This is a genomic window from Streptomyces peucetius (assembly GCF_025854275.1).
GTDB classification, from domain to species: domain Bacteria; phylum Actinomycetota; class Actinomycetes; order Streptomycetales; family Streptomycetaceae; genus Streptomyces; species Streptomyces peucetius_A.
Genome location: NZ_CP107567.1, coordinates 7,708,965 through 7,939,650 on the forward strand (window position 1 = coordinate 7,708,965; position 230,686 = coordinate 7,939,650).

Annotated in this window: 149 protein-coding genes and 16 pseudogenes (2 of these 165 only partly in view); 88 read left to right on the forward strand and 77 right to left on the reverse strand. The window is 71.2% G+C overall.

Annotation, left to right across the window (positions count from 1 at the left end):
• A protein-coding gene (locus OGH68_RS34805; protein WP_264249536.1) for an LLM class flavin-dependent oxidoreductase crosses the window boundary here: on the reverse strand, window positions 1-176 show its 5' end (the start). 709 nt of this gene lie to the left of the window's left edge; only the first 176 of its 885 coding nucleotides appear in the window; the start codon lies at window positions 174-176; the stop codon falls past the left edge of the window.
• Window positions 177-291: 115 nt separating this feature from the next.
• On the opposite strand from OGH68_RS34805, the pseudogene OGH68_RS34810 reads away from it, so the two are divergent.
• From OGH68_RS34810 to OGH68_RS34825, 4 genes and pseudogenes are all read left to right on the forward strand, one after another.
• Window positions 292-828 (forward strand): annotated as a pseudogene (locus OGH68_RS34810) (ornithine decarboxylase); the annotation flags it as partial.
• Window positions 829-887: 59 nt separating this feature from the next.
• Entirely contained in the window at window positions 888-1,295 is a 408-nt protein-coding gene (locus OGH68_RS34815; protein ID WP_264250432.1) for a PP2C family protein-serine/threonine phosphatase, read from the forward strand.
• A gap of 197 nt (window positions 1,296-1,492) precedes the next feature.
• Window positions 1,493-2,221, forward strand: coding sequence for an SDR family NAD(P)-dependent oxidoreductase (locus tag OGH68_RS34820; RefSeq protein WP_264249537.1), 729 nt, complete (start codon window positions 1,493-1,495; stop codon window positions 2,219-2,221).
• Window positions 2,222-2,384: 163 nt separating this feature from the next.
• Window positions 2,385-4,607 (forward strand): catalase, encoded by a 2,223-nt coding sequence (locus OGH68_RS34825; protein ID WP_264249538.1) that lies wholly within the window; start codon window positions 2,385-2,387, stop codon window positions 4,605-4,607.
• A 30-nt stretch (window positions 4,608-4,637) separates the two neighbouring features.
• Here the strand turns inward: OGH68_RS34825 and OGH68_RS34830 are convergent, their stop codons facing one another.
• Window positions 4,638-5,378, reverse strand: coding sequence for a class E sortase (locus OGH68_RS34830; RefSeq protein WP_264249540.1), 741 nt, complete (start codon window positions 5,376-5,378; stop codon window positions 4,638-4,640).
• A 221-nt stretch (window positions 5,379-5,599) separates the two neighbouring features.
• Between OGH68_RS34830 and OGH68_RS34835 the strand changes: the two genes are divergently transcribed.
• Window positions 5,600-6,097: a helix-turn-helix transcriptional regulator gene (locus OGH68_RS34835; protein WP_264250433.1), complete on the forward strand. Its 498-nt coding sequence runs from the start codon at window positions 5,600-5,602 to the stop codon at window positions 6,095-6,097.
• Window positions 6,098-6,152: 55 nt separating this feature from the next.
• Window positions 6,153-6,602, forward strand: coding sequence for a VOC family protein (locus OGH68_RS34840; RefSeq protein ID WP_264249542.1), 450 nt, complete (start codon window positions 6,153-6,155; stop codon window positions 6,600-6,602).
• A 30-nt stretch (window positions 6,603-6,632) separates the two neighbouring features.
• Here OGH68_RS34840 and OGH68_RS34845 read toward each other — a convergent pair whose 3' ends face one another.
• The 3 genes from OGH68_RS34845 to OGH68_RS34860 all read right to left on the reverse strand — a co-directional run bounded on the left by OGH68_RS34845 (window position 6,633) and on the right by OGH68_RS34860 (window position 10,649).
• Window positions 6,633-7,763 carry an FUSC family protein gene (locus OGH68_RS34845; protein ID WP_264249543.1) on the reverse strand — a complete coding sequence of 377 codons (1,131 nt, stop codon included), beginning with the start codon at window positions 7,761-7,763 and terminating at the stop codon, window positions 6,633-6,635.
• A 383-nt stretch (window positions 7,764-8,146) separates the two neighbouring features.
• Window positions 8,147-9,028 carry a diacylglycerol/lipid kinase family protein gene (locus tag OGH68_RS34855; RefSeq protein WP_264249544.1) on the reverse strand — a complete coding sequence of 294 codons (882 nt, stop codon included), beginning with the start codon at window positions 9,026-9,028 and terminating at the stop codon, window positions 8,147-8,149.
• A 28-nt stretch (window positions 9,029-9,056) separates the two neighbouring features.
• Window positions 9,057-10,649 (reverse strand): FAD-binding oxidoreductase, encoded by a 1,593-nt coding sequence (locus tag OGH68_RS34860; protein ID WP_264249545.1) that lies wholly within the window; start codon window positions 10,647-10,649, stop codon window positions 9,057-9,059.
• An 82-nt stretch (window positions 10,650-10,731) separates the two neighbouring features.
• On the opposite strand from OGH68_RS34860, the gene OGH68_RS34865 reads away from it, so the two are divergent.
• Together OGH68_RS34865 and OGH68_RS34870 are read left to right on the forward strand one after the other, a co-directional pair.
• Window positions 10,732-11,331 carry a TetR/AcrR family transcriptional regulator gene (locus OGH68_RS34865; protein WP_264249546.1) on the forward strand — a complete coding sequence of 200 codons (600 nt, stop codon included), beginning with the start codon at window positions 10,732-10,734 and terminating at the stop codon, window positions 11,329-11,331.
• Window positions 11,328-12,908 carry a glycerol-3-phosphate dehydrogenase/oxidase gene (locus tag OGH68_RS34870; RefSeq protein WP_264249547.1) on the forward strand — a complete coding sequence of 527 codons (1,581 nt, stop codon included), beginning with the start codon at window positions 11,328-11,330 and terminating at the stop codon, window positions 12,906-12,908. Before OGH68_RS34865 ends, OGH68_RS34870 begins: the two co-directional genes overlap by 4 nt.
• A gap of 7 nt (window positions 12,909-12,915) precedes the next feature.
• Here the strand turns inward: OGH68_RS34870 and OGH68_RS34875 are convergent, their stop codons facing one another.
• Window positions 12,916-13,329, reverse strand: a complete 414-nt coding sequence (locus OGH68_RS34875) for an SRPBCC family protein (RefSeq protein WP_264249550.1) — start codon at window positions 13,327-13,329, stop codon at window positions 12,916-12,918.
• Between the two features lie 388 nt (window positions 13,330-13,717).
• On the opposite strand from OGH68_RS34875, the gene tgmA reads away from it, so the two are divergent.
• Both tgmA and tgmB read left to right on the forward strand, forming a co-directional pair.
• Window positions 13,718-13,909, forward strand: coding sequence for a putative ATP-grasp-modified RiPP (gene tgmA / locus OGH68_RS34880; protein WP_264249552.1), 192 nt, complete (start codon window positions 13,718-13,720; stop codon window positions 13,907-13,909).
• A gap of 13 nt (window positions 13,910-13,922) precedes the next feature.
• Window positions 13,923-14,852: an ATP-grasp ribosomal peptide maturase gene (tgmB, locus tag OGH68_RS34885; protein ID WP_264249554.1), complete on the forward strand. Its 930-nt coding sequence runs from the start codon at window positions 13,923-13,925 to the stop codon at window positions 14,850-14,852.
• 225 nt (window positions 14,853-15,077) lie between these two features.
• Here the strand turns inward: tgmB and OGH68_RS34890 are convergent, their stop codons facing one another.
• A complete protein-coding gene (locus OGH68_RS34890) occupies window positions 15,078-15,476 on the reverse strand; it encodes a DUF1992 domain-containing protein (protein WP_264249555.1) in 399 nt (132 codons plus the stop codon).
• A gap of 31 nt (window positions 15,477-15,507) precedes the next feature.
• Complete coding sequence (locus OGH68_RS34895) at window positions 15,508-16,875, reverse strand: MGH1-like glycoside hydrolase domain-containing protein (RefSeq protein ID WP_264250434.1); 1,368 nt, start codon at window positions 16,873-16,875, stop codon at window positions 15,508-15,510.
• 425 nt (window positions 16,876-17,300) lie between these two features.
• On the opposite strand from OGH68_RS34895, the gene OGH68_RS34900 reads away from it, so the two are divergent.
• The gene (locus tag OGH68_RS34900; protein WP_264249557.1) at window positions 17,301-17,879 is read left to right on the forward strand and encodes a TetR/AcrR family transcriptional regulator; all 579 of its coding nucleotides are present in this window, start codon (window positions 17,301-17,303) and stop codon (window positions 17,877-17,879) included.
• A gap of 126 nt (window positions 17,880-18,005) precedes the next feature.
• On the forward strand, window positions 18,006-18,377 hold the full coding sequence (locus OGH68_RS34905) for a hypothetical protein (protein WP_264249558.1): 372 nt from the start codon (window positions 18,006-18,008) through the stop codon (window positions 18,375-18,377).
• A 119-nt stretch (window positions 18,378-18,496) separates the two neighbouring features.
• Here the strand turns inward: OGH68_RS34905 and OGH68_RS34910 are convergent, their stop codons facing one another.
• The 3 genes from OGH68_RS34910 to OGH68_RS34920 form a co-directional block, all read right to left on the reverse strand.
• Window positions 18,497-19,432 carry a sigma-70 family RNA polymerase sigma factor gene (locus OGH68_RS34910; protein ID WP_264249559.1) on the reverse strand — a complete coding sequence of 312 codons (936 nt, stop codon included), beginning with the start codon at window positions 19,430-19,432 and terminating at the stop codon, window positions 18,497-18,499.
• Window positions 19,433-19,442: 10 nt separating this feature from the next.
• Window positions 19,443-20,639: an NAD(P)/FAD-dependent oxidoreductase gene (locus OGH68_RS34915; protein ID WP_264249560.1), complete on the reverse strand. Its 1,197-nt coding sequence runs from the start codon at window positions 20,637-20,639 to the stop codon at window positions 19,443-19,445.
• Window positions 20,640-20,883: 244 nt separating this feature from the next.
• Window positions 20,884-21,024, reverse strand: a complete 141-nt coding sequence (locus tag OGH68_RS34920) for a hypothetical protein (protein WP_264249561.1) — start codon at window positions 21,022-21,024, stop codon at window positions 20,884-20,886.
• A gap of 194 nt (window positions 21,025-21,218) precedes the next feature.
• Between OGH68_RS34920 and OGH68_RS34925 the strand changes: the two genes are divergently transcribed.
• The 11 genes from OGH68_RS34925 to OGH68_RS34975 all read left to right on the forward strand — a co-directional run bounded on the left by OGH68_RS34925 (window position 21,219) and on the right by OGH68_RS34975 (window position 30,361).
• Window positions 21,219-22,244 carry a hypothetical protein gene (locus OGH68_RS34925; protein ID WP_264249563.1) on the forward strand — a complete coding sequence of 342 codons (1,026 nt, stop codon included), beginning with the start codon at window positions 21,219-21,221 and terminating at the stop codon, window positions 22,242-22,244.
• 155 nt (window positions 22,245-22,399) lie between these two features.
• Window positions 22,400-22,720 carry a hypothetical protein gene (locus tag OGH68_RS34930; RefSeq protein WP_413471069.1) on the forward strand — a complete coding sequence of 107 codons (321 nt, stop codon included), beginning with the start codon at window positions 22,400-22,402 and terminating at the stop codon, window positions 22,718-22,720.
• Window positions 22,717-23,382 (forward strand): hypothetical protein, encoded by a 666-nt coding sequence (locus tag OGH68_RS34935; protein ID WP_264249565.1) that lies wholly within the window; start codon window positions 22,717-22,719, stop codon window positions 23,380-23,382. Before OGH68_RS34930 ends, OGH68_RS34935 begins: the two co-directional genes overlap by 4 nt.
• Window positions 23,383-23,723: 341 nt before the next feature.
• Window positions 23,724-24,071, forward strand: coding sequence for a hypothetical protein (locus OGH68_RS34940; RefSeq protein WP_264249567.1), 348 nt, complete (start codon window positions 23,724-23,726; stop codon window positions 24,069-24,071).
• A gap of 83 nt (window positions 24,072-24,154) precedes the next feature.
• Window positions 24,155-24,637: a GNAT family N-acetyltransferase gene (locus OGH68_RS34945; RefSeq protein WP_264249569.1), complete on the forward strand. Its 483-nt coding sequence runs from the start codon at window positions 24,155-24,157 to the stop codon at window positions 24,635-24,637.
• 89 nt (window positions 24,638-24,726) lie between these two features.
• A complete protein-coding gene (gene tap, locus OGH68_RS34950) occupies window positions 24,727-26,994 on the forward strand; it encodes a telomere-associated protein Tap (protein ID WP_264249570.1) in 2,268 nt (755 codons plus the stop codon).
• 3 nt (window positions 26,995-26,997) lie between these two features.
• Window positions 26,998-27,552 (forward strand): telomere-protecting terminal protein Tpg, encoded by a 555-nt coding sequence (tpg, locus tag OGH68_RS34955; protein WP_264249572.1) that lies wholly within the window; start codon window positions 26,998-27,000, stop codon window positions 27,550-27,552.
• 67 nt (window positions 27,553-27,619) lie between these two features.
• Window positions 27,620-28,108: a hypothetical protein gene (locus tag OGH68_RS34960; RefSeq protein ID WP_264249573.1), complete on the forward strand. Its 489-nt coding sequence runs from the start codon at window positions 27,620-27,622 to the stop codon at window positions 28,106-28,108.
• 241 nt (window positions 28,109-28,349) lie between these two features.
• The gene (locus OGH68_RS34965) at window positions 28,350-28,868 is read left to right on the forward strand and encodes a hypothetical protein (RefSeq protein ID WP_264249575.1); all 519 of its coding nucleotides are present in this window, start codon (window positions 28,350-28,352) and stop codon (window positions 28,866-28,868) included.
• Entirely contained in the window at window positions 28,865-29,179 is a 315-nt protein-coding gene (locus OGH68_RS34970; protein ID WP_264249577.1) for a hypothetical protein, read from the forward strand. The genes OGH68_RS34965 and OGH68_RS34970 overlap by 4 nt, the downstream gene beginning before the upstream one ends.
• 855 nt (window positions 29,180-30,034) lie before the next feature.
• Window positions 30,035-30,361: a MerR family transcriptional regulator gene (locus tag OGH68_RS34975; protein WP_264249580.1), complete on the forward strand. Its 327-nt coding sequence runs from the start codon at window positions 30,035-30,037 to the stop codon at window positions 30,359-30,361.
• 257 nt (window positions 30,362-30,618) lie between these two features.
• Here OGH68_RS34975 and OGH68_RS34980 read toward each other — a convergent pair whose 3' ends face one another.
• Together OGH68_RS34980 and OGH68_RS34985 are read right to left on the reverse strand one after the other, a co-directional pair.
• A complete protein-coding gene (locus OGH68_RS34980; RefSeq protein WP_264249581.1) occupies window positions 30,619-32,169 on the reverse strand; it encodes a polysaccharide lyase family 1 protein in 1,551 nt (516 codons plus the stop codon).
• 141 nt (window positions 32,170-32,310) lie between these two features.
• Complete coding sequence (locus tag OGH68_RS34985; RefSeq protein ID WP_264249582.1) at window positions 32,311-32,670, reverse strand: DoxX family protein; 360 nt, start codon at window positions 32,668-32,670, stop codon at window positions 32,311-32,313.
• A 731-nt stretch (window positions 32,671-33,401) separates the two neighbouring features.
• Between OGH68_RS34985 and OGH68_RS34990 the strand changes: the two genes are divergently transcribed.
• The 6 genes from OGH68_RS34990 (at window position 33,402) to OGH68_RS35015 (ending at window position 38,679) form a co-directional block, all read left to right on the forward strand.
• Window positions 33,402-34,430 (forward strand): slipin family protein, encoded by a 1,029-nt coding sequence (locus tag OGH68_RS34990; protein WP_264249583.1) that lies wholly within the window; start codon window positions 33,402-33,404, stop codon window positions 34,428-34,430.
• Window positions 34,431-34,592: 162 nt separating this feature from the next.
• The gene (gene dnaK / locus OGH68_RS34995) at window positions 34,593-36,473 is read left to right on the forward strand and encodes a molecular chaperone DnaK (protein WP_264249586.1); all 1,881 of its coding nucleotides are present in this window, start codon (window positions 34,593-34,595) and stop codon (window positions 36,471-36,473) included.
• The gene (locus OGH68_RS35000; protein WP_264249587.1) at window positions 36,470-37,198 is read left to right on the forward strand and encodes a nucleotide exchange factor GrpE; all 729 of its coding nucleotides are present in this window, start codon (window positions 36,470-36,472) and stop codon (window positions 37,196-37,198) included. The genes dnaK and OGH68_RS35000 overlap by 4 nt, the downstream gene beginning before the upstream one ends.
• 199 nt (window positions 37,199-37,397) lie before the next feature.
• A complete protein-coding gene (locus OGH68_RS35005) occupies window positions 37,398-37,631 on the forward strand; it encodes a hypothetical protein (protein ID WP_264249588.1) in 234 nt (77 codons plus the stop codon).
• 290 nt (window positions 37,632-37,921) lie between these two features.
• Window positions 37,922-38,083: a hypothetical protein gene (locus OGH68_RS35010; RefSeq protein ID WP_264249590.1), complete on the forward strand. Its 162-nt coding sequence runs from the start codon at window positions 37,922-37,924 to the stop codon at window positions 38,081-38,083.
• Between the two features lie 47 nt (window positions 38,084-38,130).
• Window positions 38,131-38,679 carry an ATP-binding protein gene (locus OGH68_RS35015; protein ID WP_264249591.1) on the forward strand — a complete coding sequence of 183 codons (549 nt, stop codon included), beginning with the start codon at window positions 38,131-38,133 and terminating at the stop codon, window positions 38,677-38,679.
• A gap of 76 nt (window positions 38,680-38,755) precedes the next feature.
• On the opposite strand, the gene OGH68_RS35020 is transcribed toward OGH68_RS35015, so the two are convergent.
• Window positions 38,756-39,757 (reverse strand): GlxA family transcriptional regulator, encoded by a 1,002-nt coding sequence (locus OGH68_RS35020; RefSeq protein WP_264249592.1) that lies wholly within the window; start codon window positions 39,755-39,757, stop codon window positions 38,756-38,758.
• A 52-nt stretch (window positions 39,758-39,809) separates the two neighbouring features.
• Between OGH68_RS35020 and OGH68_RS35025 the strand changes: the two genes are divergently transcribed.
• Window positions 39,810-40,205 (forward strand): cupin domain-containing protein, encoded by a 396-nt coding sequence (locus OGH68_RS35025; RefSeq protein WP_264249593.1) that lies wholly within the window; start codon window positions 39,810-39,812, stop codon window positions 40,203-40,205.
• 78 nt (window positions 40,206-40,283) lie between these two features.
• On the opposite strand, the gene OGH68_RS35030 is transcribed toward OGH68_RS35025, so the two are convergent.
• Together OGH68_RS35030 and OGH68_RS35035 are read right to left on the reverse strand one after the other, a co-directional pair.
• Window positions 40,284-40,859 (reverse strand): GNAT family N-acetyltransferase, encoded by a 576-nt coding sequence (locus OGH68_RS35030; RefSeq protein WP_264249595.1) that lies wholly within the window; start codon window positions 40,857-40,859, stop codon window positions 40,284-40,286.
• An 87-nt stretch (window positions 40,860-40,946) separates the two neighbouring features.
• Complete coding sequence (locus tag OGH68_RS35035) at window positions 40,947-41,330, reverse strand: cytochrome P450 (protein ID WP_413471070.1); 384 nt, start codon at window positions 41,328-41,330, stop codon at window positions 40,947-40,949.
• A 306-nt stretch (window positions 41,331-41,636) separates the two neighbouring features.
• On the opposite strand from OGH68_RS35035, the gene OGH68_RS35040 reads away from it, so the two are divergent.
• The gene (locus OGH68_RS35040; RefSeq protein ID WP_264249596.1) at window positions 41,637-42,752 is read left to right on the forward strand and encodes an AI-2E family transporter; all 1,116 of its coding nucleotides are present in this window, start codon (window positions 41,637-41,639) and stop codon (window positions 42,750-42,752) included.
• 113 nt (window positions 42,753-42,865) lie between these two features.
• Here OGH68_RS35040 and katG read toward each other — a convergent pair whose 3' ends face one another.
• Window positions 42,866-45,100 carry a catalase/peroxidase HPI gene (gene katG / locus OGH68_RS35045; RefSeq protein WP_264249598.1) on the reverse strand — a complete coding sequence of 745 codons (2,235 nt, stop codon included), beginning with the start codon at window positions 45,098-45,100 and terminating at the stop codon, window positions 42,866-42,868.
• A 335-nt stretch (window positions 45,101-45,435) separates the two neighbouring features.
• Between katG and OGH68_RS35050 the strand changes: the two genes are divergently transcribed.
• A complete protein-coding gene (locus OGH68_RS35050) occupies window positions 45,436-45,846 on the forward strand; it encodes a Fur family transcriptional regulator (protein WP_264249599.1) in 411 nt (136 codons plus the stop codon).
• Between the two features lie 127 nt (window positions 45,847-45,973).
• Here the strand turns inward: OGH68_RS35050 and OGH68_RS35055 are convergent, their stop codons facing one another.
• The 7 genes and pseudogenes from OGH68_RS35055 to OGH68_RS35090 form a co-directional block, all read right to left on the reverse strand.
• Window positions 45,974-48,352, reverse strand: a complete 2,379-nt coding sequence (locus OGH68_RS35055) for a collagenase (RefSeq protein WP_264249601.1) — start codon at window positions 48,350-48,352, stop codon at window positions 45,974-45,976.
• A gap of 177 nt (window positions 48,353-48,529) precedes the next feature.
• Window positions 48,530-49,468, reverse strand: coding sequence for an ABC transporter ATP-binding protein (locus OGH68_RS35060; RefSeq protein WP_264249602.1), 939 nt, complete (start codon window positions 49,466-49,468; stop codon window positions 48,530-48,532).
• A 74-nt stretch (window positions 49,469-49,542) separates the two neighbouring features.
• Window positions 49,543-49,890: an oligopeptide/dipeptide ABC transporter ATP-binding protein gene (locus OGH68_RS36550; RefSeq protein WP_413471146.1), complete on the reverse strand. Its 348-nt coding sequence runs from the start codon at window positions 49,888-49,890 to the stop codon at window positions 49,543-49,545.
• Window positions 49,891-49,977: 87 nt separating this feature from the next.
• Window positions 49,978-50,603: pseudogene (locus OGH68_RS36555) on the reverse strand (ABC transporter ATP-binding protein); the annotation flags it as partial.
• Entirely contained in the window at window positions 50,600-51,589 is a 990-nt protein-coding gene (locus OGH68_RS35080; RefSeq protein ID WP_264249603.1) for an ABC transporter permease, read from the reverse strand. The gene OGH68_RS35080 and the pseudogene OGH68_RS36555, both read right to left, overlap by 4 nt.
• The gene (locus tag OGH68_RS35085; protein ID WP_264249605.1) at window positions 51,586-52,515 is read right to left on the reverse strand and encodes an ABC transporter permease; all 930 of its coding nucleotides are present in this window, start codon (window positions 52,513-52,515) and stop codon (window positions 51,586-51,588) included. Before OGH68_RS35085 ends, OGH68_RS35080 begins: the two co-directional genes overlap by 4 nt.
• 14 nt (window positions 52,516-52,529) lie before the next feature.
• A complete protein-coding gene (locus tag OGH68_RS35090; RefSeq protein WP_264249606.1) occupies window positions 52,530-54,278 on the reverse strand; it encodes an ABC transporter substrate-binding protein in 1,749 nt (582 codons plus the stop codon).
• A gap of 201 nt (window positions 54,279-54,479) precedes the next feature.
• Here OGH68_RS35090 and OGH68_RS35095 point away from each other — a divergent pair.
• The 6 genes and pseudogenes from OGH68_RS35095 (at window position 54,480) to OGH68_RS35120 (ending at window position 60,467) form a co-directional block, all read left to right on the forward strand.
• Window positions 54,480-55,679 (forward strand): annotated as a pseudogene (locus tag OGH68_RS35095) (NAD(P)/FAD-dependent oxidoreductase).
• Window positions 55,669-55,992 (forward strand): (2Fe-2S)-binding protein, encoded by a 324-nt coding sequence (locus OGH68_RS35100; protein ID WP_264249607.1) that lies wholly within the window; start codon window positions 55,669-55,671, stop codon window positions 55,990-55,992. The pseudogene OGH68_RS35095 and the gene OGH68_RS35100 overlap by 11 nt, the downstream one beginning before the upstream one ends.
• Window positions 55,973-57,559, forward strand: coding sequence for an NAD(P)/FAD-dependent oxidoreductase (locus OGH68_RS35105; RefSeq protein ID WP_264249608.1), 1,587 nt, complete (start codon window positions 55,973-55,975; stop codon window positions 57,557-57,559). Before OGH68_RS35100 ends, OGH68_RS35105 begins: the two co-directional genes overlap by 20 nt.
• A gap of 113 nt (window positions 57,560-57,672) precedes the next feature.
• Window positions 57,673-58,578, forward strand: a complete 906-nt coding sequence (locus OGH68_RS35110; RefSeq protein WP_264250439.1) for a dihydrodipicolinate synthase family protein — start codon at window positions 57,673-57,675, stop codon at window positions 58,576-58,578.
• Between the two features lie 30 nt (window positions 58,579-58,608).
• A complete protein-coding gene (locus tag OGH68_RS35115) occupies window positions 58,609-59,613 on the forward strand; it encodes a proline racemase family protein (RefSeq protein WP_264249610.1) in 1,005 nt (334 codons plus the stop codon).
• Between the two features lie 128 nt (window positions 59,614-59,741).
• A complete protein-coding gene (locus OGH68_RS35120; protein WP_264249612.1) occupies window positions 59,742-60,467 on the forward strand; it encodes a GntR family transcriptional regulator in 726 nt (241 codons plus the stop codon).
• 63 nt (window positions 60,468-60,530) lie between these two features.
• Here the strand turns inward: OGH68_RS35120 and OGH68_RS35125 are convergent, their stop codons facing one another.
• On the reverse strand, window positions 60,531-61,883 hold the full coding sequence (locus OGH68_RS35125) for a cytochrome P450 (RefSeq protein WP_264249614.1): 1,353 nt from the start codon (window positions 61,881-61,883) through the stop codon (window positions 60,531-60,533).
• 103 nt (window positions 61,884-61,986) lie between these two features.
• Between OGH68_RS35125 and OGH68_RS35130 the strand changes: the two genes are divergently transcribed.
• The 5 genes from OGH68_RS35130 to OGH68_RS35150 all read left to right on the forward strand — a co-directional run bounded on the left by OGH68_RS35130 (window position 61,987) and on the right by OGH68_RS35150 (window position 70,641).
• Entirely contained in the window at window positions 61,987-62,556 is a 570-nt protein-coding gene (locus tag OGH68_RS35130; RefSeq protein ID WP_264249615.1) for a PadR family transcriptional regulator, read from the forward strand.
• A gap of 113 nt (window positions 62,557-62,669) precedes the next feature.
• Window positions 62,670-64,391: an acyl-CoA dehydrogenase family protein gene (locus OGH68_RS35135; RefSeq protein WP_264249617.1), complete on the forward strand. Its 1,722-nt coding sequence runs from the start codon at window positions 62,670-62,672 to the stop codon at window positions 64,389-64,391.
• A gap of 328 nt (window positions 64,392-64,719) precedes the next feature.
• On the forward strand, window positions 64,720-67,575 hold the full coding sequence (locus OGH68_RS35140) for a PQQ-dependent sugar dehydrogenase (RefSeq protein WP_264249618.1): 2,856 nt from the start codon (window positions 64,720-64,722) through the stop codon (window positions 67,573-67,575).
• A 21-nt stretch (window positions 67,576-67,596) separates the two neighbouring features.
• On the forward strand, window positions 67,597-69,399 hold the full coding sequence (locus OGH68_RS35145; RefSeq protein ID WP_264249620.1) for a ThuA domain-containing protein: 1,803 nt from the start codon (window positions 67,597-67,599) through the stop codon (window positions 69,397-69,399).
• 198 nt (window positions 69,400-69,597) lie between these two features.
• Window positions 69,598-70,641 (forward strand): PP2C family protein-serine/threonine phosphatase, encoded by a 1,044-nt coding sequence (locus OGH68_RS35150; RefSeq protein ID WP_264250440.1) that lies wholly within the window; start codon window positions 69,598-69,600, stop codon window positions 70,639-70,641.
• A gap of 72 nt (window positions 70,642-70,713) precedes the next feature.
• Here OGH68_RS35150 and OGH68_RS35155 read toward each other — a convergent pair whose 3' ends face one another.
• The 3 genes from OGH68_RS35155 to OGH68_RS35165 all read right to left on the reverse strand — a co-directional run bounded on the left by OGH68_RS35155 (window position 70,714) and on the right by OGH68_RS35165 (window position 73,869).
• Window positions 70,714-73,104, reverse strand: coding sequence for an excinuclease ABC subunit UvrA (locus tag OGH68_RS35155; RefSeq protein WP_264249621.1), 2,391 nt, complete (start codon window positions 73,102-73,104; stop codon window positions 70,714-70,716).
• Between the two features lie 212 nt (window positions 73,105-73,316).
• Window positions 73,317-73,466, reverse strand: a complete 150-nt coding sequence (locus tag OGH68_RS35160; protein ID WP_264249622.1) for a hypothetical protein — start codon at window positions 73,464-73,466, stop codon at window positions 73,317-73,319.
• A 199-nt stretch (window positions 73,467-73,665) separates the two neighbouring features.
• Window positions 73,666-73,869, reverse strand: a complete 204-nt coding sequence (locus OGH68_RS35165) for a cold-shock protein (protein WP_264249623.1) — start codon at window positions 73,867-73,869, stop codon at window positions 73,666-73,668.
• Window positions 73,870-74,138: 269 nt separating this feature from the next.
• On the opposite strand from OGH68_RS35165, the gene OGH68_RS35170 reads away from it, so the two are divergent.
• From OGH68_RS35170 to OGH68_RS35175, 3 genes are all read left to right on the forward strand, one after another.
• A complete protein-coding gene (locus tag OGH68_RS35170; protein WP_264249625.1) occupies window positions 74,139-74,339 on the forward strand; it encodes a hypothetical protein in 201 nt (66 codons plus the stop codon).
• On the forward strand, window positions 74,287-74,907 hold the full coding sequence (locus tag OGH68_RS36560; RefSeq protein WP_413471071.1) for a J domain-containing protein: 621 nt from the start codon (window positions 74,287-74,289) through the stop codon (window positions 74,905-74,907). The genes OGH68_RS35170 and OGH68_RS36560 overlap by 53 nt, the downstream gene beginning before the upstream one ends.
• 259 nt (window positions 74,908-75,166) lie before the next feature.
• Entirely contained in the window at window positions 75,167-76,525 is a 1,359-nt protein-coding gene (locus OGH68_RS35175) for a PhoX family protein (protein ID WP_264249628.1), read from the forward strand.
• A gap of 264 nt (window positions 76,526-76,789) precedes the next feature.
• On the opposite strand, the gene OGH68_RS35180 is transcribed toward OGH68_RS35175, so the two are convergent.
• Window positions 76,790-77,401: a TetR/AcrR family transcriptional regulator gene (locus OGH68_RS35180; RefSeq protein ID WP_264249630.1), complete on the reverse strand. Its 612-nt coding sequence runs from the start codon at window positions 77,399-77,401 to the stop codon at window positions 76,790-76,792.
• Between the two features lie 50 nt (window positions 77,402-77,451).
• Between OGH68_RS35180 and OGH68_RS35185 the strand changes: the two genes are divergently transcribed.
• Both OGH68_RS35185 and OGH68_RS35190 read left to right on the forward strand, forming a co-directional pair.
• Window positions 77,452-78,084 carry a GNAT family N-acetyltransferase gene (locus OGH68_RS35185; protein WP_264249631.1) on the forward strand — a complete coding sequence of 211 codons (633 nt, stop codon included), beginning with the start codon at window positions 77,452-77,454 and terminating at the stop codon, window positions 78,082-78,084.
• Window positions 78,085-78,839: 755 nt separating this feature from the next.
• Window positions 78,840-79,370 carry an SRPBCC family protein gene (locus OGH68_RS35190; RefSeq protein ID WP_264249632.1) on the forward strand — a complete coding sequence of 177 codons (531 nt, stop codon included), beginning with the start codon at window positions 78,840-78,842 and terminating at the stop codon, window positions 79,368-79,370.
• A 112-nt stretch (window positions 79,371-79,482) separates the two neighbouring features.
• Here OGH68_RS35190 and OGH68_RS35195 read toward each other — a convergent pair whose 3' ends face one another.
• Window positions 79,483-83,904: an HAD-IC family P-type ATPase gene (locus OGH68_RS35195; RefSeq protein WP_264249633.1), complete on the reverse strand. Its 4,422-nt coding sequence runs from the start codon at window positions 83,902-83,904 to the stop codon at window positions 79,483-79,485.
• Between the two features lie 570 nt (window positions 83,905-84,474).
• Between OGH68_RS35195 and OGH68_RS35200 the strand changes: the two genes are divergently transcribed.
• From OGH68_RS35200 to OGH68_RS35215, 4 genes are all read left to right on the forward strand, one after another.
• A complete protein-coding gene (locus tag OGH68_RS35200) occupies window positions 84,475-84,888 on the forward strand; it encodes a CBS domain-containing protein (RefSeq protein WP_264250441.1) in 414 nt (137 codons plus the stop codon).
• Between the two features lie 57 nt (window positions 84,889-84,945).
• Window positions 84,946-85,692: a PP2C family protein-serine/threonine phosphatase gene (locus OGH68_RS35205; protein WP_264249634.1), complete on the forward strand. Its 747-nt coding sequence runs from the start codon at window positions 84,946-84,948 to the stop codon at window positions 85,690-85,692.
• A gap of 62 nt (window positions 85,693-85,754) precedes the next feature.
• Complete coding sequence (locus OGH68_RS35210) at window positions 85,755-86,855, forward strand: CapA family protein (protein ID WP_264249635.1); 1,101 nt, start codon at window positions 85,755-85,757, stop codon at window positions 86,853-86,855.
• A gap of 32 nt (window positions 86,856-86,887) precedes the next feature.
• Complete coding sequence (locus OGH68_RS35215; RefSeq protein WP_264249636.1) at window positions 86,888-87,574, forward strand: DUF899 domain-containing protein; 687 nt, start codon at window positions 86,888-86,890, stop codon at window positions 87,572-87,574.
• 127 nt (window positions 87,575-87,701) lie between these two features.
• Here the strand turns inward: OGH68_RS35215 and OGH68_RS35220 are convergent, their stop codons facing one another.
• From OGH68_RS35220 to OGH68_RS35235, 4 genes and pseudogenes are all read right to left on the reverse strand, one after another.
• Complete coding sequence (locus OGH68_RS35220) at window positions 87,702-88,877, reverse strand: GTP-binding protein (RefSeq protein ID WP_264249639.1); 1,176 nt, start codon at window positions 88,875-88,877, stop codon at window positions 87,702-87,704.
• Between the two features lie 5 nt (window positions 88,878-88,882).
• Window positions 88,883-89,053: a 50S ribosomal protein L32 gene (gene rpmF, locus OGH68_RS35225; RefSeq protein WP_264249641.1), complete on the reverse strand. Its 171-nt coding sequence runs from the start codon at window positions 89,051-89,053 to the stop codon at window positions 88,883-88,885.
• Between the two features lie 95 nt (window positions 89,054-89,148).
• A pseudogene (locus OGH68_RS35230) lies at window positions 89,149-90,271 on the reverse strand (aromatic ring-hydroxylating oxygenase subunit alpha).
• A 139-nt stretch (window positions 90,272-90,410) separates the two neighbouring features.
• Entirely contained in the window at window positions 90,411-92,219 is a 1,809-nt protein-coding gene (locus OGH68_RS35235; protein WP_264249642.1) for a GcvT family protein, read from the reverse strand.
• On the opposite strand from OGH68_RS35235, the gene OGH68_RS35240 reads away from it, so the two are divergent.
• Window positions 92,205-92,495, forward strand: coding sequence for an oxidoreductase C-terminal domain-containing protein (locus tag OGH68_RS35240; RefSeq protein ID WP_413471072.1), 291 nt, complete (start codon window positions 92,205-92,207; stop codon window positions 92,493-92,495). The genes OGH68_RS35235 and OGH68_RS35240 overlap by 15 nt on opposite strands.
• A 44-nt stretch (window positions 92,496-92,539) precedes the next feature.
• On the opposite strand, the gene OGH68_RS35245 is transcribed toward OGH68_RS35240, so the two are convergent.
• Window positions 92,540-93,319 carry a class I SAM-dependent methyltransferase gene (locus tag OGH68_RS35245; RefSeq protein ID WP_264249643.1) on the reverse strand — a complete coding sequence of 260 codons (780 nt, stop codon included), beginning with the start codon at window positions 93,317-93,319 and terminating at the stop codon, window positions 92,540-92,542.
• Between the two features lie 136 nt (window positions 93,320-93,455).
• Here OGH68_RS35245 and OGH68_RS35250 point away from each other — a divergent pair, with 136 nt between their 5' ends.
• Window positions 93,456-93,686 (forward strand): hypothetical protein, encoded by a 231-nt coding sequence (locus OGH68_RS35250; RefSeq protein ID WP_264249645.1) that lies wholly within the window; start codon window positions 93,456-93,458, stop codon window positions 93,684-93,686.
• A gap of 143 nt (window positions 93,687-93,829) precedes the next feature.
• On the opposite strand, the gene OGH68_RS35255 is transcribed toward OGH68_RS35250, so the two are convergent.
• From OGH68_RS35255 to iolC, 11 genes are all read right to left on the reverse strand, one after another.
• Window positions 93,830-94,402 carry an SMI1/KNR4 family protein gene (locus tag OGH68_RS35255; RefSeq protein WP_264249647.1) on the reverse strand — a complete coding sequence of 191 codons (573 nt, stop codon included), beginning with the start codon at window positions 94,400-94,402 and terminating at the stop codon, window positions 93,830-93,832.
• Between the two features lie 358 nt (window positions 94,403-94,760).
• Window positions 94,761-95,186 carry a VOC family protein gene (locus tag OGH68_RS35260; RefSeq protein WP_264249648.1) on the reverse strand — a complete coding sequence of 142 codons (426 nt, stop codon included), beginning with the start codon at window positions 95,184-95,186 and terminating at the stop codon, window positions 94,761-94,763.
• A 77-nt stretch (window positions 95,187-95,263) separates the two neighbouring features.
• A complete protein-coding gene (locus tag OGH68_RS35265; protein WP_264249649.1) occupies window positions 95,264-96,130 on the reverse strand; it encodes a sugar phosphate isomerase/epimerase family protein in 867 nt (288 codons plus the stop codon).
• Window positions 96,127-97,143, reverse strand: a complete 1,017-nt coding sequence (locus OGH68_RS35270; protein WP_264249650.1) for a Gfo/Idh/MocA family protein — start codon at window positions 97,141-97,143, stop codon at window positions 96,127-96,129. Before OGH68_RS35270 ends, OGH68_RS35265 begins: the two co-directional genes overlap by 4 nt.
• Window positions 97,144-97,264: 121 nt before the next feature.
• The gene (locus OGH68_RS35275; protein WP_264249651.1) at window positions 97,265-98,698 is read right to left on the reverse strand and encodes a sugar porter family MFS transporter; all 1,434 of its coding nucleotides are present in this window, start codon (window positions 98,696-98,698) and stop codon (window positions 97,265-97,267) included.
• A 9-nt stretch (window positions 98,699-98,707) separates the two neighbouring features.
• A complete protein-coding gene (locus tag OGH68_RS35280) occupies window positions 98,708-99,658 on the reverse strand; it encodes a sugar phosphate isomerase/epimerase (protein WP_264249652.1) in 951 nt (316 codons plus the stop codon).
• Between the two features lie 89 nt (window positions 99,659-99,747).
• Window positions 99,748-101,244: a CoA-acylating methylmalonate-semialdehyde dehydrogenase gene (locus tag OGH68_RS35285; protein WP_264249653.1), complete on the reverse strand. Its 1,497-nt coding sequence runs from the start codon at window positions 101,242-101,244 to the stop codon at window positions 99,748-99,750.
• Window positions 101,245-101,275: 31 nt separating this feature from the next.
• Window positions 101,276-103,165 (reverse strand): 3D-(3,5/4)-trihydroxycyclohexane-1,2-dione acylhydrolase (decyclizing), encoded by a 1,890-nt coding sequence (iolD, locus tag OGH68_RS35290; protein WP_264249654.1) that lies wholly within the window; start codon window positions 103,163-103,165, stop codon window positions 101,276-101,278.
• Complete coding sequence (gene iolB, locus OGH68_RS35295; RefSeq protein ID WP_264249655.1) at window positions 103,162-104,055, reverse strand: 5-deoxy-glucuronate isomerase; 894 nt, start codon at window positions 104,053-104,055, stop codon at window positions 103,162-103,164. Before iolB ends, iolD begins: the two co-directional genes overlap by 4 nt.
• A complete protein-coding gene (locus OGH68_RS35300; RefSeq protein ID WP_264249656.1) occupies window positions 104,052-104,924 on the reverse strand; it encodes an aldolase in 873 nt (290 codons plus the stop codon). The genes iolB and OGH68_RS35300 overlap by 4 nt, the downstream gene beginning before the upstream one ends.
• A 120-nt stretch (window positions 104,925-105,044) precedes the next feature.
• Entirely contained in the window at window positions 105,045-106,046 is a 1,002-nt protein-coding gene (gene iolC / locus OGH68_RS35305; RefSeq protein ID WP_264249657.1) for a 5-dehydro-2-deoxygluconokinase, read from the reverse strand.
• A 265-nt stretch (window positions 106,047-106,311) separates the two neighbouring features.
• Here iolC and OGH68_RS35310 point away from each other — a divergent pair, with 265 nt between their 5' ends.
• From OGH68_RS35310 to OGH68_RS35335, 6 genes are all read left to right on the forward strand, one after another.
• Window positions 106,312-107,307 carry a LacI family DNA-binding transcriptional regulator gene (locus OGH68_RS35310; RefSeq protein ID WP_264249658.1) on the forward strand — a complete coding sequence of 332 codons (996 nt, stop codon included), beginning with the start codon at window positions 106,312-106,314 and terminating at the stop codon, window positions 107,305-107,307.
• Between the two features lie 316 nt (window positions 107,308-107,623).
• Complete coding sequence (locus OGH68_RS35315; protein ID WP_264249659.1) at window positions 107,624-107,968, forward strand: STAS domain-containing protein; 345 nt, start codon at window positions 107,624-107,626, stop codon at window positions 107,966-107,968.
• Window positions 107,969-108,214: 246 nt separating this feature from the next.
• On the forward strand, window positions 108,215-110,236 hold the full coding sequence (locus OGH68_RS35320) for a hypothetical protein (protein ID WP_264249663.1): 2,022 nt from the start codon (window positions 108,215-108,217) through the stop codon (window positions 110,234-110,236).
• A complete protein-coding gene (locus OGH68_RS35325) occupies window positions 110,233-111,774 on the forward strand; it encodes an ABC transporter substrate-binding protein (protein WP_264249664.1) in 1,542 nt (513 codons plus the stop codon). Before OGH68_RS35320 ends, OGH68_RS35325 begins: the two co-directional genes overlap by 4 nt.
• 112 nt (window positions 111,775-111,886) lie before the next feature.
• Window positions 111,887-113,287, forward strand: coding sequence for a dihydrolipoyl dehydrogenase (lpdA, locus tag OGH68_RS35330; protein ID WP_264249665.1), 1,401 nt, complete (start codon window positions 111,887-111,889; stop codon window positions 113,285-113,287).
• 133 nt (window positions 113,288-113,420) lie between these two features.
• On the forward strand, window positions 113,421-113,879 hold the full coding sequence (locus OGH68_RS35335; protein ID WP_264249666.1) for a MarR family winged helix-turn-helix transcriptional regulator: 459 nt from the start codon (window positions 113,421-113,423) through the stop codon (window positions 113,877-113,879).
• 16 nt (window positions 113,880-113,895) lie between these two features.
• On the opposite strand, the pseudogene OGH68_RS35340 reads toward OGH68_RS35335, so the two are convergent.
• A pseudogene (locus tag OGH68_RS35340) lies at window positions 113,896-114,113 on the reverse strand (IS5/IS1182 family transposase); the annotation flags it as partial.
• A gap of 96 nt (window positions 114,114-114,209) precedes the next feature.
• Window positions 114,210-114,734 (reverse strand): hypothetical protein, encoded by a 525-nt coding sequence (locus tag OGH68_RS35345; protein ID WP_264249668.1) that lies wholly within the window; start codon window positions 114,732-114,734, stop codon window positions 114,210-114,212.
• A 354-nt stretch (window positions 114,735-115,088) separates the two neighbouring features.
• Here OGH68_RS35345 and OGH68_RS35350 point away from each other — a divergent pair, with 354 nt between their 5' ends.
• On the forward strand, window positions 115,089-116,825 hold the full coding sequence (locus OGH68_RS35350) for an alpha-glucosidase (protein WP_264249669.1): 1,737 nt from the start codon (window positions 115,089-115,091) through the stop codon (window positions 116,823-116,825).
• A 12-nt stretch (window positions 116,826-116,837) separates the two neighbouring features.
• On the opposite strand, the pseudogene OGH68_RS35355 reads toward OGH68_RS35350, so the two are convergent.
• Window positions 116,838-117,608: pseudogene (locus tag OGH68_RS35355) on the reverse strand (SAM-dependent methyltransferase).
• Window positions 117,609-117,785: 177 nt separating this feature from the next.
• Between OGH68_RS35355 and OGH68_RS35360 the strand changes: the two are divergent.
• Complete coding sequence (locus tag OGH68_RS35360) at window positions 117,786-118,196, forward strand: VOC family protein (RefSeq protein ID WP_264249670.1); 411 nt, start codon at window positions 117,786-117,788, stop codon at window positions 118,194-118,196.
• A 162-nt stretch (window positions 118,197-118,358) separates the two neighbouring features.
• Window positions 118,359-118,637 (forward strand): annotated as a pseudogene (locus OGH68_RS35365) (hypothetical protein); the annotation flags it as partial.
• A 122-nt stretch (window positions 118,638-118,759) separates the two neighbouring features.
• On the opposite strand, the gene OGH68_RS35370 reads toward OGH68_RS35365, so the two are convergent.
• The gene (locus tag OGH68_RS35370) at window positions 118,760-120,112 is read right to left on the reverse strand and encodes a jacalin-like lectin (protein ID WP_264249671.1); all 1,353 of its coding nucleotides are present in this window, start codon (window positions 120,110-120,112) and stop codon (window positions 118,760-118,762) included.
• 150 nt (window positions 120,113-120,262) lie between these two features.
• Window positions 120,263-121,369: an endo-1,4-beta-xylanase gene (locus OGH68_RS35375; protein WP_264249672.1), complete on the reverse strand. Its 1,107-nt coding sequence runs from the start codon at window positions 121,367-121,369 to the stop codon at window positions 120,263-120,265.
• Window positions 121,370-121,714: 345 nt separating this feature from the next.
• Between OGH68_RS35375 and OGH68_RS35380 the strand changes: the two genes are divergently transcribed.
• Both OGH68_RS35380 and OGH68_RS35385 read left to right on the forward strand, forming a co-directional pair.
• Complete coding sequence (locus OGH68_RS35380; protein WP_264249673.1) at window positions 121,715-122,668, forward strand: GNAT family N-acetyltransferase; 954 nt, start codon at window positions 121,715-121,717, stop codon at window positions 122,666-122,668.
• A 284-nt stretch (window positions 122,669-122,952) separates the two neighbouring features.
• Window positions 122,953-123,279, forward strand: coding sequence for a hypothetical protein (locus OGH68_RS35385; protein ID WP_264249674.1), 327 nt, complete (start codon window positions 122,953-122,955; stop codon window positions 123,277-123,279).
• Between the two features lie 238 nt (window positions 123,280-123,517).
• Here OGH68_RS35385 and OGH68_RS35390 read toward each other — a convergent pair whose 3' ends face one another.
• Window positions 123,518-123,727, reverse strand: a complete 210-nt coding sequence (locus OGH68_RS35390; protein ID WP_264249675.1) for a hypothetical protein — start codon at window positions 123,725-123,727, stop codon at window positions 123,518-123,520.
• A gap of 185 nt (window positions 123,728-123,912) precedes the next feature.
• Between OGH68_RS35390 and OGH68_RS35395 the strand changes: the two genes are divergently transcribed.
• On the forward strand, window positions 123,913-125,457 hold the full coding sequence (locus tag OGH68_RS35395; protein ID WP_413471073.1) for a fused MFS/spermidine synthase: 1,545 nt from the start codon (window positions 123,913-123,915) through the stop codon (window positions 125,455-125,457).
• Between the two features lie 294 nt (window positions 125,458-125,751).
• A pseudogene (locus OGH68_RS35400) lies at window positions 125,752-125,919 on the forward strand (transposase); the annotation flags it as partial.
• Between the two features lie 156 nt (window positions 125,920-126,075).
• Here the strand turns inward: OGH68_RS35400 and OGH68_RS35405 are convergent.
• On the reverse strand, window positions 126,076-128,538 hold the full coding sequence (locus OGH68_RS35405) for a SpoIIE family protein phosphatase (protein WP_264249677.1): 2,463 nt from the start codon (window positions 128,536-128,538) through the stop codon (window positions 126,076-126,078).
• A 220-nt stretch (window positions 128,539-128,758) separates the two neighbouring features.
• Between OGH68_RS35405 and OGH68_RS35410 the strand changes: the two genes are divergently transcribed.
• Window positions 128,759-130,825, forward strand: a complete 2,067-nt coding sequence (locus OGH68_RS35410) for a SpoIIE family protein phosphatase (protein WP_264249678.1) — start codon at window positions 128,759-128,761, stop codon at window positions 130,823-130,825.
• A gap of 228 nt (window positions 130,826-131,053) precedes the next feature.
• Here OGH68_RS35410 and OGH68_RS35415 read toward each other — a convergent pair whose 3' ends face one another.
• The 4 genes and pseudogenes from OGH68_RS35415 to OGH68_RS35425 all read right to left on the reverse strand — a co-directional run bounded on the left by OGH68_RS35415 (window position 131,054) and on the right by OGH68_RS35425 (window position 132,938).
• Entirely contained in the window at window positions 131,054-131,536 is a 483-nt protein-coding gene (locus OGH68_RS35415; RefSeq protein ID WP_264250442.1) for an NAD(P)/FAD-dependent oxidoreductase, read from the reverse strand.
• A gap of 62 nt (window positions 131,537-131,598) precedes the next feature.
• Window positions 131,599-132,162 (reverse strand): annotated as a pseudogene (locus OGH68_RS36565) (FAD-dependent oxidoreductase); the annotation flags it as partial.
• Window positions 132,159-132,314: pseudogene (locus OGH68_RS36570) on the reverse strand (FAD-dependent oxidoreductase); the annotation flags it as partial. The pseudogenes OGH68_RS36565 and OGH68_RS36570, both read right to left, overlap by 4 nt.
• A 126-nt stretch (window positions 132,315-132,440) precedes the next feature.
• On the reverse strand, window positions 132,441-132,938 hold the full coding sequence (locus tag OGH68_RS35425; RefSeq protein ID WP_264249679.1) for a sodium:solute symporter family transporter: 498 nt from the start codon (window positions 132,936-132,938) through the stop codon (window positions 132,441-132,443).
• Between OGH68_RS35425 and OGH68_RS35430 the strand changes: the two genes are divergently transcribed.
• The gene (locus tag OGH68_RS35430; RefSeq protein ID WP_264249681.1) at window positions 132,931-133,059 is read left to right on the forward strand and encodes a hypothetical protein; all 129 of its coding nucleotides are present in this window, start codon (window positions 132,931-132,933) and stop codon (window positions 133,057-133,059) included. The two genes, OGH68_RS35425 and OGH68_RS35430, sit on opposite strands and share 8 nt — an antisense overlap.
• Before the next feature lie 23 nt (window positions 133,060-133,082).
• Here the strand turns inward: OGH68_RS35430 and OGH68_RS35435 are convergent, their stop codons facing one another.
• From OGH68_RS35435 to OGH68_RS35450, 4 genes are read right to left on the reverse strand one after another with little or no spacing between them, the layout of a single operon-like run.
• Window positions 133,083-133,754: a 4'-phosphopantetheinyl transferase family protein gene (locus OGH68_RS35435; RefSeq protein WP_264249683.1), complete on the reverse strand. Its 672-nt coding sequence runs from the start codon at window positions 133,752-133,754 to the stop codon at window positions 133,083-133,085.
• Entirely contained in the window at window positions 133,751-134,608 is an 858-nt protein-coding gene (locus OGH68_RS35440; RefSeq protein ID WP_264249684.1) for a metallophosphoesterase family protein, read from the reverse strand. The genes OGH68_RS35435 and OGH68_RS35440 overlap by 4 nt, the downstream gene beginning before the upstream one ends.
• Window positions 134,605-135,051, reverse strand: coding sequence for a cobalamin B12-binding domain-containing protein (locus tag OGH68_RS35445; protein WP_264249685.1), 447 nt, complete (start codon window positions 135,049-135,051; stop codon window positions 134,605-134,607). Before OGH68_RS35445 ends, OGH68_RS35440 begins: the two co-directional genes overlap by 4 nt.
• Window positions 135,052-135,076: 25 nt before the next feature.
• Window positions 135,077-136,657: a methylmalonyl-CoA mutase gene (locus tag OGH68_RS35450; protein ID WP_264249686.1), complete on the reverse strand. Its 1,581-nt coding sequence runs from the start codon at window positions 136,655-136,657 to the stop codon at window positions 135,077-135,079.
• Window positions 136,658-138,203: 1,546 nt separating this feature from the next.
• On the opposite strand from OGH68_RS35450, the pseudogene OGH68_RS35455 reads away from it, so the two are divergent.
• The 9 genes and pseudogenes from OGH68_RS35455 to OGH68_RS35495 all read left to right on the forward strand — a co-directional run.
• Window positions 138,204-143,681, forward strand: a pseudogene (locus tag OGH68_RS35455) (SDR family NAD(P)-dependent oxidoreductase); the annotation flags it as partial.
• A gap of 115 nt (window positions 143,682-143,796) precedes the next feature.
• On the forward strand, window positions 143,797-150,207 hold the full coding sequence (locus OGH68_RS35460; protein ID WP_413471147.1) for an SDR family NAD(P)-dependent oxidoreductase: 6,411 nt from the start codon (window positions 143,797-143,799) through the stop codon (window positions 150,205-150,207).
• Window positions 150,204-160,898, forward strand: a complete 10,695-nt coding sequence (locus OGH68_RS35465) for a type I polyketide synthase (RefSeq protein ID WP_264249689.1) — start codon at window positions 150,204-150,206, stop codon at window positions 160,896-160,898. The genes OGH68_RS35460 and OGH68_RS35465 overlap by 4 nt, the downstream gene beginning before the upstream one ends.
• A gap of 14 nt (window positions 160,899-160,912) precedes the next feature.
• Window positions 160,913-178,735 carry a type I polyketide synthase gene (locus OGH68_RS35470; RefSeq protein WP_264249690.1) on the forward strand — a complete coding sequence of 5,941 codons (17,823 nt, stop codon included), beginning with the start codon at window positions 160,913-160,915 and terminating at the stop codon, window positions 178,733-178,735.
• The gene (locus OGH68_RS35475; protein ID WP_264249692.1) at window positions 178,732-189,879 is read left to right on the forward strand and encodes a type I polyketide synthase; all 11,148 of its coding nucleotides are present in this window, start codon (window positions 178,732-178,734) and stop codon (window positions 189,877-189,879) included. Before OGH68_RS35470 ends, OGH68_RS35475 begins: the two co-directional genes overlap by 4 nt.
• A gap of 20 nt (window positions 189,880-189,899) precedes the next feature.
• On the forward strand, window positions 189,900-191,414 hold the full coding sequence (locus OGH68_RS35480) for an MFS transporter (protein ID WP_264249693.1): 1,515 nt from the start codon (window positions 189,900-189,902) through the stop codon (window positions 191,412-191,414).
• A 45-nt stretch (window positions 191,415-191,459) separates the two neighbouring features.
• Window positions 191,460-192,938: a cytochrome P450 gene (locus OGH68_RS35485; RefSeq protein WP_264249694.1), complete on the forward strand. Its 1,479-nt coding sequence runs from the start codon at window positions 191,460-191,462 to the stop codon at window positions 192,936-192,938.
• Window positions 192,939-193,035: 97 nt separating this feature from the next.
• Window positions 193,036-194,424 (forward strand): DHA2 family efflux MFS transporter permease subunit, encoded by a 1,389-nt coding sequence (locus OGH68_RS35490; RefSeq protein ID WP_264249695.1) that lies wholly within the window; start codon window positions 193,036-193,038, stop codon window positions 194,422-194,424.
• Between the two features lie 203 nt (window positions 194,425-194,627).
• Window positions 194,628-202,925 carry a type I polyketide synthase gene (locus tag OGH68_RS35495; RefSeq protein WP_264249697.1) on the forward strand — a complete coding sequence of 2,766 codons (8,298 nt, stop codon included), beginning with the start codon at window positions 194,628-194,630 and terminating at the stop codon, window positions 202,923-202,925.
• Between the two features lie 167 nt (window positions 202,926-203,092).
• Here the strand turns inward: OGH68_RS35495 and OGH68_RS35500 are convergent.
• The 3 genes and pseudogenes from OGH68_RS35500 to OGH68_RS35510 all read right to left on the reverse strand — a co-directional run.
• Window positions 203,093-203,262: pseudogene (locus OGH68_RS35500) on the reverse strand (glucosamine-6-phosphate deaminase); the annotation flags it as partial.
• A 222-nt stretch (window positions 203,263-203,484) separates the two neighbouring features.
• Window positions 203,485-204,240, reverse strand: coding sequence for a thioesterase II family protein (locus tag OGH68_RS35505; protein WP_264249698.1), 756 nt, complete (start codon window positions 204,238-204,240; stop codon window positions 203,485-203,487).
• Window positions 204,241-204,506: 266 nt separating this feature from the next.
• Complete coding sequence (locus OGH68_RS35510; protein WP_264249699.1) at window positions 204,507-205,127, reverse strand: DUF2867 domain-containing protein; 621 nt, start codon at window positions 205,125-205,127, stop codon at window positions 204,507-204,509.
• 95 nt (window positions 205,128-205,222) lie between these two features.
• Between OGH68_RS35510 and OGH68_RS35515 the strand changes: the two genes are divergently transcribed.
• Complete coding sequence (locus OGH68_RS35515; protein ID WP_264249700.1) at window positions 205,223-205,780, forward strand: TetR/AcrR family transcriptional regulator; 558 nt, start codon at window positions 205,223-205,225, stop codon at window positions 205,778-205,780.
• Between the two features lie 1,203 nt (window positions 205,781-206,983).
• Here the strand turns inward: OGH68_RS35515 and OGH68_RS35520 are convergent.
• Window positions 206,984-207,163 carry a hypothetical protein gene (locus OGH68_RS35520; protein ID WP_264249701.1) on the reverse strand — a complete coding sequence of 60 codons (180 nt, stop codon included), beginning with the start codon at window positions 207,161-207,163 and terminating at the stop codon, window positions 206,984-206,986.
• Window positions 207,164-207,178: 15 nt separating this feature from the next.
• Between OGH68_RS35520 and OGH68_RS36575 the strand changes: the two are divergent.
• Window positions 207,179-207,519: pseudogene (locus tag OGH68_RS36575) on the forward strand (hypothetical protein); the annotation flags it as partial.
• Here the strand turns inward: OGH68_RS36575 and OGH68_RS35525 are convergent.
• A complete protein-coding gene (locus tag OGH68_RS35525) occupies window positions 207,444-207,623 on the reverse strand; it encodes a hypothetical protein (protein WP_264249703.1) in 180 nt (59 codons plus the stop codon). The pseudogene OGH68_RS36575 and the gene OGH68_RS35525 sit on opposite strands and share 76 nt — an antisense overlap.
• A 184-nt stretch (window positions 207,624-207,807) precedes the next feature.
• On the opposite strand from OGH68_RS35525, the gene OGH68_RS35530 reads away from it, so the two are divergent.
• Window positions 207,808-208,089, forward strand: coding sequence for a hypothetical protein (locus OGH68_RS35530; RefSeq protein ID WP_264249704.1), 282 nt, complete (start codon window positions 207,808-207,810; stop codon window positions 208,087-208,089).
• Window positions 208,070-208,498: a hemerythrin domain-containing protein gene (locus tag OGH68_RS35535; protein WP_264249705.1), complete on the forward strand. Its 429-nt coding sequence runs from the start codon at window positions 208,070-208,072 to the stop codon at window positions 208,496-208,498. The genes OGH68_RS35530 and OGH68_RS35535 overlap by 20 nt, the downstream gene beginning before the upstream one ends.
• A gap of 309 nt (window positions 208,499-208,807) precedes the next feature.
• Here OGH68_RS35535 and OGH68_RS35540 read toward each other — a convergent pair whose 3' ends face one another.
• From OGH68_RS35540 to OGH68_RS35555, 4 genes are all read right to left on the reverse strand, one after another.
• On the reverse strand, window positions 208,808-209,848 hold the full coding sequence (locus tag OGH68_RS35540) for a vWA domain-containing protein (protein ID WP_264249706.1): 1,041 nt from the start codon (window positions 209,846-209,848) through the stop codon (window positions 208,808-208,810).
• Between the two features lie 164 nt (window positions 209,849-210,012).
• On the reverse strand, window positions 210,013-211,452 hold the full coding sequence (locus tag OGH68_RS35545; RefSeq protein ID WP_264249707.1) for a hypothetical protein: 1,440 nt from the start codon (window positions 211,450-211,452) through the stop codon (window positions 210,013-210,015).
• Window positions 211,449-211,886 carry a hypothetical protein gene (locus OGH68_RS35550; RefSeq protein ID WP_264249708.1) on the reverse strand — a complete coding sequence of 146 codons (438 nt, stop codon included), beginning with the start codon at window positions 211,884-211,886 and terminating at the stop codon, window positions 211,449-211,451. Before OGH68_RS35550 ends, OGH68_RS35545 begins: the two co-directional genes overlap by 4 nt.
• Before the next feature lie 69 nt (window positions 211,887-211,955).
• On the reverse strand, window positions 211,956-212,264 hold the full coding sequence (locus OGH68_RS35555) for a hypothetical protein (RefSeq protein ID WP_264249710.1): 309 nt from the start codon (window positions 212,262-212,264) through the stop codon (window positions 211,956-211,958).
• 496 nt (window positions 212,265-212,760) lie between these two features.
• Here OGH68_RS35555 and OGH68_RS35560 point away from each other — a divergent pair, with 496 nt between their 5' ends.
• The gene (locus OGH68_RS35560) at window positions 212,761-216,603 is read left to right on the forward strand and encodes a WD40 repeat domain-containing protein (protein ID WP_264249712.1); all 3,843 of its coding nucleotides are present in this window, start codon (window positions 212,761-212,763) and stop codon (window positions 216,601-216,603) included.
• 19 nt (window positions 216,604-216,622) lie between these two features.
• On the opposite strand, the gene OGH68_RS35565 is transcribed toward OGH68_RS35560, so the two are convergent.
• Window positions 216,623-217,528: a hypothetical protein gene (locus tag OGH68_RS35565; RefSeq protein WP_264249713.1), complete on the reverse strand. Its 906-nt coding sequence runs from the start codon at window positions 217,526-217,528 to the stop codon at window positions 216,623-216,625.
• A 621-nt stretch (window positions 217,529-218,149) separates the two neighbouring features.
• Between OGH68_RS35565 and OGH68_RS35570 the strand changes: the two genes are divergently transcribed.
• From OGH68_RS35570 to OGH68_RS35580, 3 genes are read left to right on the forward strand one after another with little or no spacing between them, the layout of a single operon-like run.
• Window positions 218,150-220,075, forward strand: a complete 1,926-nt coding sequence (locus OGH68_RS35570; RefSeq protein ID WP_264249715.1) for a M28 family metallopeptidase — start codon at window positions 218,150-218,152, stop codon at window positions 220,073-220,075.
• 36 nt (window positions 220,076-220,111) lie between these two features.
• A complete protein-coding gene (locus OGH68_RS35575) occupies window positions 220,112-222,148 on the forward strand; it encodes a M36 family metallopeptidase (protein WP_264249716.1) in 2,037 nt (678 codons plus the stop codon).
• 33 nt (window positions 222,149-222,181) lie between these two features.
• On the forward strand, window positions 222,182-224,419 hold the full coding sequence (locus tag OGH68_RS35580) for an endonuclease (RefSeq protein WP_264249717.1): 2,238 nt from the start codon (window positions 222,182-222,184) through the stop codon (window positions 224,417-224,419).
• A gap of 421 nt (window positions 224,420-224,840) precedes the next feature.
• Here the strand turns inward: OGH68_RS35580 and OGH68_RS36260 are convergent.
• Window positions 224,841-225,224, reverse strand: a pseudogene (locus OGH68_RS36260) (cytochrome P450); the annotation flags it as partial.
• 194 nt (window positions 225,225-225,418) lie between these two features.
• Between OGH68_RS36260 and OGH68_RS35590 the strand changes: the two are divergent.
• Window positions 225,419-226,228 carry an alpha/beta fold hydrolase gene (locus OGH68_RS35590; protein WP_264249719.1) on the forward strand — a complete coding sequence of 270 codons (810 nt, stop codon included), beginning with the start codon at window positions 225,419-225,421 and terminating at the stop codon, window positions 226,226-226,228.
• Between the two features lie 155 nt (window positions 226,229-226,383).
• Here the strand turns inward: OGH68_RS35590 and OGH68_RS35595 are convergent, their stop codons facing one another.
• Together OGH68_RS35595 and OGH68_RS35600 are read right to left on the reverse strand one after the other, a co-directional pair.
• Window positions 226,384-228,057, reverse strand: coding sequence for a tetratricopeptide repeat protein (locus OGH68_RS35595; RefSeq protein WP_264249720.1), 1,674 nt, complete (start codon window positions 228,055-228,057; stop codon window positions 226,384-226,386).
• A gap of 488 nt (window positions 228,058-228,545) precedes the next feature.
• Window positions 228,546-228,987: pseudogene (locus OGH68_RS35600) on the reverse strand (transposase); the annotation flags it as partial.
• A 249-nt stretch (window positions 228,988-229,236) separates the two neighbouring features.
• Here OGH68_RS35600 and OGH68_RS35605 point away from each other — a divergent pair.
• Window positions 229,237-229,521: a hypothetical protein gene (locus OGH68_RS35605; protein ID WP_264249722.1), complete on the forward strand. Its 285-nt coding sequence runs from the start codon at window positions 229,237-229,239 to the stop codon at window positions 229,519-229,521.
• Window positions 229,522-229,604: 83 nt separating this feature from the next.
• On the opposite strand, the pseudogene OGH68_RS35610 reads toward OGH68_RS35605, so the two are convergent.
• The 3 genes and pseudogenes from OGH68_RS35610 to OGH68_RS35620 form a co-directional block, all read right to left on the reverse strand.
• Window positions 229,605-229,724: pseudogene (locus tag OGH68_RS35610) on the reverse strand (hypothetical protein); the annotation flags it as partial.
• Window positions 229,725-229,963: 239 nt separating this feature from the next.
• On the reverse strand, window positions 229,964-230,659 hold the full coding sequence (locus tag OGH68_RS35615) for a TylF/MycF family methyltransferase (RefSeq protein WP_264249724.1): 696 nt from the start codon (window positions 230,657-230,659) through the stop codon (window positions 229,964-229,966).
• Window positions 230,660-230,664: 5 nt separating this feature from the next.
• Window positions 230,665-230,686 carry the 3' portion of a WecB/TagA/CpsF family glycosyltransferase gene (locus OGH68_RS35620; RefSeq protein ID WP_264249726.1) on the reverse strand. Its footprint extends 719 nt past the window's final position, so 22 of the gene's 741 nt are visible here — the last part of the coding sequence; its start codon lies beyond the right edge, outside the window; the stop codon is at window positions 230,665-230,667.

Below are 230,686 nucleotides of genomic sequence, written 5' to 3' on the forward strand. Positions count from 1 at the left end.
ACCCGGAGCCGCTCCGACCAGGCGAGGGCGGCGGCGGCCGTGGCGATCCCGCTCTCCAGGAAGCAGTCCTCCCAGAGCCAGAGCTCTTCCAGCCCCGCGGCCTCCGCCGTGCGGACCACCTCCCGCAACCGCTCGGGAGGCAACTGCGGACGGAACACGGCGCCGAGAGTAGTCATGCAGCACAACTACCCGTTCCGGTAAGGCTTCGACAACCGGTTATCGGCGACCGCGTGTTCCGCCGGCCGGGCGGACGTCTCGTTTTCGTCCTGCCGCAACGGGAAGCGGAACCTCATGGACCACTCTCGGACTCCCGTACTGGAAGCGCTGGCCGCGTACCACGCGGAGCGCCAGACCCCCTTCACACCGCCCGGTCACAAGCAGCACCGCGGCGCGGATCCCCGGGTCCGGGCGGTACTGGGCGACGAGGTCTTCCGGTCCGACGTCCTCGCGATCAGCGGCCTCGACGACCGGACCTCCTCGCACCGGATCCTGGAGCAGGCACAGGAGCTGATGGCGGACGCCGTAGGGGCGGAGCGCACGTTCTTCTCCACCTGCGGCAGCTCACTGTCCGTCAAGGCGGCCATGCTCGCCGTCGCCGGACCGCACGAGAAACTCGTCGTCGGCAGGGACGCGCACAAGTCCGTCGTGTCCGGGCTCGTGCTCGCAGGCATCCGGCCCGTCTGGGTCGACCCGCAGTGGGACCCGGTCCGCCGCCTGGCGCACCCGCCCTCCGCGGACGCCTTCCGCGCCGCGCTGGCCCGCCACCCCGACGCGCGGGGAGCCCTGGTGACCACGCCCACCCCCTACGGGACGTGCTCGGACCTGGCCCATCAGCGCCGCCGCGGTGACGCACTGTCCTGGCCGGCGCCGACCGCCTGCTCGTCGACCTGAATCCGGGGCTCTTCGCCAGCTGTCTCTACGTCCAGATCGACCTCGCCGGCAGGCGTGCCTGCCTGGCCACGGCAGGCCACCTGCCGCCGCTGCTGCGCGGTCCCGACGGGAGCGCACGGCCGCTGGACGTGCCGCCCGGCCTGTTGCTCGGCATCGAACCGGCCTCCGACTACCGGTCGGTCGAGTACGCCCTGCCGTCCGGCGCGGTCCTCGCCCTGTTCACCGACGGACTGGTGGAACAGCCGGGCACCGACCTCGACGTTGCGATCGACGACCTCGTCCGCTCCCTGGCAGCCGGTCCCCGCGACCTCGAGACGCTGGCCGACCAGCTCATGAACCGTGCCCGCCCCTACGGCGACCGCACGGACGACACGGCCCTGTTCCTGCTGCGCCCCGCGCCGTGACACCTCCCGGCTCCAGGGGGCCGGGCGTCGAGGGAAGGCGCGGGCGCAGCCGGCCAGGGTCTAGAGTCCGAGCGCACACCCGTGCACCGACGTGCCGCGTGCACCGGGGCGCACCCGTGTGCCGACGCACACCCGCACACCGGCGCACATGGCCGCCGTTCCCGGCCCCGCGCCTTCGTCCGACCCCGGAGCCCGCCTTGCGCCAGCCACTCACCATCGTCACCGGCGGCAGCCGCGGTATCGGCGCCGCGGTCTGCGCCCGTCTCGCAGCGGAAGGCCACGACGTGGTGGTCGGCTACCGCTCCGACGCCGACGCCGCGCACGACGTCGCCAAGGCCGTCCGCGCGGCGGGCCGCAGGTCCCTGACGGTCCGGGTCGACACGGCGGACGAGGCGTCGGTCGACCGCCTCTTCGACAGCGCGGTGGAACTCGGCACCGTCACCGGGCTGGTGAACAACGCCGGCATCAGCGGCCCCAACGGCCGCCTCGCCGACGCCGACGCCGACGGCATGCGCCGCGCCCTCGACGTCAACGTATGGGGATATCTGCTCTGCGCCCGCCGCGCGGTCCGCGACATGACCCGCTCCGGCGGCGGCGCGATCGTCAACATCTCCTCCGCGGCGGCCACGCTCGGCAGTCCCGGCCAGTACGTCCACTACGCGGCCACCAAGGCCGCCGTCGACGCCATGACCACGGGGCTCTCCAAGGAGGTCGCCGCCGACGGCATCCGCGTCAACTGCGTGGCGCCGGGCACCGTCTGGACCGGCTTCCACGAGGACCCCCAGCGGCCGGCGAAGGTCGCGGCGGCCGTGCCCATGGGCCGGGCCGGACAGCCGCAGGAGATCGCCGGGGCTGTCGCATGGCTGCTCTCCGACGACGCCTCGTACACGACGGGTGCCGTCCTGCGCGTGGCGGGCGGCCTGTAGCCGTACCGCCCGGCAGCACACACCACGATCCGAAGCACCCCGCTTGATCCACCGGGATGGGGGTACTCAGGCTGCCCCGTGCCGCTCGCGGCAGAAGAATCGGCCGGGTATGTCCGAGACGGCGGTCACCCCGGCGTCCGGCACCCGACTTCGTGGAGGACGCATGAACCGGAAGGACTCCGGAACCGAAGGCGCCGTCCCGGGCAGGCCGTCGCCAGAGCCGCCCGTCGTCGACGAACCGACGGAACCCCGTCAACCCCTCCCGCCCAAGCCGGACCAGAGCGGCCCCGCGACCGTGAGCCCGACGGGCCGGGAGACCGGGGCCGACCAGGCGGCCGTCGCCCAGGGCGGCGCCTACCTCACCACCGCACAGGGCGCCCGGCTGCCCGACACCGACCACTCGCTGAAGGCCGGCGAACGCGGTCCGGTCCTGCTTCAGGACCACCATCTGCGCGAGAAGATCACCCACTTCGACCACGAGCGCATCCCGGAGCGGGTCGTCCACGCCCGCGGCGCCGCCGCCCACGGTGTCTTCCAGGGATACGGCACGGCCGCCGAGATCACCAAGGCGGCGTTCCTGGCCAAGGGGGTCGAGACACCGGTCTTCGTCCGATTCTCGACGGTGCTCGGCTCGCGGGGCTCCGCCGACACGGTGCGCGACACCCGCGGGTTCGCGACCAAGTTCTACACCAGCGAGGGCACCTTCGACCTCGTCGGCAACAACATCCCGGTGTTCTTCATCCAGGACGCCATCAAGTTCCCGGACATCATCCACGCCGGCAAACCGCACCCGGACCGCGAGATTCCGCAGGCGCAGAGCGCCCACGACACGTTCTGGGACTTCGTCACCCTGCACACGGAGGCCACCCACCACACGCTGTGGAACATGTCCGACCGCGGCATCCCCCGCTCCTTCCGCATGATGGAAGGCTTCGGTGTCCACACGTTCCGGCTCGTCAACGCCGCGGGCGCCACGACGCTGGTGAAGTTCCACTGGAAGCCGAAGCTGGGCGTGCACTCCATGGTCTGGGAGGAGGCTCAGATCACCGGCGGCATGGACCCCGACTTCCACCGCCGTGACCTCGCCGACGCGATCGAGGCGGGCGCCCACCCGCAGTGGGAACTCGGCGTCCAGACCTTCCCCGACAACCCGGAGCAGACCTTCGAGGGCATCGACCTCCTCGACCCGACGAACATCGTCCCCGAGGAACTGGCGCCGGTGCAGCCGGTCGGCCTGCTCACTCTGAACGCCAACCCCTCGAACTTCTTCGCGGAGACCGAGCAGGTGGCCTTCCACCCCGGTCACCTCGTCCCCGGCATCGACATCACGGACGACCCCCTGCTGTCCGGCCGGCTCTTCTCCTACCTCGACACCCAGATCAGCCGGCTCGGCGGCCCGAACTTCGCGCAGATCCCCGTCAACCGCACCCACGCACCCGTCAACGACATGCTGCGCGACGGCATGCACCAGACCGCCGTGCACCGGGGCGTGGCGCCCTACCGGCCCAACACGCTCGACGGCGGCTGCCCCTTCCAGGCCGGGGCCGACATGGGCGCCTACGTCGAGGTGCCGCGTGAGGTGCCGGCCGCGAAGAAGGTCCGGGAGGCACCGGACTCGTTCGCCGACCACTTCAGCCAGCCCCGCCGGTTCTGGCTCAGCATGAGCCCCGTGGAGCGGCAGCACATCATCGCCGCCTACTCGTTCGAGCTGGGCAAGTGCTATGAGCGGGCCGTCAAGGAACGCGGACTGCGGGTCCTCGCCAACATCGATCCGGAACTGTGCGCCGGCGTCGCGACCGCCCTCGGCCTGCCCGCCCCCGAGCCGTCACAGCCCCTCGCCACGGTCGAGCCGAGTCCGGCGCTGTCCCAGATCGGGCGGACCTGGCCGCTGGACGGACGCGTCATCGGCATCGTCGCCGACGCGGGCTGCGACCTCGAGGGAGTGCGTTCCGTGCGGCGGGCCGTGTTCGACGCGGGCATGGTGCCGCTGGTCGTCGCACCGGCCGGCGGGGAACTGAGCAGCGGCGGCGAGCCGGTCACCGTGCAGCGCACCTTCGCCACCGCCCGCTCGATCGAGTTCGACGCCGTCCTGCTCGCCGGCGCGCCCGGCCCGGCCGACGACGCGGCCGGCGCGCTCGACGCGAAGGCCGGTGACGCGGCGGCGGGGGGCGCCGGCGGGGCCGATCCGCGGGTGCTGCTGATGGTGTCGGAGGCGTACCGCCACGGCAAGGCCATCGGCGGCTGGGCGGGCGCCGATAGCGTTCTCACGGCGGCCGGGGTGCCCACGGACGCGCCCGGCGTGGTGACCGGCGACAGCGGGGACGCCACGCTCGCCGGGATCACCCGGCTGCTGGGCAGCCACCGTGTCTGGGAGCGCTTCGCCTGACTGGCCCCGGGAGGCGAGCGCCCGCCGCGCTCACGGGCGGGTCACGTCACGGAGCACGCCGATCTTGTCGATGCGATGCTCCGGGTTGCCCTTGTCGTCCCGCCAGAAATTGCCTGCCGCGTCGTCCTCGGGCGTCGCGCAGGTGGAGATGGTGATCATCGCCTTGGTGGGCCGCTCCCCGGGGCGGCCGGGCACCTCGGCCCGCTGTTCGGCCAGCGAGCGTTCCGAGCGGAACGACGTCTGCCGGGTCTCGGTGATCACGTACTCGTAGACCGAACCGCCCGCGCCGACGAAAACCGACTCGCCCTTGTCGAGCGACGGCAGGTCGCGCAGGGGGCCACCCGCGGACAGCCGGTGCGCGGTGACCAGGTAGTTGCCGATCTCGCCCGGGCCGACACCGCCGTGCTCACCGTACGGACTGGCGGCGACGCCGCGGTTCTGGATGCGGGTGCCGGGCCAGTCGTCGGTCGTGCCCTCGTACGGGACGACACGCAGGTCCTCCAGACCGATGGCCGGTATGGACAGCACGGCGGGCGCGGTCCGTGGCTCGGGCTCCGGGGTGGCACTGACCGGGGTGGCACTCACCGGGGGAGCGGCGGCAGCGGAGCCGGCTTCGGCGGGGGCGGTCTGCACCGGGACGGACGACGGCGCGGCGACAGGCGACGCGGCGGACGGACCGGCCGCCCCGTCTGCGGCAGCGCCGGCGCAGCCGACGACGAACGCGGCCACCACGCCGGCGACGGCGGCGGGAGCGATACGGGAAAGTCTCATGGGCAGCCGGACTCCGTAGCCGGGGTGGATCGGGCCGGAGCGGACGAGCCACGACCCCTTTCAAGGCGAAAACACCCGAATCCGATCAGATGTTCCACTGTCGGGTCAATGTCTGGCTGTGCCGGTCCGTTGATGCTCCTATTGCTGTCAGTGCCGCGTGCCAGCATGGTTGCGTGACCGATCTGGCCCATCTCCGACAACTGCGGCTGGCCAAGGACGCGATGGACCGCGACTGGGCCGAGCCGCTGGACCTCGAGGCGATCGCCGCGCACGCCGGATACTCCCGCTACCACTTCGTCCGGGCCTTCAAAGCCGTGTACGGGCAGACCCCCGGCCAGTATCTGACCCGCCGCCGGGTCGAACGGGCCGAGGAGATGCTGCGCACCGCCGATCTCTCCGTCACCGAGATCTGCGGGCTCGTGGGCTTCAGCAGCCTCGGGACGTTCTCCGCCCGTTTCAAGAAGCAGACCGGCCTGTCCCCGAGCGAGTACCGCGCCGAACACGTCGGTCGCGGCGCCGCGCTCATCCCCGGCTGCTACGCGATGCTCTGGGCCGGAGGATTCCCCCCGCCCGCCGGGCGCCCCGAGAACAGACGTCCGGAGCCCCGCGGTCCCCGGTCCAGCGGTTCGGAGCACGACGGTCCCCGGTCCAGCGGTCCGCGGTCCAACGGTTCGGAGCACGGCGGTTCCGATCACAGCAATTCTGAAGAAGCGGGCTGACTCGCCCCCCGCCTACCGTGGCAGCACCGCAGAAATCCGTTCGAGGAGCACGCAAATGATCAAGGGTCTTGCCATTTCCACCGTCTGGGTGCTGGACCAGGACCGCGCCAAGCAGTTCTATACCGAGAAGCTCGGCCTCGAGGTGCGTACGGACATGACGATGGGCGAGGGAGGCATGCGCTGGCTGACCGTCGGAGCCAAGGACCAGCCCGAGGTGGAGCTGACCCTCATGGTGCCGGGCACCCCCGCCATGGACCCCGAGTCCGCCGAGGCGGTGCGGACCCTCGTCTCCAAGGGCGTTCTCGGCGCGGGCGTTCTCGCCACCGACGACATCCACGGCGACTACGAGAAGCTGAAGGCACGCGGTGTGGAGTTCCTTCAGGAGCCGCAGGAGCGCCCCTACGGCACGGAGGCCATCTTCCGTGACGACTCGGGCAACTGGTTCTCCTTCACACAGCGGCGCAAGGACATGGACCTCGATCTCGACAAGGACTGGGCCTGCTGACACCGTCCCTGCGTGCGGCGGGCGCAGCCCTCAGCCGGGCCCGTCCCGGCCGGGACGGGCATCCAGCGTGTACAGCAGCTGCTGGGTCTGCGCTGCGAGCGCGCCGACCGCGGTCGCCGTCTCGTGGTCGTGGTCGGGAACACAGCCCTTGAGACGCCCGTGCGCCTCCCAGGCCCGCTTCATCGCCTCGCCGCGGGTTTCGCCGGCCGGCGGGGAGGCGAGCGCGGCGCGGTCCATGTCGCACGCGTCCGCCGCGGCACGCAGCAGCTCGGTGAGGAGACCGAGCACCGTGTCCGGCGGCGCGGCGAGCCGGCGCCACTCCCCGGCCGTGTCCACCAAGGTGCCCGTGAGGGACGCCAGACGGTCGACGATCCCGCTCCAGTAGGCGTCCCAGTCGTCCGGGGGAGGGGGCTCGTGACGCCGTAGCCGGTGGCCGGGGTTGAAGCGGTAACTCTCCCGCGTCCAGCCACGTGCCCTGTCCAGGCCCTCCACGGCTCCGCACAGCCGCTGCGCGCCCTCGTGCCACTGTCCGGCACTGGTCCGGTCGTAGCCGCTCTCCACGTCGTCGGCCACGGTCCTCATCAGCTGGGCACTGTCACGGCCGAGCCGGTCCAGGTTCTCCCGCACGTCACGGAGGTGGACCGGGGGCAGGACCAGGGCGTTCACACCGATGCCGATCAGCGCGCCGACGAGGGCCTCGAAGAGACGATGCGCGATCGCGGTCGTCGAGAAGGAGCTGTACGCCAGCACGAAGATGGCCGTCGTCGGCGCGTAGAGGCCCTGGTCCCCGAAGCGCGAGTAGTTCCCCAGCAGAACGGCCGGGGGAAGCGCGAGCGCCATCGCCGCCATGGAGTTCTCCGTGAGCGACGCGGCACCCGCCGCGAGCAGGGTTCCGATGCCGATGAGGGCCAGCTGCTGCGTCCCGGCGCGCAGCGACCGGTAGACGGTGCTCTGCACCAGGACCACGGCGGTCCAGGGCGCCATCAGCGCCATGGGCGCCTTCCACCACCAGCCGACCAGCGCCCATGCGAGGACGGCGGCACCGGCGGCCTTCAGCGACTGGACCGCCAGGTCCCGCTCCGGACCGGCCTCTGTCACGGCGCGGCGCACGGAGGTCCACACCCGCGCGCCTTCCCACGCCACCCATCGGTGCCATGCCACGGCCGGCTCCGCTCCTTCCGCCGCATCTGCACGGCGCGGGCGGGGCCCCGCGCCACCGGGACAACGGACGTGTAACCGGCAGACGCCGGCTGAATCGTGCCACGGGGGAACGTCGGGAGACATAGTCGGCGAGGAGCCGGTACGCGGTCGGGATGAACGTGTCGTGCCGGTGGTAGAGCCGGGTGGAGAGGGCGGCGAGGGCCCTGCCGGTGTCCGGGCAGAAGCCGAGGAACGCCTGCTGGCCGCTGGTCGCCCCCGAGTGGAAGTACATCTCCCCGTGGGCGGTCGGGGCGGCCGGCGTGTGCCCGTCGTGATGCCGGCGGGGCCGCGCCCCGGGCCGGGGTACCCCGCCGGCCCCGAGGACTCGCGGGACCGCGGCGGCGTCAGCGGATCACGTTCAGCGCGCCGGGCTGGACGCTCACCGTCACCGGGAGCGCCGCCTCGACCTCGCCGTCGGCGCCGTACGGAACGGCCCGGTCGGCCTCGATGCGGACCTCCCGGCCCCTGAGGACCTCCACTTCGGGGCGTGCGAGATGGGCGCCCGTCTTCAGTTCGTTCATCATCGTGAAGAACAGCCGCTTGGGGCCGTGCCGGATGACGACGACGTCCAGCAGCCCGTCGTCGAGCCGTGCGCCCGGGGCGATGTTGCGACCGAAGCCGTAGAAGCCCGAGTTGGCCGCCACGACCGTGTAGCCGCGCCGTTCGTACAGGGTGCCGTCGACCGTGATGCGGTACGCGGCCGGCCGCCAGCCCAGGACGGCACGCAGCCCGCCCGCGTAGTACGAGGCGGCGCCCCGCAGCAGCCGGGAGGTGTTGGCGTGCCGGTTGGCCACCGCGTCGACGCCCGCGTACACGCTGCCCAGAACCGATGTTTCGGCGTGGACCGCCGAGCTCACCCGGATGGTGTCGACCGGCCGCGGCGGGCCGTGCAGCAGGAGTTCGGCCAACGCGGCCGGCTCCGAGGGCAGGCTGAGCGCCCGTGCGAAGTCGTTGCCGCGTCCCGCCGGCACGATGCCGAAGGCGGCGCCCGTGCCGCTGAGCGCGCCGCCGACGCAGCCGGCGATGCCGTCACCGCCGACGGCGAGCACCACGTGCCCCTGCCCGCCCGCCTGCCGCGCCACCTCCCGGGCGTGTTCCAGGCTGCGGCTGTACTGCGTGTCGAGCCGCGCCCCGGCCTCCCTCAGGAGACGGGCCAGCGGCAGCAGGGCCGCCGTACCGCTCGACCCGCCCGCGGCAGGGTTGACGACGGCGGTGAACTGTCGCATGAATGCGCCTTTCAGGAGCAGTGGCCGGTCAGCGGAGGGGGACGAGCACGCCGGGGCTGAGCACCCCTGCCGGGTCGAGTTCGGCCTTGAGGGCCTGCAGGACGCGGACGCCCACCGGGCCGATCTCCCGCGCGTACCAGTCGCGGTGGTCGGTACCCACGCCGTGGTGGTGGCTGATGGTGCCGCCCGCGGCCAGGATCGCGTCGTTCGCGGCCCGCTTCGCCGGGCCCCAGTGGGCGACCGGGTCCTCACCCTGCGCCGAGACCACGGTGAAGTAAAGGGAGGCGCCGTTCTCGTACACGTGCGAGATGTGGCACATGACGAGCGGCGGCGTCCCCGCCTCGGTCAGCGTGGTGGTGAGTGCCTGGCGCACCTGCTCGTACAGGGCCGGAAGAGCGGACCAGAAGGCGGCAGTCTCCAGCGTCTCCGCGAAGGCGCCCGCGTCGAGCAGGGCATCGCGCAGATAGGGCGCGTTGTAGCGGCCGTGCGCCCAGCGGTCGCCCGGCTCCTCGCCGACGTACTCGCCGCCGCACGCCAGCAGCACCTCGCGGGCCCGTGCCCGCCGGTCCTCGGTGTCCGCCGCGCTGCCCTCGTAGCCGGCGATCGCCATGCACCCGGCGGACGGCCGGGCCACTGAGCTGCCGATCCTGTCGGGCTGCGCCAGTCCGACGAACGTCTCCGTCTCGTCCGACAGGCGCAGCACGGTCGGCCGGGGGCCGTCCTGCGCGAGCCTGCGCAGGGCAGCGGCCCCGGCCTCGAAGGACGCGAAGCGCCAGCCTTCGTAGACCCGGGTGGCCGGGAGGGGTCGTATCCGTACGGTCACGGAGGTGATCACCCCGAGCGCGCCCTCCGAGCCGAGGACCAACTGCCGCAGGTCGGGCCCGGCCGCCGAGCGCGGGGCACGCCCGAGTTCCAGCGTCCCTTCCGGGGTGGCGAGGGTCAGCCCGAGCACCATCTCGTCGAAACGGCCGTATCCCGCCGACGCCTGGCCACTGGAGCGGGCCGCGGCGAAACCGCCGACCGAGGCCCACTCGAACGACTGCGGGAAGTGGCCCAGCGTCCAGCCCCGTTCGTTCAGCAGCCGCTCGCACTCGGGCGCCCGCAACCCCGGCTGCACGGTCGCCGTACGGGAGATGTCGTCGAGGGCGAGCAGGGCGTCCAGCCGGCGCAGGTCGAGCGCGACGAAGGGGCGCTTGCCCTCGGGTGCCAGACCGCCGACGACGGAGGTGCCGCCGCCGAAGGGCACGACCGAGACCGCCTGCCCCGCGCAGGCTGCCAGTACGGCTGCCACCTCGTCGTGACTGCCCGGCAGCACGACCGCCGCGGGAATGTCCTCGACGTCACCGGCCCGGATCCGCAGCAGGTCGGGGGTGGACTTGCCCCGGGTGTGCCGGACACGGCTCTCGGCGTCGGTGCGCACCTGCGCCTCACCCACGCACTCGGTGAGTGCCGCGCGCGCGGCATCGGTGAGCGGGCACGGCGGTACGGCGATCCCGTCGAGCGAGGCGGGGCCGTTCTTGCGCGGTGTCACGCCGAGCAGATCGTGCAGCAGGCCGGTCACCGTGTCCGGAAGGGGTGCTGCCTTGGCCGGGTCGCCCCAGCCGCTCCACAACATGTCCACGCGCTGTTTCCTCACGTCGGTGTCACCGGACTCTGGCGGGGCGCACTGCCGCACGGCCTACCTGGGCATTACACTGTGACAGATGACGCCCATTCGTCACAACCACTCGGACGTGGACGCCGTCCTCGACGCGGCCCGGGACTGCGTCCTGGCCGTCGGCGTACGCCGGACCACGCTCACCGACATCGCCCGGCGCGCCGGGGTCTCCCGCATGACCCTCTACCGCCGCTGGCCGGATGTGCGCACGCTCGTCGGCGACCTGATGACCCGGGAGTGGATCGGTCTCGCCGTCGGCGCCATGCCCGACCACCGGCCGGACACCCCCGCGCGGCGCCGCGTCGTCGACGGACTCGTCGCGGGCGTCGCGGCCTTCCGCGCCCACCCGCTCTTCCACAAGATCATCGATGTGGACCCCGAGCTGCTGCTCCCCTACATTCTCGACCGCAGGGGCGCCAGTCAGGACGCCCTGCTGGAACTCCTCTCCGGCGGCCTCGCGGAGGGCCACGCCGACGGATCCGTCCGCCGCTTCCACCCCGAACGCCAGGCCCGCTCACTGCTGCTCGTCGTGCAGTCCTTCGCCCTGTCACTGCGCACGATGACCGAAGAGGCCGACCCCGAACTCGCCGACGCCGCCTTCCTCGACGAACTGCGGACCATCCTGGAGAGGACCCTCGCCCCATGAGCCGCCCCGACAGGCCCGCCACCCCGGCGCCCGCGTCCTCGCTGAACGCGGCCCGCCGCAGCCGCGAACTCGCCGAACTCGCCGACGGCGCCCAGGTCGACGTCCTCGTCGTCGGGCTCGGCGCCACCGGCGCCGGCGCCGCACTCGACGCCGCCTCCCGTGGTCTCACCGTCGCCGCGATCGACGCCCACGACCTCGCCTTCGGCACCTCCAGGTGGAGCTCCAAACTCATCCACGGCGGACTGCGCTACCTCGCCACCGGCCACCTCGACGTCGCCCACGAAAGCGCGGTCGAACGCGGCATCCTCATGGAGCGCACCGCCCCCCACCTGGTCCGCGCCCAGCCCTTCGTCATGCCGCTGACCCCGCTCGTCTCCCGCCGCCAGGCCGCACTGACCCGGGCGGGGCTGCGCGCCGGGGACCTGCTGCGCGCCGGCGCCCGCACCTCGCGCACCACGCTGCCCGCACCCCGCACCCTCTCCGCCGTCGAGACCCGGCACATGGCCCCGGTCCTGCGCCCGACGGGCCTGCGCGGCGGACTGCTCTCCTGGGACGGCCAACTCACCGACGACGCACGCCTGGTGATTGCCGTCGCCAGGACCGCCGCCGCCCACGGCGCCCGCGTACTCACCCGCACCCGCGCACTGGAGGTGACCGGCACCGGCGCCCGCGTCCGCGACGAACTCACCGGCGAGGAACTGCGGATCCGGGCCCGTACCGTCATCAACGCCGCCGGAGTGTGGGCGGGCGGCCTCGTCGACGACGTCCGCCTGCGCCCCTCCCGCGGCACCCATCTCGTGCTGCGCTCGGACGACCTGGGAGGCCTCGCCGCAGGCATGCACATCCCGGTCCCCGGGGAGTCCAACCGGTTCGTCCTCGTCCTGCCGCAGGGCGACGGCCGGGTGTACGTGGGACTCACCGACGAACCCGTCGAAGGGCCCGTCCCCGACGTGCCCGACGTTCCCGAGACCGACATCGGCTTCCTTCTCGACGTCCTCGGCTCCGCCCTCGACGTGCCGTTGGGCCGCGACGACGTGGTCGGCGCCTTCGCCGGACTGCGGCCGCTGCTGGACACCGGCGCGCCGGGCGGCTCCGGTGCCGGACGCACGGCCGACATCTCCCGCAGGCACGCGGTCCTCACCTCGCCGGGAGGTGTCGTCACCGTCGTCGGCGGGAAGCTCACCACCTATCGCCGGATGGCCCAGGACGCCGTGGACGCCGCCCTCGCCGCGGGCGGTCTGACCGCGGGCCCCAGCCGTACCGCCGCCACCCCCCTGGTCGGCGCGGCATCGCCCGGCGCGCTCGCCCGGCTCGGCGCACCCCGGCGCCTGGTCCGCCGCTACGGCGCCGAGGCCCCGGCCGTCCACGCGCTCGGCCTCGCCGACCCCGCCCTCGCCCGGCCCGTGGCCCCCGGGCATCCGGTCACCCGCGCCGAACTCGTCTGGGCCGTACGGCACGAGGGCGCTCTCGACGAGTCGGACGTCCTCGACCGCCGGACCCGGATCGGCCTGGTCGACCAGGACCGCCGAGCCGCGCACGAGGCGGCCCAGGAGGCGCTGGGGCGCTGCTTCTCCTGACCGCGCATCAGCCGGCGGCGCCCTCGACCCTGAGCCGGACCTGCTCCTCGAGCCGCCGCAGGCTCTGGTCGAGGGCGTCGTTCACCGCCTGCTCCCCGGGGTCGTGCGTCTCGTCGAAGAACGACAGGTGGACGGTGACCTCGCTGGCGCCCGAGCCGATGCCCGCCACCTGGAGCCATCCCGCGTAGCTCCCTCCGTTCCGCGTCCCCCACTCCACCCGCATCTGGTCCTTCTCCGGGTGCAGCAGAGCCGGGGTGTCCTCGCCGGTACGGTCCTCGTGCACGGTGACCGCGGGCAGCTCCTCCGCGCTGACGTGCAGGGCCTCCGGAAGCCAGCTGTCGAGCCGGTCCACCCGGGCCGCCTGGTCGTAGACCTGCTCCGGGAGCGCGGGCATCGTACGGGAACGTTCGTATTCGCTCATCAGTGCACCGATCCTCAGGTACGGGAGAAACAGGGTCCTTCGATCAACCCTTGCCCTGGCGCCGTGGATCGAAGCGACAGCGGCGCGCGCCCCACCCGTTCGCCGTGATGCCCCGAATCCACCGGTTTGGAGTGTCGCCTGGATCACGTTGGCGGATTGTGTGAAACCCGCCGGGCCGGTGGTGCGTCTGTCTGGACGGCGCCGGAAGGCAGTGGAAACCCAAGGAAGGCAGCGTCACGGCGCTGCCGACCGGGGAACTTCCATGGGGGAAGCCATGGAACAACAGCAGGCACATCATCACAGTACGTACTGAAACCATTACCTCGTACGCACGTATCTGTCACACGAGGAGCCCGGGCAGGCGCGCACGGGCAGGGGAGGAAGAGGAATGAAACCGTTCGCGTGGAACTTCGCACGCCCAGCCGAGCCGGCCGCGGGTGTCACCCCCTATTCGTACGACGCCGCCCTGCAGTTGAACGTCCTGGCCGACGGGCGACCCGCCGTCATGGACCGGGGCCTGCTCGCCCTGGCCGGCACGACGACGTCGAAGGCCGGTTCCGCGACCCACTTCGACGACTGACCGGCTGTGCGACGTGACGGTGCTGGTGCTGACGTGCAAGGCGGATGTCACTGCCGACATGGTGGTGGCCGAGCTGCACGAACAGGGCGTTCCGCTGGTGCGGTTCGACCCGGGCGACCTTCCCGGCGGAGCGGCGCTGTCCGTCGAGTACGTACGCGGCGAGTTCCGCGGCTACCTGTCGAGCGGCGGCCGGGTGGCGAGCATGCAGGGCCTGCGGTCGGTCTGGATCCGCAGGCCCAGTGAGCCGGTGGCGCACGCGCCCGAACCGTCCGACTGGCTGAGCGTCGAGAGTGCGCACGCCCTGTACGGGATGCTCGACTGCACCCGGGCGCGGTGGATGAACCACCCGAGCGCCGCGGCCAAGGCCCGGCGCAAGCCGTGGCAGATGCGCATCGCGTACCTCAGTGGCTTCCCGGTGCCCGCCACGCTCCTGACCACCCATCCGGCGATGGCCCGTCAGTTCGCCGAGCAGTACCGGCAGGTTGTCGTGAAGTCGGTGTCCGGCAAGTCCCCGGGCGAACCGCCGATGGCGCTGCCGACCACACTCGTACCACCGGACGCCGACTTCTCGGGCGTGGCCGCGGCCCCCACGCTGCTCCAGCGTTACATCGCCAAGCGCGCCGACATCCGGCTCACCAGCGTGGGCGACCGGCACTTCGCGGCCCGCAAGGCTGCGGAACCGGGACAGGTCGACGGGCGTTACGGCGACACCGGTCACGAGTGGCAGCCCGTGGAGGTGCCGGCCCAGATCGCCAGGGCCGTCGAGACCTACAAGAAGCACGCCGAACTCGCCTACGGCGCCTTCGACTTCGCCGAGGACTCCACCGGCACATGGTGGTTCCTCGAATGCAACCAGGGCGGGCAGTTCGGTTTCGTGGAGTTGGAGACCGGGCTTCCCATCGCGCGGACCGTGGCTTCCTGGCTTGGCGCGGAAGTGTCGTGACGGGCCGTCGTGGTCGGTGAGGGTCCGTGACCGTGGCAGGTCCCGCCGCAGTGTGCCGGGGGCCGCGACCGGGCACGTACGGCCGGCGCGTGTCGGGGGCCCGCCACCGGGCACGTACGGCCGTCGCGTGTCGGTGAGCGCCCGCGATCCCGGCGCATGCGGCCGCCGTGCGCCACAGTGAGGGCTGCCGCGTGACGTTGGAGGGCCTTGGCCGCGCCGCGTGCCTCAGGCGCGGCCGCGCCGCCAGTCCTCGACGACCGTGTTCACGTCGTACGGCGTCAGCCCCAGCGGCGGCCCGGGCGGCGGGCGCCGGACCGCTGCTGCGATCTTCTCGTTGATCTCCCCGACGATGCGCCGCACCGCGGTCTCCGACGGAGCCCGTGCGGCCTTCTCGAGCGCGTCCTCCGCCTCCTTGCGCAGCGCGAGCGTCGGAGGGAGGAAGCCGAGCCCTTCGCGGTGCATCTTCCCCTTGATCCACCACATCTCGTCGTACGTGTCGCCCGACGAGGACAGCGGACGGCCGAAGCCGGGCAGATCCTTGAACTCGCCGCGCTCGGTGGCCTCGCGGATCTGCTTGTCGACCCAGGATTCGAAGCTGACACCCGGCGGTTTGCGTTCGGTCATGCGTCCCAGCCTACGTCCGCCGGTCCGGTGCTCAGACGGCCGCCGCAACCGGTTCGTCGTCCGTGTCACGGACCCGGGCGAGGAGATCGACGACGACGGCGGCGGTCCAGCTGAAGCCGGTCGCGCCGCGCGCCTGCCCGGTGCGCGGGTCGACGTACTCGGCGAAGCCGGAGGCGTCGGCCGCGGCGAGGAGAGCCTGCTCAAGGGCGTCGGCGCGGACCGTGGCCCCGTGCTGCCGCAGCCCGCGCTCCAGCAGCCAGTTCACGTTGAACCAGGCCGGGCCGCGCCAGTAGCGGCAGGCGTCGAACGCGGGACCGTGCAGGTCGTAGCTGGGCACCAGGTCCGTGGCCGTACCGAGTCCGAAATGCGGTCCGCTCATGGTGTGCACCAGGGCGCCGGCGATGCGGCCGGGAAGGCCGGGAAGCACCAGCGGCAGCAGACCGGTGACGCTCATCTCCCGGACGGGACGGCCGGTGCGCACGTCCCGGCACAGGAACATCCCCGTGTCCTCGTCCCACAGCCGCTGCACCAGGGCGCCGGTCAGCCGGCGTGCCCGCGCACGGTGCGGCGCCGGGTCCTGACCCAGCTCCGCCGCGATCTCGGCCAGGGCGTGCTCGGACAGGGCGAGCAGCGCGTTGAAGCCGGGGTCCTCGACGGCGAAGGCGTGCTCGCGGCCCGCGTCGCGGTAGCCGCCGTCCCGGTACTGCGCGGCGAGGCGGACGTAGCGGCCGTAGTCCAGGTCGGTGGGACGGTCGGCGCCCTCACCGCACTCGAGGTCGGCCCGCCGGAACGAGCCGGCGGGAGCGGGCTCGACGTGGTCGAGAGGCTCGTCCCAGCAGGGGCTGTTGTCCATGCCCGACTCCCAGGGATGGACGACGGCGGCGAGCCCCGCGCCGCCGAAGTCGCGGCAGCCGGTCAGATAGTTGTGCCAGGCCGCGAGACGCGGCTGGACGCGCTCGAGGAATCCGCGGCGGCGTGAGAGTTCCGGGTCGCTCTCGTGGACCAACCAGGCGGCCAGCGCGTGGACGGGCGGCTGCACGATGCCGGACGTCTCCACGCCGTCCGGCGCGCCCGCCGCCCGTCCGGCGGTGGAGGACCGCCAGAAGTCCGGGCTGGGGAAGTACGCCCCGAGCGGCACGGCGGGGTTGAACACGATGTGCGGGACGCGCCCGTCGGCCCACTGGGCGTCCAGCAGCGTCTCCAGCTCGCACTGGGCGCGCCGGGGTGACAGGTGACGCAGACCGATGGCGATGAACGCCGAGTCCCAGCTCCACTGATGCGGGTACAGCGCGAGGGAGGGGACCGTCGACGCACCTCGCCAGTTGCCCTCGAGGACCTGCGCCGCCTGCAGCCCGAACTCCTCGCGGCGAAGCTCCTCGTCGCGTCCGGTCGCGCGGATTCCGGTGGGCGGCGCGGGAACGGCATGGGGAACGATCGCGGGTGCGGGTGCGGGTGGAGGGCCGGCCTGCGGGGGGACCAGCGTCCGGTGCGGTCCGCTCGCCCGGCGGGACGGCTCGGCCGGCGCCCGGTGCCCCTCGAAGGCGGCCTGCCCGGGGACGAGCGGGCCGCGGGCGACGCGTTCCACTTGAGGAGCTCCAGATGCTTGAGACCGCAACTTATGCCGACGAATGGCAAGGCTAGGCGCTTCTCCGGAGGAAAATCACCAGGCCGACACAGTGATATTCCCGACATTTGTGCCGAACGTGACCGCAGGGTGCCCCCTCCGTGCCCGCGACGGCGTCGTCGCTGGCCCTGTAGCCTGACCAAACGCTCCAACCGCAGTACTGCACCTGATGTGATCCCGACCTGTCGGGAGATGAAGCAATGCGCCACAACCCCCAGCGCCGCAACGCCCTGCTCGACGCGGCGATCGAGGTCCTCGCCCGCGAAGGTTCACGCGGGCTGACCCTGCGCGCCGTCGACGCCGAAGCAGGCGTGCCGGTCGGCACCAGTTCGAACTACTTCACACACCGCGCCCAGATGCTCGGCCAGATCATGAAGCGCACCCATGAACGCCTCACGCCCGATCCGGCCCGCCTGGCCCGGACCCTCTCCGCGCCTCCCACGCATCAGCTCGTCGCCCGGCTGCTGCGTGAGGTCCATGAGCGGATGGAGGCCGACCGGAGCAGTTACCTCGCCATGCTCGAACTGCGCCTGGAAGGCACCCGCCGTCCGGAGCTCGGCGCCGAGCTGGGCCGGATCCTGGCCGACGAGCTGGAGAACAACGTCCGCTTCCATCTCGAGGCGGGGCTGCCCGGCGACCGTACCGACGTGGTCCTGCTGTACGTCGCCGTCCACGGCATGCTCGTCGACGACCTCACCGTGCCCGCCGTGCTCGACGGGCAGGCGCCCGCCCTCATCGACCAGCTCACCGCCCGCCTCCTCGGCCCCGCCGCCTCCTGACTCTCCTCCTGACCGTCTCCCGTGCGTGTCCGGGACACGTCCCGGACACGCACAGCGCTGCCGGCAGGCGGTCGCCGCGTGCCACGGTGACCGCCCGACCGGCAACCCAACAAGGAGGCAACCGTCATGCGTCACCACAGAAACGTCCGGCCCCGCACCACCGCGGCCGTGACAGCCGTCGTCGCCGCCCTGGCAGCCACCACCCTCTCCGTCGGCACGGCCACCGCCGCGCCCGCCGACCGGTGCAGCCAGGCGGCCCCCACCCGCGCCGACAACCCCTACACCACCACCCACACCGTCCTCAGCGACGCACCCCTGCGCAAGGGCCCCTACCGGGAGTGCGACTGGCTGCAGACCTACCCCGCGCAGTCGACCGTCGAGGTCAGGTGCTTCATCGTCAACGATTACGGCAACACCTGGTCGTACGTGCCCGGAGCCGGCTGGGTCTGGGACAGCCACCTGTCGAGCAACGGATCCCCGCACCGCTGCCTCTTCTGACCCGCCCCGCGCTTCCCGCCCGGCCTGCCCGCCTGCCCTGCAACGGGCCCGTCCTGCCGATCAGTCCCAGGCAGTCGGGCCCTCGCCGGACTCCCGTCACCGGATTCCGGTGGCTCTGGTCACCATGCGTCGATGACCGGCGCGTCGGGCTCGTGCTGCCGCCAGGCCTCGCTGAGGCGCGCGAGCCGGTCCGAGGCGGCGATGCCGTGCAGGGACGCGACCTTGCCGTCGCTGACTTCGAACGCCACGGCGCCCGCGACCCGGTTCTCGATCACGGCGAGGACGGCCGGGGAGCCGTTGACCATCGCGACATGCATCGCGGGGGAGCCGCCGGCCAGCCGCCGCTTGGCCGGCGTGGGTTTGAAGCCTGCCCGCACGTAGGAGGCGACGCGCTCGCGCGTCTTGTAGCGCAGCAGCCGCCTGGCCAGTCCGGCGCCGTCCGAGACCGCCGTCACGTCGTCGGTGAGCAGGGCCACCAGCCGTTCGGTGCGCCCCGACGTGGCGGCGACGAGGAACTCCTCGACGACCCTGCGCGCGGACGCGGGGTCCACCTCGCCGCCGCGGCGCTCGGCGGTGATCCGACGTCGGGCCCGGTGGACGTGCTGCTGGCTCGCGGACTCGGTGATGCCGAGGATTTCGGCAATCTCGGCGTGGGGGTACGAGAAGGCCTCACGCAGGACGTAGGCGGCCCGCTCGACCGGTGAGAGGCGCTCCATGAGGGTCAGTACGGCCAAGGACACCGATTCGCGCTGCTCGAAGGTGTCGGCCGGGCCGAGCATCGGGTCGCCCTCGAGGAGCGGCTCGGGCAGCCAGGCACCGGCCGCACGCTCGTGGCGCACCTGTGCCGAGCGGAGCCGGTCGAGGCAGAGATTGGTGACGACCTTGGTCAGCCACGCTTCCGGCACCTCGACCCGTTCGCGGTCCGCAGCCTGCCAGCGCAGGAACGTGTCCTGCACGGCGTCCTCCGCGTCGGCGGCCGAGCCGAGCAGACGGTACGCCAGCGAGGCCAGCCGGCCCCGGCTGGCCTCGAACCGATCGATGGCTGCACTGTCCACGCGGAACACCCTAGACGGCGACGCTCACACCGGACCGGTCAGGCGCGGTGGCCAGGCGGCGCTTGCGCTTCGGCATGCCGAAGGTCGGGTGGGTGATGCCCCATCCGGCCCCCTTGAGCACGCCCGACTTGAGCCGCGCGGCGGTCCGGCCGCCCACGTACCAGGGCTTCGACCGGACATCCCCGTCCACCATCTGGAAGATCGCGTCCCGCCGACCGAGGCTGATGTGGTTGCCGTGGTACTTCAGCCCGGTGGTCGGAACCTCTCTGCCCGTCAGGCGCGCGATGATCGCGGCGGTCGCCTGCATGTTGGTGAAGCCGGCCGAGGCGCAGGACATCGGCAGCGGCCGGCCGTTGTCGCCGATCGCGTAGGCGCAGTCACCGGCGGCGTAGACGTCCGGGTGCGAGACCGAGCGCATGGTGCGGTCGACGACGATCTGGCCGGTCTCGGCGACCTCCAGGCCGCTGGCGGCCGCGATGGGGTGCACGGCGAACCCGGCCGACCAAACGGTCACGTCGGCCGGGATGGACGGCCCGGCGAGACCGTCGGCGATTGCCTTCGTCGGCTCGACGGCTGCGATTCCGGTGTGCTCGTGGACGGTGATGCCGAGCCGGTCGAAGGCCTGGCGCAGGTGGCGGCGGGCCTTCGGGGAGAGCCAGGCGCCCAGCTCACCGCGGGCGGCGAGCGCGACAGAGAGATCGGGCCGCGACTCGGCGAACTCGGTGGCGGTCTCGATGCCGGTCAGCCCCTCACCGACGACCAGCACGGTGCCGCCCTCGCCCAGGCCGGCCAGACGCTCGCGCAGACGCAGCGCCGAGGACCAGCCGGTCACATCGAAGGCGTGCTCGGCCACGCCGGGGACGCCATGGTGGGCGACGGAGCTGCCGAGCGCGTAGAGAAGCGTGTCGTACGCGAGCTCGCCGTCACCGTCCCCGCCGGTCACAGCGACGGTCCTGCGCTCGGGGTGGACACCGGTGACGCGCGCCAGGCGCAGCCGCACCCCGGTGCCCGCGAATACGTCCGTGAGCTTGCGGACGGCGACGTCCTGGCCGATCGCAACCTGGTGGAGCCGCATCCGCTCGACGAAGTCGGGCACGGCGTTGACGACGGTGATCTCGATGTCGGCGGGCGAAAGCCGGCGGGCCAGGTTTCCGGCGGCGAAGGCCCCGGCGTATCCGGCGCCGAGGACGACGATGCGGTGCTTCATGGCGTGGCTCCTGTCTCGTTCGCGTGCACCCTGAACGAGACGGCGTCCCGATTGCTGACAGGAGTCGTGTGTGATGCACGTCACGGACTTCCCCGAAGGTGCTCCCGCGCGACCGGACGCGCCGGGACGGGGCACCTGAAGTGGAGTTCTACGTCGGAATCCGCCGGCTGCTCGAGCGCCAGGCCACCGCAACACCCTTCTCGCCATCCCCGCACCGGCACCCGAGGAGCCGCCCCGCCCCGCGCTACTGCGCCGGGGCAGCGCGCGAGCAGCAGCGGGGCAGTGCGCGCAGCAGGGGCATCTGCTCCTCGAAGGACTGCCCTTCCGCGGCGCTGAGGTACGGCACCGGCAACCAGACGACGGTGCCGACGCTCGGCCCTTGCACCCACCCACCGCCGCACCCGGGGCGCGGATCACACCGGCCAATGAGGGTCACTGGTCCGGCGCGAACGAGCGGTGAGTTGGTACAGCACGCCACGTGAGGCATACCCGGGGCGTAGAAGGTGCTCACCCGACGGAGGAGGGGGATGGGACCGTCAGTTGATGTCGCGCCGCCGCGGGCGATGCGATCTTCTGTGCATGACCGGTGTGACACGAACGACGAGGGCGCCTTGGCGCATATGGTGGCAGCAGTGGCCGGACTGGGTGCACCGGGCCTCGACGGCGTGGGCGTTGGCGTACGCCGGCTTCGGTACGACCGGCGCGCTGAGCGGGACGCCGCTGCTCCATCTTGGCGGTGCGCCTGGCCCCCCGGCGCTGGGCTGGGGGGTGGCGGCGGTGGGGGCGCTGGCCGTCCTGGCCTGTGGCGCGGTGGTGCGGTACGGACCGCGGCCGGCGCTGCGGGTGCTCCTGTGGGTGGTCTGCGTGCTGGCCGGGGCCGCCGCATTCGGTCTGCTGATGGACGTCGTCACACTGGTCTTCGGCCAGGGTGTGGACAGCGGGGTGGCCGCCGCGCACCACGTGCTGGCGGCGGCCGGGGCTCTGCTACTCGCGGCCACTGCCCGGTCCGGCCGCCGCCCGTCCGCCGTGGCCGCCGTACAGGCCCCTTCCGTCGGATCCCGGCGGGTCCAACTGGCCGCCTGTGCCGGTACGGTCGCCTTTCTCCCCTACGCGGCGATGAAACTCATCTGGGCGTCCGGCGGCACCTTCGCCGGGATGACCGGCGAGGAAATGCTCGCCGTCTCCCAGCGCAACGGTGCGTCGGGAATCTGGCTCTCCCTGGAGTCCTGGGGCCTGGACGGCACCGTACTGCTGGCCGCGCTCGGCGTCTTCCTGCTGTGGGGCCTGGTCCGCCCGTGGGGCCAGGCCTTTCCGCGCTGGACGCTGTGGCTGCGCGGCCGGCGCGTCCCGCGCTGGCTCCCCCTGGCACCGGCCGTCCTCGGCGCCGCCACCCTGGCTCCGTACGGGATGTTCGGGGTCGGCTACGCGGCCTTGTCCACGGCCGGCGTGGTGGAGATGCGGCGCGGCGACTTCCACTCCTCGCGCGACGCGCTGCTGGTCGCCTGGATCGGCATGGTCGCGTTCGCGCTCTACGGCGTAGCTCTGACTGCCGCTGCCCGCTCGTACTGGCTTCGGACCCGTTCCGCATCGGCGGACGCGCGTTGACGTGGAGTGCTCCTCTGTGGCCAGGCGCCCAGGACTTGGCCCCGCGTGAGCGCCCCGCTCGGCCCGCCTGAGCGCTGGAGACGCCCCGCAGGCCAGCGGGCAGTCGAGGTTCCCGGCTGAGGTGATGTCTGAGCCCGTCGTTAGGCTCCCGCATCATGACCAGTGATCTCGGATTCACGGGCTCGTGCTGCCGGACCCAGCACCCTGAGCTGCCGATGAACTACACGGCCGACGCTCCGGCCGTGTGGGATCCAGCCTTCGCCGATGCCGACGACTGCCTGCTCTCGTCGGACCAGTGCGTGATGCATGCACAGCAGTCCCACGTCCACACCCGCCCGGCCGGCGAGCGACCCTACGTCGAGCTCGAGCCCACCGACCGTCCCCTCGCCGTCGAACAGTGCACGGGGATCACGCCGGGAAGCGTGCGGGAGATCGCCGCAGCCGTGCTCCACTTCGGGGAGAGCGAGCAGCGGTGACCGCCGGCACCCCCGCATCGCCGTTCCCGGTCGCGCCGGCAGGCCTGAGCCGCAGGGCACAGAGGTTCGTCGAGGTGGACGGCATCCGCGTGGCTCGGCAGTGCATACAGCGCCACCGCGACACGTGGCTCGGGCGTGGAATACCCGCTGCGGAGATCGACCGGGCCGCGGCCTTCCAGGACCGCTGGGGCGGCATCGCCCTGCCTCCGGCCCCGGCGTACGAGGGCGGCCCGCGCGTACTGGACGCCGGCTGCCCGGAGGGCTCTGCCCGGGAGGGCTGGTCGTTCCCGGCCGGGAGCTGCCGGGTTTCCATGGCCTACAGATTCATGATCGGCCCCGAGGGCGCGTTCGGGATCGACGCCTACCGCTGGACACCCCTGCATGCCGGCACAGACGGATGGGTGGAATCACTGGCGCTGGCCGCCCATGCGGGACGCTGGGCCCAAACCATCACGAAGATCACCGGCACGGCCGTCGAGTCCCTGGACCTCGACGGCTACGAGCCGGTACCCGAAGTGCAGGGCCTGACCGACACCTGGTGGCGGGGCAAGGACTCGCTGATCGCCCTTTACCGCAGCGAGGCCGTCGGTCTCGACGCCCCTCGGTGCCTCGAAGCCCACGTCTACGGCGGCCTCGACGAATGGGGCCTCCACGGCGGCTGACCACTCGCCGGCGCCACCGGATCCGAGCACCCGGGTGGCCAGACGGGCCGTCTACCGTGCTCAGTCCCACGAGGGTTGTGGTGCTGAGTGCTTCAGCCGGCACCTGAGCGGCCGAGTCGGCACCGCGGGGCGTGCGACCCGGCGTACGGGCCGCCCACCACCCTCTGCCGGCTCAAGCGGGTCCGGCAGCCAGGCGGGCGGCCGTGGTCGGCCGCGTCGGTTCATAGGACATGTGAAGAGATGCCATAGGGGGCATCCGGGTGGCAGTCATCCCGAACTGCAACTGCCCTCGGTCCGCCCGCAGTCCTCTTCTGCACACGCACCCCGACCGAGGAGGCACCATGGCAGCCTGGCAGACCACCACCATGACCCCGGACACCACGGCCACGGCCGACCCCTACCGCTTCCCGGGCGCCACCGCCGTCGAGGACCAGCCCCGGCCGCCCGCCGCCCTCTCCGTCCCCGACGCCGTCGACGTCGTCGACTACCTCTTGGCCGCCCCCGACCCCGGCCAGCGCGTCCCCCTGCAGCTGGAGCCGGCCGACCGGCGCCGACTGGACCTGCACGCCGCCCTCACCACCGCCGGCATCGCCCCGCTCCCCGGCGACCTCGCCGCCATCGAGGCCCTGTGCACCCTGGACGACAGCACCCACACCGCGCTCCAGCGGTGGATCACCCGCACCACGTGAGCGGCCGGCACGGCAGCACCCCACCCGAGGCAGTGGCGGCCGGGCGACGCGCGCCCGGCCGTCCTCCGGCTACCGTGCCCTCCATGCCACGACTCGAGCGCCTGACCGCCGCCCACGCCCCGGCCCTGCTCGCTTTCGAACAGGAGAACCGGGCCTACTTCGCCGCTTCCATACCCGACCGCGGCGACGACTACTTCACCCACTTCATGGCCCGTCACAGCGCGCTGCTCGCCGAACAGGCCGCAGGGGTGTGCCACTTCCACGTACTCGCCGACCCGTCCGGTGCGATACTGGGCCGCGTCAACCTCGTGGACGTGGCCGACGGCAGTGCCGAACTGGGCTTCCGCATCGCCGAATCGGCCGCCGGCGCCGGTCTCGCCACCGCGGCCGTCCGCGAGATCTGCGATCTGGCCGCCACCCGGTACGGCCTCACGGAACTCCGCGCCGCCGCCGCACTCGACAACACCGGCTCACGGACCGTCCTGAAGCGCACCGGTTTCACCGAGACCGGATCCACCGTGCTCGCCGGCCGCCCCGGACTGCTCCACACTCGCAGACTGCCCTGAACCCAGCGCTGCCGGACGAGCGATCAAGGTGCGATTCGAGGAGCGACGGAACGTGCGATCACTGTAGGCTTCTGACCGGAGGTGAGCCGGTGGCCACGGAGAACGAGTTGTTCGGTGCGGTGGACGCGCTGCTGGAACAGGTCGCCCAGGACGAGCTGCCGGAGCCTGCCGAGCGCAGGAGACTGCGTGAGGCAGCGGGGCTGAGCCAGGCACAGATCGCCAAGGCGCTGGACGCCCGGCGCGAGGCGGTGGGCAACTGGGAGGCCGGCAGGACCGAGCCGAGGCCGCCGAAGCGCGCAGCGTACGCCCGGCTGCTGGAAGGACTTGCCGTACGCTTCCCCGCGCAGGCCGACGGCACGGCCGCCCAGGTGCCGGAGACGCCTGAGACCTCGGCCGTCCCTCTCCCGCCCGCGCCCGCGCCCGAGCCGGCGCTGCAGGCCGCCGCCACGCCCCCCGACCGGCCGACGCCGGTCACCACCAGCACTCCGGCGGCGCGGCACCGTCAGGCCATGCGGCACGCCGCGCCCGAGGAGCCGGCGGACAGCACTGCCGCGGCACCCAGGTCGACGGCGGCGCCCAAGGTGACACCGGCGGGCCGTCCCGCCGCACGGCGGACGCCCACGACGGCCGGCGCCCCCGCCGCGAAGCGCGCGCCCGCCCCGCCCGCCGCGGACCCGCGTTTCGCCAACGGCCCGCTCGCGGTCGTCGACTGCGAGGACGGTGCCGTCCTCGCGTACTGCCTCGGCGGACTCGTCCTGGACGTCCCCGCCACGTCCCTCGCGGCCCTTGTGGAGTGGACGCTCACCGAAGCGCGGCTCGGCGCGCCCCGCCTGAGCCGTCACGGCAAGGACGCCGATCCGCTGCTGGTCCTCACCGACGCGGCCGCCGAACGCTACGGCCTCCCGGCCCGCCTGACGGACGACGAGCGGCGTGCGGGCCGGCTGCCGGACGGCCACAAGGTCCTCGACCGGCTGGCGCGGGCCGACTGGCAGCTCACCCGGCGCGGATTCGGCCCCTGGGCCCGTATCTACCGCCCGGCGAAGGGCTCGCGACGCGCGTGCGTGCAACTGTGCATCCCCGGCTGGGACGCGCTCGACCCCCGGTCCTGGGGCGAGGCCGCACAGCTGCCACCGGGTGACCTGGCGAACCTGCTGGGCACCTACGCCGCCCGCGTCATGACCCCGCGCGGCTCGACCGCCGTCACCGGCCTGGAGCTGATGACCGCGCTGCATCCGCCCACCCGCGCGAGCGAACCGGACGCCGACGGCCGACGGCACAGCGAACCCAACCCCGGCTCCCTCGGCACCGACCCGGTCGACTGCGCGCCCTGCGAGGCCCCCGACGGCCACCCGCTCCTCGCCGGCCTGCCGCGCTTCCACCAGCGCACGCCTGGCGAGATGCTGGTGGAAGAGGCGTACGACTGGGCGCGCCCGCTCACCGACGACGAGTGCGCCCGGCGCTTCGTCGTCGGGATCGACGTCAACATGGCTTTCGCCGCCGCCGCGAACGGCACGGTCGTCGGCCTCGGCGCACCGGTCCACGTCACACACCCGTCCTTCGATCCGAAGCTGCCCGGCAGTTGGCTGGTCGACCTCTCCGGCATCGAGCTGGACGAGCGTCTGCCGTCGCCGTTCACCCCGACCGGCGAGCGCCCGTCCGGTCCGGCCTGGTACGCGACGCCGACCGTGGCCTACGCGGTGGAGCTCGGCCACGCCGTGGCGCCGGCCGAGGCGTACGTCCGGTACGAGAACGGCCGCTACCTGGACGCCTGGTACAACCGGCTGCGCGACGCGTACATGGCGACGATGGCCGACCTGGGCGTCGGCGCCGGTCTGGAGCCGCAGGCCTTCCTGGAGGCCATGGACGGCCACAAGCAGGCCGACCCCCAGGCGGCGATCGTGCTGGCCGCAGTCAAGGCGACGGTGAAGGGCGGCATCGGCAAGCTCCGTGAACGCCCGAGGGGCGGCGGCTGGCGGCCCGGCCGTCCGTGGCCGGCCCTGAACCGGCCGACCTGGCGCCCGGACATCCGAGCGGCGGTCATCTCCAAGGCACGCGTCAACATGCACCGCAAGATGCTCAAGACCGCGCAGGCTACGGGCCGGTACCCGGTCGCGGTGCTGTCGGACTGCGCCGTCTACGCCTCCGACGGGCCCTCGCCGCTGGACTTCCTCCCCTACCGGGACGGCAAGCCGCTGCCGGGCGGGTTCCGGCTCGGCGTCTCCCCCGGCATGGTCAAGCACGAAGGCACCCAGACCGTGCTGTGGGCCGAGGGCGTGCGCGAAGAGCACGGCCAGGACCTGAACATCGCCCGGTACATCAAGGACGGCGCGGTCGCCGCCACGGACACGGGGGAGTAGGCGATGGGCAAGCTGGCGGACAGCCTCGACAAGGCGGTGCAGGGCGCGTTCACCCGCCCTGTTCCCAAGTCGGCCGGGGCGCAGATGCGTTACCTGGTCAAGCAGCTCAAGGGGACCCGTGCGGTGGCCGACGCGCTGGGAGTCTCCCAGCGAACGGTGGAGCGGTACGTCAAGGGGCAGCTGAAGCGGCCCCGCAGGGACCTCGCCGCGCGCATGGAGCGGGAGGTCAGGCAGCGGTGGCAGCCCCGGATCCGTGCCTGGGCCAAGCAGCAGGCGGCCACCACCGGCGGCATCGTCATCGACACCCGTGCCCGCTTCGGCTACACCGCCGCCCCCGGCAGCACCGACGACGCGCGCCTGCGCCATCTCACCCAGGCGCTCCCCCCGCAGTACGCGGCCCGCCTCTTCGACGCCCAGGAGCAGGGGGCCACCGAGCAGCAGCTCCTCGACATCACGGCCGAAGGTCTCCAGGAGATCTACTTCAAGGACCACGGACGCCGCGCCCAGGGCCTGCTGGTGGAGTTCACCGACATCGACCACATCGACGTCGAACTCTGAGACGTCGGTCGGCACGTCGGTCGGAACCGGGTCAGGTGAGTACCAAGTGGGAAGCTAGGCTTCGGTCATGCCGCCCCAGCAGCAGTCCGCAGGCCCCACTGACGGGCAGTTGTCGGTCATCGACAGGTTGAGCTCGCTGCCCTTCCCCGAGGAGAAGGGAAGGGCCGGATCGGACGGTCAGTGGGGTGGGCCGGGGTTCCACCTGGCCGTGCTCCGAGAAAGCCGGGACTTCTGGGAGGACCGGAGCACCGAGATCGTCGAGGCGGCCGAGGAGGAGCTGGAAGCCGATCTCGCCGCTCTGGCCGTCGTCCTCACGAAACGCTGGGGCGCCCCGGAAACGGTTGATCTGTGGCCGTATCTCGGGTTCGACGACCCCGGCCCCCACGTCGCGACTCGCGAGCCGCTCAGCTTCCTGTGCAATGTTGCCGGGAGCATGCGGATGTGGCGGTTGCCGAACTCGGAGCGATGGTTCGGCCTGGCGATCGGTCAAGCCGACCCGGAGTGGCAGTTCCAACTGCTGGCAGCCGTTGGTGAGACGTCCTCGCTCACCCGGTGATCCGCAGCATCGGCATCTTGCGGTCGGGGGAAGCATTCCGCGTCAGCCCCGACCGCGTTCTGCTTCGTGCCCGATTCAGCCCGTCCTCGCCGGGTACCAGAAGGATCGATCTCCCCTCCGAAGCAGCCGAAACCGGCCAACGGGTCACCGCTGACCGGGTGCGGCTGCGGCCGGTCCCGGCTGTCGTCGGGCCCGAGCCGGGCATTGGCCTCGGCGGATGCTTCCTGTACTGCCTCCGAAGGTGATCACACACCACCGCGACGGCTGGATCCACGCCTACATGGTGGACTCCGGCGTCTTCGGGGCGCTGGAGCCCGCCGCGGCGTTCCGGCCGCGGCCCGGCGACGAGGTCGTGGAATCGGCGGTCCGGCCCGATCTGGAACGAGTCGTGTATACGACACTGAACGGCGTCGTCTGCCTCACGCGCGCCGGTGATCCGGTGTGGACATCGAACTTCGAGCCGCACTCCGACCGGCCCCATGGACACCGGCCCGGCTGCGCGCTGTCCCCGGACGGCCGGACCGTGTGGGTCTACCGGCCGGACGCGATGGCGGGACGCGGGGGCGGAGACCAGTGGGTCGTGCACGACGCCGGCAGCGGGGCGGTTCTCGCCCGCCGGGCGCTGGAGACGGTCGGGCACGGCGCCGGCCACCACATGCATCCCGTGGACGGCAGCATCTACCTCGACATCGGTGAGGGCCAGGACGGCTCCGTCAACTCAGAGGTTCGGTCGGCGCCGACGGCGACGCGGAGTTCGTGACGTACCCGTGGTGGGACCGCTGCCTGGTCGACCTGGCGCCGGACGAACGGCAGTTCATGACCGTGGACCACGGGCAGGCGGATGTCGCCTTCCACCGCCACCCCAGCGGGGACGTGCTCTTCACCCTGCCCGTCGAGGCCTTCGGGCACGACCCGGAGGCGACGTTCATGGAATGGAGCGGCGGCTACCTGACCCCGGACCTGGCCGTCGTCGCCCTGGGCGGTGAGGGGCAGGACGAGGAGGAGTGGTTTCGCCATCACCTATCGACGTGCGGACGGGCACGCTCAGCGGCGAGATCGCCGTCGAGGTGACCACCCCGTACTGGTGCCCCTGGGCGACGGGTCCTGGCTCACCGACGGCCCCGACGGCAACCCCGTCCGCTGGTCGCGCGCCCCGCCTGCCGTCCTCACCGCCGCACCGGAAAGCTGATCACCGATTCCCTGATCCGTCGAGGCCGCCCGATCAGGGCGTGCCGCGCCGAGGAGGCCATCGCCCACCGGCGCAGCACCGCGGGCACGGGCAAAGCCCGCCAGGAACCGGCAGAACTCCCGATCCGGCCGTCGCCCAGGGGCGTCTGTGCCGCAGGCCTCCGGTGGTGCCCGCCGGGCCGGGCTTCGCCCCGGACGGCACTCTTCCTGGCGTGTATGGGGAAGAACTCCAATCAATGAAGGTGGAGAAAATCTGTCATGGCGAGAGTAGACATGAGGGCGTTCGAGAGCTAGGTTTTCCCTCGTAGCCAAGAAGTCGAAGAGGGCACGGCAGAGACGAACTGTCGTGCGAACAAGTCAGGCAGGATGCGAAACGGCAGTGGAGCGGCGGGGCCGGAACAGGCGGGTCCCTTCGCTGGCTGCCGGGTCGAGCGGCCCCAGGGGCCGCATGCAGTACCCGCGGTATCCAGCAGTACAACCGAGTAACCGAATGAGGTAAGGAGCAGACGCCATCAGGATCGCCCGGGCGAAGCAGAACACCGCTCGGGTACCGCAGGCCCCGGATTGGAAGGTGGTCCCCGGTCACGCATCCGCGATCCCCGCACCTCCGCCCTCCCAGGCGGACCAGCGGAACAAGAAGGCCGGCGCAGTCAGCCGGTAGATGGTGTTGAAAGCTCGGGGCCCGAGTGCCGGTACGGCACTCGGGCCCCCCGACGCGTCCCCCGGAAGAAGAGGTCTATGCCCCCTCGCAGTACCCGCCCCGTCGACAAACTCGACGACGACGACTACCCCGCCTACACCATGGGCCGGGCCGCCGACATGATCGGCACCGCCCCCGCCTTCCTCCGCGCCCTCGGCGAGCACCGCCTGATCACCCCGCTGCGCTCCGAAGGCGGCCACCGCCGCTACTCCCGCTACCAACTGCGTATCGCCGCCCGGGCCCGCGAACTCGTCGACGCCGGCACCCCGATCGAAGCCGCCTGCCGCATCATCATCCTCGAGGACCAACTCGAGGAAGCCCGGCGCATCAACGAAGAACTGCGCACCCGCGGCGCCGCCTCGTAACGGCGTACGGGGCCGAGCTGCCCGATCCGAACACCGCTGCGGGCACGACCCGACCCCCACGACGGCAGACGTCGCCCCGGGCAACCGGGTCTGCACCCTGAGCCAGGCCTGTCCGCGGCTCGAGGCTCATGGGGCCTTGCATCGCTCGGCCGACTACGTCGTGACCCGCTGGCGGGAATGCTCGGTCACACCTGTGCGTCGCCACTGCCCGGCGGGTCCGTCGATGCCGGACCCGCCCGACGGCGGGAACGCGCCGGCTATCCGGCGTAGGTCTCGTACTCGGCGACCCTCGGTGTGCCGGTCGAGCTGGTGATCTCGAAGGTGATCTTGCGGAGCGAGGTCGGGGGGAAGGTGATGACCCCCGCCCCGCTGCCTGTGGTCAGGACGGCGCCGGTGTCTGCGTCGACGACCCGCCAGGACCCGATGTTGCCCGCGGAGCCGGACTCCTCCCGGATGTTGATCATGGACACCGTGGTGGCGGAGCCCCACTTGATCGAGACGGCACCGGTCGGCCCGGTCGGCGACCAGTAGGTGTTCATGTCACCGTCGCGCACATTTCCGTAACTCGTCCCGTCGGCCTTGCCGGAGCCGTCGGAGCCGGCCCCGATGCTGAGGTTGGTCCCGCTGGGCTGGCTCGGTCCCGGCGTGGGAGTGCTCGGCGTGGGCGTGGGCGTGGGTGTCGGGGTCGGTGCCGGTGTCTGCGGTGAGCAGTTGCCGTCCGACACCCGCAGACCCTTTCCGGCGCCTGCCGTCCCGCTCACGACGCTCGGCACGCAACTGCCGTCGTCGAGACTGTAGGAGTACGGGATGCTGACCGTGGTGTTGGAACGCGGGTCGGGGCCCGCCGGGTTGTTCTCGCTCCCAGGGCTGGACCAGGTCACGTTGTCGAAGATGTTGCCGCTGACCTGCCAGTAGCCGGCGGCGTCGGTGTAGAAAGTGCCCAGGACGTCCTTGGAGTCCTTGAAGTAGTTGTTGTCCACCTTGGCGCGAGCGCCCGCCCGGGAGTTGATGCCCGACTCGTTGAGGCGCACGTAGTGGTTGTTGTACATGTGCGCTGTGCCGCCACGCAGCAGGGGTGCGCGGGAATCGATGTTCTCGTACAGGTTGTGGTGGTACGTGATGAAGCCGTTCGAGAGGTCGCTCTCGCTGGACCCGACGAGGCCGCCGCGGCCGGAGTTGCGCAGGATGCTGTAGGACAGGGTCACGTACTGGGTGTTGTTCTTCATGTCGAAGAGGCCGTCGTACCCCTCGGACTCCCCACCCGACGCCTCCAGGGTGACGTGATCGACCCAGACGTTGCGGACGTTGCTCTCCATGCCGATGGCGTCACCGCCGTTGGACGTGGGGGAACCCGACTTCTTGACGTTCCGGACGGTCACGTTCTGGATGATGATGTTGCGGGCGTCGCGTATGTGGATGCCCAGCTGGTCGAAGACGGCTCCGCTGCCGACCCCGATGATCGTGACATTGCTGATCTGCTTGAGCTCGATCACGCCGTCGGCGGTGTTGCAGCTGTCGCCCGACACCTTGCTGGTGTTGCCGTGGTTGATGGTCCCCTCGACCTCGATGGTGATGGGGGTGCTGCTGCTGGCCCGGCCGCACAGGGCCGCATGGATCGCGGTTCCCGTGGTGGCCCGTACCGTCTGCCCGCCCGTACCGCCGGTGGTCCCACCGTTCTGGGTCGCGTAGCCGGTGGCGCCGGCGGCCGCCGCCGACGCCTCGGGCATCGACAGAACCACACCGGTCGCGGCCGCAAGAGCCGTCGTGGCCAGCGCCGCATAGAGTCGCAGTGCGACTGGTCGTCTCATCCTCGCCTACCCTTTCGCCTTTTACCGCGGAATGCTGGGTGTTGCCGCTGCCTAGTCGTCACGGCGGGCATTCAGGTTGCCGACGTGCGCCGGAAGAACGCGGACGCGGGGCGGGAGCCCGGAACGGGGAGCAGGCGCCGGTCACCAAGGGCTGTGGTGGGCCAGATTCAGGGCAAGAGCGGTCACCGGCAGGCAGAAGAAGACGGCCCAGGGCCCCAACCGGTGGTCACCGACGCGCAGATGGGCGACGAGTGCGCCGAGGAAGTACAGCACCAGGCCGCCGGCGGCGAGCATGCCCACCGCCGGCAGCACGAAGAGCCCGGTCAGCAGCCCCAGCGAACCGGTCGCCAGCACGGCACCCAGCGGCCGTATCCATGACCGTGGCACCCGCAGTTTGTCCGCCTGGCGCCGGGGAAGGTCGTGGCCGGTGAGGTTGGCGACGGCGGCCGAGCCGTTGAGGGCAGAGGTCAGGAGGACGACCACGAGGTGGACGGTGGACACGGAAGGCTCCTTCTCACGAGCAGCAGGGTTTCACCCTTCCGACGATCCACAGCCCCGGAACGTGATGCGCCGTGCCAGGTCCGGCCCGGCCTAACCTGCCGGGACCACCGCTCCATCAGCGAGGAAATCGGTCGCGCCCCCATGACGCGAGCCGTTGGCCCCGGTCGCCCCAGCTGTACGACTTGTACTCCAGGTCGAAGCCCGGCAGTGCTCCGGCCGTGGAGCATCAGGGCGGCCCTGCGCTCGTCGAGGTGGCCGAGGGACGTGCCGTCGCGCTCTCGGCTGAAGAGATCGACCTGCTGGCCCGCGTTCGCGGGGCGGTGGAGATGTGGGGGACCGCGTGGTCGGTCAGGGCGACGGGCATGAGCGTTCGTACTGTGCGCTCGACCGGGCGTTGTGCCCCGGCGAGGCCAGGCTCGACGCGCGGGGCCGTCCGTGCCACAGGGTCTGTCGGTGTGACCGCTCGGTGCTCCTGCACGACGGCGGCTCGGCGGTGCGGACGCGGGCCCTGTCGCCGCGCGGTTTCGAAGGATGCGGAGGCGGCGAACGTGCTCCCGCTGCTGGCGTCCTCCGTCGCGAGCCGGCGCACCTCGTGCTCGCGTCATGCTCGCCCCCGGTCGACGCGGCTCCGAGGCCCGGTCCGGCCGATCCGCTGTCCGCCAATCGGGTCAAGAGTTGGCAAAGGGGGTATATCTGGGAGACGGGCCCCGTTCCTTGAGGAGGTGGCTGTCATGGTCGAGGAACTGCTGACAGCGTTGGCCCTGGCAGGCTCCGGTGTGGCGGTGTACGTGGCGTCCGCGGCCCGGGTGGTGAAGCAGTACGAGCGAGGCGTCGTCCTGCGCTTCGGCCGGCTGCGCGGCGAGATACGCATGCCGGGCTTCACCATGATCGTCCCGATCGTCGACCGGATGCACAAAGTGAACATGCAGATCGTGACCATGCCGGTGCCTGCTCAGGACGGCATCACGCGGGACAATGTCACGGTCCGGGTGGATGCGGTCATCTACTTCAAGGTCGTCGACCCGGCTGACGCCATCATTCGTGTCGAGGACTACCGGTTCGCCGTCTCCCAGATGGCGCAGACCTCGCTGCGTTCGATCCTGGGCAAGAGCAACCTCGACGATCTGCTCTCGAACCGCGAGAAGCTCAACGAGGGGCTGGAGCTCATGATGGACAGCCCTGCCGTCGAGTGGGGCGTCACCATCGACCGGGTCGAGATCAAGGACGTCTCCCTGCCGGAGACGATGAAGCGGTCCATGGCCCGGCAGGCGGAGGCGGACCGTGAGCGGCGCGCCCGCGTGATCAACGCCGACGCCGAGCTGCAGGCGTCGAAGAAGCTGGCGGAGGCTGCCGGTGCGATGTCCGACGAGCCTGCCGCTCTGCAGCTGCGGCTCCTGCAGACCGTCGTCGCGGTGGCCGCCGAGAAGAACTCGACCCTTGTCCTGCCCTTCCCCGTCGAACTGCTGCGCTTCCTGGAGCGGTCCACCCCGCGGGAGGTCGCACAGCGCACCAAGGCGCTTACGGACGTACTCGATGCGCTCCCGAAGGGGAACGCGCGGGCGGAGGAGCCGGAATCGCCGGAGGAATCGGAATCGCCGGAGGAAGTGACGGAGAAGGAGGAGGGAGAGGAGAAGGAGATCGAGAGCGGGCGCGAGACGCAGAAGGCGACGGACGTGTCCTTGATGGGGACGACCGTCCCCGATGGTCCCGAGCGCGTGGCATCCGCCGGCCGGCTGCCCCTTCAAGGGGAAGGCGGGTGATCCGACCGGACCTGTCCGCCTCCTGGACACCGTCACCCGCGACCAGCGCCGACGGCCCGGCAGCCCGGCCGCTCCTCGCCCGGGAAAGACTTGACTCCAGGGGGCTCAAGTTTTATGTAGGAGGGGACGGCAGATTCGCGGTGGCAACCAGAGGAGGCGGCCATGGCTCGAGCAGTCGGAATCGACCTGGGGACGACGAACTCTGTGGTCTGTGTGCTGGAAGGCGGGGAACCGACCGTCATCGCGAACACAGAGGGCGCCAGGACCACGCCGTCGGTGGTGGCATTCGCGAAGAACGGTGAGGTGCTCGTCGGTGAGCTCGCCAAGCGCCAGGCGGTGACCAACGTCGACCGCACGGCACGCTCCGTCAAGCGGCACATGGGCGAGGCGCAGTGGCGCTTCCCGGAGTCCGGGGACATCGACGGCAAGCAGTACACCACGCAGGAGATCTCGGCCCGGGTCCTGCAGAAGCTCAAGCGCGACGCGGCGGCCTATCTCGGCGAGGACGTCACCGACGCGGTGATCACCGTTCCGGCGTACTTCAACGACAGCCAGCGCACCGCGACGAAGGAGGCCGGTGAGATCGCCGGCCTGAAAGTGCTGCGCATCATCAACGAACCGACCGCGGCCGCCCTGGCGTACGGCCTGGACAAGGAGAACGACCAGACGATACTCGTGTTCGACCTCGGGGGCGGCACTTTCGACGTCTCGCTGCTGGAGATCGGCGAGGGCCTCGTCGAGGTGAAGGCCACCAACGGTGACACGCACCTCGGCGGCGACGACTGGGACCAGCGGATCGTCGACCACCTGGTGAAGCAGTTCAAGAACGGTCACGGCATCGACCTGTCCAGGGACAAGATGGCTCTCCAGCGTCTGCGCGAGGCCGCGGAGAAGGCGAAGATCGAGCTGTCGTCGTCCACCGAGACGTCGATCAACCTGCCCTACATCACGGCGTCGGCCGAAGGCGCGCTGCACCTGGACGAGAAACTGACCCGCGCGCAGTTCGAGCAGCTGACGTCGGACCTGCTCGAGCGCTGCAAGACCCCCTTCCACAACGCCATCAAGGACGCCGGGATCAAGGTGTCGGACATCGATCACGTGATCCTGGTGGGCGGCTCCACGCGGATGCCGGCGGTGACCGGCCTGGTCAAGGAACTGACCGGAAAGGAACCGCACAAGGGTGTGAACCCGGACGAGGTCGTCGCCATCGGAGCCTCGCTGCAGGCCGGTGTCCTCAAGGGTGAGGTCAAGGACGTCCTGCTCCTCGACGTGACCCCGCTGTCCCTCGGTATCGAGACCAAGGGCGGCATCATGACCAAGCTCATCGAGCGCAACACCACGATCCCGACCAAGCGGTCCGAGATCTTCACCACGGCCGAGGACAACCAGCCGTCCGTGCAGATCCAGGTCTACCAGGGCGAGCGCGAGATCGCGGCGTACAACAAGAAGCTCGGTATGTTCGAGCTGACCGGTCTGCCGCCGGCGCCCCGCGGCGTCCCGCAGATCGAGGTCTCCTTCGACATCGACGCCAACGGCATCATGCACGTCACCGCTAAGGACCTCGCCACCGGCAAGGAGCAGAAGATGACCGTCACCGGCGGCTCCTCGCTGCCGAAGCAGGACATCGACCGCATGGTCCGTGAGGCGGAGCAGCACGCGGAGGACGACCGCCGCCGCAAAGAGGCCGCGGAGACCCGCAACCAGGCGGAGAGCACCGTCTACCAGACGGAGAAGGTGCTGCAGGACAACCGCGACAAGATCCCCGAGGACGTCCGGTCCGAGACGGAGGCGGCCCTGGCCGACGTCAAGGAGAAGCTCAAGGGCGACGACAGCGGCGCCATCCGGTCGGCCACCGAGAAGGCCACCGCGGCCGCCCAGCGGATCGGCTCCGCGCTGTACGCCCAGACACAGCAGACCCAGGCGCAGACCGAGGGTGGGGGCGCCGGAACCGCCGGCACCGGAGCGGCCTCGGCCTCGGAGGGTGACGAAGACGTCGTCGACGCGGAGATCGTGGACGACGAGGGGAAGGGGGGCGCCGGATGAGCCGCGACCCCGACGTCGGGAACGACCGGGACCGGCGGGCACCCGTCGTCATCCGCGACCGTCGCAGAATCGACCCGGTGACACTCGAGCCGCGCCGGCCGGCCGACCCGGCCGTCCCCTCGGCGCACGGGACGGCGACGCCGCCCTCGGCGCACGAGTCGGTGACCCGCTCGGCGCCGGGCGGGGCCGCCGGCCGGCCGGCAGCCGCCGAACTGCGGCGGGCCCGGACCGAGGCCGCCCGGCTGCGTGACGAGAACGCTGAACTGACAGCGGATCTTCAGCGTCTGAAGGCCGAGTACGACAACTACCGCAAACGCGTCCGGCGGGACCGGCTGGCAATCCGCGAGATCGCCGTGACCAACGTCCTGGCCGCGCTGCTTCCCGTGCTCGACGCCTTCGAAGGGGCACGCGAACAGGGTGCCGACACCGGAATCGAGGCGGTGGCCAAGGTACTCGGCGAACAACTGGCGGCGCTCGGCCTGCAGTCCGTCGGGGCGCCGGGGGAGGCCTTCGACCCCCAGACCCACGAAGCGGTCACCTACACCCCGTCCGACGAGGCGGCCGGCCCGGTCTGCACCGAGGTGCTCCGGCACGGCTACCGCGTGGGCGACCACCTCCTGCGCCCCGCGCAGGTCGCCGTCACCGGCCCGCCCGCCGGTGGTCCGGTGGTCCCCACGGAGGTCCGGGCCGACGACGGCAGGAGCGGTGTGCCTGGTGCTGAATGAACGCCGGAGCGGCTGCTCGGTCGGCTGCCCGCCGGGCCGGACCGTATGGACACAACCATTGGTGTGAACGGTCCGCCCACCCAGCGGCGCTGCTCCGGCCCGGCCCCGTCGCGCCGTTACGGTCGGGTCTGTCCCGAGGTGGAGCGCCGGCACGGCTGCGGGCCCCACCCCTTCCACGATGTCGAAAGGCGGGTCCAGCATGTCCAGCAACGCAGAAACCGGCGGGGTCACAGGCACCAAGGACAAGGACTACAACCTGATCTGGTACATCGAGAGCTGCCTGAACAACGCCCTGCGGCTCGAGACGTACATCCGGGACTCGGAGCGCGACGGTGACAGCGAAGTCACCGAGCTCTTCCGCAAGGCGCAGGCCGACAGCCGCAAGGGCGCCGAGCTCGGCAAGCAGCTGCTGCGCAGCCGCATGGGCAGCTGACGGCCCTGCCCGGACGCCCCCGCGTCGCCGCACGGTCGTACGACGCGGTGGTGCGGATCACCACATCAGCCATCTGCGCTACGGACCTGCACTTCGTCCGTGGCACGATGCCCGGCCTGGAGCAGGGCAGGATCCTCGGGCGAGGCCGGCTGGACCAAGGTGGCTCTCGGCCTCGGCGAGGACGGTTCCCTCGCCCCGGGACTCGAGGAGAGGCGGGCACCGGAGCAGCCACCACCGCAGGCTCCGGCCGGCCCTTCGCCACCGGGGACGACGAGAGAAGGTGATCACCGGTGACGGCCCACGCCGGAGAAACGGCTCGCAAGACCGGCGACTTCTACTGCGCGACGTGCGACGAGAAGGTCCATGCCACGGAGGGTGACAAGATCCTTCCGTGCCCCAACGGCCACAAGGCCTTCGAGACCCGGCGGAACGAGCCGGACACGAAATCCTGACGGGGAACGCCGGACGGGACGTACCGGACAGGCAGGAGCGGGACCCGATGGCCGCGGACGCACTCCGGCGTGAAGTGGCGGTGCTGGTCGGGTTGCAGGCCGCGGGCAAGTCGACCTTCTACCGCCAGCGCCTCGCCATCGACCACACGCTGGTGAGCAAGGACCTGTTCCCTCGCGCGGCCCGGAACAAGCAGCGTCGGCAGATGCGCCTGGTGGCTGGCGCCCTGGCCGCCGGGAGACCGGTGGCCGTCGACAACACCAACCCGTCGCCAGAGGAGTGGGGACCGCTGATCGAGCTGGGGCACGCGCTGGGGGCCTCGGTGACGGCGTACTGGTTCCCGCCCGACGTCGAGGGTTCGCTGCGGCGCAACGCCGCCCGACACGGGTCTGAACGCGTACCGGAGGTGGGTGTGCACGCCACGTTCCGGAAGCTCCGCCGTCCGTCCGTCGCCGACGGTTTCGACGCCGTGCACGAAGTGCGCTTCGACGGCGCCGGAGGTTTCCAGGTGCGGCTCCTGCGGCACACCCCCGAGCCGCCCGAGCCACGCCGGCCGCCCGAGCCACCTGAGCCACGCGAGCCGCCCGCGCCCGACTGAGACCCCCGGCGCGACACCGGCCCTGGACAGCCGCCACGTACTCCTCCGGCCCCCGGCTCTTGCGGCCGGGCGGACTTCAACGGAGCTCAGTCGTGCCGGGGCCGAAGCGGTGCCGGTAGGCGGACGGGGTGAGGCCCGTCTGCCGGCGCATCAGCGCGCGCAGATTGGCGGCGGTGCCGATGCCGCTGCGCCGCGCCACCACCTCGAAGCGTGTCTCACCTCGCTCGATCAGCCGGCAGGCCAGGGCGAGCCGCTCTCCCGTGAGCCATGCCAGTGGCGTCGTCCCCAGCTGTGCCCGGAAGCGACGGTGCAACGTCGCCGGGCTGACCGAAGCGCGCTCCGCGAGGTTCGTCACCGTGAGCGGCGTGTTCAGCCGTTCCTGCGCCCAGGCCAGAACCGAGGCCAGGGATTCCTCCGGCACGTCGGGCACCGGGCGTTCGATGAACTGCCGCTGCCCACCGTCCCGATGCGCCGCGAAGACCAGCCGCCGGCTGACGGAGTTGGCGGCCTCCGCGCCGTGGTCCCGGCGGACGATGTGCAGTCCCAGGTCGAGGGCGGCCGCGCTTCCCGCGGCGGTGAGGATGTCGCCGTCGTCCACGAACAGTACGTCCTCCTCCAGCTGGACCGAGGGGAAGCGGGCCCGGAAGGAATCGGCCCATTGCCAGTGCGCGGTGGCCCGGCGGCCGTCGAGGACCCCGGCCTCGGCGAGGGTGAAGGCGCCGCTGCACAGGCCGACCAGGCGGGCACCGCGCTCGTGCGCGCGCCGCACGGCGTCGAGCACGGCCGGTCGGCGGGGGACCTCGGTGTCGGGCCGGTTGGGAACGATCAAGGTGTCCGCCGAGTCGGCCGTCCCCAGGCCGGCGACTCCGGTGAGCGTGAAGAAACCGTCGCGCATGAGGGTCAGCGGCTCGGGGGAGCAGAGCCGGAAGTCGTAGAGGTCGCGGCCCAGTTCGGGCCGGCGCAGGCCGAAGACCTCGGTCGCGCAGCCAAGCTCGAAGGGGTTCGAGTTCTCGTCCACGACCACGACGACCCGGTGCAGGCCCGCCGTACCGGCCTGGTGCGAGGAACCTTGCGGCATGTGCGATTTCTAGCACTCACACCGGCTGTGCTCAACCGGCGACCATTGATCCATGAGCAATGAACCCATCGCCCTCGGGGCAGCCCTCGCCTCCTTCGACGCACTGTGGAGTCCCCGCATCGTCACCCGCGTCAACGACTACGACGTCCGGATCGCCAAGGTCGAGGGCGAGCATCTCTGGCACGCCCATGACGACACCGACGAGTTCTTCCTGGTGCTCGAGGGAGAGCTGTACATCTCGTTGCGCGAGTCCGCCGGGGAGCGCACGGTCCGGCTCCCGCGGGGTTCGGTCTTCACCGTTCCCCGGGGTACGGAGCACAAGCCGTACGCACCCACCGGTGCGGCGCTCCTGCTCTTCGAACCCACCGGCACGCCGACGGTCGGTGACCGCCACGACGAGGTCCCCGACCACGTCGACGCGACAACGGGCCACGCCCTCGGCTTCTGACGGCACCGGGACCACGTGGAGGCAGCGCTGCGGGACGGGCGGTGGCCGGTGTGCGGAGCCTCCGCAGTCGGGCCCGTCTCAGCCGGCGTGACGCGAGGTGTCCTGCTCCCACTCGCTCCTCGTGAGGGCGTACTCGACCTCGCCGTGTTCGGAGCCGTCGATGGTCTCGGGCCAGTCTCCGAAGTAGGTACGGACGTACTTCAGTCCCGACTTCTCCATCACGCGTCGCGAACCGGCGTTGACCGCCATCGTGTTGGCGGTCACCCGTTGGACACCGAGTTCCGCGAACCCCTTGTGGATCAGAGCCCTCGCGCCTTCCGTGGCGTAGCCCCGGCCCCACGCCGCCTTGCGCAGCCGGTAGCCGAGCTCGACCACCGCCGGACTGTCGTCATCCAGCGGGCGGAACTCGAACCAGCCGAGAAACGTCCGGGTGTCCTTCGACTCGGCGGCCCAGAAACCGCGGGCTCCGGTGCCTGTGTGACGGTGGAGCAGGCGCGGCAGGTGCACGGTGCGCATGGTGTCCGGAGGTGTCGGCCGGCCACCGTTGATGTATCGCATCACCTCGGGATCGCTGTCGAGGTCGACGAGGCGGTCCAGGTCGTCGACCGTGAACGGGCGCAGCGCCATCCGTTCGGTGTGCAGAAAGATGCCCATGCTGTGATCTTCGACGCCGTCACGGCTGCTCCGCCACCGAATATCACCGGCGGTCCCGGCTCCCTGCCCCTCGCGCCGGGGCCGCTCTCACCATACGACCGGCAGGGTGACGAGGCCGCCCGTCAGGATGTCCTGGCGCACGGCGAGGTCGTCGGTGTCCACGGCGAGCCGCATGTCGGGGAACCTGCGGATGAGCTGGTCGAAGGCCACGTGGAGTTCCATGCGGGCCAGCGGCGCGCCGATGCAGTAGCGGGCGCCGTGCCCGAAGGTCAGGTGGGATGCCGCGCCGGGGCGAACGATGTCGAAACGGTCCGGGTCGTCGAACGCGGCGGCGTCGTGGTTGGCGGCGCCGTTGTCGAGCATGAGGAGGCTTCCGGCGGGGACGGTGACTTTGCCGACCTCCAGGTCGGTGCGCGCGTATCGCGGTATGCCGCCACCGCCCTTGCCGGGGGCGCGCAGAATCTCCTCCACCGCCCCCGGGATGAGCGTCGGGTCATCCAGCAGGGCGTGCCACTGGGCCGGTCGGTCAGCAGGAGGATTGCGCCGAGGCCAGGCGAGGGAGCCGGGAAATCATGCTCTTCCGCTGTTCTGACGATCACGCGAGCAGTCCGGTCGGAGCCGGGCAACCGCTGCCGACCGGAACTCCCTTGCTGCGCGAGGAGGTTGGCGGCCCGACACAGTGTCAGCCGCCCTGCCGCTCTGTCGATGCGAGCCTCGAGCGGCCTTCTGACCGGCGGCGATTCCACTGTGCAACTGGAGTGCGAATAGGGTGACTCCATGTCTGCCATGTTGAGTTCCATGAGAACACGCGCCGCGCTTCGCGCATCGGCGCGTGTCTCCGTCGAGTTGCTACTGGTCCTCGTGATGGCCGGGGTGTGCCTGTGGCTTCTGGGCCGGATGTGGCCGGTGGTCTGGCCGCTCGTCGTGGCCCTGTTCCTCACCACACTGACCTGGCCCCTGGCCCGCTGCCTGCGCCGGCACGGGTGGCCGCCCGCCCTGGCCGCGTCGGCGGTGACCGTGCTGTTCCTCCTCGTCGCCGCAGGAATCGTGGCGCTGATCGCGGTGCCGGTGGCCTCGCAGTCCGGCGAGCTCGCCGACGGGGTGGTGGAAGGCATCCAGAAGCTGCGCGAATGGGCTGCCGGGCCGCCGCTGAACATCGGCGACGACCAGATCACAGGTGCCTTCGACGCCGCGACGGCCCGCGTCCAGGACAGCGTCGGCAGCATGGTCACCACCGTCGTCACCGGGGTGAGCACCGTGTTCAGCGGCGTGGTCACCGCCGTGCTGGCCCTCTTCCTGATGTTCTTCTTCCTCAAGGACGGCCCCCGGTTCCTGCCGTGGCTCGCCCGTCAGCTCCCCGGCCGGCTCGCCACCGACGTCCCGACCGTGGCCGCGCGCAGTTGGGACACCCTGGGCGCGTTCGTGCGGTCCCAGGCGTTCGTCGGTCTGCTCGACGCCGTCTTCATCGGTCTCGGCCTGTGGATTCTGGGGGTCCCGCTGGTACTTCCGCTGGCGGTGCTGACCTTCGTGTCCGCGTTCGTGCCGATCGTGGGCGCCCTGTTCGCCGGTCTGGTCGCCGTGCTCATCGCCCTGGTGTCGAACGGCCCCACGGACGCACTGCTCGTGCTGGCGATCATCGTCGTGGTGCAGCAGCTCGAGGGCAATGTGTTCCAGCCCATGATCCAGAGCCGTGGGCTGGGCCTGCACGCGGCGGTGATCCTGCTGGCGGTGACGCTGGGCGGCAGCCTGGCAGGTGTCGTGGGCAGCCTGCTCGCCGTACCGGCCGCCGCTCTGATCGCGGTGTTCTGGAACTATCTGCGCGAGCAGCTGAGCGACCCGCCGCAGGAGCCGGCGTCCGAGGAGCCGCACACCGGTGACGCCGTCCCGGCGTAGCGGTGTGACGCCGTAGCGTCCCGGCAGCCGGCCCAGGGCACGCCGGGGGCAGCGGCCCCGTCGTGCCGGGCGTCCGGGGCCGGCCGGTCACAAGCCGGCCCCGGACATCACGATCAGGCCAGGTCGAACCGGTCGAGATTCATGACCTTGTCCCACGCCGCGACGAAGTCGTTCACGAACTTCCCCTTCGCGTCATCGCTCGCGTAGACCTCGGCGAGCGCCCGCAACTCGGAGTTGGACCCGAAGACGAGGTCGACACGGCTGCCGGTCCACTTGACCTCGCCCGTGGCGTCGTCGCGGCCCTCGAAGGTGTTCGCGTCCTCGGACGTCGCATTCCACGTCGTGCCCAGGTCGAGCAGGTTGACGAAGAAGTCGTTGGTCAGCGTCCCGGGGGCCCCGGTGAAGACGCCGAGCGGCGACTGCTGGAGGTTCGCGCCCAGGACGCGGAGGCCACCGACGAGGACCGTCATCTCGGGGGCGCTGAGGGTCAGCAGGTTCGCCCGGTCGAGCAGCAGGTACTCGGCCGGAAGCCGGTTGCCCTTACCGAGGTAGTTGCGGAACCCGTCGGCGGTCGGCTCCAGCGCGGCGAACGACTCCACGTCCGTCTGCTCCTGCGTCGCGTCCACGCGGCCCGGCGTGAAGGGCACCTGGACGTCGAAGCCGGCGTCCTTGGCGGCCTGCTCGACGGCGGCGCAGCCGGCGAGCACGATCAGGTCGGCGAGCGAGACCTGCCTGCCGCTGGTCCGCTCGGCGTTGAAGGACTGCTGGATGCCCTCCAGGGTGCGCAGCACCGCCGCCAGCTGGTCGGGGTCGTTGACCTCCCACCCGCTCTGCGGCTGGAGGCGGATGCGTGCGCCGTTGGCACCGCCGCGCTTGTCGCTGCCACGGAAGGACGACGCCGAGGCCCAGGCGGTGGACACGAGCTGGGACACCGACAGGTCGGAGGCGAGGACCCGGCGCTTGAGGTCGGCGATGTCCTCGGCGTCGACGAGCTCGTGCGTGACCTCGGGCAGGGGGTCCTGCCACAGCAGGGTCTCGCTCGGCACCTCCGGGCCGAGGTAGCGCACGACCGGACCCATGTCACGGTGGGTCAGCTTGAACCAGGCCCGGGCGAACGCGTCCGCGAACGCGTCGGGGTCCTCCAGGAAGCGCCGCGAGATCTGCTCGTACGCCGGGTCGACGCGGAGCGAGAGGTCGGTCGTCAGCATCGTCGGGGCGTGGCTCTTGGACGGGTCGTGGGCGTCGGGCACGGTACCCGCGCCGCCGCCGTCCTTCGGCCGCCACTGGTGCGCGCCGGCGGGGCTCTTGAACAGCTCCCACTCGTGGCCGAACAGGATCTCGAAGAAGCTGTTGTCCCAGGCCGTCGGGGTGTCCGTCCAGATTCCCTCGAGGCCGCTGGTGATCGTGTCGCCGCCCTTGCCGGTGCCGTGGCTGTTCCTCCAGCCGAGGCCCTGCTCCTCGATCGGGGCGGCCTCGGGGTCGGGGCCGACAGCGTCCGCCGGGCCGGCGCCGTGGGTCTTGCCGAAGGTGTGACCGCCCGCGATGAGCGCGACCGTCTCCTCGTCGTTCATCGCCATCCGGCGGAACGTCTCACGGATGTCGCGGGCCGCGGCGAGCGGGTCCGGGTTGCCGTTCGGGCCCTCGGGGTTGACGTAGATGAGACCCATCTGGACCGCGCCGAGCGGGTTCTCCAGCTCCCGGTCACCGGTGTAGCGTTCGTCGCCGAGCCAGGTGGACTCCGGGCCCCAGTAGACGTCCTCCTCGGGCTCCCACACGTCCTCACGGCCGCCGGCGAAGCCGAAGGTCTTGAAGCCCATGGACTCCAGGGCGACATTGCCGGTCAGGACCATGAGGTCGGCCCACGACAGCGCCTGACCGTACTTCTTCTTGATCGGCCACAGCAGGCGCCGGGCCTTGTCGAGGTTCCCGTTGTCCGGCCAGCTGTTGAGGGGGGCGAAGCGCTGCTGACCGGCCCCCGCGCCGCCCCGGCCGTCGCTGATCCGGTAGGTGCCCGCGCTGTGCCAGGCCATCCGGATCATGAAGGGGCCGTAGTGGCCGAAGTCGGCGGGCCACCAGTCCTGGGAGGTCGTCAGTATCTCCGCGATGTCCCGCTTCACGGCCGGGAGGTCGAGGGACTCGAACGCCGCGGCGTAGTCGAACTCCTCGCCGAGGGGGTTGGCCACGGCGGGGTTCTTGGCGAGGATCTTCAGGTTGAGCCGCTCCGACCACCACTGGCGGTTTCCACCGCCCTGGGTCGGGTGCGGGGCGCGCCCGTGCGCGACCGGGCAGCCGCCGCCTCCGCCCTCCGTCTTCGGGTCTGTGACGATTGCATCCGGGTTCTCGGACATGGGAATCCTTTCGGGCGGGGCGGGATCGTGGTGCTCAGGAATCGCCGGCGGTGGGACGGCCGGGGCCGCGCGCGGCAGCGGCAGTCGGAGGCCGGCACGTCGACCCGAGGGGCCGTCAGGCACAGTCCGGTACCGGGCGGCTGCTCGGCGGTGGTCCTGTCATGGCTCAGTCTCCTGCCGTACTGGAGGCTCCGGCTCCCTTGGCTATTGCCGGAACCGATCCTACGATGGACACAGTCCAGGTCAAGAAGTTCGCGGGTTTCGTATCCCATCGGGATCCGGACACCTGCCGGTAAACTTCGGGTATTCCGCCAAGCCTGAATAGGTGAACCGATATGAGTGACCTGCTGGAGCGACTGCGAGGACGCGGTTGGCGGGTGACCTCGCAGCGGCGCGTCGTTGCCGAGGTCCTCGACGGCGACCACGTGCACCTCACCGCCGACGAGGTGCACGCCCGCGCGGCACAGCGACTGCCCGAGATCTCCCGGGCGACCGTCTACAACACGCTGGGCGAACTGGTCCTGCTGGGCGAGGTCCTGGAGGTCTCCACCGACGGCCGCGCCAAGCGCTACGATCCCAACGCGCACCGCCCGCACCAGCACCTGGTCTGCTCCCGCTGCGGCACCATCCGCGACGTCCACCCGGCCGGCGATCCGCTGGCCGATCTCCCGGCGGAGGAGCGGTTCGGCTTCACGGTCTCCGAGGCCGAGGTCACCTACCGCGGCCTGTGCCCTTCCTGCCTCTGACCGCGTGCTTCCGCGAAGGCGGAGAGGCCGGCCGCGTCCGGGCGACGGCTTCGCGGGAAATGCCTGCGCGCGCCACCATGTGGGGTGGTGGCGCGCGCAGTTGCCGTGGGACAGTCCCGCGGCGGCGTCAGCCCCGGAGGGGGCCTTCACAGGTGTAGTCCGACGTGCCCGCGCGTCCGCCGGGCCAGATGTCCACGTCGTCGAACGAGCAGTTCATGTCGGCCAGGTTGTTGACGCCGCCCGCCGTGCGGTCGAGGAGGAAGAAGTCGACCGTCTCGGACATGTCCGTGAAGACGAGGTCGGCGTCGCCGGCGTCGGTCAGGTTCGCGGTGATGCGTCCGGTGCAGACGAACCGGGGCCGCTCGGCCGTGCCGGTGCCGCTGCAGGCGGGGGTGCTGCCGGTCGTCGCGGCGAAGGAGGCGCGGACCTCGTCGGCCGATTCGCCGGCCAGCCGGTCCAGCGGGACGTAGGTGGTGTCCGGTACGAACAGGTCGTCGACGTGGGCGATCTGCGTGTCGAGGAAGGTGTCGTACGCGCTCTGCAGCCCCGGGTCCTTGCCGAGCCGGTCGCGCCAGGCGTCGAAGGCTGCCGGGTCGTCGTCGCGCACGGTGCGGTACATCTCCCGCAGCAGGGACGGGCGCTGTGTCCAGAGGTACTCGAAGAATGTGCCCGCGTAGTCGTAGAAGCGGAAGCCGTCGCCGTCGTACGTGGCGTGCAGCAGCTGGTCCACGGTCATCCGCGGTCCACCGTCCGCCGTGTCGTCGATGACGCCCTGGACGAGCGACTTGCGGACCTTGACGCCGTCACTGCGGCTGGCGCCGGCGAAGAACTCCGCGGTGCCCTCGTCCATCGCCGTGGTCCGGTCGCCCTCGTACCAGGGCCCCTCGCCGAAGAAGCCGGGCACCGCCCACCGGCCGTTGAGGTAGTGCCCGTACTCGTGGCGGAACAGCTCCTCCAGGGTGAGCGAGGAGTCCTGCGGTACCCGGCGCTGGTACGTGTAGAAGGTGGCGCCCCTCTCGATGTAGATGCCGCCGTTGTCGGTGCCCATGCCGGTCAGCAGCGGGTGGAAGATCTCGTACTCCTTGCGGGACGAGTACAGGACGATGTTCAGGGCGGAGTTGGGGTCGCCCGCCAGCGGCTCCTCACTGCCGACCACGCGGTGGAACTGCGCCTTGACCTGCTTGCTCGCGTAGTACAGCTGGTCGACGGTGTCCCGGTCGAGTCCGGTGCGGACCCGGATGCGGTCGACGCCTTCGGCGCCGTAGACGTAGGTGTGGGGGAAGAGGCGCTTCTCGATGTCGGACGCGCACACGCGGTACGGGGCGCAGGCTTCGTACACCCCCAGCCAGGTGGCGACCTTCGCCCACGGGGCGCTCATGTCACCGAAGACGCGTGCCGTGACGCCCAGCAGGGTGCCGAGCCCGGAGACGGTCCCGGTGCGCAGTCCGTCGATCTGGCCGAAGCGGCCGTACTCGCTCAGCGCGTCGCGCACGACCCAGGCGTTGGGCCCGTCCTTGAGGTGCGCGTGGCGGGCGAAGGCCTGGAAGGCGGCCCGGTAGGAGGGGGCCGCCTTCGCCGCGGCGTGGAAGGCGGTGTCCTGGTTGCCGGGGTAGACGCCGAGGTAGTTCAGGCTGAGCGCGGCGAGGGCGGCCCCGGCCCATGAGGTGTCCTGGGCGGTGTCGGGGTGCCGTGCGTCCATGGTGGCCAGCACCCGCTTGACCAGCGGCAGTTGGTACTGACGCAGGCCCGGGGCCGAGGCCGCGTAGAGCGCTTCGCGCAGGGTCTCGGCGTTGCTGCGGGTGGCGTCGAAGGTGCGGGCCGCCGTGCCGAAGGCGGCGACGGCGCGGCGCATGGTGTTCAAGGTCGGCGTGTCGGTGATGTCGATCTCGTCGCGCGAGAAGTCGTGGTACGCGACGGCGTGGAGATACGTGAACATCTCCAGCAGGCGGCTGCCGTTCCTGCCGTCGTGGGAGGCGGCGAGGCCCGTGATGCGGCGGGAGACGGTCCGGACGTGCGCGTCCGACATGACGGGGGCGAGGCGCCGGTCCCAGGTCCACAGGACCGACCGCAGACAGCCGTCGGCGGTGACGGCGGGGTCGGCGAGGAAGTCCGCGAACTGCTCCGGGCGAAGGCCCGTGACACCGTCGAGCGTGCAGGGCACGTTCGACGCGCCGGCCTCGGCCTCGCCCTTCCGGTCGGTTGTATGCGGCCCGGGAACGCGGCCGCCGGTGAGGCCGCCGGGGGCGGGGAGCGGACGGGCAGTCAGCTCCGGCGCCTCGGCCAGCCGGTCGACCCTGTCGGTGGAGTCCGGCGCGGTGGCCGGTGCGTGGACCGGCAGTGTCGCCGGGGGCGCGGTGGGAGGCGGAGGAGAGGCCTCGGCGGCGGGGGCGGGCCCGACGGTCGTCACGCACAGCGTGAGCGCCGTCGCGGCGGTGAGCAGCGCGGTGCGCAGGGCTCTGCGCCCGCAGGGGCGTAAAGGCCGGCGCGTGTTTTCGGACTGGAACACATCGGCTCCTGTGTGGGAGGTGGCGAGAGGTGCGCTGTGCGGCGGCAGGCGCCTCGGGCGTCAACCGCCTTGGCGCGGGCGCCGGTTGAGAGGTCGGCGCCATGTGATGCGTAACGTAGTAATGTGAAATGGCACTGTAAAGACCCGTGCACCGTGCTTCGTGGTCGGGGCCGCCCTTCAGACGGCCTCGGGGAAGTGGCAGGCCACTTGACGGGGCTCGCCCGCCGCCGGCCGCCCGAGCTCCGGCGCCTCGGTCCGGCAGATGGGCTGCGCCTTGGGGCATCGGGGGTGGAAGGTGCAACCGGGCGGCGGTGACGCCGGGCTCGGCGGATCGCCGAGCAGGGTGATCCGCTCGCGCGTCCGCTCAGCGACCGGGTCGGGCAGCGGCACGGCGGACAGCAGGGCCCGCGTATAGGGGTGGGCGGGGGCGGCGTACACCCGTTCCTTGGGGCCGATCTCGACGATGCGGCCCAGGTACATCACGGCGACGCGGTCGCACACCCGCCGGACCACCGAGAGATCATGGGCGATGAAGAGGTAGGCGAGGGAGAACTCGCGCTGCAGACGGCTCATCAGGTTGACGATCTGGGCCTGTACGGAGACGTCGAGCGCCGAGACCGGTTCGTCCGCGACGATCAGACGTGGACTCGTGGCCAGTGCGCGGGCAATGCCGATGCGCTGGGCCTGTCCGCCGGAGAACTCGTGCGGATACCGGTCGATGTGCTCGGGAATCAGCCCGACGAGCTCCATCAGTTCGGCGGCCCTGTGACGCGCCTCAGCGGCCCGAGCGCCCTGCACCAGCAGGGGATCGGAAATGATCCGGGCCACCGTCTGGCGCGGATTGAGGGAGGAGTGCGGGTCCTGGAACACTATCTGGATCTCCCGCCGCAGCGGTCTCAGCTCGCGCTGGGAGAGACGGCTGATGTCGCGGCCGCCGTACGTGACCGAGCCGCCGGTCGGCTCCAGGAGCCGCACGATCATCCGGCCCGTGGTCGACTTTCCGCAGCCGGACTCACCGACCAGCCCGAGCGTCTCGCCTCTCGCCACGTCGAAGCAGACTCCGTCGACGGCCCGCACCAGGCGGGCGGAGCGGCCTCGCCTTCCGTGGAACGTCATGCTCAAGTCCCGTACGGACAACAGCGGTTCCCGAGCGGGGCGTGAAGGGTCCGGACCTGGCGCGTCGTCCTTCGTCACGGTGCGACCTCCCTGGGCGGGGCGTACGGGGCCTCGTCCGGGCCCAGCGGAAGATGGCAGGCGACCGTGCGTCCCGCGACGGCGGACGGGCCGGGCCTGACCCGCTCGCATCGCACCCTCTCCGCGGCTCCGGCCGAGGCGGCCCGCGGGCAGCGCGGCGCGAACGCGCAGCCGGCCGCGGGGGCGAGGAGCGACGGCGGGCTGCCGGGGATCGCCCGCAACGGGGCGTCGTCGGCGTCGTCGAGCCGGGGCAGCGAGTCGAGCAGGCCCCGCGTGTAGGGGTGGGCCGGGGCCGCGAACACGGCCTCCACGGGCGCCTGTTCCGCCGCCCTGCCGCCGTACATGACCAGGACGTCGTGGGCGACGCTCGCCACGACGCCCAGGTCATGGGTGATCAGGACGACGGCGAGGTCGCGCTCCCGCTGGATGCGCGCGATCAGTTCCAGGATCTGGGCCTGGACGGTGACGTCCAGAGCGGTCGTCGGCTCGTCGGCGATCAGCAGGTCCGGCTCGCAGGCCAGTGCCATGGCGATCATGACCCGCTGGCGCATTCCTCCGGAGAACTGGTGCGGGTACTCGCCGGCCCGGCGCCGCGGTTCCGGGATCCCCACCTCGGCGAGCATCTCGACGGCGCGCCGCCGGGCGGCGGCCCGGCGGGAGCCGAAGTGGACCCGGTGGTGCTCGGCCACCTGCTCGCCCACCGTGTAGTAGGGGTGCAGGTGGAGAGCGGGTCCTGGAAGATCATCGCCATTTTCCGGCCGCGCAGCCGGTTCAGCTCGTGTTCGGCGAGGCCGACCAGTTCACGGCGCTCCAGGGTGATGGAGCCGCTGACTTCGGCGCCGGTGTGCAGGCCCATCACCGCCATCGAGGTCACGGACTTGCCGGAGCCCGACTCGCCGACGATGCCGAGGGTCCGTCCGCGTCCGACGCCGAAGGAGAGCGAGTCGACCGCGCGCACGGGCCCGTGGCCGGTCGGAAAGGTGACGGTCAGGTCCCGTACGGACAACAGGGGTTCGACGGTCAGGTCCCGTACGGGCAACAGCGGTTCGACGGTCATCGCAGCCTCACTCGCGGGTCGACGACGGCGTACAGCAGGTCGACGGCCAGGTTGGCGACGACGATGAAGGCGGCCGCCAGCAGCGTCACGCCCAGGATCACCGGCTGGTCGCCGGTGGAAAGGGCGCCGTAGAACAGCCGCCCGACGCCCGGGAGCCCGAAGATGGATTCGGTGATCACCGCGCCGGCGAGCAGGCCGCCCAGATCCATGCCGAACAGGGTGAGGACCGGTGTCATGCCGGCGCGCAGGCCGTGCTTGACGACGACGGTGCGGCGGGGCAGGCCCTTGGCGCGGGCGGTGCGGATGTACGGCTCCGCCATCGTCTCGATCATCGAACTCCGGCTCTGGCGCGCGTACATGGCCGCGTAGAGGACGGCGAGGGCCAGCCAGGGCAGCAGCAGGTTCGACGCCCAGCGCGCCGGGTCGTCGCCGAAGGGCACGTACTGGGGGTAGGGGAGCAGGCCCGTCACCCGGACGACGCCGTAGATCAGCATCATCGAGGTGAAGTAGACCGGCAGTGAGGCGGCGCCGACCGCGCCGACCATCAGGACGCGGTCGGTGAGGGTGTCCTTGCGCAGGGCCGCGATGGTGCCGGCACCGAGGCCGAGTGCCAGCCAGAGGGCCGCCGCGCCGACCGCGAGCGAGGCGGAGACGGGGAGGCGGTCCGTCAGCAGGTCCCAGACGGCCTCGCTGTTCTCGTAGGAGTAGCCCAGGCAGGGGAAGCGGCACTCCAGGGCGTACTGGCCGCTGCCCACCGTGCGGCCGGTGAAGATGCCGCTGACGAAGTCCCAGAACTGCCGCCACAGTGGCTGGTCGAGGCCCATGTGGGTGCGGATCGCGGCCAGCCGCTCGGCGCTGCACGCCTTTCCGCAGGCCGCGGCCGCGGGGTCGGAGGGAAGGACGTAGAAGATGGTGAAGGTGACGGCGGAGACGGCGGTGAGTACGCCGATGACGGCGGCCAGCCGTCGCAGCGTGTAGAGGATCATGCGCGGCCGCTCCTCGGGTCGAGGATGTCCCTCAAGGCGTCGCCGAGCAGGGTGAAAACGAGCACGGTCAGGAACAGGCAGGTGCTCGGGACGATGAAGTACATCGGGTCGGTGTCGTAGAAGGCGACGCTCTCGGCGATCATCTGGCCCCAGGACGGAGTGGGCGGACGGACGCCGACGCCCAGATAGCTGAGGGCGGCCTCGGTGGCGATCATCCCGGGGACGAGCAGGGTGGTGTACGCGATGACGGGCCCGGCAACGCCGGGCAGGATGTCGCGGGTGAGGATGCGCCAGGGTCCGGAGCCGCCGACGCGGGCGGCGTCGACGTACTCCCGGTGCTTGAGTGAGAGCGTCTGTCCGCGCACGACACGGGCGATGCCGGGCCAGCCGAAGAGGCCGATGACTGCGGTCATCAGCACGATCCGGTTGACGTCACGGGCCACGGACATCATCGCGATCATGAAGATGAGGGACGGGAAGGACATGGTCAGGTCCATCAGCCGGGAGAGCACGGCGTCGGTGGTGCCGCCGAAGTAGCCGGCAGCCGTCCCGGCCGCGACACCCGTGACGACGACGACGGCGGTGGCGGCGAAGGCGATGAGCAGCGAGACCCGGGCGCCGTGCACGACCCGGGCGAACAGGTCGCGGCCGGTGACGGGTTCGACGCCGAGCCAGTGCTCGGCCGAGACGCCGCCGAGCGGCCCGATGGGCTGCCCGCCGAGATAGGGGTCCACGGCGCTCTTGTCGAACTCTTCCGGGCCCCAGCCGCCCAGCGAGCTGAGCAGCGGGGCGGCGGCCGCCATGAACACGAAGAGGGCCACCACCGCGAGGGAGAGCTTCACGGAAGTCCGGCGGCGCAGTTCCGCGCGGGCGAGCTGCCAGGGGCCGCTGCCCGGGGGAAGGGTCTGGGAATCGGTGGCTGCCATGAGCGGCCGGGTCCTCAGCGGCCGCTCTGGGACGGGTCCTTGAGGCCGACGGTGGCGTAGTCGATCTGGCCGCCGAACGAGGTGTGGCCGAAGGCGCCGGCGATGTTGGTGCCGAGCAGCAGCGGCATGCGCTCGACGACAGCGGGCGCGGTCGGGGCCTTGGCGAGGATCCGCCCGTCGAGGTCCTGCCAGGCCTTGGCCGCCTTCCGGGCGTCGGTCATGGCGGCGATCTCGTCCATCCGTTTCATGGTCGCCTGGTCGCGGAAGAGCGAGTGGTTGCCGGAGTTGCCCTTCTCCTTGATGTAGCGGCCGTCGAAGACGAAGGGCAGGAAGGTGGAGCCGGACGGGTAGTCCGGACACCAGCCGGTGTAGACGAGGTCGGTGCGGTTCCCGGTGTCGCCGATGGTGTCGTAGAAGGCGGACGGGTCGACGGTCTCGATGGTGACCTTGATCCCGGCCCGGCCGAGCGACTGCTGGATGGCCTCGGCCACGCCCTTGTCGCCGCTGGACACGGTGACACTGGTGGTGAAGCCGTCCGGGCGGCCGGCCTCCTTGAGGAGCTGCTCGGCCTTCGCCACGTCTCCGGTGAGGGGGATCTTCAGGGTGTCGGGCTGCTCGCCCCCGAAGAGGGAGCCCGGCATCAGGGCGGTGGCCGGGTCGTTCAGCGCCGGACCGCCGGATGCGGTGAGGACGGCTTCGCGGTCGAGGGCGTACTGCACGGCCCGGCGGACCAACACGTTGTCGAACGGCGCACGGCCCGTGTGCATCTGGAGCATCTCGGTGCAGTTGGTGGACTCGGCGAGCAGCCGTGCCTTGACGTCGGCCTCGGTGAGCACCTTGGGGATGCTCTCGGGGCGCAGCTTCCCCCAGGGGACGGCGGAGGCGTCGGCGCCGGAGGAGGCGATGAGCCGGTCGTCGATCTGGTTTCCCTTCAGGCCCATCGTCACGACGATCCTGTCCGGGTACGCCTTGCGCACGCTGTCGGAGTCCGGGTCCCAGTGGGGGTTGCGCTCCAGCACCAGCTGCTTGTCCCTGGCGTACGACTCGATCCTGTACGGGCCGGAGGAGAAGGGGCGGCTGTCGTACCGGGGGCCGGTGTCGCGCGACTTCGGGACCGGCGCGAACGTCGGCAGCGCGGTGGCGTAGGGGAACTCGGCGAAGGGCTTGCGGAGTTCGAAGACGATCGTGTGGTCGTCGGGTACCTTGACGGATTTGAGGTGCTCGCCTTTCGCCGGGCCCCGGTAGCCGTCGGCGCCGGCGAGGTATCGGGCCGCGTAGTCGGGGCCGCCGGACAGGTCGGGGGAGAAGGACCGCTCGACGTTGTACTTGATGTCGTGGGCGGTGACGGGCGATCCGTCCTCGTACTTCAGCCCCTTCTTGAGCCTGAACGTCCACGTCCTGGCCCCGTTGGAGGAGGTGCCGAGGTCCGTGGCGAGGTCGGGGGTCAGCTGCCCGCCGCCGGCGCCGGGCTCGGCCCGGTACGTCACGAGGGTGCGGTAGAGCAGACGGGTGCCGAAGTCCATGTCGCCCATGACCCAGTTGCGGGCGGGGTCGAGGTGGGTGAAGTCCTGGTTGGACAGGACGGTGAGAGTGCCGCCCTTCGTGGGGGTGCCACCGATGACGGCGCCCTGGTTGGCGAGGGCGGGGTTCGCGCCGCGGCCCCTGCCGTCCGTGGAACGCGTACCGCCGGAGCAGCCGGCCGCACCGAGGACGAGGGTGGCCGCCACGGCGGCTGCGAGGGCGGTGCAGGTGCGCTTGTTCATCAGCGGTCACTCCGTGAACAGTCGGCCAGCAGGATGTGACCGGTAACATAGTAATGTGAAATTGTACTGACAAGAGGCGTGCGCTGCGGATTTGCAGGTGTGGGCTGAGGGGTACTCATCAAGCCCCGGTACTCGACTGCTTGGGGTATCGCCTCGTGCCGTTCTCTTGGCAGACGCGGTGCAATGTGAAATATTACTGACGTGTCCACGAGGAACTCGCCGGATCTCATCGTCGTCGGAGCGGGTGTGGTCGGCGCCGCCTGCGCCTACTACACGGCCCGCTCCGGCCTGACCGTCATCGTGATCGACCGTGGTCCCGTCGTCGGCGGGACCACCGGAGCCGGCGAGGGCAACCTGCTGGTCTCCGACAAGGAGCCGGGCCCCGAGCTCGAACTGACCCTGCTGTCCACCCGATTGTGGCGCGAACTGTCCGGCGTGCTGCCACCCCGCATCGAGTACGAGGCGAAGGGCGGTCTGGTCGTCGCCTCCGACGACGAATCCTTGGCGGCCCTGCGGGACCTGGCCGCCCGGCAGGAAAAGGCGGGCGTGGACGTCCGGCAGGTGATGAGTGACGGGCTCCGCGACCTGGAGTCCCACCTGGCCCCGGACCTGGCGGGCGGCTTCCACTACCCGCAGGACGCCCAGGTGCAGCCCGCCCTCGCAGCGGCACATCTGCTGCGGGCCGTGGACGGGCAGGGCTCCGGCCGGATCCTCCTGCGCCTGGGTGAAGAGGTCACCGGCGTTCTGCAGGGGACGCGGCGAGGTGCGGGGAGTACGCACGGCGAACGGCGATCTGCACGCACCCTGCGTGGTGAACGCCGCCGGGACCTGGGGCGGCCGGCTGCCCCGGCTCGCCGGGGTGGACCTGCCGGTGCTTCCCCGCCGGGACTTCGTCCTGGTCACCGAGCCGCTGCCGCGCGTTGTGCGGCACAAGGTCTACACGGCCGGCTACGTCGCCGATGTCGCCAGCGGCTCGGCGGCGCTCCAGACTCCGCCGTCGTCGAGGGCACCCCGGCGGGACCGGTCCTGATCGGCGCGAGCCGGGAACGGGTCGGCTTCGACCGCACCCTGTCCGTGGAGGCGCTGCGCCGCCTCGCCGGCCGGGCCACCCGTCTGTTCCCGGTGCTCGCCGGGGTGCGGGCGATACGGACGTACGCCGGATTCCGCCCGCACCTCCCCGACCATCTGCCCGCGATCGGACCCGACCCGCGTGTCCCTGGCCTGGTGCACGCCTGCGGGCACGAAGGAGCGGGGATAGGACTCGCCCCGGCCACGGGAATGATCGTCGCCCGGATGCTGTCCGGGACGGAACTCCCCATGGACATCGAGCCGTTCCGGCCGGACCGCTTCGACACGGCCGCGCCCCGGACCCCCTGGAAGGAGGCGCGCCATGGCGCGTGACCGCAGCCCCGCCGGACTCGTCGGCGCGGCACCCGGACGACCCCCGTTCGAGATCACCTTCGACGGGCGCCCGATCACGGCGCTGCCCGGGCAGTCCGTCGCCGCCGCACTCTGGTCGGCCGATGTCGTCGCCTGGCGCACCACGCGCCGGGACGGCCGTCCGCGCGGAGCCTTCTGCGGCATCGGCCACTGCTACGACTGCCTCGCCACGATCAACGGGCGGCCCAACAGGCGGGCCTGTCTGGTGCCCGCCGGCCCCGGCGACACGATCACCACGCAGGAAGGACACGGTCATGCCGGACTCGCCGTCTGACCGGGGCGTCGACGAGCCCTACGACCTCGCGGTGATCGGCGCGGGCTGCGCGGGCCTCGCGGGCGCCGTCACCGCATCCGAACAGGGGCTCTCGGTGGCCCTCCTGGACACGGCGGGCCGGATCGGCGGCCAGTTCTACCGCCACCCCGCTCCCGCCGTCGGCGCGGTGCGCCCCGAGGCCCTGCACCACGACTGGTCCGCCTTCGCCGGTCTGCGCTGCCGCCTCGAGGCGAGCGACGTCGTTCACCTCGCCGGGCACCACGTCTGGACCGTGGAGCGGAACGACGCCCCCGAGGCCGCGGACGGCACGTACCCCACGTCCGTGGACGCGCAGGAGGCCGGCGAGGCGGACGCGCGGTGGACGGTGCACGCCGTCACCGGCGCGGACGGCGACGGCGAGCGCCCGGTACGCGTACGGGCACGCGCGGTCCTGCTCGCGACCGGCGCTTACGAACGCCAACTGCCGTTTCCCGGCTGGACACTGCCGGGAGTCGTGGGCGCCGCGGGGGCACAGGCCATGCTGAGGCTCGTCCTGCCCGGCAGGCGCGTCGTCGTGGCGGGCAGCGGCCCGCTGCTGCTCGCCGTCGCCGCCTCGCTCGCCGCCGCGGGGGCGAGCGTTCCCGCGGTGGTGGAGGCGTCCGGCTATCTCGGGTACGCACGCCGCCCGCGCGTCCTCGCAGCCAACCCGCAGAAGCCGGCCGAGGCCCTGCTCCACGGTGCGGCGCTGCTGCGGCACGGTGTGCGCCTGCGCGTCCGCAGTGCCGTGACCGAGGTCCACGGCACCGACCGGGTGGAGGCGGTCACCGTCTCCCGGCTCGACCGCGACTGGCGGCCCGTGCGGGGGACGGGCCGCCGGATCGCCTGCGACGCCCTCGCGGTGGGTCACGGACTCGTCCCCCAGACCGAGCTCGCCACGAGCCTCGGGTGCGCGACACGGCGTACGCCGGACGGGACGTACGCCCTCGCACTGGACGCACTGCAGCAGACGTCGGTGCCCGGCCTGTGGGCGGCGGGGGAGACCGGAGGAATCGGCGGAGCCCAACTCGCCCGCGTGGAGGGCGAGCTCGCGGCCATCGCCGTGGCCGCCCGGGTACGGGGCCGGCCGGAACCGGCCCGCGACGGGCGGGTTCGGGAGCTTCAGCGGCGGCGCGAGCGCATGCGCGCCTTCGCCGGCGTCATGGCCGCCGTGCACGCGCCGGGACCGGGCTGGACCGCGTGGCTCGACGACGCGACGGAGGTGTGCCGCTGCGAGGAGGTGCCGGCAGGCGCCGTCCGTGAGGCGGTCGACGCCTACGGCGCCCGTGACGCCCGCACGGTCAAGCTCCTCACCCGCGCGGGCATGGGCTGGTGCCAGGGCCGGGTGTGCGGGGCGGCCGTGGCCTGCCTCGCGGCGGGCGAGGGCACCTCGACCGTGCCGCCGTCCCCCGACCGGAGACCCCTCGCGGGACCCGTACCCCTGGGCGTGCTCGGCTCCGTCGATCCGGGCCCGCCGGAAGCCCCGCCCGCCGTCCCCGCCGAACAGCCCGACACCGCCCGCCCGGACGACGCCGCCCGGCCCGGCGAATGAGAGCGGCGCGCCCCGTGGGTGTCGTACACCGCTCGATGAATGACACACCCTCTGAAGGAGGTTGCCGCATGACCGCCACCACAGCCGCCACCACCGACGGCACAACCACCACCATGACCACCGCCTGGACCGCCGACCGCCCCTGGCGCGGCATCATGGTCGCCACCGCGCTTCCTCTGCGCGACGACCTCTCCGTCGACCTCGACGCCTATGCCGCCCACGTCCGCAGGCTCGTCGAACAGGGCTGCGACGGTGTCGTGCCCAACGGGTCCCTCGGCGAGTACCAGACCCTCACCGACGACGAACGCGCCCGCGTGGTCCGCACCGCCGTCGAAGCCGCGGGCGACGGCGCGCGCGTGATGCCCGGGGTCGCCGCCTACGGCAGCACGGAGTCCCGCCGCTGGGCGGAACAGGCCGCGGAGGCGGGCTGCGGAAGCGTCCTGCTGCTGCCGCCGAACGCCTATCGCGCCGACGAGACGGCGGTACGTGCCCACTACGCGGAGGTGGCCCGCGCGGGACTGCCGGTGGTGGCCTACAACAACCCCGTCGACACCAAGGTCGACCTCACCCCCGCCCTGCTCGCCCGGCTGCACGGCGACGGCGGCATCGTCGCCGTCAAGGAGTTCAGCGGCGACGTACGCAGGGCGTACGAGATCGGTGAACTCGCCCCGGACCTTGATCTGTTGATCGGCGCGGACGACGTACTGCTGGAGCTCGCCCTCGCGGGCGCCGTAGGCTGGATCGCCGGATACCCCAACGCGTTCCCCGCCACTTGCGCCGAGCTCTACCACGCCGCCGTCGCCGGGGACCTCGACACCGCACTGCCCCTGTACAAGTCACTGCACTCGCTGCTGCGCTGGGACTCCAGGACCGAGTTCGTGCAGGCGATCAAGGCGTCCATGGACATCGTCGGCCACCGCGGCGGTCCCACGCGCCCACCGCGCACGCCGCTGTCCGCCGAGGACGCGGCCACCGTGCGCGCGGCCACCGAGAAGGCCGTCGCCGACGGTCACCACTGACCCCGATCCGCCTCGCAGGAAGGGACGTTCGTGCGGACCCGTCATGTCTTCCACGCTGTCGACTCGCACACCGAGGGCATGCCCACGCGTGTGATCACCGCGGGCGTCGGGGTGATTCCCGGCGCCACGATGGCCGAGCGCAGGCTCCACTTCATCGAGCATCTGGACCATCTTCGTACGCTCCTGATGTACGAGCCGCGCGGCCACGCCTCGATGAGCGGCGCGATCCTCCAGCCGCCGACCCGCCCGGACACCGACTACGGAGTGCTGTACATCGAGGTCTCCGGCGTGCTGCCGATGTGCGGGCACGGCACCATCGGCGTGGCCACCGTCCTCGTCGAGACCGGCATGGTCCCGGTCACCGAACCGGTCACCACCGTCCGCCTCGACACCCCCGCCGGGCCGGTCGCCGTCGACGTACAGGTCGAGGACGGCGCGGCCAGGGCGGTCACACTCACCAACGTCCCCGCGTTCTGCGCGGGCCTGGACCGCAAGGTGGAGGTGCCGGGCCACGGGACGGTGACGTACGACCTGGCCTTCGGCGGGAACTTCTACGCCTTCGTCGAACTCGACGCGCTGGGGCTGCCGTTCGACCGGTCCCGCAAGGACGAACTGCTCGCCGCCGGGCTCGCCGTCATGGAGGCGATCAACGCGTCCCCGGACCGCCCCGTCCACCCGGAGCAGCCCGAGATCGCGGGCGTCAAGCATGTGTATCTCGCCGCCCCCGGCTCGGACGCGCACCGCTCACGCCACGCCATGGCCATCCACCCGGGCTGGTTCGACCGTTCGCCGTGCGGCACCGGCACCTCGGCGCGGATGGCGCAGCTGCACGCCCGCGGCGCCCTGCCGCTGCACCGCGACTTCGTCAACGAGTCGTTCATCGGCACCGAGTTCACCGGCCGTCTCGTGGCGGAGACCGAGGTCGGCGGGGTGCCCGCCGTCGTCCCCCGCATCACCGGACGCGCCTGGATCACCGGCACCGCCCAGTACTTCCTCGACCCGGACGACCCGTTCCCCGGAGGCTTCCTCCTGTGACCACGCCCCGGGCCCGCCCCACCTGCGGCCGGCGGCAAAAACAACGTGACATTGTACGCTGGTGATCCTCTCGGCCACGAGGCAGCCGCCGATGGCCGGCAGCACAGGGCGAAGGGAACACCACGACCATGGGCCACCTGAAGCAGCGCAACCTCATCACCGCCAGGGAGCGGCTGCGGGACCAGGTCGCCCACGCCCTGCGCGCCGCGCTCATCTCCGGCGAACTGCGCCCCGGCGAGGTCTACTCGGCGCCCGGCCTCGCCGAGGACTTCGGGATCTCCGCGACACCGGTGCGCGAGGCGATGCTCGACCTGGCCCGGGAGGGCCTCGTCGAGCCGGTCCGCAACAAGGGCTTCCGCGTCACCGAGGTCAACGAACGCGATCTCGATCAGTACACCGAGATCCGCATCCTGATCGAGGTCCCCATGATCGGCCGGATCACCCGCAGTGCCGCGGTCGAGGACCTGGAGGCACTGCGGCCGGTGGCCGATGAGATCGTGCGCGCCGCGCGCGAACACGACCTCATCGGGTACCTCGAGGCCGACCGGCAGTTCCATCTCTCCCTGCTCGCGCTCGCCGGCAACGACCGGCTCGTCGAGACCGTCGGCGATCTGCGCAAGCGCTCGCGGCTGTACGGACTGACCACGCTGGACGAGCGCGACCAGCTCATCCCGTCCGCGGAGGAGCACCTCGAGCTGCTCGACCTGATGGTGGCCGGTGACGCGAAGGGTGCCGAGAAGTGCATGACCCGCCACCTGGGACATGTGCGCTCGCTCTGGGCCGAGGGCGCGCAGGAGAAGGAGCGGGCGACCGTCGCGCAGGCTCCCAGGAGGAAGCTGGGCACGTCGCGCTGAGCCGGAGCTGAGCCGCCGCTCGGCCGGCGGTGTCAACGACCGGCTGCCGCTCCGCTCACGGTGTCAACGGCAGGGCTGCCGCTCCACCAAGACCTCCAGGGGCGCCCGGAAGGACAACAGGCCGAGCATCGGCGGCCGTGCGTCGCCGTCCGGGGCGAGCCGGATGTCCGGCAGCCGGCGTGCCACCGCCCGCAGGGCGATCGCCGCCTCCGTGCGCGCCAGGGACGCTCCCGGACAGCGGTGGCGTCCCGCGCCGAACGCCAGATGGTGCCGGACGTTCGCCCGGTGCGGGCACATCCGCTCGGGCTCCGCGAACACGTCCGGGTCGGAACCGGTGCCCATCAGCATCAGGAGCAGCTGTGCGCCCGCCGGGAGTCGCGTACCCGCCAGTTCGACCGGCCGTGCGGTGACCCGGCGCCAGGTGGTCACCGGCGGCTCACGCCGCAGGACCTCCTCCACCCATGCCTCGGCCAGGCCGGCTTCCGGCACAAGGCGCGGCCACAGGCCCTGCTCGCCGAGCGCCCGGCGCAGCACGGTGGCGATCAGCTGACCGGTCGTGGACTGCCCGGCGATGAAGATGAAGAAACAGGCGCTGACCGCGGTCGCCGTGTCCAGCGGTTCTCCGCCGGGCAGGCGGTGACGGGTCAGCGCTCCGACGAAGGAGTCGGGCGACGTCCTGGCACTGCGCACGGTCTCGGTGAGCCACCGGTGGAACTCGCCGACGAGGGAGGCGAGTTCGAGCTGCCGCTCCGCCGAGGGCCTGCCCCAGAACAACTCCAGGGACGCGTCGCTCCAGCGGATCAGCGTCTCCGGCGTGACCCCCCGGATACCGAGGAGCTCCATCAGCACCCGGCACGGCAGGACCTGGGCGTAGGAGGAGAACAGGTCGACGCGCCCGCCCGCGCCTGCCCCGGTCCGCGCCGCGTCCAGCAGCTCCTCTGCGCAGCGCTCGATCACGGGAACGGCGGCCGCGACCCGCCGGGCGTTGAAGAACCGGTTGACCAGCCGGCGCAGCCCGGCATGGCCGGCGGTGCCGTTGTTGGCCAGTGCGGGCGGCAGGGTGAAACCGGCCCTCGCGAGTGTCCGCAGCACGGCCACGGGCAGTGGGGCGACCGCGTGCTGGGCGTTGTCCGGCAGGTAGACGGACGCTTCGGAGAGCACCTGCCGTACGTCCCGATGGCGGCTGACCAGCCACAGCCCCGTCGCCTCGTCGCGGTGCACGGGCGCCTCGGCGCGCAGGACGTCCAGCCAGGGGTAGGGGTCGCGTACGAAGTCCTCGCCGAACAGGTCGAACCCGTCACCCGGCGCGGGAGCGCCCGCGAGCCGCGCCGCGGCCCCCTGACCGGGCACGTCGGCCGCCCCGGGCTCCGCCACCGCGGTCCCCGGGGTCCCCGCGTCCACGGCCGGAAATGTCACGCGCGGACGTTAACACGCACCTCGGCCGTCCTCGCCGCCATGTGCGCGGCATCACGCGCGGGCCCGCTTGCCTATGCAACAAGTTGCATAGCAGGATCGCAGTATGGCGCTCGAACACGCGATCCTCGTCTCCCTGCTGGAGAAGCCGGGCTCCGGGTACGAGCTGGCCCGGCGGTTCGAGCGGTCCATCGGCTACTTCTGGACCGCCACCCACCAGCAGATCTACCGCGTCCTCAAGCGCATGGAGGCCGACGGCTGGATCGATGTGCGGGAAGTGCCGCAGCAGGGCCGGCCGGACAAGAAGGAGTACTCGGTCTCGGGGTACGGCCGCACCGCCCTCGGCGAGTGGCTCCATGAGCCGATCCAGCCGGAAAGCGTCCGGCACGAGCTGGCCGTGAAGATCCGCGGCGCGGCCTTCGACGATCCGCGCGCCCTGATCGGCGAGGTCCGGCGGCACCAGCGCATGCACAGGGACCAGCTCGAGCACTACCTCGCGGGCGAGCGGCGGGACTTCGGCGCAGTCGACGCCCCGCCCTGCGACGGCGTCCGCCCCGATGCCGGGCGGGAGCTGCAGCACGCGGTCCTCCGCGGCGGGATCGCGTACGAGCGGATGATGATCGCCTGGCTCGACGACGTACTCGACACCCTTCATCGCCTCGGTCCCGGCCGGTGACGCGCTGCCGCGCGGCAGTCCGTTCCTGCTCTCCTGCCCCGGCACGGTCCTCCGCTGCGCCGGTCCACATGTCATTGCGCCCCCTACGACCTCGAGCCGGAAAGGCAACTCCCATGGCTGACCCGCTGCTGTTCAATCCCCGCACGTACGACCCGGCCCATTTCGACCCGGAGACCCGCAGGCTGCTGCGTGCCACCGTCGACTGGTTCGAGGCCCGCGGGAAGCGCAGGCTGATCGAGGACTACCGCACCCGCGCCTGGCTCGCGGACTTCCTTGCATTCGCCGCGCAGGAGAGGCTGTTCGCGACCTTCCTCACCCCAGAGTCCGAGGCCGGCAACGGGCAGGACAAGCGGTGGGACACGGCACGGATCGCCGCCCTCAACGAGATCTTCGGCTTCTACGGGCTCGACTACTGGTACGCCTGGCAGGTCACCGTCCTCGGCCTCGGCCCGGTCTGGCAGAGCGACAACGCCGCAGCCAGGACCCGTGCCGCCGAACTGCTCGACCAGGGCGAGGTGTTCGCCTTCGGCCTGTCGGAGAAGGCCCACGGCGCCGACATCTACTCCACCGACATGCTGCTGGAGCCCGACGGTGAGGGCGGCTTCCGGGCCCGCGGATCGAAGTACTACATCGGCAACGGCAACGCCGCCGGTCTGGTCTCCGTCTTCGGCCGCCGCACCGACGTCGAGGGCCCCGACGGCTATGTCTTCTTCGCCGCGGACAGCCGTCACCCGGCCTACCACGTCGTGCAGAACGTGGTCGACTCCTCGAAGTACGTCAGCGAGTTCCGGCTGGACGACTACCCCGTCGGCCCCCAGGACGTGCTGCACACCGGCCGTGCCGCCTTCGACGCCGCGCTCAACACCGTCAACGTCGGCAAGTTCAACCTGTGCACCGCCTCCATCGGCATCTGCGAGCACGCGATGTACGAGGCGGTCACCCACGCCCACAACCGGATCCTCTACGGCCGGCCTGTCACGGCCTTCCCGCACGTGCGGCGCGAGCTGACCGACGCGTACGTCCGGCTGGTCGGGATGAAGCTGTTCAGCGACCGCGCCGTCGACTACTTCCGCTCCGCGGGCCCCGACGACCGCCGCTACCTGCTGTTCAACCCGATGACGAAGATGAAGGTGACCACGGAGGGCGAGAAGGTCATCGACCTGCTCTGGGACGTCATCGCCGCCAAGGGCTTCGAGAAGGACACGTACTTCGCCCAGGCCGCCGTCGAGATCCGGGGGCTGCCGAAGCTGGAGGGAACGGTCCACGTCAATCTCGCGCTGATCCTCAAGTTCATGCGCAACCATCTGCTGAACCCGGCCGAGTACGCGCCCGTGCCCACCCGGCTCGACGCCGCCGACGACGTCTTCCTCTTCCGGCAGGGACCGGCCCGTGGCCTCGGCTCCGTCCGTTTCCACGACTGGCGTCCCGCCTTCGACGCCTACGCCCACCTGCCCAACGTCGCCCGCTTCCGGGAGCAGGCCCAGGCGCTGTGCGAGTTCGTCGCCACCGCCGCGCCCGACGAGGAGCAGAGCCGCGACCTCGACCTGTTGCTCGCCGTGGGGCAGCTGTTCTCGCTGGTCGTGCACGGCCAGCTGATCCTGGAGCAGGCCGGGTTGACGAGCGCGGACGAAGACGTGCTGGACGAACTGTTCGCCGTCCTGATCCGGGACTTCTCCGCGCACGCCGTCGAACTGCACGGCAAGGACTCCGCCACGGAACAGCAGCAGCGCTGGGCCCTGGACGCGGTCCGGCGCTCCGTCGTCGACGAGGGCCGGTCGGCACGCGTGTGGAAGCGTGTCGAGGACCTGTCCGGCGCCTATGAGATGACGCCGTGAGCGACATATGACTCCATGACGGGCGGACCGGAAGCGGCCGGCGCGGGCACTGCCCGCGCCGGCCGCGGCGCGTTCACCGGCCGCGGCGATCGCCCGGTGGTCGTGACCCCCAACAGCGGTGAGCGCCTTTGTCCTGGTCCTGGAAGAAGTCGGGGAATGCGCCGCCGAAGGGCTTACGGAGTCCCCGGAAGGCCGCTAACTTGCTTACGGGTCAGCCTGGTTGGCGACTTCCAGCGACCTGTCGGCGTGACGGCGCACGCCTGCGAGTTCCACGACGTGACCCTTCCCGGGCCACTCGGGCACCCCCCACCTCTTCCGGGAGACATCTGTGCGCCCAAAGTTATGCGGATTCCGTCGGACAGCCGCCGGCGCCCTCGCCGCCCTGCTCTCCGCCGCACTCCTCATCTCCACCGCCCCAGCAGCCGCGACCCCGTCGACGACACCCCCGTCACCTGCCGCCCAGCCGACCGCCGAGGAGTTCCAGCAGGTCACACTCGCGAAGGGCGTCGCCGAGACCGGCGAGCCCATGACGATGGCCGTACTGCCCGACCGGTCGGTGCTGCACACGTCGCGCGACGGGACCCTGCGGATCACCGACGCCGCGGGCAGCACCCAGGTGTCGGGCAAGCTGGACGTCTACAGCCACGACGAGGAGGGCCTCCAAGGGATCGGGGTGGACCCCGGCTTCACCTCCAATCGGCACGTCTACCTCTACTACGCCCCCAAGCTCTCCACCCCGGGCGGCGACGCCCCCGGCGACGGCACGGCCGCCGACTTCGCCCCGTTCGACGGCGTCAACCGGCTCTCCCGCTTCACTCTGGGCACCGACGGGAAGCTGAACGCCGCCAGCGAGAAGAAGATCCTCGACGTGCCCGCGTCCCGTGGCATCTGCTGCCACGTCGGGGGCGACATCGACTTCGACGCGCAGGGCAACCTCTATCTGACGACGGGCGACGACACGAACCCCTTCGCCTCCGACGGCTACGCGCCGCTGGACGAACGGGCGTCCCGTAACCCGGCCTACGACGCCCAGCGTTCCAGCGCCAACACCAACGATCTGCGGGGCAAGGTGCTGAGGATCAAGGTTCACGCGGACGGCTCGTACACCCTCCCCCCTGGCAACCTCTTCGCCCCGGGGACCGCCAGGACACGGCCCGAGATCTACGCGATGGGCTTCCGCAACCCGTTCCGCATGAGCGTCGACAAGGAGACCGGAACCGTCCATCTCGGCGACTACGGCCCCGACGCCGGCACGGCGGCCCCCGATCGGGGCCCCGCCGGGCAGGTCGAGTTCAACCGGATCACCCGAGCGGGCAACTACGGCTGGCCCTACTGCACCGGCGCGAACGACGCCTACAACGACTACGACTTCGCCGCCGGCACGTCAGGCCCGAAATTCTCCTGCTCGGCCCCGAAGAACACCTCCCCGCGCAACACCGGCCTGACCGACCTCCCGCCCGCCCAGCCGGCCTGGCTGCCGTACGACGGCGGTTCGGTGCCCGAGTTCGGCAGCGGCTCCGAGTCGCCCATGGGCGGACCGGTCTACCGCTACGACGCGTCCTCACCCTCCGCCGTGAAGTTCCCGCAGAGCTACGACGGCAACTTCTTCGCCGGCGAGTTCGGCCGCAAGTGGATACGCCGCATCGCGCAGAGCGCCGACGGGACCATCCAGTCCATCAACGCCTTCCCCTGGAACGGCACCCAGGTGATGGACATGGCCTTCGGCCCGGACGGCGCCCTGTACGTACTCGACTACGGCACCGGCTACTTCAGCGGTGACCACAACTCGGCCCTGTACCGCATCGAGCACGTCACCGGCGGCCGGGCACCCCTCGCGCAGGCGAAGGCCGACCGCACGTCCGGGCAGGCGCCGCTGGCCGTGGCGTTCTTTTCGGCAGGCAGCACCGACCCCGACGGCGACACGCTCTCCTACGCCTGGAAGTTCGGCGACGGTACGACATCGACGGCGGCCGACCCCTCGCACACGTACACGGCCAACGGCCGGTACACCGCCGAGCTGACCGTCTCGGACGGCACTGGCCGGACGGCCATCGCATCCGTGCAGATCACCGTCGGCAACACCGAACCCACCGTGCGCCTCGAACTCCCGGCGGACGGCAGCATCATCGACCCGGGCGCCGCCGTGCCGTTCCGCGTCACGGTCACCGATCCCGAGGACGGCGCCATCGACTGCTCGCGCGTCACCGTGACCTTCATCATCGGTCACGACAGCCACGGACATCCGCAGACGTCCGCCACCGGCTGCTCGGGGACCGTGCAGACCATCGCGGACGGCGAACACGACCCGAATGCCAACATCTTCGGGGTCTGGGACGCGGAGTACACCGACAAGGGCGCGAACGGACAGCCCGCCCTCACCGCCCACGACCAGCACATCAGCCAGCCCACCCACCGTCAGGCCGAGCACTACGGGGACTCTGCCGGCGTGCAGGTCGTCAGCCACGCGGCGGCCCACGGCGGGAAGACGGTCGGGTACATCGACAGCGGCGACTGGATCTCCTTCACGCCCTACGTCCTCGGCGATGCCACCCGCTTCACGGCGCGCGTCTCCTCCGGCGGCGCCGGAGGCACCCTCGAGATACGTGCCGGCTCACCCACCGGCACGCTGCTGGGCACGGCCACCGTGCCGGTGACCGGCGGCTGGGAGACGTTCGAGGAGGTCGGCACCGCCCTGACGAACCGGCCGGCGGGCACCACGACCCTGTACCTGGTCTTCAAGGGCGGCGTCGGTCCCCTCTTCGACGTCGACGACTTCCGCTTCACCACCTCGGGCGCCGGGCCCAGGACCGGAGAGATCACCGGGGTGAACGGAAAGTGCCTGGACGTCGCCGCCGGCGCCACGGCCGACGGCACACAGGTGCAGGTGTGGACCTGCAACGGAACCGGCGCCCAGAGCTGGACGGTGCCGGGCGACGGGACCCTGCGCGCGCTGGGCAAGTGCCTCGACGTGAGCGGTGGCGGCAGTGCCGACGGCACGAAGGTGCAACTGTGGACGTGTAACGGAAGCGGCGCCCAGACGTGGTCGGCGCAGGCGGACGGGTCGGTGCGCAACCCGCAGTCGGGCAAGTGCCTCGACGCCGAGGGCGGTACCTGGAACGACGGCACCAGGGTCCACCTGTGGACCTGCCACACCGGCCCCAACCAGCAATGGAACCTGCCCTAGCAGGAAGGAGGCGACACCGACATGAGACGACACCTCATCACCCGCGCCGGAGCCCTGCTCGCCGGGCTGCTCCTGTGCGCGGGCACCGCGCCCACCGCGGCGTCCGCGTATCGGGAGGCCGCCCCCGCCGCTCAGGACTCGGCCTCCGCCGGTCCGCGGACGGCCTCCAGCGCTGCCGCACCGCTTCCCGACGCCCGGGCGGCCGCCGACCCCGCGTACCGGGTCCTCGCCTTCTCGAAGACGGCCGGCTTCCGCCACTCGTCCATCGACGACGGGCTGGCGGCCCTGCGCGAACTGGGAGCCGCGCACAACTTCACCGTGGACGCCACGGAGGACGCGACCGCCTTCACCGCGGCCAACCTCGGCAGGTACGGGGCAGTGGTGTTCCTGTCCACCACCGGGGACGTGCTGAACGGGACGCAGCAGACGGCGTTCGAGCAGTACATCCGCGGCGGCGGAGGCTACGTCGGCATCCACGCCGCCGCGGACACCGAGTACGACTGGCCGTTCTACGCCGGACTGGCCGGGGCCCTGTTCCACTCGCATCCGCACAACCAGACCGCGACGGTCCGCGTCGAGGACCGGGCACACGACGCCACCGCCCACCTCGGCGGCGCGTGGCAGCGGTTCGACGAGTGGTACAACTACCGGTCCAATCCACGGACGACCGCGCACGTCCTCGCCTCGCTCGACGAAGGCAGTTACACGGGCGGCAACATGTCCGGCGACCACCCCATCGCCTGGTGCAAGGACTACGAGGGAGGCCGGGCGTTCTACACGGGCGGCGGCCACACCGACGAGTCGTACACCGAGCCCGCGTTCCGCCGGCATCTGCTGGGCGGAATCCGGTGGGCGGCGGGGACGACCAAGGCCGACTGCCGACCGGAGACCGGATACACCGCGCTCTTCGACGGCAGCGGGACGGCCGGCTGGGAGCAGGCGGGCCCCGGGTCGTTCTCGCTGGCCGACGGCACGCTCACCTCTCAGGGCGGGCTGGGCATGCTGTGGCACTCGGCCCGGGAGGTGACCGGCGACTACTCGCTCAAGCTGGACTGGCGGATGGACGGCGACGACAACTCCGGCGTCTTCGTCGGCTTCCCCGCCTCCTCCGACCCCTGGTCGGCGGTGAACAACGGCTACGAGATCCAGATCGACGCCACCGACGCCGCCGACCGGACCACCGGAGCGGTGTACGGATTCCAGTCCGCCGACGTCACCGCCCGCGACGCCGCCCTCAACCCTCCGGGCGAATGGAACACCTATGAGATCCGGGTGACGGGTGAGCGCCTGGAGGTCTTCCTCAATGGCAGGAAGATCAACGACTTCACCAACACCGACCCCGCCCGCAGTCTGCGCCAGGGCCACATCGGCCTGCAGAACCACGGGGACGGCGACCAGGTGTCGTTCCGCAACATCCGCCTGGCCACCTCGGACACCGACGGCCGGACCGGAGAGCTCACGGGAGTGAACGGAAAGTGCCTGGACGTCGCCGCCGGTGCCACGGCCGACGGCACGCAGGTGCAGCTGTGGACCTGCAACGGGAGCGGCGCGCAGCAGTGGACGGTGCCCGGTGACGGCACCGTGCGCGCGCTGGGCAAGTGCCTCGACGTGAGCGGTGGCGGCAGTGCCGACGGCACCAGGATCCAGCTGTGGACCTGCAACGGGACCGGCGCCCAGACATGGTCCGCGCAGCCGGACGGGTCGGTGCGCAACCCGCAGTCGGGCAAGTGCCTCGACGCCGAGGGCGGTACCTGGAACGACGGCACCAGGGTCCACCTGTGGACCTGCCATACCGGCCCCAACCAGAAATGGAACCTGCCGTAGAAGAAGCTCCACGGGTCCCGCCCGGGCACGCCGGCTGTGTCCGGGCGGGACCACGGGACGGCACGGCCCTGCTCACGGCTGCGCAGGGCTGCGCGCCGGGCGTGGCAGGTGTAGAGAGGAGGTGTGTCGCGCCTCCCAGTAATCCGCCGGTCGGGCCGAGCAGGCGGTCGTGCGACGGTGGCCGTCCCGATCGGGCTGATGGTGGCCATCGTCGTGATCGACCTGCTGGCACCGCCCGACATCCACCTCGGTCCTCTGCTGGTCGCGGCTCCGGCGATCACCGCGCTGTTCGCCGGTCCCTGGACCACAGGGCTGGTCGCCGTGCTCGCGGTGGGGGGAGAGGTGCTCATCGCGGTGCTGCGCGACCCGGACGATCTGTTCACCCCGAACCGCCAGGCACAGATAGCCGCCCTGCTCCTGGTCGGGGCGAGTCTCGTCGTCTTCTGCGTGGTCCGGGAGCGCCGAGCCAGAGAGCTGATGCAGGTGCGGTACGTGTCCGAGACGGCCCAGCGTGTCGTCCTGCGGCCGCTGCCGAGGCAGATCGGACCGCTGCGCGTCGCCTCGTGCTATCTCGCGGCCGAAGCCGAGGCGCAGATCGGCGGCGACCTGTACGCGGCCGCGCGTACCAGTTCTGCCACCACCCGGCTGATCGTCGGTGACGTGCGGGGCAAGGGAATGACCGCCGTCGGTGACGCCGCCCTCCTCCTCGGCGCCTTCCGGGCCGCCGCGCACCGCCGGGCGACGCTGCCCGAACTGGTGACGTATCTCGACGGAAGCGTGTGCTGGGACCTGGCCGAACCCGGCGAGACGGACCGGTCCGGCGAGACCTTCATCACCGCCGCCGTCCTGGAGATCCCCGACCACGGCAACAGGGTAGACATGATCGACTGCGGCCACCCACCGCCGATCGTGCTGCGCAACGGCCGTGTCACGACCGTCGAAGCCCGCCGGCCCGCGCCTCCACTGGGTCTGGGCGAGCTGGGCCACGGCCCCTACCACGTGGACACCTTCACGTTCGAGGCGGGGGACCTCCTGCTGCTGTACACGGACGGGGTCCTCGAGGCCCGCGACTCCAGTGGCGCCTTCTACCCGCTCACCGAGCGGATCAGCGGCTGGAGCGGCGGCGACCCCGACGCGTTCCTGCGCGCTTTGCGGCGTGATCTCCTGGACCACGTCGGCGGCCGGCTGGGCGACGACGCCGCCATGATCGCGATCGAACGCCCACCCGCTTCTCGCCCCTGACCATCTCCCCTTTCCGCCCGGCCGCCGGGTGGGAAGCGGAAGAGGCCTCGGCCAGGCCGGAAGAGGCCCCGGTCAGGTACCGACGTAGGCCGCGAGGTGCTCGCCGGTGAGGGTGGAGCGGGCGGCGACCAGGTCGGCGGGGGTGCCCTCGAAGACGACCTTGCCGCCGTCGTGTCCGGCGCCGGGCCCCAGGTCGATGATCCAGTCGGCGTGCGCCATGACCGCCTGGTGGTGCTCGACGACGATGACCGACTTGCCGGAGTCGACGAGCCGGTCGAGCAGGCCGAGCAGCTGCTCGACGTCCGCGAGGTGGAGGCCGGTGGTCGGCTCGTCGAGGACGTAGATGCCGCCCTTCTCGGCCATGCGCGTGGCCAGCTTGAGCCGCTGGCGCTCGCCGCCGGACAGCGTGGTGAGCGGCTGGCCGAGGGTGAGGTAGCCGAGCCCGACGTCGGCGAGCCGGTGGAGGATGCGGTGCGCGGCCGGTGTGGCCGCCTCGCCGCCGCCGAAGAATTCCTCGGCCTCGGTCACCGACATCTCCAGCACCTCGCTGATGTCCCGGCCGCCGAGGTGGTATTCGAGCACCGAGGGCTGGAACCGCTTCCCCTCGCAGTCCTCGCAGGCGGTGGCGACGCTCTGCATGATCGCCAGGTCGGTGTAGATGACGCCTGCGCCGTTGCAGGTGGGGCAGGCGCCCTCGGAGTTGGCACTGAACAGCGCCGGCTTCACACCGTTGACCTTGGCGAAGGCCTTGCGGATCGGGTCGAGCAGGCCGGTGTACGTCGCCGGGTTGCTGCGCCTGGAGCCGCGGATCGCGCTCTGGTCGACGGACACCACGGCCTCGGCGGGGATCGACCCGTGCACGAGCGAGCTCTTGCCCGAACCGGCGACACCGGTGACGACGGTCAGCACCCCGAGCGGAATGTCGATGTCCACCCCCCGGAGGTTGTTCGCCGTCGCGCCGCGGATCTCCAGGGCGCCCGTGTCCTTGCGCACCGTCTCCTTGAGACCGGCCCGGTCGTCCAGATGGCGGCCGGTGACGGTGCCGCCGGCCCGCAGCCCGTCGACGGTGCCCTCGAAGACGACGGTGCCGCCCGCCGTACCGGCGCCGGGACCGAGGTCGACGACGTGGTCGGCGATGGCGATCACCTCGGGCTTGTGCTCCACGACGAGCACCGTGTTGCCCTTGTCCCGCAGCCGCAGCAGCAGGTTGTTCATCCGCTGGATGTCATGCGGGTGCAGGCCGATGCTGGGTTCGTCGAAGACATAGGTGACGTCGGTGAGGGACGAGCCGAGGTGGCGGATCATCTTGACGCGCTGCGCCTCACCGCCGGAGAGCGTGCCGGCCGGCCGGTCGAGCGCGAGGTAGCCGAGGCCGATCTCCACGAACGAGTCGAGGGTCTGCTGCAGGGCGGTGAGCAGGGGTGCCACCGACGGCTCCTTGAGGCCGCGGACCCATTCGGCCAGGTCGCGGATCTCCATCGCACAGGCGTCGGCGATGCTGATCCGCTTGATCTTCGACGACCGGGCCCCCTCGCTGAGCCGGGTGCCGTCGCACTCGGGGCAGGTGGTGAAGGTGACGGCCCGCTCCACGAACGCCCGGATGTGCGGCTGCATCGCTTCCTTGTCCTTGGACAGGAACGACTTCTGGATCTTGGGGATCAGCCCCTCGTAGGTGAGGTTGACACCGTTGACCTTTACCTTGGTCGGCTCGCCGTAGAGGAAGTCCCGCATCTCCTTCTTGGTGAAGTCGCGGATCGGCTTGTCCGGGTCGAGGAAACCCGACTGGGCGTAGAGCCCCACGGTCCACACGTTGTCCGACTTCCAGCCGGGAATGGTGAACGCCCCCTCCGTGATCGACTTGGAGTCGTCGTAGAGCTGGGTGAGGTCGATGTCCGAGACCGAGCCCCGGCCCTCGCAGCGGTTGCACATGCCGCCGGTGCGCTCGAAGGTCGCCTTCTGGGCCTTCGTCCTGGCGCCGCGCTCGACGGTGATCGCACCGGTCGCCCGGACCGAGGCGGTGTTGAAGGAGTACGCGCTGGGCGGGCCGATGTGCGGCTTCCCGAGCCGGCTGAAGAGGATGCGCAGCATCGCGTTGGCATCGGTGGCGGTGCCGACCGTGGAACGGGGGTCGGAGCCCATCCGCTGCTGGTCGACGCTGATCGCGGTCGTCAGCCCGTCGAGGACGTCGACCTCGGGCCGCGCCGGCGTCGGCATGAAGCCCTGCAGGAAGGCGCTGTAGGTCTCGTTGATCAACCGCTGCGACTCCGCGGCGATCGTGTCGAAGACCAGTGAGCTCTTGCCCGAGCCGGAGACGCCGGTGAACACCGTCAGCCTGCGCTTCGGGATCTCGATGCTGATGTCCTTGAGGTTGTTCTCGCGCGCGCCGTGCACACGGATGAGACCGTGGCTGTCGGCAACGTGCGGCTCGAGCGACTGCGCATCAGTCCTCTGGGCCTTGCTCATCGTGTCTCCATCTGTCGGGCGGGGGCCGCCTGCGCGGTCTCCGGCGGCGTCGCCTGGCCCGATCTAACCAAGCTTTGCGCGGTACGTGCAGTTCCGGTTCTCGTTCGTCGGCGGGGCCGCGGTCGCGGCCCCGGTGCGCTGTCCATGTGCCCGGCGCACGCGGGTCGACGCGGTGTCGTCTGCACACGTCACGGCTGTGATCGCGGTACGGCTCAGCGGAGTTCGCCGACGCGGATCAGGTCGCCCGTTGGATGGCGGACGGCGGCGGGATCGCGGACGGCCGCGGTGGGGAATGCGGCGAAGGAGAGGGCGACGTCCGGGGCGTCGTGCGGGAGAAGGGTCGCGTGGCGGCTGATGTCCATGGCGGCCACGCTAGTTCCGGCTCGGTGACCGGCGCTTCTTCATTCCTGATCGGTCCGCTCCGGTGTTTCGCGACAGGGGAGAGGCAGCCCGGGCCGGTGATCCTCGCGCGGCTGTCCCGGCACGCAGCTGTCCCGACACGCGGTCGCCCCGCGTGAGCTGCACGCGGGGCGCCGGGGGAGAGGGGGAGGGGTTCGGGGGTCAGACGGGGGTGACGTTCTCGGCCTGCGGCCCCTTCGGTCCTTGGGTGACGTCGAACTCCACCTTCTGTCCCTCGGCGAGCTCGCGGTATCCGGTTGTGGCGATGGCCGAGTAGTGGACGAACACGTCCGGACCGCCGCTGTCCTGGGCGATGAACCCGAAGCCCTTCTCGGGGTTGAACCATTTCACTGTGCCGGTAGCCATCGTGCTTGTTTCTCCTTCGTGCGGACGCGGGGGCGAGCCCGTGTCGGGGTTGCGAGGCGATCGTCACGGCTGTGCCGCTCACCGTGTCGCCGACACGCCCACACGCAGGGGTGATCGTTCGCCGTCGGGCGGCGAAGCGGAGGCCCGACGGGGCCGGCAGACCGTGTCCCCTGTCGGGTTGAGCCGGCTCTTGTCAGGACAGAGGCTGCCGGTTATATAAGTGATATCGGATATGCCCGATCGTGACAGCACGTCGAGGAGAGGAGGAGATGGCCGTGCTGCTGCGTAACGTGCTGCCGCGCACGACTCGTCGCAGGCGCCTTCGGGTGAGGCTCGACCGCGTAGCCCGTTTCATGAAGCGCTCGACACGCATCGCTTCACGCCCGTACAGCACGGGCGTGTGGATCGACGTGGAGCATGACCACCGGGTCCCCGCCGGTTTCGGCCGGCCGGCGCACGGCATCGGGTGAGGAACCCGGCACCGTCGTCCCGGAAACCCGGGGCTGTCGTCCTGGCCCGGGTGCCGAGCGCCCCGCGCAGGGGCGGCCGGGCATCCGGATCGGCCGGGTCGTCGGGCCCTGCGGTCGTCGTCAGCCGCAGGGCCCCGTAGGCGGTATCGCCTCTGCTTGCTGGGAGGTGAAGGCAGTGGCGCAGCGAGGGCGTGAGAGCCACTACACGGTCCTGGGGGTGCCGCCGACGGCATCGGCGGCAGAGATCACCACCGCTTTCCGCAAGCTGGTGCGGAAGCTGCATCCGGATGCGCAGCTGGATCAGCCCGGCCGGCGGGAACAGTTCGACCTTGTCATGGCCGCTTACGCAGTCCTGCACGACCCGCGGCGACGCGCGGCCTACGACGCGGAACGCACAGCCACGGCACCCGGTCCGCCCCGGGCCCGGCCGCAGAGCGTCGCGCGTGCGCCATCCCCTGCGGAGTTCCACGGCGGGGACGTGGTGGTACTGGGGCCGAGGCCCTTCCCCACGGTGAGGGGCGCAATGGTGCGAGCGGGTCCCGTCCGGGTGCGGCCGCCGGCCGAGTAGGCGTCGCCCGCGCGGCCAGGGCGGTCGGAGCGAAGCCCAGGCCGGTGATCCCGTCAGGTATGCGGCAGCCGAGCGGAGTTCCGGCAGTCGCACCTCCGGCCAGTACCGCATCGCTCCAGGCCGGGGTGGGGGACGCCGGTATCGGGCCGTCGGCTGAACGACGTTCTCCTGATGCTCATCTCGGGTTGGGAAACGGCCCCGCGTCCGCTCCTAGTGTGATGGGCGCCGCTCCCCAGTCCGCAGCATCGAGAGGACTCCCATGACAGGCTCGTCCGCCGGAAGCGCGACCGGTCCCGGTTTCGAACGACGCACCCTCCTGCGCGGGGCCGCCGTGGCCGCGGCCGCGTCCGTCCCCTTCCAGGCGCTCGCCGCGCGGACGGCGGAAGCCGCGCCGTTGAAGTTCGCGTTCGATGCCGGGTACGGCCCGCTGAGCCCGGTCAAGGACCAGGCCACCGGGCTGGAACTGCTGCAGTTGCCGCGTGGGTTCGAGTACATCTCCTACGGCTGGACGAACGACCTGATGGACGACGGGGTACGGACCCCGGGCTCGCACGACGGCATGGCGGCCTTCCGGTACGGGGACCGGGTCCATCTCGTGCGCAACCACGAGCGCGGCGCCGGACCCGCCTTCACCGCCCCGGCGTACAACGCCGAGGCCGGCGGCGGGACCACCACCATGGTCTTCGACCCGGATGCCGGGCAGTGGCTGGAGTCCTACGGCAGTCTCGGCGGCACACTCCGCAACTGCGCCGGTGGGCCCACCCCGTGGAACACCTGGCTCACCTGCGAGGAGACCTTCTCGACGACCGCCGGGAAGCGCCACGGCTACATCTTCGAGGTGGCCTCCCAGGGCAAGGGCAACCCCGAGCCCTACAAGGCCATGGGCCGGTTCAACCACGAGGCCGTCGCCATCGACCCGGCGACCGGCTACGTCTACGAGACGGAGGACCGGGGCGATGCGTCGCTGTACCGGTTCGTTCCGGCGGTGGCGGGCGACCTGTCCAAGGGCGGCCGGCTGGAGGCCGTGCGCATCGGCCCCACCTCGTACGACACCCGCCGTGACGGGGAGAAGGCGTACGGCACCGTTTCCTGGGTGCCCGTGGACGACGTCGACCCGGCGGCGGACACCGTGCGACACCAGGCGCAGGCGAACGGCGCCGCGGTGTTCAGCCGCCTCGAGGGCGCCTGGTACGGCAACGACCGCATCTACGTCATCACGACCGACGGCGGCCCCGCCCGCCAGGGACAGGTCTTCGAACTGGACCCGGCCACCGACGAGTTCCGGGTGCTCTTCGCCTCCCCGGGCGCCGAGGTGCTCAACGCGCCGGACAACATGTGCGTCAGCCCCCGTGGGGGCCTGGTGCTCTGCGAGGACGGCAGCGGGACCGAGTACGTCCACGGGCTGACCGCGGACGGTGAGATCTTCCGTTTCGCCGCCAACAACGTCGACCTGCGCGGCGGCACGGCGGGCAAGGCCGTCGCGGCGGCCGACCACCGGGGGTCGGAGTGGGCCGGCTCCGTCTTCGAACCGAAGAACGGCAACTGGCTGTTCGTGAACATCCAGACTCCGGGCATCACGTTCGCGATCACCGGCCCCTGGCACCAGGGCGGCCTCTGATCCGCACGCTGAAGCGGCCGCTGTCCGCCTCCGGCAGGGAGGGGGACAGCGGCCGCGACCCGCAGCACTGCACGATCACGCACATCGAACCGAGCCATGACCGGCCAAGGCGGTCAGGGTGTGCGCGGTGAGCCGCGACGACGTGTGCCGGAACGGCTCCTTCACGGCCAGGCCCGCTCCCACGCGTGCACGCGCCACGCTGCGGGCCGTGGCCGTTTCCGCTGCGGCTTCCACTGAGCCCCCCGTCTCTCCCGGCAGGCACCATCATGCACGGTGTGCGGTCGCCGGGGGCCGCGACGTCAGGGCGGCCAGGTAGTCGTCGACCAGTTGCGTCTGGCGTTCGGGCGGGAACGCCGCGGGGTCGAACAGCGCCTGGACGACCAGGCCGAGTACGAAGGCCTGCGCGGCGGCCGCGACGCGTGCGGGGTCCTGGGCGGGGAGTTCGCCCGACCGCTGCGCCGTGGCGATCAGGTCGCGCAGCTTGTCGCGGCTCTGCGCGTACTTGCGGCCGTAGTCGTCGCTCAACGCGGGATCCGCCAGGGCGGTGTCCCACGAGGAGACCCAGATCCGGTTGCCGGCAGTGGTCTCGGCGGTCAGCGGCAGGATGTCGAGCAGAGCAGCCCTCACCGCGGCCAGTCCCTGGTCGGCGGCGCGCCGCGGGCGAGCGGCGCTGCGACGTTCGAGCAGGTCGAGGGCGTGTGCGACGAGGTCGTTCTTGGTGGGGAAGTAGTGGGTGAGCAGGCCGGTGGTCGCGCCGAGCTCACGGGCGACGGCGCGCAGGGTCAGCCCGCTGAAGCCGTGCGCGGCCAGCACGCGCCAGACCGCCTCCGAAACGTCGCGGCGGCGGGCTTCGTGATCCCCCTTGGTACGTGGCATGCTGCAACAGTACATACCCGTAACGCTTGTTGTGTGAATGCGAGGTTCCCATGTTCTCCCTCCCGTTGCGGGACAACGCGCGTCTCTGCCCGCTGGAGCCCTGGCATGCCGAGGAGTTCGCCGCCCACATGGACCGGACCGGCGACCACATCCGCCCGTGGGTCGGGCCGGGTTTCGTCACCGACGACCTCGACGGGGCTCGGGCCACCCTGCGCCGGTACGCCGAGCGCCAGGCCGCGGACGGGGCCCGCCTGTACGGCATCCGGCTCGACGGCACGCTGGTCGGCGGCGTGATGTTCACGGACTTCAGCGCCGCCTCGGGCTCGTGCGAGGTCGGCTGCTGGCTGGAACCATCCGCCGAGGGCCACGGTCTGGTCACCGAAGCGTGTCGCACCCTGCTGGACTGGGCGTTCGTCACCCGCGGGCTGCACCGCGCCGAATGGCACTGCCGCGCCGACAACGAGCGGAGCTCCGCGGTGGCCAAGAGGCTCGGCATGACCCTCGAGGGTGTGCGACGCGAATCCTGGCCCGTCGGCGGTACTCGCCACGACAAGCAGATCTGGGCGGTTCTCGCCTCTGAATGGCGAGCGGTTGAAGGCAGCCTCGGGTCCGGTGATTCACTTCGAGAGGGACGGATCCACGAGGGCGGCGGAACCACTGCACCCGTCTCCACGGTGGCCTGAGCACGACGCACCTGCTCCTGCCGCCGTTTCGGAGGCGTCACCGACCGCCGCCGCGGCTCCGGCCACGCTGCCTCCGCGGGCGTCAGGTTGGGGTCGGCAGGGCGTGCAACCGGTCGTGGAGTCCTCCCAGGCCCCTGCCGAGAGAGCTCACCTACAGGGGTGCCGGGCCAGCACATCCAGCATCGTCGGCCCGGTCCGCCGCTCAAGGACCGTGTCGGTGTCGGTGACGTCGTACAGTGCCTACGTCGTCGGAGAGGTTGCGCCGGTCGACCTCATCGGCGGACGACGCCTACGGCGTACCCCCGTGGGCAACAATGCGTTCAGCCACCAGGTCACCCCTCTCGCGGATACCGGGCTGCGGCAGGCCGGCGCACTCACGCATCACCACCATGGCCTGGACGCTGCGCCCGATGCCAACGAGGCGGTCCACCTCTGCTTGCTGCTCGGCCGACAGCCTGTTCCACAAAGAACCGTCCATACGCACATTCAACCTTCCCCCGGACCGCGTGGTGGGCCACGTGACGCGGAAGCACGGGGAGGCCGAACGAACCGGGCAGTGCCGGGCAAGCGGCGAGCCTGTCGGCGCTTTCTCAACCGCAGCGTCCGAGCGTTGGTTCAAAGGCCGCACGCAAAGAGCTTCTTGTGTCCGGAGGCCGTATACACCAATCTCGACCGGGCGGCGGAATCCAGGGACCGAGGGGCGCCGGACGCGAGGAGCAGCCGACGGTCGGCCGCTCCGACACGGAGGGGACGACATGCGAAGTGCCGATGGCCCGCAGGTGCACTGTGATGTTCATGTCCGGGCAGCCTTGCCGCAGGTGTGGCGGCTGGTGACCGATATCGGTCTGCCTGCCCGGCTCAGCCCGGAGTTGCGGCGTGCCGCATGGCTCGACGGCGTGGACCGGCCCGCGTCGGGGGCGCGCTTCGAGGGGCACAACAGTCACCCCGTGCTCGGCGAGTGGCGGACCGTCTCGCATGTGGTCGAGATGGAGGAGCAACGGGTGTTCGCCTGGGCCGTCACGGACGCGGACGGCCGGTTCGGAGAGGCGACGGTGGATCCGGCGAGGGCTCTGGCCTCCTGGCGCTACGAACTCGCGGGCGAGGACGGCGGCGTACGGCTGCGGCAGACGGTGCGCATCGGGCCGGGCCGCAGCGGGATCACTCTGGCCGTCGAACGCCTGCCGGACCGGAGGGAAGAGATCGTCGCCGCCCGGCTGGAGGAGCTGCGCGCGGGGATGGAGGCCACCCTGAGCGGCATCAGGAAGCTGGCCGAGGAAGCCGCCTGAGATCAGCCGGGACCAAAGCCGGGACCAAAGCCGGGACCAAGACCGAGATCAAAGCCGGCACCAAAGCCGGGACCAAGGATGCCACCGCCGTTCGCCTGCGACAGGCGCACCGTCACGGTGTTGGGGTGGCGGGGAAGGCCATGCGCGCGGCGACATGGCCGAGGACGGTGGCGGTGACGATCGCGCCGAGGGCGATGCCCCAGGCGACGGGGCCGAGCGGCGTGCAGCCGAAGAACTGGCTGACGCCGGGGATCTGGATGATCGCGACGAGGACGGCCGCGGAGCCGAGTCCGGCCACGAGGACGTTGCGGTCCGTGCCGCCTGCGGTGAGCGTCTGGGCCAGTTGGGTACCGACCACCGCCGCCAGGGCGACGGTGGAGGCACGCCGGCCCCGGCCCGTGATGCGGGCCGCGGCCCAGGCCAGGCCGGCGCCGGTGGCGGTGGTGATGCCGCGCAGCAGCATCTCCCGGGTGAGGGCGGCGCCCAGCGAGCGGTGCGGCCCCTCGGCGAGAAGGCGCTCGCCGCTCTGGCCGGACGGTTCGCGTACGGCGATGGCCAGGGAGGGCGCGAGGTCGGTGAGGAGGTTCACGAGCATGATCTGGCGGGCGTTCAGCGGCGTGGCACCGGTGAGCGTCGAGGTGAGGACGCTGAAGGTGACTTCGCCGAGGTTTCCCCCGATGAGGATGGCGAGCGCCGCGCGGACCGAGGTCCACATGGCCCGGCCCTCCATGAGGGCGGAGACGATGGTCTCCAGCCGGTCGTCGGTGACGACGAGGTCCGCGGCCGCCGTCGCGGCCGGCGTGCCACGGCGTCCGAGAGCGATGCCGACGTCGGCGAGCCGGATGGCGGCAGCGTCGTTGGCCCCGTCGCCGGTCATGGCGACGACCCGGCCGATGCGCTGGTAGGCCTGGACGATCCTGACCTTGTGGGTGGGGCTGCAGCGGGCGATGACGTCGACACCGGGCAGCAGCGCGTCCAGGGCGTCGTCGTCCAGTTCGTCGATCTCCGGCCCGGTGGACACGCGGGGTTCCGTGATGTCGCTGATCGTGGAGGCGATGGCGTCGGCGGTGGCCGGGTGGTCGCCGGTGAGCATGACGGTGTGCACGCCGGCCTCGCGCAGTCGTGCCGTCGCGGGCGCGGCGCTCTCGCGCACCGGGTCGGCGAGCGTGAGGAAGCCCAGGAACACCAGCTCCCGCACGGCCTCGTCGGTGAGATCCTCGCCCTTGTCCATGCGGCGTTCGGCCACGGCCAGGACTCGGCGCCCCGCCGCCGCGAGTTCCTCGGCCGCTTCGGCGAGGTCTCTCCTGGACGCGTCGTCGAGAGCCACGGTGCCGTGCTGCCGGCGGCGCCTGGCGCACCGGCCGACGACGTTCTCCGGCGCGCCCTTCACGCTGAGCAGGACATGGCCGCCGCTGCGGCCGACCGTCGCGTGGTACGCCCGGGCCGGTTCGAAGGGGAGGGCGTCCGTGCGGCGCCAGTGCGGGGCTCCCGCACGCGTGGTGACGCCTCCGCGGCGAGCGCCGGCGACGATCGCCCGGTCGGTCTGGTGGGCCATCGGTTCGGCCTCGCGGGCGGGCGGGGTGGCGCGCAGCGCGGCGGCCAGAATCTCCTTGCCGCGGCTGTCGAGCCGGTCGACGGCAGCGATGCCGTCGCCGTCACCGACCCCGGTGAGTTCCAGCGTGCCTTCGGTGAGGGTGCCGGTCTTGTCGAAGCAGAGGACGTCGGCGCGGCCGAGCGCTTCGATGGTGCGGGGGTTGCGTACGAGGGCGCCGATGTCGGCCAGGCGCCTGGCGGCGGCCAGTTGGGCGGCGTTGACGAGGAAGGGCAGGCCTTCGGGGACGGAGGCGACGGCCAGATTGACGGCGGAGGCGAGATTGTCGGTCAGGGGACGGCCGTGGAGCAGCCCGGAGAGGGCGACCGCGACGGCGGACCCGAGGGCGATGGGCATGCTGGCGCGGGTCAGGGACGACAGCCGGGCCTCCACACCTGTTTCCGGTGCGGCCTGCCGCGCGGTGGCGAGACTGCGACCGGCTTCCGTGGCGGAGCCGGTCGCCACGACGACGGCGGTGGCCCGTCCGGAGGAGACGGTGGTGCCCTCGTAGAGCATCGAGTGACGCCCGGTGATGTGGGCGGCGACGACCGGCGCCGGATCCTTGCCCACGGAGAGGGACTCTCCCGTGAGGGAGGACTCGTCGACCTCGAGGCCGTCCGCCTCCAGCAGTCGGCAGTCCGCGGGCACGACGTCCTCGGGCCGCAGGGAGACGACATCGCCGGGAACGAGATCGTTCGAGGTGACGAGCCGCTCCCGGCCCTCACGCCGCACCCGCGCCCCGATGGCCGACTGGGCGAAGAGCTCGGCGAGCGCGCGATCCGTCTTCACCCGCTGGAAGCCGCCGACCAGAGCGGAGACGCCGGTGATGGCGGCGACCAGAGCCGCGTCGGTACGGGATCCGACGGCGGCGGCCAGAGCGGCGCCGGCGGCGAGAATCGGGGTGAGCGGATTGGACATCTCCTCGACGAACGCGTACGGCAGCGTCAGTTTCGCCGGCTCACCCGCGTGCGCCTCTGCGCTGCGGGCCGCCGCCTCCTGCGCGGAGAGACCCTCCGGCCGGGTACGCAGCCGCTCCATGACGCGGTCGGCGGGCATGAGGTGCCAGGGGACGGTGGTCACCGGCGGGGCGAGGGGGCGGCTCAGCAGTTGCCGGGCCCGCCAGGCGCCCAGGCAGAACGCCACAGCCCCGGCCGCGTTGCTCACTGCCAGCACCCGCGCCGTCGCTCGCCACGCCGGTGCCTGCAACGCGGCGACAGCGCCGACCCCGCTGCCGCCGGCGGCCAGGTAGTGGCTGTCGCGGTCCACCACGGTGGCCGCTCCCACCGCGTCGACGATCAAGCCCGCGGCTTCGAGGTCGGCCCCGACCAGAACGTGTGCCCCCCAGGGGGTGTGCTGCTGGTCCCGGTGGATCCCGATCGCGCAGTCCGCCGCGGCGAGCGCCCGGCGGTTGCCGGAGATGAGCAGCACGACCGCCCCGTCGGCCTGCAGATCGCGCACCGACGCGGCCAGACGGTCGCCCGCCGGCACCACGGCATCGGCGAACGCGAAGCCGGGACCCTCCAGGTCGGACGCGACGACCACCCGCGCCCCGGCCCGGCGGGCGGCTGCGGCGACGGCCTCGGCGCCGGGAGCCGACTGGGTGCCCAGCCCGGCCACCGCCTGGAGCCGGCGCCCGTGCGCCAGGCCCAGTACCTTCTCGCTGCCGCGCCGCCGCAGCCGTTTCGCCGCCTTGCCGCCGGTCCGGCCTTCCAGGACCAGGTCGTCCAGCGGTCCCAGCGTCCAGTCGCCGGCGCTGCGGGTGGCCAGAGGCATATCGTCATCGAAGAGGGCGAACAGCCGCTCGGACGCCTGCTCGGGGTCGGTGTCCCCGAGCACTTCCAGATCCACGGGCTCGTACCGGTCGCCCCGCAGCGCCTCTTCCTCGAGGAGGATCGTGTCCACCTGGCCGAGGCGCCGCAGCGCCGTACGGTCCATCGTCACCGCACCGCGCAGAGCCAGATACCGTCCCAGGCTCGTGGCGAAGCCCTCACGCCCCGCGCCGGGTGCCTTCGGCACCGAAGCCAGGGCGACGGCGACCGCCTTGCGGATGCCGGCGAACGGCAACGCCATGACGCCGGCGGCCAGCCCTGCCGCCATCGACCGCTCCGCGTACCGGTCGGCACCGTCCTGAGGCGGCGGACCGGTACGGCCGGCCGTGACCGCGTCGGCCGACGCCTCCTCCGGGCCACGTACGAGCAGGCTCTCGCGCTCGTGCCACGCCGTGCGCTCGGCGCTCGCCTCGCGCCACACCGCCAGGCGCTGGAGCACGTCCAGGGCGAGCCCCCCGCCGCCCGTGGCGACACCCTGGACGAGGGCACCGATCACGGGCAGCAGCGAGTCGGCCTGCTCGGTCCCGCTGACGTCGTCGATCAGATGCCGAAGCCGCGGGTGGTGGCGAACGGCGTCGATGCCCCCGGCGACCTCCGGCGGCAGACCGAACCACGGAGCGACCCGCCGCACGGTCACCAGGGCCAGCCCCAGCGTGTCGGCCACCAGAGCCGGAACCGAGGGGAACGGCGGACCCTCCGCCGGATGATGCGGCTCCGGCTGCCAGTCGTCGAAGGCTTCCGCGTCCGCGGCGCGGTCGCCTTCGGCCTGCTCCACCAGCGCGACCAGTTCGCTGTCCGGCGGGGGCGGCGAATCGACCGCGATGATCACCCGTTCCATGGGGGCGTTCACCCGCGCCCACAGCACTCCCGGATGCTCCTCCACCGCCCGCTCCACACGACGGGCGACGGCCTCTCCCTCGGCGCCGTGCACGCCGCAGACCGTGACGTAGCAGCGTCCCGACGTCCACGACACCTCACGGCGGTGCCCGTCGAGAAGACGTTCGGCGAGCCCCCAGGCAGCACGGGCGCCGGACGCCATCTGTTCAGCGGCGCCCGCGACGACCGAACGCAGCAAGGGAGGCACGCCCAGGGGGAAGGAAGGCTCGGGTGACATGAGCCGTGCCTCCTCGTGCAGACCGGCCGGTGCGAATGAACGTCAGAAGCAGTCTCGGTGAAACTCATGAAACCGGCGATACGGGATAGACCTATTGATAGTGGATACACAGGTTCTGACGGAACAGGCGAGGCGATGACCGTGACTTCCGCGCACCGAACCCACGTCCCGGCCGGCACCGGAACCGTCGCCGGGAACGAGCGCCCGGCCCAGCCCCCTCGTGAAGGCCCACCGTCGGCGGCAGGCAAGCGGCGCACGGTCACGCTGACCGTGCCCTCACCCGACCGGGTGGCGAGCGGTGCCCTCAACGCCGCCATGCTCCCGGTCGCCGTCGCCCGGCAGGTGCTCCCCGCCAAGAAGGGCCTCCCCCTCTATCTGGGAGTGGGCGCCCTCGCAGCCGCGGACGTCCTGGAGTGGCCGGTCGCCATCGGGATCGGCGTCGGCTACGCCGTGCTGCGCCGCGGCGGGGTTCTGGACGGCCCGACCGGCACCGCATCTGGTGCGGAGCCCGCCACCCGGCCGTCCGCACAGTCCGCACAGTCCGAGGAGTCCGAGGAGGAGAAAACAGGCATGCCCACCGCGCGCGAGATCATGACCCCGGACGCCACCTGTGTCGGCGCCAGGGAAACCGTCCTGGACGCAGCGAAGATGATGACCGAACTGGGCGTCGGCGCCCTGCCCATCTGCGGAGCCGACGAAAGGCTCAAGGGCATGCTCACCGACCGCGACATCGTCGTGAAGGTCCTCGGCGCAGGCAAGGATCCAGCCAAGGTCAAGGCCGGCGACCTCGCCCAGGGCGAAGTGGTGACCATTGGTGCCGACGACGGCGCCGAGGAGATCCTGCGGACCATGAGCCGGCACAAGGTCCGCCGTCTCCCGGTCATCGACGGCCACATCCTGGTGGGCATCGTCGCCCAGGCCGATGTGGCCCGCGCGCTGCCCGACCCCAAGGTCGGTGACCTGATCGCATCCATCTCCACCTGATCCGACGAGCCGGAGAAGGTGGCTCATGCGGTGCCGTTTCCGAGAGGCGGGACTGTGATGCGGTATGTGACGGTGACCGCCCTGAGCCATCCCGGGCTGGTCCGCGACCACAACGAGGACAGCCTTGTCGTCGGCCCGTGGACGCTGTGCGGCACCGTGACCGAGAATCCGCAGACGTTCGTCTTCCCGCTCGGCACCCCGCTCGTCGTCGCGGTCGCCGACGGCATCGGCGGACAGCCGGGCGGCGAGGTGGCCAGCGCCCTGGTCGTCCGGCACCTGGCGTCGTACGGCCCTTCCCTCGACGGTGAGGAAGCCGTCCGCGACGTGCTGAACGTCTGCAACGAGGCGGTGTACGCGGCGGCCGACCGTGATCCGTCGCTGACCACCATGGGCACCACCGTCGCGGGCGTGGTCGTGCTGGACGAGTCGCTGCTGGTGTTCAACGTGGGCGACAGCAGAGTGCTCGACGCGTCCGCCGACGATCTGCGGCGGCTGAGCGTGGACGACAGCCCGGCGCCGGCGCCGGGGCAGCGCACCACGTCACTGGTCACACAGGCCCTCGGGGGCGCTCACCGGTTCAGCGCCGTCACCCCGCACGTCACGACGTCACCGCTCTCCGGAGCCGGTCGCTGGCTGGCGTGCACGGACGGCCTGACCGACCCGGTGCCGGAGGAGTCGCTCGGCGACCTGTTGCGCGCCCACGACGGTGGCAGGGCGGCCTTCGAAATGTGGAAGTCCGCCGTCGCAGCAGGGGGCCCCGACAACATCACGCTCGCGCTGATCGGCATCGGCGTCGACGAGTAGCGGTCCGGTCCGGTGCCGTGCCGTCGGATCCCATGGCCCTGACCTGAGGAAAGGGTGGTGGCATGGTCACTTTGTTCCTCTGCGGCGATGTCATGCTCGGCCGGGGTGTCGACCAGATCCTTCCGCACCCCGGTGACCCCGAGCTGCGGGAGGACTACGTACGGGACGCCCGGGCCTATGTCGAGCTGGCGGAGACGGCGAACGGCCCCATTCCCCGTCCCGTCGACTTCTCGTGGCCATGGGGCGACGCGCTGCAGGTGCTGGACGAAGCCGCGCCCGACGCGCGAGTGGTCAATCTGGAGACCAGCGTCACGCGACACGACACCTTCGCCGCCGGCCGGTACATCCACTACCGGATGAACCCCGCCAACCTCCCTTGCCTGGCAGTTGCCCGCCCCGACGTCTGCGCGCTGGCCAACAACCACGTCCTGGACTTCGGCCACCGCGGACTGGAGGAGACGCTCGACGCCTTGGCGGGCGCGGGTCTGCGCACGGCCGGGGCGGGGCGGAACGCCCACGAGGCGAGGCGTCCGGCGATCGTCCCCGTGGACGGCGACCGCAGGATCCTCGTCTTCTCCTTCGGGATGACCTCCAGCGGCGTCCCACAGCAGTGGGCCGCGACGGGACCCCGGGGCGGCGTCCATTTCGTGGCAGGGCCGTCGAAGGCCGCCGCGGCCGGGACGGCCGGCCGGGTACAGCAGGTGAAGCGGCCCGGTGACCTCGTCGTGGCGTCGGTCCACTGGGGTTCCAACTGGGGCTACCCCGTCTCCCGTGACCAGGTCGCCTTCGCGCATGCGCTGATCGACGGCGGCGTGGACGTCGTGCACGGGCACTCCTCGCACCATCCCCGGCCCCTGGAGGTCTACCGGGGGAAGCTCATCCTCTACGGGTGCGGCGACTTCATCGACGACTACGAGGGCATCACGGGCTACGAGGAGTACCGGGACGACCTGCGGCCGCTGTATCTCGTCTCGGTGGATCCGGACACCGGCAGGCTCGCCGATGTGCGGATCACTCCCTTGCAGGCCCGGCGGATGAGGCTGCGGCACGCCTCCTGGGAGGACTCCCACTGGCTGCGCGCGCTCTTCGACCGGATCGGCCACGGCTTCCACCCGGGCGCCGACTCCGCTCCCGAGGGCACGTTCGTTCTCCGCCCGTCATGAGTTTGCACCCGAGCCGGAAGGTGGACACCGCCATGAAGACACCGCCGATCGTCACCCCGCGCGAGTGGGAAGCCGCGCGCGAGCAGCTGCTCGTGAAGGAGAAGGAACTGACCCGTGCCCGGGACGCGCTGGCCGCGATGCGCCGGCGCATGCCGTGGACGGCCGTGGACAAGGAATACGGGTTCGACGGGCCCGAAGGCAGGGCGAGCCTGCCCGACCTGTTCGAGGGCCGTCGCCAGCTGATCGTCTACCGTGCCTTCTTCGAGCCCGGAGTCTCCGGCTGGCCCGACCACGCGTGCGTCGGCTGCTCCATGGTGGCCGATCACGTCGCCCACCTCGCCCATCTGAACGCCCGCGACACCACTCTCGTCTTCGCCTCGCGCGCACCGCAGCCGGACATCGGGCGGTTGAAGGCGCGGATGGGCTGGACGATGCCCTGGTACACCATGACCGACGAGTTCGACGCCGACTTCGGCGTGGACGAGTGGCACGGCACGAACGCGTTCATCCGCGACGGCGACAGCGTGTTCCGCACCTACTTCGTCAACAACCGCGGCGACGAAGCGTTGGGGACCACATGGAGCTACCTCGACATGACCGCGCTCGGACGGCAGGAGGAATGGGAGGACTCGCCGGAGGGATACCCCCGGACCCCGCCCTACGACTGGTGGAACTGGCACGACGCGTACGACGGTGACGCCGAGCCGCCGCAGGGATAGGCCCTCGCGGAAGACGGGGCCGAGGCAGCTGCGGGAGACCCGGTCGGTCCTCCTCCACCCGTGGCGGACGCCGGCGCGGGCCCGGGCCGGGCGATGCCGTGGCTGCACCACCGCCCGGCCCGGAGTCTCACACGCCCGTCACCGCGGCGGCGTGGTGCTCGTGCTCGCACGCTTCATCGATCCCGAAGGTCTCCCAGGCGGGGAAGGGATCATCGTGCCGGGCCACTTCGCCGTCGGCCGTCAGACACGCGTCGAGCGCGGCGCGCAGCGCGGGAACATCGAGCTGTGTGCCGATGAACACCAGTTCCTGCCCCTGGGCGGTGCCCGGTTCGCAGGCACCGGAGGGTTCGAAGCGGGCCACCGAACCGGCCTGCGACCACAAGCCGGTCACACGGGGACGGCCGGCCAGCCGGAAGAATCCTTTGGACCGCAGGATCTGCCCGAAGGAGCCGCTGTCGAGTCCTTCGGTGACGAACTCCCACAGCCTGACCGGGTGGAACGGCCGGCCCGCGCGGTAGACCGTCGACGAGATGCCGTACTCCTCGGTCTCCGGGACGTGGTCGCCGTTGAGTTCCCTCACCCAGCCCGGCGCCTGCTGCGCCCGCTCGAGATCGAACAGCCCCGTGCCGAGGATGTCCGCCGGGCGGACCCGCCCATGGGTGGCGGAGACGATCCGGGCTGCCGGGTTGAGGCGGGTCAGCGCGGCACGCAGCCGGACCGCGTCCTGCGTGTCGACGAGGTCGAGCTTGTTGACGACGATGACGTCGGCGAACTCGACCTGGTCCATCAGCAGGTCGCTGACGGTGCGTTCGTCGTCCTCGTACTGGTCCAGTCCGCGTTCGGCGAGATCGTCGCCCTCTGTCAGCTCGGGCAGGAAGTTGACCGCGTCCACGACGGTGACCATGGTGTCCAGCCGGGCCAGGTCACCCAGGGTCGCGCCGTCGTCGCGCGGGAACGCGAACGTCGCGGCGACCGGCATCGGTTCGGAAATACCGCTCGACTCGATCAGCAGGTGGTCGAAGCGCCCCTCCCGGGCCAGTCGGTCCACCTCTTCGAGCAGGTCGTCCCTCAAGGTGCAGCAGATGCACCCGTTGGTCATCTCGACCAGGCGTTCCTCGGTGCGTGACAGCGCGGCCTCACCACCTCTCACCAGGGCGGCATCGATGTTGATCTCGCTCATGTCGTTGACGATCACCGCGACACGCAGACCCTCGCGGTTGCCGAGGACATGATTGAGCAGCGTCGTCTTGCCGGCGCCGAGGAAGCCCGACAGGACGGTCACCGGCAGGCGACCATCGCTCACGGCGGTCACCCTTCCGGTCGCAGCAGGCCACGCTCGTACGCCTTGGCCAGCCGCTGCGGCACCAGGTACGACGTGCCGTCGACCGTGACAGGCACCAGCTGAGGTGTTGTCGCCTTCCACTGCGCACGGCGGTGGCGGGTGTTGCTGCGGGACATCTTGCGTTTCGGGACAGCCATGAGAACTCCGGTGTGAGGAACGGACTTCGCCACCCTACATGAAAATGATTTCCGTTTGCCATTGGCGCTCGCCGAGACGGGCCTGCCCGGAGTCGTCAGGCGTCCAGCCGCTCCGTCAGCCAGGCGTGGAAGATGCCGATGTGGTGCTCGGTGGGCACCAGCACCCCGCCGGAGCGGTAGGCGCGGGACGCCATCGCCGGCTGGGCGCGCTCGCAGGCCTCGAAGTCCTGCGCGTTGACGCGGTGGAACAGTTCCACGGACTTCGACACGTCCGCACCGGACTCGATCACCTCCGGCGCGTACAGCCAGTCGCACTCGACGACCGTCCGGTCCTCGGCGAGCGGGAACATCCGGTGCAGGATCACATGGTCGGGCACCAGATTGACGAAGACGGTCGGTTTTACGGTGACGGCGTAGTAGCGGCGGTTCTGTTCGTCCGTGACGCCGGGCAGCCTGGCGAAGTCCTCGCTGCCGTCGACGGTGAAGCCCTTGACGTCCTCGCCGAACTCGGCGCCGTGGCCCACGTAGTACTGCGCCGCGTATCCGTCCGCGAACTCCGGCAGCACCTCGGTGAGTTCCGGGTGGATCGTCGCGCAGTGGTAGCACTCCATGAAGTTCTTCGACGATCAGCTTCCAGTTCGCCTTCACGTCGTAGGTGACGCGCCTGCCGAGCGCGAGGTCCTCGGTGCGGTAGCGCTCGATCGACGCGGCGTCGCCGAGCCGCTCCACGGCCGCGTCGATCACGGTCTCCTCGAAGGACGGCGGCTCGTCGGACAGGTACACCCAGGCGCAGCCCTGCCATTCGTGCAGCGCCACTGGCACCAGCCCGTACCCGGCGCGGTCGACGTCGGGCATCTTCGCCAGATTCGGCGCGGCGACCAGCCTGCCGTCGAGGTCGTACGTCCAGGCGTGGTACGGGCACTGCAGGGAACGCCGCACCTCGCCCGACTCCTGAAGACACAGCCGGGCGCCGCGGTGGCGGCAGATGTTGAGAAAGGCCCTCAGCTCACCGGCACGGTTGCGGTTGACGATGACGCTCTCGCGGCCGACCTGCACGGTACGGAACGCGCCCGGCCCGCCGAGGTCGGCGCTGCGCACCGCGCAGAACCACATCGACTCGAACAGCCGCTCCTGTTCCCGCCGGAAGATCTCCGGATCGGTGTAGAAGCGGCCCGGCAGGGTGGCGATGAGACTGGCTGGAAGGGGAGTTTTCGTCACGGCGGGCTCCTCAGGCGGGTACGGCCGGCAGCCGGTGATAGGGGCGGAAAGGCGCGAGGGGGTGCTCGGTGGTGCCGTTCGGCGACAGGCCGGTGCGCGCGGCGCGCGGGTACGGCGGGTGACGTGTCCGCCGGCCTTCCTAGCGCCGGATGCGGCTCATGTCCGGGTCGAACAAAGGCTCGTCGGCGACGGTCGCCGGGACCTTCTCGCCGAAGTACTCGACGTGCACGGCGGTGCCCGCCGCCGGCGGCGGCAGCCAGGCGTAGACGACGCAGCGGCCCAGCGTGTAGCCGTACGAGGCGCTGGTGACATAACCGGCCGGCGCGCCGTCGACGTACACCGGTTCCTTGCCGAGGACGACCGCCGCCGGGTCGTCGAGGAGCAACGCGGTCAGTCTGCGCCGCACCTCGCCCGCCTTCTCCAGGGCCTTGCGGCCCACGAAGTCGCCCTTGTCCAGGCGGACGGCGAAGCCGACGCCCGCCTCGTACTGGTTGTGCTCGTCGGTCATGTCGTGGCCCCAGGCGCGGTAGCCCTTCTCCAGCCGCAGGCTGTTGAACGCCGACCGGCCGGCGGCGATCACCCCGTGCTCCTGTCCGGCCTCCCACAGGGTGTCCCACAGCCGCAGGCCCAGATCGGCGCTGGTGTACAGCTCCCAGCCCAGCTCGCCCACGTAACTCAGCCGCAGTGCGGTGACCGGCACATGGCCGATGTGGGACTGCCGGGCCCGGAAGTAGCCGAAGCCCTGGTGCGAGAAGTCGTCGCGGGTGAGCGGCTGCACCAGCTCGCGGGCGAGCGGCCCCCACACACCGATGCAGCAGGTGCCGGAGGTGATGTCCCGGATCCGGACGTCGTCCGGGGCGTGCCGCAGCAGCCAGTCCTCGTCCGCGCGCGAGTTGGCGCCGATCTGGAACCGGTCGGCGGCGAGCCGCGCCACGGTCAGGTCGGAGCGGATACCGCCCCTCTCGTCGAGAAGCAGCGTGTAGGTCACCGCGCCGGGCTTGTTGGCCAGGTTGTTGCTGGTCATCCGCTGCAGGAAGGCGAGTGCGCCGGGCCCGGTGACCTCCAGCCGGCGCAGCGGCGTCATGTCGTACAGGGCGACCTTCTCGTGGGTGGCCTTCGCCTCCGCGGCGGCGATCGGCGACCAGTGGCGGGCCGACCAGGCGTCGCGCGCGGGCAGTTCGACGTCCTCGGCGAGCGGTGCGTTCGCCTCGTACCAGTGCGGACGCTCCCAGCCGCCGCCCTCGAGGAAGTACGCCCCGAGCTCCTGCTGGCGCGCGTAGAAGGGGCTGACCCGCAGCGGCCGAGGCCGGTCCATGGGCTGCAGCGGGTGCAGCACGTCGTAGACCTCGACGAACTGCTGGGTCCCGCGGTCCGCCACATAGGCGGGGGAGCGCTGGGCGTCCTCGAAGCGGGTGAGGTCGCACTCGTGGACGTCCGTCGAGGGCCGGCCGTCGACCATCCACTCGGCGACGGCCTTCGCCACTCCCGCCGAGTGCGTCACCCAGACGGCCTCGGCGAGCCAGAAGCCGCGCAGCGAGCGGGCCTCGCCGAGGACCGGCATGCCGTCGGGAGTGAAGGAGAAGACACCGTTGAAGCCCTCCTCCACCTCGGAGTCCGCGAGAGCCGGCATCAGCCAGGCGCAGTCCTCCCAGCTCGGGTCGCAGTCCTCCCTCGTGAACGGATACGACGACGGCATTCGCATCGGCGTGGCCGGCGCGTCGTCGTACGCGGGGACGGTGAACGGGTCGACGGGCAGCGGCTTGTGGGCGTAGCTTCCGATGCCGATGCGGTCCGTGTGCTCGCGGAAGTACAGGTCGCGGTCCTGGAACCGCAGGATCGGCCGGGAAGCCTCCGTGCCGGGGTCGTTCACACCGGCGTGCTCCGGCAGCGGCCCCGTCCTGGCGTACTGGTGGGCGAGCGGCAGCAGCGGTACATGGACGCCGGCCATGCGGCCGACGTGCTGGCCGGGCGCACCGTCGAACACGTACGCCCGCTGCCCTACTTCTGGTCCGACCAGTACGGGGCCCGCATCCAGTTCGCGGGACGGCGCCGCGAAGGGGACACCGTACGCGTCGCCGAGGGCTCCACGGACGAGGGCAGTTTCCTCGCACTGTACGAGCGTGACGGGTCCACGACAGGGGTGCTCGCCGTCGACCGGCCCCGCCCCTTCCTGCGCGTCCGCCGCGAACTCACCCGCACGACCCGTCCGGCACCGGCCCTTTGACCTCCCGACACCTACGTGTCGGTCCGCCGCGAACCGCTCCGTTTTCACGCCGTCAGCTGGAACAGCCGGGCGGTGTGCATGTACGGCGGACGCGCGGTGGCGGCGAGCTCCAGCCGCTCGAGATCGGCGTAGAACGCCGGGTCGTACTTCCGCGAGTCGTCGGTGATGTAGTCGCAGAAACTGCGGATGCCGCAGTGCTCCACGTCCCTGCAGCCGAGGCCCCGCAGGACGGGGACGATCTCCTCGGCCGTGTGAAGCCTCAGCGCTGAGTCGAACATCCGGGTCCGTGCCTGGGCCGCGTCGAGCGCGCCCAGCGCGGCGGCGGGGTCCATGTCGCGAACGGCGACGTTCAGGGCGGCCGAGTGCCGGTTGATCGCCATCACCGAGAACAGCCCGCCGTGCCTCAGCGGGGCAAGGGCGGCGGCGAGCACGCCCGGCACGTCGTCCACGTACTGGAGGAGGTTGTGGCACAGCACCACGTCGAACGCTCCGTCGGCGATTTCGGCGGGCAGAGCCGTCGCGTCGGTCTGCACGCAGGTGATCAGCTCCGTCAGACCGGCCGCCGAGGCCCGCTCGGACGCGGCGGCGAGCATGGCGGGGGCGTAGTCGACGACGGTGACGTGATGGCCGCGGCCCGCGAGGCGGATGGCGTCGCCGCCGTCACCGCCGGCGAGGTCGAGTATGCGCAACGGGCCGCCGTCGTCGCCGAGTCGACGGGCGAGGTTTGCCTCGGCGACCGCATAGCGGAGGCGGCCCCAAGGGGCGTCCTGCCATTCCTGCCAGGCTGTCATCGCGGTGTCGAACTTCTCGGGAGCTACAGACATCCGGTGACGATAACTCGACCTGCGTCCCGACCGGCTTCACTCACCTGCGAGTTCGGCGGAGTGCGCTGCCGGGCCCCGATCTTCCTGGCGGGGATTCCCCTGCGTCCCTAGGATGCCTGGCATGGAGATCACCGACATGAGACAGGGGCGTTGTCCGGGGTGCGGGGCGAGCGAGATCTATGAAGTGGAGGCCCCTTCGCGCGCCGGCGGCCACCTCATGCTGAGACTCCAGGACACCCACATGCACAAGAGCTTCCCGCTGCAGACCCTGGTCTGCACGGAGTGCGGCCGCATCCAGCAGCGACTCTCGCTCAACGAGAAGCAGAAGGGTCATCTCATGAGGGCGCTCGGACGCAAGATCACGTAGCACCGGTCGCTCCACGGACAGCGCAACAGCCCGCGTCGCCCGGGCCTGCCGCTCCGACGGCCCCGGGCCCGGCGCGACGTACTGCTCGGCCTCCCTTGGTGCCGAGACGGAGTGACGTGCAGGCATTGGCCCCGCTCCGTAGGTCAGTAAGTCGCTGCCCAGGCTTCAGAACGCCAGTCCGGAAGTTCCTTGTCCAGCCATTCCTCGACAGTCCTCCGCCACGGATCCGAGGGATCGCAGTCGGCGACATCGGCCCATGTGTCCTCGGCCATGTCAGGGACGACTATCAGGCTGTCGAGGTACGCATTGAAGTCCTTGGCCACCGTCGTGAAGACATGGTTGCCCAGATAGCCCGGGTGGGGAACGGCGTGGACGAACGCATGGAGCTGGCCCTGAGCAGCTGGGTTCAGGTCCAGGAGGAGGGTGTCGCTGCCGCCGTTGCGGGCGATCGGCAGTAGACCGGTCAGGGAGACGTCCTCGGCGAGCCACCCGTCGCGACTGCGCCGGTACTCGCCCAGCAGAGTGCCCCAGCCGTATTCACCGGCATCGTCACGGCCCAACTGACAGAGGTCGTCGAAGCCCTGGAGGGGTTCCGGTTCACAAGCCGGGAGGCGGACCGAGTAGTGAATGCTCGTTTCTACGTGGCTCCCGGCATCGTCATGTACGTCGGTGAGGGAGACGACAGTGGATTCAGCGCCTGCGTCGGCGCCACCCACCGTAGCGTCCTGAGGCCCCAGGGCGGGGGGGGGGGGGCGGGGGGGGGGGGGGGGGGGGGGGGGGGGGGGGGGGGGGGCGGGGGCGGCGGGGGGGGCCGCGGGCCCCCCCCCCCCCCCCCCCCCCCCCCCCGCCCTGGGGCCTATGGGAAAGCCAAGCGGCTGTTGCCGTCACGGCTGCTGGTAATCGGCATCGGGGCAGTCAGTTCGCTGGAGGTGCCCGCGTGTGGAAGCCCGGCGCGCCGCGGGCCGAGCCGCCGTGGGGTCGTCCGCCCCGGCCGGGGCCCTTGGCGGGCCCCGGCCCCGTGAGCCACCGGGACCGCTCGCCTCGGGGCCTCGTCGGCGGTGGCCTCGGCCGCCGTCACGCCACCGGCTCGCCGATGCCCAGCATGTTTCCCTCGCTGTCCCGGAACCAGGCGCCGCGTTCACCCCGTGCGCCCTTGCTGGGGTAGTTGCCCTCGATCTCGGCGATGCCGTCCTCCGTCCGGAAACCGGGCACGTCGACGTCCTCGAACGCCACACCCCGGCGCTTGAGCTCCGATACGACCGTCTCGATGTCGTCGACCTCCCACGCCATCTGGGTGAAGGTGCCGGGCGAGGTGCCATGTGACCTGAACACCACGAAATCCACGCCCCCGCACCGGTACAGCAGCCCACCGGGCCGTTCGTCGACGGGGTCCAGACCGAGCGCTTCGGAGTAGAAGCGTCGCGCCCGGTCCAGGTCCTGAGCCGGCAGCCTGGTCGCCACGCGTGAGCGGGCGAGGATGTTCCTGTCGTGTGTGTTCATGTGCCCACTGTGCCGTGAACCGCGGCCCGACCGGCGGAGGCGCCGGGGGCGAGCCACGGCGGTGGTGCCGGCGGGCTTCAGCCGGCGAGCTCCTTCCCGATGCGGTCCAGCATGAAGGACGACGACTCCCGCGCCCGTTCCTCCCAGGCGAAGACGCAGGCCGTGGCGACCCCGTCGAAGTTCAGCTCGCGCAGCGTGCCGAAGAAGGCGTCCCAGTCGACCTCGCCCTGGCCGATGTCCAGGTGCTGGTGGATACGGGCGGTCGTGCCCGGCGGGTTGAGGATGTAGCGCAGACCCGACGACCCCTTGTGGTTGAAGGAGTCGGCGATGTGCACGTGCTGGAGCTTGTCGCCCGCGTACCGGATCATCGCCGCGATGTCGGCCTGCGGGTCCGCGCCCGAGAGGTGGAAGGAGTGCGGGGCGCAGTACAGGTAGTTCACCCAGGGCCGGTTGATCGCGCGGACGAGATCGACCGCCGGGGTGTTCTCCTCGCAGAAGTCGTCCGGGTGCGCCTCCAGGTTGAGGGCGATGCCTTCGCGTTCGAAGAGTGGCAGCAGCTCCTCCAGCGAGCGCCAGAAGGCGGCCTCGCTCTCGGCGGCGCGGTCCGGCCGGCCGTTGAACTCGGAGTTCATCAGCGGACATCCGAGGTCGGCCGTGATCTCGATCATCCGCTTCCAGTACCGCACGGCGGCCTGTCGCTCGGTCTCGTCCGGCGAGGACCACTTGTACAGCGGGAGCACGGAGGACAGTTTCACCCCGTGCGTGCGCAGTGAGCTCTTCAGCTCGGCCACGCGCTCGTCGTCCGCCCGCGGATGCAGGAAGAACGGCATGAAGTCCTCACGTGGCGACAACTCAATGTATTCGTAGCCGAGTTCGGCGACCGTGCGGACCATCTCGTCGATGGGCAGCGCCCGGAACATGTACGGGTCAAGGGTGATCTTCATGCGGTGCCTCCGTAGAAGGCGGGCCGGGGCTTCATGTCCGTGGCGACGACGCGGCCCGACTCAATGGCCTCGACGGTCGCGCTGGTGATGACGGTCGCGGCGTAGCCGTCCCAGGCGGAGGGACCGCTGGGCTCGTTGCCCGCCGCGAGTTCCGCGATCCACTCGCGGAACTCGGTGTCGAAGGCGTCCGCGAACCGGCCCACCCAGTCCGTGAGGACCTCCGTGCTGTGCCGGCCCGCAGTACGCACGCCGACCGCGGCCGGGTCGGGCAGCCGGACCAGGCCCTCCTCGCCGACAGCCTCGCACTGGATGTCGTACCCGTACTGGCAGTTGACGAAGACCTCGAGATCGATGCGGACGCCCTTGGCGGTCTCGAACAGCATGATCTGCGGGTCCTTCAGGTGCGCGAACCGCCTGCTCGTGGCACGCGGCGTGACGACCTGGGTCGAGACGATCTCGTCGTCGAGCAGCCAGCGCAGGACGTCGATCTCGTGCACCGCCGTGTCCAGCGCGGCCATGTCGGAGGTGTACGTCTCGGGCACAGTCGGGTTGCGGTGGGCGCAGTGCACCACCAGCGGCTCGCCGATCCGGCCGGAGTCGAGGACCTGCTTCAGCTGCCGGTAACCGGCGTCGTAGCGGCGCATGAAGCCGACCTGGACCAGGCGGCGGCCGTGTTCCATCTCCGTCTCGACGATCCTTAGGCAGTCCTCGGCCGTGGTGGCCAGCGGCTTCTCGCAGAACACCGGCTTGCCGGCGGCGATCGCGCCCAGCGCGTGCTCGGCATGGGTGGCGCCCCAGGAGGTGACGAGCACCGCGTCGACGTCGTCCGCCGCGATCAGCTCGGCACCGTCGGCGACGACCCGGGCACCGACCCGGGCCGCGGCCTGCTCGGCGCGAGCGGGGTCGATGTCGGTGACCGCCGTGACCCGGGCGCCGGTGACGGTGCCGGTGAGCCGGCGGATGTGCTCCTGGCCGATCCAGCCGGCGCCGATGACCCCTACGCGCACAGTCATGGGCCTTTCCTTTCTACGGCTCCGGGCCGGCGTCGGCCCGGGAGCAAGGGGGAGGTGAGGGGAGGTGAGGGCGAGGGAGGAGAAGCCCTGTTCGGGCCGTCCGCGCCACCCGGTGCGGGTTTCAGGAGTAGCGATGACGCAGTTCCGTCTCGAGGTTCTCCAGCGTGCGGCCGCGCGTCTCGGGGACGTACAGCTTCACGAAGGCGAGGGACAGGACGCCCGCCGCCACGAACAGGAAGAACGTGGCGGAGATGCCGATGCCCGAGACCAGCGAGGGGAAGACCAGGCCGATCGCGAAGTTGGTCAGCCACAGCACCACGGCCGCGACCCCCATCCCGAAGGCACGCATCCGCATCGGGAAGATCTCCGACAGCATCAGCCAGGTGACCGGCGAGATCGCGCCCTGCTGGAAGGCGAGGAACGTGACCGTCATGGCGAGCACGGCGTAGGCGCGGCCGTCGCCCGAGGGCAACGTCAGAGAGAAGATGCCGATCATGAGCAGGGCGCTGGTCGTGCCGATCTGGCCGCTCATCAGCATCGGCCGCCGGTTGACCCGGCCGAGCAGCCAGATGCCGACGAACGTGGCGAGAACCGAGATCACGCCGTTGGCGATGTTCGCCGTGAGCGCGCTGTCCGCGGCGAATCCGGCGTCGGTGAGGATCTGCGTGCCGTAGTACATGATCGTGTTGACGCCGGTGATCTGCTGCACGATCGCGATGCCGAAGCCGGTGAACATCAGCCTGCGCACCCACGGCGTGGACCGCATGTCCTTCCAGCCGCCGAGCTTCTCCCGCTCGTCCTTGACGGCGAGCGCGGTGACCTCGCTCAGCTCGGCCTCCGCCCGTGCCTGCGACCTGACCTGCTTGAGCACCTCGAAGGCCTCGTTGAAGCGACTCTTGGAGGCAAGCCAGCGCGGGCTCTCCGGCATGACCAGCATGCCGAACCAGAGCACCACCGCCGGGATCGTGGCGATCACGAGCATCCAGCGCCAGACGCCGGCGGACTCGCCGCCCACGTTCGCGATGATCGCGTTCGACGTGAACGCCAGCAGCTGCCCGCTGACGATCATGAGTTCGTTACGGGTGACCAGCGCGCCGCGCCGCTCGGCGGGCGAGATCTCCGCGAGGTAGACGGGCACCGTCACCGACGCGCCGCCGACGGCGAGCCCGAGCACGAAGCGTGCCACCACCATCACCGCGGTGGTCGGGGCGAGGGTGCAGCCGAGCGCGCCGACGAAGAACAGCACGGCCAGCAGGAGGATGTTGCGCCGCCTGCCGCGGGCGTCCGAGAGCCGGCCGCCCACGACCGCCCCGAGCGCGGCGCCGAGCAGCAGGGAACTGGTGACCATGCCCTCCGTGACGGGGGTCAGGCCCAGATCGTCGGTCATGTACGGCAGCGCGCCGTTGATCACTCCGGTGTCGTAGCCGAAGAGCAGCCCGCCGAAAGTGGCGACGACGGTGATGAGCCGCACACGCCGCGAGACCGCGCGCGGTGCGTCGTCGATGAGCAGGGAGGGTGCCGGCGGTTCCACAGTCGCGTCGTCCCTGACGTCCATGGCCGCCTCCTACCGGTGGTTGTTCGGGCGTCGGGTTCCGGTCAGGCCGCAGCCGGCCAGGTGCTCGCGCGTCCGTACGGCGATGGGGAGCGGCACGTCGGGAGCGCACGGGTACAGGTCCTGCTCGACGATCACGAACAGCTCGGCGTCCAGCCGGGACAGTTCTTCGACGACGCCGAGGGGGTCGGGTACCCCGGCGGGCGGAGACACGCACACCCCGCGCCTGACGGCCTCGCCGAAGGACAGGTCCTCGGCGGCGACCTGGGCCAGGACCGCCGGGTCCATCTGCTTGATGTGCACGTAGCCGACACGCTCGCCGAACCGGCGGATCAGGTCGAGGTTGTCACCGCCGCCGTACGCGACGTGCCCGGTGTCCAGACACAGGTTCGTGTAGCGCCCGTCCGACTCGTTCAGCAGCCGCTCGATCTCCGGCTGTGTCTGGATGTGGCTGTCGGCGTGCGGGTGGAGGACGAGCCGTATGTCGTACTCGTCGAGCAGCAGTCTGCCGAGCCGGTCCGCGTTCTTGCCGAAGTCCGCCCATTGCGCGGCGGTCAGCTCTGGGGACTCGGTGAACTCGCCGGTCTTCTCGTCCCGGTACATCGGCGGGATGAGTACGAGGTGGTGGGCGCCCGCGGCCGCGGTCAGGGCGGCGACCTGCCGGACGTGCGCGAGCATCCCGTCCCAGGCCTCGGGGCGGTGCAGCGCGCCGAAGGCGGTGCCGCCGGAGACCTTGAGGCCGCGTACGGCCAGCTCTTCGGCCAGCACGGCCGGGTCGGTCGGGAGGTAGCCGTACGGTCCGAGCTCCAGCCATTCGTAGCCGGCTTGCGCCAGCTCGTCCAGGAAGCGGGTGTACGGGACCTGGTGCTCGTCGTCGGGGAACCAGACGCCCCAGGAATCGGGGGCGGAGCCGAGGCACAGGTTGCCCGCTGCGGTGCGGAGCGGGGACGGCGCCGTTGCCATGGTGTTCAGTCCTTCGGGGAGGGGACGGGGGGCGGTTTCCTGCTGGGGGCTTTCTCCGGGGGTGGTGCGGTGTTGTGGTGGTGCGCGGCTCAGCTGGAGGTGGGGAAGTCGAATCCCGCGGCGACCTTCTGCGCGGGCCGCGGCCAGCGGGTGGTCACGACCTTCGGGCGGGTGCAGAAGCGGACGCCCTCGGGGCCGTGGATCGGGGAGTCGCCGATGAGCGAGTCCTTCCAGCCGCCGAAGGAGTAGTACGACATCGGCACCGGAACCGGTACATTCACGCCGATCATGCCGACCTTGACGTTGCGCTGGAAGCGACGCGCCGCCTCGCCGGAGCCGGTGAACAGCGCGGTGCCGTTGCCGTACGGGTTGGCGTTGATCAGCTCGATCGCCTCGTCGAGCGTGCCGACGCGGACGACGGCGAGGACGGGCCCGAACAGCTCGTCCCGATACGCGTCCATCTCGGCCGTGACGTGATCGAGCAGCGACGGGCCGGTGAAGAAGCCGTCCTCATGGCCGTCGACCTTGAGTCCACGTCCGTCCACGACGACCGTGGCACCCTGCGCGGCGGCGGTGCCGACGGCGTTCTCGACGCGCTGCAGCGACGCCTTGGTGACCAGCGGGCCCATCTCGGTACCGGGCACGTCACCCGGGCCGACCCTGACCTCGCGGGCCTTGCGCTCCAGGGCGGCGACCAGGGCGTCGGCCGCTTCGCCGACCGCCACGGCGACCGACACGGCCATGCAGCGCTCACCGGCGGAGCCGTACGCGCCGGCCGTGATGTGGTTGGCGGCGAACTCCAGATCGGCGTCGGGCAGGACGACGGCGTGGTTCTTCGCGCCGCCGAGCGCCTGGACACGCTTGCCCGCCTTCGTGCCGGTCTCGTGCACGTACTTGGCGACCGGGGTCGAGCCGACGAAGGAGACCGCCTCGATGTCCCGGTGACCGAGGATCGCGTCGACCGCTTCCTTGCCGCCGTGCACGACGTTGAACACACCGTCCGGCAGCCCGGCCCTCCGGTAGAGCCCGGCCACGAAGTTGGCGGCCGACGGGTCGCGCTCGCTCGGCTTCAGGACGAACGTGTTGCCGGTGGCGATGGCGACCGGGTGCATCCACAGGGGCACCATCGCCGGAAAATTGAAGGGCGTGATGCCCGCGACGACACCGAGCGGCTGACGGAAATCGTGCACGTCGACGCCGCGCGACACCTGGTCGGAGAAGCTGCCCTTGAGGACGTCGCCGAGGCCGCACGCGAACTCGACGACCTCACGGCCGCGCACGATCTCGCCGCGCGCGTCGTCGACCGTCTTGCCGTGCTCGGCCGAGATGATCCGGCCCAGCTCCTCCTCGTGCTCCACGAGCAACTGCCGGAAGGCGAACATCACCTGGGTGCGCCGCGTGAGCGACGACTCCGACCAGGTCTCGAAGGCCCGGGAGGCGGCCACGACAGCGGCGTCCACGTCGGCGGCTGTGCCGAGCGCGACCCGCGTCTGCTCCTTCCCGGTGGCCGGATTGAACACCGGCGTGGTGCGGGTTTCCGCGCCGGCGGCCGGCGAGCCGTTGATCCAGTGCTCGATGGTCTTCACGTGAGGGTTCCTTTGCAGAGGTCCGGCGGGCTTACAGGTAGTGGCGTTGTGCGCGCTTGGCGGCGGCGTACGTCTCGTACGCCTCGCGCGTGGAGTCGAGGGCCGAGGTCTGGCTGACCGGCACGTCCCACCAGCCGTGCCCGGGCGGGTTCGGTCCGTACAGGTCGGTCTCGACGTGCACGACGGTGGTGCGGTGGGCGGCCTTCGCCTTCTTCATCGCGGTACGGAACTCGTCGACGGTGGCGGCGTGCAGGACGTCCGCGCCGAGCGAGGCGGCGTTGGCCGCCAGGTCGACGGGGAGCACGTCACCGTCGAGACATCCCGAATCACCGTTGCGGAAGCGGTACTTGGTGCCGAACCGCTGCGAACCCAGCGACTCCGACAGCGCGCCGATCGAGGCGAAGCCATGGTTCTGGACGAGGACGACGACGACCTTCAGCCCCTCGGAGACCATGGTCACGATCTCCTGAGCCATCATCAGGTACGAGCCGTCACCGACGAGGACCACGACCTCCCGCGTGGGATCGGCCATCTTCGCGCCGACACCGGCCGCGACCTCGTACCCCATGCAGGAGTACGCGTACTCCACGTGGTACGCCTTCGGGTCCCGCGCCCGCCACAGCTGCTGGAGGTCACCGGGCAGGGAACCGGCGGCGTTGATGACGACGTCGCGGTCGCCGAGCGTTTCGCCCAGCGCGCCGAGGATCTGCGTCTGGGCGGGCAGTTCACCGGTGTTCCGCCCCGGTGCGAAGCACTCCTCCTCCATCTCCCTCGTCCGGGCGACGAGTGCGCGGGTGCGCTCGCGGTACTCCTGGGAGACCTCCCAGCCGGTGAGGGCTTCCGTGAGGGCCTCGATGCCGAGCCGGGCGTCGGCGACCAGTGGCTCCGCCGAGTGCTTCACCGCGTCCAGACGGGCAACGTTGAGGTTGACGAACGAGACGTCCGGATTGCCGAAGACCGTGTGGCTCGCGGTGGTGAAGTCGGAGTACCGGGTGCCGACACCGAGGACGACATCCGCGTCCTTCGCCAGCTCGTTGGCCGCGTACGACCCGGTCGACCCGATGCCGCCCACCGCGCACGGGTGGTCCCACGGCACCGCACCCTTGCCGGCGTGCGTGTCCGCGACCGGGATGCCCGTGGCTTCGGCGAAGGTGCGCAGCCGGCTCTCGGCGCCGGAGTAGACGGCTCCGCCGCCGGCGACGATCAGCGGCCTCCTGGCGTCGCGCAGAAGAGCGGCGGCCCTTCGCACGGCCGCTTCCTCCGGCACCGGGCGGCCCACATGCCAGACCCGGCGCCGGAAGAAGGCGACCGGCCAGTCGTACGCCTCCGCCTGCACGTCCTGCGGCAGCGCGAGCGTGACGGCGCCGGTCTCGACCGGATCGGTCAGCACCCGCATCGCGGCCAGCGCCGCCGGGATCAGCTGCTCGGGCCGGGAGATCCGGTCGAAGTACTTCGACACGGCCCTGAAGGCGTCGTTGACCGTCACGTCGCCGCCGCGGGTGTCCTCCAGCTGCTGGAGGACCGGGTCGGCCGCCCGTGTCGCGAACATGTCGCTCGGGAGGAGAAGCACCGGAAGCCGGTTGGTGGTGGCGAGCGCCGCGCCCGTGATCATGTTCGTCGAACCGGGCCCGGTCGAGGCGGTACAGGCGAAGGCGGCGAGCCGGTCGCGCATCTTCGCGTACGCCACCGCCGCGTGCACCATGCCCTGCTCGTTGCGGGCCAGGTAGTAGGGGAGGTCGGCCTCGCGCGTGACGGCGGCCTGGAGGAGTGCCTGCCCGATGCCCGCGACATTGCCGTGCCCGAAGATGCCCCAGGTGCCGGGGATCAGCCGCTGCTCCTGGCCGTCGCGCTCGCTGTACTGGTTCGCCAGGAAGCGGACGAGGGCCTGGGCGGTGGTGAGTCGTACGGTCGTCCCGGTCATCGGTCGTCCTCCTGTCCCGCCGCTGCTCCGAACGGGAGCCGGGGGTCGCTCTCCTGGGAGTCCCACGTCGTACGCACCCATCCGTGGGCCGGGTCGTCGCAGATCAGCCATGCGCGGTCCTGGCCGGGGCCCGCCATGACGTTGAGGTAGTAGAGGTCGTAGCCCGGCGCGGCGACCGACGGGCCGTGCCAGCCGTGCGGGATCAGCACGGCGTCACCGGAGCGGACCTCGGCGAGGACGTCGATGGGCCGGTCCGCCGTGCCGTACACGCGCTGGTAGCCGAAGCCGTTCTCGCCCCGGACCTCGAAGTAGTAGATCTCTTCGAGCTCACTCTCGACCGGGTTGCCGTCCGCGTCGGTCAGTGCCTCGTCGTGCTTGTGCGGGGGGTACGACGACCAGTTGCCACCTGGCGTGAGCACCTCGCAGACCAGCAGCTGGTCGGCGTCGAAGGTGCCGGGGAGGCAGTAGTTGTTGACCTGGCGGGAGCAGGTGCCGGCGCCGCGCAGCTCGACCGGCACGTCCTCCTTGCGCCCGTACCGAACGGTCAGGGTCCGCTCGGTACGGGCGGAGGGCAGTGCGAACGTCCCGCCGGACGCGCTGCTGAGGAGCGCCTCCGACTCGCGCGGCAGGTACGCGAAGTCGGTGGCGGAGTCGAACACGCCGGTGCGGCCTTCGAGTTCGAGGACCCGGTCGTCGACGGTGACGGTGCAGCCGCCGCGCAGCGGCAGAACCAGGAACTCGCGGTCGCCGGTGGAGAGGGCGTGGGCCTCGCCCGGTGCCAGGGTGAGGATGTGCAGGCCGGCGTGTTCCCAGCCCGCGGATCCGGGGCTGACGGCGAGGTCGTAGGAACCTTCGGCGGCCGTGCCGGCCGGCAGGTGGTACGTGCTCACAGCAGGCTCACCGCCCGGTCCACGGCACCGGCGACGTCGCCGTCCGAGGGGTAGAGCAGGGAGCGGCCGACGGTCAGGCCCTGCGCGGTCGGGAGCTTGAGCGCCTTGCCCCAGGACGCGAACGCGGCTTCCGCGTCCCTCACCTCGCCGCCGAGCAGCAGCGCGGGCAGCGTCGAGGAGGCGAGGACGCGCTCCATGCCGTCGACGACGGGCAGCTTCAGCCAGGTGTAGGCGGTGCGCCGGCCGAGTCCCGAGGCGATGGTGACCGACCTGATGACGGCGTCGGGGGAGAGGTCGTTGCAGATCCTCCCGTCCTGCCACCGGGACAGAAAGGGCTCGACCATCGCGATGAGCCGACGGTCGTTGAGGTCGTCGACGGCGCGGGCGGTGTTCTCCAGCACGGACGGGGTCGCCGGGTCGTCGAGCGCGATGCGGGTGAGCATCTTGCCGCCGTCGAAGCCCATCGCGGCGATCGTCTCGGCGTCGTACCCGGTGAACCGGTCGTCGACCTCGAACACGGAACCGGCGAGCCCGGCCCGGTTCATGGAGCCGAAGACGCTCTTGCCGTCGAGGACGCCGAGGAGAAGCAGGTCCTCGAGGATGTCGGCGGTGGCCAGGACGCCTGTGACCCCTGGCCGCTCCAGCGCGACGCACATGCGGTCGAGCAGTTCGAAGCGGTCGGCCATGGCGGACGGGTCGGAGCCCACGGCGTTGGCGCCGCGCGCCGGATGGTCGGCGGCGATGATCATCGCCCTGCCGTGCTCGCCGAACGGTGAGGAGGCCTTCACCCGCCGGGCGGCCGCCGCCGCGATGGCACCCGGGTCGTTGACCCTGGTATCCACGATCCGGCTCACTTTGTCGGACAGCACGGTCACACCTCTCGGTTCGGTTCGGCGCAGTCGATGCGGCTCATGTCGGTCACGCCGTTCATGTCCTTCATGTCGTTCACGTCGTGGGTGTCGTTCGTGCCGTACGGGGCGGCTTCGTCGTCATCGGAGCCCGCCCGGCTCGGCCCCCCTCGTGGGGCGCGGAACCGGGGGCGCGTGGCCCGCCGCCTCGCGGAGCTTGGCTTCCACCTCGGCCCCGGTCGGCATCGCCTCGGAGCATGCGAGCCGCCCGGCGACCAGGGCGCCCGCGGCGTTGGCGAAGGAGACGGTCCGCTCGGTGTCCCAGCCGGACAGCAGGCCGTGGCAGAGCGCGCCGCCGAACGCGTCACCGGCGCCGAGCCCGTTCACGACGTCGACCGGGACCGGCGGGATCTCGGCGGTGGAGCCGTCGCGGTCCATGGCGAGCACGCCTTTGGGTCCCTGCTTCACCACGGCGAGTGCGACCCCCGCCGCGAGCAGCGCCTCGGCAGCGGCGTACGGCTCCCGTTCGCCGGTCGCCACCTCGCACTCGTCGAGGTTGCCGACGGCGACGGTCGTGTGGCGGAGGGTTTCGGCGTAGTATGCACGCGCCTTTGCCGGGTCGCGCCAGAACATCGGCCGCCAGTCGAGGTCGAAGACGGTGGTGGAGGACGCGGCCCGGTGACGCAGGGCCGCGAGGGTCGCTGCGCGGCTCGGCTCCTCGCTCAGACCGGTGCCGGTGACCCAGAGGATCCGGGCGGTTCCGATGGCGTCGAAGTCCAGCTCGTCGGGACGTATGTCGAGGTCAGGAGCTTTTGGAAGCCGGTAGAAGTAGAGCGGGAAGTCGTCCGGCGGGAAGATCTCGCAGAACGTGACCGGCGTCGGCGCGATGTCCGACGTCCCGACGAAACGGCTGTCGACCCCGTAGCCGTCCAGGGCTGTGCGTACGAAGTGCCCGAAGGGGTCGGCGCCGGTCTTGGTGATGACGGCGGCGCTGTGCCCGTGGCGGGCGGCCGCGACGGCCACGTTGGTGGGGCTGCCGCCGAGGTACTTGCCGAACGAGGTGACGTCCGCCAGCCCCACGCCCGTCCGGAGCGGGTAGACGTCCACTCCTGCGCGGCCCATGGTCAACACATCGAACGACATCGCGGTGTTTGTCCCTTCGCTCCGGAGACTCCGGGGATTTCTCGGGTGATCCCTGAGGGATGGCGAGTTGCTGGCACGCTCTACTAGCGCGCTCTAGTGGGAGTACGATGGCCTCCGTTCAAATGTCATGTCAATAGGTTGTTGCCACGGGATTTCGTGAGTGGCGGGCCGAGCCCGGGGGAGACCGGCGCACGGGTGCCGACCGGCGGGTTGTTGCGGGAGGATGGATGTACAGGTGGATGTAGCGGGCAAGCAACGGCCCACCATGTCGGACGTGGCAGCGAAGGCGGGGGTGTCCCGGGCGCTGGTGTCGATCGTCTTCCGCAACCAGCCGGGAGCGAGCCAGGAGACCCGCGAGCGGGTCCTGCGCGTCGCCGACGAGATCGGCTATCGACCCGACAGCGCGGCCCGTCTCCTGGCCCGGGGCCGAAGCCGCACCCTCGGCGTCATGCTCACCGTCCACCAGACCTTCCAGGCGGACCTCGTCGAAGGCATCTACCCCGAGGCCGAGCGCCTCGGCTACGACGTTCTGCTTTCCGCCAACGCTCCCGGACGCGACGAGGCCAAGTCCGTCGAGGCCCTGCTCAGTCACCGCTGCGGCGCCCTGATCCTGCTGGGCTCCGGCTCCCAGATCGCCGAACTCGACGCACTGGGCCGGCGCACCGTCGCCGTCTCCGTCGGCCGGCGTGTGCCGGGCGCCCACGTCGACAGCGTCCACACCGCAGAGGGCAAAGGTGTGCGCCAGGCCATGGACCACCTCGTCGAACTGGGCCACCGCCGCATCGTCCACGTCGACGGCGGCCGCGGCCCGGGATCGGCGGAACGCCGCCGCGCGTACCGCGCCGCGATGCGCCGCCACGGCCTCGAGCCGGAGATCCGTGTGATCCCCGGCGACCACACGGAGGAATCGGGCATCGAGGCGGGCCGCCTGCTCGTGGCGGAGCGCGACCGCGGGCAGCCCCTGCCGACAGCGGTCCTCGCGGGCAACGACCGTTGTGCCATGGGTCTGCTGATCACCTTCGCCAGGGCCGGGGTGGAGGTGCCCGGCGAGGTCTCGGTCGTCGGCTACGACGACAGCCACCTTTCCCACCTCATGCCCATCGGCCTGACGACTGTCCGTCAGGACGCGGTGCTCCTCGCCGAGTACGCGGTGCGATTCGCCGTGGAACGCCTGGAGAACGAGGAGCTGGAACCCCGGGAGGCGGTGCTGGATCCGAAGCTGGTGGTACGGGGCACCAGCGGGCCGTGCCGGGAGCGGTGAGCGGGGCCCCTTCCGCCGGCAGGCAGGGGCGAGGGCCCGCTGACCGGGTGCCAGGGCCGGCGCACCGTCGTGCACAGCCGGCTGCGCTGCCTGCTCGGGCCGCAGCCGGCCGTCCCGCCGCGCCGCCCTCCCCAGTGCCGCCCCCGGGCCTGCCTCCCCGGGCCTGCCTCCCCGGGCCTGCCTCCCTGGGCCTGCCTCCCTGGGCCTGGCTCCACGCGCCTGCCTCCCCGGGCCGCCCGCGGCCCGCGGCGGGTCATCGGCGAGCGCCTGAGAGAATGGAGTCGTACAGCCCGTGCTTGCTGCTGAGGAGGTCGCCATGGCAGTCGAGCCCGATCACCCCGCACGCTCCGCGGTCGGATCCGTCCGGATCGCAGAGTCCGACGAGCGGCACGCCGTACTGGCTTTCTCGGGCGTCCTGGATGCACACGTACTGCGAGAACTCGAGGAACGACTCCTCGACCCACATCTGCGACAGGCCCGCACCTGGGTGCTCGAGATGAGCGGGCTCGAGCGGATCGACCTCGCGTGCGCCTACGGCCTGCTCCGCGCCGTGACCGTTGAATCCGCGCCGACCACCGTCACCGTCCGCGGTGCCCGTCGTGGCGTGGTGCGGACCCTGCGGCACGTGGGGCTCGACGCGGTGGCGACGATCGAGACCTGACCGTCGACGGTGAGCGGCCCGTGCGCACCGGATCGCCCAGCGGCGCACCGGTTGCGACCACGACGGAAGGCGACATTTCCGCTACGGGCCCTCCACGGGCATGCGCCGGGCGCCGGCATGCGGCCGGCCGGCGGACTCCTCGTTCCGCAACCCTCTGCCAAGCAGGCCCGTGTCGGGTAAGTTCCCTCTGTGCACGGCGAGTTGATCTCATGTTGCACGGCCGGCAGGGGGAGGCGGGGGAGCGCCATGGGCGGGAGACTGTACGGTCAGCAGGCGCTGCAGGAGAGCTTCGTCCCCCGGCTGGTGGGACTGCACCACAAGCACGGGCACCACGTCCCCTTCGCGTATCCCAAGGGCGCGCCGGTGGTGCGGATCGTCGGCGGACGCGGGAGCGGCAAGACCGCGCTGCTGGGGGCCGTCCACGACGCGTACAACGGGCGGGTGCCGCTCGCGCGGCTCGACCTCGGTGCTCCCGGATTCGGCGAGCCCGGCGTCGCCGACGGCGGCGACGACGTCCCGAACGCCTCCCGCATCACCCACCTGCTGTATCTCCTCGCCTACAAACTGGGCCTCGACGTACGCCACTTCGGCAGGCCGATGGCCTTTCCGCGGCTGTCGCTCGGCCTCCTCGTCGTCACCGCCTGGCGCCCTCTGAACAACGACGGGACCGGTGAACGGAACCGCGGCAGGCCCGGTGACCGGGCCGATGTGCGGCCGCCCGACCTGCGCCGGGCCGAGGCCGATCTGCGCACCCTCATCACTGCCGAGGACCCCGACGTACGCCGCCGCAGGGAGAGCCTCGGTCGCTGGTTCGACGTCGTCACCGACAACCTCCCGCAGGTCCTGTCCGCCGTCCCCGGCCTGGACACGATCGCCGGGATCGTCCTCGACACCGCCCGGGCGCAGCTCGTCAAGAGCGAACCGGACAAGGGCGCGCTCGCCTGGTGGGGCGGACGGCTGCACCGCTCCCAGGGCTACCAGGGCGACTCGCTGCAACGGCTCTTCCAGTTCGTCCGCGGCTTCCGCAGGCTCGACGACCGCAGACGCACCGCCGAGGAACATCTCGTCGCCGCCCTCCTCGACGACATCGACGCCAATTACGGCACACTGCGCAGGCTCAACAAGAAGCCCCGGCCGCTGCTGCTCCTCGACAACGCCCACGCCGACGTCGGACCCGCCTTCCTCGACCTGCTCGACGCCGGACACGGCGCCCCGGGCAGGGACCCGACGCGTCCCGTGACCCTGGCCACCCTGCTCGGCAGGGGCCACCGGCACCCACCGCTGAGCGACGTCGGCGGCGACGCCGTACCCCGGGCGCGGCCCCTGGTGCTGCGTATCCCCGAGATCGAGCCGGCCCACATCGCGGAGATGCTCAGCCCCGTCGACTACCCCGAGCATCTGCCCCGCGTCGTCGCCCGCTACAGCGGCGGCCGCGCGGCGAGCGCCCGTGTCCTCGCGGACGCGGCCGTGCACCGCGTCCAGGAAGCGGGCACCGTACGCAGCGGCGAGCTCCTCGACGAGGCCGTACCCGCGCTCCTCGCCAAACTGCTGCCGGACACCGTGATGCGGGAGCGCCTGGTGCTGCTGTCCGCCGCGGCCGACGCGGGCACCCGGCGCGGGCTGTGGACCTTCGCCCACCCCGAGGACCACTCCGAGGACATGGTCGCCGCGCGAGTCCGTGAGGCGGACGAGTACCGCAAGCGCTCCTGCCTCGACGGCGACCGTGCCCTCGATCTGCTGCTCCGGCACCGGCTGGCCACCGTCACCACCCACGACCGCTGGCGCGACACCCAACTGCGGCTGCGCTCCCTGTGCGACCCGCGCGGCGACACGTATCTGCACCACACGCTCGCCCTGGGCCGGGTCGAGGAGGTGGTGTGCGTCCTGCACCACCGGTACACCGTCGCCCCGCCCGCCGAGTGGCTGACCGCCCTCAACCAGATCTGCGCCGCCCCCCACCCACGCGACGGCTACGAGCCCCCGGCGGGGAGCCCCACCCTCTCGTGCACGGCCTGCGGCAGCGACGTCCCCGGCCCCCACCACGAGGCCGTGGCCTCCCTGGTGCCCCTGCTGTGGCGGCTGTCCGACCCGCTCACCCTCGCCCCTCGCGAGGACGAACTGACCACCGTCCGCATCGCGCTGGAGACGCTGTACGGCAACAAGGCCGCGCACGCCGCCTACCGCGAGGCGTCAGCCGCCTGGCCGGCCCGTCTGCGGGCCGGAGCACAGGCGCCAGACCTGCCCGTCCAGGAAGGTTCCGCGTCATGACGTCGTTCATCGCACGACTGCCCGGCGGACCGCTCACCAAGGCGGCCGCCCTCGTTGTCGCCCTGGCCGTCCTCGGCGCCGCCGTGTGGACCGGCGTCGTCCTCTTCGGGCCGGATCCGGCCTGCGGAAAGGGCGTCGAGGAACGCGGCCCCGAAGGCGCCGGGGAATGCACCGGCGTCACCGACGGCAGCTACGTCTTCGCCGCCAACCTCAAGGAGGTCAGCGCACGCATCAAGGCCGAGAACGAGCGCATCGAGGACGAACCGCACGTCTCCGTCGCCGTCATGCTGCCGATGGCACCCGCCCAGGGCTTCGAACAGCAGAAGACCCTCCACGAGGTGCAGGGCGCCTACCTCGCGCAGTACCGCGCCAACCACGACTCCAACAGCAAGAAGCCGGCGATACGGCTCCTGCTCGCCAACCCCGGCCGCAACCACGACCACTGGAAACCCGTCGCCGAACAGCTCGGCGCCATGTCCGAGTCCACGGCCGACAACCTCCGCGCCGTGATCGGCTTCGACGTCTCCACCGCCACCACCCAGGCCGCCATCGGCTATCTCACCCGGGAGCGCGGCATTCCCGTCGTCGGCGGCCCCATCACCGCCGACGACTCGGGCAACAGCCCCGAGAGGCCCGACGCCTATCCGGGCCTCGCCCGGGTCGTGCCCACCACGACCGACCAGGCCAAGGCCCTGTCCCACTTCAACAAGGGCATCGACCCCAAGCACACCCTGGTCGTCGAGGACATCCGCACCGGCGACAACTACGTCGACGCGCTCAAACGTGCCTTCGCCGAACGGACCCTCGGATCGCCCCGCGCACCCGAGCAGTACCGCGCGCCCGAGGACTTCCACGAGGAAGGCACCACGGCCAACGCCTTCGACCAGATGGTCGACACCATCTGCACCTCGGCAGCCAAGGTCATCTACTTCGCCGGACGCCCCGTCCAGCTGCGGCAGTTCGTCAACGAACTGGGCAACCGGGGCTGCACCGAGAAGAAGTACACCGTCATCACCGGGTCCGGCGCCTCCACCCTCTCCTCGGACAAGCTCCTCGACTGGGACACCTTCCGCAAGGGCGTGACGCTCCAGTACGCCGCCGTCGCCCACCCCGACGCCTGGACCGGACTCGACGCGCCCGCCACCGGCGGTTCGGCCGCCGCCTACCGCACCCTGGCCGAGCTGGCGACCGGCAAAGAGGTCGGAGACATCGGCCCGGTGGAGCTTACCGACTCGCGAACCATCACCTTCTACGACGCCGGCCTCACCGCCGTCACCGCCATCCGCATGCGCGACGACAGCGACCCGGTCATTCCCACCCTCAGCCGCATCAGCGACGCGTGGCTGCGGCTGCACGGCATGGGCAAGGTCGACGGCGCGAGCGGCTGGATCTGCCTGGACAACTACGGCAACCCCTACAACAAGGCGGTCTCCGTGGTCGAACTCGCGCCCGACGCACCCGGCCGCATCCGCTTCGTCGGCCTCGCCTGGCCGACCGGCCGGCCCACACCCGCGGACTGCACCGCGAGCCGCACCTGACCCGGCACGGCGGCCGAACGCCCTGAGCGGCGCCGGTCCACCCGGTGGATTCCCACTGACGCCGCACGGCGATGCGCCGCTCGCGACGCAGGCACGCCCCTATTGTGCCGGTATGAGTGCACCCTTCGATGTCGTGGTTCTCGGGGCCGGTCCTGGTGGCTACACGGCGGCGGTCCGCTGCGCCCAGCTCGGAATGTCGGTCGCGGTGGTGGAGGAGCGCTACTGGGGCGGTGTGTGCCTCAACGTGGGGTGCATTCCCTCGAAGGCACTGCTGCGCAATGCCGAGTTGGCCCATCTGTTCACCCATGAGGCGCAGACCTTCGGGATCCGCGTCGAGGGCCGGGTCGGCTTCGACTACCGGGAAGCGTTCCTGCGCAGCCGGAAGGTGGCCGAGGGGCGCGTCCGCGGCGTCCACTACCTGATGAAGAAGAACGGCATCACCGAGATCGAAGGGACGGGCGTCTTCACCGACGCGCACACGATGGGGGTCCGGGCCTCCGACGGCACGGAACAGAGCATCAGTTTCGATCACTGCATCCTCGCCACCGGAGCGACGACGAGGCTCCTGCCCGGCACGAGCCTGAGCGAGCGCGTCGTGACGTACGAGGAGCAGATCCTCACCGACCGGCTGCCGGAGAGCATCGTCGTCGCCGGCGCGGGCGCCATCGGTGTCGAGTTCGCGTACGTACTGCACAACTACGGCGTGCAGGTGACGCTGGTGGAGTTCATGGACCGCGTCGTGCCGCTGGAGGACGAGGACGTCTCCGCCGAGCTGGCCCGCCGGTACCGCAAGCTGGGCGTCAACGTGCTGACGTCCACCCGCGTCGAGGCGATCAACGACTCGGGCCCGCAGGTCTGCGTGCATGTGACGACGGGCGGACAGCGCCAGGTCCTCGAAGCCGACAAGGTGCTGCAGGCCATCGGCTTCCAGCCGCGCGTGACCGGCTACGGTCTGGAGACCACCGGGGTACGCCTGACCGACCGCGGCGCGGTCGACGTCGACGGACGCTGCCGTACGAACGTCCCGCACATCTTCGCGATCGGCGACGTCACGGCACGGCTCATGCTCGCGCACGCGGCCGAGGCCATGGGGATGGTCGCCGCCGAGACCATCGCGGACGCGGAGACGATGGAGCTCGACTACGTCATGATCCCGCGCGCCACCTACTGCCAGCCGCAGATCGCCAGCTTCGGCTGGACCGAGGCCCAGGCGCGTGAACGCGGCTTCGACGTCCTGGTGCAGAAGTTCCCCTTCACCGCCAACGGAAAGGCCCACGGCCTCGGCGATCCCTCGGGCTTCGTGAAGATCCTCAGCGACCGTCGGCACGGGGAGCTGCTGGGCGCCCACCTCATCGGCCCGGAGGTCACCGAACTGCTGCCGGAGCTGACCCTGGCCCAGCAGTGGGACCTGACGATGCACGAAGTGGCCCGCAACGTGCATGCGCATCCCACGCTCGGCGAGGCGGTCAAGGAGGCGGTCCACGGGCTGGCCGGGCACATGATCAACATGTAGTGCCTGCGAAGGGAGCAGGCCTCGGTCTCGCGCTGCCGGAATCCGGTGCCGGAACGCACTTGATCTCGAGTTGGGTTGAGGTTCTACGGTCGGTCCTGTCGAACCATATCGAGCAGAGACAGAGGAACCGGCCATGGAGTATTCGCACAGCGACGCCGAACTGATCCAGCAGCCCATCGGCTACTGGAGTTGGGCGGCCTACAAGGCCGTCGTCACCCGGACCCGGACGGCTCTCGCCGGGATCGGCATCACCCAGCCGCAGTGGTGGGTGCTCGCCCAGGTCGCACGCGCCGACACCGTCAAGACCCGCGACGAGGTGTCCCGACTCCTGGAGAACTACCTCGACGCGGGCCCGGAAACCATGGACGCGGAGATCGACACGACCATCACCCGCGGCTGGATCACCGAGGACCCCGAGCACCGCCTGCACATCACGGCCGAGGGCAGGGCGTTCTACGACAGGGCCGCGGCCCTCCAGGCCGATCTGTGGGCGGAACGGCACACGGACATCTCCGACGAGGAGTACGTGACCACGCTCAAGGTGCTGCAGCGTTTCATCCACAACACAGGCGGAAGCGCCTGGCACCACTAGGCCGTTTTCGTTTGGATCACCGGGCAGACCAGAGGAAAATCCCCGCGATGTGGAGTCCGGCCAGATGGATGGTCGCGGACTTCTCGTAGCGGGTGGCGGTGCCTCGCCACTGCTTCAAGCGGTTGATGCAGCATTCGACGGTGTTGCGCTGCTTGTACGCCTCGCGGTCGAAGGCCGGCGCCTGCCGCCTCGGCTTCCGCGCCGCAGGCGGTGGCCGCGTTGATCGGCCGGCTCTACCACTGCCCCCAGCACGGCCGTCGCTTCTGCGAGGCTGCGGCCTTCCCCACGCCGTCCCCGGCGGTCGGGCAAGTGGCCCTGAACGCGGAAAACTCACAGGAGTCCGGCGACCTGCCGAAGCTCCGCTCGATCGTCGGGGCTGATCATTTCCTCCGCCGGCATCGCCACCACATTCGCGTGTTCCACAAACACGGCCCGGCACTGTTCACGCTCGGGATGATCACTGTCGCTGCCGAACCATCGCACCATGGCCTCGCTGCTGGGGTCGATCGGTTCAGAGAACCCAGCGACCGCGACCAGAAGATCGAGCAGGTCGGACCGCGCAGGAACCCGCGAGTCGCTTGCAAGGCGAAAGAGGAACGGCAGCACCGCCGGCATGGCGGCGTTCATCTCGGCGACGCTGTTGAGAATGGAGTTGGTGAGCACTCGCTTCGCTTCGGACGCGGCGGCCTGATCGAGAAGACCGTGCAGGAGCACCGGGATCGCGGCCGGGCACTCCGGGAAATCGGACCAGCGGACATCCTCACACCCGTGGAGAGCAGGATGGCCGCGGCCGGCACCAGGTGCCCGGGGGTACTGGCCGAGAAAGCGAGCGATCGCCGTCTCCTTGGCGGCCACATCGATCCTGCACACCCGTCTGTCCCCGTACTGCCGTCATAGGCCCCAAGCCCCGCGTCAGCCGCACTCTTGCGCGACCGGAGATCCGAGCGCAAGCCCGGACAGCGGACCGACGGTGTTCGACTCCCCAGGTGCCCACAGCAGCCCGGCTCGACGAGTTGGGCGCCTGAGGTTTCTGCCGGGAGATGTGCGCGCGCTTCGAGCAGGCCGAGCCGCATCCGCCGTTCACGCCGACTTCCACACCGGACACCAGGACACCGCAGCCCTTGGATGGCAGCGTGTACCACGCGACGATGGTGTCGCGTCCGGCGTCACAGCATCCGAGTAATCCAGCTATCACGACGAGGTTCCGACGTGCCCGTGAACGAAGCCGGCCCCGCCGACTCCTGGTGGAGCAGGGCCGTGGTCTATCAGATCTATCCGCGCAGCTTCGCCGACTCCGACGCGGACGGCGTCGGGGATCTGCCGGGCGTCATCGAGCGCCTCGACCATCTCTCCCGGCTCGGTGTCGACGTCCTGTGGCTCTCGCCCGTCTACCCGTCGCCGCACGACGACAACGGCTACGACATCAGTGACTACCAGGACATCGATCCCCTCTTCGGAACGCTGGCCGACTTCGACCGCCTGTTGGCCGCGGTCCACGAGCGCGGCATGAAGCTCGTCATGGATCTCGTGGTCAACCACACCTCCGACGAGCACCCATGGTTCACCGCCTCCCGTGACGGCGGGCCCCAGGGGCACAAGCGGGACTGGTACATCTGGCGCCCCGCCCGCGAAGGCATGGAACCGGGCGCGCCCGGTGCGGAGCCCAACAACTGGGGATCGTTCTTCTCCGGCCCCGCATGGACCTACGACGAGACGAGCGGCGAGTACTACCTGCACCTGTTCTCCCGTAAACAGCCCGATCTCAACTGGGAGAATCCCGAGGTCCGGAAGGCCGTCCACGCCATGATGAGCTGGTGGCTGGACCGCAGGGTCGACGGCTTCCGCATGGACGTCATCAACCTCATCTCCAAGGCCCCCGGCCTGCCCGACGGAGTCGTCCACGAGGGCAGCCGCCACGGCGACGGAAGCCCGTACTACATCTGCGGCCCCCGGATCCACGAGTACCTGGCAGAGATGCACCGCGAGGTCTTCGAGGGCCACCCGCGCCGACTGCTGACCGTCGGCGAGATGCCCGGGGTCACCGTCGAGGAGGCCGGACTCTTCACCGACCCCGCGCGCCGTGAACTCGACATGGTCTTCCAGTTCGAGCACGTCGGTCTCGACCAGGGCCCCGGGGGGAAGTTCGACGTCCGGCCGCTGCGGCTGACCGACCTCAAGGCCAGTCTCGGCCGTTGGCAGGCCGGCCTCGGGGACACCGGCTGGAACAGCCTGTACTGGAACAACCACGACCAGCCCCGCGTGGTCTCCCGCTTCGGCGACGACTCACCGGCCTACCGCGACCGCTCCGCCAAACTGCTGGCCACCGTCCTGCACCTCCACCGCGGAACGCCCTACGTCTACCAGGGCGAGGAACTGGGGATGGCCAACGTCCCCTTCGCCTCCATCGAGGACTTCCGCGACATCGAGACCCTCAACCACCACCGCGAGCAGATCGCCGCCGGCATCGACGAGGAACGGATCCTGACCGGCCTGCGCCACCGCAGCCGCGACAACGCCCGCACCCCCATGCAGTGGGACGCCACCCGGCACGCCGGCTTCACCACGGGCGTCCCGTGGATCGCGGTCAACCCCGACCACACCACCGTCAACGCCGAGGCCCAGCTCGCCGACCCGGACTCCGTCTTCCACCACTACCGCCGCCTCATCGCGCTGCGGCACACCGAACCCGCCATCACCCACGGCGACTTCCACATGCTCCACCCCGACCACGAGCAGCTCTACGCCTTCACCCGCCACGACCCGGCATCGGGCACCGAACTGCTCACCCTGGCCAACTTCGGCGCGGCCGAGCTCAGCGTCACGCTGCCCGAAGGCTGGGAACACAGCGAGACACTCATCGCCAACGTGCCCGCCACGACGCCCCTGGCGCCAACGCACACCCTGCGGCCGTGGGAAGCCCGCGTGCACCGCCGCCACACCCGCTGACCACCCGGCCCGTCAGGGCCGGGGCGGCCGGCCGGTTCCGTTCAGTGGGACGTCGGACGTCGGGCGCAGGACTAGGCAGACGAAGCCGAAGGCGTCCCGGTACACGCGCATCCATTCGCTGCGGTGGGTCGTGGCTGCCGCCAGTGCCTGTGCGCTGTCCGGGTCGTCCGGGTGGTTCAAGGCCCAGGAGGCCAGCGACCCCGTCCAGGCCCATTCGTAGGCGTCGAGCTCCCCGCGTGTGCTGATGTGCCCGTCGACGGGTGTCCAGCCGTCAGCGAGGACGCGGTCCATGGTGGTCGGCAGGTCGGTGAGGTCCCGAGCATGTCAACGGCGCCGGGAGCGGGCTCGCACGCCCAGAATCCGTCGCCGACGAGGACGCGCCCGCCGGGAGTCAGATGCCTGCGTGCCGCCGCGAGGGTGGCACCCAGGCCGCCGAAGGCATGCGTGGCCCCGACGCTGATCACCAGGTCGAACGCGTGTGGGGCGGCGAACTCCGCGGCATCCTCGTGGTGGAGGACGAGACGCTCCTGAAGACCACGGAGGCGCGCCGTCCGACGGGCATGCGCCAGCGCCCTCGGAGATGTCCACCCCCTCGGCCCGCGACCGCGGGTGGGTGGCCAGAGCACGCAGGAGCCACTCTCCGCCGCCGCAGCCGAGGTCGAGTACGCGCGCGTCGGCGCGCGGGACGCCGCGTTCCAGCAGTCGGCGCACCGAGTCGTCGTCGAGCGGGGCGGCAATCGGATGATCCGCATGTGCCAGCCGGGAGATCTGTTCACGGTCCACCGGCGGAGCCTGACACGGCCAGCGCCTGCACACACCTGCTTTAAGGCGCCGAGCCGGCGCCGACCCGGCCTCCGGCGGTCCGCACGCCGGCCGGAAGGCCGGCGTGCGGCAAACCGCCGGCCAGTTCGATCAGGAATCGAGAAGCGCGGTCACCGGGCCGCACCTAGCATGATCACCATGGACATCACCATTCACACGAGCGTCCTCCCGCACGACGACCCCGACGCGTCCCTGGCCTTCTACCGCGACGCGCTCGGCTTCGAGGTCCGCAGCGACGTCGGACAGGGCAGGATGCGCTGGATCACCGTCGGTCCCGTTGGTCAGCCCGACACCTCCATCCTCCTGGCGCCGCCTGCCGCCGACCCCGGGGTCACCGAGGACGAGCGCCGCACCATCGCCGAGATGATGGCCAAGGGCACCTACGGCTGGATCCTGCTGGCCACCCGGGACCTCGACGGCACCTTCGAGAAGGTGCAGGCCCGCGACGCGGAGGTCGTCCAGGAGCCGACCGAACAGCCGTACGGCATCCGCGACTGCGCCTTCCGCGATCCCGCGGGCAACCTGATCCGCATCCAGGAACTTCGCTGATCCGTCCGTCGCCGATCAGACCGTCACGGCCAACTGTGCCTCGGCTCTACGGGTGTTGCAGACCGGACGGCTCAACGGTCCCAACTTGCTGTGTGTCCGTTGCGGCAGCGAGGCCGGCATCGAGATCTCCGACTGCTGGACCCGGCTGTCGCGCTCAGCAGTTTCGGCACCCATGACGCCAGGTACCTGCCGGAGCGCCCGATGTCGATCAACTTCATCCAGTGGCTGATCGACCTGGCGGGCCAGACCAGCACCACGCCGCGGTCGTACGATCAGCAGGTCGACTACGTCCTGCACGTCAAGGACCAGGTCCTCAGCCCGGCCCCGGTCCAGGTGAAGATCACCGGCTACCGCTCGGCGGGCACGGCCTTCGAGGACACCGTGCCCACAGCGGGAGCGTCGGCGGCGAAGGCCGGGGAGACGGCTTCCGCCCACCGCTGATCCGGGGACTTCTCCGCCACTACGGCGGGGCGGACCCCGGCTGGGATCCGCCCCGTACCGTCCGGACCATTTGGTGACGCCCTCGGCGGGGGCCACCGCACCTGCTCACCCAGTCAAGGGGATCAAGCTCGGCCGACCGGCGCGTACAGCAGGCCGAGCTTGTCGATCTCGTCACCCGAGCGGCCCGTGAAGCCGACGATCCGCCAGCCGGCCGGGGCCGTGTGCGTCACGGCGTCCGCGGCGGGCGAACCGGCCGTCACCGTACGGGACTTGTCCGTGGTGAAGGCAGCCGAGAAGATCCGCGTCCGGCCGTCCTTCTGGCCGCGGGTGAGCTTCACCGAGGTGAGGTGTTCGTCGGCCGCGAGGCTGAGGGACGTGGCCGTGCCGCCCGTCCCGCCATGGGTCAGGGACGTACCTCCGTCGTGGGCCAGCGACACGGCGTCCAGGCGGGCCCCGCCGCGCAGAGTGAGCGTGCGGGGCGACACCGTGGCCGGGAGGTCGCCCGCGTCGTTGAAGGCCGTGCCGTGCGGGCCGCCGAAGAAGTCGCCGGCGCGGAGGTCCTCGGGCAGCTTCCAGGAGAAGTCGACCGTGTGCGGGAAGTGGTCGGAGAGGTTGCCGCCGGCCGGGTCCAGGAACTTCGCCCACTCGTTGTCGTAGCGGGTGGCGGTGAGGTTCAGCAGCTTGCTGCCGCGGTAGAGGACCTTGTCCACCACCTCGCAGTCGTTCGTCGGGGCAGTCTCGGGGCAGACCAGCGCGTCGCCGCCCTGCGCGGGGGCGCTGCCGCCGCGGACCAGGTCGACCCATGGGTCGGTCAGGCCGTTCTCGTTCACGAGCGTGCGGATGTTGTCGCCCGCGCGGGTGTAGCGGGTGTTCGTGTCTCCCATGACGATCACCGCGTTGCCCGCCGAGTTCGCCTGGATGAAGTCGGAGAGCTGGTGGATGTTGGCGCGGCGGGCGGCCAGTGCGTCGTCGGTCGCGTCGGCGTTGGTGTGGACGTTGTAGAGGTCCACGAAGACACCCTCGGCCAGCCGGACCCGGCTCAGTGAGAACCCTTTGGGAGTCAGGCAGTTGGTGCCGGTGCAGTGGTTCCACCTCACCCGCTGGAAGTCCTCGAAGGAATGGTCCGAGAGGGTGTTGAGGCCGTCCCCGAAGGGAACCCCGCCGCTGGTCGCGGTGCGGTGCGGGTGGTCGTCGCCCGCGTACAGCGCCGCGTGGTAGTTGAAGTCCTCCTGCACGTTGACGATGTCGTACGCCCCCAGGCGCGAGGAGATCAACGGGGTGTTCCTCTCCGGATTGCCGGAGCTGAGCCCCTCCGGGAGGCCCGCGACGTTGTACGTGAGGACGTTGAACGTGCCGGACGACGGGGCGGCGGCCGTCGCGGGTGGTGCCGTGGTCGCGGCCGAGGCGGTGGCCGTGGCGGCGAGCCCGGCCACGGTCAGCGCGCCCGCCACGAGCGTACCGGTGATTCTTCTCATGGGGGTGTCTCCAGACGACGGAGGGAGGGGAAGACCAACGGGGCACAGGCTCGGTACCGGACGGTCACCGATCCCCAGCTGCGGCCCGGCCGTTGGTCGGTGGGGGTGGACCAGCGGGCGGACAGCTCCGACTTCCCGAGTCTCGGGGCGTCAGGCCCACGGGTCGAGCCCCTTCGACAGGCCGGTGTAGGCAGGCTTCGCCGCATAGCTCCCGTTGTACGGGAGGGCCGCGCCGTAGCCGTTGAACGTGCCGGGGATCCAGGAGTACTTGTCGGTGACGCCCCACACGGTGACGCCTGCGCAGCGGGGGACGCCCAGGCAGTTCTCGGAGGCCGTCTTGTAGTCGGCGGACTGCTGATCGAGTTCGGCGGAGGACGCGGGCAGCGGGATACGGACGTCGAGTTCCGTGACCGAGACCTCCAGTCCCAGGTCCGAGAAGCGCTTGAGGTTCGCCTTCATCGAGGACGGCACTTGGCCGACCACGAAGTGCGACTGGAAGCCGATGCCGTCCAACGGCACGCCTTGGGCGAGGAGTTGCCTGGCGAGGTCGTACAGGCCGTCGCTCTTCGCGTTGTCCGCCTCGATGTTGTAGTCGTTGATGTAGAGCTTGGCGCTCGGATCGGCCGCGTGCGCCCAGCGCAGGGCATTGGCGATGTGACCGGTGCCGAGCTTCTCCTGCCACAGCGAATTGCGACGCATCGTGCCGTTCTCGTCGAACGCCTCGTTGACGACGTCCCAGGCGTAGACCCTGCCCTTGTAGCGGCCGACGGTCGTGTCGATGTGCTTCTTGAGGATCGTGTTCAGCTCGGAAGCGGAGAAGTTCCCGTTCTTCAGCCAGGACGGCAGCTGCGAGTGCCAGACCAGCGTGTGGCCGCGTACGCCCTGGTTGTGGGCGGCGGCACGGTCGACGAGGCGGTCGGCGGCCGCCCAGTCGTAGCTGCCCCGGTTCGGCTCCAGGGCGTCCCACTTCATCGCGTTCTCGGCGGTGAGCGAGTTGAACTCCCGGTCCAGCACGGTGGTGTACGCGGACTCGTTCCGCAGCGGGCCGTCGGCGACCGCTGCGCCGATCTTCGTGCCGCGTGCGTCCGCGTAGCCGCGCAGGGTGGTGGCCGCCTGCGCGTCGGGCGTGAACTGGGGGAGGGCCACGACGGCGGACGCCAGCAGCGCGCCCGCCGCCACGAGCGGCAGGGGCCGCAGGGCACGGCGACGGTGACGTCCGGTATCTGAAGGCGGCACGGCAGCCGCTGAGTTCGGCACGGCAACTCCTCGCGAAGCGGAGGTGGGGGTGAGCTCGGGGTGCAGTCGCCCTCAAGTGGCCGCGGGCAGAGGAAAGGTTGCCGCCGGTAAGGGCCTGACTCGTACCGCCTCGCCCGGCACCCTGGACCGGGGTTGAGGCCGAGGTCGGCTCGTGCCCCAGCAGGCCGGGACGCACGCCGGTGAATGTTCACCGTCGGCCGTCGTGATCGAGAAACATGGTTGCGGCAGTCATGGGCTTCGCCGCCACGACGATGCCGCTTCGCGCGTTGCGCTGTCGACTGCCGCGATCGGCGGCCCCGGAAAACGGTTCGACGGCTCTGCGAAGGCCTGACACAGTGGCGCACTGTGCCGGACCTCGAGCTTGTGACCGCAGCGGACGTGCAGCTCATGCAGCGTCTGGCGCAGCGCGTCACCGCCACCCGCCCGGACCTGGTGAACGGTGACGCGACGTTCGGCGAGCTGGCCTGGAACTGGGGCAAGGGACACGCCGCCCACGGCGCAAGCTGGCGGCGTCGGCTGTGGTTCTCCGGCGGGGACCTGGTGGCGTGGGGCTGGGCCAGTCTTCCGCACCGGGTGAGGCGGAGCGACGGGTCGGTGAAGGACGTCACCGGTGCCTATCTGGCGTATCAGGTCCATCCCGACCACGCCGGGCTGGTCGACGAGGTGATCGACTGGTACGACGGCACGGCGGCGGACATCGAGCGCACGGTGATGCCGAGCGCCGCCGATGCGTTCGCCCTAAAGCGATGGGCGGCGCACGGCTATGAGACCGACCCCGCCTCGCTCGGCGACGACGGGTCCTGGACCCAGCTCAACGAGCGGGACCTCACCGACGTGGAACAGCCGGTCCTGCCGGACGGATTCCGGTTCCGTACCGCCGACGAAGCCGGGCCGGAGGCCGCGGTCCGGGCCCATCTGGACGCCTGGGGCCCCTCGCCGTACACGGCCGAGGGCTATCAGGGCGTCCAGCAGACGGCCGGGTACCGCGGCGATCTGCACATCCTGGTGGAGTCGCCGGACGGGACGATGGCGTCCTCGACGATCATGTGGCTCGACGAAGCGAACAGGACCGCCGAGTTCGAGCCCGTAGGGACGCATCGGGACTACCGTCGTCTGGGGCTGGGAAGGGCGATGCTGCTGCACGGGATGCATCTGGCGCGGGCGGCCGGGGCCACTCATGCGACGGTCGCCTGCCTGGGCGCGCCGGGCCACCCCCAGGCGCGCGGGCTGTACTACAGCGTCGGGTTCCGGGAGCTGACGCGGGACGCGCCGCTCATCAAGACCAGGACCGCGGGCTGAGGACCGGTCGTTCGGGGGCTCGCTCCCGTTGCCGCCGGTCAATGCCGTCGCCGCCTCGACGAAATGCACCGCCGACGCGGCGCACCAGGCGGTGCTCGCGGACGCCGGGCGACCCGCTCGGCGATGAGCAGTGCGGGCTGGTTCACCGTCTGTTCCTCGGCCCACGCGTCTGACCGACGAGGCCTCTCACGAAACGTTCCACGAGGCGGTTCGTGTCACTCGGGCCTCAGGCGACCGGCCCGGAAAGCGCCGGCCTGCGGGCTCGGGGCGTGTGATTGTTCCCCATGGGCAACTCCTCGGCTTTCGCAGTTCTGCAGACCACCGACCCGGCAGAGGCGTACGCGTGCGGCGTGCGACTGCGGGCGGTGATGCGGTCCTGCGAGACCGAGGAGGGTCATGCGGGGCGGGTGCACACGCTGACCGGGCCGGAGGCGGTCACGGCGGTCGCGCAGACGGCGCAGCTCGCCGAGCTGCTGGGACGTCCGCTGCGTTGTGAGGAACTCGACCAGGGGCAGGCCCGTGCGGTGCTGGGTGAGCGCTATCCACAGGAGATCGTCGAGGTGCTGTTCGAGCGGGCGGAGCGGTTGCGTGAGGGAGGGAAGGCGAGGTGACGGGGGTGGTGGCCGCTGAGCTGGGCCGGCCGGTCCGGTCCTTCCGCGTGTGGGCCCAGGACCATCTGAGCGCTTTCGAAGGCCGCTGACCCCGTCCGCCTGTCCGCCCGCTCCGTGGACCCGCTCCGTGGACATGCCGCAGCGGCCGTGCGACCGGTCAGGGGCCGTGTGGGCCCGGCCGGCATGCGGAAGGCTGCCGGCGCCCCTGAACGCACAGGCCGAAGCGGAAGCCAGGTCTTCAGCGGGTGAACGGGTGCTTGCAGGCGGCGCGTTGGGCGGCGATCGACTTGTTGCCGTGTTTCTGCGCCGTGGTGAAGGGCTTGGCGCGGGCGGCCTTGAAGCCGGTGGTGATCACTGGGTTGCCCGGGTTGTCGCCCGGGAGGGTGAAGTCGAGGTCGGCGATGGCACCGGGTCCGCCCTCGTGGAGATGGCCGGAGAGGGGTTTCATCTCAGCGATCGCCACTCTCCAGGTGGCCGGTCAACTCACGGCCACGTAGCGGAATATGAGCGAAACGGAGTTCCGGGAGATCCAGCAGAAGCATGCGGCAGGCCGTACGCAGCTGTAGCGCGCCGTCGCCTCAGGCCGGTCTGCTCGGGAACGACCGACCTCGCCTCGATGAGGCGCATGCAAGGATGTCGCCCGTGACCAGATCGTCTTCCTCGCCTGCCGACGGGGGCACGCCTCGCAACTACGGCCTGGGTTCCCGTGCCGCTGCCGTGCTTGTCTTCGGGTCCTCGGCCGCAGTCCTGGTGGTGGAGATCGTCGCTTTGCGGCTGCTGGCTCCTTACCTCGGGCTCACCCTCGAGACCAGCACCATGGTGATCGGCATCGCCCTCACCGCGATCGCCCTCGGCTCCTGGCTGGGTGGGCGCATCGCCGACCAGGTCAATCCACGTCGGCTCGTGGGTCCCTCGCTCGGGGTATCTGGAGCGGTCGTGGCGTTCACCCCTGCCGTGCTGCGTACCACGGCGGAGTGGGCACCGGCGATGCTCTTGTTGATTGCGTCGCTGACCATCCTCGTGCCGGGCGCGCTGCTCTCTGCGGTGACGCCGATCGTGACCAAGTTGCGTCTCACCAGCCTCGCCGAGACCGGGACGGTTGTCGGCCGCCTGTCCGGCGTCGGCACCGTCGGTGCCATCGCCGGCACCGTGCTCACCGGCTTCGTTCTCGTGTCACGGTTGCCGGTCAGCGGCATACTGATGGGCCTGGGAACACTGCTGGTGGTCGGTTCGGCGCTCGTCGAGTGGCGAACGCGCGGGTGGAGCAGCACTCCTGTCCTGACACTCGTGGTCGTTGCCGGCGGCCTCGCCACCATGGTCGCGCCCGGTGGCTGCGACACGGAGACCAAGTACCACTGTGTACGGGTCGTCGCGGACCCCGACCGGGGCAGCGGCCGCACGCTCGTCCTGGACGGCTTGCGGCATTCCTATGTCGACATCGAGGATCCGACCTTCCTGCAGTTCACGTATGTCCGTGCCATGGCGTCGGTGGTCGAGGCCGTCTTTCCGGAGGGTGAGCCACTTGCTGTCTACCACCTTGGTGGTGGTGGGCTCACGTTTCCCCGTTATCTGGCGGCGACGCGGCCCGGGACGCGCAGTCTTGTGTCCGAGATCGACAGCGAAGTCGTGCGTGTCGGTCGCGACCGGCTCGGTCTCGGGTCAGTAGCCGGTATCGAGGTACGTACCGAGGATGGCAGGCTCGGCCTGCGGCGACTGGCCGCGGGTAGTCGTGACCTTGTCGTCGGTGATGCTTTCGGGGGCGTGAGTGTGCCGTGGCATCTCACTACGGTGGAAGCGATGGCTGACATGCGGCGGGTGCTCGACGAGGACGGCGTGTACGTTGCCAACCTGATCGATCACGGTGGTCTGGCTTTCGCGCGTGCCGAAGTGGCCACTCTCGGCGAGACCTTCGAGCACGTCGCCCTTGTCGGCGAGCCCACCGATATCGGCCTCGTCCCGGCTGCCGCCCCCGGGGGCGGCAATATGGTGGTGCTCGCGTCCAACCGGTCGGTCGACCTGCGCGCGGTCCAGGAAGCGCTGGACGCCCGGCAGACCGGCTGGAAGATCACCACCGGTGACGACCTCGTTTCCTGGACCGGCGATGCCGAACTGCTCACCGACGACTACGCACCCGTCGACCAACTCCTCCAGCCCTACGACCTGCGGGGCGGCCGGTGACATGACACACGGCCGAGCCCTGCCGCGCACCTGTCGGCTGAGACGGGGCCGGGCCGGCAGGCTGCATTCGCGGCCGTCAATGCTGTCCGGGCGCCCGGTGAGGCCGATTCCACCTCGTGCGGACCGGGGAGGCTGCCGTTCTCCAGCGCCGGCGACCTCGGAACCGGCCCCATCCCACCGCACGTGAAACGCAGGGTCCACAGGTAAGACCGTGTCCCACATGGTCAGCTGGCAGTTGGGCTGGTCATGGGGCGGGGTGCGTGGAGTCGGATTGTTCCGGATGGGCTGTAAGAGATCGCGGAGCCGTTGATCCCGCCTTCGAAGGTGCGGCCGCAGGGTGGCGGGACGCAGGACACGCCTGGTGAGACGGTGTTCGCGGTGATCGTCTACGTGCTGGTCAGTGGTTGTGCCTGGCGGGCGTTGCCGCCGTGTTTCGGTCAAGCTGTTTCGCCGTCCGCAGCTTCGTGAGCAGGGCGGGGTGGAGCCGTCGTGCCCTCCGACAAGGTCGGCTTCCGCTTCCACCCGCTGCCGTGGTTCCTCGCCGACACCGGCGACGTCATGTCGGGGCGGCTGCGGCCCGGGAACGCCGGTGGCAACACCGCGAGCGACCCGCGTTCTTCACGGGATCTCCTGTTCAGCCCAGATGATCTTTCCGCCCGCCGTGTACCGGGCGCCCCAGCGATGGGCGAGCTGGGCCACCAGGAAGAGGCCCCGGCCGCCTTCGTCCGTACTCCGGGCATGCCTCAGCCGCGGAGCGGTGCTGCTCCCGTCGGCGACCTCGCAGGACAGGCGCGTGTCGCGGAGGAGTCGTAGGCGTATGGGTGGTTCGGCGTAGCGAATCGCGTTGGTGACCAGCTCACTCACGATGAGTTCCGTGGTCATGGCCAGTTCCCCGAAACCCCAGGCTTCCATCTGGTGAGTCGCCCGGGCTCGGACATCGGCGACGGCGGCCGGGTCCACGGGAACGTCCCACGAGACGACGTGGTCGGCACCCAGGGCGTGCGTGCGCGTCAGGAGGAGGGCGATGTCGTCGGGTTGAGGCACGGGCACGAGCTGCTGCACCGCGGACGTGCACAGGCTGCCGAGGTCGGAGTCCGGCTGGGCCAGCACGTTGCCGAGCCGGTTCATGCCCTTCTCCATGTCGCGGTCGACTCCCCCGATGAGGCCGTCGGTGTAGAGACCGAGCAGGCTGTTCTCGGCGAGCTCGATCTCGGTCGCCTCGAACGCCATCGCGCCCAGCCCGAGCGGAGGGCCGGCGGGGGGTTCCGGGAACGAGACGTGCCCGTCGGGTGCGACGACGACAGGGGGCGGATGTCCGGCCCGGGCCATCGTGCAGCGCCTGGAGACCGGATCGTAGACGGCGTACAGGCAGGTCGCTCCGAGGAAAGCGGTCGAACTCCGGTTGGCCGCCTCGTCGTCGGTCTTCTCCTCGCTCAACCGGAGCACGAGATCGTCGAGATGGGCCAGGAGTTCGTCGGGAGGCATCTCCATGTCCGCGAGGGTCTGCACCGCGGTGCGTAGTCGGCCCATCGTCGCCGCCGCGGTGATGCCGTGACCCACCACATCGCCGACGACGAGGGCCACACGAGCGCCGGACAGCGGGATCACGTCGAACCAGTCGCCGCCGACCCCGCCGGTCGGGTCCGCCGGCAGGTACGAGGAGGCCACCTCCAGCGCCGTTCCTCCCGTCAGTGCATGGGGCAGCAGACTGCGCTGAAGAGTGACCGCTGCCGTGTGTTCCCTGGTGTAGCGGCGGGCGTTGTCGACGCACAGCGCCGCTCGTGCCACCAGCTCCCGTGCCAGCAAGACGTCGTCCGGCTGGAACGAGAGGGTATTGAGCGACCGTACGAACGTGGTGAGTCCCAGGGCGGTGTTCCGCGCCCGCATCGGCACGGAAATGAGGGAGTGCAGTCCGAACTCGCGGATGCTTGCCGCCCTCTCAGGCTGTTCGGCGACCCACAAGTCGTCGGAGGGGTCGAGGACCGGGATGAGGATCGGGTCGCCGTTGATGAGCAGATCCACGCCGTGCGGCGGGGGGAGGAAGTCCACCCTCTCCCCGATCCGTGCCAGAGCCTCCGGGCAGCCCTCTCGCACCGAGCTCATTCCGGCGCGGCGCATCACCGGCTTGGCGGGGGCCGGCCCCGCATCGGTCAGCCACGCTCCGTGCCCCTCGGTGCTGAGGACGGGCTCCAGGAGATCGACGATGACGAAGTCCGCGAAGCGGGGGACGGCGAAGTCGGCGAGTTCCTGAGCCGTCCGCATCACGTCGAGAGTCCTGCCGATCCTGGTCCCCGCTTCGTTGACCAGCGACAGAAGCCGGCGGGCGTTCCACCGCTCGGTGACGTCCGAGACCATGTAGCCGACGCCCGTGACGGAGTTGTCGGCGTCCAACAGGGGAAAGAAGGACGAGGAGTAGGCATGTTGGCGGTGTGGATCGGCCCAACTCCACCCCGCGTACTCGTAGTCGGTCACCGGGACGCCGGTCGCCAGCACCTTGCGCATGAGTCCCTCGATGGTGTCCGCCTGCAGCCCGGGCAACAGGTCGCTCAGCCGACGCCCCAGCCGCTGCTCTCGGGGCACACCGCCGAAGCGTTCCAGGGTGTCGTTCAGCCACACGTAGCGCAGGTCCAGATCCATCACCGCCATGCCGACCGGCGAGCGGCTCAGGAAACCGTCGAGGACGGACCGGCCCACCGTCCAGTGCTGCTTCCGCTCCCGTGCCGAGATCAGGAAGCATTCGTCCGGGCCGACACGGAAGGACGCGGAGACGCGCAGGTCGACGTCGATGCTGCTGCCGTCGCGGTGTCGTACGGGGATGAGACCGCTCCACCCCATGCCGCCGCGGCATCTCTCCGCGATGCCGGCCACCCGCGCCGGGTCCGTGGGCATCGCCAGCAGACGCGTGGCCGAGCCGCCGACGACCTCTCGTGCCGGGCAGCCGAGGAGTTCTTCGGCGCCCCGGGTCCAGCCGACCACGACGCCGTCCGCGGACACCACCGCGGCCGCGTCGGTGGACGCGTCGAAGCGATAGAGCGGTCCCGCAGGCGTGGGCCCATCGGAACCGGTTCGCGCAGAAGCCATGGGTCCCATCCTCTACACGACCATGTTCCTGCTACTCCGCCCGATGTGCACGGTGCGGCGAGGGGGGCGGGCCGACCGCGGCCTTCCGCACACGAGCACCGCGGACTGGGCAAGGCGCCGGGCCGGAGGCAGCATGGAAGTGCCGGTAGTCGGTAACCCGAGCGTGCGGTGATGTCGACGCGGGTCGGCACGGTCTGCCGGCTGGTGGAGGAGGTCTGGGATGGCTGCCGAATCCTTCCCGTCCAACGGTGACGAGTACGATCCCGAGCCGCCTCGGCCGACCGGCCTGCTGGATGTGCTGAGCGTGGCCGCGGTCGTCGTCGACGCCGACGGGCGCCTCGTGTTCTGGACCCCACAGGCCGAGGAACTCTTCGGCTACACCTCGGAAGAGGCCCTCGGCAAGTACGCGGCACGGCTGTTCATCCATCCCGAGCACCTGCAGGCTGTCACGCGTCTGTTCGCGGAGGTGCTGGAAACCGGCCGGAGCTGGGCCGGCGCCTTCCCCATCCGTCACAAGGACGGCAGCATCCGGCTGACGGAGTTCCGCAACATGCGGCTGCTGGACGATCGCGGGGGTGTCCACGCTCTGGGCATCGCAGCCGACCACAACCTGCTCCAGCGCGTCGAGACCGATCTGGCGCTGTGCGAGCGGTTGATCAACCAGTCGCCGATCGGCCTCGCCCTCATGGACCCCGACCTGCGGTATCTCCTGGTCAATCCGGCTCTGGAGCGTATCGACGGCATCCCCGCCGAAGACCACATCGGCCGCGGTCTGAGAGAGACCTTGCCCTTCCCCGACGTCGACACCGTCGAGTCCGCGCTGCGTCAGGTGCTCACCACCGGCAACCCGCTGCTCGACCAGTACCACGTGGGCCGCCCCCCGGCCGACCCCGACCACGAGCACGCCTGGTCCCTCTCCTTCTACCGGCTGGAGGACCCCGGCGGGCGGGTCCTGGGAGCGGCTACCTCGGTCGTTGACGTCACCGAGCGGCACCGTGTGGCTGCCGAGGCCGACCGGGCCCGGCGACGCCTGGCCCTCATCGCCGACGCCTCCACCCGTGTGGGCACCACCTTGGAGGTGGAGCGGACCGCCCAGGAACTGGCCGAGATCGCCACCCCCGAACTCGCCGACGTGGTCGCCGTCGACATCCTGGACTCCGCCCTGGCCTGCCGCCGCGCAGGCAGACCGGACGACGGCCCGGAGCTCTTCCGCGCCCTTGCGCTCAAGGCGGCCCACCCCACCGTGGCGCTGCGCGCCGCCGACCCGCCCGGTGACCTCGCGGCCTACGACGGTGACCGCCTGGTCACCCTGTGCGTCCACACCGGTCGGCCGATCCTGGTGCGCCATGTCGGCGACCGCGATCTGCCGCGCATCGCCCGTAACGCCGAGGCCACCTCGCTTCTGGCCCGCGCCGGCGTCCATTCCTATCTCGCCGTGCCATTGATCGCCCACGGCGAGGTGCTCGGCGCCCTCGACCTCAAGCGCACCCGCAACCCGCTCCCGTTCGAGGAGGACGACGTCGTCCTGGCCAGTGAGCTGGCCGGCCGTGCCGCCGTGGCCATCGACAACGCCCGCTGGTTCCAAAGCGTGCGCAACACCGCCCTCACCCTCCAGCGCAGCCTGCTGCCCGATCACCCGCCTCACCACACCGGTCTGGAAATCGCCTCCCGCTACCAACCCGCTCAGGCCACCAGCGAGGTAGGCGGCGACTGGTACGACGTCATTCCTCTGGCTGGCGACAGGACCGCCCTGGTCGTCGGCGACGTCATGGGCAACGGCATCGACGCCGCGGCCACCATGGGCCGACTGCGCACCGCCACCTGCGCCTACGCGGAACTCGACCTCGCCCCGAGCGCCCTGCTCCAGCACCTGGACAAGATCACCTGCGACCTGGAGCACTACATCGTCACCTGCATCTACGCCGTGTACGACCCACGCACAAGGGAGTGCCACATGGCCAACGCGGGACACATGCCGCCCGCCCTGGCCCGCCAAGGCCACACCCCCGCACTGCTCGAACTGCCCCCCGGAGCCCCGCTCGGCGTCGGCGGCATCCCCTTCGAGACCACCACCGCCGAGCTCAGCACCGGCGACCTGCTGGTCCTCTACACCGACGGCCTCGTCGAAACCCGGCACCACCCCATAGACGACCGCCTGAACCTCCTCCTCAGCTTCCTCGACGCCCCCGGCCGGCCCCTCGAAGAAGCCTGCGACCTCCTGCTGCACGGCCTGCGCCACCCCGACGACCACGACGATGTCGCCCTGCTCGTCGCCCGGACCCTGTAGGGCGTACGGCCCGTCGGCCGCGCGGAGCCGCACAGACACAGCGCTGCGCGAGGCTCCTGTCGGTCCACTTCGAGGAGCCGAGACCAGTTGTGGATCTCCCCGTGGGGAATCCTTGTCGAACACGCCGACCGGTGTGCGGTTCGTGTTTCCGGCCACCTGACCCGTGGACGGCGCCCCGCCGTGCGTAGACGGGCTTGATGCCCCGCCGTCCGCCGAGGTGTCACGGCTTCACCGCCGTAGGTGGGTTCGGCGGGCCAGGCGGGCGGGGGAGAAGGGGGCCGCGCGCGGGGCGGCTGTTGCGGGGTCGGTGAGGAGGTCGGTGATCAGGCGGCCGGTGGAAGGGCCGAGCATGTTGTGGCCCGTGGCGAGCAGGATGCCGGGGTGGCCGGGCAGGGTGCCGATGAGGGGGAGACCGTCGGGTGTCATCGTGCGGGAGCCGACCCACTCCTCCTGGCGGTCCGCCCAGTCGACGTCGCGCAGGTAGGGGCGTACGGCGGCCACGAGGGCCCGGATACGGCGCTCGCGGAAGCGGTCGTGGTCGCGGTCGAGCTCCATGGTGCCCGCGACGCGCAGTCGGCTGCCCATGGGAGTGAGGACAGCGCGTGCGGCGCCCAAGTGGACGACCCGGCTGGGAAGTTTCGGCAGGTCGACACTGAAGCTGTAGCCCTTTCCGGGATACATGCCGATGTCGACGCCCAGGTCCCGGCAGATGTCCCGTGACCGGACCCGGCCGCGACGACGGTACGCCCGGCGGTGTAGGAGCCCGTTGTGGTGTGCACCTCCGTGCCGCCGCCGGGGCGCCGCGTACGCATGGCCGTGACGCGCGCACCTTCGACGACACGTACGCCCTCGGCCCGTTCCAGGTCGGCCAGCTGGTCCACGAAGCGGAAGGGGTCCAGGGAGCGTTGGCCCTCTACGGCGAAGCCGGCCCGGGCGCCCGCCGCCAGGCAGGGTTCCTCTGCCGCGAGCTCCTCGTGGGTGAGGATGCCGCGTGCGTCGAGGGGCGCGCCCCGGCAGCGGTAGCCGGCGAGCGCCTGGGCCGCCGTCTCGGTGGAGGGGAAGGCGAAGAGGAAACCGCTCTTGTCGGTGGCGTCGCCGACGCCCGACGCTTCGAGCTCGTCGAAGAGCGCGAACGCGTTCGAGGCGAGCGAGGCCAGCGCCGCTGCCCCCGCCGCATGCCGACGAGCGCTGCTGTTGCCGGGTGAACCGCACCAGGAACCAGCAGTTGGGCGCTGGCCTGGGGGTGGATGTACAGGGCGCTGTCCGGCCGGTGCAGGCCGCGCAGCGAGGGGCCGATGATGGCGGGGCCTGGCAGCGGCTCCACGAGATCGGGGCAGATTTCGCCCGCGTTCCCTCGTGAGGCGCCGCTGCCCACCCGGTCCCGTTCGAGGACGGTCACCTCGAAACCGGCGGTGCGCAGGTAGTGCGCGGTGCACAGTCCGACGAGTCCTCCAACGATGACGGTGACGGTGTGGGGGGCAGGGGACAGAAGGGGGTCACCGGTCGCCTGCCTCGCGCATCTCCTGGAGGTAGACGCGGGTCCCGACGACGGCGATGACCAGGGCCGCCGCGATGACGATCACGGGGACGGCGTAGAGCAGCAGGGTGTACATGGTCAGTTGCCTTCCTGGGCGAGGGCGGGTGCGGGCTCCGGGTCGACACGGAGGTCGACGTCGGCGGCGAGGTCGAGGCGGTCGTGCCGCGAGCCGAAGGCGTAGGCGAGCGCGTACGCCACGATGTTGACCGCGACGCCGACGATGAGCGCGGTGATGCCGAAGGGCTCGTTCAAGCCCCACAGCCACATGCTCATCGCGGTGCCGCCCGCGACGATGGACACCACCTCTGCGATACGGCTGCGCAGGCCGAACACCACGCCGGCGACGAGCGGGACGACGACCGTGGGTGCCCACAGGTTGTACGTCAGCAGCAGCGCGTCGATGATCGACGGCGCGGAGAGCGCGAAGATCACCACCGCGACGCCCACCACCAGGGTGACCAGCCGCTGCACCAGCAGTCGCCGGCGGTCACTCGCCGCCGGACGCAGTAACGGGACGTAGATGTCCTTGGTGAAGGCGACGGCGGTGGAGTTGAGGTACGAGTCCGCCGTGGACATGATCACCGCCAGCCGGGGCGGCCAGGACGAGCCCGGTGATGCCGACCGGCAGCAGATTCGCGGCGACGGTAGGCAGCGCGCTGATCTGCCCCTTGAGCAGGGCCAGGAACAGGACGGGTGAGACCGCCGCTCGGCCGTGGCCGATCACCCGCCCGGACGCGCTCCGGGAACGGAAATGGCAGTGATCAGCAAACCGTCATGGGCAAGCCATCGGCCTTCCAGGCGGCTGGGCAACGCTGCTTGCGGAGGGTGGTCCGGCAATCGGAGCCGGGCGGTGAACCTGCCGGTGTCCGGATCGACGGAGATATCGGCGTCCTCGAATTCCAGGCGTTGTCCTGTGCATGGATACCAGCTTTTGTAGACGGCTTCCTTCATGCTGAACAGCAGGTGATCCCAGTGAACTCCAGGCGCGGTGCGGTTCAGTACGCGCACCCTGCGCTGTTCCCCGGGCAGCGCGATGGATTCCAGGACCCCTTCCGGCAGCGGCGTGTTGGGTTCGGCATCGATTCCCAGCAGCATCATGTCGGTGGTGCGGGCGATTGCGGCTGCGCGGTATCCGGCGCAGTGGGTGATACTGCCGACGACACCCTCGGGCCATTGAGGAGCGCCGTGGCGGCCGGGGAGTACGGGGCGCGGCGGCAGGCCGAGAATGCCCAGGGCCTCGCGGGCGCATCGCCGGGCGGTGGAGAACTCACGCTGCCGCGCTGCCACCGATGTCTCGATGAGCCGGCTCTCTTCCGGAAAGAGATCCGTTCCCGGAAGGTCGGCGAATGCCTCGGAGACTGCGACGCCGGCCGGGAGGATGCGTTCGATCACGAGTTCCGTCCACCGGGTGCGGGCGCCGACGGCAGAATGCGGCGCAGCCCTACGTCGGGGTGGCCGGACCGGCGCCATTCACGTGGGTAGCCGACGGAGACCTCCTCGAACCTCACGCCGTCGTGCCAGGTGGTGCGCGGGATGTGGAGGTGCCCGTAGACGACGGTGTGTGCCCGGAAGCGGCGGTGCCAGTCTGAGGTGCGCACGGTGCCGCACCACTGCGCGAACTCGGGGTATCGCAGGACGCGGGTGGGATCGCGGACGAGCGGATAGTGGTTGATGAGCACGGTCGGCAACGTCGGATCGCATTCCGACAGACGCCGCTCCGTCTCCGCGACTCTCGCGTGACACCAGGCTTCCCGGCTGGGGTAAGGATCGGGGTGCAGGAAGTATTCGTCGGTGCACACGATGCCCCGGCTGTGGGCAAGGGCCAGTGACGCCTCTTTGGTGTCGGTGCCCGGAGCCCGGAAGGTGTAGTCGTAGAGAACGAACAGCGGCGCCACCGTGACCGGTCCGCCTGGCCCGTTCCATATGGCGTACGGGTCCTCCGGAGTGAGGATGCCGAGACTTCTGCACATGTCCACGAGGTGCTCGTAGCGTTGCTGCCCGCGTAGTTGCAGCGTGTCCTCGGCACATGTCCACAATTCGTGGTTTCCAGGAGCCCAGATGACCCGGGCGAACCTGTCACTCAACGTAGCCAGCGCCCAGGCGATGTCGTGGGAGAACTCTCCCACGTCACCGGCGACGATCAGCCAGTCCTCATCGGACACCGGCCGCAGACCCTCCACGATCTTGCGGTTGTCCGGGTGATTGACATGGAGGTCGCTGATGGCCAGCAGGCTTCCCCGACTCATATTCCGCCCGTCCGTTCCCGGCCCGCCAGGACATGGGCACTGTCTTTGCCACCGGCCCGGCCCCGGAGCCAGTCCACGACCTTCTGCGTGGGCGTCCCCGGGGTGAAGATCTCAGCCACCCCCAGCTCCTTGAGCGGGGCGATGTCCGCCTCCGGAACGATGCCGCCGCCGAAGACCTCGATGTCCGCAGCGTCACGTTCCCTCAGCAGGTCGACCACTTTGGGAAAGAGCGTCATGTGCGCCCCGGACAGGATCGACAGGCCCACGAAGTCGGCGTCCTCCTGGATCGCGGTGCTCACGATGTGCTCGGGCGTCTGGTGCAGACCGGTGTAGACGACCTCCATCCCGGCGTCGCGCAAGGCCCGTGCGATGACCTTGGCCCCGCGGTCGTGACCGTCGAGACCGGGCTTGGCCACGACGATCCGGAGCTGATTCCTCATCATTGCGTCGTCCTTTCTCACAGCGGGATCAGAAGGCATCGGTGGGGGTGTAGGTGCCCCACACCTCGCGCAGCGCGTCGCAGACCTCGCCGACGGTGGCATACGCGGCCAGTGCGTCCTTCATGGGATAGAGGACGTTGTCCGTGCCCGCCGCCGCCTTCTTCATCCGTGTGAGTGCTTCATCGACCCGCGTGAAGTCACGCAGGGCGCGTACCTTGCACAGGCGTTCGGCCTGATGCGCCTCGATCGCCGGGTCGACGCGCAGCGGCTCGTACGGCTCCTCGGTGTCCAGCGTGTAGCGGTTGACGCCGACGACGACGCGTTCACCGGAGTCGGTCTCCTGGGCGAAGCGGTAGGCCGAGCGCTCGATCTCGCTCTTCTGGAAGCCGCGCTCGATCGCGTTGACCGCGCCGCCCATCTCCTCCACCTTCGCCATCAGCCCGAGGATCTCCGCCTCGACGTCGTCGGTCATCTTCTCGACGACGTAGGAGCCGGCGAAGGGGTCGACGGTCGCGGTGACGTCGGTCTCGTAGGCCAGGACCTGCTGGGTGCGCAGCGCGAGGCGGGCGGATTTGTCGGTCGGCAGGGCGATCGCTTCGTCGAAGGAGTTGGTGTGCAGCGACTGGGTGCCGCCGAGGACGGCGGCGAGGCCCTGGACGGCGACCCGCACCAGGTTGACCTCGGGCTGCTGCGCGGTGAGCTGCACCCCGGCGGTCTGGGTGTGGAACCGCAGCATCAGCGACTTGGGATTGCGGGCGCCGAACTCCTCACGCATCACCCGCGCCCAGATCCGTCGTGCGGCCCGGAACTTGGCGACCTCCTCCAGGATCGTCGTCCGCGCCACGAAGAAGAACGACAGCCGCGGCGCGAAGTCGTCGACGTCCATCCCGGCGGCAACGGCACAACGCACGTACTCGATGCCGTCCGCGAGCGTGAACGCGATCTCCTGCGCGGGCGAGGCACCGGCCTCGGCCATGTGGTAGCCGGAGATCGAGATCGTGTTCCACTTCGGGATCTCGGCCCTGCAGTACTTGAAGATGTCCGCGATCAGCCGCAGCGACGGCTTGGGCGGGAAGATGTACGTGCCACGGGCGATGTACTCCTTCAGCACATCGTTCTGGATGGTGCCGGTGAGCTTGTCCGCCGGTACGCCCTGCTCCTCACCCACCAGTTGGTACAGCAGAAGAAGCAGCGCCGCCGGGGCGTTGATCGTCATCGACGTGGAGACCCTGTCCAGCGGAATCCCGCCGAACAGAAGCCGCATGTCGTCGATCGAGTCGATCGCCACCCCGACCTTGCCGACCTCGCCGTGCGCGATCGCCGCGTCCGAGTCGTGCCCCATCTGGGTCGGCAGATCGAAGGCCACCGACAGACCCGTCGTGCCGTTCGCGATCAGTTGCTTGTAGCGCGCGTTCGACTCCACCGCCGTACCGAACCCGGCGTACTGGCGCATCGTCCACGGCCGGCCCGTGTACATCGACGGATACACACCCCGCGTGAAGGGATACCCACCCGGCTCACCCAGCTTCTGCGCCGGATCCCAGTCCGCAAGCGCATCGGGCCCGTAGACCGGCTCGATGGGCAGTCCCGACTCAGACGTGCGCGCCATGTGACTCTGCCTCCATGTGAATGCCTCCCAGTGACGAACTCGGTGTGCTGCGGCGGCTTCCCCGAAGCCGAGAAGGGCTGTTGGTACGGTCACGCGCCCTGCGAACGCGAAGGAGCGTCACAGGTGCCGGCGGTGGGGGGGCACGGAATCGGGGGTGCGTTGCTGGCGCCGTCGGCCGGCGGTGGTGCGGAATCAGGCGGGTCGGGATGGTGGTGCGGTGCCGGGCAGAAGCGGCGCACGGACGACGACGAGGGCGTCGTCGACCTCTTCGGCGGCGGCGCGCGTCACCTTCGGCGGCGAAGGGGAGGGTGCTCGGCTCGCCGTGCACAACTCGACCGTCGCGGGCGCGCAAGGCGTCGGCTTCGGCAATCCGGCGATGGAAGATGACGTTGGCCGCATCCGCACCTTGACCGCGGCCCGGCAGGGCCCTGCGTAGCTGAGGCCGGCGCCGATGGACCGAGACCATAACGACCGAGGCGCCGTTTCAGCTTGGAACATAGAAGACCGTCATTCCTTGCGTCAATAGCTGCCGGGCACGAAAGCCGGTTCAGGCTGTCGACCGTGCGGTCGCACGTGCGGATCGGCTGTCCGCTCGTACTTCGTCCGGGCGCGCATTCTCGGCGGACGATGCCGACCTGGCGTTACTCGGGGAAACCCTTGCTGAGGCGTAGCGCCCGCAGCGGCGCGCCATGCGGGGGGACGTATTCCATTCGTGTGCTGGTGCAAGATTGAACTTAATTGGCGCCACCGCGCGGCCCGGGAAGCACTCTGTGACGCAGAAGTAAATATTGGTGTCGCCGCCGATTAGCGGAATGCCGAGCTCCTCCCCCGAGCACACGCGAAAGCCGCAGGTCAGGACGTGACGCCGGCCCTCCTGGTCGACCCAGGAGACTCCGCAACTCGCCGACACGCCACGGGGTGTTGGCCGGTCGGGCTTTGACGAAGCGGTCACTCTTCGCCATACTCATTTTCAGGTTGGCTAGATCGCACGTTCGGGGGATCGGGGGTTCGGGGGAGCCGTCGCTTGGTTGCTTCGCTGTGGTGAATTCGACTCATCAGAGCCCGCAAGCGGCATGGCTTGAACACGGGGAAACATAGGGGGAATAAGCCCGGGCACAAGTGTGTCCCGTGATGCTTTGGAGAAACGCTGTCGCCCGGCCGGCATCCGGCGCGCGCTCGGTCTGTTTCAGTGTCCGCAGCCATGCCTGAACGGCACCGCGATCTCCAAAGCCATCACTGCGGTATGCGGCGATAAACCAAGCCGCGCGACCTTGAGACCACAACGACCTTTTGAATGACGCTGCTCTTGTCGAGTGGCTGACGACTGGTGCCGTCCACCGGCCCGGTCCAATAAACACACCCTCTTACGTACGGCTCAGTGACGGTGCGGTCGCTGTGTCTATTGCGGCATGGCCCGACGAACCCTGATTCGGACGGCCAGGAGGAAAGGACGTGACATGAGAGCTGTCCAGAACGTGGTCGCCGCCATGCGCTCGGACGTGGAGGAGTAGGCATGTCCACCGACAAGAACGACATCGTCGGAGCCCTCCGGAGGTCGCTCAAGGAAACCGAGCGTCTCCGGCGGCAGAACCAGCAGCTGGTGGAGCAGGCGAGCGAGCCGTTGGCGATCGTCGGCATGAGCTGCCGCTACCCCGGCGGCGTGACCTCGCCCCAGGAGCTGTGGGATCTGGTGGCATCGGGCCGGGACGCGGTGTCCCCGTTCCCGTCCGACCGCGGTTGGGATCTGGACCGGCTCTACGACGCAGACCCGGACCACCCGGGCACCGCCTACACCCGTGAGGGCGGGTTCGTGGAGGGCGCCGGCGAGTTCGACGCGGAGTTCTTCGGACTGAGCCCGCGCGAGGCGATGGTGACGGACCCGCAGCAGCGGCTGCTGCTGGAGACCGCGTGGGAGGCGTTCGAGGACGCGGGCATCGACCCCACCTCCCTGCGCGGCAGCGACACCGGTGTCTTCTGCGGACTGATGTACTCGGACTACCAGTACGTCGCCGGTACGAGCGACCGGCGGTCCGAGATCGAGGGCTACCTGACGATCGCCTCCTCGGCGAGTGTCGCGTCCGGCCGGATCTCCTACACCCTCGGATTCGAAGGACCGGCCGTCACGGTCGACACCGCCTGCTCGTCCTCACTCGTCTCCATCGCCCTGGCCTGCAAGGCCCTGCGATCGAGGGAGTGCTCACTGGCTCTCGCAGGCGGTGTCACGGTACTCGCCCGGCCGAGCATCTTCGTCGAGTTCAGCCGGCAGCGCGCGATCTCGTCGGACGGGCGCTGCAAGTCGTACGCGGCCGCCGCCGACGGCACGGGCTGGGGCGAAGGCGCGGGTCTGCTCCTGCTGGAGCGGCTGTCCGACGCCCGCCGCAACGGCCACCGCGTCCTTGGCCTGGTACGCGGCGGTGCGGTGAATCAGGACGGTGCGAGCAACGGTCTGACCGCGCCGAACGGTCCCTCGCAGGAACGGGTGATCCGCCAGGCGCTCGCCAACGCGGGTCTGCGGCCGTCCGAGGTGGACGCGGTCGAGGGACACGGCACCGGCACCAAGCTGGGCGACCCGATCGAGGCCGAGGCACTGCTGGCGACCTACGGCCGTGAGCGGGACGGGAACGGTCCGCTGCTGCTGGGGTCGGTCAAGTCCAACATCGGTCACACCCAGGCCGCCGCGGGTGTGGCCGGTGTGATCAAGATGGTCATGGCGATGCGGCACGGCGTGCTGCCGGCCACGCTGCACGTGGACGAGCCGTCGCCGCATGTGGACTGGGCCTCGGGTGCGGTGGAGCTGCTGGCGCATGCGCGGGAGTGGCCCGCCTCCGAGCAGCGTCCGCGGCGTGCGGGTGTGTCGTCGTTCGGGATCAGCGGCACGAACGCGCACGTGATCGTGGAGGAGGCGCCGGCCGAGGAGCCTGCCGGGGACTCGGTTGAGCCGTCCCGGCCGGTGGGCGTCGTACCGGTGGTGGTGTCGGCGAAGTCCGCGGTGGCGTTGCGGGAGCAGGCGGCTCGTCTGCGGGAGCGTCTGCTTGCTGAACCCGGTGTGGGTCTGGGTGATGTTGCGTTTTCGGCGGTGATGTCGCGGGCGCGGTTGGAGCATCGTGGTGCGGTGGTCGCGGCCGGTCGTGAGGAGTTGCTGGCGGGGCTTGCGGCTCTGGCTGTGGGTGAGTCGGCTGCGGGTGTGGTCGAGGGTCGTGTGGTGGGTGGCAGGACGGCGTTCCTGTTCACGGGTCAGGGGTCTCAGCGGGCTGGTATGGGTGTGGGGCTGGCGGCGGTGTTCCCGCGGTTCGGCGAGGTGTTGGACGAGGTGTGCGCGGAGTTGGATCCGCGGGTGGGTTGTTCGGTTCGGGAGTTGTTGGAGGCTCAGGAGGGTTCGGCGGGGGCTTTGTTGCTGGATGCGACGGAGTTCACGCAGGTGGCGTTGTTCGCGGTGGAGGTGGCGCTGTTCCGTCTGGTCGAGTCGCTGGGTGTGTGTCCGGATTATGTGATCGGGCATTCGGTGGGGGAGATTGCGGCGGCTCATGTGGCGGGGGTGTTGTCGCTGGCGGATGCGTGTGAGCTGGTGGTGGCGCGTGGTCGTTTGATGGGGGGGTTGCCGGCTGGTGGTGCGATGGTCGCGGTGCAGGCCGGTGAGGTGGAGGTGGCGGAGTCGCTGGTCGGGTTCGTGGGCCGGTTGGAGATCGCGGCGGTGAACGGGCCGCGGGCGGTGGTCGTGTCGGGTGATGCGGATGCGGTCGAGGAGTGGTTGGCGGGGTGGCAGGGGCGTAAGGCGACGCGGTTGCGGGTCAGTCATGCGTTCCACTCGCCGCGGATGGAGCCGATGCTCGCCGAGTTCGAGGAGATTGCCCGGGGCTTGTCCTATTCGGTGCCGCGGATTGCGTTGGTGTCGAATATGACCGGTGGGCTGGTGTCGGCGGAGGTGGCGGATCCGGAGTACTGGGTGCGTCATGTGAGGCAGGCGGTGCGGTTCGCCGACGGGGTGCAGACGTTGTGGGATCTGGGGGTGCGCCGGTTCCTGGAGTTGGGTCCGGACGGTGTGCTGACCGCGATGGCACGCCAGTGCCTGGAGGACGGCGAGGCCCGGGACGTGGATGTGGATGCTGTGTTGGTGTCAACGTTGCGGGCCAAGCAGGAGGAGGCGTCGACGTTTGCCGGGTTCCTGGCCCGGGCGCACATCGCCGGGGTGCAGGTGGACTGGAACGCACTGTTCCAGGGCACGGGTGCCAGGCGGGTGGAGCTGCCGACGTATGCGTTCCAGCGGGAGCGGTACTGGCTGACCAGCGCTGCTGCTGCGGGCGACGTGGCCGTCGCCGGCCTGGTCCGGGTCGAGCACCCCATTCTGGGCGCGGCGGTGCAGGTCGGTGACCGCGACGAGTGGGTGCTCGCCGGGCGAATATCGCAGGACTCTCAACCCTGGACCCGTGACCACGCTGTGCTGGGCACCGTGATCGTCCCCGGCACCGCGCTGGTCGAGCTCGCGCTCACCGCCGGCCGCCAGGCCGATGCCCCCGTGGTGGACGAGCTGGTGCTGGAAGCACCGCTGGTCCTGGCCGACGACGCGGCGCTGCAGGTGCAGGTCACGGTCGGCCGGGCCGGGGAGGACGGCCGCCGCGAGGTCGCCGTCTACACCCGCCCGGAGACCGGCGAGGACGACGAGCAGGACACGACCTGCCACGCCCGCGGCCTGCTCGCACCCGAAGCTGAGCCGATCGCGCCGTGGCCCGCCGAGTGGCCGCCCGCCGACGCCGAGCAGCTGCCCGTGGACACCCTCTACGCCAACCTGGCGGACCTCGGCTACGACTACGGCCCCCTCTTCCACGGGATGCGCGCTGCCTGGCGCGACGGCGACCACACATACGCCGAGGTGGAACTGCCCGGCGACACCGGTGGCGAAGGCTTCGGTATCCACCCGGCCCTCTTCGACGCAGCCCTGCACGGCACGCTGCTGGACAAGGAGGCGGGATCCGCGCTGGAACTGCCGTTCTCCTGGTCCGGCGTGCGGCTCGGGCAGACCGCGATCTCGCGGGCCCGGGTGCGGATCGCTCCCGAGGGTGAGTCCGCGCTGCGGGTGGACATCGCCGGCGAGTACGGCGAGCCGGTGCTGAGCATGGCGCGTCTCGACCTGCGACCCGTGGAACAGGCGCAGCTGGACAGTGGTCAGCGCGTCAAGCAGAACTCCCTGTTCCAGCTCGACTGGGCCGAAGCCCCGGCTGCGTCGCCCGCTTCGTCGGCGTCGGTGCGGGTGGCCGTCCTCGGCGACCTCGCGGCGTCGGGCGAGCGGTTCGCCGACCTGGACGCACTCGAGAAGACTCTGGCCGATGGGGCGGCCACACCAACGGTCGTTCTTGCGACAGCCGAGGCCCCGGTCGAGGCGCCGACCCTCGACGCGCCCGAGGCCGCACGGGCCGCTGCGGCCGGCGCACTCGCCCTGGTGCAGCGGTGGCTCGCCAGCGAGTGGCTGGGCGAGGCACGGCTCGTGGTGGTGACCCGTAACGCGGTCGCCATCGGTGACGAGAGGCCGGATGTGGCCCACGCTCCGGTCTGGGGTCTGGTGCACAGCGCCCAGGCCGAACACCCGGGCCGGTTCCTGCTCGTGGACCTCGACGACAACGCCGAACAGCCGGACTGGGGCACGGTGCTCGGCCTGGACGAGCCGCAGCTCGCCGTGCGCGGCGGCCGACTGCTCGCCCCGCGCCTGGCGCGCGTGTCGACGGCACCGGACGCCATGCCCGCACTGGACGGGACCGTGCTGATCACCGGTGGAACCAGTGGTCTGGGCGCTCTGTTCGCCCAGCACGCCGTTCAGCGTCACGGTGTGAAGCAGCTGTTGCTGGTCAGCCGTCGTGGCGCGGCCGCCGACGGTGTCGCGGAGCTCGTCGCCGAGTTGGCGGCGGCCGGCGCCACGGTGCGGGTCGAGGCGTGTGACGTCTCGGACCGTGACCAGCTCGCCGGGATTCTGGGCTCGTTGGAGCGGCCGCTGTCGGCGGTGGTGCATGCGGCGGGTGTGCTGGACGACGGTGTGATCGAGGCGATGACGCCGGAGCAGGTCGAGCGGGTGATGCGTCCGAAGGTGGACGCGGCGTGGCATCTGCACGAGCTGACCGCCGGTATGGACTTGTCGGCGTTCGTACTGTTCTCCTCCGTCGCCGCACTGATCGGAACCCCCGGCCAGGCCAACTACGCCGCCGCCAACGCCACCCTCGACGCACTCGCCCACCTGCGCCGTACCGAAGGCATGCCCGCCACCTCGCTGGCCTGGGGCCTGTGGGCGGAAGCCGGCGGCATGGCCGGCGGCCTGGCCGACGTCGAAGTCGCGCGACTCGAGCGCATGGGTGTCGGTGCGATCCCCACCGACCTCGGGCTGAAGCTGTTCGACCAGGCCCTTGCGATCGACGCGGCGCTGCTCGCGCCCGTGCGGCTGCACCCGGCCGCCCTGAGGGCGCAGGCGCGAGCGGGCGTGCTCCCCGCGCTGATGCGTGGGCTGGTGCGTACGCCGGCCCGCCGAGCCGAGGCGAACATGTCGCTCGCGCAGCGGCTGGCCGATGTGGCGGACGCCGATCGGGAACGGTTCGTGCTCCAGCTCGTCCAGGCGCAGGTCGCGGGGGTCCTCGGACACACGTCGCCAGGGGCGATCGATCCGGTGCGCGCGTTCCAGGAGCTGGGGTTCGACTCGCTGAGTGCGGTCGAGCTGCGCAACCGGCTCACCCAGGCCACCGGTCTACGGCTGCCGTCGACGCTGGTCTTCGACCACCCGACGTCGGCGGCGGTCACCCAGCTCCTGCTGACCGAGGTGGCGGGTACCGTCGCCGAACCGCCGATCGACCGGGAGCTGAAGAAGCTCGAGGACACGCTCGCCGGGATCGCCGACGGCGACAAGCAGCGTGTGGCCGGCCGCCTGCGCACGCTGCTGGCCACGATCACCGAGAACGAGCACCCCACCGGCGAGCGTGCCCAGATCGAGGCGGCCACCTCCGCGCTGGAGATCCTCCAGATGATCGACGCCGAGTTCGGCGAGGCGTGAAACCCCCAGTGCTCGGACGAGACCGGACGACTACCTCAGAAAGAACATGGTCATGAGTGGTGACAGCAACGACCTCCAGCAGGGGAAGCTCGTCGAGTCGCTGAGGCGGGTCGCCGTGGATCTCAGCGCGACCAAGGCCCGGCTGCGCGAGTACGAGGACCGAGCGAGCGAGCCGTTGGCGATCGTCGGTATGAGCTGCCGATATCCGGGAGGGGTGACCTCGCCGGACGACTTGTGGGCGATGGTGACCGAGGGGCGCATCGGCACATCGGAGTTCCCCGCCGACCGCGGTTGGGACCTGGACCGGCTCTACAACCCCGATCCGGACAACCCCGGCACCGCCTACACCCGTGAGGGCGGGTTCGTGGAGGGCGCCGGTGAGTTCGACGCGGAGTTCTTCGGACTGAGCCCGCGCGAGGCGATGGCGATGGACCCGCAGCAGCGGCTGCTGCTGGAGGCCGCGTGGGAGGCGTTCGAGGACGCGGGTATCGACCCGACGTCCCTGCGCGGCAGCGACACGGGTGTCTTCTGCGGCGTGATGTACCAGGACTACGGGTTCGTCGCAGGGACGAGCGCCCGGCGGTCCGAGATCGAGGGATACCTGACGATCTCCTCGGCCGGCAGTGTCGCGTCCGGCCGGATCTCGTACACGTTCGGGTTCGAGGGACCGGCCGTGACGGTCGACACCGCGTGCTCGTCCTCACTCGTCGCGATGGACGTCGCGGCCAAGGCTCTGCGCTCGGGTGAGTGCTCGATGGCACTGGTCGGCGGCGTCACCGTGCTCGCCCGGCCGAACGTCTTCATCGAGTTCAGCCGCCAGCGCGGGATCTCGCCGGACGGGCGGTGCCGGTCGTATGCGGCCGCCGCCAACGGCACGGGTTGGGCCGAGGGCGTGGGACTGGTCCTGCTGGAGCGGCTGTCGGAGGCGCGTCGCAAGGGTCATCGTGTGCTGGCGGTGCTGCGTGGCAGTGCGGTGAATCAGGACGGTGCGAGCAACGGTCTGACCGCGCCGAACGGTCCCTCGCAGGAACGGGTGATCCGCCAGGCGCTCGCCAATGCGGGTCTGCGGCCGTCCGAGGTGGACGCGGTCGAGGGCCACGGCACCGGCACGAAGCTGGGTGACCCGATCGAGGCGCAGGCGCTGCTGGCGACCTACGGCCGTGAGCGGGACGGGAGCGGCGCGCTGATGCTGGGGTCCGTCAAGTCGAACATCGGTCACACCCAGGCCGCCGCGGGTGTGGCCGGTGTGATCAAGATGGTCATGGCGATGCGCCACGGCGTGCTGCCGGCCACGCTGCACGTGGACGAGCCGTCGCCGCACGTGGACTGGGCCTCGGGCGAGGTCGAGCTGCTGACCGAGGCCCGGGAATGGCCCGCCTCGGAGCAGCGTCCCCGCCGTGCGGGGGTCTCCTCCTTCGGCGTGAGCGGCACCAACGCGCACGTGATCCTGGAGGAGGCGCCCGCCGAGGAGAGCGTCGACGCCCCGGTCGAGGCCACCGAGTCGCCCGTGGTGCCGGTACTGGTGTCGGCGCGCAGTGAGGCGGCGTTGCGGGAGCAGGCCGACCGTCTGCGGGCGTATCTGATCGCCGAGCCGGAGGTGTCAGTCGCGGACACGGCGTTCTCGTCGGTGACGACGCGGGCGCAGCTCGAGCACCGTGCCGTGGTGGTCGCCACGGACCGGGGTGCGCTGCTGAGCGGTCTGAGTGCGCTGTCGTCGGCGGAGCCGGCCGGGCATGTGGTCGAGGGCCGTGCGGTCGGTGGCAAGCCGGTGTTCGTGTTCCCGGGTCAGGGGGCGCAGTGGGCCGGTATGGCGGTGGAACTCCTCGATTCCTCTTCGGCGTTCGCCGAGCAGATGGCGGCGTGTGACGAGGCGCTGTCCGCGTTTGTGGACTGGCGTGTGGTGGATGTGCTGCGTGAGGTGGAGGGTGCGCCGTCGCTGGAGCGGGTGGATGTGGTCCAGCCGGTGTTGTGGGCGGTGATGGTTTCGCTGGCGGGTCTGTGGCGGGCCCATGGGGTGGAGCCGTCGGCGGTGGTGGGGCACTCGCAGGGCGAGATCGCCGCCGCGTGTGTGGCGGGCGGGTTGTCGTTGGAGGACGGTGCGCGGGTGGTGGCGTTGCGCAGCCGTCTGGTGCGTGAGCGTCTGGCCGGCCTGGGCGGCATGGTGTCGGTGGCGCTGCCGGTGGAGCGGGTCGAGGAGCTGCTCCTCCCGTTCGAGGGCCGGGTGTCGGTGGCGGCGGTGAACGGCCCGGCGGCGGTGGTGATCGCGGGCGAGCCGGGTGCGCTGGACGAGATCGTCGCCGGCTGTGAGCGCGAGAGTATCCGGGCGCGTCGGGTGGCGGTGGACTACGCCTCCCACTCGGTGCAGGTGGAGACCATCGAGGCGGAACTGCTGAAGGTCCTGGCGCCCCTGACGCCGGTGTCGGGACGCGTGCCCTTCTACTCCACGGCCATGGGCGGGTTTGTCGACACCGCGACGTTGGATGGCTCGTACTGGTACGGGAATCTGCGCGGCCGGGTCGGTTTCGAGCCTGCCGTGCGGGCTCTGGCGGACAACGGGACGGGGTGTTTCCTGGAGATGTCGCCGCATCCGGTGCTGGCGATGGCGGTCGAGGAGACCCTGACCGCACACGGCGTCCAGGACCGTGTCGGCGTGGTGGGTTCCCTGCGGCGTGGTGAGGGTGGTCTGCGCAGGTTCCTGCTGTCCCTGTCCGAAGCCCACACCGCCGGCATCCAGGTCGACTGGACCGTCCTGTTCGACGGCAGCGGCGCCAAACGCGTGGAGCTCCCCACATACGCCTTCCAGCGCGAACGCTACTGGCTGACCAGCACCGTGGGCGCGGGTGACGCTGCTGCGGCCGGCCTGGTCCGGGTGGACCATCCGGTGCTGGGCGCCGCGGTGCAGATCGGCGACCGTGACGAATGGGTGTTCACCGGACGGATCTCGCAGGACACCCAGCCCTGGACCCGCGACCACATGGTCTTCGGGATGGTCCTGGTGCCCGGTGCCGCACTGGTGAAGATGGCGATCGCCGCCGGCCGCCAGGTGGGCTGCCCCGTCCTTGGTGAACTGGTGCTGGAAGCACCGCTGGTCCTGTCCGAGGACGCGGCGCTCCACGTTCAGGTCACCGTGGCAGGTGCCGCACAGGACGGCCGCCGCGAGGTGGCGATCTACTCCCGCCCCGAGGGCATGACCGAAGAAGAGCTGAGAGAAGCGACCTGCCACGGGCGCGGCTGGCTGACCCCCCAGGCCGATCCGACCGTACCGTTCCCGGCCCAATGGCCGCCTGCCGGTGCCCACCCCGTCGCCGTCGACACCCTGTACCCACGGCTGGCAGACATCGGCCTCGACTACGGGCCCCTGTTCCAGGGCGTGCGCGCCGCATGGCGGGCCGGTGACGACGTCTACACCGAGATCGCACTCCCGGACGACACCGACAGCGCCGGCTTCGGCTGTCACCCGGCACTGTTCGACGCCGCGCTGCACGGTGGCATGCTGTCCAAAGAGGCCGGATCGTCGGTGGATCTCCCGTTCTCGTGGTCCGGCGTGCGGCTCGGTGAGGTCGGTGTGACCCGGGCACGCGTGCGGATCGCCCCGGCCGGCAACTCCGCCCTGCGGATCGACGTGGTCGCCGAGTCCGGGGCAACGGTCCTGGCCGTCGACGCCCTCGGACTCCGTCCGCTGGATCCTGTGCAACTCGACCGTGCACAGGGCACGAAGAACTCACTGTTCCAGGTGGACTGGGCTGAGATCCAGGCCGCGCCTGCCGCGTCGGCTCGGGTTGAGGTGCTCGGTGAGGAGTTCGCCGATCTGCAGGCGTTGGAGCTGGCGCTCGCCGAGGGTGCCCGGGCGCCTGAGGTGGTCGTCGCCCTGATGGGGGCGCACACCGGTGAGGTGGCCGAGTCGGTGCGGGCGGCCGCGGCCGAGGCGCTGGCGCTGGTGCAGCGGTGGCTGGCCAGTGAGTGGCTGGGGGAGGCGCGGCTGATCGTGGCCACCCGTAACGGCATCGGTGTCGGTGACGAGGTGCCGGATGTGGCCCACGCTCCGGTGTGGGGTCTGGTGCGCAGTGCGCAGTCGGAGCATCCGGGCCGGTTCCTGCTCGTGGACCTGGACGACAACGAGGTTCCGGAGTGGGGTTCGCTCCTCGGTCTCGACGAGCCGCAGTTGGCGGTGCGTGGTGGACGGTTGTTGGCGCCGCGGTTGGGTCGTGCGGGTGCGTCGTTGCCGGCGGGTGAGGCGTGGCGGTTGGCGGTGGGCCGGGCGGGTTCGCTGGAGGATCTGGCGCTGGTGCCGTCCGAGGGCGGGCGTGCGCTGGGTGTTGGCGAGGTCCGGGTGGGTGTCCGTGCGGCGGGCGTCAACTTCCGTGACGTGCTGATCGCGTTGGGGATGTATCCGGGCGAGGCGCCGCTGGGCAGTGAGGCTGCCGGTGTGGTGCTGGAGGTCGGCGCAGGGGTCACGGATCTGAAGCCGGGCGACCGGGTGTTCGGCCTGATCACAGACGCATTCGGTCCGGTGGCGGTGGCGGACCGGCGGACGATCGTACCGATGCCGTCCTGCCTGACATTCGCACAGGCCGCGGCCGTGCCAGTGGTGTACCTGACCGCGTACTACGGCCTGGTCGACCTCGCCGGTCTGCACTCCGGTGAACGACTGCTGGTACACGCCGCGGCCGGCGGTGTCGGTATGGCCGCCGTCCAGCTGGCCCGTCACTTCGGTGCGGACGTGTTCGCGACCGCGAGCGCCCACAAGTGGCACGCGGTACGGGAGCTGGGCGTCGCGGACGAGCGCATCACCTCGTCACGCGACCTCGCATTCCGCGAGGCATACCTAGAGCTGACCGGCGGCCAGGGCGTGGACATCGTCCTCAACGCCCTGGCGGGCGAGTTCGTCGACGCCACACTCGACCTGCTGCCCCGCGGTGGCCGGTTCATCGAGATGGGCAAGACCGACATCCGCGACCCCGAGGTCATCGCCGGCGCGCACCCCGGCGTGCGGTACCGCTCCTACGACCTCCTCGAAGCAGGCCCGGCGCGGATCCAGGAGATGCTGACCGAGATCACCGCCCTGTTCGAGCAGGGCGTGCTCACGCCCTCACCGATCCGGACATGGGACGTGCGCCGAGGCCGCGAGGCGCTCCGGTTCCTGCGCGAGGGCCACAACATCGGCAAGGTCGTCCTGACAGTCCCGCAGTCCCTGGACCCGGACGGCACGGTGCTGATCACCGGTGGCACCAGCGGACTCGGTGCACTGTTCGCCAAGCACCTGGCCGAGCACCACGGGGCGCAGCAACTGCTGCTGGTCAGCCGTCGCGGCGCGGCCGCCGACGGTGTCGCGGAACTCGTCGCCGAGCTGGCGGCGGCCGGCGCCACGGTGCGGGTCGAAGCGTGCGACGTGTCCGACCGGAACCAACTCGCCGGACTGCTCGCGTCGCTGGAGCAGCCGCTCACGGCGGTCGTACACGCCGCAGGCGTACTGGACGACGGCGTGATCGAGGCGATGACCGCCGAGCAGATCGAGCGGGTGATGCGCCCGAAGATCAACGCGGCGTGGAACCTGCACGAACTCACCGCGGACCTGGAGCTGTCGGCATTCGTGCTGTTCTCCTCCGCCGCGGCGCAGCTGGGAAACCCGGGGCAGGCGAACTACGCGGCGGCCAACGCCGCTCTGGACGCGCTCGCAGCCAAACGCCGCTCCCAGGGCCTGCCCGCCACCTCGCTGGCCTGGGGCCTGTGGGCCGACGCCACCGGCATGACCGGCGAACTGGACGAGGCAGATCTCGCACGCATGCAGCGAACCGGAGTCGGCGCGCTCCCCGCCGAGCTCGGACTTGAGCTCTTCGACACCTCCCTCGCATCGGATGCAGCGCTGCTGGTCCCGGTGCGTCTTGACCTGGCTGCACTGCGCATCCAGGCGAGGGACGGGATGCTGCCCGCCCTGCTGCGCGGACTGGTCCGCGCGCCCGCCCGGCGCGCCGAGTCGGTCGGCGGATCACTCACCCAGCGGCTTGCCGGCCTCACGGAGGCCGACCGCGAGCAGGTCGTGCTCGAACTGGTGCAGGCACAAGTGGCGGCGGTCCGCGGCAACGCGTCGGGCGCCGAGGTCCCCCCGGACCGGGCGTTCAAGGAGCTCGGCTTCGACTCGCTGGCCGCGGTCGAGCTGCGCAACCGGCTCACACGGATCACCGGGCTGCGACTGCCCGCCACCCTCGTGTTCGACCACCCGACCCCGGCGGAGGTCGCCCAACTGCTCCTCAAGGAGGTCGGCGGCGGCACCACCGAGGAAGCCGGATCGCCGTTCGACGAGGAGCTCAAGGGACTCGAGGCGCTGCTGATCACGGCGGCGAGCGACGAGCGCGTCCTCGCCGACATCGAGCCGCGCCTGCGCTACCTGAGCAACCGGATGCGTGCCGTCCTGGGCGGCCACGACAGCCAGGCGCACGACACGGACACCGGGACGGACGACGAGCTCGATGTGGCGTCCGACGACGAGATATTCGATCTGATCGACAAGGAGCTCGGGTCGGCATGACTACGGGGAACACGGACGAGCAGAAGCTCCGCACCTACCTGCGAAAGGTCACAGCGGAACTGCGCACGGCGAACCGCCGCGTGCGCGAGCTGGAACAGGGCGACATCGAGCCGTTGGCGATCGTCGGTATGAGCTGCCGCTACCCGGGCGGGGTGACCTCGCCGGAGGACCTGTGGGAGCTGGTGGCCTCCGGTCGGGACGCGATGTCCCCGCTGCCCACCGACCGCGGTTGGGACCTGGAACGGCTCTACGACCCGGACCCCGAGCAGCTCGGCACGCTCTCCACGAGCGCGGGCGGCTTCGTCGACGGTGTCGGTGACTTCGACGCGGAGTTCTTCGGGATCAGCCCGCGCGAGGCCACTGCGATGGACCCGGCCCAGCGGCTTGCGCTCGAGGGTGCCTGGGCGGCGTTCGAGGACGCGGGTATCGACCCCACCTCCCTGCGCGGCAGCGACACGGGAGTCTTCTGCGGCGCGGTCACCTCGGACTACGGCGGCTCGATGCTGCCGGAACTCGAGGGATTCCGCCTTACCGGAACGCAGGGCAGCATCGTCTCCGGCCGCATCTCCTACACCCTCGGCCTGGAGGGCCCGGCCGTCACCGTGGACACCGCGTGCTCCTCCTCGCTGGTGGCGCTGCACATGGCGGCGCAGTCCCTGCGGTCGGGCGAGTGCTCGATGGCACTGGTCGGCGGCGTCACCGTGCTCGCCGGACCGTTCCTCTTCGTCGAGTTCAGCCGCCAGCGCGGGATCTCCCCGGACGGGCGCTGCAAGGCGTACGCCGCGTCCGCGGACGGCACCGGCTTCTCCGACGGCCTGGGTCTGGTGGTCGTGGAGCGGCTGTCGGACGCCCGCCGCAAGGGCCACCGGGTACTGGCGGTGCTGCGTGGCAGTGCGGTGAATCAGGACGGTGCGAGCAACGGTCTGACCGCGCCGAACGGTCCCTCGCAGGAACGGGTCATCCGCCAGGCGCTCGCCAATGCGGGTCTGCGGCCGTCCGAGGTGGACGCGGTCGAGGGCCACGGCACCGGCACCAAGCTGGGTGACCCGATCGAGGCACAGGCGCTGCTGGCGACCTACGGCCGTGAGCGGGACGGGAACGGTCCGCTGCTGCTGGGGTCGGTCAAGTCCAACATCGGGCACACGTCGGCCGCCGCGGGTGTGGCCGGTGTGATCAAGATGGTCATGGCGATGCGGCACGGCGTGCTGCCCAGGACGCTGCACGTGGACGAGCCGTCGCCGCATGTGGACTGGTCGGCGGGTGCGGTGGAGCTGCTGGCGCAGGCGCGGGAGTGGCCCGCCTCCGAGCAGCGTCCGCGGCGTGCGGGTGTGTCGTCGTTCGGGATCAGCGGCACGAACGCGCACGTGATCGTGGAGGAGGCGCCGGCCGAGGAGCCTGCCGAGTCGGCCGCGTCCTCGTCGCCTGGCGTCGTACCGGTGGTGGTGTCGGCGAAGTCCGCGGTGGCGTTGCGGGAGCAGGCTGCTCGTCTGCGGGAGCGTCTGCTTGCTGAACCCGATGTGTCCCTGGGTGATGTTGCGTTTTCGGCGGTGATGTCGCGGGCGCGGTTGGAGCATCGTGGTGCGGTGGTCGCGGCCGGTCGTGAGGAGTTGCTGGCGGGGCTTGCGGCTCTGGCTGTGGGTGAGTCGGCTGCGGGTGTGGTCGAGGGTCGTGTGGTGGGTGGCAGGACGGCGTTCCTGTTCACGGGTCAGGGGTCTCAGCGGGCTGGTATGGGTGTGGGGCTGGCGGCGGTGTTCCCGCGGTTCGGCGAGGTGTTGGACGAGGTGTGCGCGGAGTTGGATCCGCGGGTGGGTTGTTCGGTTCGGGAGTTGTTGGAGGCTCAGGAGGGTTCGGCGGGGGCTTTGTTGCTGGATGCGACGGAGTTCACGCAGGTGGCGTTGTTCGCGGTGGAGGTGGCGCTGTTCCGTCTGGTCGAGTCGCTGGGTGTGTGTCCGGATTATGTGATCGGGCATTCGGTGGGGGAGATCGCGGCGGCTCATGTGGCGGGGGTGTTGTCGCTGGCGGATGCGTGTGAGCTGGTGGTGGCGCGTGGTCGTTTGATGGGGGGGTTGCCGGCTGGTGGTGCGATGGTCGCGGTGCAGGCCGGTGAGGTGGAGGTGGCGGAGTCGCTGGCCGGGTTCGTGGGCCGGTTGGAGATCGCGGCGGTGAACGGGCCGCGGGCGGTGGTCGTGTCGGGTGATGCGGATGCGGTCGAGGAGTGGTTGGCGGGGTGGCAGGGGCGTAAGGCGACGCGGTTGCGGGTCAGTCATGCGTTCCACTCGCCGCGGATGGAGCCGATGCTCGCCGAGTTCGAGGAGACAGTGCGGGGTCTGCGGTTCGATGAGCCGCGGATTGCGTTGGTGTCGAATGTGACCGGTGGGCTGGTGTCGGCGGAGGTGGCGGATCCGGAGTACTGGGTGCGTCATGTGCGGCAGGCGGTGCGGTTCGCCGACGGCGTGCAGACGTTGTGGGATCTGGGGGTGCGCCGGTTCCTGGAGTTGGGTCCGGACGGTGTGCTGACCGCGATGGCACGCCAGTGTCTGGAGGACGGCGAGGCCCGGGACGTGGATGTGGATGCTGTGTTGGTGTCGGCGTTGCGGGCCAAGCAGGAGGAGGCGTCGACGTTTGCCGGGTTCCTGGCCCGGGCGCACATCGCCGGGGTGCACGTGGACTGGGATGCGTTCTTCGCGGGCACGGGTGCCAGGCGGGTGGAGCTGCCGACGTATGCGTTCCAGCGGGAGCGGTACTGGCTGGCCCCGGGCACGGGCGCGGGTGATGCGGCGGCGGCAGGTCAGAGCCGTATCGGACACCCGATCCTGTCGGCCGCGGTGCAGGTCGGCGACCGCGACGAATGGGTGCTGACCGGACGCCTGTCCATCGACACCCAGCCCTGGACCGCCGAGCATCTGCTTCTCGGGACCATCGTGGTCCCCGGCACCGCGCTGGTCGAGCTCGCGCTCACCGCCGGCCGCGAGGCCGATGCCCCCGTGGTGGACGAGCTGGTGCTGGAGGCGCCGCTGGTCCTGGAAGACGACGCGGCGCTGCAGGTACAGGTCACGGTCGGTCCGGCCGGGGAGGACGGTCGCCGCGAGGTGGCGATCTACACCCGCCCGGAGACCGGCGAGGACGACGAGCAGGACGCGACCTGCCACGCCCGCGGCCTGCTGGCCCCCGAAGCCGAGCCGATCGCTCCGTGGCCCGCCGAGTGGCCGCCCGCCGACGCCGAGCAACTGCCCGTGGACACTCTCTACGCCAAGCTGGCGGACCTCGGCTACGACTACGGTCCCCTCTTCCACGGGATGCGCGCTGCCTGGCGCGACGGCGACCACACCTACGCCGAGGTGGAACTGCCCGGTGACACCGGCGGCGAAGGCTTCGGCATCCACCCCGCCCTCTTCGACGCAGCCCTGCAGAGCGGCGTCATCATGTTGACCGACCGGGACGGCAGCGGGCATCGGATGCCGTTCAGCTGGACCGGCGTACGGCTGGAGCAGGAGAACGTCACGCGACTGCGCGTCCGCGCCGTCGCGACCAGCGACTCCTCGGTGAGCCTCGACGCGGTCGACGAATCCGGCGCCGCAGTCGTGTCGGTGCGGTCCATCGTCGTCCGCCCGGTTGAGCAGTCCCGGCTCGGCGACGCCCAACGCGGACAGCGGAACCCGCTGTTCCAGCTCGACTGGACCGAAGTCACGGCTGCGTCGCCCGCATCGTCGGCGTCGGTACGGGTGGCAGTCCTCGGCGACGAGTTCGCCGATCTCGACGCGTTGGAGTCGGCGGTGGCCGAGGGTGCCCAGGCGCCTGAGGTGGTCGTCGCCCCCGTCGGGACTCCGGTCGGTACCGCTGACGTGGCTGAGGCCGCACGGGCCGCTGCGGCCGGTGCGCTGGCCCTGGTGCAGCGGTGGCTCGCCAGCGAGTGGCTGGGCGAGGCACGGCTCGTGGTGGTGACCCGTAACGCGGTCGCCATCGGTGACGAGAGGCCGGATGTGGCCCACGCTCCGGTGTGGGGTCTGGTGCACAGCGCCCAGGCCGAACACCCGGGCCGGTTCCTGCTCGTGGACCTCGACGGTGAAGATGCCCCGGAGTGGGGTTCGCTCCTCGATCTGGACGAGCCGCAGCTCGCGGTGCGCGGCGGCCGACTGCTTGCCCCGCGCCTGGCGCGCGCGTCGACGGCACCCGGTGCCATGCCGGCACTGGACGGCACTGTGCTGATCACCGGTGGCACGGGTGGTCTGGGTGCGCTGTTCGCCAGGCACCTGGCCGAGCACCACGGAGTGCGGCAACTGCTGCTGGTCAGCCGTCGCGGCCCGGCCGCCGACGGTGTCGCTGAGCTCGTGGCCGAGCTGGAGACGGCCGGCGCGACCGCACGGGTCGAGGCCTGCGACGTCTCGGACCGTGACCAACTCGCCACTCTCCTCGCCTCGTTGGACCGACCGCTCACGGCGGTCGTACACGCGGCGGGTGTGCTGGACGACGGTGTGATCGAGGCGATGACGCCGGAGCAGGTCGAGCGGGTGATGCGTCCGAAGGTGGACGCGGCGTGGCATCTGCACGAGCTGACCGCCGGCATGGAGTTGTCGGCGTTCGTACTGTTCTCCTCCGTCGCCGCACTGATCGGCAGCCCCGGCCAGGCCAACTACTCTGCGGCGAACGCGACGTTGGACGCGCTCGCGGCGAAGCGGCGTGCAGAAGGGCTGGCGGCGACGTCGCTGGCCTGGGGCCTGTGGGCGGAAGCCGGCGGCATGGCCGACGGGCTGGACGAGGCCGACCTCGCGCGACTCGAGCGGACCGGTGTCGCCGCGCTCTCCGCCGAGCTGGGGCTCGGGTTGTTCGACCAGGCGCTGGGATCGGACGCGGCGCTGCTGGCGCCCGTGCGGCTGGACCTGGGTGCGTTGCGGGCGCAGGCGCGGGCGGGTCTGCTGCCCGCCGTGCTGCGCGGGCTGGTCCGGGTGCCGGCCCGTGGGGCCGGAGCGGGTGGCTCATTGGCGCAGCGGCTGGCGGGTGTGGCGGAGGCCGACCGCGAGCGGGTGGTGCTGGAACTGGTGCAGGCGCAGGTCGCATCCGTCCTCGGGCACGCCTCCGGTGCGGCGATCGACCCGGAACGGGCGTTCAAGGAGCTCGGCTTCGACTCGCTGAGCGCCGTCGAACTGCGCAACCGACTGTCCCAGTCCACCGGTGTGCGGCTGCCGGCGACGCTGGTCTTCGACCACCCGACCCCGGTGGCGGTCGCCCGGCTGCTCCTCGCCGAGGTCGGCGGTGTCGCAAAGGAGTCGCGTGCCGTGGTGCGGTCGCGACGGGCGTCCGACGACGAGCCGTTGGCGATCGTCGGTATGAGCTGCCGCTATCCGGGCGGGGTGACCTCGCCGGAGGACCTGTGGGAGTTGGTGGCGTCCGGTCGGGATGCGATCTCGGGCCTGCCCACCGATCGCGGTTGGGACCTGGAGAGGCTTTACGACCCGGACCCCGACGAGCCCGGCAAGGTGTACACGCGTGGCGGTGGCTTCCTGGAACGGCCGGGTGAGTTCGACGCGGAGTTCTTCGGGATCAGTCCGCGCGAGGCGCTGGCCATGGACCCGCAGCAGCGGCTGATCCTGGAGGCCGCGTGGGAGGCGTTCGAGAACGCGGGCATCGACCCCACCTCCCTGCGCGGCAGCGACACGGGAGTCTTCTGCGGCGCGGTCACCTCGGACTACGGCGGCCCGACGAGCTCGGAGCTGGAGGGCTACCGCCTGACCGGCACCACGACGAGCGTCCTGTCCGGCCGCATCTCCTACACGCTCGGGCTGGAGGGGCCGTCGGTGTCGGTGGACACGGCGTGCTCGTCCTCGGCGGTGGCACTGCATCTGGCATCGCAGGCACTGCGATCGGGCGAGTGCTCGATGGCACTCGCGGGCGGTGTGACGCTGATGTCCGGCCCGTATCTGCTAACCGAGTTCAGCCGCCAGCGAGCGCTGTCGCCGGACGGACGCTGCAAGGCGTACTCGGCCTCTGCGGAGGGCACGGGATTCTCGGACGGCCTGGGCCTGCTGGTCGTGGAGCGGCTGTCCGACGCCCGCCGCAAGGGCCACCGGGTACTGGCGGTGCTGCGCGGCAGCGCGGTGAACCAGGACGGTGCGAGCAACGGTCTGACCGCACCGAACGGTCCCTCGCAGGAACGGGTCATCCGCCAGGCGCTCGCCAACGCCGGCCTGAGCGCTGCCGAGATCGACGCGGTGGAGGGTCACGGCACGGGTACGAAGCTGGGCGACCCGATCGAGGCGCAGGCGCTGCTGGCGACCTACGGCCGGGACCGGGACGAGAGCGGCCCGCTGATGCTCGGGTCGATCAAGTCGAACATCGGTCACAGCTCGGCGGCTGCGGGTGTGGCCGGTGTGATCAAGATGGTCATGGCGATGCGGCACGGCATGCTGCCGGCCACGCTGCACGTGGACGAGCCGTCCCCGCACGTCGACTGGTCGGCGGGTGACGTCGAGCTGCTGACGGAGGCGCGGGAGTGGCTTTCGTCGGAGCGGCGTCCGCGGCGTGCGGGTGTGTCGTCGTTCGGTGTGAGTGGCACGAACGCGCACGTCATCCTCGAAGAAGCGCCTACCGAGGCGCCGGAGGTTGTCGAGCCGTCCCGGCCGCTGGAAGCGGCTCCGGTGCTTGTGTCCGCGAAGTCTGCGGCGGCGTTGCGAGAGCAGGCCGCTCGTCTGCGGGCGCACCTTGTGGCCGAGCCGGAGGTGTCTCTCGCGGACACGGCGTTCTCGGCGGTGACGACGCGGGCGCGGTTGGAGCATCGTGGTGCGGTGGTCGCGGCCGGCCGTGAGGAGTTGCTGGCGGGGCTTGCCGCTCTGGCTGCCGGGGAGCCGGCCGAGCATGTGGTCGAGGGCCGTGCGGTCGGTGGCAAGCCGGTGTTCGTGTTCCCGGGTCAGGGGGCGCAGTGGGCCGGTATGGCGGTGGAACTCCTCGATTCCTCTTCGGCGTTCGCCGAGCAGATGGCGGCGTGTGACGAGGCGCTGTCCGCGTTTGTGGACTGGCGTGTGGTGGATGTGCTGCGTGAGGTGGAGGGTGCGCCGTCGCTGGAGCGGGTGGATGTGGTCCAGCCGGTGTTGTGGGCGGTGATGGTTTCGCTGGCGGGTCTGTGGCGGGCCCATGGGGTGGAGCCGTCGGCGGTGGTGGGGCACTCGCAGGGCGAGATCGCCGCCGCGTGTGTGGCGGGCGGGTTGTCGTTGGAGGACGGTGCGCGGGTGGTGGCGTTGCGCAGTCGTCTGGTGCGTGAGCGTCTGGCCGGCCTGGGCGGCATGGTGTCGGTGGGCCTGCCGGTGGAGCAGGTCGAGGAACTACTCCTCCCGTTCGAGGGCCGGGTGTCGGTGGCGGCGGTGAACGGCCCGGCGGCGGTGGTGATCGCGGGTGAGCCGGGTGCGCTGGACGAGATCGTCGCCGGCTGTGAGCGCGAGAGTATCCGGGCGCGTCGGGTGGCGGTGGACTACGCCTCCCACTCGGTGCAGGTGGAGACCATCGAGGCGGAACTGCTGAAGGTCCTGGCGCCTCTCGCGCCCGTGTCGGGACGCGTGCCCTTCTACTCCACGGCCATGGGCGGGTTCGTCGACACTGCGACGTTGGATGGCTCGTACTGGTACGGGAATCTGCGCGGCCGGGTCGGTTTCGAACCTGCCGTGCGGGCTCTGGCGGACAACGGGACGGGGTGTTTCCTGGAGATGTCGCCGCATCCGGTGCTGGCGATGGCGGTCGAGGAGACCCTGACCGCACACGGCGTCCAGGACCGCGTCGGCGTGGTGGGTTCCCTGCGGCGTGGTGAGGGCGGTCTGCGCAGGTTCCTGCTGTCCCTGTCCGAAGCCCACACCACCGGCGTGACGGTCGACTGGACCGTCCTGTTCGACGGCAGCGGCGCCAAGCGCGTCGAGCTCCCCACGTATGCCTTCCAGCGCGAGCGCTACTGGCTGAGCCCGGGAACCAGCGCAGGCGACGCCGCAGCGGCAGGTCAGAGCCGTATCGGGCACCCGATCCTGTCGGCGGCGGTGCAGGTCGGCGACCGTGACGAGTGGGTGCTCACCGGGCGGATCTCGCAGGACACCCAGCCCTGGACCCGCGACCACATGGTCTTCGGGATGGTCCTGGTGCCCGGTGCCGCACTGGTGGAGATGGCGTTGACAGCCGGCCGCCAGGTGGGCTGCCCGGTGCTTGGTGAACTGGTGCTGGAAGCACCGCTGCTCCTGGAGGACGATGTCGCACTCCAGGTCCAGGTGACCGTCGGTCAGGCGGGGGAGGACGGTCGCCGCGAGGTCGCCGTCTACACCCGACCGGAGACCGGTGAGGACGACGAGCAGGCGGAGACCACCTGCCACGGGCGTGGCTGGCTGGCCACGGACGCCGAACCGGCTGCGGCCTTCCCGCTCCAGTGGCCGCCCGCCGAGGCTGAACCGATCGCCGTCGAAACCCTCTACGCCCGCGTGAACGACCACGCGCGCCTGACCGACATCGGCTTCGACTACGGCCCCGCCTTCCGGGCCGTGCAGGCGGCGTGGCGGGCAGGTGACGAGGTCTACACCGAGCTCGAACTGCCCGATGTCGCGGGTGACTCCCACGGGTTCGGGGTCCACCCGGCGCTGCTCGACTCCGCACTGCACGGTGGGCTCGGGATGCTCGACCGCGGCGGCGACAACCCGGGCGGTCTGCCGTTCTCCTGGTCGGGGGTACGGCTGGACCGCGTCGGACAGACCCGGCTGCGGGTGCGCATCGGCCTGGCGGGTGAGGCCGCGCTGCGGCTCGACATCGCGGCCGAGGACGGCACCACGATCGCGAGCGTGGGGCGTCTCGACGTCCGCCCGGTCGAGCAGGCACAGCTGGAAGCCGCGCGGCGGGGCGGGCAGCGGTCGCTCTACCAGGTCGATTGGGCCGCGGTCCCGACCACCGCGTCGACATCGGCGCGGATTGCGGTCCTCGGCGACATCGAGGTGCCGGGCGAGCGGTTCGCGGACCTGAACGCACTGGAGCAGGCGCTCGCCACTGGCGCGGCGGCCCCCGAGGTCGTCGTCACCATGATCGAGGCGCCGACGGGCGACGCGCCCGAGGCTGCACGGGCCGCTGCGGCCGGCGCGCTCGCCCTGGTGCAGCGGTGGCTCGCCAGCGAGTGGCTGGGCGAGGCGCGGCTCGTGGTGGTGACCCGTAACGGTGCCGCCATCGGTGACGAGACCGTGGACGTGACTCAGGCGCCGGTGCGGGGCCTGGTACGCAGTGCGCAGTCGGAGCACCCGGGCCGGTTCCTGCTCGTGGACCTCGACGGCAACGCCGAACAGCCGGAGTGGGGCACGGTGCTCGGCTTGGACGAGCCGCTGCTTGCCGTGCGCGGCGGCCGACTGCTTGCCCCGCGCCTGGCGCGCGTGTCGACGGCACCGGACGCCATGCCCGCACTGGACGGGACCGTGCTGATCACCGGTGGAACCAGTGGTCTGGGCGCTCTGTTCGCCCAGCACGCCGTTCAGCGTCACGGTGTGAAGCAGCTGCTGCTGGTCAGCCGTCGTGGCGCGGCCGCCGACGGTGTCGCGGAGCTCGTCGACGAGCTGGAGACGGCCGGCGCCACGGTGCGGGTCGAGGCGTGTGACGTCTCGGACCGTGACCAGCTCGCCGGACTGCTCGGCTCGTTGGAGCAGCCGCTGTCGGCGGTCGTACACGCGGCGGGTGTGCTGGACGATGGTGTGATCGAGGCGATGACGCCGGAGCAGGTCGAGCGGGTGATGCGTCCGAAGGTGGACGCGGCGTGGCATCTGCACGAGCTGACCGCCGGTATGGAGTTGTCGGCGTTCGTACTGTTCTCCTCCGTCGCCTCACTGATCGGCAGCCCCGGCCAGGCCAACTATTCTGCAGCGAACGCGACGTTGGACGCGCTCGCGGCCAAACGCCGCACGGAGGGCCTGCCCGCCACCTCGCTGGCCTGGGGCCTGTGGGCGGAAGCCGGCGGGATGACCGCCGATCTCGGTGAGACCGAGCTCGCACGGCTCGAGCAGATGGGCGTCGTCGCGTTGACGGCCGAAGTGGGCCTGGACCTGTTCGACCAGAGCCTGGAGGCCGACACGGCCCTGCTGGCACCGGTGCGGCTGGACCCGGCAGCACTACGGGTGCAGGCGCGGGCCGGGCTGCTGCCCGCGTTGCTTCGCGGGCTGGTCCGGATGCCGGAGCGAGCGACCGAATCATCGGGGAGCGGCTCGCTGGCGCAGCGGCTCGCCGGTGTGGCGGAGGCCGACCGGGAGCAGGTCGTACTCGACCTCGTGCGGGCGCAGGCAGCGGCCGTCATCGGTTACGCCTCCGGCGCGGCAATAGACCCGGACCGCGCGTTCCAGGAGCTCGGCTTCGACTCGCTGGCCGCCGTCGGGCTCCGTAACCGGTTGACGCAGGCCGCCGGCGTACGGCTGCCCGCGACGCTGGTCTTCGACCACCCGACATCGAGGGCGGTCGCGCTATTGCTCCTCTCGCAGATCGGCGGCGTCACCGCGGAACCGCCGATCGACACGGAACTGAAGAAGCTCGAGGACATGCTCGCCGGGATCACGGACGGCGAGAAGCAGCGCGTGGCCGGCCGCCTGCGGGCTCTGCTGGCCGACATCTCCGACAGCGGACAGGAAACGAGCGGACGGATCGAGGCCGCCGCGACCGCGGACGAGGTTTTCAAGCTGATCGACGCCGAGTTCGGCGAGGCATGACAAGGACTATGGACATGAGCGTTGGCAGCACCGAATCCGAGCACGAGAAGCTCCTGCGATACCTCAAGCGGACGGCCGTCGATCTCAACGAGGCCAAGGCCCGGCTGCGCGAGTACGAGGACCGCGCGAGCGAGCCGTTGGCGATCGTGGGCATGAGCTGCCGCTACCCGGGCGGAGTGACCACCCCCGAGGGGCTGTGGGAGCTCGTGGCATCCGGTCGCGACGGCATGTCGCCGATGCCGTCCGACCGTGGCTGGGACCTCGAGAGGCTCTACGACCCGGACCCCGACCGGCTCGGCACGTCCTACTCGCGCGTGGGCGGCTTCATCGACGGGGTCAGCGACTTCGACGCCGAGTTCTTCGGCATCAGCCCGCGTGAGGCCACCGCGATGGACCCGCAGCAGCGGCTGCTGCTGGAGGCCGCGTGGGAGGCGTTCGAGGACGCCGGTATCGACCCGACGTCGCTGCGCGGCACTGACACCGGTGTCTTCTGCGGCGTCGGCGCATCTGACTACGCCGTCGGCCCGGCAGGCAGCCTTCCCCAGGTCGAAGGGCTCCGCCTGACCGGATCCACCTCGAGCGTGGTGTCCGGACGCATCTCCTACATCCTGGGCCTGGAAGGGCCGTCGGTGTCGGTGGACACGGCGTGCTCCTCCTCGCTCGTGGCACTGCACATCGCCGCGCAGTCCCTGCGCTCGGGTGAATGCTCCATGGCACTTGTCGGCGGCGTCACCGTGCTGTCCGGCCCGTTCCTGTTCGTCGAGTTCAGCCGCCAGCGGGCGCTGTCACCGGACGGACGCTGCAAGGCGTACTCGGCCTCCGCGGACGGCACCGGCTTCTCCGACGGCCTCGGCCTGGTGGTCGTGGAGCGGCTGTCGGACGCCCGCCGCAAGGGCCATCGTGTGCTGGCGGTGCTGCGCGGCAGCGCGGTGAACCAGGACGGTGCGAGCAACGGCCTGACCGCACCGAACGGTCCCTCACAGGAACGGGTCATCCGCCAGGCGCTCGCCAACGCAGGTCTGCGGCCGTCCGAGGTGGACGCGGTCGAGGGCCACGGCACGGGTACGAAACTCGGTGACCCGATCGAGGCGCAGGCGCTGCTGGCGACCTACGGCCGGGAGCGGGACGAGAGCGGCCCGCTGATGCTCGGGTCGATCAAGTCCAACATCGGCCACAGCTCGACTGCGGCCGGTGTCGCCGGTGTGATCAAGATGGTCATGGCGATGCGGCACGGCATGCTGCCGGCCACGCTGCACGTGAACGAACCGTCGCCGCACGTGGACTGGGCCTCGGGCGAGGTCGAGCTGCTGACCGAAGCGCGGGAATGGCCCGCCTCGGAGCAGCGTCCGCGCCGCGCGGGGGTTTCCTCCTTCGGCGTGAGCGGCACCAACGCCCACGTGATCCTCGAAGAGGCGCCCACCGAGGAACCGGCCGAGGAGCTGGCCACGAGCAACGAGCTTCCGGTGGTGCCGGTTGCGGTGTCCGGGCGCAGCCAGGCAGCCATGCGCGCACAGGCCGACCGCCTCCGGGCCCACCTTCTGGCGGAGCCGGAGGTGTCTCTCGGCGATGTCGCGTTCTCGGCGGTGACGACGCGGGCGCAACTCGAGCACCGTGCCGTGGTGGTCGCCACGGACCGGGATGCGCTGCTGAGCGGTCTCGAGGCGCTGTCCTCGGCCGAACCGGCCGAACACGTCGTCGAGGGCCGTGTCGAGGGCGGAAAGCCGGTGTTCGTGTTCCCGGGTCAGGGGGCGCAGTGGGCCGGTATGGCGGTGGAACTCCTCGATTCCTCTTCGGCGTTCGCCGAGCAGATGGCGGCGTGTGACGAGGCGCTGTCCGCGTTCGTGGACTGGCGTGTGGTGGATGTGCTGCGTGAGGTGGAGGGTGCGCCGTCGCTGGAGCGGGTGGATGTGGTCCAGCCGGTGTTGTGGGCGGTGATGGTTTCGCTGGCGGGTCTGTGGCGGGCCCATGGGGTGGAGCCGTCGGCGGTGGTGGGGCACTCGCAGGGCGAGATCGCCGCCGCGTGTGTGGCGGGCGGGTTGTCGTTGGAGGACGGTGCGCGGGTGGTGGCGTTGCGCAGCCGTCTGGTGCGTGAGCGTCTGGCCGGCCTGGGCGGCATGGTGTCGGTCGCGCTGCCGGTGGAGCAGGTCGAGGAACTACTCCTCCCGTTCGAGGGCCGGGTGTCGGTGGCGGCGGTGAACGGCCCGGCGGCGGTGGTGATCGCGGGCGAGCCGGGTGCGCTGGACGAGATCGTCGCCGGCTGCGAGCGCGAGAGTATCCGGGCGCGTCGGGTGGCGGTGGACTACGCCTCCCACTCGGTGCAGGTGGAGACCATCGAGGCGGAACTGCTGAAGGTCCTGGCGCCTCTCGCGCCCGTGTCGGGACGCGTGCCCTTCTACTCCACGGCCATGGGCGGGTTTGTCGACACCGCGACGTTGGATGGCTCGTACTGGTACGGGAATCTGCGCGGCCGGGTCGGTTTCGAACCCGCCGTGCGGGCTCTGGCGGACAACGGGACGGGGTGTTTCCTGGAGATGTCGCCGCACCCGGTGCTGGCGATGGCGGTCGAGGAGACCCTGACCGCACACGGCGTCCAGGACCGTATCGGCGTGGTGGGTTCCCTGCGGCGTGGTGAGGGTGGTCTGCGCAGGTTCCTGCTGTCCCTGTCCGAAGCCCACACCACCGGCGTGACGGTCGACTGGACCGTCCTGTTCGACGGCAGCGGCGCCAAGCGCGTCGAACTGCCGACGTATGCCTTCCAGCGTGAGCGCTACTGGCTGAGCTCGGGAACCGGGGCCGGCGACGCGGCCGTGGCGGGCTTGGTCCGGGTGGAGCACCCGGTGCTGGGCGCCGCGGTGCAGATCGGCGACCGTGACGAGTGGGTGTTCGCCGGGCGGATCTCGCAGGACACCCAGCCCTGGACCCTTGACCACATGGTGCTGGGCACCGTGATCGTGCCGGGCATCGCGCTGGTGGAGATGGCGTTGACCGCCGGTCGCATGGCGGGCTGCGCGGTCGCGGACGAACTGGTGCTGGAAGCGCCGCTGGTCCTGGACGACGCCGCCGCGCGACAGGTCCAGGTCACCGTCGGCAGGGCGGGGGAGGACGGCCGCCGCGAGGTGGCGATCTACTCCCGCCCCGAGGGCGTGACCGAAGAAGAGCTGCGGGAAGCGACCTGCCACGGGCGTGGCTGGCTCGCCCCCGAGGCCGAGCCCACCGCCGAGTGGCGAGAGGTGTGGCCGCCAGAGGGCGCCGAAGAGGCGTCGGTCGATGCCCTCTACGCCGGCATGACGGACCTCGGCTACGACTACGGGCCGATGTTCCAGTGCGTGCGCGCCGCATGGCGCCGCGGCAACGAGGTCTTCGCGGAGATCGCACTGCCCGACGGCACCGACAACGGCGGGTTCGGCGTCCACCCCGGACTGCTCGACGCCGCCATGCACGGTGGTCTGCTGGGGAAGAAATCGGGCGACGGAGTGGTCCTGCCCTTCTCGTGGTCCGGGGTCCGCCTCGGCAACGGCGGCCCGACCCGGGCCCACGTGCGGGTCTCCCCGGCAGGCGACTCCGCGCTGCGGATCGACGTGGTCGGCGAGCAGGGCGAGCCCGTACTGCACATGGACAAACTCTTCTTCCGCCCGGTGGATGCGTCGCAGCTCGAGCGTGCTCGGGGTGGTGACAACTCGCTGTTCCAGGTGGACTGGGCCGAGGTGACGGCAGGGTCGTCCGCTTCGTCCGCGTCGGTGCGGGTGGCTGTCCTCGGTGAGGAGTTCGCCGATCTGCAGGCGTTGGAGTTGGCGCTCGCCGAGGGAGCGGAGGCTCCCGAGGTGGTCGTCGCAGCGTTCGAGACCCCGCTGGGTGAGGGGCCGGGGGCGGCGCAGGCGGCCGCGATCGAGACGCTGGCGCTGGTGCAGGGGTGGCTGGCGAGTGAGTGGCTGGGCGAGGCCCGGTTGATCGTGGCCACGCGTGACGGCGTCGGTGTCGGTGACGAGGTGCCGGATGTGGGGCTGGCGCCGGTGTGGGGTCTGGTGCGCAGTGCGCAGTCGGAGCATCCGGGCCGGTTCCTGCTCGTGGACCTCGACGACAACGAGGCTCCGGAGTGGGGCACGCTCGTTGGTCTGGACGAGCCGCAGTTGGCGGTGCGTGGTGGACGGTTGTTGGCGCCGCGGTTGGGTCGTGCGGGTGTGTCGTTGCCGGCGGGTGAGGCGTGGCGGTTGGCGGTGGGCCGGGCGGGTTCGCTGGAGGATCTGGCGCTGGTGCCGTCCGAGGGCGGGCGTGCGCTGGGTGTTGGCGAGGTCCGGGTGGGTGTCCGTGCGGCGGGCGTCAACTTCCGTGACGTGCTGATCGCGTTGGGGATGTATCCGGGTGAGGCGCCGTTGGGCAGTGAGGCTGCCGGTGTGGTGCTGGAGGTCGGCGCCCAGGTCACGGACCTGAGGCCGGGTGACCGGGTGTTCGGGTTTGTTCCTGAGGGGTTCGGTCCGGTGGCGGTGGCGGATCGGCGGATGGTGGTGCCGATGCCGTCGGGTTGGTCGTTCGTGCAGGCGGCGGCGGTGCCGGTGGTGCATCTGACGGCGTACTACGGGCTGGTTGATCGTGCGGGTGTGCGTGCGGGTGAGCGGGTGCTGGTGCACGCGGCGGCCGGTGGTGTGGGTATGGCCGCGGTGCAGTTGGCCCGTCATCTGGGTGCGGAGGTGTTCGCGACCGCGAGCGCGCACAAGTGGGACGCGGTGCGGGAGTTGGGTGTCGGGGAGGGGCGGATCGCCTCGTCGCGGGACCTCGCATTCCGGGAGGCGTTCCTGGAGGCGACCGGCGGCCAGGGCGTGGATGTGGTCCTCAACGCGCTGGCGGGTGAGTTCGTGGATGCCTCGCTGGATCTGCTGCCGCGTGGTGGCCGGTTCGTCGAGATGGGGAAGGCGGATGTGCGCGACCCCGAGGTCGTGGGCGCTGCCCACCCCGGCGTGCGCTATGAGTCGTTCGATCTGTTCGACGGGGCGGGGGTCGATCGGCTTCAGGAGATGCTGGTCGAGATCACGGCCTTGTTCGAGCAGGACGTGTTGTCCCATTCGCCGGTCCGGGCGTGGGATGTGCGTCAGGGGCGGGAGGCCTTCCGGTTCCTGCGCGAGGGCCGCAACGTCGGCAAGGTCGTCCTGACGGTTCCGCAGTCCCTGGACCCGCACGGCACGGTACTGATCACCGGTGGCACGGGTGGTCTGGGTGCGCTGTTTGCCAGGCACCTGGTCGAGCGCCACGGCGTCGGGGACCTGCTGCTGGTCAGCCGTCGCGGCGCGGCCGCCGACGGTGTGGCGGAACTGGTGGCCGAGTTGGCGGCGGCCGGCGCCACGGCGCGGGTCGAGGCCTGCGACGTCTCGGACCGCGACCAGCTCGCCGGACTGCTCGGCTCGTTGGACCGGCCGCTCACGGCGGTCGTACACGCCGCAGGCGTACTGGATGACGGTGTGATCGAGGCGATGACCGCCGAGCAGGTCGAGCGGGTGATGCGTCCGAAGGTGGACGCGGCGTGGCATCTGCACGAGCTGACCGCCGACATGGACTTGTCGGCGTTCGTACTGTTCTCCTCCGTCGCCGCACTGATCGGCAGCCCCGGCCAGGGCAACTACGCCGCCGCCAACGCCGCCTTGGACGCGCTCGCAGCCAAACGCCGCTCCGAGGGCCTGCCCGCCACCTCGCTGGCCTGGGGCCTGTGGGCCGACGCCACCGGCATGACCGGACAACTCGGCGAAGACGAGATCGAGAGGCTTGAACGACTGGGCGTCAGCGCCCTGCCCACCGAGCTGGGCCTGGACCTGTTCGACCAGAGCATGAGCGCCGACGCCACGCTGCTCGCACCGGTGCGGCTGGACATGGCCGTCCTCAGGTCCCGGGCAAGGGCCGGGATGCTGCCCCCGCTGCTGCGCGGCCTGGTCCGGATGCCGGCCCGCCGCACACAGGTGGGCGGCTCACTGGCGCAGCGCCTGGCAGGTGTGGCGGAGGCGGACCGCGAGCGGGTGGTACTGGAACTGGTGCAGACACAGGTCGCATCCGTCCTCGGGCACGCCTCGTCCGCCGCGATCGACCCCGACCGGGCCTTCAAGGAACTCGGCTTCGACTCCCTGAGCGCGGTCGAACTGCGCAACCGGCTCACCCAGTCCACCGGACTGCGGCTGCCCGCCACCCTCGTGTTCGACCACCCGACTCCGGTGGCCGCCGCACGCATGCTGCTCACCTCGATCGGGGACATCGAGGCCCCTCGCCCGGTGGTGCAGCTGCGGTCGCAGCAGACGGAGACCGACGAGCCGCTGGCGATCGTCGGCATGAGCTGCCGCTACCCGGGCGGAGTGACCTCCCCCGACGGCCTGTGGGAGCTGGTCGCCTCCGGTCGCGACGCGATCTCGGGCCTGCCCACCGACCGTGGCTGGGACCTGGAGGGACTCTACGACCCGGACCCGGACCACCCGGGCACCTCATACACACGCAGTGGCGGATTCGTCGACACCGTCGCCGACTTCGACGCGGAGTTCTTCGGGATCAGCCCGCGCGAGGCACTGTCCATGGACCCGCAGCAGCGGCTGCTGCTGGAGACCGCGTGGGAGGCGTTCGAGGACGCGGGTATCGACCCGACGTCCCTGCGCGGCAGCGACACCGGTGTCTTCTGCGGCGCGGTCACCTCGGACTACGGCGGCGCCACGATGCTGCCGGAGATGGAGGGCTACCGCCTGACCGGCACGACCACGAGTGTGCTGTCCGGCCGTATCTCCTACACCCTCGGCCTGGAGGGCCCGGCCGTCACCGTGGACACCGCGTGCTCCTCCTCGCTGGTGGCGCTGCACATGGCGGCGCAGTCCCTGCGGTCGGGCGAGTGCTCGATGGCACTGGTCGGCGGCGTGTCCGTGATGACCGGGCCCAACCTGCTGATCGACTTCAGCCGTCAGCGCGGTCTGGCGCCGGACGGGCGCTGCAAAGCGTACGCCGCGTCCGCGGACGGCACCGGCTTCTCCGACGGCCTGGGCCTAGTGGTCGTGGAGCGGCTGTCGGAGGCCCGCCGCAAGGGCCACCGGGTCCTGGGCCTGCTGCGTGGCAGTGCGGTGAACCAGGACGGTGCGAGCAACGGTCTGACCGCGCCGAACGGTCCCTCGCAGGAGCGGGTGATCCGCCAGGCGCTCGCCAACGCGGGCCTGAGCGCTGCGGAGGTGGACGCGGTCGAGGGCCACGGCACCGGTACGAAGCTGGGTGACCCGATCGAGGCGCAGGCGCTGCTGGCGACCTACGGCCAGGAGCGCGCCGGCGACCCGCTGCTGCTCGGGTCGATCAAGTCCAACATCGGTCACAGCTCCACCGCCGCGGGTGTCGCCGGTGTGATCAAGATGGTCATGGCGATGCGGCACGGCATGCTGCCGGCCACGCTGCACGTGGACGAGCCGTCCCCGCACATCGACTGGACCTCCGGCGAGGTCGAGCTGCTGACCGAGGCCCGGGAATGGCCCGCCTCGGAGCAGCGTCCCCGCCGCGCGGGCGTCTCCTCCTTCGGCGTGAGCGGCACCAACGCCCACGTCATTCTCGAAGAGGCGCCGGCCGAGGAGAGCGTTGATGCTCCGGCCGACGGCGCCGGGCTTCCGGTCGTGCCGGTGGTGGTGTCGGCGAAGTCTGCGGTGGCGTTGCGGGAGCAGGCGGCTCGTCTGCGGGCGCACCTTGTGGCGGAGCCGGAGGTGTCCCTGGGTGATGTTGCGTTTTCGGCGGTGATGTCGCGGGCGCGGTTGGAGCATCGTGGTGCGGTGGTCGCGGCCGGTCGTGAGGAGTTGCTGGCGGGGCTTGCGGCTCTGGCTGTGGGTGAGTCGGCTGCGGGTGTGGTCGAGGGTCGTGTGGTGGGTGGCAGGACGGCGTTCCTGTTCACGGGTCAGGGGTCTCAGCGGGCTGGTATGGGTGTGGGGCTGGCGGCGGTGTTCCCGCGGTTCGGCGAGGTGTTGGACGAGGTGTGCGCGGAGTTGGATCCGCGGGTGGGTTGTTCGGTTCGGGAGTTGTTGGAGGCTCAGGAGGGTTCGGCGGGGGCTTTGTTGCTGGATGCGACGGAGTTCACGCAGGTGGCGTTGTTCGCGGTGGAGGTGGCGCTGTTCCGTCTGGTCGAGTCGCTGGGTGTGTGTCCGGATTATGTGATCGGGCATTCGGTGGGGGAGATTGCGGCGGCTCATGTGGCGGGGGTGTTGTCGCTGGCGGATGCGTGTGAGCTGGTGGTGGCGCGTGGTCGTTTGATGGGGGGGTTGCCGGCTGGTGGTGCGATGGTCGCGGTGCAGGCCGGTGAGGTGGAGGTGGCGGAGTCGCTGGTCGGGTTCGTGGGCCGGTTGGAGATCGCGGCGGTGAACGGGCCGCGGGCGGTGGTCGTGTCGGGTGATGCGGATGCGGTCGAGGAGTGGTTGGCGGGGTGGCAGGGGCGTAAGGCGACGCGGTTGCGGGTCAGTCATGCGTTCCACTCGCCGCGGATGGAGCCGATGCTCGCCGAGTTCGAGGAGATTGCCCGGGGCTTGTCCTATTCGGTGCCGCGGATTGCGTTGGTGTCGAATATGACCGGTGGGCTGGTGTCGGCGGAGGTGGCGGATCCGGAGTACTGGGTGCGTCATGTGAGGCAGGCGGTGCGGTTCGCCGACGGCGTGCAGACCCTGTGGGATCTGGGGGTGCGCCGGTTCCTGGAGCTGGGTCCGGACGGTGTGCTGACCGCGATGGCACGCCAGTGCCTGGAGGACGGCGAGGCCCGGGACGTGGATGTGGATGCTGTGTTGGTGTCGGCGTTGCGGGCCAAGCAGGAGGAGGCGTCGACGTTTGCCGGGTTCCTGGCCCGGGCGCACATCGCCGGGGTGCAGGTGGACTGGAACGCACTGTTCCAGGGCACGGGTGCCAGGCGGGTGGAGCTGCCGACGTATGCGTTCCAGCGGGAGCGGTACTGGCTGTCCCCGGGCACGGGCGCGGGTGACGCTGCGGCGGCAGGTCAGAGCCGTATCGGACACCCGATCCTGTCGGCCGCGGTGCAGGTCGGCGACCGCGACGAATGGGTGCTCACCGGACGCCTGTCCACCGACACCCAACCCTGGACCCGTGACCACGTCGTGCTGGACACCGTGATCGTGCCCGGCACCGCCCTGGTCGAGCTCGCGCTCACCGCCGGCCGCCAGGCCGACACCCCCGTGGTCGACGAACTCGTCATGGAGGCACCACTCCTCCTCGACGAAGGCGTCACGGTCCAGATCCAGGTCACCGTCGGCCGGGCGGGGGAGGACGGCCGCCGCGAGGTGGCGATCTACACCCGCCCGGAGACCGGCGAGGACGACGAGCAGGACACGACCTGCCACGCCCGCGGCCTGCTCGCACCCGACACCGAACCCGAAGACGAGTGGACCGACGAGTGGCCCGTCGAGTGGCCGCCTGCAGACGCCGAAGAGGCGTCGGTCGACGCGCTCTACGCCGGCATGACGGACCTCGGCTACGACTACGGCCCCGTCTTCCAGGGCGTGCGTGCGGTGTGGCGCTCCGGTGACGACGTCTACGCCGAGGTCTCGCTGCCGGGTGACACCGGCGGTGAAGGCTTCGGCATCCACCCGGCCCTCTTCGACGCCGCCATGCACGGCGGTCTGCTGAAGCAGGGCGAGGACGTGTCCGCGGTGTTGCCGTTCTCCTGGTCGGGCGTGCGGCTCGGCAAGCTGGGGCTGTCCCGGGTACGGGCACGCATCCGCCCGGCGGACGGCAGCGCGCTGCGCGTCGAGATCGTCGGCGAGCAGGGCGAGCCGGTGCTGAGCATGGCGCAGCTCGACATGCGACCCGTGGAACAGGCGCAGCTGGACAGCGGTCAGCGCACCAAGCAGAACTCCCTGTTCCAGCTCGACTGGGCCGAAGTCACGGCTGCGTCGCCCGCTTCGTCGGCGTCGGTACGGGTGGCTGTCCTCGGCGACGAGTTCGCCGACCTGGACGCGTTGGAGTCGGCGGTGGTCGAGGGTGCTCAGGCGCCTGAGGTGGTCGTGGCCCCGGTCGGGGCTCCGGCCGGTACCGCCGACCCGGCGGAGGCGGCGCGTACGGCCGCGGCCGGTGCGCTGGCCCTGGTGCAGCGGTGGCTGGCGAGTGAGTGGGCGGGTGAGGCGCGGCTGGTCGTGGCCACCCGGGGTGCCGCCGTGGTCGGCGAGGAGACGCCGGATGTGGCGCAGGCTTCGGTGTGGGGTCTGGTGCACAGCGCGCAGGCCGAACACCCGGGCCGGTTCCTGCTCGTGGACCTCGACAATGAGGCTCCGGAGTGGGGGGCGCTGCTCGGCCTGGACGAGCCGCAGCTCGCCGTGCGCGGCGGCCGGCTGCTCGCCCCGCGCCTGGCGCGCGTGTCGAAGGCACCGGACGCCATGCCCGCCATGGACGGCACCGTCCTGATCACCGGCGGCACCAGTGGCCTGGGCGCTCTGTTCGCCAGGCACCTGGCCGAGCACCACGGGGTGCAGCAACTGCTGCTGGTGAGCCGTCGCGGCCCTGAGGCAGAGGGTGTCGCCGAGCTGGTCGCCGAGCTGGAGACGGCCGGCGCCACGGCGCGGGTCGAAGCGTGCGACGTCTCCGACCGCGACCAGCTCGCCGGACTGCTCGGCTCGTTGGACCGGCCGCTCACGGCGGTCGTACACGCCGCAGGCGTACTGGACGACGGTGTGATCGAGGCGATGACCGCCGAGCAGGTCGAGCGGGTGATGCGCCCGAAGCTCGACGCGGCGTGGCATCTGCACGAGCTGACCGCCGACATGGACCTGTCGGCGTTCGTACTGTTCTCCTCCTCCGCCGCACTGATCGGCAGCCCCGGCCAGGGCAACTACGCCGCCGCCAACGCGGGCCTCGACGCGCTCGCCCACCTGCGCCGCGCCGAAGGGCAGCCGGCGAGCTCCCTGGCCTGGGGTCTCTGGTCGGAAGCCGGCGGCATGTCCGGCGAGCTGGCCGAGGCCGACCGAACCCGACTGGCGCGGATGGGCATCAGCGCCATAGCCGCCGAGCTCGGACGCGGACTGTTCGACCAGGCGCTCGGTCTCGACGCGGCGCTGCTCGCGCCGGTCCAGCTGGACCTGGCCGCGATCAGGGCCCAGGCCCGCGCGGGCCTGCTACCGCCGCTGCTGCGCGGGCTGGCACCCGAGCCGGCCCGCCGCGCCGACTCCGGTGTGTCGCTGGCGCAGCGTCTGGCAGGTGTGGCGGAGGCGGACCGCGAGCGGGTGGTGCTGGAGCTGGTGCAGGCGCAGGTCGCATCCGTCCTCGGGCACGCCTCGTCCGCCGCGATCGACCCGGAACGGGCCTTCAAGGAACTCGGCTTCGACTCCCTGAGCGCGGTCGAACTGCGCAACCGGCTCACCCAGTCCACCGGCGTACGGCTGCCCGCCACCCTCGTGTTCGACCACCCGACGCCGATGGCGATCACCCGACTGCTCCTGTCCGAGATCGGTGGCATCGCCGCGGCCGTGCCGCAGCCCGCCGTACGGCGGCGCCGGACGGAGACCGACGAGCCGCTGGCGATCGTCGGCATGAGCTGCCGCTACCCGGGCGGGGTGACCTCGCCGGAGGACCTGTGGGAGCTGGTCGCCTCGGGCGGCGACGGCATCTCGGGCCTGCCCACCGACCGTGGCTGGGACCTGGAGAGGCTCTACGACCCGGACCCGGAGCGACTCGGGACCATCTACACCAGCGGTGGAGGCTTCCTCGACGGTGTCGCCGACTTCGACGCGGAGTTCTTCGGGATCAGCCCTCGCGAGGCGCTGGCCATGGACCCGCAGCAGCGGCTGCTGCTGGAGGCCGCGTGGGAGGCGTTCGAGGACGCGGGCATCGACCCCACCTCCCTGCGCGGCAGTGACACCGGTGTGTTCTGCGGTGTCGGCTCTTCCGACTACGCCGCGGTGCCCGCCGGCGGCCTGCCTCAGGTCGAGGGCTTCCGGCTGACCGGCGCGACGACCAGTGTCGTCTCCGGCCGCATCTCCTACACCCTCGGGCTGGAAGGACCGTCGGTGTCGGTCGACACGGCGTGCTCCTCCTCGCTGGTGGCGCTGCACATGGCGGCGCAGTCCCTGCGGTCCGGCGAGTGCTCGATGGCACTGGTCGGCGGCGTGACCGTGATGGCCGGACCGTTCGTACTGATGGAGTTCAGCCGTCAGCGCGGTCTGGCGCCGGACGGACGCTGCAAGGCGTACTCGGCCTCCGCGGACGGCACCGGCTTCTCCGACGGCCTGGGCCTGGTGGTCGTGGAGCGGCTGTCGGAGGCCCGCCGCAAGGGCCACCGGGTCCTGGGCCTGCTGCGTGGCAGTGCGGTGAACCAGGACGGTGCGAGCAACGGTCTGACCGCGCCGAACGGTCCCTCGCAGGAGCGGGTGATCCGCCAGGCGCTCGCCAACGCCGGACTGACTCCCGCGGAGATCGACGCGGTCGAGGGCCACGGCACCGGCACGAAGCTGGGTGACCCGATCGAGGCGCAGGCGCTGCTGGCGACCTACGGCCAGGAGCGGAAGAGCGGTCCGCTGCTCCTCGGATCGGTCAAGTCGAACATCGGACACACGGCCACGGCGGCCGGTGTGGCCGGTGTGATCAAGATGGTCATGGCGATGCGGCACGGTGTGCTGCCGGCCACGCTGCACGTGGACGAACCGTCTCCGCACGTGGACTGGTCGGCGGGCGAGGTCGAGCTGCTGACCGAGGCCCGGGAATGGCCCGCCTCGGAGCAGCGTCCCCGCCGCGCGGGCGTCTCCTCCTTTGGCGTGAGCGGCACCAACGCCCACGTGATCCTCGAAGAGGCACCCGCCGAGAGGACGACGCCGACGAAGAAGCCGCAGTCTGCCGAGTCGGCCGCGTCCTCGTCGCCTGGCGTCGTACCGGTGGTGGTGTCGGCGAAGTCCGCGGTGGCGTTGCGGGAGCAGGCTGCTCGTCTGCGGGAGCGTCTGCTTGCTGAACCCGATGTGTCCCTGGGTGATGTTGCGTTTTCGGCGGTGATGTCGCGGGCGCGGTTGGAGCATCGTGGTGCGGTGGTCGCGGCCGGTCGTGAGGAGTTGCTGGCGGGGCTTGCGGCTCTGGCTGTGGGTGAGTCGGCTGCGGGTGTGGTCGAGGGTCGTGTGGTGGGTGGCAGGACGGCGTTCCTGTTCACGGGTCAGGGGTCTCAGCGGGCTGGTATGGGTGTGGGGCTGGCGGCGGTGTTCCCGCGGTTCGGCGAGGTGTTGGACGAGGTGTGCGCGGAGTTGGATCCGCGGGTGGGTTGTTCGGTTCGGGAGTTGTTGGAGGCTCAGGAGGGTTCGGCGGGGGCTTTGTTGCTGGATGCGACGGAGTTCACGCAGGTGGCGTTGTTCGCGGTGGAGGTGGCGCTGTTCCGTCTGGTCGAGTCGCTGGGTGTGTGTCCGGATTATGTGATCGGGCATTCGGTGGGGGAGATTGCGGCGGCTCATGTGGCGGGGGTGTTGTCGCTGGCGGATGCGTGTGAGCTGGTGGTGGCGCGTGGTCGTTTGATGGGGGGGTTGCCGGCTGGTGGTGCGATGGTCGCGGTGCAGGCCGGTGAGGTGGAGGTGGCGGAGTCGCTGGTCGGGTTCGTGGGCCGGTTGGAGATCGCGGCGGTGAACGGGCCGCGGGCGGTGGTCGTGTCGGGTGATGCGGATGCGGTCGAGGAGTGGTTGGCGGGGTGGCAGGGGCGTAAGGCGACGCGGTTGCGGGTCAGTCATGCGTTCCACTCGCCGCGGATGGAGCCGATGCTCGCCGAGTTCGAGGAGATTGCCCGGGGCTTGTCCTATTCGGTGCCGCGGATTGCGTTGGTGTCGAATATGACCGGTGGGCTGGTGTCGGCGGAGGTGGCGGATCCGGAGTACTGGGTGCGTCATGTGAGGCAGGCGGTGCGGTTCGCCGACGGCGTGCAGACCCTGTGGGATCTGGGGGTGCGCCGGTTCCTGGAGCTGGGTCCGGACGGTGTGCTGACCGCGATGGCACGCCAGTGCCTGGAGGACGGCGAGGCCCGGGACGTGGATGTGGATGCTGTGTTGGTGTCGGCGTTGCGGGCCAAGCAGGAGGAGGCGTCGACGTTTGCCGGGTTCCTGGCCCGGGCGCACATCGCCGGGGTGCAGGTGGACTGGAACGCACTGTTCCAGGGCACGGGTGCCAGGCGGGTGGAGCTGCCGACGTATGCGTTCCAGCGGGAGCGGTACTGGCTGTCCCCGGGCACGGGCGCGGGTGACGCTGCGGCGGCAGGTCAGAGCCGTATCGGACACCCGATCCTGTCGGCCGCGGTGCAGGTCGGCGACCGCGACGAATGGGTGCTCACCGGACGCCTGTCCACCGACACCCAACCCTGGACCCGTGACCACGTCGTGCTGGACACCGTGATCGTGCCCGGCACCGCCCTGGTCGAGCTCGCGCTCACCGCCGGCCGCCAGGCCGACACCCCCGTGGTCGACGAACTCGTCATGGAGGCACCACTCCTCCTCGACGAAGGCGTCACGGTCCAGATCCAGGTCACCGTCGGCCGGGCGGGGGAGGACGGCCGCCGCGAGGTGGCGATCTACACCCGCCCGGAGACCGGCGAGGACGACGAGCAGGCGGAAACCACCTGCCACGCCCGAGGCCTGCTCGCACCCGACACCGAACCCGAAGAAGGATGGTGGGTCGCCTGGCCGCCCGTCGGCGGTGAGGAGGCGTCGGTCGACGCGCTCTACGCCGGCATGACGGACCTCGGCTTCGACTACGGCCCCGTCTTCCAGGGTGTACGGGCGGTGTGGCGCTCCGGTGACGACGTCTACGCCGAGGTCTCGCTGCCGGGTGACACCGGCGGCGAAGGCTTCGGGATCCACCCGGCCCTCTTCGACGCGTCGCTGCACGGCGGTCTCCTGGGCAAGGGCCCCCGGGAAGGAGCGGTGCTGCCGTTCTCCTGGTCGGGCGTCCGGCTCGGCACACCGGGCCTCTCGCGGGTCCGCGCCCGCATCCGCTCGGCAGGTGAGTCCGCGTTCCGGATCGACATCGCCGGCGAGCAGGGCGAGCCCGTACTGAGCATGGTGCGGTTCGACATGCGTCCGGTGGATGCGTCGCAGCTCGAGCGTGCTCGGGGTGGTGACAACTCGCTGTTCCAGGTGGACTGGGCTGAGATCCAGGCCGCGCCTGCCGCGTCGGCTCGGGTTGAGGTGCTCGGTGAGGAGTTCGCCGATCTGCAGGCGTTGGAGCTGGCGCTCGCCGAGGGTGCCCAGGCGCCTGAGGTGGTCGTCGCCCTGATGGGGGCGCACACCGGTGAGGTGGCCGAGTCGGTGCGGGCGGCCGCGGCCGAGGCGCTGGCGCTGGTGCAGGGGTGGCTGGCCAGTGAGTGGCTGGGCGAGGCGCGGCTGATTGTGGCGACCCGTAACGGCATCGGTGTCGGTGACGAGGTGCCGGATGTGGGGCTGGCGCCGGTGTGGGGTCTGGTGCGCAGTGCGCAGTCGGAGCATCCGGGCCGGTTCCTGCTCGTGGACCTGGACGACAACGAGGCTCCGGAGTGGGGCACGCTCGTTGGTCTGGACGAGCCGCAGTTGGCGGTGCGTGGTGGACGGTTGTTGGCGCCGCGGCTGGGTCGTGCGGGTGCGTCGTTGCCGGCGGGTGAGGCGTGGCGGTTGGCGGTGGGCCGGGCGGGTTCGCTGGAGGATCTGGCGCTGGTGCCGTCCGAGGGCGGGCGTGCGCTGGGTGTGGGCGAGGTCCGGGTCGCGGTCCGTGCGGCGGGCGTCAACTTCCGTGACGTGCTGATCGCGTTGGGGATGTATCCGGGTGAGGCGCCGTTGGGCAGTGAGGCTGCCGGTGTGGTGCTGGAGGTCGGCGCCCAGGTCACGGACCTGAGGCCGGGTGACCGGGTGTTCGGGTTTGTTCCTGAGGGGTTCGGTCCGGTGGCGGTGGCGGATCGGCGGATGGTGGTGCCGATGCCGTCGGGTTGGTCGTTCGTGCAGGCGGCGGCGGTGCCGGTGGTGCATCTGACGGCGTACTACGGGCTGGTTGATCGTGCGGGTGTGCGTGCGGGTGAGCGGGTGCTGGTGCACGCGGCGGCCGGTGGTGTGGGTATGGCCGCGGTGCAGTTGGCCCGTCATCTGGGTGCGGAGGTGTTCGCGACCGCGAGCGCGCACAAGTGGGACGCGGTGCGGGAGTTGGGTGTCGGGGAGGGGCGGATCGCCTCGTCGCGGGACCTCGCATTCCGGGAGGCGTTCCTGGAGGCGACCGGCGGCCAGGGCGTGGATGTGGTCCTCAACGCGCTGGCGGGTGAGTTCGTGGATGCCTCGCTGGATCTGCTGCCGCGTGGTGGCCGGTTCGTCGAGATGGGGAAGGCGGATGTGCGCGACCCCGAGGTCGTGGGCGCTGCCCACCCCGGCGTGCGCTATGAGTCGTTCGATCTGTTCGACGGGGCGGGGGTCGATCGGCTTCAGGAGATGCTGGTCGAGATCACGGCCTTGTTCGAGCAGGACGTGTTGTCCCATTCGCCGGTCCGGGCGTGGGATGTGCGTCAGGGGCGGGAGGCCTTCCGGTTCCTGCGCGAGGGCCGCAACGTCGGCAAGGTCGTCCTGACGGTTCCGCAGTCCCTGGACCCGCACGGCACGGTACTGATCACCGGTGGCACGGGTGGTCTGGGTGCGCTGTTTGCCAGGCACCTGGTCGAACGCCACGGCGTCGGGGACCTGCTGCTGGTCAGCCGTCGCGGCGCGGCCGCCGACGGTGTGGCGGAACTGGTCGCCGAGTTGGCGGCGGCCGGCGCCACGGCGCGGGTCGAGGCCTGCGACGTCTCGGACCGCGACCAGCTCGCCGGACTGCTCGGCTCGTTGGACCGGCCGCTCACGGCGGTCGTACACGCCGCAGGCGTACTGGATGACGGTGTGATCGAGGCGATGACGCCGGAGCAGGTCGAGCGGGTGATGCGTCCGAAGGTGGACGCGGCGTGGCATCTGCACGAGCTGACCGCCGACATGGACTTGTCGGCGTTCGTACTGTTCTCCTCCGTCGCCGCACTGATCGGCAGCCCCGGCCAGGGCAACTACGCGGCGGCGAACGCGACGTTGGACGCGCTCGCGGCGAAGCGGCGTGCCGAAGGGCTGGCGGCGACGTCCCTGGCCTGGGGCCTGTGGGCGGAAGCCGGCGGCATGGCCGGACAACTGGGCGAAGGCGAGATCGAGAGGCTCGAACGACTGGGCGTCGGTGCGCTCTCCGCCGAGCTGGGGCTCGGGCTGTTCGACCAGGCGCTCGGATCCGATGCCCCGCTGCTGGCGCCCGTGCGGCTGGACATGGCCGCGCTCCGTTCCCGGGCAAGGGCCGGGATGCTGCCCCCGCTGCTGCGCGGCCTGGTCCGGATGCCGGCCCGCCGCGCCGACTCCGGTGTGTCGCTGGCGCAGCGCCTGGCAGGTGTGGCGGAGGCGGACCGCGAGCGGGTGGTGCTGGAGCTGGTGCAGGCGCAGGTCGCATCCGTCCTCGGGCACGCCTCGTCCGCCGCGATCGACCCGGAACGGGCCTTCAAGGAGCTGGGCTTCGACTCGCTGAGCGCCGTCGAGCTCCGCAACCGGCTCACCCAGTCCACCGGACTGCGGCTGCCGGCGACGCTGGTCTTCGACCACCCGAACCCGGCGGCGATCGCACAGTTCCTGCTCTCCGAGGCCCAGGTGGACGGCGCGACGAGCGCGCCCCGGTCCGAGGACGACGAGATCCGCGCCGTGCTGGCGTCGATCCCGATCGGCCGTCTCCGCAAGGCGGGCCTGATCGACACCCTGCGTGAACTGGCAAGTAATGACCTGACGGACCTGACCGACGATGCGCCTGAGGACGGGGCGCCCGCATCGATCGACGACATGGACGCCGAAGCCCTGATCCGGATGGCCCAGGAGGACATCGCATGACCGAAAAGAACGACCTCGTAGACGCCCTCCGGAAATCGCTCAAGGAAACCGACCGTCTCCGCCAGCTCAACCGGCGGCTGCTGGCACAGTCGAGTGAGCCGTTGGCGATCGTCGGCATGAGCTGCCGCTACCCGGGCGGGGTGACCTCGCCGGAGGACCTGTGGGAGTTGGTGGCCTCCGGTCGCGATGCGATCTCGGGCCTGCCCACCGATCGCGGTTGGGACCTGGAACGCCTCTACGACCCGGACCCGGACCAGTCCGGGACGATCTACACCAGTGGCGGCGGTTTCGTCGACGGTGTCGCCGACTTCGACGCGGAGTTCTTCGGGATCAGCCCGCGCGAGGCGCTGGCCATGGACCCCCAGCAGCGACTGCTGCTGGAGGCCGCGTGGGAGGCGTTCGAGTACGGCGGTATCGACCCGACGTCGCTGCGCGGCAGTGACACGGGCGTCTTCTGCGGTGTCGGAGCCTCGGACTACGCGGCTGTGCCGGGCAACCTGTCCCACGTCGAAGGGCTCCGCCTGACCGGAGGCACCGCGAGCGTGGCCTCCGGTCGCGTCTCCTACACCCTGGGCCTGGAAGGGCCGTCGGTGTCGGTCGACACGGCATGCTCCTCCTCGCTCGTGGCGCTCCACCTGGCGTCGCAGGCACTGCGATCGGGCGAGTGCTCGATGGCACTGGTCGGCGGCGTGACGCTGATGTCCGGCCCGTTCATGCTCACCGAGTTCAGCCGCCAGCGGGCGCTGTCGCCGGACGGGCGCTGCAAGGCGTACGCGGCGTCCGCGGACGGCACCGGCTTCTCCGACGGCCTGGGACTGGTGGTCGTGGAGCGACTGTCGGACGCACGCCGCAGAGGTCACCAGGTCCTCGGCCTGCTGCGCGGCAGCGCGATCAACCAGGACGGTGCGAGCAACGGTCTGACGGCCCCGAACGGTCCCTCGCAGGAACGGGTGATCCGCCAGGCGCTGTCCAACGCCGGTTTGAACGCTGCCGACGTCGACGCGGTGGAGGGTCACGGCACGGGTACGAAGCTGGGTGACCCGATCGAGGCGCAGGCGCTGCTGGCGACCTACGGCCGGGACCGGGACGGGAGCGGCCCGCTGCTGCTGGGGTCGGTCAAGTCCAACATTGGTCACAGCTCGGCGGCTGCGGGTGTGGCCGGTGTGATCAAGATGGTCATGGCGATGCGGCACGGCGTCCTGCCCAGGACGCTGCATGTGGACGAGCCGTCCCCGCACATCGACTGGTCGGCCGGTGACGTGGAGCTGCTGACGGAGGCGCGGGAGTGGTCGGCGTCGGAGCGTCCGCGCCGCGCGGGTGTGTCCTCCTTCGGTGTGAGCGGCACGAACGCGCACGTGATCTTGGAGGAGGCGCCCGCCGAGGAACCGGCCGAGGCGCCGGCCACGAGCACCGAGCTCCCGGTGGTGCCGGTGGTGGTGTCGGCGAAGTCTGCGGCGGCGTTGCGGGAGCAGGCCGCTCGTCTGCGGGCGCACCTTGTGGCGGAGCCGGAGGTGTCTCTCGGGGATGTCGCGTTCTCGGCGGTGACGACGCGGGCGCGGTTGGAGCATCGTGGTGCGGTGGTCGCGGCCGGCCGTGAGGAGTTGCTGGCGGGGCTTGCCGCTCTGGCTGCCGGGGAGCCGGCCGAGCATGTGGTCGAGGGCCGTGCGGTCGGTGGCAATCCGGTGTTCGTGTTCCCGGGTCAGGGGGCGCAGTGGGCCGGTATGGCGGTGGAACTCCTCGATTCCTCTTCGGCGTTCGCCGAGCAGATGGCGGCGTGTGACGAGGCGCTGTCCGCGTTTGTGGACTGGCGTGTGGTGGATGTGCTGCGTGAGGTGGAGGGTGCGCCGTCGCTGGAGCGGGTGGATGTGGTCCAGCCGGTGTTGTGGGCGGTGATGGTTTCGCTGGCGGGTCTGTGGCGGGCCCATGGGGTGGAGCCGTCGGCGGTGGTGGGGCACTCGCAGGGCGAGATCGCCGCCGCGTGTGTGGCGGGCGGGTTGTCGTTGGAGGACGGTGCGCGGGTGGTGGCGTTGCGCAGCCGTCTGGTGCGTGAGCGTCTGGCCGGCCTGGGCGGCATGGTGTCGGTGGGCCTGCCGGTGGAGCGGGTCGAGGAGCTGCTGGTTGCGTTCGAGGGCCGGGTGTCGGTGGCGGCGGTGAACGGCCCGGCGGCGGTGGTGATCGCGGGTGAGCCGGGTGCGCTGGACGAAATCGTCGCCGGCTGCGAGCGCGACGGTGTGCGGGCGCGTCGGGTGGCGGTGGACTACGCCTCCCATTCGGTGCAGGTGGAGACCATCGAGGCGGAACTGCTGAAGGTCCTGGCGCCCCTGACGCCGGTGTCGGGACGCGTGCCCTTCTACTCCACGGCCGTGGGCGGGTTCGTCGACACGGCGACGTTGGATGGCTCGTACTGGTACGGGAATCTGCGCGGCCGGGTGGGTTTCGAACCTGCTGTGCGGGCTCTGGCGGACAACGGCACGGGGTGTTTCCTGGAGATGTCGCCGCATCCGGTGCTGGCGATGGCGGTCGAGGAGACCCTGACCGCACACGGCGTCCAGGACCGCGTCGGCGTGGTGGGTTCCCTGCGGCGTGGTGAGGGTGGTCTGCGCAGGTTCCTGCTGTCACTGTCCGAAGCCCACACCGCCGGCATCCAGGTCGACTGGACCGTCCTGTTCCAGGACACCGGCGCCAAACGCGTCGAGCTCCCCACATACGCCTTCCAGCGCGAACGCTACTGGCTGGCCGGCACTGCGAGTGCCGGCGATGTGGCCGCAGCCGGCCAGAGCCGGTTGGAGCACCCGATCCTGTCGGCGGCGGTTCAGGTCGGCGACCGCGACGAATGGGTGCTCACCGGACGCCTGTCCACCGAGACCCATCCGTGGGCCGCCGAGCATCTGCTCCTCGGAACCATCGTCGTGCCGGGCACCGTGTTGGTCGAGTTGGCGCTTGCCGCCGGCCGCCAGGTCGATGCTCCCCTCCTCGACGAGCTGGTGCTGGAAGCACCGCTGCTCCTGTCGGACGACACCGCCGTCCAGGTCCAGGTGACCGTCGGTCCGGCGGGGGAGGACGGTCGCCGCGAGGTCGCCGTCTACACCCGACCGGAGACCGGTGAGGACGACGAGCAGGCGGAGACCACCTGCCACGGGCGTGGCCGGCTGGCCACGGACCCTGAGCAGGCGGCGGCGGTCTTCCCGCTGCAGTGGCCGCCCGCCGAGGCCGAGCAGGTGTCGGTGGACGGGCTCTACACGTCGCTGGCGGATCTCGGGTTCGACTACGGGCCCCTGTTCCAGAATGTGCGGGCCGCATGGCGGGCCGGTGACGAGGTCTATGCCGAGGTCGCGCTCCCGGACGGCACCGACGCCTCCGGGTTCGGGATCCACCCGGGCCTGTTCGACGCCGCGCTGCACGGCCGGGCCGTGACCCGTTCCCCGGAGACCGGCGCCGGCGCCGGCGCGGATCTGCCGATCTCCTGGTCGGGGGTACGCCTCGGCGAGACCGGAGCCACCCGGGCACGCGTACGGATCGCCCCGACAGGCGGAAACGCAACCCGCGTCGACGTGCTCGACGAGACCGGGGCGACCGTCCTAACCGTGGACGTCCTCGGACTCCGTCCGCTGGAGCCCACGCAACTCCACCGTGCCCAGGGCACGAAGAACTCGCTGTTCCAGCTCGAGTGGGCCGAGATCACCCCCACGTCGTCGGCAGCGATGGAGGTCGCCGTCCTCGGTGAGGAGTACGCGGACCTGGCCGCGCTGGAGCAGGCGCTCGCCGACGGTGCCCAGGCACCGCAGGTGGTTGTCGCCCCGATCGGGACCCCGGCGGGCGACTCGGCACAGGCGGCGCGTGAACTCGCCGCCACCGCCCTGGCGTTGGTGCAGCGGTGGCTGGCCAGCGAGTGGCTCGGTGACGCCCGGCTTGTCGCGGCCACCCGTGGTGCTGCCGCTGTGGAAGGCGAGGCACCCGATGTCGCGCAGGCGTCCGCCTGGGGCCTGATACGGGGAGCCCAGTCCGAACACCCGGGCCGGTTCACTCTCGTGGACCTCGACGACAACGAGGCTCCGGACTGGGGCACGGTGCTCGGCCCGGACGAGCCGCAGCTCGCCGTCCGCAGCGGCCGGCTGTTCGCGCCGCGGCTGGCTCGCGCAGACGCTGCGGCCCATGACCGGGCACCGGACCCGACCGGGATGGTGCTCATCACCGGTGGCACGGGTGGTCTGGGTGCGCTGTTCGCCAGGCACCTGGCCGAGCACCACGGAGTGCGGCAACTGCTGCTGGTCAGCCGTCGCGGCCCGGCCGCCGACGGTGTCGCTGAGCTCGTGGCCGAGCTGGAGGCAGCCGGCGCGACCGCACGGGTCGAGGCCTGCGACGTCTCGGACCGTGACCAACTCGCCACTCTCCTCGCCTCGTTGGACCGACCGCTGTCGGCGGTCGTGCACGCCGCGGGTGTGTTCGACGGCGGCCTGGTCGAGACGATGACCGCCGAGCAGGTCGAGCGGGTGATGCGTCCGAAGATGGACGCGGCGTGGCACCTGCACGAGCTGACCGCCGGCATGGAGCTGTCGGCGTTCATCCTGTTCTCCTCGGCTGCCGCACTGATCGGCACGCCGGGCCACGCGAACTTCGTGGCGGCGAACGCTGCGTTGGACGCGCTGGCGGCCAAACGCCGCACGGAGGGCCTGCCCGCCACCTCGCTGGCCTGGGGCCTGTGGGCGGAAGCCGGTGGCATGGCCGGCGGCCTGGACGAGGCCGACCTCGCCCGGCTGGACCGGACCGGTGTCGCCGCGCTCTCCACCGAGCTGGGGCTCGGGTTGTTCGACCAGGCGCTGGGATCGGACGCGGCGCTGCTCGCCGCGGTTCAGCTGGACCTGGGTGCGTTGCGGACGCAGGCGCGGGCGGGTCTGCTGCCCGCCGTGCTGCGCGGACTGGTCCGGGTGCCGGCCCGTGGGGCCGGAGCGGGCGGCTCATTGGCGCAGCGGCTGGCGGGTGTGGCGGAGGCGGACCGCGAGCGGGTGGTGCTGGAGCTGGTGCAGGCGCAGGTCGCATCCGTCCTCGGGCACGCCTCCGGTGCGGCGATCGACCCGGAACGGGCGTTCAAGGAGCTGGGCTTCGACTCGCTGAGCGCGGTCGAGCTCCGCAACCGACTGTCCCAGTCCACCGGTGTGCGGCTGCCGGCGACGCTGGTCTTCGACCACCCGACCCCGGTGGCGGCCGCCCGGCTGCTCCTCGCCGAGGCCGGCGGCCTCGCGGAGGAGTCGCGTGCCGTGGTGCGGTCGCGACACGCGTCCGACGACGAGCCGTTGGCCATCGTCGGCATGAGTTGCCGCTATGCGGGTGGCGTCACGTCACCGGACGAGTTCTGGGAGTTGATCGCGTCCGGTCGGGACGCGATCTCGGGCCTGCCCACCGACCGTGGCTGGGACCTGGAACGGCTCTACAGCCCCGATCCGGACGAGCCGGGCACCTCGTACACGCGCAATGGCGGTTTCGTCGACGGTGTCGCCGACTTCGACGCGGAGTTCTTCGGGATCAGCCCGCGCGAGGCGCTGGCCATGGACCCGCAGCAGCGGCTGATCCTGGAGGCCGCGTGGGAGGCGTTCGAGAACGCGGGCATCGACCCCACCTCCCTGCGCGGCAGCGACACGGGATTCTTCTGCGGTGCGGTGGCGTCGGACTACGGCCTGCTGATGCCCCTCGAGCTGGAGGGGTACCGGATGACCGGCACGATGTCCAGCGTCCTGTCCGGTCGCGTCTCCTACACGCTCGGACTGGAGGGACCGGCGGTCTCAGTCGAGACGGCGTGCTCGTCGTCGCTGGTGGCGCTGCACATGGCGGCGCAGTCCGTACGCTCCGGTGAGTGCTCGATGGCACTGGTCGGCGGCGTGTCCCTGATGGCGACTCCGCTGCTGCTGACCGAGTTCAGCCGCCAGCGGGCGCTGTCGCCGGACGGACGCTGCAGGGCGTACGCGGCGTCCGCGGACGGCACGGGATTCTCGGACGGCCTGGGCCTGCTGGTCGTGGAGCGGCTGTCGGACGCCCGCCGCAAGGGCCATCGTGTGCTGGCGGTGCTGCGCGGCAGCGCGGTGAACCAGGACGGTGCGAGCAACGGTCTGACCGCACCGAACGGTCCTTCGCAGGAACGGGTCATCCGCCAGGCGCTGTCCAACGCCGGTTTGAACGCTGCCGACGTCGACGCGGTGGAGGGTCACGGCACGGGTACGAAGCTGGGTGACCCGATCGAGGCGCAGGCGCTGCTGGCGACCTACGGCCGGGAGCGCGGGGGGAGCGGCCCGCTGATGCTCGGGTCGGTCAAGTCCAACATTGGTCACAGCTCGGCGGCTGCGGGTGTGGCCGGTGTGATCAAGATGGTCATGGCGATGCGGCACGGCGTCCTGCCCAGGACGCTGCATGTGGACGAGCCGTCCCCGCACATCGACTGGTCGGCCGGTGACGTGGAGCTGCTGACGGAGGCGCGGGAGTGGTCGGCGTCGGAGCGTCCGCGCCGCGCGGGTGTGTCCTCCTTCGGTGTGAGCGGCACGAACGCGCACGTGATCTTGGAGGAGGCGCCCGCCGAGGAACCGGCCGAGGCGCCGGCCACGAGCACCGAGCTCCCGGTGGTGCCGGTGGTGGTGTCGGCGAAGTCTGCGGCGGCGTTGCGGGAGCAGGCCGCTCGTCTGCGGGCGCACCTTGTGGCGGAGCCGGAGGTGTCTCTCGGGGATGTCGCGTTCTCGGCGGTGACGACGCGGGCGCGGTTGGAGCATCGTGGTGCGGTGGTCGCGGCCGGCCGTGAGGAGTTGCTGGCGGGGCTTGCCGCTCTGGCTGCCGGGGAGCCGGCCGAGCATGTGGTCGAGGGCCGTGCGGTCGGTGGCAATCCGGTGTTCGTGTTCCCGGGTCAGGGGGCGCAGTGGGCCGGTATGGCGGTGGAACTCCTCGATTCCTCTTCGGCGTTCGCCGAGCAGATGGCGGCGTGTGACGAGGCGCTGTCCGCGTTTGTGGACTGGCGTGTGGTGGATGTGCTGCGTGAGGTGGAGGGTGCGCCGTCGCTGGAGCGGGTGGATGTGGTCCAGCCGGTGTTGTGGGCGGTGATGGTTTCGCTGGCGGGTCTGTGGCGGGCCCATGGGGTGGAGCCGTCGGCGGTGGTGGGGCACTCGCAGGGCGAGATCGCCGCCGCGTGTGTGGCGGGCGGGTTGTCGTTGGAGGACGGTGCGCGGGTGGTGGCGTTGCGCAGCCGTCTGGTGCGTGAGCGTCTGGCCGGCCTGGGCGGCATGGTGTCGGTGGCGCTGCCGGTGGGGCAGGTCGAGGAGCTGCTGGTTGCGTTCGAGGGCCGGGTGTCGGTGGCGGCGGTGAACGGCCCGGCGGCGGTGGTGATCGCGGGTGAGCCGGGTGCGCTGGACGAAATCGTCGCCGGCTGCGAGCGCGACGGTGTGCGGGCGCGTCGGGTGGCGGTGGACTACGCCTCCCATTCGGTGCAGGTGGAGACCATCGAGGCGGAACTGCTGAAGGTCCTGGCGCCCCTGACGCCGGTGTCGGGACGCGTGCCCTTCTACTCCACGGCCATGGGCGGGTTCGTCGACACGGCGACGTTGGATGGCTCGTACTGGTACGGGAATCTGCGCGGCCGGGTGGGTTTCGAGCCTGCCGTGCGGGCTCTGGCGGACAACGGCACGGGGTGTTTCCTGGAGATGTCGCCGCATCCGGTGCTGGCGATGGCGGTCGAGGAGACCCTGACCGCACACGGCGTCCAGGACCGCGTCGGCGTGGTGGGTTCCCTGCGGCGTGGTGAGGGCGGTCTGCGCAGGTTCCTGCTGTCCCTGTCCGAAGCCCACACCGCCGGCATCCAGGTCGACTGGACCGTCCTGTTCCAGGACACCGGCGCCAAACGCGTCGAGCTCCCCACATACGCCTTCCAGCGCGAACGCTACTGGGCGACCGGTGCCGCAGGTGCCGGCGATGTGGCCGCGGCCGGTCTGGCCCGGATCGGGCACCCGATCCTGTCGGCGGCGGTGCAGGTCGGCGACCGTGACGAATGGGTGTTCGCCGGGCGGATGGCGTTGGACACCCAGCCCTGGGCCCGTGACCACATGGCCTTCGGGATGGTCCTGGCGCCGACCACGACCCTGGTCGAGTTGGCGCTTGCCGCCGGCCGCCAGGTCGATGCTCCCTTGCTCGACGAGCTGGTGCTGGAAGCACCGCTGCTCCTGTCGGACGACACCGCCGTCCAGGTCCAGGTGACCGTCGGTCAGGCCGGGGAGGACGGCCGCCGCGAGGTCGCCGTCTACACCCGACCGGAGACCGGCGAGGACGACGAGCAGGCGGAGACCACCTGTCACGGGCGCGGCCGGCTGGCCATGGACGCCGAACCGGCGGCGGCGGTCTTCCCGCTGCAGTGGCCGCCCGCCGAGGCCGAGCAGGTGTCGGTGGACGGGCTCTACACGTCGCTGGCGGATCTCGGGTTCGACTACGGGCCCCTGTTCCAGAATGTGCGGGCCGCATGGCGGGCCGGTGACGAGGTCTATGCCGAGGTCGCGCTCCCGGACGGCACCGACGCCTCCGGGTTCGGGATCCACCCGGGCCTGTTCGACGCCGCGCTGCACGGCCGGGCCGTGACCCGTTCCCCGGAGACCGGCGCCGGCGCCGGCGCGGATCTGCCGATCTCCTGGTCGGGGGTACGCCTCGGCGAGACCGGAGCCACCCGGGCACGCGTACGGATCGCCCCGACAGGCGGGAACGCAACCCGCGTCGACGCCATGGGCGAGCAGGGCGAACCGGTGGTGAGCGTCGACCGGATCGCGTTCCACCCGGTCGACCCGTCCCATCTGGAGGCATTGCGCCGTGGTGGCGCGACCCCCCTGTTCGAGCTCGACTGGACGACGGTCACCGTGGCGCCGACGCAGGCGCGGGTGGCGGTCCTCGGCGAGGACTTCGGGGATCTGGACGCGCTGGAGCAGGCGCTCGCCGACGGTGTCCAGGCACCGGAGGTGGTCGTCGCCCCGATCGGGTCGCCGGCCGGTGAGGTGGCCGAGGCGGCGCGGACGATTACGGCGAGTGCGCAGGCGCTCGTGCGGCGGTGGCTGGCCGGCGACCGGTTCGGGGAGATCCGGCTGGTCGTGACGACCCGCGGCGCGGTGGCCGTGGGCGACGAGGCGCCGGACATCGCGCAGGCGTCCGCCTGGGGCCTGATACGGGGAGCCCAGTGCGAACACCCGGGGCGGTTCCTGCTCGTGGACCTCGACGGCGGGCAGCCGGACCGGTCTGCGCCGACCGTCGCCGACGAACCGCAGCTCGCCGTGCGCCAGGGCCGGGTGCTGGCACCGCGGCTGCGCCGGGTGTCGGCAACGCCCTCGGTGCCCGCGCTGGACGCGGACGGCACGGTCCTGGTCACCGGCGGTCTCGCCACGGTGTTCGCCAGGCACCTCGTCGAGCGGTACGGCGTCAAGCGGCTGCTGCTGGTGAACGACCCGACCGTCGACGTCAACGGCCTCAACGCGCACGAGGCCAACGACGTCAACGGCCTCGACGCGCTCGGCGCCGCCGACGTCCGGACCGAGGACTGCGTCCTCACCGACCGGGACCAGGTGGCCCGCCTGCTGGAGTCGGTCGAGGGGCCGCTCACCGCCGTCGTGCACACCTCGTACGGACCGGTCGACGCGGCGTGGCACCTGCACGAACTCACCGCGGGGATGGGCCTGTCGGCGTTCGTGCTGTTCGCCCCGGCCGCGTCACTGACCGGCGCCGTGGGGCGGGCGGAGGACGCCGGTGCGGACGCGGCGCCGGCCGCGCTCGTGGCGAGGCGGCGTGCAGAGGGCCTCACCGGCACCGTGCTCGCGTGGGCGCCGGGGGAGGCCGGGACCGCGTTGGGGGCGTTCGACCAGGTCCTCGGGCTCGACGCGGCGCTGCTGGTCTCGGCGCGGCTGGACCAGAGCACGCTGCGGGCGCAGACACGGGCCGGGACGCTGCCGGCTGTGCTGCGCGGGCTGGTCCGGATGCCGGCCCGCCGCGCCGAGTCCGGTGTGTCGCTGGCGCAGCGGCTGGCGGGTGTGGCCGACGGCGACCGCGAGCGGGTGGTGCTGGAGCTGGTGCAGGCGCAGGTCGCATCCGTCCTCGGGCACGCCTCGTCCGCCGCGATCGACCCGGAACGGGCGTTCAAGGAGCTCGGCTTCGACTCGCTGGCCGCTGTCGAGCTGCGCAAGCGGCTCTCCCAGGTGACCGGTCTGCCGCTGCCGGCCGCGTTCGTGTTCGAGCACCCGACGCCCGCGGACATCGCCCGGCGGCTCGTCACCGAGATCGGTGGGTCGTCGCCGGAGCCCCGTACGGGTGGGGGCACCGCCGCTGTGGCGGTGCCGGACGGCGGCCACGGAGCGGTCGGCACGATGCTTCAGGAGGCGTTCGCGTCGGGGACGATGGCCGAGGCGCTGACGCGGCTGGTCGAGGCGTCGGGGCGCAGGCCGTCCTTCACCTCGCCCGCCGAACCGGCGGACGGGGACGGGCACGTGGTGCGGCTCGCCTCGGGGCCGGGACAGGTGAAGATCGTCTGCATCCCGTCCTACGTGTATGTGGTCGACTCCGGCCCGGAGCAGTTCCTGCGGATCGCCGACCGGTTCGACGGCGTTCGGGACGTCCACGTCTGCACCCTGCCCGGGTTCCTGGGCGGCGAGCCCGTGCCGGCGTCGTGGGATACGGCGATGACGGTGCTAGAGAACTCGGTTCGCCGCGCGGTCGGTGATGCCCCGTTCGTCCTGGTCGGTTACTCCATGGGCGGCGCTGTCGCGCAGAGCCTGGGGGCCAGGCTGGAGGCGGCGGGCACCGCTGCGGAGGGTGTCGTGCTGATCGACACCCCGGCGGGGCGTCCGGAGACGGACGGCGCGTTCTCCTCGGTGCTCACCGCGATCTTCGACCGGGAGCAGCGGGGAGTGGTGATCGAGGACACGAGCTGGCTCGCCATGGGCGCCTGGCTGCGTCTGTTCACCGAGCGGCCGGACGCCGCGGTCACCGCCCCGACCCTGATGGTCAGGGCGACCGAGTCCATCGGCGGGGCCACCGTGGAGTGGGCCGCGAGCGACGACCACGTCGAGATCGCCGCGGACCACTTCGCGCTGATCGAGAGCGCCGCCACCGCCACGGCGGACGCGATCGAGGGGTGGATCCAGAAGTGAACCGACGCGTGGATCCACAAGTGAGCGGAACAGCACAGCGCAGCGGAACAGCACAGCGCAACGGCGCGGCGATCGCGGTCGTCCTCGTCGGTGTCTTCATCGCGGCACTGGACGTACTGATCGTCAACATCGCGTTCCCGGACTTCCAGCGTTCGTTCCCGACGGCGAGCCTGACCGACATCTCCTGGGTGCTGAGCTCCTACGCGATCACGTTCGCCGCGCTGCTGATGCCGGGCGGCCGCTGGGCGGACCGGTCCGGCCGCAAGCGGGCGTTCCTGATCGGCCTGACGCTGTTCGCGGCGGCGTCGGCGGTCTGTGCCGCCGCCCCGTCGCTCGAGGTGCTGGTGGCCGCCCGCGTCCTCCAAGGCGCGGGCGGGGCCCTCATGACGCCGAGTTCGCTCGGTCTGCTGCTCGCCCTCTTCCCGGACGACCGGCGGGCTGTGGCGATCGGGCTGTGGACCGCCGTCGGCGGTGCCGGCGCAGCGCTCGCGCCACCGATCGGCGGGCTCCTGGTGCAGATGGACTGGCGCTGGGTGTTCCTCGTCAACATCCCCATCGGCGTGGTCGCGGTGGTCATCGGCCGGCGCAGGCTGCCCGAGTTCCGGGAGGAGGGCCGCGCGGTCCCCGACGTACTGGGCATCCTGGTGCTCGCCGCGACCGTCGCGGCGATCGTCGCCGCCATCTCCCAGGGGCAGGACTGGGGTTGGGGCGGACCCCGGGTGATCGGCCTGTTCGTGCTCGGTGTGCTCGGTATCGGCTTCACCGGGTGGCGCGCGCGGCGCCACCCGGCCCCCGTCATCGAGCCCGCCATCGTGCGCATCCGAGCCGTGGCGCTCGGCAACATCGGGACGCTGCTGTTCTTCGCCGGGGTCGGCGCGATGATGGTCGGCTCGACGCTCTTCCTGTCGGGTGTGTGGCAGCACTCGGTCCTGCGCACCGCGATGGAGATCACGCCGGGACCGGTCATGGCCACGCTGTGCGCGGTTCCCGCCGGCCTCCTCGCCTCCCGGTACGGCGTGGGCCCGGTCGGCCTGGTCGGGGGAGTGGTCTTCGCGGCCGGCGGTGTCTGCTGGGCGCTGATGACCACCGGCGAGCCGGACTACGTCGCCCAGTTCCTCCCCGGCTCGGTCATCGGCGGCATCGGGTTCGGCCTCATGCTGCCGTGTCTGGGCGCGGCGGCCACCTTGTCCCTGCCGGCCGAGCGGTTCGCGACCGGCACCGCCCTGTCCTCCATGTGCCGTCAGATCGGGATGGCGCTCGGCGTCGCGGTGGTGACGGCGGTGCTCGCCGCCGACACGGGCCTCGGAGCCTTCCACACCGCCTTCCTGATCATGGCGGGCTGCAGCCTCGCCGGCGGGCTCGCCCTCTTCTTGATCGGAAAGCCCCGGGACCCTGCCGCGGCGACCGGGGTCCCGGGGCAGGACGCCACGGCGACCACATCCCCCGCTCAGGACGCCGCGGCGACCGCGGCCCCGGAGCGAACCCCGGCGACCGCGGCCCCGAAGCCCGGGGCGGCAGACGTGCCGACCGCCTGAGACCCGACAACACCTCGAAACCGGAAAGACGAAAGGAATCCAGGAATGGACACCCCGAAAACCGAGAACGCGACCGACTGCCCGGTCGACCACGTCAAAACGGCGCCGGCCGAGCCCGCCGCCGGGTGCCCGGTGGACCACGCGAAACCGCAGGCGAAGCCGGCCGCCGTCCCCGCATCCACGCTGGGCGGGCCGAAAGGCTCCCTGCCGATCCAGGCGCTGAAGCTGTTCTCGCACCCGTCGGAGTTCATGACGAAGTGCCGCCAGTCCTACGGCAGTCGCTTCCGGGTGAACATCTTTCCCGGTGCGCAGATATACGTGCTCACCGACCCCGACGACGTGAAGGCGATGTTCCTCGCCCCGCGCGACGTGCTCTACACCGGGTCGAGCAGCGCCCAGATCGAGAAGTTCACCGGCCAGACCGGCCTCGCCTGGCTCGACGAGGACGAGCACACCAAGCGGCGCAAGACACTCATGCCGAGCTTCAAGGGCGGGGCGCTGCAGCGCATCGACGCGGCGATCGGCGCGATGGCCGAGCAGTACGTCGCCCAGTGGCCGCGCGACCGGGTCGTCTCGCTGCACCCCTACGTCCACCGGTTCACCATGCAGGTGATCCGCGAGGTGGTCTTCGGGAACGCGGTGCCGTCCTGCTGGGACGAGCTGTTCGAAGAGCTGATGCGGATGCTCGACTTCAACCGCCGCAAGGCATCGCTGCTGCTGCTGCACCGGCTGTCGCCGGCGAAGATGAAGATGGTCCGCGCGATCAAGCCGCTGGGGGTCGACGACTTCGTCAAGACCCGTGCGCGGGTGGACGCGCTGATCGCCAAGGCGGTCAAGGAGCGTCTGGAGTCCGGCGTGTCCGGCGACGACATGCTCTCCGTGATGCTGAGCCTCACCAAGGACGACGGTTCGCAGCTCAGCGGGGTCGAGATCCGCGACGAGATGATGACGATGTTCCTGGCGGGCACCGAGACCACCGCCGCGGGCATCTGCTGGACGCTGGAGTACCTCACCCGCGAGCCCGAGGTGCTCAAGAAGGTCCTGGCCGAGATCGACGAGGGCACCGACGACGCCTACCTCACCGCCGTGGTCCACGAGGTGCTGCGGCTGCGGCCGCCGACACCGCAGATCATCCCGCGCGCGGTGATGAAGCCGATCGAGATCGGCGGGATCCAGTACGGGCCGGGGATGCACCTGTGGGCCAGCGGCTACCTGCTCAACCGGGACCCGGAGCGCTACCCGCAGCCCGACGAGTTCCGTCCCGAGCGCTTCATCGGCACCAAGCCGGGCGCCTACACCTGGATCCCGTTCGGGGGCGGCCACACCCGCTGCCTCGGTGACCGGATCGCGATCCTGGAGATGAAGGCCGTCGTCCGCGAGGTGCTCTCCACCTGCGAGCTCCGTCGAGCCGACCCGAAGCCCGAGGCGCCGCGCAGCCGCGCCGTCGTCATCATCCCGGAGCACGGCACCCGCCTGGAACTCCGGGCGAAGGCCCCCAAGCGCAGCCTTGCCGGGGGAAGTTGACCGCCGGTCAGGGGCCCCACCAGGGGGCCTCGGGTTCTTGGACATGACCGTTCGGCCCGGCGTGGATGTCGTCGCAAATCGATCTTAAGGAAATGAATTGACCACCAAACAACGATGGGTGCTGGCGCTGATCTCGCTGGCCTCGTTGATGATCATGCTGGACGCGCTGGTCGTCACCACGGCGCTGCAGGCCATCCGACTCGACCTGGGCGCTTCCGCGGAACAACTCGAGTGGTCGGTCAACGCCTACACGCTGCCCTTCGCCGTGCTGATGATGGCGGGCGCGGCGGTGGGCGACCGGTACGGCCGCAAGCGCGTGTTCATCATCGGGATCGTCGTGTTCACGATCGCCTCGGTGGCCTGTGCCCTCTCGCCGAGCATCGGCTGGCTGATCGCGGCCCGCGCTCTGCAGGGCATAGGCGCCGCGGCGTCCGCCCCCGTCGCGCAGACGATTCTGACCTCGGAGTTCAGCCCGGAGGAGCGGCCGAAGGCACTCGGCGTGTACTGGGGAATGACCGGCCTCGCGACGCTCGGCGGACCGATCGTCGGCGGCATCGTCGTGGAGACCGCCGCCTGGCAGTGGATCTTCTGGCTGAACGTGCCGCTCGCGGTGGTGCTGCTCCCGCTGATCATCGCCAAGCTTCCCGAGAGCCACGGCGAGGCACGCCGGATGGACTTCGCCGGCATCGGCCTGGTCACCATCGCCGTGTTCGGTCTGGTGTGGGGCCTGGTCCGCGGCAACGTCGTCGACTGGACCAGCGCCGAGGTCCTTGCCGCACTCATCGGGGGCGCGCTCGCGCTGGTCGCGTTCGTGTGGTGGGAGCTGCGGACCACGGATCCGCTGCTGCCGCTGCGGTTCTTCAAGTCCCGGGCGTTCTCGGCCGGCAACGCCTCCGTCTTCCTGCTGTTCGCCTCCACGTTCGGTGGCCTGTTCTTCTTCGCGCAGTTCCTCCAGACCGTGCTGCACCACGGTCCGCTGGGCGCAGGCGTGCGGCTGGCCCCGTGGACGGTGACCGTGATCCTCTTCGCGCCCATCGCGGGCAAGCTGGTCAACAAGTTCGGCGAGCGTCCACTCGTCGCGGGCGGCCTGCTGATGCAGGCGATCGCCTCCGGCTGGTTCGCCGTGATCGCCGGCCCCGACGTGTCGTACAGCTCGATGATCGCGCCGTTCGTCCTCGCCGGCGCGGGCACGTCGATGGTGGTTCCCGCGGCGACCGCCGCGGTGTACGCCTCGGTACCCGAGGCGTCGTTCGGCGCGGCTTCCGGAACCTTCAGCACCATGCGGCAACTCGGCGGAGCCTTCGGTATCGCGCTCGCCGTCGCGGTGTTCGTCGGCGCCGGCGGGTACGGCTCGGTGCAGCAGTTCACCGACGGCTTCGGCGCGGCGATGGTCGCCGCGACGGTGGTGGCCCTGATCGGTGTGGTGGCCGGACTGGCGTTCCCCACCCGCCGGCCCGCCCCGGTGCCGGAGAAGGTCGCGGCGTGAGCTGAATGACAAACGGACGCCTGTGCGTCGGCCGCCCTGTGCGCCGACCACAGAGCGTCGGGCGCCTGTGCGTCGACGACAGGACGTCGGGCCGCACGGGCGCCGGCCGGACGGCATCGGCCGGACGGATACCGGCCGTTGGCACCGGCCGTTGACGCCGGCCGAATGACGCCGGCTTTGGAAAATCGGGGAAGAGGACTGAAGTGAATCAGCAAGCCGTTGCCGTGGTGGGGATGTCGTGCCGGGTCCCGGGAGCCGACGACATTCCCGCCTTCTGGCGGATGCTGCACGAGGGCGTCGACGCGATCGCCGAGGCGCCCGCGGAGCGGTGGTACGACGTACCGGAGCTGGCCGGCTACCGCCGGGGTGGCTTCGTCGACCGGATCGCCGACTTCGACGCCGGCTTCTTCGGCATCTCACCGCGCGAGGCCGAGGCGATGGACCCGCGCCAGCGCCTGGCGCTCGAGCTGAGCTGGGTAGCGCTGGAGCACGCCGGTGCGATGCCGGAAAGCCTGCGCGGCAGCGCCACATCGGTGTTCCTCGGCGCCACCGGCGACGATTACGCGTCACTGGTGCACCGGCACGGCCCGGACGCGGTGTCCCACCATTCGCTGGCCGGGCTGAGCCGGGGGCTGATCGCCAACCGGATCTCCCACTGGTTCGGCTTCCACGGGCCGAGCATCACCGTGGACACCGCGCAGTCCTCTTCCCTGGTCGCCGTGCACCTGGCCGCCGAGAGTCTCCGCTCGGGGCAGGCCCGGCTGGCACTGGCCGGCGGCGTCCACCTGAACGTGGTGCCCCAGAGCACGCTCGCCTTCGCCCGCGCGGGCGCGCTGTCTCCCGACGGCCGCAGCTACACCTTCGACTCCCGCGCCAACGGTTTCGTCCGGGGCGAGGGCGCCGGTGTGGTCGTCCTCAAACGTCTTCAGGACGCGGTCGCCGACGGCGACCCCATCCACTGCGTCCTGCTCGGCGGCGCGGTGAACCATGACGGCGACGGCCAGGCGCTGACCGTCCCGGACGGCGAGGCACAGCGGGCACTCCTGCACGAGGCGTACGCCCGAGCAGGCGTGGCACCCGAGCAGGTGCAGTACGTGGAGCTGCACGGCACCGGTACGAAGGCGGGCGACCCGGTCGAGGCCGGCGCGCTCGGTGCGGTGTTCGGCGAGGGCCGCGAGGGCGGGGAGCCGCTGCTCGTCGGGTCGGTGAAGACCAACATCGGGCACCTCGACGGCGCCGCCGGGGTCGTCGCTCTGATCAAGGTCGCGTTGTCGATGAAGCACGGTGCCCTCCCCGCGAGCCTCAACTTCGCCGAGCCGCACCCCGCGATACCCATGGACGAGTGGAAGCTGCGGGTGAACACGGCCACCGTGCCGTGGCCCGACGGCGACCGGCTCGCCGGGGTGAGCTCCTTCGGCATCGGCGGGACGAACTGCCACCTCGTCGTGGGCGACCACCCCGCGCCCGACCGCCCCGCGCCCGACCGCCCCGCGCCCGACCGCCCCGCGCCCGACCGCTCCGTGCCCGATCACCAGGTGTCCGATCGTGCCGTGCCCGAGCCCGCCGCCCTTGGCGTATCCGTGCCCGATGCCCCGGTGTCCGGTCCCTCCGTCGCGTCGCCGGAGCCCCGCTCCGGCCCCTCTCCCGTGCCCGTCGTGGTGTCCGCCAAGTCCCCGACGGCGCTGCGGGCCCAGGCGGAGCGGCTGCGGCAGTGGGTGGAGTCCGACCCGCAGCTGCGGCCCTCGGACATCGGCTGGTCCGCCGTGACGACCCGGTCGCCGCTCAAGCACCGGGCGGTCGTGGTCGCAGCGGACCGCGCCGAACTGCTGGACGGCCTGGCCGCGCTGGCGGCGGGCGAGGCGGCGGCGAACGTCGTCACGGGCGCCGCGTCCGCCCCGTCCGGTGTCGTATGGGTGTTCCCCGGGCAGGGCTCGCAGTGGGCCGGGATGGCTCTCGGGCTGTGGGAGTCGTCCCCCGTGTTCGCCGCCCGGATGGCCGAGTGCGAGCGGCTGTTGGGCGACATCGCCGGCTGGTCGCTGCGGGAGATGCTCGAGGACGAGGACGCGCTGGAGCGCGTCGACGTCGTGCAGCCCGCACTGTTCGCGGTGATGGTGTCCCTGGCCGACGTGTGGCGGTCGGTCGGCCTGGCACCGGACGCGGTCGTGGGCCACTCGCAGGGCGAGATCGCGGCGGCATGCGCGGTGGGGATGATGTCCCTCGCCGACGGACTGGGGCTGGTCCTGCGGCGCGCCCGGGCCATCGCCACCGGGCTGTCGGGCCGCGGGGCGATGGCGCTGCTGGAGATGCCCGCCGAGCAGGTGGTGGACACCGACCGGGTGTCGGTCGCGGTGGTGAACGGCCCGAACGCGGTGGCGGTCTCCGGCGATGTCGACGCGGTGCGCGAGGCCGTCGCCGACTGCCGGGCGCGCGGCATCCGCGCACGGTCGATCCCCATCGACTACGCCTCCCACTCCCCGCAGGTCGAGGAGATCCGGGACGAGGTTTTGGCGGTCGCGCAGGGCATCGCCACCACGGACACCGGCGTCGACTTCTACTCCACGGTCACCTGCGGCCGGCTGGGCGCCGCGGACCTGGACGCCGACTACTGGTACAGCAATCTCCGCCGCCCCGTCCGCCTCGCGGACACCGTACGGGTGGCCGCCGCCGACGGGCACACCGTCTTCCTCGAGATCAGCCCCCACCCGGTGCTGGCCATGGCCATCCGGGAAACCGTCGACGGAGTGGTGGCACAAGGGACACTGCGCAAGAGGGATGACGACCTCCGGCGCCTGCTGCTGTCCATGGCCGAGCTGTACACCAAGGGCCTCCCGGTGGACTGGCGGCCGCTGTTCGACGATGCCTGCCGGGTGGAGCTGCCCACCTACGCGTTCCAGCGCGAGACCTACTGGATCACCGGCGAGCACACCCAGCACACCGGGCCGGCCGGCCCGGCCGGGGCCACGACCGGGCTTTCCCACCAGGCCGAGCACCTCGACGCGAGCGACCGGCCCGACCAGGCCGATGCCGCCCTGATGACCGACCAGCAGCTGTGGCGGCTGGTCCGCTCCCAGGCGGCGGCCGTGCTCGGCCACACCGACCCCGCGCTCGTCGAGCCGGACAGCACCTTCAAGGAACTCGGCTTCGACTCGGTGACGGCGGTGGAACTGCGGGACCGCCTCAACTCCGCGACCGCTCTGCGCATGCCGACCTCGCTGCTGTACGACCACCCGACACCCAGCGCCGTGGTGCGGCACATACGCGGCGAACTGACCGGGCACGGGCCCGACCTGCCGCCGGACGAAGCCGGCTCCTCCTCCCACGGCGACTCCTCCCACAGCCCCTCCCACGACGACCCGATCGCGATCGTCGGCATGAGCTGCCGTTACCCGGGGGGCGTGTCCTCGCCGGAGGACCTGTGGCGACTGGTCGCCGACCAGGTCGACGCGATCACACCGTTCCCGCAGGACCGCGGATGGCCCGAGGCGTCCGGCGCGGACTACGTGCGCAGAGGCGGCTTCCTGCCCGAGGCGGGCGACTTCGACGCGGGCTTCTTCCGCATCAGCCCGCGCGAGGCCATGTCGATGGACCCGCAGCAGCGGCTGGTGCTGGAGACGACCTGGGAGGCGCTGGAGCGCGCCGGCCAGGACCCCACGGCGCTGCGCCGGAGCCGAACGGCGGTGTTCATGGGGGCCAGTGGCCAGGACTACTTGCCGCGCCTGTCCGAGGTACCGGAGAACCTGGCCGGCCACGCCCTGACCGGGGGCGCGTCCAGCGTCGTGTCCGGCCGCGTCGCCTACACCCTCGGCTTCGAGGGCCCGGCGGTGACCGTGGACACCGCCTGCTCGTCGTCGCTGGTGGCACTGCACATGGCAGCGCAGTCACTGCGGGCCGGTGACTGCTCGCTGGCGCTCGCCGGCGGTGTGACGGTCATGTCCACACCCGGCATGTTCGTCGAGTTCTCCCGGCAGGGCGGGCTCGCCGCCGACGGCCGGTGCAAGGCGTTCTCCGACTCCGCCGACGGCACCGGGTGGTCGGAGGGCGTCGGCGTGCTGGTCCTGGAACGCCTGTCGGACGCCCGGCGCAACGGCCGCCGCGTACTCGCGGTACTGCGCGGCAGCGCGATCAACCAGGACGGTGAGAGCAACGGGCTGACCGCCCCGAACGGCCCGTCGCAGGAGCGGGTGATCCGCCAGGCCCTGGCCGGCGCCGGCCTGTCCACGGCGGACGTCGACGCGGTCGAGGCGCACGGCACCGGCACGCAACTCGGCGACCCGATCGAGGCGCAGGCCCTGCTGGCCACCTACGGCCAGGACCGGCCGCAGCCGTTGTGGCTGGGGTCGCTCAAGTCGAACATCGGGCACACGCAGGCCGCCGCAGGCGTCGCCGGTGTGATCAAAATGGTCATGGCCATGCGCCACGGCGTCCTGCCCAGGACGCTGCACGCCGACGAGCCGACCGCGCACGTCGACTGGTCGGCGGGCGCCGTGGAGCTGCTGACCGAGCAGCGCGCCTGGCCCCAGGCCGACCGGCCGCGCCGCGCCGGTGTCTCCTCGTTCGGCATCAGCGGCACCAACGCGCACGTGATCATCGAGCAGGGCGATCCCGACGAGGTCACCGGCTTTCGGGAGCCGACCGGTGTCGTGCCGTGGCTGGTGTCCGCGCGGACCGCGTCGGCGCTGACCGCACAGGCCCAGCGTCTGTCGGCCGCGGTGTCCGCAGAACCGGCACCCGGCGTCGCCGACGTGGCCTGGACCCTGGCGACCGGCCGGACCGCCCTCGAGCACCGCGCGGTCGTACTCGGATCGGGGCGGCCGGAACTGCTGTCCGGCCTGGACGCGCTGGCGAACGGCGAACGCGCCCCGGGCCTGATCACCGGGACCGCGGGCGCCGCACCGGACATCGCCGTCCTGTTCTCCGGGCAGGGCAGCCAGCGGATCGGTATGAGCCGGGAACTGGTACGCGACTTCCCGGTGTTCGCCCAGGCGTGGAACGCGGTCTGCCAGGAGTTCGCCCCGCTGCTGGACCACTCGATCGACGACGTGGTGGCCGCAGAGCCCGGCTCCGAGCGGGCCGCGCTGCTCGACGAGACGGCCATGACGCAGCCCGCGCTGTTCGCCTTCGAGGTGGCGGCATACCGGCTGCTGGAGTCGTTCGGCGTCGAGCCGTCGGTCCTCGTCGGGCACTCGATCGGGGAACTGGCCGCCGCGCACGTGGCGGGAGTGTTCTCGCTCGCCGACGCGGCGCGCCTGGTGGCCGCGCGCGGCCGGCTGATGCAGGCCCTGCCCCGTGGCGGGGCGATGATGGCCGTCCAGGCCGACGAGGACCAGGTGCGCCAGGCGCTCGAGGGCCGGGAGGACTTCGCCTCGATCGCCGCGGTGAACGGCCCCACGTCCACGGTGATCTCCGGCGCCGAGGACGTGGTCCTCGACCTCGGAGCGATGTTCGCCGGGGCGGGCCACAAGACACAGCGGCTCCGCGTCTCGCACGCCTTCCACTCGCCGCTGATGGACCCCATGCTGGCGGAGTTCGAGCAGGTGGCACGGTCGGTGTCGTACGCGGCGCCGCGCGTCCCACTGATCTCGAACGTGACCGGCGGCCCGGCCGGGGACGGCGAGCTGGAACGGCCCGAGTACTGGGTGAGCCATGTCCGCCAGGCCGTGCGGTTCGCCGACGGCGTGCGCGCCGCGGTCGTGGCCGGGGCCGAGGTCTTCGTCGAGGCCGGCCCGGACGGGGTGCTGTCCGCCATGGCCCAGGAGACCCTGGCCCACCTCGCACCGGACGCGCCCGCGATCCCGCTCGCACGCAAGACCCGCTCCGAGTCACGCTCGGCCACCGAGGCGCTGGCCCGGCTGCACGTCGCCGGCGTGCCCGTGGACTGGCGCTCCTACCTCGGCGTCGTCGGGGCCGACGGCCGCCGGGCGGACCTGCCCACCTACGCCTTCGACCGCCAGCGCTACTGGGTGCGCGGCGAAGCACACAAAGGCGACGTCGCGGGCTCGGGGCTGGACGCGATCGAGCACCCGTTCCTCGCCGCCGCCACCGACCTCGCCGTCGGCGACCAGATCGTCCTCAGCGGCCGGATCTCGCCCGCCCGCGACCCCTGGCTCGCCGACCACGGCATCTTCCACAGCGCCGTACTCCCCGGGGCCGCCTACCTCGAGATGGCGCTGCAGGCCATGGACGTGGCCGGATGCCACCACATCGAGGAACTGACCCTGCAGGCGCCGCTGACCATCGGCGACGACGCGGTCGCCTTCCAGATCACCGTCGGCGCGGCCGACGACGAGGGCCGTCGCGACATCGGGTTCCACTCCCGGGCGACCGGGTCCAGGGCATGGACGCGGCATGCCACCGGCGTGCTGTCCGCGGCCACGGCCCCCGAACCGGAGCCCGCATCACAGGCGTGGCCGCCACCCGCGGCGACGCCGGTCGATCTTGCCGACTTCTACCCCGCGCTCGTCGGCCGCGGTTACGTGTACGGGCCTGCCTTCCAGGGCCTGCGCGGCCTGTGGCGCGCGGACGACGACGAGGTGTACGGAGAGATCCGGCTGCCCGCCGAAGTGCCGCACGCCTCCGGAGGGTTCGCCCTGCACCCGGCGCTGCTGGACGCGGCGCTGCACCCGGTGCTGTCGCTGCTCGCCGGCTCCGACCCCACCCAGGTGCTCCTGCCGTACTCCTTCTCCGGAGTGTCACTGCACGCACTCGCGGGAACGGACCTGCGCGTGCGGGTGGCACGTACCGGCACGCACGAGGTGTCGCTGCGGATCACCGGTCCGGGCGGTGCGCCGGTCCTGTCCGTCGAGTCGCTGGCGCTCATGCCCGCCTCGGTGGAGCAGCTGGCCCCCGCCGTCGCGCCCGACTCCCTGCTCACCGTGGAGTGGACGCCGCTGCCCGGCCTGGTCGAGCCCGGCCGGCCGGCGCCGGACGGGCAGTTCACGCATGTGGCGGCGTGCGGGGACGGGGACGTTCCCGGCGCGGCGCGGGCGACGGCGCACAAGGTCCTCGACCAGGTGCGGACCTGGCTGCGGGACGGGCTCGGCGAGACCCGGCGGGTGATCGTGACACGCAACGCGGTGGCGGTCACCACGGACGAGGCACCCGATCTCACCTGCGCTCCGGTCTGGGGCCTGATGCGGTCGGTGCAGGCGGAGCATCCGGACTCGTTCGTCCTCGTCGATACCGACCACCACGAGGAGTCGCTGCGCGCCCTGCAGTCGCTGGACCTGTCCGGCGAGCCGCAGATCGCGCTCCGACGCGGTGTGGCGTACGTGCCGCGGCTGTCTCCGGCGCCGTCCCCGACGGCCGACGGCCCGGCCTGGGACCAGGGCACGGTGCTGCTCACCGGGGCGACGGGCGCACTGGGCGCGCTGTTCGCCCGGCACCTGGTGGCCGAGCGCGGCGTGCGGAACCTGCTGATGCTCAGCAGCCGGGGGCCGGCGGCGCCGGGCGCCGACGAGCTGGTCGGCGAACTGACCGCGCTCGGCGCGCAGGTCACCCTCTGCGCGTGCGACGTGTCCGACCCGGCCCAGCTGGCCGAGGAGATCGAGCGGATCCCGGCCCACTCGCCGCTGAGCGCGGTCATCCACCTGGCGGGCGTGCTCGACGACGCCAGTGCGGAGTCCATGACGCCAAAGCAGCTCGAGCGGGTGTTCCGGCCGAAGGCAGACGCCGCGTGGCACCTGCACGAGCTGACGAAGAACCACCGGCTGTCGGCGTTCGTCCTCTACTCGTCCGTCGCCGGCGCGATCGGTACTCCCGGCCAGGCGAACTACGCCGCGGCCAACACCTTCCTGGACGCCCTGGCGGCGCACCGCAGGGCAGCCGGCCTGCCCGCGGTCTCGCTCGCGTGGGGGCCCTGGGAGCTCGGCATGGCGGGCACGCTCAGCCAGGTCGACCTCGCGCGGTTCCGGCGTATCGGCCTCGTGCCGCTGGCCGCCGCGGAGGGAACCGCGCTGTTCGACACCGCGCTCGCACTGGATGCGGCACTCGCCGTCCCCGCCGTGATCGACAAGGCGGCGCTGCGGCAGCAGAAGACCGTGCCCGCCATGTTCCGCGGCATGGTCGCACCGGAGCGGGAGCCGGCCAGGCGGCGCAGTGAGCCGTCGATCCTGCAGCGGCTGGCGGACCTGTCGCCGCAGGAGCGGTCGGACGAACTGCTGCAACTGCTGCTGTCCACCTCGGCCCTGGTCCTGGGCTACCCGTCCACCGACGACATCGACGCCGAGACGTCCTTCAAGGACATCGGGTTCGACTCCTTGAGCGGGGTGGAGTTCCGCAACCACATCAGGAAGGAAACAGGCGTGGAGATCCCGGCGACGGTGATCTTCAACTACCCGACCCCGGCGGCCCTGGTGGTCCACCTGCGGGACCGGCTGTTCCCGGACGACGGGTCCGCGCCGCAGTCGCAGGAAAGCGACGAGGCGCAGGCGACCGACGAGCTGGACGAGGAGTTCGACGCCATGGACGTCGAGGACCTGGTGCGGCGGGCGTTCTCCGAATGACGGTCAGGAGGACGGTACAGGAGGACTGAGGACCGCCCGACGGCCGTCGCCGGAGAGGAACTCTCCGGCGACGGCCGTCGGGCGGACGGGCCGGCGGACAGGCCCGCGACGTCATCGGTCCGCGGGGCTCGCCCGCGTACCGGCTGAGTCCGACGGGGTCCGGGCCCCGGCTGCTCGATGGGACCTCGCCCGTCCGTGCCGATGCCCAGCAGCTGGAGGTCCGCCCCGCCGGCCTCGGCCAGTGCGCGGCCCAAGGCCACGCAGGCCGCGGCGACGCCCTCGGCCGTGCCGTCGGGCTTGTGAAGGAGTCCTTGTTCAGCCCCAGCGGTGCGACGACCACACCGGCCGCATGCTGGTCGTGGCGCCGGCGCCACGGCATGCCGGGCGGGTACGCGACACTGCATGCCCGCCAGGACGCTCTGCGCCAGGCCGAGCCGTTTTGCGACGGCACCCTGCCGGCGGCCCGGTGCTCGCGCACAGGCCGGGCCGGCTCAGACGGCCCCGCGGCCTCCCGGCCGGAGCGGTGACGCTCCGGCCGGGAGGCCGCGGCCTGCCGGTGTCAGCGGACGAGCACCTCGCGGATGCGGCTGATCACGGACGGCGCGTGCTCGTTGAGATAGAAGTGGCCGCCGGAGTACTCGTGCAGGGTGAAGTCCCCCGAGGTGTGGCCCTCCCACGCATCGGCCTCCGCGCGGGTGACCTCCGGGTCGACGTCGCCCGTCAGCACCGTGACCGGGCAGCGCAGCAGCGGCGTACCGGGACGCTTGCGGTAGGTCTCGGCGGCCTTGTAGTCGGCGCGGATCGCCGGCAGCAGGCTGCGCAGCAGCTCGTCGTCCTCGAGCAGCTCCGGGCTGGTGCCGCTGAGGGCCTTGATGGTGCCGAGCAGCGTCTCGTCGTCGCTGAGGTAGACGGCGTCGTTGTCCCGGTGGCAGGACGGCGCCCGCCGGCCGGAGGCGAACAGCATCACCGGCTCGACGCCTTCGGCCTCGAGTCGCAGTGCGACCTCGTAGGCGAGGGTGGCGCCCAGGCTGTGGCCGAAGAGCGCGAGCGGACGGTCCGTCGACGGCCGCAGTTCCTCGGCCAGGATGTCGGCGAGCTTGGATATGTCGTCGACCGGGGCCTCGGTACGGCGGTCCTGCCGGCCCGGGTACTGCACGGCCACCACGTCGACGGCCGGCGACAGCGCCCGGGACACGGGAAAGTAGTACGTGGCAGAGCCGCCCGCGTGCGGGAAGCACACCAGGCGGGTCGGGGCCGAGTCGGCCGGGTGGTAGCGCCGCAGCCAGGCGCCGGTGTTCGTGGTCGAGCCGCTCATCGTCTGTTCCGTTCCTTCATGTTCTCTTGGTCCGGATCTGCACGCACCCGCACGGCCGGCGCGCACACCCGGATCAACAGCCCCCGTCAACCCGGCGCCGAGCCGGGCTGACCACATGACAAAAACCATATAGCAAAGCCATTTTGGCGATCAGTGACCGGCGTGAATGTCCGACCCCGCCCCGGCGTGGGGCGCTGAACCGGCGGCCACCCGTGCGCCGCAGCGGACCGTGCCGCAGGGCATGGGCCGTCCTGTGCCGGCCCCGGTCAGCTCACGCTCTTCTCACCCGCGCTCTTCTCGCCGGCGCTGGCCTCCCACCTTCGCCCGATCGCCCGAAGCAGCGCCGGGTACACCCCCAGATGCCGGAAGGGCTCGATGAGCGCCATGTACCCGGCGCCGAGTACCCCGTTGGGCTTCACCAGGACCGTCATCTGGCCGCGGTAGCCGTCGGCGCCGTCCGGGACCCAGCCGACGTGCATCAGCGCGTGCACCGTCCGGTTGGCCATCTCGGCCACCCACTCGTCATGCGTCTGGTAGACGGACGTGAACGGCATCGCGCGCATGTCGGGCCCCCGGGGCCCCTCGAGCAGATCCGCCGGCAGCCGGTCCCGCAGGGTCCGCACCCGGCCGCCGTCGCCGACATCCGGCTTGTCCCAGCCGAGCAGCTTCCCGAGCCTCCAGCGGACGGCGAAGAGCATGCGCGGCACAGGGGAGGACAGGTGCGACGCCTGCGCCGGGTCACCGGCCGTGAACTGGCGCACCAGTCGGTCGAGGTCGTCGGGACCGCCTGGCGTGGGCAGCGCCCACACGTCGTCGATCCGGAAGTCACCGGCGATCTCGTGGATGCGCCAGGGACGGGATGTGTGCGCGGTCTTAGGGAGTCTCATTGACCAGGCCCTTATCTATACGATGCCGTACAGATCAAGCTAGCACCGTCTATACGCCACCGTATAGAAAAGGAAAACGTGAGGGGCGACACATCATGGGCGTGGTCCGTACGCCTCGCGGCAAATGGATCGAAGAGGGGCTGCGGGCGCTTGCCGCCGGCGGCCCGCAGGCTGTCCGGATCGAGCCGCTGGCGCAAGCACTCGGCGTCAGCAAGGGCGGCTTCTACGGGTACTTCGCCAACCGGGACGCGCTGCTCGCCGAGATGCTCGACACCTGGGAGCACGAAGTCACCGAGACCCTGATCGAGCAGATCGAAAGCGCTGGGGGAGACCCCAGGGCCAAGCTGGAGCGGCTGTTCACGACCACCCCGCCCGCCGACGAGCCGATCACGGGCGTCGCGGTCGACCTCGCGATCCGCGGCTGGGCCCGGCGCGACGAGGCGGTGGCGCAGCGGCTGCGACGCGCCGACAACCGGCGCATGGAGTACCTGCGCTCGCTGTTCGGCGCCTTCTGCCCCGACGAGGACGACGTCGAGGTCCGCTGCATGCTCGCCTTCTCACTGCGCATCGGCAACCACTTCATCGCCGCCGACCACGGCGGTCACACCCGCGCGGAGGTCATGGAGCTGACCAGAGGATGGCTGCTGAGATAGCCGGTGCCCGCTGCCGCGTACAGCCACAAGCGGACCTTGACCGGGCCGGGGGCGGCACAGCGACGCGACGTCACTGAGCAAGCCCCCGCAGAGGGCCCGACCGTGCCGCACTCGTCCCCCGCAGCCGCCCTCACCGCCCCCGGTGCCCGCCGCCGTCGCGCGCGCGGGCTGTGCCGGAGCGCACACCGCGGATCAGCCCCTGCCGCCAGGCGCTGCTGCTCCGCGCCCGTCAGATGGCCTCGACTGCCCGGACGGCGTCCGCTCGCTCAACCATGCGGTCAGCATCCCCCACACCCGATGAGCGGGGCCGTGGAGCTACCAGCGCTGGGCAGGAGGTGCTGTTCTTGCCGCCGCCGGCTGACCGACACAGGTGACGGGGCGCGCGGGTGCTGGGCCCGCCAGGCGCGGCACCGTGCGGGCGGTCGGCGTCCGTGACGAGGATCGTCGAGGAGTTCGGTTGCGTGTGCCGCTGACCGGTGCCGTGCGGGTCCAGAACGGTTCGAAGCCCGTCTCGCGCGGTCCGGTTGCGATGTGCCGGGTTGGTGTCAGTGGAGGGGTGACAGTGACGGTACGTCAGGTCTGGATGTTTCCGCTGGTCGGGCGTTGAGTGAGGGCGTGGTCACTGTCGTGGGGCGGTGCATGCGACGGCCACGGCTTTCATGGGGCGGTACACCCCACTCCGGTCCGCTGTCCCGGGAACGCACTTCTGATCCTTCGGTGGCCGCGCGGCCGCACCGTGGTGGGTGGTGGTGTCCGCGGCGGAAGGGCGTGGGGTGGGCGAGCCGGGCCTATGGGGTGAGGTCACGGCGGGGGCAACACACCGACGTCTTGCCGGTGCTCAGCCGACAGCTCATCAAGATGAGCGAGATCGCCCGGCGCAAGCATCGTTATGTGCAGTGCTCCTTTGCCTGCTTCTGCGTGGGAGCGTTCATCGTGTTCATCGCAGGCGTCGCGCCTGACCGCCCACAGCGACGGGCCGCACGGAGCCTTCCGTGCAGCCCGTCGCTGCTGCCCCCAGACGTTCACCGGCCCAAGAGGTGCGCGGTGCTGACTCTCATTCCGGCGACCCGGGCATTCTCAGGAGGGCGTGCAGACGCTTCTCAACCCGCGCCAACAAAGCCCCCGCTCAGCACGGATCGGAGCCGACTCCGACATGAGTCGGCACCAGGGCAACGGAGCGGAGTCAGCAGGTGGTGGACGCCGTCAGCGCCCGTCGGCCGCCTTGCGCTGGAAGTACCAGGCCACGGCGAAGCTGACTGTGGCGCTCCAGAACAGGGGTGCGCCGTAGGCGCGGTCGACGGTGGCGGTGAAGACGGTGCCGATGACTGCCTGGAGCGTGGCGAGGAGAGCGAAGGCGGTGGCTGCGCGGCGGTTGACGGACATGGGGCTTCTCCATCTTCCGCCCCCTCGGCGATCACCTCGACGGACTATCCGACGGGCCAGTGGGTCAAGGGCGCGGGCCAGCCCGGCACGTTCACGGTCACCCCGCCGACGGCTGACCACAACTGGCTGGAATGGTCGCTGGACGGCGTGTCCTGGACCAAGGTCGCCACCAGCGGCTCCACCGCCGACAAGGCCATCTCCGTCACCCCGCCGAACGACGGCACCCACACCCTCCAGGTGCGCGCGGTCGACAAGGCCGACAACAGTCCGAGGCGATCAACTACACCTTCCACGCGGGTCCCGGCGGCTTCGTCCAGCCGAACGCGGGCGAGCGCACCGTGCGCCGCCTGCCTTTGAAGTACAGCGTGACGGGCTCCACCGGTGATCCTGCGGGGTCCATCAGGCGGTGCGGCTCCCACGGATCACCCGTCTCGTGCAGCTTGCCGATCTCGGGCAGCACGAACGCGGCTGAGTCCGTCTCGGGACTGCTTGGTGCAAGTATGCGGGGAAGCTAGCAGACAAGTCTGTGACCTGTGAAAACTTCGCACTTGGTTCGGTCAACACGCCTTCCGCTTCGACTTTGCCTGGCACCACGGCTGGGAGACGGTTGCCGTCCTGATCGCCACCAGCAACGCGACCGCCCGGTGACCGGCCGCTCCCGCGCCCGCCTGGGCCGCGTCCGCGCCTTGCTCGGCATCGCCCAGCTCGCCCTCCAGCAGGTCGGGGGCCATCTGAACGCCGACGACGTCGACGCCCGCGCGCTCGCCGCGATCCTGGGCGAGTTCCAGGAGGACATCGACATGCCGGGTGGCCTCTTTCCGATGCTCGCGCAGCTGGTCAGCGCCGCCGCCCGCGGACACCGCAGAGCCCGGCTGCGCCGGGCGCGTGGCACAACGCTGCCTGGCCATGACTCAGGAGCTGCGTGAACACGCCGAGCATGAGGACCGCTGCATCCACCCGCTGCTGCGGGAGCGGGTGGATGCAGCCGACGCCCTCGACACCGAGCACGTGCGCCTTGATGCGGCACTCGCCGCACTGGACGACCGGGCGCGCCGACTGCCGACGACGCCCGCAGCGTCGCTGTTGGACGCGCGGCACGGCCTCTATCTGGCCGTGAACGAGCTCATCAGCGCCTACTTGGGCCACCTGCATGCGGAGGAGACCGTGGCGATGCCCGCCCTGTGGAAGGGGTGCGGCGACGCCGAGCTCGCCACGGTCTTTTCCGCCTTCAAGGCGTCCCGCACTCCCGAGGAGGCCCTCACCGACCTTGCCGTCCCTGCCGCCCGCCGTCCGGGCGTTCATCGTGCGCGCCACACTGGAAGCCGGGCCGCATGACGACGCGGGCCGGTCCTGGCCGCCGTCTCCACCACACTCGATCCCCGCAGCCGCAGCCGGCTCTACGACGACCTGGGAGCGCCGGAGGCGTGGGCACTCACGGCCGGCGAGCGCGAACAGGACCCCTGACGCCACATCCCGCAGCAGTCCGCCTCACCCGGCCGGTGGCTGGTGGACGGCGCCGGCCGGGGGAGCGGGCGAGGTGCCGAGCCACTGCGGCCTGCTTCCTGGCCGTGAGCGTCCCTGTGCAGGTGCACGGCCAAGGAGCACGGCGGCGAACGCCGGGACCCGCCGGGAACGTCCCGGGTGTCAGGTCATCAGCAGCAGCCGCGTGTGCGGTACGAGCTTCCGGTTCACACTGGTGCTCTGCACGAAAATGGTGAAGTCGTCGTTGTGGTCCGGCTTGACGCGCGCTTCCGCGTCCGGCAGGCCGAGGAGGGCCCGGGCCTCCGGCCCGGAGTACACCCGGTCCGTCTTCTTCTCGAGCACCGCGATCTTCTTCCGGGCCTGGATCCTCTCCGACTTGCTCAGCTGGTAGAACGCGCAACCGGTTCGGTACGTGTGTCCGCACTCGACGACCCAGTCGCGGATCGCTGCGTCACGGGCCACCGGAATCAGCTGGTACTCCGACGGATTCACCGGGGTGAGACCGGCTGCCTTGATGGTGTCCTTGTTGACCGTCTCCGCACCCGTGGAGAACACCGCCCGCGATCCCCGGATGCCCCGGGAACGGCCCACCATGAACTTCTCGGTGGCCTGCCGGATGACCTGCCCGGCCTCCTCCAGACCCTGCGTGCTCGTGGCGTCCCAGATGGCGATGTTGTCCTTCGGGAAACCGCACTGCATGGCCTCGCGCCTGCCCATCTGGTCCGGCACAAGGACGGCCAGCGTCCAGTTGTCCTCCTGAGTGTCGATCATCCCGGCCACGGCCTCGACCAGTTCCCGCGGATCCCTGGCAGGCGCATCCGGGCAGCGATGACTCGCGTTCTCCTGCCCGTCGGTCAGTATGAACGTCAGGAAGCTGTGGTCGCCGTACAGTTGGGCCGTCTGCGCCAGCTCCCGCTGCGACTTCAACGCCGCCGCCAGCAGAGCCGTCATCCCACCGACCCGGTACAGCTGCTTCAGGGACGGCATCCGCAGCACGTCCTTGTCGTAGATGACGCACTCCACCTTGTCGGCGAAGACGTACACCGTGACGCGGGTCTCCTGGTCCAGTTCCCTCGACCGGCGGGCAAGGTATTCGATCTGCTGGTCGGCCACTTCGACGACCTTGCCGCTCAGGCGCGACATCGACGAACTGGCATCCAGCACAAGAGCAACGTGGTTGATGTAGTTCTGGGTTCCGGACATGATCAGCTCCCCCTCTTTCCCGGCTTGATGCTCTTACCTTCTCACCCACCACTGACAATCGATCTCCGCTCCCGGGCCCGGTGAAGAGCCCACCCCACCAGGGGCGCAGCCGGGCCGCCCCGGCCCGGGAGCACGCCCGGGGCCGGCCGTAAGCGGGCCTGCGGTCATCGTCCGACGACCGGCCGGAAGGCGTCGCGCACACCGGACTTGGCGGTGGCGACCAGCTGGTCGCCCGGCCCCAGGTCGTACATGTAGTACTCGTAGTGCAGGACGTCGGGGCAGCTTCGGCCGCTGATCTGCACCGAGCGCGGGTCGACGCGCTTGCCGGTGCGCAGCTCGTACACCTTCAGCGGGATCCTGACCTTGTGGAAGGTCACCTGGTGGGGGAGGTACCGGGACTTCTTGTTCTCGTAGGAGCACGTCTCGACGGCCGTTCCGTTCTCCGCCGTGTCCGCGCACACCACGAGCGCGGCCCTGGCCGCATCGCCGGTGCGCCAGGCGCCGGGGAGCTGGGCGGTGTACTCGGTGTCGCCGAGGAACAGCGCGCGGTTGGACCCCTTGCGGACGGGCGGGGCACCGCTGTACTTGGCGGGCGTGTCGCAGTAGCCGGACTCCGCGTCCGACGCGTCCTCGACCAGGCGGCGTACGGTGTCCAGCTCGATGGCGAGGGTGGCCTTCCGCACGCCGCTGCGTGCCTCGCCCGTGCGCGAGTCGTGCGGGTACACGTCAAGGACGTGCTGGTAACGCGCCCGTGCCTGCTGCCAGTCGTCCTTGCCCATCAGCTGGTCGCCGCATCCGGCCAGTGCCGCGGGTTCCGTACGCGCCGCGGTGCCGGCGGACCGGTCCAGTACGTCACGGGTGGGTTCGCGGTCGCGGAGCCAGCCGGTGATGTCGGCGGTGTCGCAGGGGTCCTCGGTGGGCAAACCGGCGAGGAAGGTGTCCAGGACCGCCCTGACGGTCTGTTCGTTGCCGGGCTCGCCCAGAACACCGGCGAGGATGCCGAAACCCCGCTCCAGCTCCTCGATCTCCCCGCCTTGTCCGGCGGCGGCCAGCGTGGACGCGGCCCGCTCCAGCCGGTGGCACGCCTCCACCACCGCGTCGCCGGGTTCGACCACCGGTGCGCCCGCCAGGCGGTGGCCGGCCCACACCTCGCCCTGCGCGGCCACGGCCGCCCGGCAGTCGCCGGCCTCGCGGGCCTCGTTCACGCGGTCCTCGATCCCGTACGCGTCGAAGCGCAGCAGCACGGCGGTCAGCAGCACCGCGACCGTGACGGCGAGTGCGCCCGCGCGCTGCCCGCGCCGTACGAGGTGCTCCGCGCGCCGGCGTGCCAGGAACCAGCCGTGGACGACACCGGCCGCCCACCACAGGAGCAGCAGGATCTCGCACCAGGTCGCGGCGGTCGAGGCGGTGAGGTTGAGGAGCATGCCCGTGCCGAGCACGGCGATCGCGGCCCCCCGTCGGTGCCCCAGCAGCAGATAACCGATGCCGAACAGCGAGGCGTTGCCGAGTGCCACTGCCACCGGGTCGCACGGCGCCGCGCTCCCGGGTGGCTCGGGGGGCTCCGGCGGCCGGTACGGGTCGGGTTCGTACGTCGGGTAGGTCATGCCGGGAACCCCGGACGTGAAGTGGCCGCCGGGGCGCGTACGGAGAAGAATTGGCGGCCGGTCTCGCCGCTCACCGTCCACAGGGCCGCCACGTCGACGCAGGCGACTACGAACACCCCGAGGCCCGGTGCCCCGGCGGCCAGCGAGCCGATGAAGGCGAAGACCGTCCCCAGCGCCGCGAGGGACAGGCACACGATGAGCACCACACGCACCCAGACGCGGCGCTTGCGCGCCAGTACGACGCACAGGATTTGGAGCGCCGCCAGCCCCCAGCAGAACAGCGCCAGGAACCAGGCCATGCCCATCGGCATGAGCAGGTCCTGCCCGTGCTCCTGCTTGCTCTGGTTCTCGTCGAGGACCGCCCAGCCGCCGAAGACGGCGCCCAGCGCGTGCACGGTGACGATCACCAGAACGAAGATGAGGACCCCGGGCATGCGCGCCGCCTGGGGCGGGCCGGACGCACTGGGCGGACCGAGTGGATTCGCGGAGCTCTGCATGACGGATCACCTCACGCTTTCGTTGTCGTCCGGCAGGTCGTGGGCCCGGGCCCGGTCCACTTCGTGGACAGCGCTCCGCAGGTCGTTCCCGTGGAGGTTGTCGAGCGGGATGGTCCGGTGCACGGACGGGGCGCACTGGACGCAGTCGCAGTCGCGGTCCGCGTCCGCCCCGCCGGCGAAACGGAACCACTCCCGGCCGTCGAGGAAGCCGCGCAGATGGCCCGGGGTTCTCCACTCGACGGCGACGGTGTGCCACTGCGACAGGTCCACGCCGCACCCCACGGCGAGGCGCCGCGCACGAAGCCTTCTGTTCATGACTCTCCTTCAGCTGTCGCGCATGTGCGCACGAGGGGCGGCCCGGAACCCTCCCCTCGTGGGGCTCGGACCGCTCCAGGGCCCGTCCTGGCCACGTCCCTGGCCATTCGACCGCCGCCCGCCGTTGTTCAGCAGGTCCCCTCCCGGCACCGAACAACCAGGCAGCGAGCAACCGGCACCGGACAACCGGCACCGGACAACCGGCACCGGACAACCGGCACCGGACAACCGGCACCGGACAACCAGGCAGCGAGCAACCGGCACCGGACGACCGGCACCGAACGGCCCGGCACCGGACGGCCCTGCGGCGTGAACCGGACGGCCCGGCCGGGAGGAAACGTGAAGATCGAGTGAACCGCCCTGCCCTGCCTGCCGATACACCGCAGGTTCGATTGCGGCCGCCGCCGCAACTGCCTACCGTGGGCGCACGGGTAGACGCGCTGGGTGAGTGCATGGCCCGGCGGCGGCCGGGGCGGACGAGGGGGAGGGCGGCCACGTGTCGGGACAGCCGGGACCGGGACGCACCGAGGGCGAGCTGGATCCTGAGGCCGGACCGGTACCCCGGTTCGCCGCCGCACTGCGCGCGCTGCGCGAGTCGGCGGGCAGGCCCACGTACCGGACGATGGCCCAGCGGGCACGGTACGGGGTGACCACCCTGTCGCAGGCGGCGGCCGGGAAACAGCTGCCCACCCGCGCGGTGACCCTCGCCTACGTGAAGGCGTGCGGCGGCGACGTGATCGAGTGGGAGCGGCGCTGGCGCGAGGCGTCGGCCCAGGCGGCCGCCGAGGCCGCCGCCGACGAGACCTCCCGGCCGCCCTACCGCGGCCTGACCCGGTTCGAACCGGGCGACGCCGCACTGTTCTTCGGCCGCGACCAGCTCGTGGAGCGGCTGACCGAACTGAACCGCAAGCACCGCTTCACCGCCGTCTTCGGCCCCTCCGGCAGCGGCAAGTCCTCCCTCCTACGCGCCGGCCTGATCCCCCTGCTGCGTACCCCGCCCGACGGCGCGGCGGGTCCGGACCGTGACGCCACTCCCGCGGCCGTGCGGATCCTCACCCCCGGTGCCGACCCGCTGCGCACGCACGCCGACCGGCTCGTCCCCGTACCCGGCACGGACGCCGACACCTGGCTGGTCGTCGACCAGTTCGAAGAGCTGTACACCCTCGGCGCCGACCCGGCCGACCGGGACACCTTCATCGACCGCCTCGTCGCCGCCACCGACGCCGGCAGCCGGCTGCGCGTCGTCATCGCGGTGCGCGCCGACTTCCTCGGCCGCTGCGCCGAACACCCCGGCCTCACCGCCGCGTTGCACAACGCCACGCTGCTCGCCGGGCCGATGAGCCGCACCGAGCTGCGGGAGGCCATCGTCCGCCCGGCCGCCGCGGACGGCCTGATCGTCGAACGCTCCCTGACCGACCGCCTCCTGGACGAGGTCGAGGGCGCCCCGGGCGGACTGCCGCTGATGTCGCACGCCCTGCTGGAGACCTGGCGCCACCGCAGCGGCCGCACCCTGACCGAGACCGCGTACGAGGCGGCCGGCGGGCTGCACGGCGCCGTCGTTCGCACGGCCGAGCAGGTGTACGGCGAACTCACCGCGCCGCAGGCCGACCTGGCCCGCCGCATCCTGCTCCGCCTCGTCACCCCCGGCGACGGCACACCCGACACCCACCGCCCCACCGACCACGCCGAACTTGACGTGGGCAGCCCCGCCGACACCCGCGTGGTACTGGAACGCCTGGCCCGGGCCCGCCTCATCACCTTCGACGACGGCACCGTCGACCTCGCCCACGAAGCCCTCATCACCGCCTGGCCCCGCCTGCGCGCATGGATCGACGCCGAACGCGACCGGCTGCGCGTCCACCGCTCGCTCTCCGAGGCCGCCCGCACATGGCAGGCACTCGGCCGGGAGAACGCCGCTCTCTACGCCGGCTCCCGCCTGCACGCCGCCCGCGACGCCTTCCCCCGGCACACCGCCCGCCCGCACACCACCGCACCCGAGGGCCACCCCAGCGACGAACTCACCGCGCTGGAACGGCAGTTCCTCACCGCCTCGCTCCGCCGCCGGCACCGCGCGCTGCGACTGCGCCGCACGATCGTGGCCGTCCTCGCCGCGCTCGCGCTGCTCGCCACCGGCACCGCCGTCGTCGCCCTCCAGGCGCGCGCCACCGCACAGGCCGAACGCGACGACGCCGTCTTCGGCCGCCTCACCGCCGAGGCCGACCGTGTCCGCGAGACCCACGCCGGGCTGGCCGCACGCCTCGACGTCGCCGCGCACCGCATGCGCTCCACCCCCGACCTGCAGACCCGGCTGGCCTCGGACGCCGGCCGGGTACTGGCCGCCCGGCTGCCCGGCCACGACGGTGTCGGCACCTCCGTGGCCTACGCGCCCGACGGCCGCACTCTCGCCAGCGGCGGCCACGACGGCACCGTCCGGCTGTGGGACACCGGCACGGACAGGCCACTGGGGCAGCCGCTGCGCCTGCGCACGGGACCGGTCGGCGCGGTCGCCTTCTCCCCGCCGGACACCGGCCTGCTCGCGGCCACCGGCAAAGGCGGCGCCATCCAGCTGTGGGACCTACGCGACCGGAAACGGCCCCGCACCACCGGCCGGCCGCTGGTGAGCCACGACCGGGAGAACATCGTCTGCGCCGACTTCGCCCCGGACGGCCGGACGCTGGCCACCGCCGGCGACGACGGGACCGTACGGCTGTGGGACCTGAGCGACCCGGCCCGCCCCACGCCGCTCGGCGACCCCGCCGAGGCCGACGCGTCCGAGACGGGCAGCGTCCGCGCCGTCGCCTTCGCCCCGGACGGGAACACCCTGGCCACCGCCGGCTTCGACGGCACCGTACGGATGTGGCGGCTCGGCGAGAACGGCATCGCCCCCCTCGGCAGGCCACTGCGCCGGCACACCGCCGCCGTCTGGACGCTGGCCTTCTCCCCGGACGGCCGGACGCTGGCCACCGCCGGCTTCGACGAGACCGTACGGCTGTGGGACGCCTCCGACCCGGGCCGCCTCGAGCCGCTGGGCGAACCGCTCACCGAGCACACCGCGCCCGTCATGTCGGTCGCCTTCAGCCCCGACGGCGAGACGCTGGCGACCGCGGGCGAGGATGACTCGCCCCTGCTGTGGAACGTGGCCAACCCCGCATACCCGCAGCAGCTCGGGGAGCCGCTGACCGGCCACACCGAGTCCGTGTGGGAAGTGGCCTTCCACCCCGACGGCCGCACCCTCGCCAGCACCGGCGCCGACGGCAGCGTCCTCGTGTGGCACCGGCCGCCGACCGTCCTCACCGACTTCACCAACCCGCTGACCGCCGTCGCCTTCAGCCCCGACGGCCGCCTGCTCGCCGCCGCCAGTACCACCGACGCGCTGATCCGCCTGTGGGACGTCGGCGAACCGGACCGCCCGCGCCGGATACCGCGCATCCTCACCGGTCATCAGGACGAGGTGCTGGCCGTCGCGTTCGCCCCGGACGGCCGCACGGTCGCCGGCAGCTCCAAGGACGGCACCGTCCGGCTGTGGGACGTCTCCGCGCCCGAACGTACCGTTCCGCTCGGCAAGCCGCTGCACGCGCACGAAGGCGGCACCCTCGCCGTCGCGTTCGCCCCGGACGGCCGCACACTGGCCACCGGCGGACGCGACGACACCGTGCGCCTGTGGGACATACGCACGCCGGACCGCGTACGCCCGCTCGGCGCACCGCTGCGCGGCCACACGGACGCCGTCACCTCCGTGGCCTTCGCCCCGGACGGGAAGATGCTCGCCACCGGCAGCGAGGACGACACCGCACGCCTGTGGCACGTGGGCGACGGGACACGGCCACGCCCGGCAGGCCCTGCCCTGAGCGGGCACGACGAGAAGGTCAACGCGGTGGCCTTCGCCCCGGACGGGAAGACGCTGGCGACCGGCAGCGACGACCGCACGGTGCGGCTGTGGAACGTGGAACACCCCGAGCGCGTACGCCCGGTGGGCACGGAGCTGGCCGAGCACCGCGGAGCGGTCAGGTCCGTGGCCTTCGCCCCGGACGGGAAGACGCTGGCCACCGGCAGCGGCGACCACACGGTGCGCCTGTGGGACGTGACCGACCCGGCCCGTGCCGAGACGGCCGGCCACGAACTCACCGGCCACCTGGACACCGTCACCTCCGTCGCGTTCAGCCCGCGGGGCGACACCCTCGCCTCCGCCGGCTACGACCTGACGACCCGGCTGTGGACCCTGGACAGCGACCGCGCGGCCGACTACGTCTGCGACCGCACCGGCGGCGTCCTCACCCGCACCGAATGGGAGGACCACCTGCCGCGACTCGGCTATGAGGAGGTGTGCGCGCCTCGTTGAGGGCCGCCGCCACCGGCGCTCACGGGATGCTGAACCTCAGCACGGCGCCGTCCTTGTTGTGCGCCACGACGATCGCCTTCAGCTCGTCCCCGAACCCGGCCTCACCGCCCGCGCCACCGAGCTGCATCAGGGTGCCCGCCGTCCGGAAGGTGACGTGGTCGTCCGCCACCAGGACATGCACGTTCACCCCGTTCGCCGTGATGTCCGCCGTGGAGGTGACCAGGACCTCGCACGCGCCGTCCGCACACGCGCGGGTGTTCTCGCCGTCCGCCGCCCCGGGCAGTGGCCCGGTGGAGCCGGGCGTGGGCGCAGCCGCCTCCTCCTCGGGCTGTCGGCCCGGCGCGCACTGCTCCGCACGCTCGTACGCGGCCGCGAGCCGCGGGTCCCGCTTCGTCAGCGCGAGCAGGTCCGGCTCCGGCTCGGTGAGCGACTGGACGAGCTTGTCGACGTCCGCGACACTGCCCTCGGCGTCGCCGAACGCCGCACCAGGGGACACCCCGTCGAGTTCGGTCACGACACGCGTCACCTTCTTCAGCCAGGCGTCGAGCAGCCGGTCGGCCGCCAGAACACCCGACAGGCCGAGGTCCGCCAGGTCGTTCTCCACGCCTTCCACCGCCGACGGTGTCCTGGAGAGGTAGCCGACGGCGCGGGCCTCGGCGAACAGATCGGTCTCGTCCGAGTCCCGGATCTCCTTCAGGTCCGCGGCGCTGTCCGTCCGCAGGTTCTCGAGCACGGCTGTCGACTCGCACATGCCGCCGACCCATTTCACCAGGTCCTCAGACGGCCGTTCCGGTGTCGCCCCGGCCGGCTCCTTGCCCGATGCCTCGGCCCTCTCCTGCACCCCGCCCCCGCCCCCGCCCCCGCAGCCGCCGAGAACCACGACCAGCCCGGCGGCCACCACGGCGACGCTCGCCCTCTTGACCATCCAACGACCTCTCTTCGTGCCGCGACCCGTCTCCCGGGCCGGACGCCGGCACCGTGGGCCCAGTTCAGCGCGGCACGGATTGTTCGGACACCCGGTCCGCAGCCGTGAACAACACCCGCCGGCTGACAGAACCCCCACCGGAACCCGGCGGCTCCCCGGGCCGGGACCAGAGCGCCGACACGGGGAGCCCAGGGACGTCATCAGCGACCGCCTCGGCCGGTCAGCGGGTGCGACCCGACGCAACGACCCGGTCCCGAGCATCGAACACGCTGGTCCCGCAAGGACATTGCGCCTCGCTGCCCGCCTCGCCCTGCCTGCCTTCAGCACCGCCGACGCCGTGGAGCGACGTCCGCACCGGGCACCGCTGCGACACGTCGGCCCGACGTACAGCCGGGAGCCGGCCGAACGGTCGGCTGCCAGGCGATCGTGACGCCGGCCGACAGTCCGGCACGCGGCGCTCCGGTCGCGACGGGGCCAGGGACGGGGCCACGGACGGGCCCGGATGCAGGAATCCGCAGCCGCGAGGATAGTGGAGATATCGGGGACTGCGAGCGGATGCCCCCTGAGTTGCAGCCGCTGGAGTCCTCACCGGAAGGCGTGTTCTTCTCTGGAGACGCCGAGATGCCCGTACTGTTCTTCGACGTCGGTGCCACACTCGCGGACGTGAGCGTCGCAGCCGACGGCTCATTGACCCTTCAACCGCGCCCGCGCGTCGTCGAGGTTCTCGATTCCTTCGCGCAGGTACGCAAGGGCATCGTGTCGGACCCGGGTCCGACAACCACCGCGCGCGAGAACGCGGCGGCCGCGCTCGAAGCCGCGTTCGGCGGCCGCTTCGCGGACGAGGCACTGGTCCACTGGGGTGCCAAGGACAGCCGGGCGGTATTCGACGACGCCGTAACGAGCGCGGGGGCGGCAGCCGGCGACTGCGTGTTCGTGGGCGAGGATCCCGGCGAGCGCGCGTTCGCGCGCGAGGCGGGGATGCGCACCGCCGCCCACCCGGTCTTCACCCTCGCCGCGGTCGAGGGCCGTCCGGTCTACTGGGCGAGGATGGAGGCGCCGCAGGACCGGGCCCCGGCCGGGCCGGAGGCGGTCGCGGACCTCGACGAGGTCGTGCCGGTGCACGTGGCGTCCGACCGGCTCGTCCTCGCCATGGCCACCGCGCGGGGCGTGCGCGCCGTCGAGCAGAGCGGGTTCGCCGTCGACCTCCGCGGTCATGTGGAGGAGACGTCCGCCTTCCTCGTGCGTGACGACCGTCCGGTTTCCGTACCGGAGGCCTTCGCCCAAGCTTCGGCGTCGTCCAGGGCCACGGCCGAGACGGCCATGCGCGCGGCAGCGGCGTTCGCCTTCGTCTTGGCCGAACTCTCCGGATCGCGGCCGCCGGTCTCCTCGCTCGGTCCGGCGCCCGGCGGCGTCTACATAGCCGCCGCTGCCGGTCTCCCGGTCGAGAACGTGCACATCCCCGGCGCCCGGCCCGGGCACATCGAGCGTCTGCTTCCCGACCCCGCTCTTGTCTCCCGGCCCGGTCAGGCGCTCGCCGAACGGTTCGCCGCCGCCTTCGCCCCCGGGGCACCGTCCCAGGACACGGTCGACGCGGTGCGCGCGGCGGTGACACCGTCGGCCGTGCGGGCCCATGTCGCCCGTATCTCCGGCGTCGATCCGCTCGTCGAGGACGGCCCGTTCACGGTGCGCAGCCGTGACGCGTCGAGCGCGGACAACGAGCGGGTCGTCGACGCGCTCGCCGGACGGCTTCACGCGCTGGGTCTGCAGGTCAGGCGGCACACGTTCACCTGGCGCGGGCACCGGCTCTCCAACGTGGAGGCCGAGCTGGCGGGCGGGGCCTCGGACGCCGTCGTCCTGGTCACCGCTCACCTGGACTCGACCGGGGCCGAGGGCGAGTTCTTCGACTCCGCGGGCCGCCCGCGCCCGTACGACCCGGCGGTCGATCCGGCACCGGGCGCGGACGACGACGGCAGCGGAACAGCGGCGGTCATGGCGACGGCGGAGTGCCTGAGTTCGCTGGTCGCCTCGGGCCGGACGCCGGCACGCGGCCTCCGCTTCGTGCTGTTCAACGCCGAGGAGCAGGGACTCGTCGGCAGCAAGGCCTACGCGCGGGCGGCCGCGGCGGCCGGGGACGACATCGCCGGCGTCCTGCAGATGGACATGATCGCGGGCTTCCGGGGCGGCACACGGACGATGGAGATCCACGCGGGCTCCCTCGTTCCCGGTCCGGTTGCGGGCGCCTCCGACACACTCGCCGACCTCGTCGCACAGGCCGGTGCCGCTGTCGCCCCCGACTTCACGGTCCAGCAGCTCACGGGCGCCGCCGATCCGGCCGTGGGCCGCAGCGACCACGCGAGCTTCCACGAACGCGGCTGGGCGGCCGTCGCCGTCTGCGAGAACTTCTTCGACGACACCCGGCCGGCCACCGGCACCCGGCAGTACCACAGGCCGGGCGACACCCTTCTCGACAGCGACCACGACACGGACTACGCGGCCTCGATCGCCCGCACGGTCGCGGTGGCCGCGCTGACCCTCGCGGGTCTTTGACGCTCTTTCGAACGCTCTGGACAGGGGAAACGCGCCATGAGCGCACTCATCGACAAACGGGACATGACCTACGACCGCCTGGGCGCGGTGGAGGGAGCCGACGCCTTCCTGGAGTCGACCGGCCCGGACGACGCCACCCGCACAGCCCAGCACGGCAAGCTGAACCGCTTCACCGGGCACCTGGGCGAGCTGCGCACGGCCGACGCTCCCGGATTCGCCGCACAGGACGAGACCCGCGCGGTCTCGGACGCCGACTACATCGCCCGTGCCAAGGCCTACCTCACCTCGGTGTCGGAGATGATCGGATTCGCACCCGAGGAGCCGGTGGAATTCGAGGCCGATCCGGCGGTGACGACCACGAGCGAGGGCATGCGGGTGGTGAGCCTGCGGCAGACGCTCAACGGCATCGAGGTGTGGGCGATGTCGCCGAAGGTGTGGCTTCACGAGGGCGGCCGGGTCGACCGGATCGTCGGGCAGACGGCGAGCGTGCCGGCGGACACGGCGGCGAAGCCGGCGGTCTTGGCCGAGACGGCTCTGCGGGTGGCCGCCGCGAAGGCCGCCGAGCCGCGTACGCTCGAGAGCCCCTTCGGCACGGACGAACTCCCCCCTCTGGACCTCTCGGAGGGCTTCGAGCGCCTGTCGCACCAGCCGCGCAACGACCAGCCCATGACGTTCAGCAAGGGACCGTTCGAGGAGCCCGTCCCGGCCCGGCTGGTGTACCTCAACATGGGCGATCACGTCCGGCTGACGTGGCTGTTCGTCTTCTCCAGGGAGAACCTGGCCGCCCAGTACCAGGCGCTCGTCGAGGCCGACGACCGGACCGCGGACATCAGCGCGCCGGAGATCCTCTACTTCTACGACACCACCGACCACGCGGTCGCCGGACACGTCTTCCGGCAGAACCCGGGCGAGAGCACCTTCGCCGAGGTGCCCTTCCCGCTGCCCGCGAGCGACTATCCCACCCTCCTGCCGACGGGCTTCCCTCCCGAGTTCATGGCCTGGACCCAGCCGCAGAACGGCAGCCTCACGACCGAGGGCAACAATGTGCGCGCCCTCAACGGGACGAGCCGGCAACCCGTGCGGATCACGCTCGACAACGCCGGCAACGGCGTGTTCAAGGCACGGGAGGACACGCCCGAGCAGTTCGTCACCAACATCTTCTACTTCTGCAACTACATGCACGACTTCTTCATGACGCTCGGCTTCACGGAGGAGCACGGCAACTTCCAGACCACGAACCCGACCGGGCTGGGCAAGGGCGCCGATCCCGTCCTCGCCTTCGCGCACCCGGGGCCGGTGTTCGGGACGGCCAACATGTCGACACGGGCGGACGGGCTGGCCGCGGTGATGAACATGGGCCTGGTCAGAAGCGGCGGCCGCGAACGCCACACGGCCAACGACGCGGACGTGGTGTTCCACGAGTTCGTCCACGGCGTGACGAACCGCCTCGTGGGCGGCCTGTTCGACGCGAACGGCCTGCAGGAGGAGCAGTCCCAGGCGATGGGGGAGGGCTGGGGAGACTACTTCGCGCTCACCACCCGGAACTTCTCCCACTCGGACGAGCGGGTGGTCACCGGCAGTTGGGTGGTCGGGCGGCCGGAAGGCATCCGGCAGCGGCCCTACGACTCGCGGTACCCCGGCAGTTTCGGGGACATCGGCAAGGGCCCCGGAGAGATCTCCGGCGCCGGCAACGAGGACCTGACGTACCAGGAGGTCCACGACGTCGGCGAGATCTGGTGCGCGGCGCTCATGGAGGTGACCCGCAAGGTCTCCGCCGCGCTCGGTGACAAGACGCGGGGTTACCGCCTGACCTGGCAGGCCGTCGTCGACGGTCTCAAGCTCACACCGAAGGACCCGTCGTTCCTCATGGCACGCGACGCCGTCCTCAGCGCCTTCAAGGCGATGAGGAACGAGAGTGGCCCGCTGACCGCCGAGGAGTACGAACAGGTCCGCGGCGCGGCCTGGAGCGCCTTCGCGCGGTTCGGGATGGGCTTCGACGCCTTCTGCCCGAACGCCTCCTTCTTCGGGTGCCGGGGCGGCACGCGGATGCCGCCGCCCGGGCGGGACGACTGAGACATCACGGGAAGCGGGCGAGGAGGCCGGACCATGGCGATATCAGAACGCGTGTCCGAGGCGGAAGCGGACTACCTGTCACAACTCGAGGCGGCAGCGCGGCGCTATACGGACCGTACCGCGGAACGCGAGCGCACCCGGTCCGTGCTCGACGATCGCGGCGTCCTGTACGCCGACGAGCCGGAACGGGTCGGCAAACGGCTGGCCCGGCTGGGTGCCGACTGGTCCCTGGCCCGGGCGATCGAGAACTCCCCCACGGAGCCGGCCGCCACCGCGGGCAGCACCCTGCCCCTGCCCCCGGGCAGCTTCGACGCCGATGTCCTGGGGCTGGAACGGCTCATCGGGCGCAACAACCTCACCCCCGTCGCGTTCCTGGAGGACGGCACACGTGCCGCCCGCCCGGTGGGACGGATCACCACCGCCGGACCGGGAGGCGGCCACGGCACGGGATTCATGGTGTCCCCGTCCCTGCTGCTCACCAACAACCATGTGCTGCGCAGCAGGGAGACGGCGGGCAGAAGCGTCGTCGCGTTCAACTTCCAGGCGGGGCCCGACGGCGAAGCACTCACCCCGGTCGTGTTCCCGCTGGAGCCCCAGCGGTTCTTCGTGACCGAGCGGGCCCTGGACTTCAGCCTCGTCGCGGTGGCACAGCGCAACGCACGGGGCGATCCGCTCTCGGCGTTCGGATGGCTGCCCCTCAGCGGAGCGCAGGGAAAGGTCATTCTCGGCGAGTTCGTCAACGTCATCCAGCACCCGCGGGGCGAGCCGAAACAACTCGCGCTCCGCGAGAACCAGGTCGTCGACCTGCTGGACCGGTTCCTGCACTACGCGTCCGACACCGACCAGGGGTCGTCGGGGTCCCCGGTGTTCAACGACCAGTGGGAGGTCGTCGCGCTGCACCACTCGGCGGTTCCCGTGACCGACGCGGCGAACAGGCCGCTGAGCGTCGGCGGAGGCGTATGGACACCGGAGACGGGCGAGCACCGGATCGCCTGGAAGGCCAATGAGGGTGTGCGGATCAGCCGCGTCCTGCAGGCGCTGCGCGAGATCACACTCACCGGAGGGGAAGCACGACTGCGGGACGAGGTGTTCACCGCCCCGGCCGCACCGCCGCCGATGGCCGCCTCCCACCGTTCGGTGGCCCCGTCCTCGCCCGACGGCGCCACGGCGGGCGAGTCTGTCGCGGCCGCCGGCGTCGGTATGGCCGTGCCCGGCGGAGGCGTCGCCGGGGACGGAACGTTCCTCTTCGAGGACGCCGTTCGTTTCACGGTCCCCTTGCGGTTCAGGGTCTCCCTGGGCCCGGCGGACGGCGCAAGGCGAGGGCCTGAGCCGGCCGGCCGGGCCGCCGTGGCGCCCGCCGGCGCCCCGCCCGCAACAGACGCGCACGGGCAGTCGGGTGCCGCTCTCGCGGTCGAGAGGGACGTCGACGCGGCCCTGGTCAACTTCCGGCTCGGACAGGAGCGTGCGTACCTCGACCGTGCCGCCGACAAGGCCGCACGCGACGCCTACTACGCGGGGGCCCGCACCGGTGACGGCACGGCGCTGCGCACGGCACTGACCCGGCTGCTGGAGGACACGCACGCGCCGAGGCCGGCCTACAAGCCGATCCGTCTCGTGTACCCGTGGGTCGACCTGCACAAGGACGGCCGGCTGCGCAGCATCTACTCCGGCAGGACCTTCACGGCCGAGGAGCTCATCCGCTCCGACGCCGCCGTCGAGACCGCCCGCATCGCACGTCTGGAGGAACTCCTGGTGCGTGAGAGCACCGCGGGGCCCGCCGAACTGGCGGCGGAGTTCGACGCCCTGGAGGCGTCGATGCCCTTCAACTGCGAGCACGTCGTCCCGCAGTCGTGGTTCGCCAAGAAGGAACCCATGCGGGGAGACCTCCACCACCTCTTCGCCTGCGAGGTGGGATGCAACAGCTTCCGTGGCAACTTCCCCTACGTCGACTTCCCGGGCTTCGAGGAGGCCGTCCGGCACGAGTGCGGAATGCGCGAGGCGGTGGGATTCGAGCCCGAGAAAGGCAAGGGCGCCGTCGCGAGGGCCACCCTGTACTTCCTGCTGCGCTACCCCGGACTCATCGGTGATGCCGCGCGGGAGTTCCCCGAGGAGCGGCTGCCGGTGCTGCTCTCCTGGCACGACCGCGAGCCGGTGAGCGAGTACGAGTTGCACCGCAATGCCGCGATCGCCGAGATCCAGGGCAATCGCAACCCGCTGATAGACCACCCGGAGTGGGCCCACGAGCTCGACTTCTCCGGCGTGTGGCCCTGAACACCCCTGCCAGACGAGCCGGCGCGGCCGGCCGCGCGGATGCAGCGTCAGATGCCCGCCCGCCGGGCGGCCGCGACGGCAATGCAACCTCGGACCGCCGGGCTCGGGCCGCAGCTCCACCGTCCAGGTGCGCGGCCCCGGCCACTGTGTGGTCCAAGGCCTCATGGCGTGCGCCTACCTCCCTGCTCATGACGCGGGTTGACGGCCCGGCGTGCTGCTCTGGCACCGCAGTGGGGGAGTGCGGTGGCAGCACACCGTAGTTGCAGACCTCTGCACCCCAACGCGCCGCCCCAGAGCGGGCACAGGACCCATGCCGATCGTGGAGGTCGTCAGGGGCGGGACGGCGACGCCGCCGTCGGCGGTGTGAGCCTGCTCGGAGGTCCGAACCGACTGCGCTGGGAGACGACGGCTCCGCTGCCGGTCACGGTGCGGGGTCCTGCACGACCGGCAGTTCCGCGAGGCCGCGGAAGGCCGGGAACGGGACCTCCATCCACTTCGGCTCAGCCGCGGGGTCGGCCGGAGCGAGTTTCGGGAACCGGCTGAACAGGCTGGTGAGGGCGAGCTGCATCTCCAGCCGCGCCAGCGGAGCGCCCAGGCAGTAGTGGCTGCCGTGGCCGAACCCCAGGTGGGCGACCGGCTTGGCGAAGATGACCATGGCGGTGATCGAGCCGAGCACCACGCCGACGGCGAGGTTGTGGGTGACGACCACGGCGACGACGGTGACGACCATGACGGTGGTCTCGCCGACCGGCATCCGCTTGAGCGTCTTCGGCTGGACCGACTGCCAGTCGAACGTGGCGAAGGAAGGGAGTCCGCGATCCGCGAGGTGATCAGGGGCACCGGCTTCACCAGGTTCCGCCGAGCAGCGCAGACCCCGTTCAACCCCGTGTACGAGATCCGACCGTAGCGCCGCCCGGGCCGGCGCGGTTGCAACGGTCGGCCACCGGGCGAAGATGGAGCCATGGAGAAATTGCCGGGCCGACAGGAAGGCGGCTGGCCATGGGTGAGCACGTTGGCGCCGGTGACCTCGATATCTGGACGGAACAGGTCGGTCAGGGACCGGACGTCCTGCTCATCGGCGGCTTGGGCGACACCGTCGAATCGTGGCAGTTCCAGCTCGACGGGCTCTCGGACCGTTACCGTCTGATCGCCTTCGACAACCGGGGGGCCGGCCGGACCGCGATGCCTGACGGTCCCGTCTCCGTGGAGATGATGGCGGACGACGCAGCCGCGCTTCTCCGGGCTGTTGACGTTTCCTCTGCACATGTGGCGGGCTTCTCCGGCGGCAGCATCATCGCCCAGGAGCTGGCGCTCCGCCACCCGGAGCTGGTGCGCAGCCTCGTCCTGCAGAGCACATGGCCGGTGATGGACCCGTACCTGCGCTCCTGGGCACGGTTCATCCGGTGGCTGGTGGCGGTCGCTCCGAGTGAGCGCGCGTTCCTTGAGGGCTTCTATCTCGACATCTACACAGCGCGGGCGCACAACGACGGAAGCGTCGACCAGACCATCCAGGAGGTGCTCGCCTTCCCCCACAAGCAGGCGGTCGAGGATGTCCAGCGGTTTCTCGATGCCTTCATCGACCACGACACCACCGACCGCCTGCCGCGGATCGCAGCGCCGACGCTCGTCCTCGCCGGCGGCCGCGACACGACCGCGCGTCCGCCGCTCTGCCGCGCCGTGGCCGAACGGATCCCGGACGCCCTGTTCGAAGTCATGGAGGAGGAGGCACACCAGCCCTTCCAGGAAGTGCCGGACGAATGGAATGCGCGTGTCGATGCGTTCTGGCGGGACACGGGGACACGCGGCTGAACCATCCATGCCACCTCACCGGTGACAACCTGCTTTCCCGCGACGCCGGAAAGGCGGCCGGTGGCTGTAGAAGCCGGTGGCCAAGAAGGCACAACCGCGCAGGAGACGGCCCGGACGGACGCCGGAGTACGTGTGCGGCCGCTGTCCGCGGGCCGTCAGCAGCAGCCGCCGTCCGCCGCGCCCGCGACCGCTGCGGAACGGCAGAAGCAGGACGCGTTGATCGGTACGTCCGCCATGGCGGACGCCAGCTTCAGTTGCTGGGCCACGATCTGCGCTTCCGCGGTCTTGCCCAGACGCCGGAGACACTCGTGGAATCCGTGCAGCGACCATACGTTGCCGGGGTGTTGTGAAGGACGCGGCAGGGTGTCATCGAGGCCCAGGTCGGCCCGGTAGACGGCCTCCGCCTCTTCCACGCGCCCCTGTTCGAGAAGCAGGGCGCCGTACGCGTGCCGGGTGGGCTGCATCCATCCCCACGGCTCGTCGTAGGGAAGGCTGTCGTCGAGTGCGATCGAACGCTCCAGCGCGGCGAAGGCGGCCTCGTGGTTCCCCTTGCGGTACTCCAGTTCGCCGTCGAGCATCGCCGACGCGATCGCGAGGATGTCGACGCAGGTGTTGTTGAAAAGCGTGCGTGACTCGGGTACGCGGGAGAGGGCCTCACGGAACAGTTCGCGTTCGGCTTCCGCCTCGGGGATCCGGCCGGTGGCCGAGCAGGCGACGCCGCGGGCGTAGCGGAGCATCGCGGTGGTCACGCAGTACAGCTGCGGGTCGGCGGGCAGCGGCAGTTCCAGGATGTCGGACCAGCGGCCGAAGCGGATGAGTACGTGCACCCGCATGGCGAGGAAGCCCTCCAGCCAGTCGGCCATGGGCGGACTGGGCACCCTGAGCAGTTCCTCGGGGATGGAGGCTTCGAGTTGTGCGGCGGTCTCCAGGGCGGTTGCCGACCGGCCGAGGAACATCGCACCGTAGATCTTGAAGTGGTAGTTGTGCGAGCGGTACAGGGTGTAGAAGTTCATCGCGCCGGCCCGTGCGTAGTACTTTTCGTCGGCGGTGATCGCGGTGCTGTTGTCCGACACCACACGCCGGTAGTCCCCGCAGAGCACCTCCAGGTGTGTGGGCATGTGCTGAAGGTGGCCGGCGTCGGGTACGAGACCGCGGAGCCGGTCCGCGACGGGCAGGGCGGCCTCGGGGGTCGGGGACATTTCCATGAGGTGGATGTACATGTGCAGAAGGCCGGGGTGCTTCTTCCCGGGCCCGGTGCTGATCGCCCGTTCGAGGACCGCCTTGGCCTCCAGCGTGCGGGCGCCTTCCGCGGGCAGCCCGGTCCGCAGGTCCCACAGCTGCCAGGGCGTGAGGTTCATCTGTGCGTCGGCGTGGAGTGTGGCGACATCGAGGTCATCGGGAGCGAGTTCGTACACGGCGCGCATGCTGTCCGCGTAGGCCTCGTTCCACACCGAGCAGTCCTCGACCGCTTCCGCCTGCGGGTACCGGTACCGCAACGCTTGGATCAGGGCCTGTTCGACGGGAGTGGCGCCGGCCGCCTTCTCGTGCGCGCGTTCGACGGCCGCGTGGGTACGCCCGACGGTGCGCGCCAGATCCTCGCCGTCGAAGAACTCCCAGGGCTTGTTGTAGTTCGGACCGAGGGCGTAGGCGATGCCCCAGTAGGCCATCGCGCAGTCCGGATCCGCCGCGGCGGCGGCTTCGAAGCAGGAAACGGCCTCCTCGTGGTGGAAGCCGTACGACCAGAGCAGCCCGCGGTCGAACCACATCTGCGCGGACGGGGAGGAGGTCGTCACGGGGCGGGTATGGGTGCCGAGATCGTAGTAGTCCATACGTCTCTCCTGAGGTACGGCCCGGTCGGCCAGGTGGACGCGCCGCGACCGGCACGCACTGTCCCAACGTGGTGAAGGCCTCCGGGGACACCTGCAGCCGAGGGTAGAACGTATCTCGCCAGGCCGGGAAACGCGCGCGTCGGGCTTGGTGTGGTTCCCGGCGAGGCGGAAGAGGCGCCAGCCGATGCCGGCTGGGCTGCCCGCTACGTCGGGTGTGGACGTGCGTGATGCACCCCACCTCCATGCCCGGGGGCGACCGCCGAGGCTCGTCAACCGCTGGGTGCCGGGGAGGGCTGGCACTCCTCGTGCCACGGTGCACGCGGACTCGGGGCCATCCGTGACCGCCCGGCGTCCCGCCTGGAAGCCTGCCCGGTCCCGGCGCACCACTGGCGGTAGAGGGGCTCGCAGTCCTGTGTCCAGGCGTCGGGTTCGGGCCAGGATGGGAGGCCACGCGGGCGGCGCCGGCCTCCCGCAGGTGACCGAGGATGTCGGCCATGCCGTGATCCGGGTCGCTCTCCGCGATGGGACGCCGTCGTATCCGGGGTCAATGGGGCGGCCCTACTGGATCCACTTCGCGGAAGGCGGCGGTACTTGTCGTAGCCGCGGCCGGCGAAGAGTCGGCCCGGCGGCTGACGTGGTCGCCAGCGCGTCCCGCTGATGCCGGGTATCGCGTCCAGCAGGTGGCATCAGCTGCGTGATGTCGTGACGGTTTCCGCTGGTCAGCGAGACGGCCAAGGAGGTGCCGTGCCGGTCGGTGATCAGGTGGTGCTTGCTGCCCGGACGCACACGGTCGACCGGCGAAGGTCCGGCCCGCAGCCCGCAGCTCGGCCAGCAGTACCTCGTGCAGCTGCGGCCAGACACCGCCTCGGTCCAGTCCCGCAGACGCCGCCAGGCCGTCACACTGCCGCAACCGACCTGTTCAGCCGGAACACAAGGTCCAGGGGGTGGCAGCCGCGGGTGTGCGGGGGAGAGCTGGATGCGTTTCCCCGGAACAGTAGCAGCAGCAAGAAGTGCCGCCGCAGGCCCGGCAGTAACTGCCGTCACTGACACCCGGGGTAGGGCTTCACCGTGACTCGAAGAGGTTTGACTAGTTGTTGGCGCAGCAGGACTGGCGGGCGGTCGCTGCGCGGTTCGATGAGGTGCAGCACCAGGGTGCGGGTGCTTGTGGATCTTCCGCCGATGACCTTCGCCGATGCCGCTGTAGTGGCCGGGCGCGCCGACGGCACCATCCTCGTCGCCTGGTGCCGAGCCACCAGGGCCCGGCAGCTTCGCCGGGCCGTCCAGGCGCTGACCAACGTCAACGCACGCCTCCTCAGAGGCGTCCTGAACATGGCACCGTCGCAAACGAATGCCTACTACTACCGCTACACAGCCAACGGTGCCCGCTCGGACCAAGCCATGCTGCCAACACCTGCAACGTCGTCGGAGCAGGAAACCCGTCCGCAGGTCGGCAGTCAGACATGACCCTGGAGCTGTACTGAGCTGACCGCGGGGCTGGCGCCGCGACCCTCGTTTTACGACGCGACCGGAGGCGTTCGTGGCGCGGGTCAGACGGTGAGAGTGGGCCAGGGGACATCGGTTTCGACAGCGTCGGTGTAGTCGACGCCGGGGACAGAGAAGCCGTAGAGGCGGCAGACTTCGTTGCTGAACCAGTCGAGGTCGGCGAGGGCGGGATGGCGTCCCGGCGAGTGGTGTAGCGATGCGCATCCCCAGGGCACCGCAGGTCGCGGCGCGAGTCCGCCCGACGACTTCCGGCAGGATCCTGACCACGCCTGAGAGACAGCGCAGACGAGCCCCCGGACGCAACCCACCGCGCAGCCTGTCGGCCGCATCAGGATCGGTGTGGTCCGGATGCCTGCACCACTCCGCGGGACGCCATCCTGCTGCCTGCGCAGCTCCCGTCGCATCACGCGGTTCGCTCGAGCCAACCGAAGTCGATGTCGGCAGTCGGCCCGGTCACTACGCCCATGCCGAGCACATAGCGCTCCTGGAGGCCCTGTTCCGCGAGGAAGCGCTGATAGCCGATGCGAGCCTTGTAGTCGTCGCCTTCTGGGCAATCATCGACAACGATCACGCCATTGGGGGAGAGCAGCGGATACACCTTGGTGAGTGCGGCGTACACCGGCTGGGAGAGGTCCACATCGACAAGGCAAGCGGAGATCTGTTGCGGGAGCTGCTCGGACGGGATACGGCAGATGTCGCCCTGGACGAACCGGATATCCGGGGCGCCCATCTTGTGCGCCGCACGTCGCACGGATGGTAGCGAGATGTAGTCGAAGGACTTGCGCAGTCGACGCGGGGTGCCGAGCGCCACGTCCGCATCGAACTGCTCGGGCACAAAACCATTGAATGTGTCGATCGCGACATATGGCTTGTGGATGCCGGCCTGGCGCAGCATGCGATCGCTCCACATCGCCGTTCCGCCGAGCGAGCAGCCGACTTCCACTACTGAACCGGGGGCGTGGCGAGTCTGCATCAGCACATGGGTCCACGCATAGAGCCGCTCCGGCCCGATCCTGATCGGCGGACAGTTGTTGATGTAAGGGCCGAAGGGGGTGCGCTTGATGAGCCCGTACACCCGGGCACGCATGAGGCTTTCCATGGGGATCACTCCTGAGGGGCGGGATCT

Bases quoted from the DNA above. Each gene is read 5' to 3' on its own strand.
- OGH68_RS34945 (WP_264249569.1), top strand. From the start codon at position 24,155: ATGCCACGACTCGAGCGCCTGACCGCCGCCCACGCCCCGGCCCTGCTC.
- OGH68_RS35485 (WP_264249694.1), top strand. From the start codon at position 191,460: ATGGACACCCCGAAAACCGAGAACGCGACCGACTGCCCGGTCGACCAC.
- OGH68_RS35100 (WP_264249607.1), top strand. From the start codon at position 55,669: ATGGCGCGTGACCGCAGCCCCGCCGGACTCGTCGGCGCGGCACCCGGA.
- OGH68_RS35085 (WP_264249605.1), bottom strand. From the start codon at position 52,515: ATGGCAGCCACCGATTCCCAGACCCTTCCCCCGGGCAGCGGCCCCTGG.
- OGH68_RS34990 (WP_264249583.1), top strand. From the start codon at position 33,402: ATGGTCGAGGAACTGCTGACAGCGTTGGCCCTGGCAGGCTCCGGTGTG.
- OGH68_RS34930 (WP_413471069.1), top strand. From the start codon at position 22,400: ATGACCAGTGATCTCGGATTCACGGGCTCGTGCTGCCGGACCCAGCAC.
- OGH68_RS35565 (WP_264249713.1), bottom strand. From the start codon at position 217,528: ATGGTCAAGAGGGCGAGCGTCGCCGTGGTGGCCGCCGGGCTGGTCGTG.
- OGH68_RS35260 (WP_264249648.1), bottom strand. From the start codon at position 95,186: ATGAACACACACGACAGGAACATCCTCGCCCGCTCACGCGTGGCGACC.
- OGH68_RS35425 (WP_264249679.1), bottom strand. From the start codon at position 132,938: ATGTCCACGGCGGACTCGTACCTCAACTCCACCGCCGTCGCCTTCACC.
- OGH68_RS35545 (WP_264249707.1), bottom strand. From the start codon at position 211,452: ATGACCTACCCGACGTACGAACCCGACCCGTACCGGCCGCCGGAGCCC.
- OGH68_RS35040 (WP_264249596.1), top strand. From the start codon at position 41,637: ATGTCTGCCATGTTGAGTTCCATGAGAACACGCGCCGCGCTTCGCGCA.
- OGH68_RS34870 (WP_264249547.1), top strand. From the start codon at position 11,328: ATGAGCCGCCCCGACAGGCCCGCCACCCCGGCGCCCGCGTCCTCGCTG.
- OGH68_RS35275 (WP_264249651.1), bottom strand. From the start codon at position 98,698: ATGGACGTCAGGGACGACGCGACTGTGGAACCGCCGGCACCCTCCCTG.
- OGH68_RS35575 (WP_264249716.1), top strand. From the start codon at position 220,112: ATGAGCGCACTCATCGACAAACGGGACATGACCTACGACCGCCTGGGC.
- OGH68_RS35160 (WP_264249622.1), bottom strand. From the start codon at position 73,466: ATGGACATCAGCCGCCACGCGACCCTTCTCCCGCACGACGCCCCGGAC.
- rpmF (WP_264249641.1), bottom strand. From the start codon at position 89,053: ATGGCTGTCCCGAAACGCAAGATGTCCCGCAGCAACACCCGCCACCGC.
- OGH68_RS35360 (WP_264249670.1), top strand. From the start codon at position 117,786: ATGGACATCACCATTCACACGAGCGTCCTCCCGCACGACGACCCCGAC.
- OGH68_RS35550 (WP_264249708.1), bottom strand. From the start codon at position 211,886: ATGCCCGGGGTCCTCATCTTCGTTCTGGTGATCGTCACCGTGCACGCG.
- OGH68_RS35135 (WP_264249617.1), top strand. From the start codon at position 62,670: ATGGCTGACCCGCTGCTGTTCAATCCCCGCACGTACGACCCGGCCCAT.
- OGH68_RS34875 (WP_264249550.1), bottom strand. From the start codon at position 13,329: ATGAGCGAATACGAACGTTCCCGTACGATGCCCGCGCTCCCGGAGCAG.
- OGH68_RS35025 (WP_264249593.1), top strand. From the start codon at position 39,810: ATGAGCAATGAACCCATCGCCCTCGGGGCAGCCCTCGCCTCCTTCGAC.
- OGH68_RS34940 (WP_264249567.1), top strand. From the start codon at position 23,724: ATGGCAGCCTGGCAGACCACCACCATGACCCCGGACACCACGGCCACG.
- tgmA (WP_264249552.1), top strand. From the start codon at position 13,718: ATGAAACCGTTCGCGTGGAACTTCGCACGCCCAGCCGAGCCGGCCGCG.
- OGH68_RS36560 (WP_413471071.1), top strand. From the start codon at position 74,287: ATGACCACCGGGTCCCCGCCGGTTTCGGCCGGCCGGCGCACGGCATCG.
- OGH68_RS35155 (WP_264249621.1), bottom strand. From the start codon at position 73,104: ATGAGCAAGGCCCAGAGGACTGATGCGCAGTCGCTCGAGCCGCACGTT.
- OGH68_RS35280 (WP_264249652.1), bottom strand. From the start codon at position 99,658: ATGGCAACGGCGCCGTCCCCGCTCCGCACCGCAGCGGGCAACCTGTGC.
- OGH68_RS35240 (WP_413471072.1), top strand. From the start codon at position 92,205: ATGGACGCCGGCCATGCGGCCGACGTGCTGGCCGGGCGCACCGTCGAA.
- OGH68_RS35315 (WP_264249659.1), top strand. From the start codon at position 107,624: ATGGCAGTCGAGCCCGATCACCCCGCACGCTCCGCGGTCGGATCCGTC.
- OGH68_RS35445 (WP_264249685.1), bottom strand. From the start codon at position 135,051: ATGATGAGGAATCAGCTCCGGATCGTCGTGGCCAAGCCCGGTCTCGAC.
- OGH68_RS35120 (WP_264249612.1), top strand. From the start codon at position 59,742: ATGGGCCACCTGAAGCAGCGCAACCTCATCACCGCCAGGGAGCGGCTG.
- OGH68_RS35210 (WP_264249635.1), top strand. From the start codon at position 85,755: ATGGTCACTTTGTTCCTCTGCGGCGATGTCATGCTCGGCCGGGGTGTC.
- OGH68_RS35395 (WP_413471073.1), top strand. From the start codon at position 123,913: ATGTCGCCCGTGACCAGATCGTCTTCCTCGCCTGCCGACGGGGGCACG.
- OGH68_RS35180 (WP_264249630.1), bottom strand. From the start codon at position 77,401: ATGCCACGTACCAAGGGGGATCACGAAGCCCGCCGCCGCGACGTTTCG.
- OGH68_RS35090 (WP_264249606.1), bottom strand. From the start codon at position 54,278: ATGAACAAGCGCACCTGCACCGCCCTCGCAGCCGCCGTGGCGGCCACC.
- OGH68_RS35595 (WP_264249720.1), bottom strand. From the start codon at position 228,057: ATGGACTACTACGATCTCGGCACCCATACCCGCCCCGTGACGACCTCC.
- OGH68_RS35130 (WP_264249615.1), top strand. From the start codon at position 61,987: ATGGCGCTCGAACACGCGATCCTCGTCTCCCTGCTGGAGAAGCCGGGC.
- OGH68_RS34825 (WP_264249538.1), top strand. From the start codon at position 2,385: ATGAACCGGAAGGACTCCGGAACCGAAGGCGCCGTCCCGGGCAGGCCG.
- OGH68_RS35150 (WP_264250440.1), top strand. From the start codon at position 69,598: ATGGTGGCCATCGTCGTGATCGACCTGCTGGCACCGCCCGACATCCAC.
- OGH68_RS34830 (WP_264249540.1), bottom strand. From the start codon at position 5,378: ATGAGACTTTCCCGTATCGCTCCCGCCGCCGTCGCCGGCGTGGTGGCC.
- OGH68_RS35535 (WP_264249705.1), top strand. From the start codon at position 208,070: ATGACTCAGGAGCTGCGTGAACACGCCGAGCATGAGGACCGCTGCATC.
- OGH68_RS35505 (WP_264249698.1), bottom strand. From the start codon at position 204,240: ATGAGCGGCTCGACCACGAACACCGGCGCCTGGCTGCGGCGCTACCAC.
- OGH68_RS35030 (WP_264249595.1), bottom strand. From the start codon at position 40,859: ATGGGCATCTTTCTGCACACCGAACGGATGGCGCTGCGCCCGTTCACG.
- OGH68_RS35510 (WP_264249699.1), bottom strand. From the start codon at position 205,127: ATGAGACTCCCTAAGACCGCGCACACATCCCGTCCCTGGCGCATCCAC.
- OGH68_RS34975 (WP_264249580.1), top strand. From the start codon at position 30,035: ATGCCCCCTCGCAGTACCCGCCCCGTCGACAAACTCGACGACGACGAC.
- OGH68_RS35590 (WP_264249719.1), top strand. From the start codon at position 225,419: ATGGGTGAGCACGTTGGCGCCGGTGACCTCGATATCTGGACGGAACAG.
- OGH68_RS34890 (WP_264249555.1), bottom strand. From the start codon at position 15,476: ATGACCGAACGCAAACCGCCGGGTGTCAGCTTCGAATCCTGGGTCGAC.
- OGH68_RS35175 (WP_264249628.1), top strand. From the start codon at position 75,167: ATGACAGGCTCGTCCGCCGGAAGCGCGACCGGTCCCGGTTTCGAACGA.
- OGH68_RS35005 (WP_264249588.1), top strand. From the start codon at position 37,398: ATGTCCAGCAACGCAGAAACCGGCGGGGTCACAGGCACCAAGGACAAG.
- OGH68_RS34960 (WP_264249573.1), top strand. From the start codon at position 27,620: ATGCCGCCCCAGCAGCAGTCCGCAGGCCCCACTGACGGGCAGTTGTCG.
- iolD (WP_264249654.1), bottom strand. From the start codon at position 103,165: ATGACCGGGACGACCGTACGACTCACCACCGCCCAGGCCCTCGTCCGC.
- OGH68_RS35270 (WP_264249650.1), bottom strand. From the start codon at position 97,143: ATGACTGTGCGCGTAGGGGTCATCGGCGCCGGCTGGATCGGCCAGGAG.
- OGH68_RS35370 (WP_264249671.1), bottom strand. From the start codon at position 120,112: ATGAGAAGAATCACCGGTACGCTCGTGGCGGGCGCGCTGACCGTGGCC.
- OGH68_RS34835 (WP_264250433.1), top strand. From the start codon at position 5,600: ATGGACCGCGACTGGGCCGAGCCGCTGGACCTCGAGGCGATCGCCGCG.
- OGH68_RS35450 (WP_264249686.1), bottom strand. From the start codon at position 136,657: ATGGCGCGCACGTCTGAGTCGGGACTGCCCATCGAGCCGGTCTACGGG.
- OGH68_RS35050 (WP_264249599.1), top strand. From the start codon at position 45,436: ATGAGTGACCTGCTGGAGCGACTGCGAGGACGCGGTTGGCGGGTGACC.
- OGH68_RS35335 (WP_264249666.1), top strand. From the start codon at position 113,421: ATGGAGTATTCGCACAGCGACGCCGAACTGATCCAGCAGCCCATCGGC.
- OGH68_RS35325 (WP_264249664.1), top strand. From the start codon at position 110,233: ATGACGTCGTTCATCGCACGACTGCCCGGCGGACCGCTCACCAAGGCG.
- OGH68_RS35440 (WP_264249684.1), bottom strand. From the start codon at position 134,608: ATGAGTCGGGGAAGCCTGCTGGCCATCAGCGACCTCCATGTCAATCAC.
- OGH68_RS35320 (WP_264249663.1), top strand. From the start codon at position 108,215: ATGGGCGGGAGACTGTACGGTCAGCAGGCGCTGCAGGAGAGCTTCGTC.
- OGH68_RS35265 (WP_264249649.1), bottom strand. From the start codon at position 96,130: ATGAAGATCACCCTTGACCCGTACATGTTCCGGGCGCTGCCCATCGAC.
- OGH68_RS35580 (WP_264249717.1), top strand. From the start codon at position 222,182: ATGGCGATATCAGAACGCGTGTCCGAGGCGGAAGCGGACTACCTGTCA.
- OGH68_RS35250 (WP_264249645.1), top strand. From the start codon at position 93,456: ATGAGACAGGGGCGTTGTCCGGGGTGCGGGGCGAGCGAGATCTATGAA.
- OGH68_RS35390 (WP_264249675.1), bottom strand. From the start codon at position 123,727: ATGAAACCCCTCTCCGGCCATCTCCACGAGGGCGGACCCGGTGCCATC.
- OGH68_RS35000 (WP_264249587.1), top strand. From the start codon at position 36,470: ATGAGCCGCGACCCCGACGTCGGGAACGACCGGGACCGGCGGGCACCC.
- dnaK (WP_264249586.1), top strand. From the start codon at position 34,593: ATGGCTCGAGCAGTCGGAATCGACCTGGGGACGACGAACTCTGTGGTC.
- tpg (WP_264249572.1), top strand. From the start codon at position 26,998: ATGGGCAAGCTGGCGGACAGCCTCGACAAGGCGGTGCAGGGCGCGTTC.
- OGH68_RS35470 (WP_264249690.1), top strand. From the start codon at position 160,913: ATGAGCGTTGGCAGCACCGAATCCGAGCACGAGAAGCTCCTGCGATAC.
- OGH68_RS35405 (WP_264249677.1), bottom strand. From the start codon at position 128,538: ATGGCTTCTGCGCGAACCGGTTCCGATGGGCCCACGCCTGCGGGACCG.
- OGH68_RS35145 (WP_264249620.1), top strand. From the start codon at position 67,597: ATGAGACGACACCTCATCACCCGCGCCGGAGCCCTGCTCGCCGGGCTG.
- OGH68_RS35170 (WP_264249625.1), top strand. From the start codon at position 74,139: ATGGCCGTGCTGCTGCGTAACGTGCTGCCGCGCACGACTCGTCGCAGG.
- OGH68_RS35185 (WP_264249631.1), top strand. From the start codon at position 77,452: ATGTTCTCCCTCCCGTTGCGGGACAACGCGCGTCTCTGCCCGCTGGAG.
- OGH68_RS34980 (WP_264249581.1), bottom strand. From the start codon at position 32,169: ATGAGACGACCAGTCGCACTGCGACTCTATGCGGCGCTGGCCACGACG.
- OGH68_RS35215 (WP_264249636.1), top strand. From the start codon at position 86,888: ATGAAGACACCGCCGATCGTCACCCCGCGCGAGTGGGAAGCCGCGCGC.
- OGH68_RS35020 (WP_264249592.1), bottom strand. From the start codon at position 39,757: ATGCCGCAAGGTTCCTCGCACCAGGCCGGTACGGCGGGCCTGCACCGG.
- OGH68_RS35570 (WP_264249715.1), top strand. From the start codon at position 218,150: ATGCCCGTACTGTTCTTCGACGTCGGTGCCACACTCGCGGACGTGAGC.
- OGH68_RS35060 (WP_264249602.1), bottom strand. From the start codon at position 49,468: ATGACGTTCCACGGAAGGCGAGGCCGCTCCGCCCGCCTGGTGCGGGCC.
- OGH68_RS35605 (WP_264249722.1), top strand. From the start codon at position 229,237: ATGACCTTCGCCGATGCCGCTGTAGTGGCCGGGCGCGCCGACGGCACC.
- OGH68_RS35235 (WP_264249642.1), bottom strand. From the start codon at position 92,219: ATGGCCGGCGTCCATGTACCGCTGCTGCCGCTCGCCCACCAGTACGCC.
- OGH68_RS35205 (WP_264249634.1), top strand. From the start codon at position 84,946: ATGCGGTATGTGACGGTGACCGCCCTGAGCCATCCCGGGCTGGTCCGC.
- OGH68_RS35105 (WP_264249608.1), top strand. From the start codon at position 55,973: ATGCCGGACTCGCCGTCTGACCGGGGCGTCGACGAGCCCTACGACCTC.
- OGH68_RS35615 (WP_264249724.1), bottom strand. From the start codon at position 230,659: ATGGAAAGCCTCATGCGTGCCCGGGTGTACGGGCTCATCAAGCGCACC.
- OGH68_RS35475 (WP_264249692.1), top strand. From the start codon at position 178,732: ATGACCGAAAAGAACGACCTCGTAGACGCCCTCCGGAAATCGCTCAAG.
- OGH68_RS34840 (WP_264249542.1), top strand. From the start codon at position 6,153: ATGATCAAGGGTCTTGCCATTTCCACCGTCTGGGTGCTGGACCAGGAC.
- OGH68_RS35200 (WP_264250441.1), top strand. From the start codon at position 84,475: ATGCCCACCGCGCGCGAGATCATGACCCCGGACGCCACCTGTGTCGGC.
- OGH68_RS34915 (WP_264249560.1), bottom strand. From the start codon at position 20,639: ATGAAGCACCGCATCGTCGTCCTCGGCGCCGGATACGCCGGGGCCTTC.
- OGH68_RS35555 (WP_264249710.1), bottom strand. From the start codon at position 212,264: ATGAACAGAAGGCTTCGTGCGCGGCGCCTCGCCGTGGGGTGCGGCGTG.
- OGH68_RS34905 (WP_264249558.1), top strand. From the start codon at position 18,006: ATGCGTCACCACAGAAACGTCCGGCCCCGCACCACCGCGGCCGTGACA.
- OGH68_RS35410 (WP_264249678.1), top strand. From the start codon at position 128,759: ATGGCTGCCGAATCCTTCCCGTCCAACGGTGACGAGTACGATCCCGAG.
- OGH68_RS35245 (WP_264249643.1), bottom strand. From the start codon at position 93,319: ATGTCTGTAGCTCCCGAGAAGTTCGACACCGCGATGACAGCCTGGCAG.
- OGH68_RS34925 (WP_264249563.1), top strand. From the start codon at position 21,219: ATGACCGGTGTGACACGAACGACGAGGGCGCCTTGGCGCATATGGTGG.
- OGH68_RS35110 (WP_264250439.1), top strand. From the start codon at position 57,673: ATGACCACCGCCTGGACCGCCGACCGCCCCTGGCGCGGCATCATGGTC.
- OGH68_RS35195 (WP_264249633.1), bottom strand. From the start codon at position 83,904: ATGTCACCCGAGCCTTCCTTCCCCCTGGGCGTGCCTCCCTTGCTGCGT.
- katG (WP_264249598.1), bottom strand. From the start codon at position 45,100: ATGTCCGAGAACCCGGATGCAATCGTCACAGACCCGAAGACGGAGGGC.
- OGH68_RS35310 (WP_264249658.1), top strand. From the start codon at position 106,312: ATGTCGGACGTGGCAGCGAAGGCGGGGGTGTCCCGGGCGCTGGTGTCG.
- OGH68_RS35080 (WP_264249603.1), bottom strand. From the start codon at position 51,589: ATGATCCTCTACACGCTGCGACGGCTGGCCGCCGTCATCGGCGTACTC.
- iolC (WP_264249657.1), bottom strand. From the start codon at position 106,046: ATGTCGTTCGATGTGTTGACCATGGGCCGCGCAGGAGTGGACGTCTAC.
- OGH68_RS35385 (WP_264249674.1), top strand. From the start codon at position 122,953: ATGGGCAACTCCTCGGCTTTCGCAGTTCTGCAGACCACCGACCCGGCA.
- OGH68_RS35165 (WP_264249623.1), bottom strand. From the start codon at position 73,869: ATGGCTACCGGCACAGTGAAATGGTTCAACCCCGAGAAGGGCTTCGGG.
- OGH68_RS35190 (WP_264249632.1), top strand. From the start codon at position 78,840: ATGCGAAGTGCCGATGGCCCGCAGGTGCACTGTGATGTTCATGTCCGG.
- OGH68_RS35465 (WP_264249689.1), top strand. From the start codon at position 150,204: ATGACTACGGGGAACACGGACGAGCAGAAGCTCCGCACCTACCTGCGA.
- OGH68_RS35515 (WP_264249700.1), top strand. From the start codon at position 205,223: ATGGGCGTGGTCCGTACGCCTCGCGGCAAATGGATCGAAGAGGGGCTG.
- OGH68_RS34855 (WP_264249544.1), bottom strand. From the start codon at position 9,028: ATGCGACAGTTCACCGCCGTCGTCAACCCTGCCGCGGGCGGGTCGAGC.
- OGH68_RS35520 (WP_264249701.1), bottom strand. From the start codon at position 207,163: ATGTCCGTCAACCGCCGCGCAGCCACCGCCTTCGCTCTCCTCGCCACG.
- lpdA (WP_264249665.1), top strand. From the start codon at position 111,887: ATGAGTGCACCCTTCGATGTCGTGGTTCTCGGGGCCGGTCCTGGTGGC.
- OGH68_RS35540 (WP_264249706.1), bottom strand. From the start codon at position 209,848: ATGTCCGGAACCCAGAACTACATCAACCACGTTGCTCTTGTGCTGGAT.
- OGH68_RS34900 (WP_264249557.1), top strand. From the start codon at position 17,301: ATGCGCCACAACCCCCAGCGCCGCAACGCCCTGCTCGACGCGGCGATC.
- OGH68_RS36550 (WP_413471146.1), bottom strand. From the start codon at position 49,890: ATGTACGGCGGCAGGGCGGCGGAACAGGCGCCCGTGGAGGCCGTGTTC.
- OGH68_RS34865 (WP_264249546.1), top strand. From the start codon at position 10,732: ATGACGCCCATTCGTCACAACCACTCGGACGTGGACGCCGTCCTCGAC.
- OGH68_RS35015 (WP_264249591.1), top strand. From the start codon at position 38,131: ATGGCCGCGGACGCACTCCGGCGTGAAGTGGCGGTGCTGGTCGGGTTG.